Here is a 230,686-nt window from a genome sequence, read left to right on the forward strand (position 1 = left end):
CCGTCGGGGGCGACATCACTCACCACTCCGACCTCGCCATTGGCATAGCCGTTCGGCTCGGCCTCCAGATGGTTCGCCGTCGCCACCACACGGTCGCCCGGATCGAAACGGCGCCGGTCGGTTCCCGGGTTTAGCCGCTGCTTCAGCACCTCGTTCAGTCCCTGCGTCCCGGCCGGACCGCGATGCACCGGCGTCACGACCTGCACCTGCGAAGTCGGAATGCCCAGGACCCGCGGGATCGAATCCGTCACCAGCTGAACCACCCGGTGGGCGGCGTCGGCACTGCCGCGGGCGGCGACGATGACCACCTCGTGCGTCGGGTCGTCGACGGCGGCGAGCTCGCCGCCGCGCACGCTGGTCGCGAGCTTCGCGATGGTGCCTCCATCGGCCTGCCGGTACAGCGTGGTGAGCTCGGTGACGGCCACCACCCGGGCGTCTATGAGATCGCCGAGCACCCGTCCCGGCCCGATGGACGGCAGCTGCGCAGCATCCCCGACGAAGACCAGATGCGTGCCGTCGGCACAGGCGTCGAGTAGCGCATGGGCCAGATCGACGTCGAGCATGGAGGTCTCATCGACGACGACGATGTCCTCGTCCAGACGCCACTCGCGGTTGCGGGCGAAGCCGGTGGAGAAGTTGACTTCGTCGCCCCGCTGCCGCGGTTGCGCGCCGAGCAATCGGTGCAGCGTCGAGGCCGGTGCCTCACAGAGCTCCTCCAGCCGCTTCGCCGCTCGACCGGTCGGCGCGGCCAATGCCACGGTTTTCCCGACGGATTCTGCTGACGCGACTATCGCGGCGACGGTCCGGCTCTTACCGGTGCCCGGGCCCCCGGTGAGTACGCTGACCCCATCGCTCATCGCGAAGCCGACCGCCGCCCGTTGGGTCTGATCCAATTCGGCGACGGCTGGATGCTTCTTGTCGACCTTGATCGCCTTCGCGTTCGTCAACAGTCGCTGGATATCCGCAGCGATTGCTTGCTCGGCCGCCACATAGTTCGGCAGGCCCAGAGTCGCGTCGTCGAAGAGCACGACCACCTCAGCCTCGACGGCGGCATCGATCGCCCGCGCGGCGTCGCCGACGCTCCATTCCCGCAGGGCGTCCACGGCATGCTCCCGTTCGGTGACGGTGTGCCCGTCGCGGGCCTGGTCGCTGAGCACATGGGCGACCAGAGCCCGAGCTCGTCGTGGGTCGTCGCGGCTCACCCCCGGGATCGCGATGCGGGCGACTCGATCGGCATCGGCGGGGGTCAGTCCGCCAACCAGCAGCAGCCGCCACGGGTCCTCGCGGATCAGCCGTGGCGCCGCCGGGCCGAGCGCGTCGACGATGCGAGCGGCCACCCGTGCATCGACCTGGGCCGGCTGCAGTAGCTCGACGACCTCATATTCGGGCGCTGCGCCCAGGAACGAGGAGAAGAGGCGTCCGGCCCGGGTCGGACCAACCTTGGGCAGGAGGGCGAGGTTGCTCGCGCTCACATCCTCGGGTCCACGGATGTCGGCGGTCTCGAGAGCGGCGGCCAGCGTCTTGCCGAGACCCGGCCACAGGCCGGCGGCACAGAACGCGGTGAATACCGCTTCGTCGCTCAGCTGAGATCCTCGGGGTAGGCCCGGTAGGGACGTGAGACGTCGTCGAGGGCCTGTTGGATCTCCGGCGGAAGCGCCAGCGTCTCCGAGGCCAGCGCCGAGACGAGCTGGCCGAGGGTGCGGGCCCCGATGATCGGCGCGGTGATCCCGGGCTGGTCGCGAACCCAGGCCAGCGCCACCGCGATCGGCGAGGCGGCCAGGCCCTGGGCCGCGGTGGCGACGGCCTCCACGATGCCGATCTCACGGTCGGTGACGATGGGCAGGTTCCGTCCAGAGCGGGCTGAGCGAGAGTCCGCCGGGATTCCGGTGCGGTATTTCCCGGTCAGCACGCCGCCACCGAGCGGGGAGTACGGCAGAACTCCGAGACCCATCGCGGCGCAGGCGGGCAGAACCTCACGTTCCAGGCCCCGATCAAGGAGGCTGTAGCGGGACTGATTCGCGATGATCGGGGCCCGACCGACACCGGCGCGCTGCCAGGTCGCGGCGCGGGCGGTGTGCCAACCGTCGTAGTTCGAGACGCCCACGTACCGGGCCTTTCCGGAGCTCACCGCATAGTCGAGCGCGCTCAGTGTCTCCTCGAAACCGACGGTGTCGTCCGCTATGTGCACGTACCAGAGGTCAACGTGATCAACGCCGATCTGGGTCAGCGACTGATCCAGCCGCCGAAGCAGTTCGCCCCGGGAAGCGTCGATGCGCCGCTCGGTCTCGGTGCGGTAGATCCCGGCCTTGGTCGCGATCACCAGCTCCTCACGGGGCACGACATCGGCGATGAGCTGCCCGAGGATCTGCTCGGCCTGCCCCAGACCATAGGAGACCGCAGTGTCGACGAGAGTGCCACCGGCGTCGCGGAACGCAATCAGCTGGGCCGCTGCCTCGTCGGCGTCCGTCTCCTGGCCCCAGGTCATGGTGCCCAGCCCCAGGTGCGACACCGACAGTCCGGACTGACCTACCTTGCGTTCCATCACAGGAAGAACTTACTGGGCCGGGCTGTACCTCCAGACGCCCGCCGGAGCGCCACGCTTCGGGCCTGAGCGCCCATCGCCTAATGTGAGCGACATGAAGCTTGCGCTGAACCTCAGCTACTGGGGTATGGGAAATGACGCCGACAACCTGGAACTCGCGCTGGAGGCCGACAGACTGGGCTTCTCGGTCGTCTGGGTCGCTGAGGCCTACGGCTCGGACTCGCCGACCGTGCTCTCCTACATAGCGGCCAAGACGAACCAGGTCGACGTCGGCAGCGCTGTGATGCAGATCCCAGCCCGCACACCAACGATGACGGCGATGACGGCGGCGACGCTCGACACGCTCTCCAACGGCCGGTTCCGGCTCGGGCTCGGGGTCTCCGGACCGCAGGTCTCCGAGGGGTGGCACGGAGTCCGTTTCGCCAAGCCACTGGCCCGCACCCGCGAGTACGTGGACATCGTCAAGATGGCGCTCTCCCGGGAGCGCGTCCGCTACGACGGCGCGACCTACACGCTGCCGCTCCCCGATGGGCCGGGGAAGGCCCTGCAGCTGACCGTGCACCCGGTCCGCGACCACATCCCGATCTACCTGGCCGCTGTCGGGCCGAAGAACCTGGAACTGGCCGGTGAGATCGCCGACGGCTGGCTGGCTATCTTCTTCGCCCCGCAGTTCGCCGCCGAGCAGGCCGAGCACATCAGCGCCGGACGGGCCAAGGTCGGCAAGACGCTGGAGGGCTTCGACGTCGTCCCCACCGTCCCACTGATGGTCGGCGACGACGTGGCGCTCTGCGCCGACCCGGTGCGCGCCTACGCGTCGCTCTATGTGGGCGGGATGGGCAGCCGTGAGCAGAACTTCTACAACGCGCTGGCTACCCGGATGGGCTACGGCGAGGCCGCCGAGGAGGTCCAGAACAAGTTCCTGGCCCGCGATTACGCCGGTGCCGCGGCGGCCGTGCCGATGGAGTTCATCGACTCGACCTCGCTGCTCGGCCCGGCCAAGCGCATCACCGAGCGCCTCGTGGACTTCGCCCAGTCAGGTGTCACCACTCTCGCACTCGCGCCCTTCGGCTCCACTCTTACCGAGCGAGTCGAGGCCCTCCGGGTCGCAGCCACCGCGCTGCAGGAATCCGGCGTCGGCGAGTGAGTGCGGTGCACTCCATAGTCGCTGCCAGCCAAGTTCTCGCCTCAACCGCCCAGACACAGGACATGAGCCTCTTCCAGGCCATCGTCTACGGAATCGTCCAGGGTCTCACCGAGTTTCTGCCGGTCTCCTCGACGGCCCACCTTCGGATCGTGCCGGCGCTCTTCAACTGGCCCGACCCCGGAGCACCCTTCACGGCTGTGATTCAGCTCGGCACCACTATCGCGGTGGTCGGGTACTTCTGGCGAGAACTGCTGCACATCGCCATGGCCTGGTTCCGCGGTACCTTCGTCGACCGCTCGGTCCGCAGCTCGCTGGAGTGCCGGATGGGGTGGTATCTCATCCTGGCCACCATCCCGGTCAGCGTCTTCGGGCTGGTCTTCCGCAATCAGATCGAGACCGGCGCGCGCAATCTCTGGCTGATCGCCGTCACGCTCATCGTGTTGGCGCTCATCATGGGTCTGGCCGAGAAGGTCGGCACAAAGCGCCGCGACGAGGAACAGCTCAACACGACCGATGCCATCTGGGTGGGTAGCGCTCAGGCGCTGGCCCTCATCCCCGGCGCCTCCCGTTCGGGGACGACCATCACGGCCGGGCTTTTCCGAGGCCTGGACCGCCCCACCGCGGCCCGGTTCTCGTTCCTGCTCTCCATCCCGGCCGTCGTCCTCTCGGCGCTCTTCGAGGCCCGCAAGATCGGCGACAAGGGGAGCCCGGGCGTCGGTCTCACCGGGGTGGCGACCCTGATCGCGTTCATCGTCGGTCTGGCCTCGATCGCCTGGTTGATGAAGTACATCGCGAAGCACTCGGTTTACATCTTCGTTTACTACCGGGTCGCGCTCGGGCTGCTTCTCATCGGCCTGCTCTCCGCCGGCGTCATCTCGGCGACCTGACCGTGTCCACCGTCCTGCTGGTGCGTCACGGTCTGACCGCCATGACCGGTCCCGTCCTCGCCGGCCACACCCCGGGTCTGCATCTGGACGAGCGCGGTATCAAGCAGGCTGAGGCGGTGGCCGCGCGGATCGCGGTGCTTCCGCTATCGGCGATCGTCACCAGCCCGCTGGAGCGCTGCGTCGACACCGCGGACGCCATCGCCGCAGCGCAGCAGGCCGCGGGCCGCACCGTCGAACGCGACGTCGATGAACGGATCGTGGAGTGCCGCTACGGCGACTGGACCGGGCAGCAGATCAAGGACCTCGCCAAAGAGCCGATGTGGAAGATCGTGCAGGGGCAGCCCTCGGCGGCTCGCTTCCCCGGCGGAGAGAGCCTGCCCGAGGTGTCGGCCCGGGCGGTCGAAGCGATCCGCGAGTGGGACGCCAAGCTCGGCCCGGAGGCGATCTGGGTCGCCTGCAGCCACGGTGATGTGATCAAGGCGATCCTGGCCGACGCCCTCGGCCTGCACTTGGACCAGTTCCAGCGGATCGTGGTGGATCCCTGCTCGGTGTCGCTGGTCCGCTATACCGACGCGCGTCCCTATGTACTGCGTGCCAACGACATTGGGGCGGATCTGAGCGCGTTCATCCCGCCGAAGCGGCGTGGCCGCAAGAGCCGCAGCACGGCGGCCGATGCGACCGTTGGTGGCGGATCAGGCGCCGGTTCGGTGTAGTCGGCAACCGATAGGCTGGACGGCACCATGGCTCGTCAAGTCTTCCTCTTCGATCACCCGCGACGTTTCGTCGCCGGCACTGTTGGCGTGCCCGGCGAACGTACCTTCTATCTGCAGGCCGCCGACGGGCCACGCGTCGTCTCAGTCGCGCTGGAGAAGAACCAGGTGGCCGTGCTGGCCGACCGGGTCGAGGAGCTCCTCGACGACGTCGTCAGCCGCACCGGTACGCCGCTTCCCGCGTCCTCCCCGGACACTGACGGGCTGGAGCAGCCGGTCGAGGAGGAGTTCCGGGTCGGAGCGATGGGGCTGGCCTGGGACGGCGACCGTGGCGTCGTGGTGATCGAGGCACAGGCCCCGGTGGAGGATGCCGAGTTGGCCGAGGAGACGCTGCTGGCCGACGTCGAAGAGGGGCCGGACGTGCTGCGGGTGCTGCTTGACCCTCGCGTCGCCCGCGCCTTCGTGGAGCGCTCCCGCCGGGTCATCTCCGCCGGCCGACCCCCGTGTCCGCTCTGTGGCCAGCCGCTGGACCCCGCCGGTCACATCTGCCCGCGACAGAACGGGTACCACCGCCGGGCACCGCTGTCGAATGAGTGAGTTCCGCAGCGACGCCGCGCCACCGGAAGAGCCCGCGCTCACCCCAGCGCGCACGATGGCCGTCGAGGATGCCCTCAACCTCCTGGCGCACGGCTCGCTGAGCATCGAGGGACGTCTGGTCGACGCCTCCAACGCGACGCTGTACTGCGGGGTCGAGCTGGACGGCGTCGAGGCGGCCTGCGTCTACAAGCCGGTGTCGGGGGAGCGGCCGCTCTGGGACTTCCCGGACGGCACCCTGGCTGAGCGGGAAGTGGCGGCCTACGAACTCTCTGCGGCCAGCGAGTGGCTGGTTGTACCGCCCACGCTCTATCGCGATGGACCGGCCGGCCCCGGCATGGTGCAGCTCTGGATCGACATCGACGACGAGGTCGACCTGATCGGTCTGCTCCGCACCCGCCGCTCCGAGCAACTGCGCGAGATCGCCGTCTTCGATGCTGTGATCAACAACGCCGACCGTAAGGGCGGACACCTGCTCCCCACCGCGTCGGGGCACATCTACGGGATTGATCACGGCGTGAGCTTCAACCGTGAGCCCAAACTACGCACGATCCTGTGGCAGTGGGCCGGTGATCAGCTCACCGACGTGGCGGTCGATCAGCTGCAGCGCCTGCGCGAGAAGATGGCCGGCGACCTGGGGGAGCGGCTGTCGGAGCTCCTCACCACCCGCGAGGTCCGGCAGACGACCCGGCGTATCAACGCGCTCATCGAATCCGGACGGCACCCGGAACCATCTCCGGACTGGCCGGCCATTCCCTGGCCGCCGATGTAGCCGACCGCCGATGCAGCCGGCTGGCGAGGTCGTGTCAGCGACTCTTTTCCTACCGGATAGGTTGGTTACATGGAGTCTTGGTCGAGCTACCCCGTCCCCAAGATCAGCGGCGCACCGCAGCCGCTGAGATTGTTCGACACCGCAACGGCGAGTGTGCGACCCAGCAGCCCGAGTGAGCTGGCCCGGATGTACGTCTGCGGCATCACCCCGTACGACGCCACCCACCTCGGCCATGCCGCGACGTACCTCGCCTTCGACCTGATACAACGCCAGTGGCGCGACACCGGGCTCGCTGTGCGCTACGTCCAGAACGTGACCGATGTCGATGACCCGCTGCTGGAGCGGGCGGCCCACACCGGCGAGAACTGGGTCGTGCTGGCGCAGCGCGAGATCGCCCTCTTCCGCGAGGACATGACCGCGCTGCGGGTGCTGGCCCCGGACGAGTACATCGGGGCGGTGGAGTCAGTCACCGAGATCACCGAAGCCATCACCAGCCTTCTCGCCTCGGGCGCGGCTTATCACGTCGACGAGGACATCTACTTCGACATCACCAGCGCACCGGATTTCGGCTACGAATCGAACTACGACCGCGCGACGATGATGCGCCTCTTCGCCGAACGCGGCGGTGACCCGGAGCGGGAGGGGAAGCGGGATCCGCTGGACTCGCTGCTCTGGCGTGGGATGCGTCCGGGGGAGCCGTTCTGGGACACATCGATCGGCTCCGGCCGCCCCGGTTGGCACATTGAGTGTTCGGTGATCGCCCTGAACCGGCTCGGGATGGGCTTTGACGTCCAAGGCGGCGGATCGGATCTTATTTTCCCGCATCACGAGCACTCGGCGGCGCATGCTGAGTCGCTACGGTCGGAGCACCCCTTCGCGACTCACTACGTGCACGCCGGCCTGATCGGTCTGGACGGGGAGAAGATGAGCAAATCGCGGGGGAATCTCGTCTTCGTCTCCAAGCTGCGTAACGCCGGTGTGGATCCGATGGCCATTCGCCTGGCGCTGCTGGACGGGCACTACCGCGCCGATCGGGAATGGACGGGCGGCCGACTGCGCGCGGCCGAGGGGCGGCTGGCCAACTGGCGCGCGGCGTCGAAGTTGGCGACCACCCTGCAGGATCAGGAGCTGATCTCCCGGCTGCGCAGTCACCTCGCCGATGATCTGGACACCATCTCGGCGATCGCCGCGGCCGACCGGTGGGCCGAGCAGGCGAATGCCCGTTCCCGTTCCGATGGCGACGAGGTCTCCGGGGAGGGCGCTGAGGCTATCGACGCGCTCCTCGGGATCGCGCTCTGACGCCCCTGGAGTGAGTGCTGTAGGCGGAAGTCAGCCGCTCATCGGGCCGGTGCCGAAACCGCCGCCACGGTCACGCCGGCGAAGGTAGCGCTCGAATTCGCGAGCAATCGAATCACCGGAGATCTCACGGAGCTCGCCGCGATCGATTTCGTCGTCACGCTCTTCGAGGTTGCGGATGTACTCGGTGACCTCGTCATCCTCGGCGGCCATCTCGTCGACCAATTTCTGCCACTCATCGGCCTGCGCCGGCAGCTCGGCCAGCGGGACCGGAATATCGAGTACCTCCTCGACGCGGTGCAGCAGGGCCAGCGCGGCCTTGGGGTTCGGGGGCTGGGAGACGTAGTGCGGCACACCGGCCCAGAACGAGATCGCCGGGATCCCGACGGCGACACACGCGTCCTGCAGCACCCCGACGATGCCGATCGGACCCTCGTACTTCGACTGCTCCAGACCGAACTTCTCGGCCGATTCAGAGTCGTAGGAGCTCCCGGTGACCTGCGTCGGGCGGCTGTGCGGCGAGTCGGAGAGCAGCGCGCCGAGGGTGACCACCATGCGGACGTCGAGGGCGTGCACGACGCCCAGAATCTCGTCGCAGAACTGGCGCCAATGCATATTCGGCTCGATCCCGCGGACCAGAATCACGTCGAATTCGGCCTCGGGCGGGCGGCAGACCGACAACCGAGTGGTCGGCCACTCAACCCGGCGGGTAACCCCGTCGATTGTGGAGACGGTGGGGCGGTTGACCTGGAAGTCGTAGTAGTGATCGGGGTCGAGCGCGGTCAACGGGGTCGCGTTCCAGATCAGCTCCAAGTGCTCGACGGCACCGGTCGCGGCATCCCCCGCGTCGTTCCACCCCTCGAAGGCCGCGATCAGCACAGCGTCGTTGAGTTTCGGCCAACCGTCGGTGCCCTCGGTTACGTCGATCATTCGATCAGCCTACGACCGGGTAGCCCGTCGGCGGCGCATATCCTCCTCTCCTCGAGTCGGTAGGCTCGGTGATATGCCACTTGCCGCCGTTCTCTTCGACATGGACGGGACGCTCGTGGACACCGAGCCGTACTGGATCGAGGCCGAATACGCCATCGTCAGCGAGTTCGGCGGGTCCTGGAACGACGAACATGCGCACGCCCTCGTCGGCAATGCGCTGATCACCTCGGCCGAATACATCCGGGTGCACGGCCCGGTGCCGCTGGAGCCGATCGAGATCGTGGAGCGGTTGCTGGAGCGGGTGGTGGCCGCGGCGCAGCGCGCGATGCCGTGGCGTCCCGGAGCGGTGGCTCTGCTGGCCGAACTGCGATCCCACGAGATCCCGCTGGCCTTGGTCACGATGTCCTACGACAGCCTGGCTCAGACGATGATCGAACAGCTCCCACTTGGAACGTTTGCCGCGGTGGTTACCGGCGACCAGGTGCTCGACGGAAAGCCGCATCCCGAGGCCTATCTCACCGCGGCGGCCCGGCTCGGGGTCGAACCGGCCGACTGCGTGGCGATCGAGGACTCACCGACCGGTGTGGCCTCGGCGGAGGCCGCCGGCTGTGTCGTCATCGCGATCCCGCACGCCGTGCCGATATCCGCCGCCTCGACGCGGACACTGCACGCCTCCCTCGCCGACCTGACGGTTGCCGACCTGCGGGCTCTCGTCGCAGTTGTCGCCGGCTCGTAGCAGACTCGTAGCAGATCAGTCGCCGTCGACGACCCGGAGGTCGGCCGCGATGGCCGCCGGGTCGCTGACGGTGTCGGCCGTCGGTCCGGCGTTGTCGACCCGGCGATCGCCGTGGCTTCGGGCCAGCGCCTCATAGGGGAACGGCGGTGGCGTTCCTCCGAAGGACGGGCAGCGTGACTGGTGCTCACACCAGTTGCAGAGCTTGCTCGGACTCGGGCGGAAATCGCCCTTCACGGTCGCCCGGGCGATGGCGGCCCAGATCGCCCGGATGGTCGTCTCAAAGCGCTCCAACTCCTGCTCGTCGGGGGAGTACGTGAGCGTGTCGGTGTCAGCCAGGTAGATGAGCTTGAGCTGCTTCGGAACTGCGCCCCGGGTGCGCCAGAGCACGAGCGCGTAGAACTTCATCTGGAAGAGTGCCTTCGCCTCGAAGGCCTCTCGTGGTGTGCTGCCCGTCTTGTAGTCGACGACCCGCAGATCGCCGGCGGTGGAGATGTCGACCCGGTCGATATAGCCGCGCAATCGAAGGCCGTCCAGAACGACCTCGACGAGTTCCTCCCGGGCCGCCGGTTCCAGCCGAGTTGGATCCTCGAGGGCGAAGTAGTTGGCCACCAGCCCCCGGGCGGAGCTGAGCCAGTCGCGCAGCGCCGAGCCATCTTCGTCCTGCGCGAAGAGCGTCTCGACCTCGGGGTTCTGTTCGACGACGTGCTGCCAGGAGGGGGTCACCAGATCCTGGGCGGCCGCCACAGTGCGCTCAGCCGCCGGAAGGTCGTAGAGGGCCTCCAGCGCGGCGTGCACGACCGTTCCCCGGACCGCCGCACTCGAGGGTGGCTCCGGCAGTCGATCTATCGTGCGGAAGCGATACAGCAGCGGACAGGACTTGAAGTCAGCCGCCCGCGACGGCGAGAGTGACCCGATGATCGCCTCAGGTAGTTCAGCGACGGCCGCCGCAGACGGCCCGGGGTCGGTGCCGGTGGGGGCCTGGGTAACGTTCATGCATTCGAGCGTAGGTCAGCCCACTGACAATTCGGCTCGAGGCACGTCTCAGAGCAGCGAAATACGTTTGGCCGGCCAGACGATCATGAACGCCTTGCCGACCACCGATGACGTGGCGATGGGCCCGAAGACCCGGCTGTCGGTCGAGTCGCAGCGGTTGTCACCCATCACGAAGACGTCCCCGGCCGGCACCGTCACCGAACCGATCGTGGTGGCACCGAGGCTGTTGTTGCAGACCGGGTTGACGTACGACTCATGCTGTTCGATGTTGTTGAGCCACAGCGACTGTCCGCTCCAGCGAATCGTGTCGCCGGCGACGGCGATGACCCGCTTCACCAGATCCTTGTCGGGAGTCTGGCCGTCCAGGATGTGCGGGCGGGCGAAGACCACGATGTCGCCGTGGTCGGGACTTCCGAGCCGGTAGGCGACCTTGTTGACCAGGATGCGGTCATTGCCGTCCGGGCAGTTTCCGCCGCAGAGCGTCGGCTCCATGGACGCCGACGGGATGAAGAAGAGCTGGATCGCATAACTGCGGATACCGACCGCCACCAGCACGGTGATCGCGGCCAACGCCACGTAGCGCAGCAGGTGACTGGGCTTGGTCAGATCGTTCTCGACCGGCTTGCGATGCCGGGCGGTGGTGCGCTGCGCGGCATGGCGGGGGCGCCGAAATCGAGACCGTGCGGACTCGCCAGGGTAGGAGGACCGGGTACGGCTGGCCGGCTTCGTCCTGGAACTCACGGCGCAACGCTATCGGTCGTGCGGCGAAAGCGCGCCACGGAGTACCCCCGACACAACGGGTTCTCAGGTCCGACGCCCGTAGACTTTCGCCCGGCGCCACTCACTCGAGAGATTCGCTCCCCAGATGCACGCGCAGCAAGGATGCACAGACACAGCATGAGCAACCCCAATTTTGCCGTCGGTGACCGCGTTCAGCTCACCGACACCAAGGGCCGTCTCTATACGGTCACTCTCGCCACGGGTAAGCAGTTCCATACCCACCGTGGTGGTATCGAACACGACGCCCTCATCGGTCAGCCGGAGGGAAGCGTCGTGGTGTCGGCCTCGGGCACGCAATACCTGGCGCTGCGCCCGCTGCTCGCTGACTTCGTTCTCTCCATGCCGCGCGGGGCGGCGGTCATCTACCCGAAGGACGCCGCCCAGATCGTCGCGCTCGGAGACATCCACCCGGGCGCGACGGTGATCGAGGCCGGGGCCGGCTCCGGCGCGCTGACCTGCTCGTTGATCCGGGCCGTCGGTGAGCGTGGTCGAGTCATCTCCTACGAGGTGCGCGACGACCACGCGGACGTGGCTCGCAGCAACGTGGAGATGTTCTTCGGTGAGCACCCGGAGAACTGGGAGTTGATCGTCGACGATCTGGCCAACCATCCCAGCGACCCGCCGGAGGTGATCGCTGACCGGGTGATCCTCGACATGCTCTCGCCCTGGCAGGTGCTGCCGACGGTGTCGGCGTCGCTACGGCCGGGGGGAGTCCTCATCGGCTACGTGGCAACCACCACGCAGCTGTCGCGCCTGGTCGAAGCCATCCGCGAGTTCGGCGGCTACACCGAACCCACGGCGTGGGAATCGATGGTGCGCGGCTGGCACGTCGTCGGCCTTGCCGTGCGCCCCGAGCACCGGATGATCGGTCACACCGCGTTTCTGGTGACGGCTCGGCGCTTGGCGCCGGGAGTTACCGCGCCGGCTCGGCAGCGTCGACCAGCCAAGTCCGGTGACGCGCCGGAGTTGGCGCGACCTGTGGACGGGGAGAACCCTGGCCAGGGCGCGGAGAAGCCGAAGGGGCGGCGAGCGCTGCCGTAGTGGCGCGCTAGGCCTCGGGACCGGCGATCTCGACGCCGTCGGTGGCCCGTTCGACGTGAATGCAGTCGCCCGGGCACTCCTTGGCCGAGTCGATCACGTCCAGCCGCAGGTTGCTCGGAACATCGACCCGCGCCCCGGCGGCGGCGAGCAGTTCTCCGTCACCGTCCTTGACGTAGGCCAGCCCATCCACGTCGAACTCGAAGACCTCTGGGGCGTACTGGACACAGAGTCCGTCGCCGGTGCAGAGGTCCTGATCGATCCAGACGCGCAACGGTTCAGTCACAGCGAGGTCACTCCTTTTTCCGGCCGTCATACTCCGGCCGTACGGCCCGGCCGTCGAGCCGAGCAGTTCAGCATGCCATTCGGCGCGGCATCATTGGTGGATATACGCCACGGCGCGAGCCAGTGGTGCCGTGCGGTGTCCCACAGTAGACCCGACCGCGCGACCAGATACGTTCCGATGTGTAGGGTGAGTTTTCGCGCACCACAAACGGGAGGTGGCCCCAATGGCCCACGAGTCCGACGAGTTCGCCCGACGTGACACGGCGGAGATTTCGCAGCTCCAGCAGCTGACCGAGGAGCTGCAACTGCTGCGTGAGCGCGTTGCCGCCTCACCGCGCCACGTCCGCGCGCTGGAGGAGCGGCTGAGCGAAGCTCAGGCCCGGGTGGCCAGCCTCACCGATCGAAATGATCGCCTCGCCGGCACGCTGCGCGAAGCCCGCGACCAGATGGTGGCGCTGAAGGAAGAGATCGACCGGTTGGCTCAGCCTCCGAGTGGCTACGGGGTTTTCCTCGAGCTCTTCGACGACGGCACGGTGGACATCTTCACCAGTGGCCGCAAGCTTCGAGTCGCGGTCTCACCTGAAGTCACCGCCTCCGACCTGCAGTACGGCCAGGAGGTCATGCTGAACGAGGCGATGAATGTCGTCGCCGCGCGCGGCTTCGAGCGGGTCGGCGAGATCGTCACCTTGAAGGAGATCCTCGAAGGCCGCGACCGCGCCCTGGTCGTCGGGCACACCGACGAAGAGCGCGTCGTTCACCTCGCCGAGACGCTGCGTTCGCAGAAGATCAAGGCCGGCGACTCCCTGCTGGTCGAGACCCGTTCCTCCTACGCCTACGAGCGCATTCCGAAGAGCGAGGTCGAGGAGCTGATCCTCGAAGAGGTGCCCGACATCGACTACACCGACATCGGTGGGCTGGCCAAGCAGATCGACGCGATCCGCGATGCCGTCGAGATGCCGTTCCTGCACGCTGACGTCTTCCGTGAACACGAACTCCGGCCGCCGAAGGGGATCCTGCTCTACGGCCCGCCCGGCTGCGGCAAGACGCTCATCGCGAAGGCGGTGGCGAACTCGCTGGCCAAGCAGGTCCAGCGCGTGCGCGGAGCCGAGGGCGACGGGCACGCGAAGTCGTACTTCCTGAACATCAAGGGTCCGGAGCTGCTCAACAAGTACGTCGGGGAGACCGAACGGCACATCCGGCTGATCTTCCAGCGCGCTCGTGAGAAGGCCAGCGAAGGCACCCCCGTCATCGTCTTCTTCGACGAGATGGACTCGATTTTCCGAACCCGCGGGTCAGGGGTCTCCTCCGACGTGGAGACGACGATCGTTCCGCAGCTGCTCAGCGAGATCGACGGGGTCGAGGGGCTGGAGAACGTCATCGTCATCGGCGCCTCCAACCGCGAAGACATGATCGACCCGGCGATCCTGCGACCCGGTCGGTTGGACGTGAAGATCAAGATCGAGCGTCCGGACGCCGAAGCGGCCCGCGACATCTTCTCCAAATACATCACCCATACCCTGCCGATCCACGCCGACGACCTCGCCGAGCACGGCGGCAGCATTCCGGCCACGGTCAGCGGCATGATCCAGCACACCGTGGAACGGATGTACTCCGAGTCCGAGGAGAATCGTTTCCTCGAGGTCACCTACGCCAACGGTGACAAGGAGACCCTCTATTTCAAGGACTTCAACTCGGGCGCGATGATCCAGAACATCGTCGACCGCGGGAAGAAGATGGCGATCAAGGACCTCCTCACCACCGGGCAGCGCGGCCTGCGGATGCAGCACCTGCTGGCGGCCTGCGTCGATGAGTTCCGGGAGAACGAGGATCTGCCGAACACGACGAACCCGGATGACTGGGCCCGAATCTCGGGTAAGAAGGGCGAGCGGATCGTCTACATCCGCACGCTCGTCTCCGGCAAGGGCTCGGAGGCCGGCCGCTCGATCGACACCATCGGAAACACCGGTCAGTACCTCTAATGAGAGCCGTTCATGACTGAAACCCCGGCCACGCCGGTCGGCGTCCGCCGGGTGATGGGCACCGAGGTGGAGTACGGCGTGAGCGTGCCTGGGCAGCCGCACGCCAACGCCATGCTCCTCTCGGCGCAGGTGGTGAATGCCTACTCCAACGGGTTGCCGTCGAGCCGGGCGCGTCGCGCCGCATGGGACTTCGAGGAGGAGTCGCCGCTGCGCGACGCCCGTGGCTTCGACCTCGGAACCGGCTCGGTGGCCCAGGAGTTCATCGACGCCGAGGAGGACACCGGGATGGCTAACGTCATCCTGCCGAACGGTGCTCGCCTGTACGTCGACCACGCACATCCGGAGTACTCGACGCCGGAGGTCACCTCGCCGCTGGACATCGTCCGGTGGGACAAGGCCGGTGAGCTGGTGATGGCCGAGGCGGCCCGACGCGTCGCCGCTGCGCCCGGACTCAACGGCCAGATCAACCTCTACAAGAACAACACCGACAACAAGGGTGCCTCCTACGGGGCCCACGAGAATTACCTGATGAGCCGGTCGACGCCGTTCAGCGCCATCGTCCGGCACCTGATCCCGTTCTTCGTCACCCGCCAGGTCATCTGTGGCGCGGGGCGCGTCGGTATCGGGCAGGACGGGCGCGAGGCAGGCTTCCAGATCTCGCAGCGGGCCGACTTCTTCGAGGTCGAGGTGGGGTTGGAGACGACGCTCAAGCGCCCGATCATCAACACACGGGACGAGCCGCACGCCGACGCCGACCGCTACCGGCGGCTGCATGTGATCATCGGCGACGCCAACCTCTCCGAAACGTCGACCTACCTGAAGGTGGGGACGGCCTCGCTGGTGCTGGCGATGATCGAGGACGGCTACCTGGCCGATGATCTGACCATTGCCCAACCGGTTCGAGAGCTGCACCAGATTTCCCACGACCCCTCGCTGACCCATCAGATCACCATGTCCGACGGACGGACGATGACGGCCCTCGAGTTGCAGGGCGAGTACCTCGACCGCGCCAAGAAGTACATCGACGACCGCTGTGGCCAGAACGCGGACTCTCAGACCGTCGACATCCTGGTTCGCTGGGAGACCCTGCTCGCCACGCTGGCGAGCGACCCGATGAGCCTGGCCAATGAGCTGGACTGGGTGGCCAAGCTGCGCCTGCTACAGGGGTATCGAGACCGCGACAGCCTGGAGTGGGATTCGCACCAGCTGCAGCTGATCGATCTGCAGTACAGCGACGTCCGCCCGGCTAAGGGCCTCTTCCATCGCCTCGTCGCCCGCGGTGCGATGAAGACCCTGATCGACCCCGACTCGGCCGTCGCCGCGATGAACGCACCGCCCGAGGACACCCGCGCCTTCTTCCGCGGCGAATGCCTGCGCCGCTACGGGCAGTCGATCGCCGCGGCCTCCTGGGACTCGGTCGTCTTCGACGTCGGACGCGAGTCGCTGGTTCGGGTTCCGACGCTCGAACCGCTGCGTGGCACCCGCAGCCACGTCGGTGAACTACTCGATCGCTGCCCGGACGCGTCGTCTCTGATCGATGCCTTGCTGGGTCCGCGCTAGGGTAGGTAACGCTCATATCAAAGGGAGTCGAATATGCCTACTCATGACAGCGGTCAGAGCCGTCCCCAGCGTCAACCCGATGCGGTTGAGGATGCTGAACTGGAAGAAACCACCAGTGAAGTAGCGGAGCGGCACGAGAAGCTCTCCGAGGATGTCGACGCGATTCTCGACGAGATCGACGACGTCCTCGAGACCAATGCCGAGGACTTCGTCCGGTCGTTCGTCCAGAAGGGCGGCGAGTGATCTCGCGCGGACACGAGCCGCTCGGGCTGCTGCAGCACGCAACGGCGCCGGGCTCGTCGTCATTCACTGATTTCCTGAGTTCGGCGTCACCGCAGCTACTGCCGGGCCCCTCCAGCCGCGAAGCCGGCGAGCTGGCTCCGCACGGCACCACCATCGTCTCGGCCGTCTTCGACTCCGGCGTGGTGATGGCCGGTGACCGTCGCGCCACCGCGGGAAATCTCATCGCTCAGCGCGACATCGAAAAGGTCTTCGCGACCGACGACTATTCGGTCGTCGGCATCGCCGGAACAGCCGGCCTGGCGATCGAGATCGTCCGCCTTTATCAGGTCGAACTCGAGCACTACGAGAAGATCGAGGGCACCCAGCTCACCCTCGACGGCAAGGCCAACCGGCTCGCCACCATGATTCGCGGGAACCTGGCCCAGGCCATGCAGGGGCTGGCCGTGGTTCCGCTCTTCGCCGGCTTCGACCTCGACGCCCCCGACCAGCGGACGGCCGGGCGCATCTACAGCTTCGACGTCGCCGGTGGCCGCTATCCGGAGCTGTACTACGAATCCATCGGCTCCGGGTCGCTCTTCGCCCGTGGCTCGTTGAAGAAGCTCTGGCGTCCCGCGATGAGTCGGGAGCAGATCATCCGGGTGGTGGTGGAGGCGCTCTACGACGCCGCCGACGACGACTCGGCCACCGGTGGTCCTGACCTCGGCCGGCGAATCTTCCCGGTCGTTCGCATCGTCACCGCCGCCGGCGCGGTGCGGGTCGGAGATGACGAGCTGACCACGGTCGTCGAGGCGATCATCAGCGACCGTTCCAGCAACCCGGGCTCCTAGCGGGCTCCTCAGCCAGCGAGCCAGCCGGCCAGCGAGCGCGACCGAATCTGTTGACCTCTGAAAGAAAGTAGCCAGCACCTATGTCGATGCCGATGTATGCATCCGCAGAACAGATCATGCGTGATCGCTCCGAATTCGCGCGCAAGGGTATTGCGCGTGGCCGGAGCGTCGTCGTACTGACCTACGCGGACGGCGTCCTCTTCGTGGCTGAGAACGCAAGCTCGGCGCTGCACAAGGTCAGTGAGATCTATGACCGGATCGGCTTCGCGGCGGTCGGCAAGTACAACGAGTTCGAGAATCTGCGAGTCGCCGGGATCCGGCTCGCCGACCTGCGTGGCTACAGCTACGACCGGCGGGACGTGACAGCGCGGGCCCTGGCCAATGCCTACGCGCAGACGCTTGGCACGATCTTCACCGAGCAGCAGAAGCCCTACGAGGTCGAGATCTGTGTAGCCGAGGTCGGCGAGAGCTCGGCCGACGATCAGCTCTACCGCCTCAGCTACGACGGCACCATCGTCGACGAGCCGGAGTTCCTGGTAATGGGTGGACAGGCCGAGGCCCTCACGGTCACGCTGCGCAGTTCCTACAAGCCCGGGCTGCCCCTCACCGAGGCACTGGCCGACGCGGTCACCGTACTCGGCTCGGTCGGTGGCACCGGTGGCCCCCGGGAGCTGCAGGCCGGCCAGTTGGAGGTCGCGGTCCTGGATCGCAATCGGGCGGTACGCAAGTTCCGTCGCATCTCCGGCGCGGCCCTGTCGCAGATGCTTCCGCCCGCCCCCGTCGCTTCGACCGAACCTTCGACGTCTGCGTCGGCCGATGCCGACGGCGCGGCTGGGAAGCCCCCGGTAGAGGTGGCGGAACTGCCAGCTGACCCGCCCCCGGCCGACGCACCCGACGCCGCCGGTGAGAGCTGAAACTCTCACCGCGATGCGGCGCGTAATTCTCGGCGTGAGCGCATAGGCTAGAGATGTGCAGAGACGGATCTTCGGAATTGAGAACGAGTACGGAGTCACGTGCACATTTCATGGGCAGCGGCGGCTCTCGCCGGATGAGGTAGCCCGCTATCTGTTCCGACGCGTGGTCTCCTGGGGCCGTTCGTCCAACGTGTTCCTGCGCAACGGCGCCCGGCTCTACCTGGACGTGGGCAGCCACCCGGAGTACGCCACCCCCGAATGTGACTCCATCACCTCGCTGGTCGCCCATGACAAGGCGGGCGAACGGATCCTCGAGGGTCTGGTGCTGGACGCTGAGCGTCGGCTGCACGACGAGGGCATCGCCGGTGATATCTACCTGTTCAAGAACAACACGGATTCGGCCGGGAACTCCTACGGCTGCCACGAGAACTTCCTGGTCGGGCGGCACGGCGAATTCAGCCGCCTGGCCGACGTCCTCATTCCGTTCCTGGTCACGCGGCAGCTGATCTGCGGTGCCGGCAAGGTGCTGCAGACTCCTCGAGGCGCGGTCTACTGCCTGAGCCAGCGGGCCGAGCACATCTGGGAGGGTGTCTCCTCGGCCACCACCCGATCTCGTCCGATCATCAACACCCGCGACGAGCCGCACGCCGACGCCGAGCGCTACCGCCGGCTGCATGTGATCGTCGGGGACTCGAACATGAATGAAGCGACGACCATGCTGAAGGTCGGGTCGGCCGATCTGGTGCTGCGCATGATCGAAGAGGGCGTCACCTTCCGTGACCTGAGCCTGGAGAACCCGATCCGGGCGATCCGGGAGATCTCGCACGACCTCACCGGCACCCGAACGGTCCGTCTCACCTCGGGCCGCGATGCGTCGGCCCTGCAGATCCAGCGTGAGTACTACGGCCGAGCCGTCGATTTCGTCGCCCGCACCGGGTGTGACGATGTCTCCAAACAGGTCCTCGAGCTCTGGGGCCGTACCCTCGATGCGATCGAGGGAAACAACCTGGGCCTGATCGAGCGTGAGATCGACTGGGCGACCAAACTGATGCTGATCCAGCGGTATCAGAACAAGCATGATCTGCCGCTCTCCTCGCCCCGGATCGCGCAGCTCGATTTGGCCTACCATGACATCAACCGCAACCGCGGTCTGTACTACTTGCTGCAGCGTAAGAACGCGGTGGAGCGGATCGTCACCGATCTGGAGATCTTCCGCGGCAAGTCGGTGCCGCCGCAGACCACCCGGGCTAAGCTGCGCGGCGATTTCATTCATCGCGCGCAAGACAAGCGCCGCGACTTCACCGTCGACTGGGTGCATCTGAAGCTGAACGATCAGGCTCAGCGCACAGTGCTGTGCAAAGACCCGTTCCGCAGTGTCGACGAACGCGTGGAGAAGCTCATAGCCAGCATGTGAGCGGGCATGGCAGCGGGCGATCGCGTGCGATCAAACGAGCCGAGACGACTGAGGAATGGAGTGAGTAGCGTGCCCAGCAAGCGCGCCGCACCCCGACGATCGCGCACAGGCATTAGTTTTGAGGACATGGCAGCGAGACGAGCAGAGCGACTGGTAAACCTCGTCATCTGCCTTCTCTCCACCCGTCAGTTCCTCACCGCCGAACACATCCGCAACGCCGTCCCCGGCTACGAATCCGGAGAGTCCGGAACCAAGGCCGACGAGGCGTTCAAGCGCATGTTCGAGCGCGACAAGGCGGAGTTGCGTGACCTCGGCGTGCCGTTGGAGACCGGTCGAAACAGCATCTTCGACTCCGACGACGGCTACCGGATCACCCGTCGTGAGTACGAGCTCCCGGCCATCGAATTCGATCCCTCGGAGGCGGCTGCCGTTGGCCTGGCCGCGCGACTGTGGCAGTCGGCGACGCTGGGCGCACCGGCCCGCACCGCCCTGATCAAGCTGCGGGCCGGCGGAGCAGACGTGGACGCGAACGCGCCGGCTGGGGCGTCGCCGCATATCGACTCGAGCGACCCGTCGCTGCCGGCTCTCATCGACGCGGCGCGGCTGGCTCGAGTCGTCACCTTTGACTATCTCAAGGTGGGGGAGGTGGAGCCGCAGACGCGCACCGTCCAGCCCTGGGGGGTGCTCTCCTGGCGCGGTCGCTGGTATGTGGTCGGGCACGACCAGGATCGCGACGAGGCCCGCAGCTTCCGCCTCTCCCGGGTGATCGGCAGCGTCCGCGCGGTCGGCGAGGCCGGCGCCTTCACCCGGCCGGGCGGGATCGACCTGCTCGACTATGTAAGCGGGCGGCCGGCCGAGCAGCAGCACATCGCCCACGTGGTGGTCGCGAAGACCGGTGCCGGGGCACTGCGCAGGATGGCCGGCAACTACACCGACGAGGTGCTGACCATCGAGTACAACGACGAGCAGCGGATGGCCCGACTCATCGCCGGGTCCGGCCTCAACGCGCGGGTGCTCGACCCGCCGGAACTCGTGAGTGCGGTGCGGCGCCGGTTACAGGCCGCCGCTGGCGAGACCGCCGCAACCGTGGGCGTCTCCACATGAGCGGCGAACGGGACCGGCTCCCTCGCCTCCTTGCGCTCGTGCCGTTCCTTCAGGCTCGTCCCGGGGTGTCGGTGGCCGACGCAGCGGCGGATTTCGGCGTGACGCCTGAGCAGCTTCGCCGGGATCTTCAGCTGCTCTGGATGTGTGGGCTCCCCGGACACGGCCCGGGTGATCTCATCGACCTCTCCTTCGAAGGGGAGAGCATCTCGGTCATCTTCGATGCGGGTATCTCCCGCCCGCAGCGACTGACCGGCGAAGAGGCGCTCGCCCTAGTCGTGGCGCTTCGTACCCTCGCCGAGACTCCGGGACTCACCGACCGGGACGCGGTGGAGCGGGCACTGGTGAAGATAGAGGCGGCAGCCGGCGGCGAGATCGAAGCGGTCGACACGGTAAGCGTCGCGCTGGACCACGTGACGAGCACGCTGGCGATCCTGCAGCGCGCACTCGACACCGGCCAGGCCCTGCAATTGCGGTACTACACGGCTACCCGCGACGAGACCACTGAGCGAATCGTCGACCCGATGCGCATCTTCGAACTGGATGGTCGAAGCTACCTCGAGGCCTGGTGCCGCCGGGCCGAGGGGATGCGCGCATTCCGGCTGGACCGGGTCGAGTCGGCGCTGGTGCTGGACGAGGCGTCCCGCCCGCCGGCCGGAGCGCAGCTACGTGATTTGAGTGAGGGGCTCTATTCCCCGGCGCCGGAACACCTGCTAGCCCTGCTGCGGGTGAGCCCGTCCTTCGGCTGGGTCGCTGATTACTACCCGACCGCCTCCGTGGAGGAGCAGAGCGACGGGTGGCGATTGATCAGTCTGCATGTCGCCGACCCCTCCTGGGTACGGGCGCTGGCGCTTGGATCGGGCGGCGACGTCGAGGTGCTCTCACCGGTCTGGCTCGCCGAATCGATCCGTTCCGAAGCCGCGTCCGCGCTGGCCGGCTATGCCTGAGTAAAGTGCTTCCCGTGGCGTGGATCGTAGTGTTGAGCTGGCTGGGGGTCATACTCTTCGCCGTCGTGGTGCTCGGTTTCTGTGGGTACGAGGTGCACTGGAAGCTCTCGCGGCTCAACAGCGACGTTGAGCGCTTGGCCGTACTGGGTCGGCAACTCAACAAGCTGCAGAATGACTTCGCCACCACTGCCGATCGCGCCGCCGAGATTCAAGCCACCGCTCACGGCACGGGCGCACAGAGCACCATCGTTCACAGCACAGTCGCACACAGCACCGCAGTGACGCCCACCGCCGGATGAAGTTTCCCAAGCTGCGCCGTCGGGCGCCCAACCCCGACGCGCGAATGTCGGTACTCGATCACCTGCGTGAGCTGCGCCGCCGCGTCATTATCGTGCTCATCATCGTTTCGATCGGCGCGGTCTTTGGCTGGATCTTCTACGGGCCGATCCTCGACTTCCTCAAAGAGCCGTACTGCAACGTCCCTGCCTCCAAGCGTCTGAACGTCAACGGCACCAACGACTGTGCCCTGCTGTTCCACGGTGTGTTGGACGGCTTCACCTCCCGGCTGAAGGTCTCGGTCATCGCCGGAGCGATACTCACCGCGCCACTCTGGCTCTATCAGGTCTGGGCCTTCGTCACCCCGGGCCTGCGTCGCAGCGAGCGGCGCTACACGATCTACTTCATCATCGCCTCGACGCTGCTCTTCGCCCTCGGCGTGGTCCTGGCCTTCGCCGTGCTCTTCAAGGGCATCGACGTGCTGATCAGTTCGGCCGGCAACGGGGTCGTCGCTGCGCTCACCATCGACAGCTATCTCTCCTTCGTGACGCTGATGCTCATCGTTTTCGGGGCTGCCTTCGAGATACCGCTGCTGGTGGTACTGGCCAACTTCGCGGGCGCCCTCCCGGCGAAGTTGCTGGTGAAGTCACAGCGAGCCGGCATTTTCCTGATCTTTCTCTTCGCCGCGGTGGCGACGCCGAGCACCGACCCGTTCACCATGTGCGCGATGGCGGTTCCGATGTGCGTGCTCTTCGAGGTAGCCGTCCTCGTCGCGGTGATTCACGACCGTCGCAAGGCCAAACGCCTGGCCGCCGTGCAGCTTCCAGACGACCAGCCGTCGATGGTCGACCCGATTCCGACGCCATTGCAGGAGCTCGACCAGTCCGGCCAGAGCTGGTCTGACACCACCTGACCCTCCGCCCAGCCGGGAGAGCGGCTGTGGCCGACTAGACCGGTGCGCTGCCGCTGACCGGTGCGCTGCCGCGGACCGGTGCGCTGCCGCGGAGCAGCACGTCGGCCACCAATCGGGGACGGTCACTCATCGGTGCGTGGCCGCAGGACGGCATGCGGATGCACGTTGCGCTCGGGATCTGCCGCTGCGCCCACTTGAGTTGGCGGCTCGGCAGCACCGTGTCGCGGGTTCCCCAGGCGATCGTGACGGGAACGTTCTGCGGAATGCGGCCGGCAAATGGGGTCGATCCGGCCAGGATCTGCTTCAGCGCGGGCTGAGCCGCCCGGAAGGCCCGCAAGTCCTCCACCGCCGCCTCCGGCGTCACCTTGCCGGGGTGGGCGTTCAACCAGCTCAACAGCAGCATTCGCCCCCCAGTAGTCCGACACAGGGTCTCGACGCCCTTGGGGACGCGTGTCGACGAAGCGCTGATCAGCTTGAAGAGCGTCTCGGTATAGGCGAACTCACGGTCGGAGTGCCAGAAACCGGCGGGCGACAGAGCCGTCGCCGACCGGGCGTCTCCCAGAGCCGCGGCCTCCAGCGCTATCCGTCCGCCGAGCGAGTTGCCCGCGACGTGGGGCTGCTCCAACCCCAGGTCCTTGAGGAATTCCCTCATGTAGTCGGTCAGTGCGTCAGGGACTGACCGTCCGGCCAGTTCCAGCGGCGGAGATTCACCGTGCCCGGGCAGATCAACCAGGATCACGTCGCGGTGCGGGGTGAGCAGATCGCGAACCGGATACCAAGCCTGTCGTCGATGGCCCACACCGTGGATCAGGATCAGTGTTTCGCCGCTGCCTGAGCGCTCGAAGGCCAACATCCCTCGGACTTTAGCGCAGCCTTCGGCGGTGAAATGCCGCGACGCATAGGCTGGAGGCATGGTCGGTACCAGTGAGACGTCCCCGGCCGAGCGGTATGCCGCAGCCAAGCGGCGCAATCGGCACCCGCAACTCGGCGAGTTTCAGACCAGCTACCCATTCGAGCTCGACCTGTTCCAGCTCCAGGCCTGTGAGTCAGTCGAGGACGGGTACAGCGTCCTCGTCTGTGCCCCGACCGGTTCCGGCAAGACGGTGGTCGGCGAGTTCGCGGTCCACATGGCACTGGCCAGCGGGCAGAAGTGTTTCTACACGACGCCGATCAAGGCGCTCTCCAACCAGAAGTTCAACGACCTCGCGCAGCGTTACGGCGAGGCGAACGTTGGCCTACTCACCGGAGACAATGCCGTCAACGCCGATGCACCGATCGTCGTCATGACCACCGAAGTGCTCCGCAACATGCTCTACGTCGGAAGCCCCGGTCTGGTCGGCCTCGGCTACGTCGTGATGGACGAGGTGCACTACCTCGGTGACCGCTACCGGGGCGCGGTCTGGGAGGAGGTGATCATCCACCTCTCGGCGTCGGTCCGGTTGGTCTCGCTGTCGGCGACCGTCTCCAACGCCGAGGAGTTCGGCGACTGGCTGGTCTCCGTCCGCGGAGAGACCAGGGTGATCGTCCACGAAATACGACCGGTGCCGCTCTGGCAGCACATGCTCGTCGGTAACCGCCTCTTCGATCTCTTCACCGCCACTGAATCAGGTGACGGTGCCGCCGGCGATGCCTTGGGCGGCAGCACGCCGCAGACCACGAGTCTGAATCCCGATCTCCGCCGTTACGTCTCCGACCGGGTCCGGGAACTCGACGCCAGTCCACGCAGAGGCGAACGGCGAGCTCCGAGGGGCTGGCGGCCTCCCTATCGCCCCGATGTGATCGCACGCCTGGATCGGGAGGGTCTGCTGCCGCTCATCACTTTCATCTTCAGCCGGGTCGGCTGCGACGCCGCGGTGAAGCAGTGTGTGGATGCCGGGCTCTGGCTCACCACACCGGAGGAGCGCGAAGAGATCAGTCTGGTCGCCGAGCGGCGGATCAGCTCGATCCCGGCCGAGGACCTCGAGATTCTCGGGTACTGGGACTGGTTGGACGGGCTGCGTCGCGGTGTGGCCGCGCACCACGCCGGATTGATCCCAGCCTTCAAGGAGACGGTGGAGGAGCTCTTCACTGCCGGGCTGGTGCGTGCGGTCTTCGCGACCGAGACGCTGGCCCTCGGCATCAACATGCCGGCCCGCAGCGTGGTGCTGGAGCGCCTGACCAAGTTCAACGGCGAGTCGCACGCGGACGTGACCCCGGGGGAGTACACCCAGCTAACCGGGCGCGCCGGTCGTCGGGGTATCGACGTCGAGGGCCATGCCGTGGTGTTGTGGGGGCCGGAGGTCGACCCGATGCGAGTCGCCGGACTGGCCAGCACTCGTACCTTCCCGCTGCGCTCGTCGTTCCGTCCGTCGTACAACATGGCGGTGAATCTGGTCGGTCAGATGGGGCGGCCAGCGGCCCGAGAGTTGTTGGAGTCCTCCTTCGCTCAGTTTCAGGCCGATAGCTCAGTGGCTGGCCTGGCCAGTCAGATTCGCCGGAACCAGGGCAGCATCGACGGTTACCGTCAGAAGATGCAGTGCCATCTGGGCGACTTCGCCGAGTACGCAGCGCTGCGGGCCGAGCTGACCGAGCGGGAGAAGTCGCTCTCCCGGGAGGGGGCGCGCACTCGGCGGGCAACGGTGGTGGCGGCGTTGGAGAAGCTGCGCACCGGCGATGTGATCCGGGTGCCGTCCGGGCGCCGGGCGGGCCTCGCCGTCGTGATCGATGCGGGTCTGCATCCGCGGGAGGATCCGCGGCCCCTCGTGCTGACGCTCGCCCGCTGGGGCGGCCGGTTGGCGCTCTCGGACTTCCCGACCGCACCCGAGGTGCTGGCGACCGTTCGGGTGCCGCGCAACTTCAACTATCGCTCGCCGCAGGATCGGCGGGATCTCAGTTCGACGCTGCGGACACTGGACCTTCCCGAACGCGGCGGCCGCCGGGAGAAGCGACGGGATATCGGTAGCGAAGACGCGCACATCGTTTCGCTGCGCGAAGCTCTCCGTCATCATCCGTGCCACGGCTGCAGCGACCGGGAGGAGCACGCCCGGTGGGCGGAGCGGGCAACTCGCCTGGAGCGTGAGAACACCGGCCTCACCAAGCGGATCGAGGGACGGACGAATTCGCTGGGCCGCACCTTCGACCTCATCTGCCGGTTGCTGAACGATCGGGGGTATCTCGACGGCGACGACGCCACGGCCGAGGGACGTCGACTCTCCCGGATCTGGTCGGAGTCGGATCTGGTGATCGCCGAGTGCCTGAAACTCGGGGTTTGGAACGGCCTCGACGCCGGCGAACTCGCCGGCGCCGTCTCCACGCTGGTCTATGAATCGCGCCGCGACGAACAATCCAGCGATCGGCTGCCGACGGCTGCGTTGGCGGCGGCCGTCTCGCATACCAGTGAGGTTTGGAGTGCGTTGGCCGATGCCGAATCCAGCATCGGTTTGAATCGCAGCCGTGAACCCGAGCTCGGGTTCGTCTGGGCCAGCTATCGGTGGGTCAAGCATGAGTCCCTCGACCGGGTGCTGCGGGCCGCGGCGCAAGCCGGTGTGCAGATGTCGGCCGGTGACTTCGTGCGCTGGTGCAAGCAGTTGCTCGATCTGCTCGAGCAGATCGCCTCGGCACCAGCCGTACGGCCGGAGCACCAGCGGGTGGCCGAGCAGGCCCGGACGGCCGCCCGTGCCATACGCCGCGGTGTCGTCGCCCAGGGAATGGGCTCCTGAGGGCGGCTCGACGTCGATCCGAGGTATCGACGGCCACGCGGTAACGTGAACGCGAGCCCGAGGACGGGTCGCGCGAAAGGTGAAAGGCACGTCATGACCTCCGAGAACGACCAGTACGGTCATCGACCCGAGGAACCGCAGCCGGCCGCTGCGGACTCGTCGCAGCCCGCCGATGAGCCGCAGGTTGAGTCCGCCGCCGCGCCGGCGCCCGCCGGCGAGCACGAGACGTCCCAGTACGAGCCGCCGGGTTACGGCTCGACCCAGCAGTACGAGTCCCCGGGTTACGGCTCCACCCAGCAGTTCGAGCCGCCGGGTTACGGCTCCACGCAGCAGTTCGAGCCGCCGGGTTATGGCTCCACGCAGCAGTACGAGCCGCCGGGTTATGGCTCCACGCAGCAGTACGGCCAGCCGTACCCGCCGCCGGCGGCCTACCCAACGGCGCCCGAGGGCGCTCAGTACGGGGCCGCGCCGTATCAGGCGCCGCAGCAGCCCTACGGGCAGTCTGCGTACGGGACTCAGCCTCAACCGGAGGCGCAGCCCCAATACGGACAACCGCCCCAGTACGGGAGCCAGCCGCAGTACGGTACCGAGCCCGAATACGGCGCTCAGCAATACGGTGCCCAGCAATACGGGGCCCAGCAATACGGGGCCCAGCAATACGGGGCTGAGTATGGGCAGGGCCCGCAATACGGCGCGTCATACGGCACTCAACCGACCTACGGTCAGACCGCCCCGTACCAGCCCTACGGGCAACCAGCTCCCGGCTACCAGCCATACGGTCAGCCCGGCCAACTCGGCCAAGCCCCCAAGTCTCGCAAATCTATGTGGATTGTGATCGCAGCGGTGGTTGTGGTCGTGCTCGCGGTCGGCGCCCTCTTCGTGATCAAGCCGAGCCCGCTGTTCCGCAAGGTGCTCGACCCCAACGCGGTAGCGGCCGCCATCGAAAGTGACACATCAGCCGGGTTTACCGGGGTGATCTGCCCGTCGAATGAGGAGGTCAAGAAGGGCAACACCTTCACCTGCTCGGCCGATGGCAACCGCAAGATCACGATCGTGGTCAACGACAACTCCGGCAACTACACCTGGACTCCATCCAGCTAACGGAGCTCGGACCCCAACTCGAGAGTGGGCGTCGACGCTCGGATACGCTGCGGCGCCACCGGCTCAGACCGCCCGCAGCGATACCGTCGCCGTTCCCGGGTAGCCGCTGGCCGATGCGATCCAGGCGATATCCGGCGCCCAGGGCGAAGGGAGCGAAACCGTCACGGTGATCTCGTCGCTCGCTGTGGCACCGGAGGCGATGAACACGTTCCGCGGGCTGGTGCTGCTGCGCGGCACGGTGGCGTTTCCATTGAGGGTGATTTCGATTCTGTCACCGGTCGTGTTCGCCACGATATTGCCGCCGGCGTCGACCAGGCTCACCGTTGCGCTGAAGATATCTCGCGAGACCTTGTAGCAGAGCACGCCCGAGACTGAGGTGCTTGGCCCGGCCGCCGGCGTCAGGGTGCTGCAGGTGGTGGTGGAGGGACCGTAGTTCGTCCAGGCCAACCCGACCACCGGCCCCGCGATGACGGTAAATGTCGAACTCGTGGCGTTAGTCAGCCCGGCCGAGGTGGCGGTGAGGGTATAGGTGCCGACCTTGTTAACCCGGCAGCCGGTGAAGCTGGCGACGCCGGCGGCGGCATTGACCGGGTTTGCCGTGCAGGTCAGCGTCGCTCCGGCGGGAGTGGTGAGCGCCAGTGTGACCCCGGCGGTGGACGTGGTGACGGTATTGCCGGAGGCGTCCTGCACTTTCACGACGGGCTGGGTCGGCAGCGCGATGCCGCCGGTGCCGTTGCCAGGTTGAGTGGTGAACGCAAGCTTTGTCGGCACCGGCGCGGTGACGGTGAGGCTTGAACTCGTGGCGGCGGTGAGGCCGGTCGAGGCGGCTGTCAGGGTGTAGGTGCCGGCCTTGTCGACCCGGCAGCCGGTGAAGGTGGCGACCCCGGCGGTGGCGTTCAGCGGGTTCGCCGCGCAGGTCAGGGTCGCTCCGGCGGGAGTGGTGAGGGCGAGTGTGACGCCGGCGGCGGAGGTGGTGACGCTGTTGCCTCCGGCGTCCTGGATGGTCACGACGGGCTGGGTCGTCAGCGCGACGCCTCCAGTGCCGTTGCCAGGCTGCGTGGTGAACGCCAGCTTGGCCGCGGGGCCGACACTGATGGTGAAGGTGGTGCTGATGGCGTTGACGACGCCGATCGACGCGGCGGTGAGGGTGTACGTGCCACTCTTGTCTACCTTGCAGCCCGCGAACGACGCCACCCCGGCGACGGCGTTGACCGGGTTCGCCGTACAGGTCAGCGTCGCACCGCCTGGGGTCGTCAACGTCAACGAGACCCCGGCCGTCGAGTTGACCGTGTTGCCGCCGGTGTCTTCGATGGTGACGACGGGCTGGCGGGCGAGGGCGATCCCACCGGTGCCGTTACCGGGTTGGGTACTGAACGCCAGTTTCGTCGCGGCGCCGGTCGCAACGGTGACGATCGTGCTGGTGGCGCTGGTCAGCCCGGCCGACGTGGCGGTGAGGTTGTAGGTGCCGGTCTTGTCGATGGCGCAGCCGGTGAAAGTCGCGACCCCGGCGACGGCGTTGACCGGGGTGGTGCACCCGGTGAGCGTCCCCGGGCCGCCGGTAATCGTGTTCAGGGTCAGTGTCACCGTGGCGGTGGAGGTGGTGACGGTGTTGCCGCCGACGTCCTGCACGGTGACGACGGGCTGGGTGACCAATGTGGATCTTCCGGTCCCGGTCCCGGTGCCGTTACCGGGTTGGGTGGTGAACGCCAGCTTTGCCGCGGTCCCGACGCTCACGGTGAACGTCGAACTCATCGCGGTGGTGAGTCCGGCGGAGGTGGCGGTGAGGGCATAGGTGCCGACCTTGTCGACCCGGCAGCCGGCGAAGGTGGCAACCCCGGCAACGGCATTCACCGGGTTCGCAGTACAGGTCAGCGTCGCACCGGCCGGGGTGGCCAGGGCCAGTGCGACGGATGCGGTCGATGTCGTGACGGTGTTGCCGCCGGCGTCCTGCACCGTGACGACAGGCTGGGTCGCCAGGGCGACGCCGCCGGTGCCGTTGCCGGGTTGGGTGGTGAAGGCCAGCTTGGCCACCGGGCCAACGCCGATGGTGAAGGTGCTACTGGTGGCGGGGGTGGTGAGCCCGGTGGCGGTGAGGGTGTAGGTGCCGGCCTTGTCGACCCGGCAGCCGGCGAAGGTGGCGACCCCGGCGACGGCGTTCACGGGGTTCGCCGTGCAGGTCAGCGTCGCACCGGCCGGGGTCGTCAGCGTGAGGGTCACCGCCGCGTTGGAGTTGACGGTGTTTCCGCCTCCGTCCTGGATGGTCACGACGGGCTGGGGCGACAGGGCGACGCCGCCGGTGCCGTTGCCGGGTTGGGTGGTGAAGGTAAGTCTGGTCGCGCTGCCGACGCCGATCGAGAAGTCGGAGCTGGTGTCGGCGGTGAGTCCAGTCGACGCGGCGGTGAGGGTGTACGTGCCAAGCGTGTCGACCCGGCAGCCGGTGAAGGTGGCGACTCCGGCGACGGCGGTGACCGGGGCCGTGCAGCCGGCGAGGGTGCCCGGGCCGCCGGATACGGTGGTCAGCGTAAGGGTCACCGGTGCAGTGGAGTTGACGGTGTTCCCAGCGGTGTCCTGCACAGTCACGACGGGCTGGGTCGCCAAGGCAACACCTCCGATGCCACCCCCGGGCTGCGTGGTGAAGGCGAGGCGGGAAGCGATGCCGACGATGGAGACCGGGGCCGAGGCAGCGCCGGCGGCGGTCCACGAGCCGGCGGTGGCGGTCACGGTGTAGGTGTAGGTGCCGCCGGCGGGTACCGGATCGGTGCAGGTGGTGGCGCTGATCGGGGCGCCGCCGCAGGCCGGCGCAGTGCGGCTCGTGGCCGTGTTGGTGCGGGTGACGAGGTAGGCGATGGGGGAGGCGCCGGTGGAGGCGGTCCAGCTCAGGCTGGTCTGCGCGCTACCGGCGGTCGCGGTGACGACCGGCGCGGTCAGCGTCGAAGTCGTACCGGTCGCGGAGCCGATCGTGGTGCCCTGGGTGCTCCAGTAGGCCCAGGCTGAGAAGGCAGCCAGCATCGAGCAGGTTGCGAATGACACCACAACCAGCACCCGACGGCTGAACACCTTCAGCACCCTGGTCACTCTCCTCGTTTCGCGTTGATCTACCCGTGTTTACCGATGGATCCCGTCGAATGTCCGGGGCCCGCCCCGACCGGCCCTGGCGGCCGGTCGGGTGCGGGGCTCCCCGTTCGGGGTGGGTTAGGTGATGGACGGGGTCAGGACCAATGTCGCGCCCTGGCAGTTGTCCTGGTTGAGGGTGGTGCTGTTCGCGAACACGACAGTGCCACCCGTCGGGACGGGCACGCTTGCGGCGGGGGCGATGTCGAGCCCAGGCGCGGTGACCACCGGGTTCACCACCGTGTAGTCGGCCGCGGTGCACGGGCCGCCGCCGACCGGTGCACCCGCGTCAGGGGTGACGGTCAGCGCGAAGGTCAGCGTGTTGACATGAATCGATACCGTCCCGGTGTTCGTCAACGTGCCATCAATGACCGCCGGTGCCACACCCGGCGCGAGACCGGTGATGGGTGTGGTCTGGGCGTAGGTCAGCGCCGTCGACGTCGCTGAGGTGCCGGTATCGGCGGTGCCGGTACCAGTGACCGGACCACCCGTGGTGGTCCAGTAGGCGTACGCCACACCGGCGCCGCCGGCGACCACGACCGTCGCGGCTGCGGCGATCATGATCGTCTTCCGATTGAACTTTCGCATTGTCTTCTCCGGTTCTACGGGGAACTTGCATGGGCCTTAAAGGGATGTTGGGACTTGCAACAAATTGCTAGGGACTTCCAGTTATGGCGGCATCGCCTGGTTCCATCCGGCCGGCGGGTCCGGCCCGCGGATGCCGTTCAGGCCGGCGCCGATCAGACGCACAGCGCCGGTCACGCGGTTGGGCCCTTGAATGGTCAGAGTCTGTCCACTCGGCACAGTCACGGCGGTGATGGTCATGGGCAGGTTTCCTTAGACGGCGGTATAGAGCAGGTGGACGGTGGCGCGCTGGCACGCGTCCTGGTTCTCGGAGGTGTTGTTGAAGCTGATCGACGCACCGGAGAAGGGGGTGCTGCCACCATTGGCCGGGATGATCACGTTCACCGGCATGACGGTCTCAGTCAGGATGTAGTCGGCCGCCGAGCATGACCCGAGTGCGGCATCGGGGGCCTTGGTGACGCCGCTGATCGATACCGTGACCGAGGTGATGAGCACGTCAACCAGGCTGTTGTTCGTCACTTCACCGGTGATTGGACTAGGCGCGGCATCCGGCGCGATGCCGGTGTTCACCGACGTCTGCCGTACCGTCACCTGCCCCGGAGCGACCGTCGGAAGCGGAGTGGGTTGCGGACCGAAGCCCGGGCCGCCGACCCCGGTATTGGCCAGACATGAGTCGGTGTCGGCGTAGCTGGCCGATCGGCTGGCCAGAGCCAGACCCAGCACGGAGCAGAGAACGACCAGAACGGCCAAGGATCCGCGGATCGCCCTCCGCCGCCGGCCCAGGATGGTCACCGCGATGCCCATGAGCAGCAGGGCAGAGGCTATGAGACTCCAGGCGAGTATTGGGCCACCGGTCGTGGCCAGTGCATCGACGCCGCCCAGTTCGCAGTCCACGGCCCTCGCCCTAGAATCCGCTGCCGGCGCCTCTGCCCAGCAGATGACCTACCTGACTAGGCTGCCTCGGGGCGATCGGGTGCGTCTCATCCAATGGGCATGAATACTCCACCGGATCGGGTGGTGGCGTCGCTCAGCGCACGCCCTGAATCGCATTCAGTACGCGGTTTACCGACCGTTCGATGCCATAGCGATCGACGAGGTCGATCAGCAGCTCCGGATTGGCCGGCTCCGCGGGCAGCTCATCGGCCAACGCGGGGAGCGGCACGTCGATCCGCCCACGGACGACGGCGGTCGCCGCACCCAGATACTCCCGGGCCCCCAGCACCTTGGCCGCCGACCCGCTGGGGAATCCGGGCTGATTGGATGCGGCGGCGACGATGATGTCCTCCACTCTTCCGAAGGTCTGAACCAGCGTTGCGGCCGTCTTGTCACCAACCCCGGCGACTCCCGGGAGCCCGTCGCTCGGGTCACCGCGCAGCGCGGCGAAGTCGGCGTAGGCGGCGGCGGGGACGCCGTATTTGGCCTCGATCTCGTCCGGGCCGAAGTCCTGCAGCTTGGCCACCCCCTTCCCGGTGTAGAGGATCCGTACCCGGTCGGTGGCCAGGGCGAGCAGATCGCGGTCGCCGGTCACCACATCACAGGGGTCTGAATCGCGATGGGCGAGGGTCGCGATGACATCATCGGCTTCGAAACCTTCGGCCCCCGCCGTTGCCAGACCGATCGCCTCGAGCACCTGCAGGAGCACCGGCACCTGCACCGACAGCGCGGCCGGAATCTCCTCGCCGCCGTCCGCTGCGACCCGGTGCCGTTTGTAGGAGGGGATGAGCGCGACGCGAAACGCCGGCCGCCAGTCGAGATCCAGACAGGCGACATAACGCGACGGGCGCCGCCTTTGGATCAGGGTGGCGCTCATATCGAGAAATCCACGTACCGCGTTGATCGGCTTCCCGTCCGGGCTCGTCACCGAATCCGGCACGCCGTAGAACGCCCGGAAATAGAGCCCCGCCGCGTCAATCAGCATCAAACTCATGGCCGGCTTCAGCCTCCCCAGCTCTCGTCAGGTCCCACTATTACGTGCACCGAAACGTGCACCGAAACGTGCACCGAAACATCAACCGAAACATGGTCGGTCCGCACGGAAGAACGGTAGCGTGCACCCTGTGCTGACTGTCCTCGGGGAATGCCTGATCGATCTGGTGGCGGCGGCCGAGGGTGACCGCACCGATGATGTCCGTGGTTTCATTGCCCATCCGGGCGGCAGCCCGCTGAACATCGCCGTCGGCCTGAGCCGGCTTGGTCATCCAACCGCCCTCATGGCGCGGCTGTCGAACGACGCGTTCGGGCGAATCCTGCGTGACCATGCGACCGGCAACGGACTCGACCTCACCGCATCGGCGAGTGCGGAGGAGCCGTCGACATTGGCGGTCGTATCGGTGGACGAACAAGGCAAGGCGGCCTACGACTTCTACGTGACCGCAACGGCGGACTGGCAGTGGAGCCCGGCCGAACTCGACGCGATGCCTGCCGGTACGTCCCTCCTGCACACCGGGTCGCTCGCCGCTTGGACGCAGCCCGGCGCCGAGCTGATCGGCCGACTCTGTGCCCGTCTGTATGGCGAGAATCGAGTTCTCCTCAGCTACGACCCAAACGTTCGGCCGCGACTCATGGGCGGTCACGACGCGGCGCTGCCGCTGGTCGAGCGGAGCGTCGCTTCGGCCCACGTCGTGAAGGCCAGCGACGAGGATGTTCAGTGGCTCTACCCGGATTCCCCGATCCCAGCGGTGGCGCAACGCTGGCTGGAACTCGGTGCGCACCTGGTGGTGATTACCCAGGGTCCCGACGGGGCCACCGCCTTCCGTGCCTCAGGGGAGCCGATTCACCGACCGGGACGTTCGATCTCCCTCGTCGACACGGTCGGTGCCGGTGACGCGTTCATGTCCGGGCTTCTCAGCACCCTCGTCGGCGTCGGGGTCAGCGACCCGAGTCAATTGGGCCGGCTGGACGACGAAGAACTTGTGGCCCGGCTGCTGGATCGAGCCATCTTGGTCTCGGCCCTGACCTGCGAGCGGGCCGGGGCTAATCCCCCTAGCCAAGCCGAGGTTGAGCGGGTCGGAGCGGGCTAATCGGGTGAGCTGAGTTAGTACGAGGAGCGGCTGGGATCCGTGCTTCCGCGTACCACGAGTTCGGTTGGTAGCAGTTCGGCCGTCGCTGTCTCCGTCTCGCCGGCGAGCACGTTGAGCAACCGCTTCGCCAGCACCCCAGCCTGGGCCGACACGTCCTGGCGGATGGTGCTCAGGTCGAGCAACTCCGCGCTCTCGTGGTCGTCGAAGCCGATGACGGCGATGTCCTCCGGGACGCGCAGTCCGGCGCGCCGGATCGCTCGCATGGCCCCGTAGGCCATCTCGTCCGACTCGGCGAAGACCGCGTCCGGGCGTGGCTCCCGCTGCAGAATCGTGCTCATCGCCTGTTCCCCGCCGGCGACGGTGAAGTAACCGAGCTCGTCCATTCGTGGGTCGTACTCGATGCCCGCGGCCGACAGCGCCTGCAGGTACCCGTCCCGGCGATACAGCGGAGGGGTGAAGCGCATCGGGTCCTCGGTATCGCCGCCGATCAACGCGATACTACGGCGGCCGAGGCTGATGAGGTGCTCCACAGCCACCCGGGCCCCGGCCCGGTCGTCGATTCCGGTGCAGAGCACGCCCTCGACCTCGACGCCGAGCATGGCGATCGGGCAGTTGAGGGTCTTCAGCGCCTCGAGTTCCATGTCGGTCAGGACGAGACTGGCGACGAGCAGTGCGTCGACCCGTTTGCGGGCCGGCATGACGGTGAAGAACCGTTCACGTCCGGGAGTGTCCCCGAGGTTGTAGAGCAGCAGGTCGAATCCGCCCGCCTGCAGTTCACGCTCCAGACCACCCAGTACCTGGGCAAAGAACCAACGGTCGACGAACGGCACCACCACACCAACGGTCGAGGTGCGCCCGCTGGCCAGTCGAGCCGCGAAGGGTGACGCCACGTAGTCCAGTTCGCGGGCGGCGGTCAGCACTCGATCGCGAGTCGACTCCGCGACATCGGGTAGGCCCCGAAGCGATCGCGACACGGTCGCGATGGAGACCCCGGCCCGCCGCGCGACGTCTTCGATGCTGGGACTCACGTGACCTGCCTACGCCTAGAATGGGGAGGGACCTTAGCTCGAACGCTAGTCCATGCCTTAGTGTACGCAAATCTGCGCAGACATTTCGGTGTAAACCTCTATAAGCAGGACAGGCTCCCACCAGTGCGGACTTTGTATCTCAACGGCGACATTTACAGTGTTTCTTCGCGGGACGCGAGCGCGCTGCTGATCGACGGAGCCGATATCGCCTGGATCGGTGATGACGACACGGCTCGCGGATTCACCGTCGACCGCACGTTCGACCTGCGGGGCGCGCTGGTCACCCCGGCCTTCGTGGACTCACACGTCCACACGACAGCGACCGGCCTCAGCCTGATAGGTCTGGATCTGAGCCGCACTGCCACCCTGGCTGAGGCGCTGAACCTCATCGAAGCCCAGGCTCGGAAGAGTCGGGGACGTCCCATTCTTGGTGGCGGCTGGGACGAGACGCGCTGGCCGGAGCAGCGGCCGCCGACGGTCAACGAACTGGATCGGGCCGGCTACGGGGGAGCGGTGTTCCTCTCCCGCATCGACGGGCACAGTGCGGTGGTCTCCTCCTCGATGCTCATTACGGTCCCCGACGTACGCGGGCTAGCCGGCTTCAGGCCGGACGGACTGGTCACCACCGCCGCCCACGACGCACTGCGGGTCGCGGCCTACTCGGCACTTCCGCCCAGTGTTGTCGAGGAGGCGCAGCGTGCGATGCGCAATCGGGCCGCCTCCCTCGGCATCGCGGCACTGCACGAGATGGCCGGGCCGGAGGTGTCCAGCGCCGATGACCTGGCTGGCCTGCTCAAACTGGCCAGCGCCGAGCCCGGCCCGGAGATTTTCGGCTACTGGGGTGAACTCTTCGGTGTTCAGACCGCGCTCGAGCTGGGCGCCATCGGGGCCGGCGGAGATCTCTTCTGCGACGGCTCACTCGGATCGCACACGGCGGCGCTGCACCAGCCGTACAGCGACGCCAGCGACATCCAGCCGGCGCCTCGTCTGGAGACCGCGGAGATCGTCGAGCACGCCCGGCAGGCCGTAGTGGCCGGGCTTCACGCTGGTTTCCATGCGATCGGCGACGCCGCCGTTGATCGGGTGATCGACGCGATGGAGGCCCTCGCCGACGAGCACGGACCGCGTTTCGCCGCCGGACATCGCCTGGAACACGCAGCGATGGTCCGTGACGCCAACCGGCTGGCCGCATCCGGACTCACGGCGTCGCTGCAGCCGGCCTTCGACGCGAATTGGGGCGGGGCGGAGGGGATGTACGCCGAGCGGGTTGGTACTGAACGGTTAGCCACCATGCACCGTTTCTCCGAACTCGCGGCCGCCGGGGTACCGCTGGCCTTCGGCTCGGACGCGCCGGTTACTCCGCCGGACCCTTGGCGCGCCGTCCAGGCTGCCGCCTATCCGCAGGAGAAGACGGCGGCTGTGACTCCACGGGCAGCGTTCCTGGCCCACACTCGCGGTGGTTGGCGGGCCGCGCGCGCGGATGCCGATGGCTCGGGCGCCCTCGCCCCCGGCGCTCCGGCCACGCTGGCCGTGTGGAGTGCCGGCGGTATCGCGGTTGACGCGATCGACGACCGTCTGTCGCGGTGGAGCACCGACCCTCGCGCCGCTATCCCCGGTCTGCCCGACCTGCGTCCTGGTTCGGAGCTGCCGAGTTGCCTGCAGACCGTCCTGCGCGGCGAGGTCATCTTCTCTGGCGACCTGCAATGACCCGGCCCCGCTTTGCCGGCGATCGGCTTCCGCTGAGCTGGTCGCTGCTGCTCGCCGTGCTGGGCGGCGTCCTGGCCGTCCTCGCCTTCCCGAGGTTCAACCTCTGGCCGATGGCCATTCTCAGCGTCGCGGTGCTCAACGTCAGCATGACCGGGCAGCGGGCCCGGAGCGGCGCTCTCCTCGGTTTCGTCTACGGGCTCGCCTTCTTCGTGCCACTGCTGCAGTGGACCGGGATCTATGTGGGGGCGTTTCCCTGGTTGCTGCTAGCGGTGACCGAAGCGGTGTATTTCGCGGCGATGGGGGCGGCGCTACCGGCGCTGCTGCGACTGCGGGGCGGACCGTTCTGGGCCGCCTGCCTCTTCGTGCTGCAGGAGGCCGTGCGCGGACGCTGGCCGTTCGGCGGCTTCCCCTGGGCCCGTCTCGCCTTCAGCCAGGCGAACTCACCGCTGCGCTGGTTCGCCGTCGTCGGCGGAGCCCCACTCGTCACGTTCCTGGTCGCCCTATCCGGAGCTGGCCTGGCCGCGGCCGTCGTTCGGGGATACGAGCGGCGATGGCGGCCGGCGCTCGGCGGGCTGGCCATTGTGGTGCTCGTCCCGCTGATCGCGCTGCTGCTGCCGGCGGTTGCCGTTCCGTCGCCGAGCAAGCCAACTCAGGGCGCGACCATCGCGGTAATCCAGGGCAGCACGCCAGACCGCGGCCTTGAGTTCAATGCCCGCCGCCGCCAGGTTCTGGACAATCACGTCAACCAGACGATGGCGCTGGCCGACGATATCGACGCCGGCAAGGTTGCCCGCCCGGAGATCGTCTTCTGGCCGGAGAACTCCTCCGACATCGACCCGCTGCAGAACTCCGACGCCGGTACGGAGATCCAGGAGGCAGCCAACGCGGTCGGAGCCCCGATCCTGGTCGGTGCGATCCTCGACGGACCGGGGCCGACGCACATTCAGAACGTCGGAATTCTCTGGTCCCCGCAGACGGGCCCGGGCGAGACCTACACGAAGCGCCATCCGGTTCCGTTCGCCGAGTACATTCCCTTTCGCTCGATCGCGCAGCGGGTGAGTTCCAAGGTGAATCTCGTCCAGAACGACATGGTCGCCGGCGGCGGAGACGGCCTGATGACGACCGGGCCGTTCCCGTTCGGGGATGTCATCTGCTTCGAAGTTGCCTACGACGGGCTGGTGCGATCGTCGGTGAAGGCCGGCGCGCAGATGCTGGTCATCCAGACCAACAACGCCACCTTTGGACACACCGCCGAGAGCTACCAGCAGCTGGCGATGAGCCAGTTGCGGGCGGTGGAGACGCAGCGCCCGGTCGTTCAGGTCTCGACCGTGGGAGTCTCGGCTGTGATCGATGCGAAGGGAAACATCGTGGACCGGTCCGGCGCGCTCTTCACGCCGGCTCGGCTGGTCGACAGCATCTCACTCAACAGCACGCAGACGATCTCCACCCGCCTCGGTGTACTGCCCGAGGTACTGATCTCGCTCTGCGCAATCGGCGCGATCGGGTATGTGCTGATCACGGCGCGGCGCAGAAAAATGATCCCCGGCCCGATCAGCATCGCTGATCAGACCGGGGACCGGAGCATTTCGGTGTGACTACCGCCTGACACGAGGTCAGCCGGTTTTGGCGCCTCCGCGACGAGCCCGGAGGACCTCGAGGCGCTCAGCGAGCACCTCTTCGAGATCGGCCTGGGTGCGGCGTTCCATGAGCATGTCCCAGTGGGTGCGCGGCGGCTTGACCTTCTTCTCGTCCGGTGCCGGACCGTCGATCAGGCGACCGTCGAGGCCGTCCAGACGGCATTCCCAGGTTGCCGGGATCTCGGCCTCTTCGGAGAATGGGACGCTGAATACGTGGTCACGAGGGCATCGGTAGCTCTGGACGTTGCGTGGCGCGGGCTCCGCGCCGTACTCCGTCTCGTAGCTGACTGCGCCCAATCTACTGCCCCGTAATGCGCGATCTGCCATAGTGGGCACCTCCTCATGTCTGTTGATCAAGATGGTGAAACCGGTGAACATCAAGGCTGAATTCGCCGTCCCACGCCCGGCTCGGCGCATGAGCAAGCAACCCCAACGCTCTATTGTCTCATCTAGCCAACGTTTCGGCGCCACGGAGGATTCCCGGCGGGTCCGAGCGCGGGGCGAGTATTCGTTCGCTACTACCGAAGGAGTGTCCGGTGCGAGTTCGTCGCCGCAGTGCAGACGAGTCTGGGGAGTCGCTCGGGGCGTTCGAGCCCGAAATCGAGGTCGCGGTCGTCGAGGTACGCCGGCGTCGGGTGCGTCGGGTTCCGTTGCGCCACGCCGCGCTCGGTATCGGCTTGGGACGCACCGCACTCGGCACGACGTTCCTCCTCCATCCGGTCTACTCCACCCGGGTCATCGGCCTCGACATCGGGACGGCCACCCGCGTCACCTGGCTGGCTCGGATGGCCGCCGTGCGCGACGTCAGCATCGGTGTGGGGACCCTCGCTACCGCGCTCGGACACCGCGGTCGTGGCCCATGGCTGCTGGCCGGAGCGGTGAGTGACCTGGTGGATGGTGCCGTCATCGCGACCGCCGCCCAGCAGCGACGGCTCGATCCCGTGCGCGGCACGGTCGGTGCCGGATTGGCCGTGGGTGCTGCCGCAGTGGGGTTCGTCGCGGTCTGGGATTCGTTCAGACGTCGAAGCTGAGCTGCTGCTCGGTTACCGTCGATCGACTGAGCTGGCCACCCCGATAATGAGCCCGACAGAGCACTTCGTAGCGCATCGCCGCTCCGTCGACGCTGGTGTCACCGACGGCCACCGTGTCGCCTTCGCGCACGACCCGGCCGTTGACGATGCGAGCGTTCTGCTGACCGGGGCGGCCGCACCAGCAGAGCACCTCGACGTGCACCGGATGCAGCTCATCGGCTAACTCAATTAGCCGTTTTGCACCAGGGAGCAGGAGGCTGCGAAAATCGGTGGCCAGTCCAAAGCAGTAGACGTCAACGTGCCAGTCGTCGACGAGCTCGGCTAACTGGTCAACGTGCTCCGGGTTGAGGAAGCCGGCTTCGTCAATGATCAGGTAGTCCAGCGCCTGACCGCTGGCCCAACGCTGCCGGACGAGTACCCGCAGGTCGGTGTCGTCGTCGATCTCGATGGCGCTGTGGCTGAGGCCGACCCGCGTCGTGATGCGGGCGCCGGCGGAGCGGTCGTAGCGCGTCAGCAGCATGCCGCTGCGCCCCTGACGCGAGTGATTGTGGTCGATCTGCAGGGCCAACGTCGACTTGCCGCAGTCCATCGGGCCGTAGAAGAACTTCAGGTGCGCCGGCATCGGGGACGCTCGGCGAGTGCCGGCTGCGGGTACCGACGCCAGCGCGCTGCTGGCGGGAGAGTCCGGGATCGACGGGCCGGAGGCCGGGGGAGGGGAGTCGCTCACGAGCCTCGACGCTACCCGGAGTGTGTCACCGGGCGCGCCAGCCGCTCGCAATTTCAGGGGTGTCACGGAATACTCGCCAGGATGAGCGATGTACCGGTGGAGAAGCTGCGGGCGCTCTGCTCGGCGCTGCCGGAGGTCGAAGAACGCTTGAGTCACGGATCGAATACCTGGTTCATCCGCGGCAAGAAGACGTTTGTGATGTTCGTCGGATTTCATCACGGCGACCCGAACCTGGCGTTCTGGTGTGCCGCCGGAGACGGCGTTCAGGCCGACCTGATTTCAGAGAATCCCGAGTATTTCTTTAGGCCTCCCTACGTCGGCCATCGTGGTTGGGTTGGCGTTCGGCTCGACACCGGGATCGGTTGGGACGAGATTGGCGAGCTGGTGGAGGACGCCTATCGGGCGGTGGCGCCGGCACGGCTCATCGCAGTACTCGGCGGGTAGGCGGTTGAGCCAGCTACAACCAGACCGTGGCGAGCCAGATCTCGACGCCGGCGAGCACGATGAGGACGATGTTCAGTCCGATCAACTTGGCTTCGCCTCGGCTGAGGTGAAGTGAGATGGCACCGACCTGGAGCACAACGAGTCCGACCGCCGCCGCTAGAGCAAATCCAGGCGCGATGCCAGTCAGCGGTGGCAGCAGCAGACCCACCGCTGCGAGAACCTCCAGGACGCCGATGGTCCGAACGAGCCCTAGCGGGACGGTGTCGATCCAGCCCATCATCGGACGCAACTGGTCCTTCGATCTGACGATCTTGATCCCACCCGAATACAGGTAGAGCAGCGCCAACACAGCCGCGACGACCCAGTACGCCACCTTCATGCGATGTATCCCTTGCTTGCCATCGGCCCATGCTGCTTCATGGCTGTACGTCGCCGCGGGCACAGACCCGCCGCGGGCAGCTTCAGCCACACATTATGTCAAGTCGGGCTTGCTGTGGGCTTATGACGGGGAGGGTCTCGCTCGATCTGGGTGAAGGCCCCGTCGCCGCGCGCGAACCTCAGTGTGCGGAAGGCACGCACTCAGCGTCCGCCGAAACCGATCGACTCATGCCGAGCCCGCCAACATTCGCCGACAGCAACACGGTGCGGCGGGTCGAGCCCGGCCTGCGTTGATCCGCGATGCGCCAAGGCGATTCGGGATTCCGTCGCCGCCGCGTTGGAGCTTTGTCGACTTGGCGATGAGCACGTTCCGGCGCCATTCCCTAGGATGGGTTTCGATATGCCGATAATCAACATTATGTCATGCTGACCAGTCATTATTGCAACCGATGCACGATGACCCCCCAGGTCGTGCAAGCCCACGACGCGTCTGGTCGAGGTAGCTAGACCGGCCGCGATTGCTGGGCTCCGACTTGGTCGGAGGTCGACGACAGTCCACAGACGACTGGACGGAACGCGCGGCGGTGACGCTGTCAGCTGCGGGTAGAGGTCCCGAGTTTGCTGGGCCATGTCGTCTACATTGCATCGGATGAATGATACGGTCAGCTTACGGCGGCATCGTTGGGGGTGGATTGTGGCGGTTGACGACCTCGGTCGCGTCATCACACTCGGCGGCGTCCGGTACCTGAACCCGGCGGATCAGGTCCTCGAGGAGATGCTCACGGGCTGGCGGCGGCAGCAGCTGTCGCGCAACCTCAGCCTGGACACGATCAACAACCGTGAGCGTGTGGTGCGCCGATTCCTCGACTTCACTAACGAGATGCCTTGGCACTGGACGCACGCGCATGTCGATGAGTACTTCGGCGACATGCGCAGCGAGAAGCAGCGACGCCAGAACACTGTCCGCGGCTACCAGAGCGCGGTGCAGTTGTTCTGCGCTTATCTGGTCGACCCCGTCTACGGCTGGGGCGACCGCTGCCAGGACCTGTTCGGCACCCACCCCGTCCAGGTCTGCTTCGAGTGGAACACGGCGACCCACTCCCAAGAGAACGAGCACGACCCGGGCAAGCGGGCCTTCTCCCATGACGAGCTGCAGGCGTTCTTCGACCACGCCGACGCCGAGGTCGCTCGCGTTCGCGAACTCGGTCGCAAGGGCTGGCTGCCGGCGCTTCGGGACGCGACCCTGTTCAAGACTGCGTACGCGTTCGGGTTGCGCCGCAACGAGGTCCGGCACCTGCGCACGATCGACTTCGAGCGCAACCCGCACGCCCGCGAGTTCGGTCGCTACGGTGCCGTCGAGATCCGCTACGGCAAGGCGCACAAGGGCTCAGCACCTAAACGACGCACGGTGCTGACCGTCTTCGACTGGTCGGCCGACGTGCTCGCCCACTGGTCCGAACACGGTCTGCCCCGGTTCGCTGGAGAAGGGCTCGACCTGTTCCCCAACGAGCGTGGCGGACTGGTCTCGGAAGGTGCGCTCGGCGGCCGGTTCCGCCGCTACCGAGAGCAGCTCGGCCTCGACGGCGCGCTGGACATGCACTCGTTCCGCCGCTCCTACGCCACCCACCTCATCGAGGCCGGCTTCGACGCCCTGTTCGTGCAGAAGCAGCTCGGCCACGAGCACGCCTCCACGACCGCGATCTACGAGTTCGTGGCCGACAACTACCGACGCACGATGCTGCGAGACGCCCTCGACGGCACGATCCGCGACGCCCTGACCCGACCCCGGAGCAGCTGATGAAACGCGATGTCAACTACGAGTGGCGGCTGGCCGAGATGATGGCCCGCCACGGGATGCACAACAGCACCGACCTCGCTCCCCTGCTCCGCGAGCGCGGCATCGACCTGTCCCCCTCGCAGATCTACCGCATCGTCACCCAGCGCCCCGAACGCGTCTCGATGATGCTGATAGCCGCGCTCACCGACATCTTCCAATGCGGGCCGCAAGACCTCATGACCTTCACCGCGGCTGATGCAAAGAAGCCACGGAAGGCCGCAGTCGCTGGAAATGTCGTCAACCTGACCGACGCGATCAAGCCCGTCCGCGCCCGCATCACGCGCGATGACTGACACGACCACCGGACGCCGCCCGCGGGGCCGGCCGCGAACGACCGGCGCTCGCAACTGCGATCGCTGCGGACGAAGCACCGGCAAGATCCGCATCCGCTGGCCCGACGGCGACATCTGGGGCATCTGCTTCCACGACGCCACCCGCACCCACGGCAGCTGCCACCAGTGCGGACAACACCGGTTACTACCCGGCCGCGACGGCGACCGTCAGCTCTGCCGACCATGCGCAGGCATCACTACCGACCTCGACTGCCACCGCTGCGGACGCGAAGGCGAACACCACCGCCGCGGACTCTGCACCCGCTGCACGCTGCGCGACGACCTGAACGCCCTCCTGCTCCCGGCCGACGGCCCAGCAACAACCGAAGCCGCCCGCATCGTCGACGTGCTCGCCACCATGGATCGGCCCGAGAGCATTCACACCTGGAAACGCAACCCGAAGGTCGACCAGCGTCTACGCGGGCTCGGCGACGGCACGATTCCACTCACACACGACGGGTTCGACGAAGCGCCGGCAAGCATCGCGCGCGAACACATCCGTGAACTGCTCGTCCATCACGGGCTACTCCCCCGCCGCGATCCCGACCTCGCCCGCTTCGAACGGTGGCTGCAGGAACGACTCGACTCCATCGACGACCCGTCCGTCCGAAGGCCGGTCGAGCAGTTCGCGAGATGGCACCACCTGCGACGGATCCGCCGACGCGTCGGCCAGGAACTGCGCGGGGCCGTGCACACCTCGAAGCAGGAGATCACCGAGGTCAGCCGGTTCCTCACCTGGCTCGCTGAGCGGGACAAGACCATCTCCACCTGCGGCCAGGGCGACGTCGACGAATGGCTTGCCAGCGGCCCGACCACCCGGCACGCCATCCGCACCTTCATCGTCTGGAGCGGTGAGCAGAAGCTCAGCTCCAAACTGGCTATCGGCTTCCGGCAGCCCCGCTCTGGTCGGCTCATCACCCAGGACGACCGCCTCGACCTGCTCGGCCGATGCCTCACAGGCGAACCGGACACCCTCCCCTACCGGGTCGCCGCCGTCCTGCTGCTGCTCTACGCCCAGCCACTCGTGCGCGTCGCCGCGATGCGCACCGAGCAGATCCAGGTCGCACCGAACGAGATCCTTGTCCTGCTGGGCAAGGAGCCGGCCGCGGTCCCCGAACCGTTCGCGCAGCTCCTGCGCGAACACCTGGGCGCGCGGCCCAACCTGCGCACCGCCAACACCGAAGGCAGTCCCTGGCTGTTCCCCGGCTACCGCGCCGGCCGCCACTTGCACGTCCAGTCGATCATGGACCGACTGCGAGCGATCGGAATCGACCTGCTCGGCGCCCGAAACGCAGCCCTGCGCGATCTCGTCCGCCAGGTCCCTGCGCCGATCGTCGCCACCCAGCTCGGCTACAGCCACCAAGTCACCCAACGGCACGCTGAGCTCGCCGCCGAACCCATGAGCCGCTACACCGCGGTCAAGAGCAGGCGCTGAGATGCCGACCTTGATGGATATTCCTGGACGGGGCCGGCTCCGGATCTACGGTCGCGGTGAGCCTCTCCCTGGCGAGACCTCCGCTCCGGAGGGCCGGGTCGTCGTTGAGTGGGCGGGGCGCACCGGCCACCCAGCGTCCTACGGACTACTTGGCGCGACGGGGACGGATCGCCCGACTGACACGGGCATCGAGCTCGAGTACGAAGGGGTTGAGTTCGAAGCATCACTCGCTGGCCCAGCTGATTGCGTCGTGTTCGGGCTGCTTGATGAGTACCGCGGCGCGATTAGGGCAGCGTCCTCCGTGTTCACCTTTCCCATGATCGTCCGCGTTGCCGCACACGCGCAGATCGGGTCGTCCACCATCGTGTTCGAGAGGCTCACGGACCTGCTTGCGCCACTCGTCTACGCCACGGACGCCGAACGCACGGACGAGGTGGTGCGGCTCTGGTGGGAACGCGCCTGGACTGCCCGCAACTGGGTCGACGAAGTCGAACTGCCTGAGAGCTACGTCGATCTGCGGGGCACGACCTACAACGAGACGCTGGAGCGAGACCGGCTCTCTTCTGAGATCCGGCGTGAGGTCGGACCCGGCCACCGGTTGTTCGGACAGCGCTTTTCGGTGCTGGCGAGGGACACCGCACGCGACGACGTGCTCGTGTTCGTCGAGCCCAACCGGGTCGCCCTGGTACACCTCACCTACGCTCCGTCAGCGCCCGACCGGCATCCCTGGCCGATCGCGACGTTCGTGCTCGACAAGCAGCAGTTGGAGGAGCAATGGCAGCTGCGAGCTTGATGTCTCCCGAAGGTTCTGCAGTGGACCGACGACCGCCGACGACCACGAACCCCGACGGCAGATTCCCTCACGCCGGGGGTGGTCTGATGGCCTACATCGCGGACCTCGAGCCCTACACCTACTACCCCCAATCGATCCCGACCGGAGTAGACGCCCGCGCGGTCGGCTGGCTCGATCCCGAGCACCCGTTCACCGCCGGCACGACGCCAGATGGCTTCGTCGACGCTCTGTTCGACCTCTGTCGTGACCATCGCCGAACGCAGATGCGAGGCTTCCACTCCTGCGCGTTCTGCTCGGTCTCCGGGGGCGAACACCCACGGGCCCACCGCGGCGATGAGTCCGTCTGGATCGGCAGCGCAGAGATCCGAGTACAGGGTGACGGAGGCCGCTGGTTGGTCGCGCCCAACCTGGTCCTGCACTACGTCACTGACCACGGTTACCTGCCGCCGACAGAGTTCCAGACGGCGGTGCTGAAGCACCAGCTCTTCTTGCCGCTGAGCCGCGAGCACTGGACCGGACCTTCTCCGGTCTCGCTTGGCCTCGTCCAGATCTCCGGGCCGGAGCTTGATGCCCTCGGCGCCACTCGAACCGCTCCGGCCGACGTCGGGCTCGGAGACGACATCGTCGTGTTCGCGCTGGACAGCGCTGACCTCGGCGCGCTGATCCGACGCCGCGGCCTGCCAGATGATCTCTGGGAGTTATTCGTCCGCCACACCGTGCCCTATCCTCTGACCCGCACGGCGTCGGGCACCTTGGAAGAGATCGGTATGTCTACTGAACGGCTGGTGCTCAGTGAGACCAAGACTTAGCGACGCCCTGCGCGATCTCGTCCGCCAGCTCCCCGTGCCGATCGTCGCCACACAACTCGGCTACAGCCACCCAGAGGAACAGCGGCACGCAGCGCTCGCGGCCAGCCGATGAAAATACTCGCTGTCCGCTCCCTCGGCAGTGTTGGATGATCGACATGCCCGTCCGCGTCGTGCCAATCCTCAAGGGGCTGCGCTGGGAGCCCAACGCACCCGAGGCAGAGTTCGCGGTGAGCGACTCGGGACTCGCCTGCCTCGTTCTGCGGGCCCACCCGGATGACGCAGATCAAAACAAGGTCGCCCTCTACTGGACCGGCGTGAGCAGCGCGGCGTTCGGCGACCCCAACGACGAAGGCCTCGGCAGCCATCCGCTCTACGGACATGGACTCGAGGGCCTACTTTGGGCGGGCGAGGTCGACAAGAGCGACGGAACTCGTCGCCACTTCCTGGTGCCGACGAAAGAAGGCCTCGCCGAGGTCTGGGCGCACGCAATTGACGCGATACGGATCGATCACCGTCACACCGCATCGGATGTGCTGCGGTCCGTCCCCCGACTGGACGCGCCGGCCGCCCGCCCCGAACCCGAGAAGGTCCAAGCCGAGGCGTTCACCGATCAGAGCAACTACGCCGTCATCCGGCTGCCGCAACGTCGCTTCCCGGGCGTTGTGTTCCAGGGCGACTCTCTGTCGACCTTCGTGTCTGACGCCCAAGAATTGGCTTCGGTGAGCCGCGGGGCAAACGCCGAGGTTGCCGAGCTCTCCGCCGATTTGCGGGATCGATTGGGCGCGATCCTCGATCACTACGAGCAAGCCCTTGCCAAGCACGGGGTTCCGCTCCCCTACGTTCGCGACGCGACGCCCAACATTCGACCGATCGACCAGATGGGCATCGCACGAGCGGCTGCACACGACGAGACTCACCAGCTGATGCAGCTTGCCGCTGGACCGCCATCACATTGGGTCGTCACTCTCGTAGACGGCGCGCAGGTCGACGTCTGGGCCGACGCCGTAACGGGATCGTCAGGTCCGGACGACGCTCGCGACTACGCCTTCGGCGTCCTGATGGACATCGACCCCAACCTGCAGGATCAGTTCGACGTGACTGCACGAACCCCGAGCAACCCGGGGCGGGTGGAGGTCTGCGTCGCCCGCTTCCCCCGTTCGTCGGTCCTGGACGTTAGCTCGGGCTGAACAGGCTGGCCGAAAGTGCGATCATGAGCGCGATGAGCAACGCGATGAGCAACCTGAATCGGATGACCTTCCACGGCGACCGCTCTGTCGGCGGCGGCGACGCGGGTCCCCTGGTGCTTACGCCGGTGATCGACAACGTGACTCTCGTCGACCGCGTCAAGGGGTTCGAGCAGGGCCACGGCTTCACCCCGGCGGGGGGTTACGGCGGGCTCGTGCCGAGCTACTTCCAGTTCGGCGAGCTGCGGGTCTACTTCATGGGCAAAGAGGAACGCCAGTGGCCGCGACCCGAGCATCTGTGGCTCCTGGCCTGCGACTGCGGTGAGGTCGGCTGCTGGCCGCTCACGGCGCGCGTCGTCGTTCTGAATGACACGGTCATGTGGATGGACTTCGCCCAGGACCACCGTCCAGGCTGGGACTACTCCGAGTTCGGGCCATTCGTCTTCGCGCGGGATCAGTACGAGCGAGCAGTCGAATGGGCCGCTAACGAGGCTGAGGGCGAGCTCGACGCCCACCGAGCACGCCGATGAGCGCGGAGAGGGACCAGATCAAACGCCAAGCGGGCTCCGCGTTGCGCAAGGCGGGTCGAGCTCACCTGACCGATCTTGACCTGCGACCGGTGAGCTCAAGCCCGCGGCAATGGGTGGGCGACCGTGGCTGGTGGCTCATCAACGTCGAGTTTCAAGCTTCAAGCTGGTCGGTCGGCTCATACCTGAACGTCGGGGTCCAATACCTTTGGTCAGTCAAGGACCATCGCACTTTCGGCCACGGCAACCCTCGGTTCCCGATCCCGGGGTCTGGCCAGTTCGCTGAGCTCGAAGGCGACGAAGATCAAGTTCGCGCGAAGGCGGACTCCGTTGGCAGCGGAGCACGCGATGCGGTTCTAGGCCTGATTGCTCGGTGGCCAGACGACAACGTGCACCTCCGCTTGTTGTCGTCGGACGCGACGAGCGGGCTCTGGCAGTCGGTTGACGCCGCGGTCGCTGCCGCTCTGCTCCAGCAGAATGACCAAGCCCGCGAACTGTTCCGCGACCTTCCTGCACGTCTCGATCTGTCGATCGCGTGGCAGGCTGAACTTGCCACAGATTGCGCTCACCTCGGCGGTCTCGCGGCAGACCCGGCCGCCTTCAAGCTGGAGATCCAAAATCGCATCGAGGAAACTCGACGGCGTCTGAAGCTTCCTTCGCGAGACGCACCGTTCGTGGACTTGTGAACGGACGAGCTGCTCCACTGAACGGGCGGAGGGCGATCGCTCCTCAGTCTGGACCACCGAATAGTGCCGATCAGAATATTGACGGTTACCGGCAAAGGGAATAGCCGGCGGCAAACGAGTCTTAGCTAAACGCGAATAACGTCCAGCCCCGAAACGTCGGCGATGACGTCAAAGTCTCGATCCTGGGTGACGACAGGAACGCCTAGCGCCAGTGCGGTCGCGGCGATCCACATATCGTTGACGTTGGCCCGCCTTCGCGCGTTGGCCAGTTGCACACGGACCCGGGCCCACGCCTGGGCGACCGCAATATCAATTGGGATGGGATTCATTTCCGCGACAGCCGTCAGGGTTGCCAGCCGGCGCGCACGGACCTCCAGGTCGATCGCTGCCAGCACGCCTGCGCTCAGCTCGGCATGACTGACGATCGATACCGCGACTTCATCCGGCAGGTCCGACTCGCTGAGACCTCGTGACTCCCTGGCGATGAATACAGACGTGTCCAGGAGCCCGCGTGTCACCCGACCGGCCCAAGATCATCCGTGTCAGCGTCCAACGCCGCAAGGTCGTCCACCAGACCGGGATCGGCCTGAATCCTCGAGAGCCGCGACACGAACTCGGATCTGGCAATCCACGGCGACCGGTCTCGCGTGAGAGGCCCGAGTCGCGCCACCGCTTCGCCGTTCACCGTGATCTCAATGGGCTCACCACCGGCTGCGCGACGGAGCACACCGGCGGTGTCGTTCCGTAGATCGCGAGAGGCAACACGAGCCATGCCTACGATCGTAGCACTTCCGTCGCACAGACCCCTCAAGATGCCGCTGAGGAAGGAATAGTTGCAATCCGAGTATTGACGGTTACCTCAGTACCGCCGGCCGACTGCGACCTGGCTACATCAACACCTCGAGACAGAGCATCACCGTCGCTACGGACTTTCTCTCCTTCCTCGCCAAGGGAGGTCGCGACCTCCAGCTGCTCCGCGAATTGGTGAACAACCAGCCGCCGCGGCCGCTCCCCTATCGGGCTGCTGGTCTGTTGCTGCTGCTCTACGCCCAGCCGATCAATCGGATCGCGGAACTGCGCATCAACCATCTCGGCTGCGAAGACCAGGGCGTGACCATCTCCTTCGACGAGCAGGCCGTGCCCATCCCCGAACCGTTCGCGAAGGTAATCACCGAGCACGCCCAGATACTCCCAGAGGCTTGGATCAGCCGCTACCCGTTAACGCAGACCGCACCCGCCGGCTGCGAATTCGCCGGGTTGCTGCTCGCTGGGAGTTGCATGTGATTCAATGTTGCCGTCATGTCATACAGGCGGAGGGAATAGTAATGAGTAAAGGCAATGCTTCTAGATATCTAGACCCTTGGGCTAGCCGTGTGTGTTGGTGTCGGACTCTTGGGAAGTAACGCAGTTTCCGCTAATGCGGCCACGCCGCGTGCGTGCATCTATTCCGACAGCATCCAGACTTCCAATTTCCATGCGGGCGGCTTCAAGGTCGGAAATGACGTCTTTGATAAGGTGATCGGCTCCTCGGGAATCGCCCTGACTATCACTGCAAACCGAGTCACGTCGGAGTCCACGACGCTGTCCGCAAGTGCGACAGCAGGCGTCAGTGGCATCGTGGCAAGTGCAAGCGTTACCGCAGGCAAGGCATTGATGTCATCCCAGTCCACTACGACTCAGGTGGGTGGGAGTTGGACGGTTCCGGCGAGTCAGAAGACCGGGTGGCTCGCCTTCGGCACGTTTACTACCGAAGCATATAACTGGTCCGAGGTTGTGCATGAGGAAAACTGCACAACCATTCACCACAGCGGTACAGCAGTTTCGCCAATCAAGGGCCAGACCTACGGATTTACCCATTCGTGACGGATCGGTGTCGGAGAATCGCTCTCCATATCTCAGTCGCATTCGCCGTCGGCGTTTTAGCGGGGTGTGGTGGAGGACACACTGCGGACGGTAAGAAATCAGAAGCGACCGCTTTTCCTTCTGAGTCATCGTCGCGGACTGTCCCAAGCCCTCTTCCAAAGCCGACTCCGGTAGCGACGGTCGCGCCGCCGACACCAAGTCCCACTGACGGACCGGTCTTGGCCATGAAGAGCGCGTCGGGCAATTCCGTCGCGGCCGCAGTGCCGATGCTGAACAAGGGCAAGCCTGTCAAGCGAGTCAAGATCGTGATCAGCTGCACGCCAGAGAATGCTCCCTTTTCGGTGCTCTACGGCGGCGTACCGAAGTTTTGGGGAGCCTGCAGTGGCGCGACCGGTCAAGTTGCGGGCGAATTTGTGTTACCGACTGGCTCGCGTGAGGTATCCGTCAAAACCGCAGCCCCCACGCAGTGGGGCGTGACGGTCTTCCGAGCCGGTTGAGGCTGTCGCTGCTGGAATGGGACCTGGGCGAACTCCAGGTCCTATGCGGGGCCCTCGTCACCCGCTTTTGCTACGTTCGTGGGAAGCCGCCCCCGCAATCGGAAGTGGCCGCGGCAGGTCGTTTCAGTGTCAGCCATCGATGGGATTATCGGTGGATTGCTGTGTACGGACGGGGAGACTGACCGAGAAAAGTGCAGCATCCGGATCGACACGACTGGTCAGGGCGTGACCTACGGAGGACAGATGGTCGTTACCAAGTCGCAGCACATCAGACGGCCAATCAACCCGCCTTCTCCGCCGGAGACAGCGGAGGACCGGTGTACTCGCTCAACAGCAGTGGCGCTGCCATCGCTTACGGGATGGTCGTTGCGAGGAAGACCAGCAATGCGGCATACGGTTTCTACACACCTGCTCACACGATCTTGTCGACCTTCGGCGTAAGTATTCGGGTGCAATAGCTACTGGGGAAGCGAGTTGACCCAGTTCTTGTCGACGGGACCGTGGAGCAGGGCTCGGTTTCCGAGAGGCTGGGTCAACGCTACGAGTGCACGCCCGAACTGGAGGCTGCTCCCACACGCTTGCCGGGCTGTGTCTGTCTTGTTCACTGCCCAGATCTCGACGGAGCTTGGGGTTTCTGTGACCTATATTCCGGCAGGCACCACACAGTCATTGCCGCCGGCGGCATAGTAGATATCGACCGACCACCGGGGTTCGGAACTGCAGCTGCTGGAGCGGTCAGTTGCGTTGCCGGCGCTAGACTTGCGGAGGCAGGCGGAGACGTTAACCTGGGGGGGCGGGTCAGGAGTGTGCCGATGTTACGGTGTGTCATGCGCAGGGCGGCCATCGGCTGCCGACATCAAAGCGACGCGAGTCGATCGACCACGGAGTCTTCTCATGTCTGACCTCTCCGACACGTTCCGGCGGATACTTCGGGTACCGGACGGATTTCCCATTCGTCTTTACTCTGTGCTCGGCATGTGGGGAATTTTCATCGTTAGCGTCGGGTTGGCCGCCCAGTCATTTGCAGGGACAGCTGCCAGCAACCCAAAGCGGAACTCAAATGACGGATTCGGCCGCCTGTTCGTACTATTGTCAGTCGTTATCTTTGTCGGGGCCGCGTTGGTCAGCTATATTTCTTATGCGGAGCGCGATCTTCGCAGATGCCCGGGTATTGAACGTGTCAGCACGTACGACCGCTTCATGTCCTATCTTCCGCAGTGGCAAATATTGACGGTGCTTGGGATTCTGGGACTGTCATTGCCAATCGTTCAAACGATTAATGCTAAGTCCGCTACTGTTGATGCTTCTACATGGCTCAGTCGTGCTATTTTCGCGTTGATCGGGATAGTCTTATTAGTCTTAGCGTACGGGCGTCGAAATTTAGCAAAGTAGCTATTTTCATCGGCCTCCCATTGCAGCCTAAACGGAACGGGCGTCCGCGAGAGCAAGTGTGTGTGGGGTGCGGTAGCCGAGACTCGAGTGCAGCCGTTGCCGGTTGAGAACACCTCGATGTACTCGGCGACAGCGACGCGGGCTCGGGCTCTGGTGGGGAATCTGACACTCAGGCGTGCGTTCTGCCGTCGGCGCTTCGGGACGCGCGGCGAACATCGCCTCCCGATGCGCTGACGCGGCGTCCAACACCTTCGCCATCGTCGCCCGTTCATCGGTATCGGCATATCCCCGGTCGGCGTACGTCATCTTGGTGACGTCATAACAGCCGAGCTGGTGGCTGCGAAGAAACGTATCGCCGACCTCGAGGCCGAGCTGACGATTTTGCGGCGTGCGATGCAGTTGCTGCGGGTGAACACCGACCCAAAAGACGTTGCTCCGCGGTCGCGGTGATGGCCGAGGAGAAGCTCCAGTTCACGTAAACCGCTATTAGTGTGGCAATGGTGCTACAGTTGCACACATGTCTACCGTTGCGTCAAGAGACCTCCGGAATCACACCGCCGAGGTGCTGCGTCAAGTGTCCGACGGCACCCGAGTAACCATCACTGTCAACGGCAAGCCTGTTGCTGAGATCGGACCGGTCCGCGCGACGCGTCCGCAGTTCTTCGCTAAGGCCGATCTCATCGAGCTCGTCGCCCAGAATCAAGCTGACCCCGGCCTGACCCGTGACCTAGAGGTGCTCGTCGGCGATACCACAGACGACCTCGACCTATTGTGAGCGCGCGTCCCGGTCTGCTCGACACGAGCGTCCTGATCGCGAGCGAGTCAGGACGCCGCCTGAACATCGAGTCGCTGCCCGACGAGACGGCGGTAAGCGTGGTCACGATCGCCGAGCTGCACGCTGGCGTACTCGCAGCTCCGGACACCGCTACCCGGGCTCGTCGGCTGTCGACACTCGAATCCGCGTCGCGCGTCGAGCCCTTGCCAATAACTGCCGAGGCCGCCCGCCGGTGGGCGGAGATGCGCGTGCGTCTGGCGGAGCTAGGTCATCGGGCCAAGGTCAACGATTTATGGATCGCCGCGGTGGCGAAGGCCAACGGATTGGACGTCGTCACCCAGGACGACGACTTCGACGTCATCGAACAGGCCGGTGGCCCCTCGGTCCTGCGGGTGTAACCACCGGCCTTAGCAGCTGACGCCCACCCGAATAGTTGCGACCCGACAACGTGACTGTTGAAGCACCGATCACGAAAGACGATCGGCGGGCCAGCGAAGGTCGTCTACCGGGCGACGGTCGCGGGATGCCCGCGCCGGGTCAGCCGGACTCGCGACGTCAGCGGCTCGGCCTATCGCCGACATGGTGGTTACCTCCCAGTGCCGCGGGACGTCGAACTCGGCGGAGAGGCCGTCCCGGTCGAACGCTCGGAACTGCCGCACCGAAAATCCCATCGACGAAGCCTGAAAGGTCATGTGGGCGACGGCCTGTCCGAGGTCGTAGTGCGAGAACTCCGAATACTCCCAGTCGGTCTCCTCAACCAGTCGATGCGACAGATTAGCTATCAGCAGTCCGGCGTTCTCCGCCCACGTCCGTGAGCTTGGGGCGAGATGTCCCACGAGTCGAGCGTGCGCAGGATCACCGCGTCGGCCGACGATGAATGCCCAGGGTTGCGAGTTGCCGGCCGATGGCGCCCACCGCGCCGCCTCCAGCATCGCTTCGACCTCGGTCTCGCTGATCTGCTCCGAGTCATTGAATGTGGTCGGGCTCCACCGCGCCGCGAGTAGCGGATGCAGTAGTTGACTGGACGAGTCACTCACGGAGCCAACCCTGCCACGGACCACGCGATCTATAGAACCGGTGTCCGGAGCGTCACTTCGATGCCGTTCGAGGTAGCGAGCATCTGGACGCTGCGCAGGTCGGTGACCCGCCAGTCCGCTCCCCCGAGTTGGGCGGCTTGATGGGTGGTCGTGAGGGCCAGGACCCGCGCTCCGGCCGCCCGACCGGCCGCGATCCCGGCCGGTGCATCCTCGACAACGAGACATCGCTCGGCGGCGAACCCCAGCGCCTCGGCGGCGGCCAGAAATGGATCGGGCGCGGGCTTGCCGGCGCGCACATCGTCGATCGTGACGACGACGGCCGGCCGCGGGAGCCCGGCCTTGGTGATGCTGGCACTGGCTAGGACGCGGCTCCCGCTGGTCACAATTGCCCATTGATGTAACGGGATTCGGCGAAGCGCGTCGATCGCCCCCGGCATAGCCGACACCGGCAATTGGGGATCGGCCTGTCGGGTGAGCACCTGTTCGACGAGCTGTTCGCGCTCTGCACCAATCACCTGCGGAGCCGAACGGGCTAGCACCTGCTCGGACGGAAGCCCATGAATATGCGGCGCGAATGCTTCGAACGGCATACCCAACTGATGAGCCACGTCTCGCCAGCCGGCCTCAAACGCCGCAGTCGTATCGACCAGGGTGCCGTCGAGATCGAAGAGCACGGCATCGACTGTGACCGTCGGTGCGTGGCTGGCAGGACGAGCGAATTCACTCATCGATGCCGAGGCCCCTCCGCCCGCTCTCGTTCAGGTCATCGAAGTGAAACCGGTTGGGCCAGTCCCGTTCATAGTTCTCGTCAGGGAAGTCGGATGGACTCGCGCCGGTGACGAATGCCTCGCGAACTACGGCTGAATAGGCCTCATTGCGCGGGCACCAGGGCGCGGCCGGGACGTACATGACGTTTCCCCATCCGCGCTGGTTGGTGACCGGGGCGACGCTGTGGATCATGTCGCAGTGCCACCAGACCGAATCGCCGGCCATCACGTCGGGAATACCGGATAGGGCCTCGAGCAGCAGCGAATGCCACTCTTCGGAGGCCGGGAAGACCTGGTTGACCGTGACCCCGCACATGTCGTCCTCGGCTACGTCGGACAACAGCGGCCGGAGCATGAGGTACCCCATCGCCTCAGGAATCGGCACTGTGTGCAGGACGCCCTGATCCTGCTCCATGTCCGACAGCGCGGTCCACCCCTGGAAGGTCCGGAAGGCCGAACACATCGTCGAGCCCGGGTACTGCGGGCCGGCCGTTCGGAAGCTGGCATCCCACGGGTCATAGGACTCGACGCTCCCATCGAACAGGTGGCGGAACGCCTGCTGATAGGCACTTGCCATCCATAGATCTAGGGTGCCGGGGTCAAGATGTGGGCCAAGCCCCTTCGAGTCCGCACCCTCCGGGCGTCGGCGAATGCGATCCGGGTACAGCGAGTCCCGGTTCGCGTCGAACCACTGCACTCCGCCGGATTCGCTGCGCCACTGACTGTTCAGGAAAGACTGGACGACGGCCATGCGCTCGCTCTGGCGAGCCTGCATCTGAGCGGGCGACCAGTAGATCGGATAGATCTCGGGTTTCGAGCCGACGCTTCCGAAGAAGTCATCCCCCGGCCCGCGATAGTTCTCGAAGAACTCGTTGCCTTCGACGTATTCGACGATCTCCCGGTCCCACCCGAGTGCCTGCTCACGCTTGAAGTGCCCGCGGACAATGAGACAGCCCCGGCGGCGTAGCTTCGCCAGTTCATGTGCCGACACGCGACCGGCGGCGATGTCGCTGTACTCGATGACCGGCCAGACCGTCTCGCCCCGTCTCCGCTCGGCCACGATCTCCTCGACCTGCCTGCGCACCCTTGCCTCAATGACGGCGAAGACCTCCTCGACCGTTCGGCCCGATGCCTCGATGCGCGCGCGCAGAGCCTGCTTGATCTCGCGGATCGCGGCGGGCAGATCGTCGGGGGTGCTCTCCCAGTGTGGGAGCGGCGGCAGTGTCATGTCGCGGGTGTCGTCGATGAGAGTCATGCCGTCTCCTCCGGTAAGGGCTCGTTACTGAATCAACGTTATACCCGTCAACGTATTCAGGCAATACCTGTTACTGAATGCGCTACGATCGGCGCATGACCGCATCCAAGCCGTCGCTCGCGCTGCTGAGAGACCTCAGCGACGAGAACGTTCTGCTTACGCTGATGGATCATTCACGACTGACTCGAGCCGAACTTGCGGTCTACACCGGCCTGGCCAAGCCGACGGTGGCCGCCGCGATCCGACGGCTGGAGGAGCTCGGATTGGTGTTCGATACCGGCGAGCGCACCACCGGACGCGGCGGAGTCGGCACCTACTACGCACTGTCGGCCGAGGTCGGCGTGGCGTTGGCCATCAGCATTGCGCCGGAGGGCATTGCGGTGGAAGTGGTCAATACCGTCGGCGAATGCCAGTCCCGGTTTGTCGAGCCAGTGACCCGACCCGCTGCACCGGCCGCAGTGGTACGGATGCTGGTGAAGGCGGTCAAGGCGGCGACCGCCGGAATCGATGGTAAACATCTGCGAACCGCGGTGGTCAGCGCCGCCGATCCCGTCGACCGGAACTCTGGGTCTCTTGTGCACCTCCCGGACGCCCCGTTCCTGCTCGGCGCCCTCTCCCCCGTCAAGAAGCTGCAGCCACTCATCGCCGGCCCCATCGTGGTGGATAACGACGTGAACTGGGCCGCCAGGTCGGAGCAGGCGACTCGGGCCGCGGCCGGCGGCCAGCTCGATGACTTCGTCTATCTCCACCTCGGCGAGGGCCTTGGGTGCGCGGTCGTCACCGACGGCGAGGTACGTCGTGGGCACTCGGGGCTGGCCGGCGAGGTAGCCCACCTGATCACCACCGGCTCCGATGGGCATGCCGTTACCTTTACGTCCATCTTCGAGCAGTTGTCTCTGCAGCAGACCGAGTCGACGGCGATCGACGTTCACCGACTGCTCGCCCGGTTGGACTCCACCGGGGGTGCGGAACTGGCCCGAACGCTAGCGCGCGCCATCTGCGGCGTGCTCTCGGCGGCGATCGCGTTCTGCGACCCCAGCGCCGTTGTGATCGGGGGAACGTGGGGCACGGCCGCGCCGCTGTTGGCGGAGCTGCGCAGGCAGGCCGCGATTTTGCCACGAGCGATACCGGTCGAGGTCGCGACCGCCATCGGCTCACCGTCACTCGCCGGCGCACGGACCGCAGCCGTCGACGCACTCCGACGGGACGTCCTGGCGCGGGCGACTAGCGCTGCGCTGTAGTTGCCCGGAAGGTAGTTGCCCGGAAGGTAGTTGCCCGGTAGGTAGGCGCCCGGAAGGTAGGCGCCCGACAGGTAGGCGCCCGGAAGGGGAAGCGCCCTCTCCCCTTTCAAGATATAGCCCAGTGGGGGGCTTGCGGCAAGACCCTGGTCCTGCCGCAGAATCATCGACCGAGCCACGAACCCGTCGCAGCACTGGAGAGCCACCGGGTGAGCCGTCGATCGGAGCCATGACTTGAACCCCACGAAAACAAGCGTCTTCGCCCTTCCCGAGCGACTCTCGGCCAAGGCCGACCCGGCACTGATCGAACGCGACGAGCAGCACTTCGCCGCTATTTCGGCAAGCCTTGGCCGGTCCATCGCCGAGCTTGAGGCCCGTCTGGATGCCGAACGCAGGGCGCCAGGCGGTATCGGACAGGAAGCGCTCGATCGGGACCTGGAGATCCACCGTCTGACGGCCCGCCTGCGCACGCTGCGCCGCTTCGGCGTCGACCTCTGCCTCGGTCGCATCATCAGCGCGGACGATGATCAGCCGCTCTACCTCGGGCGCCTCGGCCTCACCGACCACGACGGTCGCCGGCTACTGCTCGACTGGCGCTCAGCCGCGGCTGAGCCGTTCTTCGGGGCCACCCACGCCAACCCAATGGGTCTGGTCAGCCGCCGCCGCTACCGCTGGACGAATGGCCGCATCACCGACTACTGGGACGAGGTGTTCAGTCCTGAACGGCTGGGTAGCGCCCGCGACCAGGTGGCGCTCGATGACCAGTCCGCCTTCATCGCCAGTCTCGGTGACAGCCGGTCGCCACGGATGCGCGACGTGCTCAGCACCATCCAGGCCGACCAGGACGCGATCATTCGCGCCGGATCCCGTGGGGCTCTCGTCGTCGACGGTGGCCCCGGCACCGGCAAGACGGTAGTGGCGCTGCATCGCACCGCGTACCTGCTCTACTCCGATCCACGGCTGGGGCATCGGCGCGGCGGTGTGCTCTTCGTCGGTCCGCACCAGCCCTATCTGGCCTATGTTGCCGATGTTCTCCCCAGCCTCGGCGAGGAGGGCGTACAGACCTGCACGCTGCGCGATCTCGTCACCGAGGGCGCGGCAGCGCTCCCCGAAGCTGATACCGAGGTGGCCCAGCTGAAGTCGTCCGCCGCGTTCGTCGGTGCGATCGAGACGGCGGTCCGGTTCTATGAGGAACCGCCCACCACCGGAATGACGGTCGAGACTCGCTGGTCGGACATCCGGCTCAGTTCCGAAGACTGGGCCGACGCCTTCGAAGCCCCGCAGCCGGGCACTCCGCACAACGAGGCCCGTGACCAGATCCTGGACGAACTGATCACGACGCTGATCGACAGATACACCGCCGAGTTCGGCCGCAGTCTCGACGCGGATTACCTCGACTCCGGTGACCCCGACGCCGATGACCCCGACTCCGATGCGCACCGAGGTGACGTCTCGCCCCAGGTGCTCCGAAAGTCGTTGCGGCGCAACCACCAGCTCGTCACCGCCCTCAACCGGGCGTGGCCGCTGCTCGACGCGACTGACCTCGTCGGCGATCTCTGGTCGGTGCCGGCGTTCCTGCGCCGATGCGCTCCCTGGCTCAGCCCAGCAGAGGTCCGCCGGCTTCAGCGCTCGGACCCGACGGCCTGGACCCTCTCCGACCTGCCACTGCTCGACGCGGCTCGCCAGCGACTCGGCGATCGGCACCTGTCCCTGAGGGCCAGCGAACGCGCCGTGGCGGCCGCCGTCGAGAGCGAGCGGATGGCCGAGGTAGTCGATGACCTGATCGCGGCCGATGACTCTGAATTACTCGTGATGTCGATGCTGCGCGGGGACGATCTGCAAGAAGCGCTGGTCGACGACAACGCGGTCTCTGACCGCGCCCCAGACAGCCCAGACAGCCCAGACAGCCCCAACCGGCTCGCCGGGCCGTTCGCCCACATCGTCGTGGACGAGGCGCAGGAACTCACCGACGCCGAGTGGCAGATGCTGCTGCTGCGCTGCCCGTCCGGCAGCTTCACCATCGTCGGTGACCGGGCCCAGGCCAGACACGGTTTCACCGAGTCATGGCTGGAACGGCTGGAACGGGTCGGCCTGGACAACGTCGAGCTGGCTGCCCTGCGCGTCAACTACCGAACCCCGATGGAGATCATGGCTGAGGCCGCCCCGGTGATCCGCGCGGCGATTCCAGATGCGAATGTCCCGACCTCGATCCGCAGCGGCCTCCCCGTGCGGCACGGAGCAACCACTGAGCGGAGCGCCATCCTCGAGGCGTGGCTCGCCGCCGAGGCTGACGGGATCGCCTGTGTCATAGGCGATCGGACCTTCGCGGCGATGCCGCGCGTCCGGTCGCTGACCCCGCAATTGTCGAAGGGGTTGGAGTTCGACCTGGTCGTGCTGGTGAACCCCGAGTCGTTCGGAGCGGGCATCGAGGCCGCGGTCGACCGATACGTCGCAATGACGCGTGCGACTCAGCAGCTGGTCATCCTCACCGACATCTGACCCGCGTCATTCGTAGTGCTGAACGAGACAGAACTCGTGTCCCTCCGGATCCTTCATCACCATCACGACACCTTCGTCATAATCGTGGCGCTCCCCTGACCAGCTGCCACCGAGTGACTCCACCTCGTCTCGGCCGGCCGCGACGTCATCGACCTGCACGTCGAGGTGGATGCGGACCTTCGTGCGATTCGGCTCGTCGACCCGTTGGAAGGTGAGGCGTGGCGCGGTGTCCAGACGCGACCCGACGGTGGCCCACCGTGGATCGTCGCCGTGTTCGTCGGTGACCGGGCGCCGCAGCAATGCACTCCAGAAGGCGGCCAACCGCGCCGGGTCGGCACAGTCGATCGTTACTCCAGTCAGGAGGTTCACAATGAACCATTCTTGCAGAGCGACCGCCCGCCGCGTCGGAGCTGGGGTCCATACCTGCGACCCAGACAAGGTCACTAGGCTGGCAATACGGGCGCTTTGACGCCATCCCCCGCAGCAACCGGAGCAGTGCATGAGCAGCATCACTACCGCAGACGGCACCGAAATCTTCTTCAAGGATTGGGGAACCGGTCAGCCGATCGTCTTCAGCCACGGCTGGCCCCTCTCGGCTGATGACTGGGACACCCAGATGCTCTTCTTCCTTCAGCACGGGTACCGCGTGATCGCCCATGATCGGCGAGGCCATGGACGGTCGACGCAGACCAGCGACGGTCACGACATGGACCACTACGCGGATGACCTGGCTGCGGTGACCGCTCACCTCGACCTCAAGGATGCGGTGCATGTCGGCCACTCCACCGGTGGCGGCGAGGTCGCGCACTACATCGCGCGCCACGGCGAGAGCCGCGTGGCCAAGGCTGTGCTGATCAGCGCAGTGCCTCCAATCATGGTGCAGACCGAGTCGAACCCGGGCGGACTGCCGAAGAGCGTCTTCGACGACCTGCAGGCCCAACTGGCCGCAAATCGCTCGGAGTTCTACCGGGCGCTCCCGTCCGGGCCATTCTACGGCTTCAACCGTCCCGGTGTGGAGTCATCAGAGGCGATCATCGCGAACTGGTGGCGTCAGGGAATGATGGGCGGGGCGAAGGCGCACTACGACGGAATCGTCGCGTTCTCGCAGACCGACTTCACCGAGGACCTGAAGAAGATCACCGTGCCGGTGCTGGTGATGCACGGCGACGACGACCAGATCGTTCCCTACGCCGACTCCGGACCGCTGTCGGCGAAGCTTGTGCAGAACGGGACGCTGAAGACCTACTCCGGCTTCCCGCACGGCATGCCGACAACGCAGGCCGAGACGATCAACGCCGATCTGCTGGCCTTCATCCAGTCCTGACCGACCTCGTCACTCCGGACCGTTCGGCGAACCCTGCCCGGTGGTGATCAGGCCGCGCAGGCTCTGGTCGATGTAGAAGCTCCAACCTGCGCGGCATCGGTCGTAGCACTCGAACTCGGGCACCAGGCCGATGTGGGTGAAGCGAAGCTCGGTCTGGCCGTCCAACTCGGCGACGTCGAAGACGACCTCCGTGCCCGTCCACTCGGACTTCTCCCTGGTGAAGCTGAGGTATCCGTCGAGGACTCGCCAAGCGACCTTCTTGCCGGGCACCAACTCGGTTACCTGCTGCCGGCTTCGGTGGATGTCCTGGTATCGATAGGTGAAGACGTCACCGAGGGCATCGCTGCCGCCTTCGATCTCGGCCGACCACCAGCCGCGTACGTTGACGATCGCGTCGAACACCTCCTGCGGTGTCTGATCGACGACCCAACTGGTAGTAAAACTCGTGTCATTCATCAGTCTCTCCGATCTTGGATGGCGGTGGTGGCAGCTCGCTCTTGCGCTGGATCGCTTCGGCGATGGTCTTGATGCGCCGCAGTCGGGCGTCCCACATCGAGCCGACGGAATTGAGCTGCGCGACCGCCCGGGCCAGTTGCCGGTCGTCCACCCGGTAGCGCATCTCACGCCCGACCGGTGTCACGTGGACCAGCCCGACGCGGTCGAGCACCACGAGGTGTTTGGCGACGGCCTGCCGGGTCACCGGCAACCGGTCGCTCAGCGTGGTCGCGGTTGCGTCCCCGTCGCTCAGCAGCAGGTCGAGCATGCGGCGGCGGGTCGGGTCGCCGATCGCCGACCAGAGGTCGTCGTTGATGGCGAGCGTCATCGCGCCGATACGACCTCGGCGGCGTACCGGGCCAGCGCCGCGAGGTAAGTGGTCCAGCCCTGGACGTGATCGTTGTAGTTGTGTTCGAGAACGGCGGCATCCCAGCCCATCTCCCGGAAACCGGACTCGGTGAGCCGCACCGTGGTGCCGCCGGCTGAGGGTGCCAGCTCGAAGGTCACCAGTAGCGAGTTGTCCAAGGACCCGGCGGTGGCATCACCGTAGGCCCAGCGAAAGGAGAAGAGCCGCGGAGGCTCGGCGTCGACGACGGTGAAGGGCGTGACGTGCTGGCGCGGTACATCCTCGCTCCCCCAGACCAGCTCGCCGCTGTGGCCGGGAGTCGCCTCGAAGTCGGAGTCGGCACCCCACCATTCCTTGACGTGCACGGGATTGCTGATGACGTCGAAGACCACCTCAGGCAAGGCGTCGACGTGGAACTCGCGCTCGATGTTTCCGTACTCCATGATCTCCTGCTTTCTGCAACGATTGGTTGCATCTCACGTTAGTGCCAACAGTGGGCTCAGCGCAACCATCAGTTGCATATTGGAGAGGGGTCGCGGCCCCGAGCGGTGTCCGAGGTCAGGGGTTGGCGATTCCGAGTACGCCGAGCACGGCCCGCTCGGCCAGTAGTTCATCGAACTTCTTCACGCCCGGTTCGCCAGCCAGGTGAACCGCGGTCCCCTCCAGCGCGCCGTAGTAGGCCAGGGCCAGCAGTCGGTCCGGGGCCCCGGCCGGGATGCTTCCGTTGGCTCGTCCGGCGGCAACCAGCGAGGTGATGAAGGCGATCCCGGCGTCCAGGATCGACTGAACGACCCGTCCGACCGGGTGATCGTTCTGATAGAACTCCACTCGAAGCGTGATGAGCAGGCGGGCGACATCGCGCCGGCAGTAGACGGCGTGGCCGCGGGCCAGCGTGACCAGCGCGGCGACCGGGTCGCTCTCAGTCGCCGCCGGCACGCCTACCTCTCGTCGCCAGGATTTCTCGGCCTGCTGCACTGCGGCTATCACCAGCGCCTCTTTGTCGGCGAACTGGTGATACACCGCGCCTCGGGAGTAGCCGGCCTCACGGGCGACCGCCTCGACCGAGAGTGCACCGTATCCGCCGTGGGCCAATCCGCGGGCCGTCGCCTCCAGAAGCGCCTTGCGGGTCGCGGCGTTTCGCTCGGCGTGGGTCTGCCGCATGGACTCCCCTCCCCTCTCGAGACGGTGCTCCAGGACACACCGCGCTGATCTCCTCGATCCTTGCACATACACATGCGTACGTGTATCTATATTTACATACACACACGCACGTGTATGTAAATGGGTTACTTCCTTGCCCACGACTCGCCCATTACCAACCGGAGGCACCGATGCAACTGTCCCGTCCACTCGTCACCCTTACCGCAGGGCTGGCCGCTCTCATCGCACCCTTGTGTGTGCAGACGCTGCCCGCACAGGCGTCCACGCCGGCCATCTACGCCGTCCTCGGTGACTCCACCGCCGCCGGAGTGGGCACCGGCACCGGCCCGCAGGGCAGCGCGGTCTTCAATGCCTCGAACCCGGCCGACTGCAAGCGCAGCACGATCGCCTACGGCCCGCTCTGGGCGGCCGCTCATTCGGCGACCTACACCCTGCCGGCGGGCCAGATGCTCGCCTGCTCCGGTGCCCACACCGACGGGCAGGCCGGCGCGTTCGGTAAGACCTCCAGCGCATCGCTGAATGTCTCCGACGAGATCGCGCTCCTCGATCCTGCGACGACCCTCGTCTCTCTCGCGGTCGGCGCCAACGATGCGGGCTTCATGACCCTCGTCCAGGCCTGTGCCTACAACCTCGGCAACTGCTCCGGCGACGTAGCGACCGCGGAGGCCTTCGGATCGTCAACGCTGATCGGGCGATTGAAGTCGACCTACCTGGCGATCCACGCCAAGGCACCGCAGGCCAAACTGGTGGTGATGGGCTACCCACTCCCCTACCAGCTCAATGGCAACTGCATCCTGGGCAGCGATACGAACCGGGTCCAGATGATCAACGCGTCGAACTTCCTCGACGATCAGGTGATCAAGGCGGCGGTGAACGCGGTCGGCAGCTTCGCCACCTTCGCCGACCCCCGCCCCGCCTTCGCCGGCCACGGGATCTGCTCCTCCACTCCGTGGATCAACAGCGCCACCGACGACCTGGAGGGTGTCTTCCACCCGAACTATCTCGGGCACCAGTACGGCTACCTGCCGACACTGACCGCTGTCACCGGCTGAGACCGCTGTCACCGACTGAGACTGGAGGGGCCGCTGGTTGTGGGGTGCGTTGACGCTCCACAACCAGCATGCGCGAGCGCTACCGCCCGTTGCGCTCACGCAGTTGCTCGCGGAAGACGATCTGCCGGATGTCGTCCGCCGCTTTGCCATGATCGGAGAAGATGAGGTACACGCTCCACGGGCCGGTCTCGCTGGAGTGTTCGACCACCTCCGACCGCTCGACCCGAAGAACTTCGGAGCTCAGGTTGAACTCCTTCTCGGCCGTCTCGAGAAGAGTCTTCACTTTGAGGCCGTGGAAATCGGCGTCGACGACCGAGCGGTCTCGGCACATGAAGCGCAGCGAAGCCTCGCTGAGGTCCTCCAACGCGCCGGTTACCTCGTGACTGACCTTGTCGCGAGATCTCCAGCTCATCGTCACGGTCCCCCGGGCCCGCGCCCGCACGTACGCGCGGCGCTGCTCCCGACGGACCTCGCCGGTGATGCCGACATCCCACATGTGCATCGCGCCGTCGCGGTGGATGGTGACCAGTTCGCAGGGCAGCACGTAGAGGCCGTTGTCGGCCTGCCAGGTCGTCATGAATTCGGTGCCCTCGACGAACGCGTGCTCGGCCGGCAGGTCCAGCGGCTGCGCGACCGTCAGCCAGTCGTCGCCCATGTCCTCCACGCGGCTGGAGAATTCGTCGCCCAGATCGGCTCTGATGATGATGGGCTGGTTGATTACTGGTCGGGCGTCCATGTCTCTCACATCGCAGATAAGCGGATTTGCTAAAAACGATAGTGCCTATCGCCAGCGGAGGTAACTTAACCGCGCCGATCCCGGCCAGGTCGCGCTCAGCGGTTTCCGGCAGCAGTGGTTTCCGGCAGCGGCGGTTTCCGGCAGTAGCGGTTTCCGGCAGTAGCGGTTATCGGCACACGTAGCGCAGGTGAACGGCGCCATTGCTGAATCGGAACTCCTCGCGTAGCTCCAGTCCCAGTCGTAGCCCATCGGAGAACGCCTTGGTGCCACCGCCCACGACCGCCGGGACCAGGAAGAGGTTGCACTCGTCCACCAGCCCACTGCTCAGCGCCGCGGCGGCGAGCCCGGGGCCGCCGACACTGATGTCGGCCGCCGCGGATTCCTTCAGCCGGCGGACGGCGTCGGGCTGGAACTGCCGCTCGAGCCGGGTCCGCGCCGTGTGCACCTGCTCCAGCGTGTGGGAGTACACCACCTTGTCGGCCGCCTGCCAGACGCTCGCGAAGTCCTGCGTGACCGTGGATGCGGCGGAGCCGGCCGGCGCGGTCTCGGCCGTCTCCCAGTACGACATCACCTCATACATTCGGCGGCCGTAGAGATAGGTGCCTACGCTGCGCTCCAGGTCGTTGACGTACTGATGTAACTGCTCGTCGGGGGCAGCCCAGTCGAAATTTCCCTCCTCGTCGGCGACGTAACCGTCGAGGGAGGCGATCGTGGAGTAGATCAGTCTCGCCACGGGGACCTCCTGTGGGTCGGGTTGCCCGCTCAGGGCAACGTCTGTGCGACGCGGGAGCGGCAATATCGGGGGGCGGTCGTAAGTATGCTGGGGTATTGACCAGTCCGTCCGACCGAGCCCCAAGGATTCATTGTGCCGGTAACGCCGTCCCTTCGCCCGGACGCTACACAAGCCCTCTCCGACGCCCTCCAGTCGCGCATTCTCATGCTCGATGGCGCGATGGGCACGATGATCCAACGGCACACCTTCAGCGAGGCCGAATACCGCGGCGACCGCTTCGCCGACTGGGACCGCGACCTGGCGGGCAACAACGATCTGCTCAGCCTCACCCAGCCGGAGACGATCAGCGCCATTCACCGGGCTTACCTGGACGCGGGTGCAGACCTCATCGAGACCAACACCTTCAACGCGCAGCGGATCTCGCTGGCCGACTACGGCATGGAGGATCTCGCCTACGAACTCAACTTCGAGTCCGCGCGGCTGGCCCGGGTCGAATGTGACGCGGTGACCGAGGCCGACCCGAGCCGCCCCCGATTCGTAGTCGGCACGCTGGGCCCGACCAACCGCACCGCCTCCATCTCCCCGGACGTCAACGACCCGGGTGCCCGCAATGTCACCTACATGGAGCTGGTCGAGGCCTACCTCGAGCAGGCGAACGGCCTGGTCGACGGTGGCGTAGACGTGCTCATCATCGAGACCATCTTCGACACATTGAATGCGAAGGCGGCGATCTTCGCCGTGGAGACGCTCTTCGAGCAGCGCGGCCGGCGCTGGCCGCTGATGATCTCCGGAACCATCACCGACGCCTCCGGGCGTACTCTCTCCGGCCAGGTGACCGAGGCCTTCTGGAACTCGGTTCGCCACGCCAAGCCGCTGCTCATCGGACTCAACTGTGCCCTCGGAGCGGCTGAGATGAGGCCGTACCTGGCCGAGTTGGCCCGCGTCGCCGACTGCTTCATCTCCTGCTACCCGAACGCCGGTCTCCCCAACGCCTTCGGCGAGTACGACGAGTCACCCGATCAGACGGCGGCCATCGTGCGCGAGTTCGCCGAGAGCGGACTGGTGAACATCCTCGGTGGATGCTGCGGCACCACCCCCCAGCACATCGGCGCGATAGCGTCGCTGGTCGCGGGAATCGCCCCCCGGGTGCCGTCGACGCCGGCCGCCGCCTGCCGCCTCTCCGGTCTGGAGCCGCTGGCCATCACCGCGGATTCGCTCTTCGTCAACGTCGGCGAGCGCACCAACATCACCGGCTCGGCCCGGTTCCGCAACCTCATCCGCGACGGTGACTACAACACCGCTCTCTCAGTCGCCCGCCAGCAGGTGGAGAGTGGCGCCCAGGTCATCGACATCAACATGGACGAAGGCATGATCGACGGCGTCGCGGCGATGGACCGCTTCGTAAAGTTGATCGCCAGCGAACCGGACATCAGTCGCGTCCCGTTGATGATCGACTCCTCCAAGTTCGAGGTGATCGAAGCCGGCCTGCGCTGCGTGCAGGGCAAGCCGATCGTCAACTCGATCTCGATGAAAGAGGGCGAGGAGAAGTTCCGCCGCGAGGCGACGATCTGCCGTAAGTACGGTGCCGCCGTCGTGGTGATGGCCTTCGACGAGGAGGGGCAGGCCGATAACCTCGAGCGCCGCAAGGTGATCTGCGAGCGGGCCTACCGGATTCTGGTCGACGAGGTCGGTTTCCCGGCCGAGGACATCATCTTCGACCCGAACATCTTCGCGGTGGCCACCGGCATCGAGGAGCACGCCAACTACGGCGTGGACTTCATCGAAGCGACCCGTTGGATCAAGCAGAACCTCCCCGGCGCCCTGGTCTCCGGCGGCGTCTCCAACGTCTCCTTCTCCTTCCGTGGCAACAACGCCGTCCGCGAGGCCATTCACGCTGTCTTCCTCTATCACGCGATCGGCGCCGGGATGGATATGGGCATCGTGAACGCCGGTGCCCTGGTCGTCTACGACCAGCTGGATCCGCGTCTGCTGGAGCGCATCGAGGACGTGATCCTCAACCGTCGCCCCGACGCCACCGAACGGCTGCTGGAGATCGCCACCGAATTCGCCGGCGCCGGCACGAAAGCCGAGGCGGTCAACGAGGAGTGGCGCGAACTGCCGGTCGGGGAGCGCATCACCCACGCATTGGTCAAGGGAATCGACGAATACGCCGAGGTGGACACCGAGGAGTTGCGTGCGCTCATCGAGGCTCGCGGCGGCCGTCCGATCGAGGTCATCGAAGGTCCGTTGATGGCCGGCATGAACGTCGTCGGCGATCTCTTCGGCGCCGGCAAGATGTTCCTGCCCCAGGTGGTGAAGTCGGCTCGGGTGATGAAGAAGGCCGTCGCTTACCTGATTCCCTATATCGAAGCGGGCAAATCTCCCGAGGACGCAGGCCGCAGCAACGGCACCGTCGTGATGGCGACGGTCAAGGGCGATGTGCACGACATCGGCAAGAACATCGTCGGTGTGGTGCTGCAGTGCAACAACTACGACGTCATCGACCTCGGCGTCATGGTGCCGGCGCAGAAGATTCTTGATGCGGCGAAGGAGCACGACGCCGACGTCATCGGCCTCTCCGGTCTCATCACGCCCTCGCTCGATGAGATGGTGAACTTCGCGGCCGAGATGGAACGGCAGGGCCTGGAGATTCCGTTGATGATCGGGGGTGCGACAACCTCCCGGGCGCACACGGCCGTCAAGGTCGACCAGAAGTACCATGGCCCGGTCATCTGGGTTAAGGACGCCTCCCGTTCGGTGCCGGTGGTGGCGGCCCTGCTGTCGGACGAGCAGCGACCGGCGTTGCTGGCCGACTTGCAGACCGACTACGACTCACTGCGCGAGCGGCACGCCGCCCGAAATCACGCCAAGGTGCTACTGCCGATCGCCGACGCCAGGGCGGATCGCACCCCGATCGACTGGACGGGTTACCGGCCGCCTCGTCCGCGGATGATCACCCAGCAGGTTCGGGACGCGCACACCGATGACTACCACGCACCGTCGTCGCCGACCCAGTTCGTGAAGACCTTCCACGACTACTCCATCGCTGAACTGCGTCGTTACATCGACTGGCAGCCGTTCTTCAACGCGTGGGAGATGAAGGGCAAGTTCCCGGACATCCTCAACAACCCGACCTCCGGCGAGACCGCCCGCAAGCTCTGGGACGACGCGCAGCGGATGCTCGATTCGATCATCGAGGAGAAGTGGCTCACCGCCAGCGGAGTCTTCGGGCTCTTCCCGGCCAACCAGGTCGGCGAAGACGATATCGAGGTTTACACGGACGAGTCTCGCCGCGAGGTCTTGACGATGCTGCACCAGGTGCGTCAGCAGAGCGAGCACCGGCCAGGTGTTCCGCACCGGTCGTTGGCCGACTTCATCGCGCCCAAGGAGACGGAACTTCGCGACTACGTCGGCGCCTTCGCCGTCACCGCCGGCCTCGGCAGCGCCGCGAAGATCGAGCAGTTCAAGGCCGCGCTCGATGACTACAGCGCGATCCTGCTGGAGTCGCTGGCCGATCGCCTGGCCGAGGCCTTCGCCGAGCGCCTGCACGAGCGCGTCCGCACCGAGTTCTGGGCCTATCAGCCGGACGAGACGCTCGACAACGAGTCGCTCATCAAGGAGCAGTACGTCGGTATTCGCCCGGCTCCGGGGTATCCCGCATGCCCTGAGCACACCGAGAAGCAGACCATCTGGCAGCTGCTGGACGTCAAGGCCAACGTCGGCATCGAGCTGACCGAAAGCATGGCGATGTGGCCAGGCGCGTCGGTGAGTGGGCTCTACTTCTCGCACCCGCAGTCGCAGTACTTCGTCGTCGGCCAGCTCGGACGCGACCAGGTGGACAGTTACGCCAAGCGCAAGGGCTGGAGCATGGACGAGGCGGAGCGGTGGCTCTCACCGAACCTCGGCTACCGCTCTGACAACGAGTAACGCCGCAGCGCCGATGCCCGAGCAGGACGACCTTCGCGCCGACGTCGTCGGGCGACTACGGCAGGCCGGCTGCGTCTTCGCCGAGGAGGAGGCGGAGTTGCTGCTGGCCGCGGCCGACTCCCCCGCGCGGCTGGAGGCGCAGCTGGCGCTGCGGGTCTCGGGCCAGCCGTTGGAGCACGTCCTGGGATGGGCGGAGTTCTATGGTCTTCGCATCGCTATCTCGTCGGGCGTCTTCGTTCCTCGCCGACGTACCGAGCTACTCGTCGCCGAGGCTGTCGCCGTCGCCGGCCAGACCGCGGCGCCGATCGTGGTCGATCTCTGCTGCGGAGCGGGTGCGGTCGCGGCGGCAATCGTCTCGGCGATCCCGACGGCTCGGGTCTTCGCCAGCGACCTCTCGCCGGAGGCGGTCAGCTGCGCACGCCGCAACCTCGTCGGCGGCGGGGTGGAGGTCTTTCTCGGTGATCTCTACGACCCGCTGCCGGCCGAGCTGTACCGACGCGTTGACGTGCTGGTGGCCAATGCGCCCTATGTACCGACCGAGGCGATTGCGCTGATGCCGCCCGAAGCCCGTCTCTACGAGCGGCGGATGGCGCTGGACGGAGGGGATGACGGCCTGGAGATCGCTCGCCGAATCCTCTTCAGCGCTCAGGCCTGGCTGGCCGAGGGCGGCACCCTGCTCATTGAGACCAGCGACCGGCAGGCTGAACCTCTCGCCCGGGCCTTCACCGAAAGCGGACTGAAAGCTCGCATCGTCGAATCGGCTGAACTCGACGCCACAGTCGTAATCGGCGCGCTGCCGCCCGATTTGACCGGCGACCGGCTAGCCTGAGTTCATGGGGTTTATTCGGCTTGTTGCTCGCCTTGTGGTACTCGGTCTCATCATCGGCGTGGTGGCCAAAATCGTTCCCGGCGTTGAGGTTCACGGCGGATTCTTCACGCTGCTCTGGCTCGCTGTGCTCTTCTCGGTGGTGAACGCCATCCTTGGTCCAATCTTCTTTCTCTTCGGCCTGCCGCTGGTACTACTGACCTTCGGCCTCTTCCTACTGGTGATCAACGCCGGTCTGCTGGCGATCACCGCCGGCCTCTCGAGTCATCTCGACATCGACGGCTTCTGGGACGCGCTCTTCGCCGGCCTGCTGATCTCGATCTTCAGCTGGCTGGCCGAAATGCTGCTGCCGCTGCGGGAGCACTCGAAGCAGCGTGGTGTCGGTAGCGCTTCGGAGAACAGCGCCTCGTTCTAGCACGTCACCCGCTAAAGCGTTCGGGCCGGCTGCGAGAATTCCCGGATGGGCTCTCGCGCAGGAATCGTCGTCACCGGCACTGAGGTTCTCACCGGCCGGGTCACTGATCTCAATGGTCCGTGGCTGGCCGAGCAGCTACGGATAGCCGGTGTTGATATCGCCGCGGTGGTGGTGGTCGGCGACCGAGCCGACGACATGCGCTGGGCGTTGCAGCGGCTCGGCGGCGAGGGGCTCGATCTCCTCATCACCTCCGGCGGCCTCGGCCCGACGGCCGACGACCTGACCGCCGAGATCGTCGCCGGGGTGCAGGGTCGACCGCTCACTCTGGACACCGCCCTCGAAGCCAGTATCGGCGACATCGTGCGGCGGCTGACCTCGGCCCGTGGCTGGCGACTGGACGCGGGGGCGACGGCGGCCGCGGTGCGCAAACAAGCGATGGTGCCGGTCGGGGCTTCCGTGCTCGCGCCGGTCGGCACCGCTCCCGGGCTAGTCGTGGCGCCGGCCGAGGGCTTCAGCGGGCCGCCGATCGTTGTCCTCCCCGGGCCGCCGCGCGAGCTGCAGGGCATGTGGGCGGCGGCGCTGGCCGACGACACAGTTCACGCGGCGTTGGCCGGCCGGGCCGAGCTACGCCAGCAGACACTGCGGCTATGGGGAACACCGGAGTCGGAGTTGGCCGCCGACCTGAGAGAACTCGACCCTCAGCTGGGCGGCCTCGAGATCACCACCTGTCTGCGCGACGGTGAACTGGAGGTCGTCACCCGCTTTGCACCGTCCGCGCAGGAGCGCTACGACGTGCTGGCTGCCGAGATCCAGCGGCGGTACCCCGAGACCCTCTTCTCCGCCGACGGGCGAAGCATCGACGAGGTGGTCGCCAGCCTGCTGCTGGACGGTGGGTTGACTATTGCGACCGCGGAGTCGTGCACGGCCGGCATGGTCGCGGCCCGGCTCACCGACTTGGCCGGTTCCTCGGCCTACCTACTCGGTGGGTTGGTGGTGTACTCCAACCGGGCCAAAGTCGAGCTGGCCGGGGTGCCGAGCGAACTGCTCGACCAGGTTGGCGCCGTCAGCGCCGAGGTCGCGGTCGCGCTGGCTGCGGGAGCTCGGGAACGGCTGCACGCCGATATCGGCGTTGGCATCACCGGCGTGGCCGGGCCCGGAGGAGGCACAGCTGAGAAGCCGGTCGGCCTGGTGCATCTGTGCATCAGCTCGGCCGAGCGCGTAGTTTCGCGGCGCATCCGGGTCCCCGGGTCGCGGTCAATGGTCCGGGATCGATCGACCGTGGTGGCGCTGCACATGGTGCGCGAACTGCTGTCACCCCAATCAGCCCAGTCGGCCCAATCGGCCCAGTCGATTTAGCCGATTTAGTCCTCACCCGACGTCGCCATCGCATCGATCAGGGCCAGCAGCCGGTCGAGCAGCTCTGCCTGCCCGCTGAACATCCGCGGCCGCGCATCCGAGACTGCGAACCATTCGACCCGATCGATCTCGGGCACCTGCAGCACCCGCCCGGACCGGGGTGGCCACTCCAGCTCAAAGGTGCCGGGCGTGATGGCTGCCGGATCGAGCGCGCCCTCCAATGCCCAGGCGGTCACCACCTTCCGATTCTTCTGGATGATCTCCCCCAGCGGGTGCAGCTCCCCGGCCGGCAGCGGCAGGCCCAGCTCCTCCCGGAACTCGCGCCGGGCAGCGTCGAGCGGGGTCTCGTCGTCGTTGAACTCACCTTTAGGGATCGACCAGGCATTCAGGTCACGCCGGGCCCAGAGTGGGCCGCCGGTATGCGCGAGCAGCACTTGGACGCCGTCGGGCGATTCGTCGACCCGCCGAAAGAGCAGGATGCCGGCGCTGCGTCGGGGGCCGGCAGACACGGCACCGGATTGCTCACTCATCAGGGAATAGCTAACCGGTATCCCCGTTTGGTCACCGTTTGGACTATCGAGTTGTCACCGAGCGCCGATCGCAGGCGGGCCACCGCCGACTCGACCGCATGGGTGTCGACACCGCGCCCGGGCAGGCGGCTGAGCAACTTCTCCTGGGAGACGACCTGCCCCGGTCGGGCCGCCAGTTCCGAGAGCAGCGACATGCCGGCTGGGGAGATCGGGCGGAGGGCACCGTCGAGTACCACGGCCTGCCCCCGCAGGCTCAGCTCGTGCTCGCCCACCTCGATCACCCTGGTTCGCCGCACCAGTTCCTCCCCGACCAGACGCGCCAGCGCGCCGAGGCGGAAGCGGGCCGGCTGCACCGTCGGCACCGCTAGCGCCTCGAGCGGTCCAGCGGTGACCGGGCCGACACAGGCGCTCACGACGCCATCCCGGAGCACGCTCAGCAGTCGTTCGAGGATGCCCGTCTCCCGGGCCCGGCCGAGCATGCTGGCCACAGCCGGCGCGCTGGTGAAGGCGAGAAGGTCGACCGTCCCGCAGAGTGTCGATTCCAGAAGCCGGTCCAGCGGTGCGAGATCGGGCGGGGGTGTCCACCGGTAGACGGGGATCGCCGTCACCTCGGCACCGAGTTCGCGCAGGCCCTGGGAGAAATCCGGCAGCGGCTCCCACTCGGTGGTTGCGCCGTGAAGCTGCACCGCGACGCGTCGACCGGCGACGCCCTCGGCCCGGAGGTGCTCCAGCACCTCGGCCGAAGACTCCGAGGCCGGTGACCACTCCTCGCGCAGGCCGGCCGCCCGCAGCGCACCGGTCGCCTTCGGCCCCCGCGCCAGCACCCGAGCGCGACTGAGCGCGTCCAGAAGATCATCGGCGAGATCCCACTCGTGCGCCGCCTCCACCCATCCCCGGAACCCGATCCCGGTGGTGGCCACGATGATCTGGGGCGGGTCGGCGATGATCCGTTGGGTGACTTGGCGCAGCTGCGCGTCGTCGGCCAGCGGAAGGATGCGGATGGCCGGCGCCTGCATCACCGCCGCACCGCGTCGCTGTAGGAGCGCTCCGAACTCGTCGGCCCGACGGGCCGCCGTGACGCCCACCGTGTACCCGGCCAGCGGGCCGATCTCGGCGAGCGGGGAGGACTCCATGGCAGGCAACGTAGGTCCATCGTGTTACGGCTGTCGTTACCGCGATGACCAGGATGTTTCGTGAGCCCGACCTCACCGGCTTGCTTCGCCCGCGGTAGCCGGTGGCGGCCCGGCTATCGTCGAGGAGATCGCAGCGCGTCCCGAACCCGACAGGAGCCACCATGGAGCAACTTGACCTGAGCAAGCTCAATGTTGGCTTGACTGAACACCTCGGCCTGCGCTTGGACGAAATCACTCCGGATCGCGTCAGGATGAGTTTCGATATCCGCCCGGAGCACCTTCAGCCGTTCGGGATCGTGCACGGCGGTGTCTACTGTTCGGTCGTCGAGACGGCGGCCAGCATGGGGGCCGCGGCCTGGCTCGCCTCCACCGGCACCGAGGGAAAGGTCGTGGGCGTCTCCAACCAGACCGATTTTCTCCGTGCGCTCGCGGAGGGAAGCGTCGCCGGCGTCGCCACGCCCGTGCATCGCGGCCGCAGCCAGCAGCTGTGGATCGTCGAGATCACCGACGCTCAGCAGCGCCTGGTCGCACGCGGACAGGTTCGATTGCAGAACCTCACGAACTGAGCGGCTGACCCACTGTGGTGTGGGTCGCATCAGTGCGGCACCGGCACCGACCGGCGCGCAGTAATCTCTGGAGTAAGCCGATAGAAGGGTTCGAAAACATGACGCAGGTAGCTCCCGCGCAGCAGTCGATCACATTCAGCAGGGCGGGCGCCGAGGACATCGAGTTCAACGTCGTGCCGGCCGCTGAGGGCTCGGACGGGGCGGATATCTCCAAGCTGCTCACCCAGACCGGGTTGGTCACCTTCGATCCGGGGTTCGGCAACACGGCAGCCTGCAAATCGGCGATCACCTACATCGACGGCGACGCCGGCATCCTGCGGTATCGGGGCTACCCGATCGAACAGCTCGCCGCGAACTCGAGCTTCCCGGAGGTCAGCTACCTGCTCATCTACGGCGAGCTCCCGACGGCTGACCAGTTGGCCAACTTCACCAGCTGGATCGGGCGGCACACCCTGCTGCACGAGGACCTCAAGCGCTTCTTCGACGGCTTTCCGCGTGACGCGCACCCGATGCCGGTCCTCTCGTCGGCCGTCTCCGCACTCTCCACCTTCTATCAGGATTCGCTGAATCCGTTCGACCCGGCGCAGGTCGAGCTATCGACCGTTCGACTGCTGGCCAAACTGCCGACCATCGCGGCTTATGCGTACAAGAAATCGGTCGGGCAGCCCTTCCTCTACCCCGACAACTCCCTCGGCATGGTGGAGAACTTCCTCCGGATGACGTTCGGCTTTCCCGCCGAGCCCTACGAGGTCGACCCGGTCATCGCGCGCGCGCTCGACCTGCTCTTCATCCTGCACGCCGACCATGAGCAGAACTGCTCCACCTCGACGGTCCGTCTCGTCGGCTCGTCGGAAGCCAACATGTTCGCCTCCGTCTCGGCCGGCATCAACGCCCTCTTCGGCCCCCTACATGGCGGGGCGAACCAGAGCGTTCTGGAGATGCTCGAGCAGATCAAGGCCGACGGCGGCGATGTCAAACGTTTCGTAGAGCGGGTGAAGAACAAGGAGGACGGGGTTCGCCTGATGGGCTTTGGGCACCGTGTCTACAAGAACTACGATCCGCGGGCGGCGATCATCAAGAAGACGGCGGACGAGGTTCTCTCGTCGCTGGGTAAGCGTGACCAGTTGCTGGACATCGCGATGGAGCTTGAGGCGGTGGCACTGAGCGACGAATACTTCATCTCGCGCAAGCTCTACCCGAATGTCGACTTCTATACCGGCCTTCTCTACCGGGCTATGGGCTTCCCGACCCGGATGTTCACGGTGCTCTTCGCGATCGGCCGGCTCCCCGGCTGGATCGCGCAGTGGTACGAGATGATCAACGACCCGCAGACCAAGATCGGCCGCCCGCGTCAGCTCTACACCGGACCGCTGGAGCGCGACTACCTCTCACTCGAGCAACGCTGAAACGTCGTCGACCGCCTCAACCATCGTAGTTGCGTCGGGGTCGACTCCCGGGGTGGAAGGTGAAACGAGAAATCGTCTCGGATTCTGAAACCGATGTGGCGTCCGACCACGAACTAGCGAGTATGGAGACCCAGCTCGCCGAGATCGGTGGTCGGCTCGCCTCCGGGCAGCCAGACGCCCTGGAGGACTGCTACCGCACCCTCGGCCCGCTTGTGGTCTCCTACCTCGGTCGGTATGTGCCCCAGTCGGATATCGACGATGTGGTGCAACGCGTCTTCTACGAGGTGTGGCGCGTCCACGACCGCTTCGATCCGAATCGCAGCCTGCGGGGTTGGGTGCTGGGGATCGCCAAGAAACGGGCCATCGATCACCTGCGCAAGCGCCGGGATTCGGTGGTACCGCTCGATGCCGTCCGCGAGATCACCGGCGACGACGGCCGCGAATTCGCCGAGCGGATGGTCTGGGCCGATGAAGTGCGCACCGCACTCGCACAACTGCCTGACGTGCAGCGGCAGGTCATTCAGATGGCCTATTACGAGGGATACACGCAGTCCGAGATCTCGACCGCGTTGGATACCCCGATCGGCACGGTGAAGACGCGGACGGCACGCGGGCTTCAGCGCCTGGCCGGTCTGCTCGAGAAGGACGGGAGCTGACGATGACCGAGCACATCTTCGACGAACTACCCAGCCTCTTGAGTGGGCAGTCCACACAGGCGGAGTTGATGTCCGCCGCGGCGCATCTGCGTGGCTGCACCGACTGCCAACAGGAGCTGATCAACGCACTGGTGGCGCACGCCTCCTTGAGTTCGGCCGCCCGCTACACCCCTGGCGTCATGCCGACGGTCCTCACTCATGTCTCACAGTCCGGCTCGCTACTGGACGCGGATCTGATCGGCGAGTCGTCGAATGTATCGGATGAGACAGCGGCCGACTCGAAGGACGACTCGACGGGCGACTCGGGAGACGGCTCGGAAGACGGCTCGAAGGCGTCACCGGCCCGGCTGCCGGACCTCTCAGCGCTCTTCGCCGCGGTTCGGGAGGAGGCAAACCAAGCAGCAGAGGTTCAGGACTCCCGCGGGTTTGAGGCCGACGAGGACAGCGACACGACCGACACCATCACCGACATCGATACCCGGGCCACGAAGCGCCGCCGATTCTCAGGACGCTGGCTGGTTGCGGCAGCGGTGATCGGTCTCGGGGTCGGCAGCGCTGGAGTGCTCGCCGCCAAGGACGCGCACACAACCGCGAACAGCACCACGGTGGCCCTCGCCGCCTACGACACCGGGTCGGAGCCCGCAACGGCGAAAGTGATCGGCGGCGACGACATGAAGCTGGACGCTTCGGCGTTGCCGAGCCCGGGCGGCGGAGCACTCTACGAGGTGTGGCTGACCAACGCGGCCCGCACGAAGATGCATGCGCTGGGCTGGATCGGCCCGGACGGCAAGGGTGAGTTCACCGTGCCGCCGGAGCTCATGGGTGAGTACACCGCGATCGAGGTAAGCGTGCAGAAGATCAACTCCTCCTACGACTACTCCGGCACGAGCGTGCTGCGCGGCACTTACTAGGCCGACTGGGCCGACTGGGTCGACTGGGCCGACTGGGCCCCGCCGCGATAGCCGCACAGCGGCTGGTCGAGGGTCGTGTCACTGAAGTCACCGGTTCATACTCTACTGATGGGCGTTCAATTTCAGGTGACGTTTGACAGTGCCGATCCGGCGGCGCACGCGCGCTTCTGGGCTGAAGCGCTGCACTATGAGCTCCAGCCGCCCCCACCCGGATTTGCCTCGTGGGAGGCTGCGCTGGACGCGTGGGGGGTGCCTGTCGAGGAGCGCAACGACCGCTCGGCGATCATCGATCCAGCTGGAGTCGGGCCACGGGTGTTCTTCCAGCAAGTGCCCGAGCCGAAGACGGCCAAGAACCGGGTGCACCTGGACCTACGGGCGGCCGAGGGGCTGGCCGGCGAGGCCCGTCTGGCGGCCCTGGAGCAGGAGTGCACTCGACTGGTCGCGCTCGGCGCCAGCCGGGTTGCTCGCTTCGAGCCCGACCCGGCGTCCGGTGGCCATATAGTCATGCGCGATCCGGAGGGCAACGAATTCTGCCTGGACTGACCTCACCGCTGCCGGTCAGACCACAGCCCAGCGCTCGAGCGTGACCACCGAACGCGATTTCAATGCGATTTCAGGTGGTGGCGCTCTTCTTGCGCGGCGGCAACGGTATGAATCCGCTGGTCCGGGCTGCGTAGTCGTCCCAACCGGCGCGCTTGCTCATGTGCCGCTCCAGGATGCGGGCACCCGAACCCTTGGTCAGCAGCAGTGTCATGCCGATCGGGCAGACGATGGTCAGCAGCACGGGCCAGCTGCCCAGCGCGACCAGGAAGATTCCCCACCAGACGCAGGCATCGCCGAAGTAGTTGGGGTGGCGGGTGTAGCGCCAGAGACCGCTCTGGATCAGCTTGCCCTTGTTGGCCGGGTCGCGGCGAAAGCGCTGCATCTGAGCGTCGCCGACACCTTCGAAGAAGACTCCGAGCAGCCAGAGCGCGACGCCGATCCAAGCCGTCGGCGGCAGCGAGGCTGACTGGTAGGCGCCGACTTGAATCGGGGCCGAGATCAGGAACGCCAGGACGCCTTGCAGCAGGTAAATCATGCGCAGGGCGTACAGGTCGGGATTCCCCGGAGCCTTCGCCAGCAGCTCCACATAGCGAGGATCCTCCGGTTTTCCCACCGTTCTGCGGGCGATGTGAATCGCCAGCCGGCCGCCCCAGAAGACCGGCAGCACCAGCAGCAACCAGCGCCGGGCCGCATCGCCGTGGCCGCTGGAGCAGAGGAAAGTGACGATCGCGATGACGGCGAAGAGCGCGCCCCAGGCGGTATCGATGACACTGTGCTTGCCGACGATCCGCGCCACCGCAAACGTGACGAGCAGCACGACGGCGACGCTCAGCGCGCTGAGCAGCAGCCCAACGACGAAGGGCCCGGTGGCGAAGACCATCAGCGAGCCCAGGGACGATCTGCCGGCATGCCGCTCGCTCCCTCGCTGCTGGCCCGGACGGCCAGAATCTGATCGACGCCCATCCGGCCCTCCTCGAAACTCAACGCACCGCCGACGAGGTACAACCGCCAGACCCGGGCGACCTCCGCCCCTACGAGGTTTACCACGTCGTCGTAGCGCTGTTCGAAGCGATCCATCCAGCCGGCCACGGTGCGGACGTAGTGCTCACGCATCGCCTCCACGTCGCGAATCTCCAAGCCGGCCGACTCGAGGAAGCCGAGCGTCTCGGCCAGTGGCCGCATGTGCATGTCGGGCGCGATATACGACTCGATGAAGGCGCCTCCGCCGGGCGCGGTGCCGGCCGGTCGAGACATCTGCTGCAGTAGCAGTCGGCCGGTGGGGAGCAGATGGTCATGCAGGGTTGCCGCGTAGACCCCGTAGTTCTGCTGCCCGACGTGCTCGCCCATCTCGATCGAGCTGACCGCATCGAAGGTCTCACCGGCCGGGATCTCGCGGTAGTCCTGCAGCCGCACGGTCACCAACTCGGCGACTCCGCGCTCGGCGACCCGCTTCGCGATGAAGTCGCGCTGCTGCTCGGAGAGGGTCACCCCAGTCGCCCGTACGCCGTAGTTTTCGGCCGCGTGCAGAATGAGCGAACCCCAGCCACAGCCCACGTCGAGCAGCCGCATCCCCGGCTTCAGGTCAAGTTTGCGGCAGATGAGATCAAGCTTCGCCCGCTGCGCGCTCTCCAGCGACTGATCGGGCTCCAGCGACTGATCGGGCGAGCTGAAGTAGGCCGAGGAGTAGGCCATCGAGTCATCCAGCAACAACTGATAGAACTCATTCGAAAGGTCGTAGTGGTGGGAGATGGCCTCCCGGTCACGGCGCCGACTGTGCAGCCGGCCCGCCAACTTCGCCTCTGACCTCGGCGCGGCCGGCCGGAGGCCGATGATCCCCAACGAGGCCGCACTGCGGGCCGCGCGCAACCGGGCGGAGAGTCCGAGGGAGATCGTCTGCGCGCTGTCGCGGCGAGCGGCTCGCCAGGCCTCACGGAATCCGTCCACGATGTCACCGTCCACGTCGATGTCGCCGGTGACATAAGCGCGAGCGAGGCCGAGCTCGTTGGGGCTCCAGAGCAGGCGCCGGAGCGCTCGCCGGTTCCGGATGACGAGCACCGGTGTCTGTGCCGGTCCCGCCTCGCTTCCGTCCCAGGCCCGGATGCGGACCGGCAGTTGCAGACCGGCTACGTCGTGGACGATGCCGGCGATTCGATCGGCGGGGGTGTGGCGAGCGGACATCTGGTTCTCCTCAGAACGGACGGCGCGAGACGGCAGCGGACACGGCGAGCCTGTGCGCGGGTCATTGGGTGCCGGTGGGCGATCGGCGACGCGAAGACCCTTGAGATACAGGCGGATTCCGTGCAGTTGAATCAGCGCTCGCACGCGCCAGGTCTCGAAGGGACGCTGGGCGACGGCCCGAAGAACTGCGGTCGTGGTCACCGGTCGTCCGGTGCCGCGCAGCGATGCGGTGAACGGCGGCTGACCTTGCCGATGAAGGGTCACGGTGATGCTCAGCCGCTCGCGAGGTTCCGGCACACTCATCTGGTAGTAGCCGTCGACCGGATAGAACGGCGAGACGTAGAACCGCTTCTCCACTTCGGTCCGTCCGGCGGCGTCCACCTGCAGCAGGTAGCGGTGGCGCTCGGAGTAGGTGTTGTGCACCTCGGCCACGACGGCCCGAAGCGTGCCGTCGTGGTCGTGACACCAATACAGGGTCAACGGGTTGAAGACGTAGCCGAGGCTGCGGGCGTTCGTCAGCATGGTGATCGCTCCCCCACGCAGATCGATCCCACTGTCGGCGAGGAACGCGTCGATGTTGGCCCGGAGGCTCGTTCCGCCGCCGACGTGATCCTCGGCCCGAAACTGAGCGAGCAGCCGTATCGGCCACGGCAGCCGGGGCAGATCGTCGAGGTCGACGAACCACTGGTAGCTACGGTGACGCACCTGGTGACGCACCGGGGCGGACCGGACGTGGTGGATGTCGACCCGGAAGAGCGAGTTCACCACTCGACCCCCAGCGAGCGGGCGGCCTCGACACCGGATCGACATCCGTCTTCGTGGAAACCCCAGCCGTGATAGGCCCCGGCGAAGGCGAGTACAGAATCGTTGAGCTCGGGCAGCCTACGCTGCGCGGCCACCGAATCAGTCGTAAAAATAGGGTGCTCATACTCCATCGTGGCCAGCACCCGGGCCGGATCGACGCGGGCCGCCCCGTTCAGGGTGACCACGTACTGCTCGTCACTGTGCAGCCGCTGGAGCCGGTTCATGTTGTAACTGACATTCACCGCCCCGGCCCCGGCCTCGCAGCTGGGCAGGTAGTAGTTCCACGATGCCTGGGCCCGACGGCCACTGGGAAGGACGGAGGTGTCAGTGTGCAACTGGGTCGGATTGCGGGTGTAACCGATGCTTGCCAGCAGTTCCCGCTGCAGCGCGGTCGCGTCGGTGAGCATGGTGAGTGCCTGATTCGGATGGGTGGCGATCACCGTGGCGTCGAAGTGCGCGACCCCGTCGTCGGCGTCACGAATCTCGACTCCGTCGGGCCGGCGGCGCACCGAACGCACCGGGGTCGAGGTCTGCACGGCTCCGATTCCCTTTGCTACGCGCTCCACGTAGCGGGCCGATCCCCCGACGACGGTCTGCCAATTCGGCGAGCCGGAGACGCTGAGCATCCCGTGGTTGTCCAGGAAGGCGAAGAGGTAGCGGGCCGGGTACTGGCCGGCAACCGACGGCGCACACGACCAGACGGCCGACACCAGCGGTGTGACGAAGTGGCTGACGAAGTAGCCGGTGAACCCCTCGGCGGCCAGGAAGTCGGCCAGTGTGAGTCCGTCGTCGGCCGCAGCGAGAACAGCCCTCGCGCCGCGATGGAACCTGGTCACTTCGGTCAGCATCCGGAGATAGCGGGGGCGAAGTGCTGTACGCGCCGATGGGAAGATTCCGGATACGCCGCGGCCGCCGGCGTACTCCAGTCCGCACTGCCCGCAGCTGATGGACATGCTCATGTCCGACTCCTGCGTCGCTACGCCCAGCTCCCGAAACAGGCGGCGCAGCAGCGGGTAGGTCCGCTCGTTGTGCACGATGAAGCCGGTGTCGATCGACAGGGACCGGCCGGTCGGATCCAGCAGATCGTGGGTGTCGGCGTGCCCGCCGAGACGTGCGTCGCCTTCATAGAGCGTCACGTCGCAGTCTCGCTGTAGAACGTAAGCCGCAGTCAGCCCGGCTACGCCGCCACCCACCACCGCTACTCTTCGCCGCTGCACTGGACCTCCGAGGCGCTGCGAGGTGCCCCATGCCGGCACCCGTCTATCCGCTATTCGTGCCGGCGGCGGCGTTCGGTTTCAGCGTCGTCCGGACGTTGCTGCGAGCTGATGCCGGGAGCTACCGGGACAAGGTCTCAACCGGCCTCACGTGAGGCGGGAGATCAGAATATGTGCCGCAGATTAGCCTCGGACAAAGGCGAAGGGAAGGGGCGAACACGCGGGAGGGATGTGTGCTCGCCCCTTCGATATCAAGTGTAATCCACCGCTATTCGGCCTCTGTCAGTAGGTAGTTGCGTCCGTAACTAGATCACCGACGGCAACTGGACGTGCTCACTGCGAACCCGATTTCCACGCTACACAGCATGTCCTCAAGGCGAGTGGGGCCAGCTGCCCGGGGTGTCTGGTGCAGACTGAACCGGTGACCGCGCCGACACCGACGACTGCCGAGCAGCGGCCGCCCCGCTATGGCCTCGAGGTCATCGCGGTGCTCGGGGTGTCCCTGGGGATGTCGGGCATCTACGCGCTGCTGTACCTGATACGGGCCGAGATCACCGTGAAGGGTGGCATCTCAGCCACCACAGCCACCGTCGTCTCCGGCTCCAACAGCGACTACCCGTGGCTGGATCTGCTTGACGGCCTAGCCGATGTGCTGCACGGCCTCTTTCCGGCGATGCTGGCGCTGGTACTACTGGCGCGCGAACCGGGTCTGCGGGCCATCGGCTGGGATACTCGGCGGCTCGGCCACGACGTTCTCGTCGGTGTCGGCTTCACCGCCCTGATCGGTCTCCCCGGACTGGCCCTCGTGTGGACGGCGCATCAGCTCGGTCTCAACGCCAGTCTCCAGGTCGTGGACCTCCCCGACGTCTGGTACCGGGTGCCGCTGCTGCTGCTCTCGGCCGCTCAGAACGGCATCCTGGAGGAGATCGTTGTAGTGGCGTACCTGCTCACCCGGCTACGTCAAATGGGCTGGTCTGACTCCAGGGCGCTCACCACCCAGGCCGTGCTGCGGGGCAGCTACCACCTGTACCAGGGATTCGGTGGCTTCCTCGGCAACCTGGTGATGGGACTCATCTTCGGATGGTGGTTCCAGCGGACCCGGCGCGTGCTGCCGCTGGTCTTCGCCCATACCTTGCTGGATGCCTTCAGCTTCGTCGGCTACATCTACCTCCACGAGCACGTCAGCTGGATCTGAGCAGCTCCGGCTCGGCTTCGACCTGCGACGCGTACGTCTGGGCGAGGATCTCCAGCGTGCGCACTCGATGGGCGACGTCATGCGCGTGGACGGTGACCATCAGCTCGTCGGCTCCGGTATCGGCCACCAACTTGTCGAGCTTTGCCGCGACCGTGATCGCCGACCCGACGGCCGAAGTGGCGAGGCGATCCTCGGCCAACAGTCGTTCCTGGTCACTCCACGGATGGGCCTTCGCCTCGGCCACGCTGCGCAACGGGCGACGGACGCCGCGACGGATCTCGGCCCACATCAGCGCCGCCGGCAGCGCGATCTCCTCCGCCTCGGCGTCAGTGGGCGCGGCGATGACCGAACTGGTGATCAGGACGTGCGGCTGGTCGAGGGATTCCGACGCCTTGAAACGCTGCCGATAGAGCTCGACGGCCGGCACGGTGTTCTCGGCGCTGAAGTGATGGGCGAATGCGTATGGCAGGCCCAATGCGGCCGCGACGACAGCACTGGAGAGGCTGGAGCCCAGCACCCAGACCTCGGGCGCGGAGACCGGCAGCGGGGTCGCCGCGATGTCGTCGGTCGCGCTGGATGCGCTCAGCAGCGCCCGTACGTCCAGGATGTCGCTGAGGAACTCCTCCAGGCCGCCGGCCGCCGGATTGCGGCGCAGTGCCGCCGCGGTGTGTGGGTCGGTGCCCGGCGCACGTCCGAGGCCGACGTCGATGCGGTCGGGGTGTAGCGCCTCCAGCAGCGCGAACTGCTCGGCCACGACCAGCGGCGAGTGGTTGGGCAGCATCACACCACCCGAGCCGACGCGAATTCTCGACGTAGCCGCGGCCAGATGCGCGATGAGAACGGGTGGCGCCGTCGACGCGACCCCGGCCATGTTGTGGTGCTCGGCCACCCAGAACCGGGAGAACCCCAAGCGGTCGGCCGCCTGCGCCAGTTCGGTGCTGTTGTGGAGGGCAACTGAGGAGGTCTGTCCAGATCCCACAGTGGCCAGGTCAAGGACGGAGAGAAGCGGTCGTGGAGTCACTCCGACGTAACGATAGGAGTGCCGGGCGAATTCCGTCAGAACGCGGTCGACGGCGGCGCCGGGGGCGGCGGGCTCTGCGGCGGCTTCTGCAGGTAGGGCGGAACCGGTGGCTCCGCCGCCTCCGACGCGGTCCCCTCGGACGCGGTCCCCTCGGACGCTGTGCCCTCAGGCTCCGCAGCCGAGACTGGCACAGCCGGAACAAGCGGGCTGGCCAACCCGAATCCAGTCAGTCCCTCCCGGGCCAGCAGCGAGTCGCGATCGGTGTCGGAGGCGCGCAGATTGGCGGCCTCAGGCTGCGCTGCGGCCGGCGGCAGATTCGAGTCGAACCAGCCGGAGGTGTCCATCGGTGGCGCCGGAGTCTCGGCCGGGCCGCCCGGGGTCGGCGGCGGGGTGAGCCAGGAGGGTGCGTCAGGACCGCCTTCGCCGCCGGCCAGCTGCGCGATCCCCTCGATCGCCTTGCTGAACTCGCTCGGCACGATCCACATCTTGTTGGCGTCACCCTGAGCGATCTGCGGCAGCGTCTGCAGATACTGGTAGGCCAGTAGGGCGGCGTCCGGTTTGGCCGCATGAATGGCGCCGAAGGTCGTCTCGATGGCCTTGGCCTGGCCCTGCGCGCTGAGGAAACGCGCAGCGCGATCGCCCTCGGCCCGCAGAATCCGCGACTGCCGCTCCGCCTCCGCCGACAGGATGGCCGCCTGCTTCTTCCCCTCGGCCGAGAGGATCTGGGCCGCCTTCTCACCCTCAGCCGTCTTGATCGCCGACTCGCGGGCCCCTTCGGCGGCGAGGATCACCGCGCGCTTGGCCCGATCGGCCCGCATCTGCTGCTCCATCGCGTCCTGGATCGACAGCGGCGGATCGATCGCCTTGATCTCAACGCGGGCGACACGGATGCCCCACGGACCGGTTGCTTCGTCGAGAACGGCCCTCAGCTGCGTATTGATCGAGTCCCGGCTGGTCAGCGCCTGCTCCAGGTTGAGGGCGCCGATGACGTTGCGCAGCGTCGTGATCGTCAGCTGCTCGACCGCCTGGATGTAGTTCTGGATCTCATAGGTCGCCGACCGGGGATCGGTGACCTGGAAGTAGATCACCGAGTCGACGGCGACGGTGAGGTTGTCGCTGGTGATCACCGGCTGGGGCGGGAAGCTCACGACCTGTTCGCGCAGGTCGATCAGCGGGCGCATCCGGTCCACGAACGGAATCAGCACGGCCACGCCCGGGCCCTGGGTGCGGATGTAGCGACCGAGACGCTCGACCACCGCGCCGCGAGCCTGCGGAACGATTCGAACACTGCGCACAAAGAGAATCACCAATACAAGCGCAATGATTATCCCGCCAATGACGGCCGCATTCATCTGATCGCCCTCCCGCTAACACTCGCAGTAACACTCGAAATCGGACTCGTCCCACCACGCATGGCGGCGGCCGCCCGTTGACCGCTGCATAGTCTGCACCACAGCCCTACGACGCGGTTCACTGCGTCGGATCGAGCGGCTGCGCCGGCTTCGCCGCGAACTCCGGAGGTGCCCAGACTACGGCGGTCGCGCCGGAAATCTTCATCACCTGCACCGTCTGACCGGCCTCGATCACCTGGGCCTCGTCGAAGGCGCGGGCCGTCCACTCGCCGCCGTTCAGCCGGACCAGCCCACTCTCTGCGCTCACTCGGGTCAGCACGACGGCGTTCTTCCCGATCAGCAGATCGACTCCGGTGGGCTGACCGCCGCGCTGCAGATGCCGTTTGGCGATCGGGCGCACCAGGAAGAGCATCGAACCGCCGACGGCAAACGCGACCACGAACTGCACGGCGACCGGCAGTCCGACGAGGGCGCAGATCGATCCGGCGAGGGCGCCGGCCGCGCACATGGCGAGAACCAGATCCATCGACATCGTCTCGGCCGTGGCCAGCACGGCCGCCACGATCAACCACACCAACCAAGCGGGCATGTTCCCAATAGTGGCACAACACCGGCTAGCCGGTGACGAAGTCGATCAACTCCTCGACGGCCCTCAGCAACGGCACCTCGACATCGACGTAGCTGTTGACGCCGCCGAGCACCTTCCGCCACATTTCGCGGGGGTTGCTCTCACCCAGAGCGGCGCAGATACCGTCCTTCCAGTTCACCCCGCGAGGGACCGTCGGCCAGCTCTGAATACCCAGCGCCGACGGCTTCACCGCCTGCCACACGTCGACGTAAGGGTGACCGGTCACCAGCACGTAGGGGTTGGTCACGCCGGCGACGATGCGGCTCTCCTTGCTGTTCGGCACTAGATGATCGACCAGGACACCGACCCGGCGCCCGGGGCCCGGGGCGAACGTCGCTACCTCAGCGACCAGATCGTCGATGCCACCCAGTGGTTCGACCACAATGCCCTCGATACGCAGGTCGTCGCCCCAGATGCGCTCGACCAGGGCTGCGTCGTGAACCCCCTCCACCCAGATCCGGCTGGCCTTGGCCACCTGCGCCCGCACCCCGGCGACGGCGATCGAACCGGAGGCGGTCCGGGACCGCACAGCACCGGATGCCGGCTTCGGCGTCACCGGTTTGACGAGGGTCACCAGGACTCCGTCGATCATGAATGCGGCTGGAAGCATGGCGAAGACCCGGCGCTTGCCACTTCGGTCCTCCAGGGTGACGGTGGTGCGCTGCTCACCGGCGTCGATGGCATTGCCGTGGGCGACCACCGCGCCGCAGAAGGCGCCGTCGGCCGTCTCGACGACGAGGTCGAGGTCGGCTGCAACTTCGGCCACCTTCGGGCGCCGACGGGAAGGCTCGGCGAGGACGTCGTCTGGGTATCTGGACATCGTTCGACCCTATTTGGCGCGGCGTCGATATCGGCGCCAATCCGGTCGACGTTTCGTTCGTTTCGCAGACTTCTCGCCAGCCGCCTACCCTGTTGAGATGCGCGCTATCGATCGGACCCGGCGGTGAGCCTCCCCGCGAGTGGGCTGCTCTGCGCCTGGGCCGCCTCGTGGCTGCACGGCGAGAGCGCGGCCGACGAGGTGCTGCGGGCCAGTCTCGGCGGGCACCTGCGCCAACTCGTGCAGCCCTCCGCGCCGCAGTCCGCGGGTGCCTTCACCGCCGAGGATCTGCTGCCCGGCACCGAAGAGGCGCATACCCGCTTCGCCACCGTGACCCCGACATCGATGGTCGACGTGCTCAGTGCCTGGCGTCGCAGTGGGGCTTCGGTGCGCTGTGTCTTTCCCGTCCCCGGTGACGTGCGCGGGCTGCCCGGGCCGGCCGCTTTCCGCGACGCGGCACTGCGCGCCGGTGAGGCCGTCTGGTGTGCTGATCTAGGTCTGGTTCCAGAACTCGAGGAGACCTCGAGCAGCAGCGGAGCGACGCTGGTCTGGCGCTCCTACCCCCTCGCCTCAGCCCCGATCGACCCCGTCCCGATCGCGGATGCCGCGTACGCACTCACCGAAGCGATCCGGGAGACCGCCTCGACCCTCGCCGCCGCCCAGGTGGCGAGCCGGAGCGCGCGCACCGACGCCGCACTGCGCAGTTGGCGCGGTGGCCAGACTGAACTAGATCTTCCTCCGTCCTTCCCGCCGCGTGCGGTCTCGCTCGTCGCCCAGGCGGAGCGGCTGCACCAACTACTGCAGATCGTTGCTCTGGATCCGGTCGGCGGGGGTGTCGACACCCCCGCGATACAGCTGCGTGAGCAGGCCCTGCAGCCCCTCGTCGAGGCAGTCCGCCGGGCTCGGGTCGCGGGGTACAACGCGCTCACCGAACGGGACTCCTAGCCGACCTAACCGCGGGTTACTTCGGTCGGCCGCGCGCTAGTCGTCGGGCGTCCGACTCGCGCCGGAGCGGGGCAGCAGAACGCCGGGCACTCCAACCCGCAGATGCCGAGCGACCCGAGATGCGGCCGCGCCGCGTCGGCGAGAGTTCCCTGCGCGTCGGCCGTCCGCTGCTCCAGCACCAGGTCGCAGACCATCGCGACGAAGGCCGGATGAGTTCCGGCGCAGGCCGCCCGGGCGAACTGCAGGCCCAGCTCTCCGGCCGTCTGGGCGGCTTCGTTGTCCAGATCCCAAGCCACTTCCAGGTGGTCGGAGACGAAGCCGGTCGGGCTGACCACCACCGCCTTCTCCCCCGACTCGGCGAGCCGTCGCAGATGGTCGTTGATGTCCGGTTCGAGCCACGGGACCTGAGGCGGCCCGGAGCGCGACTGCCAGACCAGGTCGAAAGCGGCGCCCGCACCCCGAATCTCCTCGGCGACCAGGCGAGCCGTCTCGCGTTGCTGGGACAGATAGAGGCCGCCGTTGGGGCCGGCCGATTCGTTCATCGACACCGGAATGGAGTGCGCGGTGAAGACCAGGCGGGCCGAGTCGGCGACGGCACCCGGCAGGGTGGCCAGCGCTGCCCGTACCCCGGCGGCGTTTGCCTCGATGAAACCGGGATGGTCGAAGTAGTGACGCAGCTTCACCAGCTCCGGGGCGCCGGGCGTCGCGGCCACGGCGTCGCCAAGGTTCTCCCGGTACTGCCGACAGGCTGAGTAGGAGCCCGTGGCACTGGTGGCGAAGACCAACGCCCGTCTGATCCCGTCACCGGCCATCTCGGCCACCGCGTCATTCAGGTACGGCGCCCAGTTGCGATTTCCCCAGTAGATCGGAAGTTCGATGCCCCGCTCGTCGAATGCGTCGCGGAGCGCGTCAATGAGGGCGCGGTTCTGGCCGTTGATGGGCGACACGCCGCCGAAGTGCGCGTAGTGGGCGCCGACCTCGACCAGACGCTCATCGGGGATGCCGCGGCCCCGGGTGACATTGCGCAGGAAGGGCAGAACGTCGTCTGGACCCTCCGGGCCGCCGAAGGAGAGCAGCAGCAGCGCATCGAACTGCGTCACCTACACCCCCATCGCGTGGAACCCACCGTCGACGTGGACGATCTCGCCGGTGGTCGAGGGCAACCAGTCGGACAACATGGCCACCGCAGTGCGGGCAACGGGTTCGGCGTTGGTGTTGTCCCAACCGAGCGGTGCCCGGCCGTTCCACGCGTCCTCGAACTGGCTGAATCCCGGGATGCTCTTGGCCGCCATGGTGCGAATCGGGCCGGCGGCGATGAGGTTCACCCGAATCTTGCGCGGGCCGAGTTCGCGGGCCAGGTAGCGCGACGCCGACTCCAACCCAGCCTTGGCCACACCCATCCAGTCGTAGGCCGGCCACGCGACGGTGGCGTCGAAGGTGAGACCGAGCAGCGATGAACCCTCACTCATCAGCGGCAGCGCGGCGACGGCCAGCGACTTCAGTGAGTAGGTCGAGACCTGAACCGCCGTGGCGACGTCCTCCCACGGTGCCTCCAGGAAGCCCCCGCCGAGGCAGCTCGCCGGGGCGAAGCCGATGGAGTGCAGCACTCCGTCCAGGCCGTCGACGTGCTCACGTACCCCGTCGGCCAGGGCGGCCAGCTGCTCGGGATCGGCGACATCCAACTCCACGACCGGGGCCGGCTTCGGCAGCTTCGCGGCCACCCGCCGGACCAGGGACAGACGCCCGAACCCGGTGAGCACGACCTCCGCTCCCTGCTCCTGGGCCAGTCGGGCGACCGCGAACGCGATGGACGATTCCGTGATGACGCCGGTGACCAGGAGCCGCTTACCGTCAAGAATTCCCATATAAATGCTCCATTTCGGTGTGTGTTGCGACCGGCCTGCCGGTTAGTGACCCATGCCGAGGCCACCGTCAACCGGCAGCACGGCTCCGCTGATGTAGGCCGCGGCCGGACTGGCCAGGAACACGGCGGTGGCGGCAACCTCCTCGACGCTGCCGTAGCGGCGCAGCGGCACATTGGCGATGATTTCGCTGCGCCGCGCGTCGCTGAGTTCGGCCGTCATATCGGTGTCGATGAATCCGGGCGCGATGACGTTGGCGGTGATGTTGCGCGAGCCGAGCTCTCGGGCGACCGAGCGGGCCAGGCCGACGAGACCGGCTTTGGAGGCGGCGTAGTTCACCTGCCCGGCCGAGCCGAGGAGGCCGACCACCGAGCTGATGAAGATCATCCGGCCCGCTTTGGCCTTGAGCATTCCGGGGGTGGCCCGCTTGGCCACCCGGTAGGCGCCGGTGAGGTTGGTGTCGAGGACGGAGGAGAAGGACTCCTCGGTCATGCGCATGAGCAGCGTGTCATCGGTGATGCCCGCATTGGCGACCAGCACCTGTACCGGGCCGAACTTCGCTTCGACCTCACCAAAGGCACGATCGACCGATTCGGCATCGGTGACGTCGCAGGCCACGGCGAAGAGGCCGTCCGGGGCCTCGCCGCTGCGGCTCGTCACCGCGACGTCGTCGCCCGTCTCCTGAAACGCCCTGGCGATGGCCAGGCCGATGCCCCGATTTCCGCCGGTAACCAGCACACGTTGACCCACCCCGATCACGGTAGTCGATACAGGCGGTGACGAGACGCACCGGATGTTTCCGGCCGGTAGCTTCTTTCCGAACCTTGAACGGCACCTGTAGCTTCGGTAACTATGCGAGGAATCGAGTTAACGGAATTCGGCGGACCCGAGACCCTGAAGGTGAGCGAGCTGCCGGACCCGGTGCCGGGCCCCGGTGATCAGGTCCTCGACGTCCTGGCCGCCGGCGTCAACTACGCCGACACCCACCAGACCGAGGACTCCTACCTCGCGAAGCAGTCGCTCCCGCTCATCCCGGGCAGTGAGGTGGTGGTACGCGCCCCGGACGGGTCGCGGCTGCTGGGCTTCGTCGCCGGCGGCGGGTATGCCCAACGAATTGCTGTCAATCCAGATCATCTCTTCAAGATTCCCGACGCGGTCAGCGACGCGGACGCCCTGACGACGCTGGTGCAGGGGGCGACGGCCTGGCATCTGCTGCGGACGAGCGCTCATCTGGCCGAGGGTGAGTCGGTGGTTGTTCACGCTGGGGCCGGGGGCGTCGGCACGATCGCCATTCAGCTGGCCAAACGATGGGGCGCTGGCCGGGTCATCGCGACCGCCTCCAGCGAGGTCAAGCGGGCGCTGGCCCGCGAGCTCGGCGCCGACGTGACCGTTGACGCGCACGCCAGTGATCTGACTGCGGCGCTGCGCGAAGCCAACGGCGGTCGCGGCGTGGACGTCGTCCTCGAGATGACCGGCGGCAAGGTCTTCGACGACAGCCTCAAGGCGCTCGCCCCGCTCGGCCGGCTGGTCGTCTTCGGAATGGCCGGACGCACCCCGCCAACCGCGGTTGTGCCGGCGACGTTGATGGGGCGAAGCACCGCCGTGATCGGGTTCTGGCTGGTGCACATCGCCCAGCGCCCTGCCCTCATGGCCGAGGCGGTGAACGGCCTTCTACAGCTGCTGGCCAACGGTGAACTGAGGGCGATCGTCGGCGGCACCTACTCGCTGGAGCAGGCGGCCGAGGCCCACGGAGCGCTACTGGACCGCTCTTCGGTCGGCAAGCTCGTCATTGACCCTTGGCTTTAGACACCGCTAGCTGGGTCAGATGTTGGTCGGTGACCGGCTCAGGCGAGCCGCCCGCCCCACAGCAGTGACGCGGCGCTGGCCCCGAAGAGGAGTAGCAGGCCGAGCAGCATGAAGCGCCAGCTCACCACCTTGTGACTGGTGGTGTAGCCGATCTGCGAGCCGATGTTCTGGTACACCTGACGCAGCTCTTCAGCCGAGGCTGCGGTGTGGAAGGTGCCCCCGGTGTCGTCGGCGACGGCTTTGAGCGTCGCTTTGTCGGCGGGAACGGGGATCGTCTCGCCCTGCACGGTGACGGTGCCGGAGTCGGTGCCGAAGGCGATCGTCGACACCGCGACTCCGACGCTCTTGGCGGCCTGCGCGGCGTCGAGCGGGTCGCGCCCCTTGGTGTTGCTGCCATCGCTCATCAGGACGATGCGGGCCGGCGCCGGCTTGTCGTTCTTGGCCGTGCTGGACTTGCTGAAGACGGAGATCGCGTCCAGGCAGGTGTAGATCGCCTCACCGATTGCGGTCGAGTTCTCCAGTTGGAAGCTGTCGATCGCCACCTTCAGGCTGTCGCGGTCGGTGGTCGGCGACACCGCCACGCTGGCGTTGCCGGCGAACTTGACCAGGCCGACGTTGATCCGGCTCGGCAGCAGGTCGACGAACGTTTTGGCGGCGGCCTTCGCGGCCTCGATGCGGTTCGGCAGCACATCGGTGGCCTGCATCGACTGCGACACATCGATCGCCAGCATCACGGTGGCTCGGTCACGCGGGACCCGAACCGACGCCGTCGGCTGCGCGAGGCCGATCGTGAGGATCGCCATCCCCAGCAAAAGTAAGCCGAAGGTCAGGTGGCGGCGCCAGCCCGGTCGTTTCGGAGCGACGCTGGCCAGCAGTGAGACATTGCTGAAGCGAGCGGCGTACTTCTTGCGGCGCAGCTGGATAGCCACATACGTGACCGCGGCGGCCGCGACGAGCAGCAGGAGCAGCAGCCAGGCTGGGGAGAGGAACATCAGCGAACTCCGGTATCGGCGAGTAGATGCCGGCGGGCCAGCACAAAACGAACAATGTCATCGACCCAACTGCGGTCGGTCCGCAGCTGCAGATGGGCGGCGCCGACGTGGCGCAGCACGGTGGCGATCTGGGTGCGCTGCTGCTGCGCGGCCTCGGCGAAGCGGCGACGCACCTGAGCATCCGAGGTCTGCACCTCGAGCTGCTCACCGGTCTCGGTGTCCACGAACGTCACCATGCCGGCGGCCGGCAGCTCGAGCTCGCGGGGGTCGACGATCTCGATCGCCAGAAGTTGGTGGCGTCCGCTGAGCGCCCGCAGCGGGCGGGCCCACGACGACTGCGCGCCGTCGGGGAGTGAGGCGATCGCCGGGCCACCGGTGGCCGCGGTCGCGTCGAGAAAGTCGGAGAGGACGACGACCATGCCGCGCCGACGCGGCGGGCGCTGCAGCTGTTCGAGCATGCTGCCCAGGTCACCCCGGCTGCCTTCGCTGGCTCGCGGCATCCGGGCGATCGTGTGCACCAGGTTCCGGGCGTTCATCCGCCCCGGGAGGGCGGGGATCCGCAGCGTCGTCTCGCCGTTGCTGACGATCGCCCCCACCCGGTTGCCGTCACGGGCGGTGAGCTGGGTGATCGCGGTGAGCGCGGCCAGGACGAGTTCGCGCTTGTCACTGCGGGCTGTGCCGAAATCCAGGCTGGCCGACAGGTCGACCGCGAGCCAGGTCTCCAACTCCCGGTCGGCGATCGTCTGGCGTACGTGGGCCACGCCCGTTCGCGCCGTGACCGGCCAGTCCATCCGGCGGACGTCGTCGCCGCTGAAGTAGAGGCGAGACTCCCCCGCCTCGGTACCCGAGCCCGGGACCAGCCCGAGATAATTTCCCTGCAGTAACCCATCGAGCTTGTTGCGGACGGTCAGCTCAAGCCGGCGCAGTAGTGCGTCGGCGGCCTCGTCCTCAGTGGCCGATCGTTCGGCATCGCTCACGTGTTGCGTTCCCAGCTGTTCGGCGGCGGGGCGGGCTGCCCCGGCTGTCCGGTGGCGGCGTAGCTGGGGGCATACCCCGGCTGCGGAGCTCCGTTGGCCTGCGGGCCTCCGTTCGGCGGCGGCGGGCCAGGTCGGGCCGAGACCTGCGGCAGCGGCACCGTCTGCAGAATGCGGCGTACCGCGTGCATGGCCGGCACGCCGTCGGCGATGGCGTCGTAGGTGAGTACGAGGCGGTGGGGCAGCACGTCGGTGGCGACGTCCAGAATGTCCTGCGGAAGGACGTAGTCACGCCCGCGCAGGAGCGCGAGCGCGCGGCCGGCGGCGATGAGGCCGAGGCTGGCCCGCGGGCTGGCGCCATAGGAGATCCACTGGGCGACGTCCGGCATACCGTTGGCCGCCGGGCTGCGGGTAGCCAGCACGAGCCGCACCACGTAGTCGACGATCGCATGGTGCACGAAGACCTTCGCGGCCCGAGCCTGCAGTCGCTCCAGCTCGTCGGTGCCGATGACGGCGCTGGCGACGGGTGGGACCGACCCCATCCGGTAGATGATTTCCCGCTCCTCGGCGGCCGTCGGGTAACCGACGTTGATCTTCATCAGGAAGCGGTCGCGCTGCGCCTCCGGCAGCGGGTAGACGCCCTCGCTCTCGATCGGGTTCTGGGTCGCCAGTACCAGGAACGGCGTCGGGACCGGGTGCCTGACTCCACCGATGGAGACCTGCCGCTCGGCCATGACCTCCAGCAGTGCTGACTGCACCTTGGCCGGAGCGCGGTTGATCTCATCAGCCAGCACGAAGTTGGCGAAGACCGGTCCGAGTTCGGTGTCGAACTTCTCCGCACCCTGCCGGTAGATGCGGGTTCCGACGATGTCGGAGGGGACCAGGTCCGGTGTGAACTGAAGGCGGGCGAAACTGCCGCTGACGGTGCGGGCGAGGGTCTCGACGGCGAGGGTCTTGGCGACCCCGGGAACGCCTTCCAGCAGGCAGTGACCCTTGGCCAGCAGGCTGACCATCATCCGCTCGACCAACCGGTCCTGACCTACGATGACCCGCTTGATCTCGAACATGACGCGCTCAAGGGAGCTGGCGTCCGCGGCTGGGGTTCCGGCTGGGGCAACATGCGTCACGTACGTGGTCTCCTGAGTGGGCAGAACATGATTTGGGTGCCTGAGCGGCCACTCCAGGCTACGTGATCGCCCGGTAAGTTGCCTTTCATGGGACCGTTTACAGCTGCCTCCTCAGCCGACTCATTGGAGGACCAACCGCGCTGTTCGGCCAAGGCGTGCGTCGCGGCGGCCGAGTTCCAGCTCCATTGGCGCAACCCCGGCATTCACTCGCAGGCGCGCACGAAGGTGTGGCTGGCCTGTTCCGATCATCGGGCGACGCTGGGTGAGTTCCTGAGCAGTCGGGGCTTCCTCATCGGCATCGAGCCCTACCCCGGCGCCTGATCAAACACCCCTTAGACGGTGTCCGGTCAGTAGCCGGCCGGTCAGCCGCCGATGGCCGACATCGGTCGTAGCGGCTGCTGGAAAGACCCGGATCCGATCCCATGGCCGGATTGCTTACCGGCGACGGCCACGGTGATGAGTTCGGTCAGCTCGGCCACAGACGCCCCAGCCCGCAGGGGTCCGCGGAGGTCGGTCTCGTCGCGGGCGAAGAGGCAGGTGCGCAGCTGACCGTCCGAGGTGAGGCGAAGCCGATCACAGTCGCGACAGAACGGACGGGTCACCGAGGCGATGATGCCGACGCGCGGCCGCTCGTGTCCGGCGGCGGCCCAGTGAGCTCGCCCGGGCCCGTCGAGGATCTCGAAATCCTCGGCCGGTGCCGAGCCGTCCGGGCCGTGCCCGATCGGCAGTAGCGAATAGGAGCGTCCGAGCAGTTCGAGGATCTCCTCGGCGCTCACCATCACTTCGCGGTTCCACGCCTGCTGCGCGTCCAATGGCATGTGCTCGATGAAGCGCAGACGGTAGCCCTGCCGTAGTGCCCAGTCGAGCAGGGCCGGCGCCTCGTCGAAGTTGCTCCCCCGCATCAGCACCGCGTTGATCTTCACCGGGGAGAGCCCCGCGGCCGCCGCCGCGGCGACGCCGGCCAGCACGTCAGCCAGTCGGTTGCGGCGAGTCAGGGCGAGGAAGCGCTCCGGCTGGAGGGTGTCGACCGAGACGTTGACCCGATCCAGGCCGGCCGCGACCAGCCCCTCGGCCTTGTCGACCAGGCCGACACCATTCGTGGTGAGCGACAGCTCCGGTCGCGGCGAGAACTGGGCCAGCCGGCTGACGATCTCGGCCAGCGTGCGGTGCAGCAGGGGCTCGCCGCCGGTGAGTCGGATACTGGTGACCCCGCAGCCAACGAAGACTCCGGCCAGCGTGACGATCTCGTCGTCGGTGAGCAGTTCGGCCCGCGGCAGCCAGTCCAGCCCCTCGGCCGGCATGCAGTAGGTGCAGCGCAACGAACACCGGTCAGTCAGCGAGATTCGAAGGTCCGTCGCCACCCGACCGAATCGATCGATCAGTACTGAATCGGCGGCCATCGTTCCAGAGTAGGCCACGGTTACGTCAGCGGGCGGGTTGCTCCGTAGTAGCCCGAGGAGACCTGACCAACCGGGGTGATCTGGATGACCTCACCGCTGTTGGGTGCCTGGATGACGTTGCCGTTGCCGATGTAGATGGCGACGTGGTGAATACCGGAGATGGCGCCATTGCTGCTCCAGAAGAGCAGATCACCGGGCATCAGCGAGCTGCGTGACGGGTGATAGCTGCCGGCGACGCTGTACTGCGACAGCGCGTAGTGCGGCATCGACAGGTAGGGCGCCCACCCGTAGAGGGCGAGCCCCGAGCAGTCGAAGCCGACGATGTGGCAGTCGTTCCAGGCGTCGCCCGACTCGCAGACACCGTAAGTCGGGCCGCGCCGGTTGCCGCCGGCCCAGGCGTACATATAGCCGAGGTACTGCATAGCCCGGGCGACCGCAGTGCGTCCCTTGGCCGCAGTCCAACCGCCGGTGCTGGGCGCGTTCGAGATACCGGAGCCCTGCAGCCCGAGATCCTGGCTGGAGGAGCCCGACGAGGAGCCGGACGCTCTGGCCGCGGCCCTTCGAGCGGCGGCCAGGCGATCAGCGGCCCGCTTGGCGGCCAGGGCCTGGGCGCGGGCCCTGGCCGCCGCCGCGGCCTTGGCGGCGGCGATGGCGCGCTGGCGGGCCTGATAGGCGTTGTAGGCGGCCCGCTGCCCGTTCAGGGTGGCGAGGTTGGCCTGCGCTGTGTTGAGTTGAGTCTGGGTAGTGGCCATGGTCGCGTTGAGCTGCGTCTGCTGCGTCTTGGCTGAAGCGAGTTTGGCGGCGGCCGCCTGCTGCGCCTGCTCGGCGTTGAGCTTGGCCGCCTTCTGCCGGTTCACCGCGGCTCGGGAGGCGGCATCGGCATTGGCCTGCTCGATGGTGGACTTGTTGAGGTTCGCGATGGCCTCGAGCTGGTGGCTGGCGGCGAAGCCGAGGTAGTCACCCCGCTGCAGGAGCTCACTCGGATCGGTCGCGGTGAGCAGTCCAGCCGCGGTGCCTCCGGTCGGTCCGCTCATATAGCTGGCCTGGACGAAGTTGGAGAAGTCGAGGTGGGCTTGGGCGACCTTCGCGTTGGCGGCGTCGACGGCGGCCCGGGCCGCGTCGGCGGCGTCCTGGGCGTCGGAGAGTTCTGAGATGGCCAGGGCGACCCGCTGCTCGGCCAGTTCCGACTCGCCGTTGAGGCGGTCGACCTGGGCCTGCATGGCGGCCAGCTGGCCGGAGAGCTGCCCGACCTGGGTGGCCAGTGCGGCCTTCTGCGCTGCGGCGTTCGCCAGCTGCTGATTGGTGGGGTTCGGAGGAGGCGTCGGGTTAGCTCCGGCCGGCGATACCGTGACGAAGGCCAGTGCGGACACCAGAGCGGCGACGACGATCACGATGACCGACTTGGTCGCGGTGCGACGGTGTGGCTGCTGACCACGGTTGTGCTTCTGAAGGGCGACGCGCACTTCGAAAATCTCCTCGATGTGACCCCGTTGTGGAACTAGTTGCAGCGCTAGTTGTAGAGATACGCGCCGTGTCACTCGCAATACTCGACGGGATTACCGGTCCTGTCTAACTGAGCGTGCTAGACCGGTAACTCGATCCTGGGATGGACGATCGAGGTATCGACTGCGGCCCGTGAGCGCCCCCGCGCCTGTGGACTTCGTAACACAACGCGTCCCACAATGCCATACCTGCCCCACCAGTGCCATTAGTCCCGCTAGAAACACGAGTCCCAAGGAAATGTATTTCCGACATTACGTGCATAGAGGACGGAGGGGTGTCTCGTTGACCCTCCCCCAGCGGTGATATCTTGACGTCGAGACAATTTTTCCTGCGCGAGGAGCCCGCCGTGCCCAGTGATAGCAAAAACAGCTTCGGATCCCGTGACCAGCTCGTCGTCGGCGATCGGTCCTACGAGTATTTCCGCATCGACAAGGTGGCTGGTTCCGAGCACCTGCCATTCAGCCTGAAGGTGCTGCTGGAGAATCTGCTCCGCACCGAGGACGGCGCCAACATCACCGCCGCCCAGATCGAGTCGCTGGCCCAGTGGGACCCGAGCGCCGAACCCGACATCGAGATCCAGTTCAGCCCGGCCCGCGTCGTCATGCAGGACTTCACCGGCGTACCGGCGGTCGTGGACCTGGCCACCATGCGCGAAGCGGTCAAGGAGCTCGGCGGTGACCCGGCCAAGATCAACCCGCTCTCGCCGGCCGAGCTGGTCATCGACCACTCGGTGATCGCCGATCTCTTCGGCACGGCGAACGCCTTCGAACGCAACGTCGAGCTCGAGTACGAGCGCAACTTCGAGCGCTACCAGTTCCTGCGCTGGGGACAGACCGCCTTCAACGACTTCAAGGTGGTGCCCCCGGGCACCGGCATCGTGCACCAGGTGAACATCGAGTACCTGGCCCGCGTGATCTTCGACCGCCAGACCGCCGACGGCACGGTCGTCTACCCCGACACCGTCGTGGGCACCGACTCGCACACCACCATGGTGAACGGGCTCGGTGTGCTCGGCTGGGGTGTCGGCGGCATCGAAGCCGAGGCCGCGATGCTCGGCCAGCCGGTCAGCATGCTCATCCCGCGCGTCGTCGGCTTCAAGCTCACCGGCGAACTGCCGGAAGGAGCCACCGCGACCGACCTGGTGCTCATCATCACCGAGATGCTCCGCAAGCACGGGGTCGTCGGTAAGTTCGTCGAGTTCTACGGCGCCGGGGTCTCCGCCGTCCCGCTGGCCAACCGGGCCACCATCGGCAACATGAGCCCGGAGTACGGCTCCACCTGTGCGATCTTCCCGATCGATGAGGAGACCCTGAAGTACCTGCGGTTCACCGGACGTGACGAAGAGCAGACTGCACTCGTCGAGGCGTACGCGAAGGCCAACGGTCTCTGGCACGACCCGGAGCACGAGCCCAAGTTCAGCGAGAAGCTGGAGCTCGACCTCAGCACGATCACGCCCTCGCTGGCCGGTCCGAAACGCCCGCAGGACCGGGTTCCGCTCGACCTGGCCAGCTCGATGTTCCGCACGTCGCTGGCCGACTACGCCGAGGACTCCGTCCAGGATGCGATCGACGAGGCCGTCGCGGAGTCGTTCCCGGCCTCGGATTCACCGAGCACCACCGAGGGTGACCACCTGGTGCACCACGGCGGAGCTCCGGATCGGGTTGCCGGCCGCCCGTCGAACCCGACTACGGTGACGCTGGCCGATGGAACCTCCTTCGTGATCGACCACGGTGCCGTCGCGGTCGCCGCGATCACCTCCTGCACCAACACGTCGAACCCGTCCGTGATGATCGCGGCCGCACTGCTGGCCAAGAAGGCCGTGGAGCGGGGTCTGAGCCGCAAGCCGTGGGTGAAGACGACGCTCGCCCCCGGGTCGAAGGTCGTCATGAACTACTACGACCGGGCCGGTCTCACGCCCTACCTCGACAAGCTCGGCTTCAACCTCGTCGGCTACGGCTGCACCACCTGCATCGGCAACTCGGGTCCGCTGCTCGACGAGATCTCCGCGGCCATCAATGAGCAGGATCTGGCCGTGGTCAGCGTCCTCTCCGGCAACCGCAACTTCGAGGGCCGCATCAACCCGGACGTGAAGATGAATTACCTGGCCTCCCCGCCGCTGGTGGTCGCCTATGCCCTCGCCGGCTCGATGGACATCGACATCACCAAGGAATCGCTGGGCAACGACACCAACGGCGAGCCGGTCTACCTGCGCGACATCTGGCCGACCAACGACGAGATCGCAACGGTCGTCGAGGAGGCCATCGGCAGCGACATGTACACGACGAGCTACGCCGCGGTCTTCGCCGGCGACGAGCGTTGGCAGGGGCTGCCCACACCGGAGGGGAACACCTTCGAGTGGGACGCGAACTCCACCTATGTCCGCAAGCCCCCGTACTTCGACAACATGGCGGTCGAGCCGTCATCGGTGAGTGACATCAGTGGCGCCCGAGTGCTGGCCAAGCTCGGTGACTCGGTGACCACCGACCACATCTCACCGGCCAGTTCGATCAAGGTCGACTCACCGGCCGGCAAGTACCTCACCGAGCACGGCATCGATCGCAAGGACTTCAACTCCTACGGTTCGCGGCGCGGTAACCACGAGGTGATGATCCGCGGCACCTTCGCCAACATCCGGCTGCGCAACCAGTTGGCCGAGGGAACCGAGGGTGGTTTCACCCGCGACTTCACCCTGGCCGACGGACCGGTCAGCACGATCTACGACGCCTCGGTCAATTACGCCGCGGCAGGTATCCCGCTGGTCATCCTGGCCGGCAAGGAGTACGGCTCCGGCTCATCGCGGGACTGGGCGGCCAAGGGCACCGCGCTGCTCGGGGTACGGGCCGTCATCGCCGAGTCCTACGAGCGCATCCACCGCTCGAACCTGATCGGAATGGGTGTCCTCCCCCTCCAGTACGCCGATGGCGAGAGCGCGGCCACCCTGGGCCTGGACGGCACCGAGACCTTCTCCTTCACCGGCATCGAGGCCCTCAACGACGGCGGGATTCCCCGCACCGTGACGGTCACCGCCGGCGAGAAGACGTTCGAGGCGCGGGTACGGATCGACACCCCCGGCGAGGCGGACTACTACCGCCACGGCGGGATCATGCAGTACGTGCTGCGTTCGCTGCTCTAAGCCGAACGACGTTACTCAGGTGGCGGCGCGGATCTCATCGAGATCCGCGCCGTTCGCTGCTGCCGGGTCGTCCGGCCGGTCGCCGGTCGCGGCCTGCGTCTCGAACTGGGTGCGGTACAGCTCGCTGTAGAGACCACCCTGGGCCAGCAATTCACTGTGGGTTCCGGACTCGACGATCTCTCCGTGGTCGACCACCAGCACCTTGTCCGCGCCCTGCACGGTGGAGAGGCGGTGCGCGATCACCAATGAAGTGCGGCCGGTCAGCGCCTGATCCAACGCCCGCTGCACCGCTGCCTCACTGTCGCTGTCCAGGTGTGCCGTCGCCTCGTCGAGCACCACAATGGCCGGAGCCTTCAGAAGTACGCGCGCGATCGCCAGCCTCTGCTTCTCACCGCCCGATAGCCGGTAACCCCGGTCCCCGACCACGGTGTGCAGACCCTCCGGCAGCGCCCGGACGAGGTCGCCGATCTGTGCGCCTTCGATGGCCTCCCACAGCTGGGCGTCGGTGGCCAACGGCGCGGCATAGAGCAGGTTCCCACGAATCGTGTCGTGAAACATGTGCGCGTCCTGGCTGACCACGCCGACCCGATCGTGCAGGGACTGCTGCGTCACCGATCGCACGTCCTGGCCGCCGACCAGCACGGCCCCGGAGCGGGTGTCATAGATACGGGTCAGCAGTTGGCTGATCGTCGTCTTCCCGGCACCGGAGGGACCGACCAGTGCGACCATCTCCCCCGGCTCGGCCCGGAACGATATGCCCTTCAGCACCTCGGCGTTGGCGACGGTATCGAGTCGGGCGACATCCTCCAGCGAGGCCAGCGAGACCTCGGACGCGGTCGGGTAGGAGAAGCGGACCTCGACGAACTCCACGCTGCGAGCCTCGTCGGCCAACTCCACAGCATCCGGAGCATCGTCGATGAGCGGTTGCAGATCGAGCACCTCGAAGACCCGGTCGAAACTGACCAGCGCGCTCATGATGTCGACCCGGGCGTTGGAGAGGGCGGTCAGCGGACCGTAGAGCTGGCTCAGCAGCAACGCGAGCGTGACCACGGTGCCGGTCTCGAGTTCGCCGTTGAGGGCGTAGTACCCACCGAGTCCGTAGACGAGGGCCTGGGCCAAGGCCGCCACCAGAGTGAGGGCCACGAAGAAGGCCCGTGAATACATGGCCGATGTGACGCCGATGTCGCGCACCCGGGCCGCACGGCTGCTGAAGGAGAAGGCCTCCTCCGCCGGACGTCCGAAGAGCTTGACCAACAGCGCGCCGGCCACATTGAAGCGCTCGGTCATCGTCGAGTTCATCGACGCGTTCAGGTTGTAGGACTCGCGGGTGATCCCCTGCAGCCGGGACCCGATCCGCCGTGCCGGCAGCACGAAGACTGGCAAGAGGATGAGCGCCAGCACGGTGATCTGCCAGGAGAGGGTGAACATGACGGTCGCCGTCACAACCAGGCCGACAACGTTGGAGACCAGGCCGGAGAGGGTCGAGGTGAACGCCTGCTGGGCGCCGAGGACGTCGTTGTTCAGCCGGCTCACCAGAGCGCCGGTCTGGGTGCGGGTGAAGAAGGCCAGCGGCATTCGCTGGACGTGGGTGAAGACCTGCGTACGCAGGTCGTAGATCAGGCCCTCGCCGATCCGCGAGGAGTACCAGCGCTGCACGAAGGAGAGCGCGGCGTCGACCACCGCCAGCGCGGCGATCACGACCGCAATGCGGATCACCACACTCGCCTCACCGTGCCGGGTGATCTCGTTGATCACCTCTCCGGCCAGCACCGGGGTGGCGACGCCAATGATGGCATCGGCCACGATGACGAGCAGGAAGACGATCAGATCGGCCCGATACGGGCTGGCGAAGCGAAAGACCCGTCGCCAGGTGCCCTTCGGAAGTCCGCGCTCCAGCACCGATGCGTCCCGATTCATCGAGCGCATGGTGCGCATCATGTTCATGCCGTCCATCGGCCACTCACCTCTCGCGCGTCGAGCTGACCCAGCGGATTCCGACCAGCCGTCCGACCAGCCGACCAATCAGCCGACCGAGGCGCAGGCGGGCTAACCGCCGTGCTCGGCCAGCAGCGACGCCAGCTCACGGATTCGACGGTACTGCGCCTCGCGTTCGGCGATCTCCTGCTCGGTCTGGGTACGGTCGCCGGCACCGAGCAGCAATGCCTTGGTCTCGATCGCCGCGTCACGGTTGACCGCGAGGAGGGCCTGGACGGTCTGGGCCAGGGCCGACTCGACCTCCTCCGGCTGGACCAGAGTCGAGGCGAGGCCGATGCGCTCGGACTCCACAGCACCGACCCGCCGGCCGGTAAGGCAGATCTCGGCCGCCTTCGAGTATCCGACGAGCTCGACGAGGCGCTTCGTTCCGCCGAGGTCGGGAACCAGACCCAGCGTCGGTTCCGCCATCGTGAACTGGGCGTCGGTGACGACGATGCGCAGGTCGCAGGCCAGCGCGATCTGAAAGCCGGCGCCGATCGCGTGCCCCTGGACGATGGCGATGCTGACGATGTCCGGCCGGCTCAGCCAGCCGAAGGCGCTCTGGTAGCCGGCGATGGTGGCGCTCGCCTCCTCCGCCGTGGCGGCGGCCATCGTCAACAGACCGCCGGCGGAGTTGACGCCGGTCGGGCTGAACATGGAGCGATCCAGGCCAGCCGAAAAGGCCCGTCCCTCGGCGCGCAGCACCACGACGCGCACCGTCGCCGGGAGGTCACGGCTGACCTTGACCAGCCACTCCCACATCACCGGCAACTGAGAGTTGAGCCGCTCCGGACGGTTCAGGGTGATCGTCGCGACCGTCGCGTCCGCGTCGCTTTCGGTACCTGAGAGCGTGACTGAGAAGCCGGCTTCGGCCGGGAGTTCGAGCTGCATGTTGATCAAACTAGGCCATGCTGACTAGGCCAAGCTGACCAGGTCGGCGAGATCGGGGCTCCAGTTGTCCTCGACCCCGTCGGGTAGCAGGATGACCTTCTCCGGCGACAGCGCCTCCACCGCACCCTCGTCGTGAGTCACCAGCACGATCGCGCCGGCGTACGTGCGCAGCGCATCGAGCACCTGCTCCCGGCTCACCGGGTCCAGGTTGTTGGTCGGCTCGTCGAGCATCAGCACATTGGCCGCACTGGTGACCAGCATGGCCAGTGCGAGCCGCGTCTTCTCCCCGCCGGAGAGCACGCCGGCGGGCTTGCTGACATCGTCGCCGGTGAAGAGGAACGCCCCGAGAATCTTGCGCAGTTCGGTGTCGTTCAGCTCGGACGCCGAAGCCGAGGCGGCGGTGCGCATGTTCTCCAGGATGGTCCGATCGTGGTCGAGCGTCTCGTGCTCCTGCGCGTAGTAGCCCAACTTCAGGCCGTGCCCAGGCAGCACGTCGCCGGTGTCCGGCGCCTCGACCTTGGCCAGGATGCGCAGCAGCGTGGTCTTCCCGGCACCGTTGAGACCGAGGACCACGACTCGCGATCCGCGGTCGATCGCCAGGTCGACGTCGGTGAAGACTTCGAGCGAGCCGTAGGACTTCGACAGGCCGGCCGCGGTGAGCGGGGTGCGCCCGCAGGGTGAGGGGTCCGGAAACCGCAGCCGGGCCACCTTGTCGCTGACCCGCACTTCGTCGAGGCCGGCGGCGAGTTGGGCGGCGCGACGATCCATCTGGTGCGCCGCCTTGGCCTTCGTCGCCTTGGCCCGCATTTTGTCGGCTTGCGACTTAAGAGTCTCGATCTTACGTTCAGCGTTGGCCCGCTCGCGGTGACGGCGTCGCTCATCCGTCTCGCGCTGCTGCAGGTAGTTTTTCCAGCCGACGTTGTACATGTCCAGCTGGGAACGGTTGGCGTCGAGGTACCAGACCTTGTTCACCACCGACTCGAGGAGTTCGACGTCGTGGCTGATCAGGACCAGGCCGCCCTGATGGTTCTTGAGGAAATCGCGCAGCCAACCGATCGAGTCGGCGTCCAGGTGGTTCGTCGGCTCGTCCAACAGCATGGTGGTCGGCTCGCCCGAGTCGCCGAAGAGGATGCGGGCCAGCTCGACGCGCCGGCGCTGGCCGCCGGAGAGAGTGTCGAGGGTCTGCGAGAGCACCCGGTCGGCCAGACCCAGATGGGAGCAGATACGGGCGGCTTCGCTCTCGGCGGCGTAGCCGGAGAGGTCGGAGAAACGCTCCTCGAGATTTCCGTAGCGGCGAACCAGATTGGCGTCATCCGGCTTCTCGGCCATCGCTACCTGCAGTTTCGCGATGTCACGCAGGATCGTGTCCAGGCCGCGAGCCGAGAGCACCCGGTCGCGGGCCGTGACGTCCAGGTCGCCCGATCGTGGATCCTGCGGGAGGTAACCGACCGGGCCGCGGGTGACGATCTCACCGGCGTGCGAGACGGTCTCACCGGCGAGCACCTTCAGGCTGGTGGTCTTGCCGGCGCCATTGCGCCCGACCAGACCGATGCGGTCGCCAGGCTGGATTCGCAGGTTGGTGGGTTCGAGGAGAATACGGGCCCCAGCCCGTAGTTCAAGGCCGGAAGCAGTGATCATCAGGCCTCCAGTCTAACCGGGGCAGCGGCGGCCCTCCGACACGAAAGACGTGATTGTGACCAACCCCGGCAAGGGGTACAGCTGCGGCGTCCTCAGACGTTGAAGCCCAGCGCGCGCAGCTGCTCCCGTCCGTCCTCGGTGATCTTGTCCGGGCCCCACGGCGGCAGCCAGACCCAGTTGATCTTGAGCTCGGTCGCGAGGGGACGCGCTCCGCCGGTGACCGCCGCGTTGGACTGGTCTTCGATCACGTCGGTGAGCGGGCAGGCCGCCGAGGTGAGGGTCATGTCGAGCGTGACGATGGCGCCCTCCTCGGCCGGGTCGATGCGGACGTCGTAGATCAGTCCTAGATCCACCACATTGATGCCGAGTTCCGGGTCGACCACGTCACGCATGGCCTCCTCGACATCGTCGCGCGAGGGGAGGCTTACGGCTACGTTCGTCATGATTCTGGTCCTTATCTCGTGTGCTCGTGCGTGCTGGTCGCCTGCACTGGCGTGCTGGTTGCCTGCGCGACTGCACCCTTCATGGCCATCCATCCGAGCAGGGCACACTTCACCCGCGCCGGGTATTTGGAGACTCCCTCGAAGGCAACCGCGTCGTCGAGGGCGTCGGCGATCTCGTCGGTGATCTCGGCGTGGCCCTGTGACTTCATCAGGTCCAGGAAGAGCGAGTTGAGTTCCATCGCGTCGGCGATCGGCTTCCCGACCACCAGATCGGTCATCACGGAGGTCGAGGCCTGACTGATCGAACAACCCTCGCCGACCCAACCGAGCTCGCTGATCGCGCCGTCGGTGACCTTGACCCGCATCGTCACCTCGTCGCCGCAGGTCGGGTTGACGTGATGCACCTCGGCGTCGAAGTCCTCCGGCAGACCGCGGTGGTGCGGGTTCTTGTAGTGGTCGATGATGATCTGCTGATACAGCGAATCCATGGTCGTCATCAGAAAATCTCCTTGACCTTCTCGATGCCCCGCACGAGCGCGTCGATCTCGTCGGTGCTGGTGTACACACCGAATGACGCTCGCGTGGTCGCAGGTATTCCGTACCGCACGCACACCGGTCGCGCGCAGTGATGCCCGGCCCGCACCGCGATGCCGTGCTCGTCCAACAGCTGCGCGACGTCATGCGGATGAATGCCCGCGAGCGTGAAGGAGATCGTCGCTCCACGATCGAACGGCTCAGCCGGGCCGATGATGCGCAGGCCGTCGACGCTCTGCAGACCCTTCAGCGCGTACGCGGTGATCTCCTCTTCGTGGACCTGAATGTTCTGCATGCCCAGGCTGCTGACGTAATCGATGGCGGCACCGAGCCCGACGGCCTGGGCGATCGGCGGCGTGCCGGCTTCGAAGCGATGCGGCGGCGCGGCAAACGTGGTGCCGGACATCGACACCGTCTCGATCATCTCGCCGCCGCCGAGGAATGGCGGCAACGCAGCGAGCAGGTCGTAGCGGCCCCAGAGCACACCGATGCCGGTCGGCCCATAGAGCTTGTGACCGGTAAAGGCGACGAAGTCGGTGCCGAGCGCCTGAACATCCAACGGCCGGTGCGGGGCCGACTGGGCGGCATCGAGGATGGTCAACGCACCGACGGCCTTGGCCCGGTCCACGATGCGGGCGACCGGGTTCACCGTGCCCAAGGCGTTCGACTGATGAACGAAGGAGACGACCTTGGTGCGCTCGTTGATCACCTCGTCTATCGCGCCATCGACCAGGCGGCCCTCGTCGTCGATCGGGATGTAGCGGAACGTGGCGCCGGTGCGCTGGGCCAGCAGCTGCCAGGGCACCAGGTTGCTGTGGTGCTCCATCTCGGTGACAACTATCTCGTCGCCCGGGCCGAGGCGGAACCGCTCGGCCCCGGGGGTGGTCGAGGCGTTGGAGAAGGAGTACGCGAGCAGGTTCAGCGACTCGGAGATGTTCTTGCCGAAGACGATCTCCTCGCGCGAGGGCGCGTTGATGAACGCCGCGACCTTGTCCCGTGCCCCCTCGAAGGCGTTCGTCGCCTCGGAGCCGAGGGTGTGCACCGCACGCGCCACATTGGAGTTGTGACGGGCGTAGAAGTCGGTAAGCGCGTCGAGCACGACCTGCGGCTTCTGCGAGGTGTTGGCGCTGTCCAGGTACACCAGCGGCACGCCGTGAACCTCGCGGCTCAGGATCGGGAAGTCCTTGCGGACCGCCTCCACATCGATGCTCATTCGCACTCCATCCAACTCGTACTGGCCGCCAATCGCTCGGCGCCCGGTTCAGCCCTTACGCGCGGTTAGGCCTTGGCCGTCTCGTTGACTCCGAAGCGGGCATAGCCTTCGTTCTCCAGCCGCGTCGCGAGCTCCGCACCGCCGGACTCGACGATGCGACCGTCGAAGAAGACGTGCACGAAGTCGGGCTCGATGTAGCGCAGGATTCGCGTGTAGTGGGTGATCAGTAGCGTTCCGATGCCGGTTTCGCGGACCCGGTTCACGCCCTCGCTGACGCTGCGCAGGGCGTCGACGTCCAGGCCGGAGTCGGTCTCGTCGAGGATGGCGATCTTCGGCTTGAGCAGCGCCATCTGCAGGATTTCGTGGCGCTTCTTCTCGCCGCCGGAGAATCCCTCGTTGACGTTGCGCTCGGCGAAGGACTTGTCCATCTCGAGGTCGGTCATCGCGGTGTTGACCTCCTTGACCCAGGTGCGCAGCTTCGGCGCCTCGCCGCGGACCGCGGTGGCCGCGGTGCGCAGGAAGTTGGAGACCGAGACTCCCGGCACCTCGACCGGATACTGCATGGCCAGGAAGAGTCCGGCCCGGGCCCGCGCGTCGACACTCATCGCGAGCACGTCCTCACCATCGAGGAGCACCTGCCCGGAGGTCACTGTGTACTTCGGGTGGCCGGCGATCGAGTAGGCCAGCGTGGACTTTCCTGAGCCGTTCGGCCCCATGATCGCGTGCGTCTCGCCGGACGAGACGGTCAGATCGACGCCCCGCAGAATCGGGGTGTCCTCGACGGCGACGTGGAGGTCGCGGATCTCAAGTGTGCTCATTACCTTTAGTTCTCCAACTCGATGTAGACATGTCCGTCAGTGACGGTGACTGCGTAGGTGGGCACCGGTGCCGTCGCGGGTGGGCCCAGCGGCTTTCCGCTGCGAAGGTCGAAACGGGATCCGTGGAGGTCGCACTCGATCGTGCAGCCCTTCACTCCCCCGTCCGACAAGGGGAAGTCCGCGTGCGAACAGACGTCCTCAATGGCGAAGAACTCGTCGGCGACCTGCACGATCGCCACGTCGACCTCGGCCAGTTCGACTCGAAGCGCCTCGCCCGGGGTGAGCTCGTCGACCGAGCAGACCTTGACCAGGGTCACTGCTGGGTCCCTGACGTACCGCCAAGTCCGAGCCGATCTTCGATGCTCGACATGAGGCTCTCCTGCAGCTCGTCGACACCGAGGCGATCCACGATGTCGGCGAAGAAGCCGCGCACGACCAGGCGTCGCGCCTCGGCCTCGGGAATCCCGCGGGCCTGTAAGTAGAACAGCTGTAGGTCGTCGAAGCGGCCGGTGGCGCTCGCGTGCCCAGCGCCGGTGATCTCGCCGGTCTCGATCTCCAGGTTCGGGACCGAGTCGGCCCGGGCGCCGTCGGTGAGCACCAGGTTCCGGTTCAGCTCGAATGTCTCGGTGCCGGTTGCCGCCGGACGGATCCGCACGTCGCCGATCCAGACGGTGCGGGCGCTCGCACCCTGCAGCGCGTTCTTGTAGAGCACGTTGGAGACGCAGTCGGGTGTGCTGTGGTCGATGTACAGCCGGGCCTCGTGGTGCTGACCGCTGCCGGCGAAGGCCAGTCCGCGCAGCTCGGCGCTGCCGCCGGGTGCGGTGTACCGCACCGTCGGGGCCACTCGCACCACACGACCGCCGAGGCTGATCACACTGTGCGAGAGAGTCGAATCGCGACCCAGCAGCGCGCTGTGCGCAGCGAGGTGCACGGCCGAGGCGTCGTTGTTGTGCACGCTGATGAAGGAGAGCTTGGCTCCGTCACCGACGATCAGCTCGACGTTCTCGGCGATCGATCCGGCACCGCTGTAGTTGACGACGACGGTGGCCCGGGCGAACGCCCCGACCTCGACGACCAGATGCGCGTAAGTCGTTCCGGCCGGCGTGCGGGCGTCGATGACGACCGGCTCGTCGACCTCGGTGCTGGCCGGGACGACCACCACGAATGCCTGGGCGCTGTGGTTGAAGGCCAGCGCGCTGACCCGGTCGGCCGGCTGCAGAGCCCGTCCGACCCGGGGGTCGGACATCGGCTCTGCGCCGTGACGGACGGCCGGGTCGGCCACGACGGTCGCCTCGATCGCCGTGCTCGCCGTGATCGGGTTGAAGAACTCGCGCACCACCCGGATGGGTGTGAAGCGCCACTCCTCTTCCCGCCCGGTGGGGACGGCGAAATCGTCGGCGTTGCGCGAGGTGAAGCGCTCCGGCGGGCTGCCGGTCATCCCGCCGTGGGAGTGACTGCCGACCAGCTGGGGGCCGGTCGTCGCTGCTACTGCTGTGTCGGTCGCTGACATTGCTTAGCCGACCGCCCCTTCCATCTGAAGTTCGATGAGCCGGTTCAGCTCGAGCGCGTACTCCATCGGCAGTTCGCGAGCGATCGGCTCGATGAACCCACGCACGATCATGGCCATCGCCTCGTCCTCGGAGAGGCCCCGGCTCATCAGGTAGAAGAGCTGGTCGTCACTGACCTTGGAGACGGTCGCTTCGTGACCCATCGAGACGTCGTCCTCGCGGACATCGACGTAGGGGTAGGTGTCCGAGCGGGAGATTGTGTCGACGAGCAGCGCGTCGCACTTCACCGTCGACTTGCTGTGGTGCGAGCCGGGCTCGACCTGCACCAGACCTCGGTAGGAGGTGCGTCCGCCACCACGGGCCACCGACTTGGAGATGATCGTCGAGGAGGTGTGGGCTGCCGCGTGCACCATCTTGGCGCCCGCGTCCTGGTGCTGTCCCTCGCCGGCGAAGGCGATCGAAAGCACCTCACCCTTGGCATGCTCGCCGGTCATCCAGACGGCCGGGTACTTCATCGTCACCTTGGAGCCGATGTTGCCGTCGACCCACTCCATGGTGGCGCCCTCCTGCGCGACGGCCCGCTTGGTGACGAGGTTGTAGACGTTGTTCGACCAGTTCTGGATGGTCGTGTAGCGGCAGCGACCACCCTTCTTGACGATGATCTCGACGACCGCGGAGTGCAGCGAGTCCGAGGAGTAGATCGGCGCGGTGCAACCTTCGACGTAGTGCACGTAGGCGTCCTCGTCGATGATCATCAGGGTGCGCTCGAACTGCCCCATGTTCTCGGTGTTGATGCGGAAGTAGGCCTGCAGCGGGATCTCGACGTGCACGCCCTTCGGTACATAGATGAAGGACCCGCCCGACCAGACCGCTGTGTTCAGCGCGGCGAACTTGTTGTCACCGGACGGGATGATCGTGCCGAAGTACTCCTTGAAGAGATCCTCGTGCTCGCGCAGGGCGGTGTCGGTGTCGAGGAAGAGGACACCCTGCTCCTCGAGGTCCTCGCGAATCTTGTGGTAGACCACCTCGGACTCATACTGAGCCGCCACACCGGAGACCAGACGCTGCTTCTCCGCCTCCGGGATGCCCAGCTTGTCGTAGGTGTTCTTGATGTCGGCCGGAAGGTCATCCCAGGTCGCAGCCTGCTTCTCGGTGGATCGCACGAAGTACTTGATGTTGTCGAAGTCGATCCCCGACAGGTCCGATCCCCAGTTCGGCATCGGCTTCTTGTAGAAGATCTCCAAGGCCTTGAGCCGGCGTTCGAGCATCCACTCAGGCTCGTTCTTGAGCATGGAGATGTTCCGAACCACGTCGGCGCTCAGACCACGCTTGGCGATCGACCCGGCGGTGTCGGTGTCCGACCAGCCGAACTTGTACGTCGACAGGGCATCGATCTGCTCGTCTTGGGTCAATACGCGCTCAGGAGCTGTTGTCATCAGCGATTCCTCCCAGATGGGGACTTTGCGGTGGTGGTCGAAACGGTGGCCGAGACTCCGGCCGGACTTGCGGGCACAGACACGCCGGCCGGAGAGACTCTGCTCCGGTCGGCGAAGTGGGTGGTGCAGACGCCGTCGCCATGGGCGATGGTGGCCAGTCGCTGCACGTTGGTTCCGAGCAGCTGTTCGAAGGCACGCGTCTCTGCCTCGCACAGTTGCGGGAACTGCGCCGCTACGTGTGCAACCGGGCAGTGGTGCTGGCAGATCTGCACTCCGGCCGGAGTGCTCTGCACGTTGGCAGCGTAGCCCTGCCCGGTGAGGGCGACGGCCAAGGCGTCGGCCTGGGTGGCCGGATCCACAGTCGAGGCAGGCAGCGACGGGGCCAGGCTGCGCGCCAGCATCGCGGCGCGGTGGTCGGCGAAATGGGTGACCGCATCCGCGCCGCCCGTCTCGTTGAGGTAGCGCAGCGCTGTGGTGGCCAGGTCGTCGTAGGCGTGCGGGAATGAGGCCCGCCCGGCGTCGGTGAGCTGATAGGCCCGCGCCGGACGTCCCGGCCCGGTCACGCTGCTGGGACGGCGTGGGGCGCACTGCTCGAGGATGCCGTCGCTGACCAGCGCGTCCAGGTGCCGGCGCACGCCGGCGGCGGAGAGACCGAGCGCCTGGGCGATGTCGGCGGCCGACTGCGGTCCGCGTTCCAACACGGTCCGGGCGACGGTGTCCCGGGTGCTGTCTCGGGTGCTTTCGCGGGTGCTTTCACGGGTGCTTTCGCGGTGGCCCGGTTCGCCGGTGGGTGCTCCCAGTTCCGGATGGCGTACACCCGACAGCGAACCAGGATTGAATTTCACAACACTAGTATGACGTATTTCCGCCGAACCTGGTGGGATCCGTAACCGGTGAGTACTTGAGCTTGGTCACGCTCACGCCATCTGGCCGAATCCGACTCACCGGACAGGTAGATTTACCTGGTGCTATTCCAAGTGCTCGAGTACACCTTGGCACCGGCACTGCGCGCGATCTACCAACCCGATGTGGTCGGCTTCGAATACGTACCCCGTACCGGCCCGGTGATCTTCGCGGCCAACCACCTCTCCTTCGCCGATCAGGTCTTCACTCCGCTCGCGGCTCGCCGGCAGGTTCTCTATTTCGCGAAAGCCGAGTATTTCAACACCGGCGGACTGCGCGGACGGGTGACCGCCGCCGCCTTCCGGCAGATGGGCCAGGTGGCCGTCGAGCGAGACGACCCCCGGGCGGCGGCCGCGACGATCGATGAGGGGGCGCACCTGCTCAGCGAGGGGTGTGCGCTCGGTATCTACCCGGAGGGCACCCGTTCACCGGATGGTCGGCTGTACAAGTTCCGTACCGGAGTAGCCCGGCTGGCCCTGCGCACCGGCGCGCCGGTTGTCCCGGTGGCCCTGGTCGGCACCCGGGAGGCCAACCCGCCGGGTACCAACCGCTGGCACCGGGTGCCGGTCAGCGTTCGCTTCGGTGCGCCGATGGACTTCAGCAATCGCGCAGAGGACGAGCGAAGCTCCCGCATGCTGCGGGCGGTTACCGACGAAGTCCGCGCCTGCATCCAGCAGATGTCGGGGCAGAACTACGTCGATACCTTCGCCAGCACCGCCAAACTCAGTCCGGCGGCCGAGCAGTGACTGGGTGCTCCAAGCATGATCTGACCCACGGTGCAGGCCCGCAATCAGCGCCTGCTGCCAGCATGTTCCTAGACTCGACCCCGTGAGCCGTCCCGCTGTCGAGATTTCGGGGCTCGTCAAGTCCTACAACGGACGGCGAGTCGTCGACGAGCTCTCACTGACCGTGGAGCGAGGCCAGGTGCATGCGCTCCTCGGCCCGAATGGTGCCGGGAAGACCACCACCATCGAGATGTGCGAGGGCTTCCGCTCCCCCGACGCCGGCACGGTTCGGGTGCTGGGGCTGGACCCCGTCCGCGAGCACGCAGCGCTCGCCCCGCGCGTTGGAGTGATGCTTCAGGATGGAGTCGGCGGATACACCGCCGCTCGCACCCTGGAGTTGCTAAGCCTCTTCGCCTCCTATGCCGCTCGACCCCAGGATCCGTCCCGGCTGCTCGATCGGGTTGGCCTGACCGAGATGGCTCGGGTCGCGGTGAAGCAACTCTCCGGCGGCCAGAAGCAGCGTCTCTCGCTGGCCATGGCGCTGGTCGGACGTCCGGAGCTGGTGTTCCTCGACGAGCCCACCGCCGGAATGGACCCGCAGGCCCGCCGAGGCACCTGGGAGCTCATCGAACAACTACGAAGCGACGGGGTCTCGATCGTGTTGACGACCCACTTCCTGGACGAGGCCGAGCAACTGGCCGACCTGGTCACGGTGATCTCGAGTGGCAGAATCGTCGCCTCGGGATCGCCGGCCGAACTGACCCGGGCCGGGGCCGGTGGCCAGATCCGCTTCTCCACCCGACCCGGCCTTCCGCTCGATTCGCTGCGACAGAGCTTGCCGGCCGAGTGCTCGGCGATCGAGCAGACTCCCGGGCGCTACCTGGTAACCGGCGAAGTTGATCCCCAGCTGTTGGCCACCCTCACCGCCTGGTGCGCCGCTCAGGGCGTGCTGGCCGAGGACCTGTCGGTCCAGCGCCGAACCCTGGAGGACGTCTTCCTGGAACTCACCGGACGGGAGCTGCGAGCGTGACCGCCTCCGACACCATCTCCTACACACCGGATCCGCGTCCCGCCCCGGCCGGGCGGATGGTGCGGGCCCAGACGGTCATGGAGCTACGGCTGCTGCTGCGTAACGGCGAACAGGTGGGACTCACCCTCGTCATCCCGCTGCTGCTGCTGTTCTTCTTCAACCTCCCGCTGCTCTACTCCCTCGGAACGCCGAGGCGGATCGACTTCGTGGTGCCGAGCATCCTCGCGCTGTCGGTGATGAGCGCGGCGTTCACCGGGCTCGCCATCGGAACCGGGTTCGAGCGCAAGTACGCGGTGCTCAAGCGACTTGGCGCTACGGCATTGCCGCGCTGGGCGCTGCTGGCCGGCAAGACGCTCTCCATCCTCTGGCTCGAGGTGATTCAAGCCGTCCTGATCTGCGGGCTCGGCTTCGCGCTCGGCTGGCGGCTGCACGGTGATCCGCTGGTGGCCGCTCTGCTGATGGTGGTCGCCACCTTTGCCTTCGGCGGGCTTGGCCTGCTGGTCGCCGGCACGCTACGGGCCGAGGTCACTCTGGCCGCGGCCAACCTGATCTGGCTGGTCCTGCTCTTCGCCGGCGGCATCGCGATACCGCTGGACAAGTTCCCCGACGGTGTGGCCCAGGTACTGCAGTATCTTCCCTCGGCGGCGCTCTCCGAGGGGCTGCACGCGGCGCTCGGTGATCCGAGTTCGTTCCCCGGAAGGGAACTGCTCACGCTCGTCATCTGGGCGGTCGTGGCCGTACCGGCTGCGGTGCACTGGTTCAAGTGGGAATGATTCGGCAACCGGCCACACTGCGCTGGCTGGCCTTCGCGTCCGTCGTCGCCAACGTCGGCATCGTCCTCACCGGCGGTGTCGTCCGGCTGACCAGCTCCGGCCTCGGCTGTCCCACCTGGCCGACCTGTACCGACTCCTCGCTTGTCCCCACGGCGGCGACGGCCGGTCACGGCCTCATCGAGTTCAGCAACCGGATGCTCACGTTCGTACTGGTGGTCATCGCGGTCTCCACCCTGGTTGTAGCCGTGCTCCAGCGCCGCGAGCGCGCCTTGGCCACGGTCGCGCTGCTCGGAATCCCGGCCCAGGCGGTGCTCGGAGGGATAACCGTGCTCACCGAGCTCAATCCGTGGGCGGTCGGTTGCCACTTTCTGCTCTCCATGGCTCTCATCGCTGTCACCTACACCCTCTGGTGGCGCCTGGACCATGCGGCGACCGAGGGATCAGACGCGGCACCCGACGACGGGGTGGGGGCCTCGGATCGATGGGCGGTGCTGCTGAGCCGCATCGTCGCGGTGGCCGTCCTCGCCGTCCTCGCTCTGGGCACCGTCGTCACCGGCAGTGGCCCGCACGCCGGAGACAGCCGGAACGGGCGCGTTCACCGCAATGGATTTGATCCGGCCGCGATGAGCCAGCTGCACGCGGACGCGGTGATGATCCTCATCGGCCTCACGATCGGTCTACTCATCCTGGTCGTCGCGCTGCGCCTGCGGTCTTCGGTGGTGGCGGCGGTCAAGTGGCTGCTCGTGATCGAACTGGCGCAGGGGCTGATCGGCTTCGTCCAGTACTTCACGCACCTGCCGGCGCTGCTGGTCGCGGTCCACATGCTCGGCGCCTGCCTCGTCTGGCTGGCGACGCTGCGCGTTCTCTATGCCCTGCGGGCGCCGGTGCGCACGCCGGTGACGCTCGAGCACCCGCGAGCGGTCGTCGCGGTCAGCTGAGCTGGCTGGCCAGGTGGATGAGGACCCCGACCAGAGCCCCCACCACGGTGCCGTTGATGCGAATGAACTGAAGATCCCGGCCGACCTGAAGCTCCAGGCGTCGTCCCGTCTCCTCGGCGTCCCACCGGGCGACCGTGCCTGAGATCAATTCGCCGATGTCGGCCGAATAGTGGGCCAGCACGTACTCGGTGGCTCTGCCGATCCCGTTGTCGACACGCTGCTGGAGGGCCTCGTCGTCGCGCAACGCCGCACCGCCCTTGAGGGTCAGCGCGACGACATTTCGGCGTAGCTCGGAGTCGGGGTTGCTCGCGTCGTTGAGGATCGAGGTCTTCAACCGCAGCCAGAGCGTGCCGAGCCAGCGGCGAACCTCCGGGTGCTCGAGCAACTGCAGCTTCGTCGCGTTCACCGACGCCGCCCTATCCGGATCCGTCCGCAGCGACTGGGCGTAGTCGCCGAGGTAGCGGTCGAACTGGGCCCGCAGTTCATGCGACTCGTTGCTGACGACGTCGGCCAGGAAGGACTGCAGGCCCCGGAAGAGCCGCTCGAAGACGCGGTCGTCCACCCAGTCCGGAATCCACTCCGGAGACTCCTGCGACAACCGCTCCCGAAATACCGACCGGTTCAGGTCCATGAAGCGCATCAGGCTGCGCAGCACGGTGGTCAGAGCGGCCTGGTGCTGCCCCTCGTCGCGGACCGCGTCGATGATCCGGGCCAGGGCCGGGGCCACGTCGATCTTGCGGACCTGCGCATCGACGAAGCTCGCCACCGCGGATTCGATCTCGTCATCGCGCAGCATGCCGGCCACGGCGGCGAGGATGGACGACGCCTCGTCGGCCACTCGCTCGGCGTGGATCGGTTCGGCCAGCCAGGCCCCGATCCGATGCGGCACCCGGGCCGCCTCCAGCCGCTGTCCGACCACGGCCGCGGTGAGGAAGTTCTGCTGAACGAAGGTCGCCAGTGACTCCCCGATCTGATCCTTCTTGCGCGGGATGATCGCGGTATGTGGGATGGGGATCCCGAGCGGATGACGGAACAGCGCGGTCACGGCGAACCAGTCGGCCAGACCGCCGACCATGGAGGCCTCAGCGGCGGCCTGCAGATAGCCCCACGCTCCCGTGCCGTCGCCGAGCCAGAGACAGACGGCGTAGACGACGGCACCGAAGACGAGCAGGCCGCCGGCGACCAATTTCATGCGACGAAGTGCCGTCCTCCGCTCAACGGAGGGCATCGGTAGCGACACGTCTGATCAGCCCGTGCGAAGTCGGGTCGACAACTCTGCGGCCAGCATGCCCAGAGCCTGCTCCCCGAACGCGAAGAAGAGCGACGGCTCGACCAGTTCGAGCTCGATGAGCTTCGGGCCGTCAGCACTGGGTAGCAGGTCGACGCGGGCGTAGAGCGGGTACTCGCCGTCACGGGAGCGCAACCACTGCAGGACCTGAGCCCCGACCGCCAACTCGGCCGGGGTGGCGACCGCGTCGCTGATCCGCTCGGTGTAGTAGAGCGGCGCACGATTGCCTGAGGTGCTCCCCTCACGCAGCGGGTTCGCCGCATCCGGTGGCAGCAGCGCGGCCTTCGTGATCGCGTGGCTGAACGTCCCGCCGAAATACAGCAGGGCTCGCTCGCCGGAGTCGTCCACTCCGCTGAGATAGGGCTGGATGAGGACGGTGCGCCCCGCACCGTGCAGCATCTGCACGTGGCTGCGGGCGGCGGCCAGGCCGTCTGGCGTCGCCGGGTCGAATCGGCCGGCGCCGACGGAGCCCGCGCCGACCGAAGGCTTGGCCACGAATTCGGTGTTCAGCCATTCCGCCTCGGTACCCGGAGGCGACCAGCTGGTCGGCACGATCGGGATGCCGGCGTCGGCCAGTTCACGGAGGTAGATCTTGTCCGAGTTCCAGCTCAGCAGGTCCAGCGGGTTCAGCAGCATCGGGCCGCGAGCGGCGACCGCGGCCGCCCAGCGCAGGAACTCGTCGCGTTTCGTGGTGTAGTCCCAGGTCGAACGAATCAGAATCGCGTGGAATCTCTGCCACAACACGCTCGGGTCATCCCACACCTGCCAGGTCGCGTCGAGGCCGACCGCGGCGAACGCCTCTACCAAGCCGGTGTCGTCGCTGTCACCGTCCGGTAACTCAGCGCAGGTGACGAGAGCGACGGGGAGAAGCGAAGGCGCGTCTGTTTCATTCATCACCTAATGATCTTAGTGAAGTCCGTGGACGGGGCGGCCAACGTGATGGCAGGATTCGGCCTTCACACGTTGGCGCGAGCTGTGGAGCACGATGGCGATTCCTGGGTGGTACCCCGATGCAACCGATCCGGCATATCTGCGGTATTTCGACGGCAATGCCTGGACGGCCGATCGTCAGCCGATCCCGACCGGGGCGCCGGTGAGCCCGCCGGTTGAGATGTTCCAGCCGCAGCTCCTGCAGCACGGCCCGTACGAGCAGTCGGAGAATCGCTACGAAACCCACTACGCCGGCGCCTACCCCAATCAGTACCAGATGCCCGCCTATCCGGCGGCCTTCGCTCCGCCGCCCTTCGCGCCGCCGCCGCCAGCCGCCGTCGCGGGCCGCCGCTCGCGCGCCCGGGTGTTCGGCAGCGTCGCCGTCGTCACGCTGCTGGTCGCCGGGCTCCTCACCGGTGGGTGGTGGTTCTTCATCCGTTCCAACGCTCCGACGCTCACCTACCAGGGCAAGTCGATCGATCAACCGGCACAGGTCCTGAACGACGCCCAGGCAAAGCTCAGCAACTACGTCGTCGCCCATCACGGCAACAAGAGCAGAGAGGCGCGATGCTACTTCGCTCTGGACAAGGTCCCGGCCGCCGACGCCAGAACGAGCGACGTCGATCATCGCACTTTCTGCGGGCCGGTGCTGTTCGCCGAAGGGGACACCAGCCAGGAATATTTGGCCTTCGAGCTGACGCCGCCTGCGCCCGGCGCGACTCATCTGAGCGTCTCCGCCTCCCCAATGCTGCCTGACGCGGAGTCAGTCCCGGCAACAGAACGTCTCGTACGACCGGACAGCAAGCGTCCGCCCAAGGGTTCGGGCGGAATCTCTGTGCCCGCTCCGCCGAAAGCGGCAGCCAACATCATCGTCTCGACCGACCTGGGGACGCAGACACTCCCGGACGCGCCCGCTAAGGCGGTCATCGGCAGCCTCTCCGGTGGCGTCAGACTTACCGTGCTGGGGAAGGTGAGTCACTTCGGAACCGGTGCGAACTCCTTCGGAGCCCCGGACGGACAGCAGCTCTACGCATTTCAGACGGCGGCAGCCTCCGGTCAGGAGGGTGACGAGGATCTGAGCAGCAAGCTCGGGATCTCTATCGACGGAGACCGAGCGCTGCCGCTGCCCCCGACCACCTACACGGACTATTACGTCGTCGCGGCGCCGGTCTCTGCGAAGTCTGTCGACTTGGTACTCAACGACGCGGGGGCGATGCAGACCGTCTCGCTGTTGGATGGATCGCCGGCCAGGACGAACGTGGCCCTCGCCCTGCGTGTGAACACCGAGGTGACCATCGGCAAATCGGCCGGGATCCCGATCCACTACGCGTATGCGGGGCAGTCCGCGTCGAGCACTTTGACCACGACCTTCACCTCGGCCAGTCTGTTCTACTGGGACACCTCCGAGAATGACGAGACACCCCCGGCCACGAATCTGGCCTACCTCTACGTGGAGATGACCTACTCGAGTCCGGACGACGCGGCCGGCGGTTACGGGTGGCCACCGGAGTACGTCACCGTCACGCCCGCCGGCGGCTCGCCGATTCGAGGAAAGAACATGTCGAGCGATCCGAAGCACAGGATCTACGACCTTTTCGTGGTGCCGGCCAACTTCACAACCGGAACGCTCACGATCGCAGGTGCCAAGACCGAGGACGGGGTCACAGGGACCGTCGTGACCCCGTATCGCCTGACCCTTTCGTTCCCGCCGGGGTAGCACCGCCGGTGACGTTGCTCGAACGCGGACGGCGTTACTCAGCTGGCGACGCGGGAGCTGGTATCGCCGAGCAGTTCGCTGCTCACCGAGATGGGACCGAAGCGCTCGACGGTGCCGCTGCCGGATTCGTCGTCGACCTCTGGAGTGGTCGGCACGGTGGCCGACATGGTGGCGAGAACGGTGCGCACGTTCGCCAACTGGGCGTTGATGCTGTCCCGGCGCTGGGCGGCGGCGGCCACCTCACGCTTGGCGTCGGCGCGGATGCGAGCGGCGCGCTCGACGGCGTCGGCGACGATCTGGTCGGCCCGCTGCTGGGCCTGCGCGGCGACCGCGGCGGCATCTCGCGCCGCTTCGGAGGCGGCGATGTCACCATCGGCGCGCAGCTTGGCAACGTGGGCCTGAGCGGTGGCCAATTCGCGTTCGGCGTCGCTTGCCCGTTCGGCCAGCAGTTTCTCGGCCGCGGCGCGGCGCTCGGCGAGGACCTGCTCGAGGTCAGCGGCGGCCTGCGCGGCCTGGGCGCGCTGCGCCTCGTGTAGCGAATCCGCCTCGTTGCGACGCGCGCTGGCCTGGCGTTCAGCGTCCTCAAGGAGCTGGGCCGACTTGCGCTGCGCCTCGGTCACCAGCCGGGTCGCCTCCCGCTCAGCGGTCGACCTGGTGCTGGCGGTATAGCTGTCGGCCTCGGCCTGCCGGGTCGCGCTGAGGGTCTCGATGGCGGCGAACTTCTCCTCCGCCTCGGCTGCGACCTTGGCGCGCCGCTCAGCCGCCTCCTCCTCGGCCAGACGCATGATCGTGCCGATGCGCTCGCCGAACTTCTCAAACGTTGGTTCCGGGACAACGATCGGCGCCGGCGCCGGCCGGGCCGCGGCGGCGTCCTCGGCGGCCTGCTTGGCGACCCGCACGGACTCCGCAAGTTCGTCGACGCGACGCTGCAGGTCCGCGATCTGCAGGTTGGCGGCACCGGAGTCAGCGGCGAGTTCCGCGACCCGACGGTCGACCTGAACGGGGTCGTAACCGCGCATAACGGTACGGAATCCAGGTGTTTGCTCGGACATGGTGCGCCTCGTCATCTCAGCGATTAGGTGGGATCGTGCTCCACCTACATCGGACGCAGACCAGGGAACCTGAGCCAACCGCGGCGGCAACGCGGGCTGGGCCTCCCACCAGACATCGCACCGTGGGCGTCGGGCCCGTCGGTCAGCGCACGAAGGTATCGAGAGCGAGCGCGACGAAGACGAAGGCCAGATAGCTGTTGGAGAGATGGAAGAGCTGCATCGCCTTCGGGTCCTGACCGCGCACCGTCCGGTGGTAGACGCGATGAGCCCCGAAGAGCAGCGCGACGCCGGCGAGCGCGGCCAGCACCCCGTACAGCCATCCGGTGGCCACCGGCCAGAGCAGCAGCGAGGTGATGACGGTGAGCCAGGCGTAGATGACGATCTCGGTCGCGACGCGCTTGGGCGTGGCGACAACCGGCAGCATCGGCACCCCGGCCCGCGCGTAGTCGTCGCGGTAGCGGATGGCCAGCGCCCAGAAATGCGGCGGGGTCCAGAAGAAGACGATTCCGAAGAGGATGAACGGCGCTGCGCTGAGCGAACCGGTCACCGCCGCCCAGCCGATGAGCACCGGCATGCACCCAGCGGCGCCACCCCAGACGATGTTCTGGGACGTCCGGCGCTTCAGCAGCATCGTGTAGACGATGACGTAGAAGAGGATGGCGGCTGCGGTCAACGCCCCGGCCAGCAGGTTCGTGGCCAGGGCCATCCCTACCACCGAGATCACGCCGAGCACGGTGCCGAAGATCAGCGCGCCACGCGGTGAGACGTCGTGCCGGGCGAGCGGCCGGTGTCCGGTGCGTCGCATCACGGCGTCGATGTCCCGATCGACGTAGCAGTTCAGAGCGTTGGCGCTACCAGCCGCGAGCGTTCCACCGACCAGGGTGACGAGGACGCACTGCCAGCTGGGAAGGCCACCGGCGGCGAGGATCATCGCCGGCACCGTCGTCACCAGCAGCAGTTCGATGATGCGGGGCTTCGTCAGGGCGACGTAGGCCTTGATCCGGGAGACGACGCGGTTGCCGTCGTGCGATGCCGGCCGGGCAGCGGCGAGCCCGGTGGCCCGATCGATGACATTCACCGGGGGGTCGTGCTGCGGGTCGAGTTGCGAAAACTCCCCTGCCCCCAGAGTGCTCGGATCCACCGGTGCCTGCGTCACGTGCTCAGAGTATCGGCTCCGCCTGAGTGCCAAGAGCCAGTGTCCGCTTCCAGGCCCGACTGGTGTCCACGATCACGTCGTCGGCCGTCCCGGACGACCGGCCGAGACGCCCCCGGTGCGCTGATAGCGAATGTTGGGCAAACAGTCTGTAACCGGTTGCAGGATGCTCTCCAGCTACGGACTACTCTGTTGGTGAGAGACCGGTCCCCCCATTTTGCCGGTCTGACATAACTGAGGCGCACCTGCGCCGGGATATATGGAGCGGTTGCGTTGTCTGATTCGTCATCTGAAGTTGTCGTCGCACACCCCAACTGGTGGAGCGAACTCGACACGAAATCCGTCGACACCGCGCGATTGCTCGCGGCGGACGCGGTGCAGAAGGTTGGCAATGGTCACCCCGGGACGGCGATGAGCCTGGCCCCCCTCGCGTACCTGCTTTTCCAGAAGGTTCTCACGCACAGTCCGTCGGATCCCAACTGGGTCGCGCGTGACCGCTTCATCCTCTCCAACGGCCACTCGTCGCTGACGCTGTACTGCCAGCTGTTCCTGGCCGGCTACGGGCTGGAGATCGACGACATCAAGGCACTGCGTACCTGGGGTTCGTTGACCCCGGGCCACCCGGAGCACGGGCACACGTTGGGTGTCGAGACCACCACCGGCCCGCTCGGACAGGGTGTGGGCAACGCGGTCGGCATGGCGATGGCGGCCCGCCGCGAGCGCGGCCTCCTCGACCCGGACGCCGAGGCCGGTCAGTCGATCTTCGACCACTTCATCTACGTCATCGCCGGCGATGGCTGCCTGGAAGAAGGCATCTCGAGCGAGGCCTCCAGCCTGGCCGGGCATCAGCAACTCGGCAATCTGATCCTCTTCTACGACGACAACCACATCTCGATCGAGGACGACACCAACATCGCGTTCTCCGAGGACGTCCTCAAGCGCTACGAGGCCTATGGGTGGCACGTCCAGCGGGTCGACTCCGGTGAAGACGTCACCGCCCTGGAGAAGGCGATCGCCAAGGCCAAGGCCGAGACGGTCCGCCCGTCGATCATCGCGGTGCAGACGATCATCGGCTGGCCGGCCCCGACCAAGCAGAACACCGGCAAGGCCCACGGCTCAGCGCTCGGCGTGGACGAGATCAAAGCCACCAAGGAGATCCTCGGATTCAACCCCGATGTCGACTTCCCCGTGTCGGCCGAGGTTCTCGAGCACACCCGGCTGGCCGTTCAGCGCGGCCGGGAGGCCCAGGCCGAGTGGCAGCCCAAGTTCGACGCCTGGGCCGCGGCCAACCCGGAGCGCAAGGCACTCTTTGACCGCCTGGTCTCCCGCACCTTCCCGGCCGGCTGGGACAGCGCGCTGCCGTCCTTCCCGACAGAGAAGGACGGTAAGCCGAATGCCATCGCCACGCGTGCGGCGTCGGGGAAGGTGCTCGACAGCCTCGCTCCAGTCCTCCCGGAACTCTGGGGCGGGTCGGCTGACCTGGCCGAGAGCAACAACACCACGATGACCGGCGAGCCGAGTTTCATCCCGGCCGTCCACCAGACCAAGGAGTGGACGGGCGGCCCCTACGGGCGGACGCTGCACTTCGGTATCCGCGAGCACGCGATGGGTTCAATCATGAACGGCATCACGCTGCACGGGGGCACCCGCGTCTACGGCGGCACCTTCCTCGTCTTCAGCGACTACATGCGCCCGCCGGTCCGCTTGGCCGCGCTGATGAAGCTGCCGACGATCTACGTCTGGACGCACGATTCGATCGGTCTCGGCGAGGATGGCCCGACGCATCAGCCGATCGAGCACCTGGCTGCGCTGCGGGCCATTCCCGGGCTGGACGTGGTTCGCCCGGCTGATCCGAACGAGACGGTCGTGGTCTGGAAGACCATCCTGGAGAAGAACGACCGTCCGCACGCCCTGGCCCTGAGCCGACAGGCCCTGCCAGTGCTGGACGCGGCGAAGGTGGCCAACGCCAGCAAGGGTGGCTACATCCTGGAGGAAGCCTCCGAGGGAATGGCCAAGGTCATCCTGATCGCCACCGGCTCCGAGGTGTCGCTGGCTCTGGAGGCCCGTACCCGGCTGGAGGCCGACGGCTTCCCGACCCGGGTCGTCTCGATGCCGTGTATCGAATGGTTCAACGAGCAGCAGGCGTCCTACCGCCAGCTGGTGCTGCCGCCCGACATCCGGGCCCGGGTCAGTGTCGAGGCCGGCATCTCGCAGGGCTGGCGCGAGCTCGTCCGTGACGGTGGCGAGATTGTCAGCATCGACCACTTCGGGGCCAGTGCCGCCGCGCCGGTGCTCTTCGAGCAGTTCGGCTTCACCCCCGACCGCATCGTCGCCGCGGCCCACGCCGCGCTCGAGCGCGCCGGCGACATCACCGGCACCACCACCGGAAACTGACCCATCCCCATCCCCCAACCGGCTTCCACAGCTCTCGCCGAAGACCGAACACCCTTAGGAGTTCACATGACAGACGCACTGGCGGATCTCTCCGCGGCAGGCGTATCGATCTGGCTCGACGACATCAGTCGCGATCGACTCAAGACCGGCAACCTCAAGCAGCTCATCGACGACAACCACGTCGTCGGCGTCACCAGCAACCCGACTATCTTCCAGAAGGCGCTCTCGCAGGGCGATGCCTACGACGGTCAGGTGAAGGATCTGGCCGTTCGCGGCGTGTCGCTGGAGGAGGCCGTTCGCTTCATCACCGCCTACGACATCCGTTGGGGCTGTGACGTGATGCGCCCGGTCTACGACGCCAGTGGTGGCCAGGACGGACGTGTCTCACTCGAGGTCGATCCGCGGCTGGCCAACGACACGGAGAAGACGTCCGCCGAGGCGAGCGCACTCTGGTGGCTGGTGGATCGTCCCAACCTGATGATCAAGATCCCGGCCACCAGGGCCGGCCTGCCGGCTATCACTGAGGCCACTTCGCAGGGCATCAGCGTGAACGTGACCCTGATCTTCTCGCTGGAGCGCTACGACGCCGTCATGGCGGCGTACATCGACGGCCTGGAGAAGGCCAAGGCCAACGGGGTCGACCTCTCCACCATTCACTCGGTCGCCTCCTTCTTCGTCTCCCGGGTCGACACCGAGATCGACGCCCGGCTCGAGAAGATCGGCACTCCGCAGGCGCAGGCGCTGCGCGGCCAGGCTGCCGTCGCCAACGCCCGGCTGGCCTACCAGCGCTTCGAAGCGGTCTTCTCCACCGACCGCTGGAAGGCGCTCGCGCAGGACGGTGCCAACAAGCAGCGCCCGCTCTGGGCCTCGACCGGCGTCAAGGACCCGAACTACTCCGACACGATGTACGTGACCGACCTGGTCGCTCCGGAGACGGTGAACACCATGCCGGAGGCCACCCTGCACGCGGTCGCCGATCACGGCGTCATCGGTGGCGACACCATCACCGGCGAGTACGACTCGGCGGCCAAGGTGCTGGCCGATCTGGCGGCCGCCGGCATCGATTACGACGACGTCGTCAACCTGCTGGAGGTCGAGGGCGTCCAGAAGTTCGAGGACGCCTGGAAGCAGCTGCTCGACGGTGTGCAGGCCGCGCTCGACGCTGGGGCATAGTTCAACGGCAGGGCCAGTTCGACGGCTGGCCCAGCTCAAATCACCCGCTGGTCGATGCCGGCCCACCGTCGGCAACACAGCGGCAACATCCACCTGGGAATGTCCGTTCGGGCGCAAACCCGACGGGCTTCGCAGGGCGCGACCGACAGATCCCGACCGATCCGTACTAGGAGATTTGGTGAGCGAACCAAGTTCAGCCGCTGGGGTAGCAATTCCGGAGGCTCCGGCGGCGACACCACCGACGCAGCTGCCCGGCCGTACGGCCCACGGCAATCCGCTGCGCGATGCCACTGACCGTCGCCTGCCTCGGGTCCCCGAGCCGTGCGCGTTGGTGGTCTTCGGCGTCACCGGTGACCTCTCCCGCAAGAAGCTGCTGCCGGCGATCTACGACCTGGCCAACCGTGGACTCCTCCCGACCGACTTCGTCCTGCTCGGCTTCGCCCGGCGTGACTGGGGCGACGGAGACTTCGAGAGCCTGGCCCGCAAGTCGGCCCAGGAGCACGCCCGCACCCCGTGGAGTGAGGAGGTGTGGAGCCGGGTCTGCAACAACATCCGCTTCGTGCCCGGCGCCTTCGACGACGACGAGGCCTTCGACACGCTGAAGGAGACCCTCGATGACCTCTGTGCCACGCACGGCATCAGGGGCAACGCCGCCTTCTACCTCTCCATCCCGCCGAGCATGTTCCCGATCGTGCTCAAGCAGATGGAGCGCACCGGCATGGCCAGCAACGAGCTCAACGGCGGCTGGCGCCGGGTCGTCGTCGAGAAGCCGTTCGGTCACAACCTGGAGAGCGCCCTCGAACTGAACAAGCTGGTGGACGACGTCTTCACGGCCGAGGACGTCTTCCGCATCGACCACTACCTCGGCAAGGAGACGGTCCAGAACATCCTGGCCCTCCGCTTCGCCAACCAGCTCTTCGAACCGATCTGGAACTCCAACTACGTCGATTCGGTGCAGATCACGATGGCCGAGGATGTCGGCATCGCCGGCCGGGCCGGTTTCTACGACGCCACCGGCGCCGCCCGCGACGTGCTGCAGAACCACCTGCTGCAGCTCCTGGCCCTCTTCGCCATCGAGGAGCCGGTGGAGTTCTCGCCGGAGTCGATTCAGATCGAGAAGATAAAGGTTCTCCGGGCGATCTCGTTGCCGGCCGACCTGGAGTCCTACGCCATCCGTGGTCAGTACGACCAGGGCTGGCTGGCCGGTGAGCGAGTGCTCGCCTACCGGGCTGAGAAGGACGTCCCGGCCGACTCGAAGACCGAGTCCTATGCGGCGGTCCGTCTGGGCATCGAGACACGCCGCTGGGCCGGGGTGCCGTTCTACCTGCGCACCGGCAAGCGTCTGCCGCGACGGGTCACCGAGATCGCGATCATGTTCAAGAAGGCCCCACACCTTCCGTTCAGCCGCACCGACACGCAGGAGCTGGGGCACAACCAGCTCGTCGTGCGGGTCCAGCCCGACGAGGGACTGACGCTGAAATTCGGCTCCAAGGTGCCGGGTAGCGCGATGGAGGTCCGGGATGTGGCGATGGACTTCCTCTACGGCGAGGCGTTCACCGAGTCCTCCCCCGAGGCCTACGAGCGACTCATCCTCGACGTGCTGATCGGGGATGCCACGCTCTTCCCCCGCAACTCCGAGGTTGAGGCATCCTGGCGGGTCATCGACCCGCTGGAGGCGTTCTGGGAAGGCCAGCAGCCGTGCCTCTACCGGGCCGGCGAATGGGGCCCTAAAGAGGCGGACGAGATGCTGGCCCGTGACGGCCGGGCCTGGCGGCGACCGTGATCGCCGCATCCGACAACGTGGCAACCCGCAAGCAGGCTTGTAACGACAGGAGCACCCGGTGACGACACTCTGGGACACGACTGGCACCGCGATCATCAAGGCTCTGGCTGCCGAGCGCCGCAACGGCGGCGCGGTGACCAGCGGAAACGCGCTGACGCTGGTCATCGTGGTCGACGAGGCGGACGTCGCCGAGGTGGAGGCCGCCGTGACGATCGCCGCGAGCAAGCACCCGATGCGGATGCTATTGGTGATCCGCCGACAGATCGAGGCGCCCGTCCCGCGGCTGGACGCCGAGGTGTTGATGGGTGGACGTCTCGGCCCGGGCGAGGCCGTCGTGATGCGTATGTACGGTCGCCTGGCGCTGCACGCCGAGTCAGTGACCCTGCCGCTGCTGGCCCCGGACGCACCCGTCGTCACCTGGTGGTTCGGGGCCCCGCCGGACCGGATCTCCTACGATCCGCTGGGTGTCTTCGCCGACCGCCGCATCACCGACGTGTCGCGAGCCGATGACCGGGTCGCCGCCCTGCGCCAGCGGGCCAGCGACTTCGCGCCCGGTGACACCGATCTGGCCTGGACCCGCGTCACCGGCTGGCGGGCGGCCCTGGCGTCGGCCTTCGACGGCACCGACGACACCGCCGTAGCCGCCACGGTGGAGGGCGACGACTGCGATCCGTCGACTCTGCTGCTGGCCGGCTGGCTCTCATCGCGTCTGGGCTTCTACGTTCCGGTGCGCAAGGTGGCCGGTCGGGCTATCAGCAAGGTCAGCATTCAACTCAGCGCCGGCACCTCGATCAACGCGCTGCTGGACGGTTCCCGCCTGGTGCTGCGCCGCGACAACCAGCCAGAGTCGATCGCCCCGTTCGCCGAGCGCTCACTCGGTGAGTTGCTGGCCGAGGAGCTGCGCCGTCTCGATGAGGACCATGTCTTCGCTGAGGCGCTGGGTGCGGTCTGTGGCGTCAGTGGCCTGCAGCAGCGACCGCGCCACCGCGTCCACATCTGGAGCGACCCGGCGATGGCCGACCCGCCGGCGAGCGTGGGCTGACTGCGATGGCCGCCGATCCCGAAACCGTGATCGAAGCCTCGGCCGAGGCCCTGGCCCGCAGTACCGCCGCGCGTACGCTGGCCGCGCTGGCCGCGGCCCAGGATGCACGCCCACTGGCCCATCTGGTCGTCACCGGTGGGTCGATTCTGGAGAACGTGCTCTCCGAGATGCAGAGTTCACCCGAGCGCGACAGCGTCGACTGGAGTCGGGTCGCCCTCTGGTGGGGTGACGAGCGCTTCGTGGCCTCGGACTCCGACGACCGCAACGACAAAGTCGCCTTCGCGAAGTTCTTCAGCCATGTCCCTCTCGCCGAGCCGAACATCCATCGCATGCCATCCACAGACGGCCCGTGGGGCGAAGATGTGGCGGCCGGGGTCGCGGCCTACGCCGGAGAACTGGCCGCCGCGGCATCGGACGGGGAGGACGTTCCCCGCTTCGACGTGGTGCTCCTCGGCGTCGGACCGGACGGACACTGCGCCTCCCTCTTCCCGGGTGCGCCCGGGGTCTATGAGACGGAGCCCGCCGTCATCGCGGTGCACGACTCCCCCAAGCCGCCGCCGACACGCACTTCGCTGACCTTTCGCGGGCTCGGCGCGGCCAACGAGATGTGGGTGATCGTGGCCGGCGCGGGCAAGGCCGACGCCGTCAAGGCCGCGCTGGGTGGGGCCGACCGGGCTCAGATCCCGTCGGCCGGAGCCCGCGGACGGGTACACACGCTGTGGCTACTCGACGAGGCCGCGGCGTCCGGGCTCACTCACTAGCTCTCGCCACTCGCCGCGGCTGGCTCCCCGCCCGGTTCGCGGGCGGCGAGCTGCCGATCGAGAACCCGGTCGGTCAGAGGTTCTTGTAGAGCAGACCCAGGCCGATGATGGTGATGGCCCAGACGATCCCCAGGATCACGGTGATCCGGTCGAGGTTGCGCTGCAGCACCGAGGAGCCGGAGACGTTGGAGTAGAACGAGCCCCCGAACATCGACGAGAGGCCGCCGCCCTGGCCTCGGTGCATCAGGATCAGCACGATCAGCACCAGGCTGGTGGCGATGAGCAGCAGGGAGAGGGCAAAAATCATGGTGAAGAACCGGCCTTAACAGATGTGCTGACGGAGATTTAGCAGCGGAGCAGGGCTAGCCTACCTGGCGAACCGCAGAGAACCCTACCCAGCAGCCGTCGGCGCGGCTGCGGGAGCGGGCTGACCGGCCGCGATGCAGATGGCAGCGAACTCATCGGCGTCGATGCTCGCGCCCCCGACCAGGGCCCCGTCGACGTCGACCTGAGCGAGGATCTCGGCCGCGTTGGCCGCCTTCACCGACCCGCCGTAGAGAACTCTGACCCCGGCGGCGACCTCCTTCGAGTACAGCCGGGCCAGCTCGATCCGGAGCGCGGCGCAGACCTCCTGGGCGTCGGCCGGGCTCGCGACCCGTCCGGTCCCGATCGCCCAGATCGGCTCGTAGGCGATCACAATGCCGGCGGCGGCTTCGGCGTCGATGCCGTCCAGCGCGGCGGCCAACTGGCTGGTGCAGTGCGAGATGTGGGTCTCGTCGTCACGAACCTCCAGCGGCTCACCCACGCAGAGGATCGGGACCAGTGAGTTGCGCAGCGCTGCCTTCACCTTGCTGTTCACCACGGCGTCGGTCTCGGCGTGGTATTCACGCCGCTCGCTGTGGCCGACGGTCACATATCCGCAGCCCAGCTTGCTCAGCATCGGGCCGGCAATGTCACCGGTGTACGCCCCGGAGTCAACCGGTGAGAGATCCTGCGCGCCGTGCTTGATGAGCAGCCGATCACCGTCGATCAGCGTCTGCACACTGCGGATGTCGACGAACGGTGGCAGCACGATCACGTCGACTGCTTTGAGCTGGTCTTCGCTGAGGCTGAAGGCCAGCTTCTGCACGAGGGCGATGGCCTCGAGGTGATTCAGGTTCATCTTCCAGTTGCCGGCGATGAACGGCGTACGGGCCGCGACCTTGGTGCTCACGCGAGCACCTCGACGCCGGGAAGTGCCTTCCCCTCAAGGAACTCCAGCGAAGCGCCACCGCCGGTCGAGATGTGCCCGAAGGCCGTCTCGTCCAGGCCGAGGGCGCGGACCGCGGCGGCGGAATCGCCACCGCCGACCACCGTGAGACCCGGTGCGGCCGAGACCGCCTCGGCAACTCCCTTGGTGCCGGCGGCGAAGGGGGCCAGCTCGAAGACACCCATCGGCCCGTTCCAGAAGACCGTCTGGGCGTCGGTCAGCGCCGCAGCGAAGGTGGCCACGGACTTCGGGCCGATGTCCAGACCGAGGGTGTCGGCCGGAATCTGGCCCGCGTCCACCGTCTGGATGTTCGCGTCCGCCGCGAAGGCGTCGGCCACCACGATGTCGCTCGGGAGCAGGATCTTGTCGCCACTGTCAGCCAGCAATTGCCGGCAGGTCTCGATCTGGTCGGCCTCCAGCAGCGACTTGCCGACCTCGTAGCCCTGCGCCGCGAGGAAGGTGAAGCACATGCCGCCGCCGACGAGAAGCTTGTCGACCTTGGGGAGCAGCGACTGGATCACCGCCAGCTTGTCACTTACCTTGCTTCCGCCGAGGACGACGACGTACGGGCGGGCCGGCTCTTCGGTGAGACGCCGCAGCACGACCAGCTCATCGCGGACCAGGTTGCCGCAGAACGCCGGCAGCATTGTGGCGATGTCATACACCGACGCGTGCTTGCGGTGCACCGCGCCGAAGGCGTCGTCGACGTAAGCACCCTGCGGCGCGTCCTCGCCCTCGCCGTCGGTGAGGGTGGCCAGGGCACGGGCGAACTCAGCCCGATCAGCGTCGTCCTTGCTCGTCTCACCCGCGTTGAAGCGGACGTTCTCGAGCAGCAGCAGTTCACCGTCGGCGAGATCATCGGCCATCAGCCGGGCACTCTCCCCCACCGTGTCGAGGGCGAACTTCACCGGGCGTCCGAGCAGCTGAGCCAACCGGTCGGCCACCGGGCGGAGTGAGTACTTCTCCTCCGGGGCCCCCTTGGGACGCCCTAGATGCGCGGTCACCAGCACTCTGGCCCCGGCGTCGAGCAACGCGGTGAGGACCGGAAGGGAGGCCCGGATACGGCCGTCGTCGGTCACGACGGGTGGTTCGTCCTTGCTCAGCGGGACGTTGAGGTCGGATCGAACCAGAACCCGTCGACCGGCGACACCGTCGGCGAGTAGATCATCGAGCGTGCGCAAGATATATCGACTTTCTAGTCGGAGACGCTGTGGCGAGCTGGTCGGAGAATGACGAGATCGTCGCAGGTGCTAGAGCGAGGACCCGACGAGGGTCGTGAGGTCGACCAGCCGGTTGGAGTAGCCCCACTCGTTGTCGTACCAGCCGACCACCTTGACCTGGTTGCCGATGACCTTGGTCAGCTCCGCGTCGAAGATGCACGACGACGGGTCGGTCACGATGTCGGAGGAGACGATCGGGTCCTCGGTGTAGGTGAGGTAACCCTTGAAGGGGCCATCGGCCGCGGCCTTGTAGGCGGCCTTGATCTCGGCCACCGTCGGCGTGGAGCGGACGGTGACGGTGAGGTCGGTCGCCGAGCCGGTCGGGACCGGAACGCGCAGCGCGTAGCCGTCGAGCTTTCCCTTGAGATTCGGCAGGACGAGGCCGATGGCCTTCGCGGCGCCGGTGGAGGTCGGGACGATGTTGATCGCGGCGGCGCGGGCGCGGCGCAGGTCCTTGTGCGGGGCGTCCTGCAGGTTTTGGTCCTGCGTGTAGGCGTGAATCGTGGTCATCAGACCCTGCTCGATGCCGAAGGCGTCGTCCAGGACCTTGGCCAGCGGGCCCAGGCAGTTCGTGGTGCACGAGGCGTTGGAGATGATCGTGTGAGCGGCCGGGTCGTAGTCCTCGTGGTTGACGCCCATCACGATCGTCACGTCTTCGTTGCTGGCCGGCGCCGAGATGATGACCTTCTTGGCCCCACCCTCGACGTGCACCCGGGCCTTGTTGGCGTCGGTGAAGATGCCGGTCGACTCGATCACCACATCGGCGCCGACGGATGCCCACGGCAGTGCGGCGGGGTCACGCTCGGCGAAGACCTTGATGGCCTTGCCGCCGACGATGATCTCGTCCGCAGTGGTGGTCACTTCGGCGTCGAGACGCCCAAGGATCGTGTCGTACTTGAGCAGGTGAGCCAGCGTGGCGACGTCGGTGAGATCGTTGACCGCCACGATCTCGATGTCAGCTCCAGCCGCGCGAGCGGCACGGAAGAAGTTGCGTCCGATACGGCCGAAACCGTTGATGCCCACACGTACTGTCACAGTTTTTGCTCCCCTAGATGCGAGTCGTTCCTAGCCGGACTCAGGACGGTCCGGTTTGCGCATAGCCTATCGAACCTAGGGAGCATCCAGCCCACCGCGTGGTTACTCGCCGGTCAAGGTCCGAGCATCTCCGGGGTGACGGCGGATTCGGTGTCCGGGATGCCGAGGTCGCTGGCCCGTTTGTCAGCCATCGCGAGCAGGCGGCGGATCCGACCGGCAACGGCATCCTTGGTCATCGGCGGATCGGATAGCGCGCCGAGTTCCTCCAGTGAAGCCTGCTTGTGCTCCAAGCGCAGCCGTCCGGCTTGCAGCAGGTGTTCCGGCGCGTCGTCGGCCAGTATCTGCATCGCCCGATCAACCCGGGCGCCGGCGGCGACCGCGGCGCGGGCGGAGCGACGCAGGTTGGCGTCGTCGAAGTTGGCCAGCCGGTTCGCGGTCGCCCGCACTTCGCGACGTAGGCGCCGCTCCTCCCAGGCCAGCACACTCTCGTGGGCGCCGATGCGGGTGAGCAGCGCACTGATCGTGTCGCCGTCGCGGACCACGACTCGGTCGTATCCGCGAACCTCACGCGCCTTCGCGGAGACACCCAGGCGACGGCCGATGCCGACGAGGGCGAGTGCGGCCTCGGTGGAGGGGCAGGTGATCTCAAGCGAGGAGGCGCGTCCGGGCTCGGTCAGTGATCCGTGGGCCAGGAACGCACCGCGCCAGGCCGCCTCGGCGTCCCCGATGCCGCCGGAGACCACGTGATGGGGAAGCCCGCGGACCGGACGGCCACGCAGATCGACCAGGCCCGATTGACGAGCCAATCCCTCGCCGTCCTTGGTGACCCGGACGAGGTAACGGCTGCCCTTACGCAGCCCGCCTCCGGCGACGATCTGCACCTCCGAACCGTGCCCGAAGATCTCCGCGATCTCCTTGCGTAACCGTCGGGCCACCGAGCCGGTGTCCAGTTCGGCCTCGATGACGATGTGCCCGCCGATGAGATGGAGGGCACCGGCGAAACGAAGCATCGTGGCGATCTCCGCCTTGCGGGAGGTGGTCTTGGCAACTGTGACGCGACTCAGCTCATCCTTGACCGCTGCGGTCATCGCCATTCGTCGTTCCTCACTGATCGTCACTTTCGCGTCTAGACGTTACTGCGTTGATGGCCTCACGATAGGCCTCACCCAGACGCTTTGGATCGTGTTCGGCACCGTTTTCGTTTGCCGCGATGTCTGACATTACGAGATCAGAACCGGTTCTAGTTGAAAACGCAACCAGCGCGGCCGGATCCAATACTGAATTGCGATCGGCGACGACGGCGTCGATGCGAAGATTGTCGTGATGCTCGTAGAGCGTTCGCAGTAGCTCCTCGGGTGAGAACCCGTCGGTCTCGCCGGCTTGCGGAACCAGATTCACCGCGACGATCACGATCGCTTCAGTGCGGGCGAGTGCGTCGCCGAGTTCACGCAGCAAAAGATGCGGGATCACGCTGGTGAACCATGATCCGGGGCCGAGCACGACGACATCGGCCGTGCGCACGGCGTCGACCGCCGGAGCGCAGGCCGGGGCGCCGGGAGGCAGCAACTGGATGCTGCGGACGCGGCCCGGAGTGGCCGCGATCGAGGACTGCCCACGAATCTTGCGGGTCCGCAATGGGTCCGAGGGGTCGAAGCGATCAACCACCGCGACCAGATCCAGCGGTACCGGACTCATCGGTAGGACCCGACCGGTGGCCGAAACCATCGACGCGACCTGCGCCAACGCGACGACGGAATCCCCGGACTTCTCGAAGAGGCCGGAGAGGATCAGATTCCCCACCGGATGTCCGGCCAGGGCTCCGTCGCCCCCGAGCCGATGCTGCAGCAGTTCGGTCCAGTCAGGGTCGCCCTCCCGGCGGTTGGCCAGGGCAACCAGGGCCATTCGCAGGTCACCTGGGGGAAGAATCCCCAGCTCGCGCCGGATACGCCCCGACGAGCCGCCGTCGTCAGCGACGGTCACGATCGCGGTGACGTCCTCGGTCAGATGCCGCAGAGCGCTGAGCGTCGCGTGCAGGCCGTGTCCGCCGCCCAGCGCGACCGCCTTGATTTGGCGTTGGGTCATCGATCGCTCGCCGGCCCAGTCGTGATTTCTCTATTCACGGCCGAGGTCCCGATTCACGACCGTCGCCCGCACGCCCAGGTCGTGCAGTCGATCGGCGAACTGCTGGGCCATCACTACAGAGCGGTGCTTCCCGCCGGTGCAGCCGACGGCGAGCGTCAGGTAGTGCTTGCCCTCCCGCCGGTAACCGGCACCGATGATCTCGAGAATCGCGCTGTACCGGTCGATAAAGTCCGTCGCGCCCTCCTGGGCAAGGACGTAGTCGCGGACCTCGGTGTCCTGGCCGGTCAGTTCGCGAAGCTCGGGAATCCAGAACGGATTGGGGAGAAATCTCACGTCGACCACCAGGTCGGCATCGACCGGCAGCCCGTACTTGAAACCGAAGGAGACGACGGTGGCTCGCAGCGCGGGAACCCCGTCCAGATCGCCGCCGCTGGCGAAGGCCCGCTCGATGGCCCGACGCAACTCGTGCACCGAACGATCGCTGGTGTCCAACACCAGATCGGCCTCGCCCTTGAGCCCCTCGAGAATCTGCCGCTCGGCCCGGATCCCCTCGCTCAGACGCCCGTCGCCCTGCAGCGGATGGGCACGCCTATTACTTTCGAACCGGCGAACCAACACCTCGTCGCGGGCGTCGAGGAAGAGCACCCGGGGCCGCAGCCCGCGGTTGGCCAGGTCGATGATGACACCGCGTAGATCGGAGGAGAAGGCCCGTGAGCGCACGTCCATCACGACTGCGATCCGGGTGACCGCGCCCTGCGTACGACTTCCCAGCTCCACCATCGTCGCGACCAACTCCGGCGGAAGGTTGTCGACGACGAAGTAGCCCAGGTCCTCCAGGCACTTCGCTGCGGTGCTACGTCCGGCGCCGCTCAGCCCGGTGACGACCACTGTCTCCAGCGCACCGCGGTCGTGAGGTTCCTCCTCGGGGGCATCGTCGGGTTGGTCGTCCAGCTGATCCTGCGGCGTATCGGTGTCACTAGTGGGGGTCACAGCGGTGATTATTCGCTATCCAGCACTTCACCGGTGGTTACGTTGATCGCCGGTTGACGATCGATGGCCGTTCGGGCTAGCGAGGCGACCACGGCCTCGGCCGTCTGAGGCCCGATTCCCGGGACCTGACTGATCTCGGCCGCATCGGCGGCGCGGAGCTTTCGCAACGATCCGAAGTGGGTCAGGAGTGCCTTTCGGCGTGTCTCCCCCAATCCGGCGATGCCGTCCAGAGCGGAGACGGTCATCGACTTCGAACGCTTCTGCCGGTGGTAGGTGATCGCGAACCGGTGCGCCTCGTCGCGCACCCGCTGCAGGAGGTACAGCCCCTCAGAAGTGCGCGGGAGGATAAGGGGATAAGCCTCGTTGGGTACCCACACCTCCTCCAGTCGTTTGGCCAGGCCGACGAGGGCGATGTCGTCGATACCGAGGTCGTCGAGCACGGCCTGGGCGGCGGCGACCTGCGGTGCGCCGCCATCCACGACTAGAAGGTTCGGTGCGTAGGCGAACTTCCGGGGACGGCCCGTGACCGGGTCGATCCCGATCGCGTCGGGTGTCTCGTTGCCGTCGGCCGACGGGTCGGGGGCGACCTGCTCGTCGAGGTAGCGGGCGAAGCGGCGGCGAGTCACCTCGGCGATCCAGTCGGTGTCGCCGGTGCCGGTGCGCATCGCGAACCGCCGGTATTCACTGCGACGGGCCAGACCGTCTTCGAAGACGACCATGCTGGCCACCACGTCGCTGCCTTGAACGTGGCTGATGTCGAAACACTCGATACGCAGCGGCGCATCGGGCAGATCCAGCGCCTCCTGCAGTTCCGCCAACGCGAGCGATCGGGCGCTCAGGTCGGAGGCCCGCTTGAGCTTGTGCTGCGTGAACGACTGGGCGGCGTTCCGCTCGACGGTCTGCATCAGCGCACGCTTGTCACCACGCTGCGGCACCCGGAGCGAGACCCGGCTGCCGCGTCGCTCGCTGAGCCATTCGGTGAGGGCGTCAACGTCATCTGGGACCTCAGGCACCAGCACTTCACGGGGGATCCCGGCCCCGTCGGCCCCGTCGGCGTCGTCGCCGTAGAACTGCGTGATGAACTGTTCCACGAGGTCAGCGGTGGTCACCGCCTCGTCAATTGCCGAGACCTTGTCGATGACCCAACCGCGCTGGCCGCGAACCCGGCCGCCGCGCACGTGGAACACCTGTACCGCGGCCTCGAGCTCGTCCTGGGCGAACGCCACCACATCGGCGTCGGTGCCATCGCCGAGCACCACCGCCTGCTTCTCCAAGGCCCTTCGCAGGGCGTTCAGATCGTCGCGTAGCCGGGCGGCCCGCTCGAACTCCTGCTCGGCGCTAGCCTCGTTCATGCTCCGCTCCACCCGCCGCATCATCGACTCGGTGCGGCCGGCCATGAAGTCACAGAAATCGTTGACGATCTCGCGATGTTCGTCGGCCGAGACCCGGCCGACACAGGGTGCGCTGCACTTTCCGATGTAGCCGAGCAGGCAGGGGCGGCCGACCGCGGTCGCACGCCGGAAGACGCCGGCCGAGCAGGTACGAGCCGGAAAGACCCGCAGCAGCAGGTCCAGCGTCTCGCGGATGGCCCACGCGTGGGAATACGGGCCGAAGTAACGGACACCCTTGCGCTTCGGCCCCCGCATCACCTGAAGGCGCGGATACTCCTCATGCAGGGTGACGGCGAGCGACGGGTAGGACTTGTCGTCGCGGTAGCGGACGTTGAACCTCGGGTCGTACTGCTTGATCCAGGTGTACTCGAGCTGCAGCGCCTCAACCTCGGTGCTCACCACCGTCCACTCGACGCTGGCCGCCGTCGTCACCATCTGCCGGGTGCGCGGGTGGAGGGCCGAGAGGTCGGCGAAGTAAGAGTTCAGCCGTTGGCGAAGGCTCTTCGCTTTTCCCACATAGATGACTCGGTGCAGGTCATCGCGGAACTTGTAGACGCCAGGCTCCACCGGAATGGTGCCGGTGGCCGGTCGGTAAGTCGAAGGGTCAGCCACACTCGCAAGCCTAGCTACTGCCACCGACTGAGGTATCGGATCTGCGGTCGGTTGCGGCGTCTACTTCGTACTGGTCGATCTCCTTCAGCAGTGACTGCTGCCCCGGCTGATCCAGAAACGAGTAGCGCACCGCCGCCCGGGCGAGATTCGTCACCCCGGCGGCATCCAGTCCGAGCAGCTGCGCGGCCACCGAATACTCCTGGTTGAGGGTGGTCGAGAACATCGGAGGATCGTCGGAGTTGATGGTGACGGGAACGCCGGCCGCCACAAGTGCCGGTAGCGGGTGCTCGGCCAGCGAGGGAACCGACCGGGTACAGACGTTGGAGGTCGGGCAGACCTCGAGCGGAATGTCGTGCTCGATGAGGTAATCCATCAGCGCCGGGTCGCCGGCCGCGGCGATGCCATGGCCGATTCGCTCGGCGCCCAGATAGCGCAACGAGTCCCAGATGCTCTCCGGCCCGGTCGATTCGCCGGCGTGCGGCACGCTGTGCAGCCCAGCGGCCCGGGCGGCGGTGAAGTACGGCTCGAACTGGGGTCGCGGCACGCCGATCTCCGGGCCGCCGAGGCCGAAACTGATCAACCCGGCCGGGCGATTACGCAACGCGACATCGAGGGTCACGTCCGCCGACGGCAATCCGGCCTCCCCGGGGATGTCGAACGACCACCGCAGCTGGATACCGAAGTCTCGGGCTGCCCGCTCACGAGCATCCTCGATCGCATCGCAGTAGTCCTGGGCGGCGATCCCCCGGGCAATCGAGGAATACGGCGTGAGCGTCAGCTCGGCGTACCGGACGCTCTGCGCGGCGAGATCGCGGGCGACCCCGTGGGTGAGGGTCCAGATGTCCTCCGGGGTACGAATGAGGTCGACGACCGAGAGGTACACCTCGATGAAGTGCGCAAAATCGGTGAAGGTGAAGTACGAGGCCAGCAACTGTTCGTCGGCCGGCACCGGCGTCGAACCCTCGTGACGGGCCGCGAGCTCGGCGACGATCTGCGGCGAGGCCGAGCCGACATGGTGGACGTGTAGCTCGGCCTTGGGTAGGCCGGCGATGTACGGGTCGAGGCCGCTCCCGCCCTCAGGGCCGGGCGACAGGCGACCGGATGGACTGGTCTCCAATTGGGGCTCCTGTGTCACGCCTACACCGCCGCCTTTGCCTTGCGAGTGGTCGTCGGTTTGGGGCGCGTCGACTCACTCCGGGCCGCCACCGCGCGCGCCGCCGGGCGGCGGGTGCTGGCGGTACGAGCGGTCGACCCAGCCTGACCCGGATTCAGAATCTCAGCCAGGTATCGCCCGGTATGCGACGCCGCGACCCCGGCTACCTCCTCCGGTGTGCCCTGAGCGACCACGGTGCCACCGCCGGCGCCGCCCTCCGGGCCCATGTCGATGATCCAGTCGGCCGTCTTGATGACATCGAGATTGTGTTCGATCACCAACACGGAATTCCCCTTCTCGACCAGCGACTGCAGGACACCCAGCAATTTATTGACGTCCTCGAAGTGCAGGCCGGTGGTCGGCTCGTCGAGGACATAGATCGTGCGCCCGGTGGAGCGTTTCTGGAGTTCCGCGGCCAGCTTCACCCGCTGCGCCTCGCCACCGGAGAGGGTCGGCGCCGGCTGACCCAGGCGGACATAACCAAGTCCCACATCGACCAGAGTGTCGAGGTGCCGGCTGATCCGGCTGATCGGTGCGAAGAAGACGGCCGCCTCTTCAATCGGCATCTCCAACACCTCGGAGATCGTCTTCCCCTTGTAGTGGACGTCCAGCGTCTCCCGGTTGTACCGGGCACCGTGGCACACCTCGCAGGGGACGTAGACGTCCGGGAGGAAATTCATCTCGATCTTGATCGTGCCGTCGCCGGCGCAGTTCTCGCAGCGGCCGCCCTTGACGTTGAAGGAGAAGCGGCCCTGTTGGTAACCCCGGACCTTCGCCTCGGTCGTCTCGGAGAAGAGCTTGCGAATATGGTCGAAGACTCCGGTGTAGGTGGCCGGGTTCGAGCGTGGCGTGCGACCGATCGGCGACTGGTCGACCCCGACGACCTTGTCGAGCTGGTCGATGCCGGTGACCCGCTTGTGCCGCCCGGGCTGCAGGCGGGCGCCGTTGATTTTGTTGGCCAGCGACGCGTAGAGGATGTCGTTGACGAGCGTCGACTTTCCCGAGCCACTGACCCCGGTGATGGCCACGAAGAGCCCGAGTGGGAAGGCGACGTCGATGTTGTGCAGGTTGTGCTCGCGGGCCCCCTCGACGACGAGCTCCCGGCGCTTGTCCCGTGGTCGCCGGATCGCCGGGATCTCGACCGACCGGCGGCCGGAGAGGTAGGCACCGGTGAGGGATTCCTTCGATTTCAAAAGGTCTTTCACGGTTCCCGAAACGACGACCTGGCCACCGTGTTCACCGGCTCGCGGGCCGATGTCGACCACCCAGTCCGCGGTGCGGATGGTGTCTTCGTCGTGCTCGACCACGATGAGCGTGTTACCGAGGTCGCGAAGGCGGACCAGCGTCTCGATGAGCCGTCGGTTGTCGCGCTGATGCAGCCCGATCGACGGCTCGTCGAGGACGTAGAGCACGCCCACCAATCCCGACCCGATCTGGGTCGCGAGCCGGATGCGCTGCGCCTCGCCACCGGCCAGGGTGGCCGAGGCGCGATCCAGCGAGAGGTAGTCCAGGCCGACGTCGACCAAGAATCCGAGACGGGCCTGAACCTCCTTCAACACCCGTTCGGCGATCATCGAGTCCCGGCCGGATAGGCGCATCGCGTCGAGGAAGGCCGACGCGTCACCGATCGACATCGCCGCGATGTCAGCGATCGATCGATCAGCCAGCGTGACGGCGAGAATCTCCGGCTTCAGCCGCGTTCCACCGCAGCCGTGGCAGGGCACTTCGCGCATGAATCCTTCGTAGCGCTCCCGCGAAGCCTCACTGTCGGTCTCGGCGTGGCGTCGCTCAATCCAGGGCAGTACACCCTCGAAGTCGGCGTAGTAGCTGCGAACTCGCCCATACCGGTTCTTGTAACTGATGTGCACTTGGCTGGTCGTACCATTGAGAATCGACTTCCGTCCCCGAGCGGGGAGCTTCTCCCACGGCGTGTCGAGGTCAAAGCCTTCGGCGTCGGCCACCCCCTGCATCAGACGCAGGAAGTACTCGCTGGACTGACCGCTCGTCCAGGCGGCGATCGCCCCTTCGTTGAGCGTCTTCTCCGGGTCCGGGACGACGAGTTCGGGATCGACTTCCTTGCGCGTTCCCAAGCCGGTACACACCGGGCAGGCCCCGAACGGCGAGTTGAAGGAGAACGAGCGGGGTTCCAGATCATCGATGGCCAGCGGGTGATCGTTCGGGCAGGCCAGCCGCTCGGAATAGCGACGTTCGCGATGCGCGTCGTCCTCGGGGAGGTCGACGAAGTCGAGGATCACCAGGCCGCCGGCCAGCCCGAGCGCCGTCTCGATCGAGTCGGTGATGCGCTGCTTGCTGCTGGCCCGGGCGGTGAGACGGTCGATGACCGCCTCGATCGTGTGCTTCTCCTGCTTCTTCAGCTTGACCGCACCGGTGCCGCCGGCGGTGAAGTCGGTGAGCGGATGCACCACGCCGTCGACCCGCGCGCGGGCGTAACCCTTGGTCTGCAGGTCGCCGAAGAGGTCGAGGTACTCCCCCTTGCGCTCCCGGATCACCGGAGCCAGCACCTGGAACCGGGTGCCTTCGGGCATCTCCAGAATGCGATCGACGATCTGTTGGGGGGTCTGCTTGGTGATGGCTTCACCACAGACCGGGCAGTGCGGCTTGCCGATGCGGGCGTAGAGCAGGCGCAGGTAGTCGTACACCTCGGTGATGGTGCCGACGGTGGAGCGCGGGTTGCGACTGGTTGACTTCTGATCGATCGACACCGCCGGCGAGAGCCCCTCGATGAAATCGACGTCTGGTTTGTCCATCTGCCCGAGGAACTGGCGCGCGTAGGCCGAGAGCGACTCGACGTAGCGCCGCTGCCCTTCGGCGAAGATCGTGTCGAAGGCGAGGCTCGATTTACCCGAACCCGAGAGACCGGTGAACACGATCATCGCGTCACGCGGTAGCTCCAGGTTGACATCCTTGAGGTTGTGCTCGCGGGCGCCACGGACAATCAGCTGATCAGCCACAGTCTTCTCTCGGTGAGGTGATATCTGGGGGCAACCTCAGACGAGGTTGGTCGAGCGACGTTGGTCTAGCGAGGTTGGTCTAGCGGGGAACTCTCCGGCCCTCTCTGAGGGTAATGAGCCGTACTGACAACGTGGGACGGGGTGCGGTCAATATCTCCCGGAGCGAACGAATTTCGAGTGACGCCGACCACGTCTGCGGTTAGGCTCCGCCCGTGCCGCAACTCCCAGAGAAGCTCCGCCGAGCCACCCTGGAGGACGCTACCGCCGTCGCCGATCTGTACCTGCGCTCGCGAGAGGCGGCGGGCGCCGCCTTTCCACCAGGGTTACATCCGCCGTCGGAGGTGTTGGCCCACGTCGCCGAGGTCCAGATCGCTCGCCGGGAGACCTGGATTCGCGAGGCCGATGGTGTGCTGGCCGGATTTCTGGTGCTGGACGGAGATCAACTCGACTGGCTCTTCGTCGACCCAGCGCATCAGGGCCGAGGTCTCGGCTCGGCCCTGATCGAGCTGGCCCGCCAGCAGCGGCCGGGCGGCTTGGCCCTCTGGGTTTTCGTCTCCAACCATCCGGCTCGTCGCTTCTACGAACAGCACGGGTTTCGGATGGTGCGCGGCACGGACGGAGCGGACAACGAAGAGCACGCACCAGACCTGCGCTACGTCTGGGGCGAGCACCAAGAGGGGCACACAAAGCGGTGAGGGTCGCCCCGACCCAGGAACAGCGGGCGCCCACTGACGCGGAGTCGAGCTAGCCCAAACTCCAGTCGACTGGCGCGGCGCCCTGCTGCTCCAGAAGCGCGTTGACCCGGCTGAACGGGCGCGAGCCGAAGAAGCCGCGGTCGGCCGACATCGGGCTCGGGTGGGCCGACTCGACCACCGGAGTTCGACCGAGCAGGGGGCGGAGGGTCTGCGCGTCCCTCCCCCAGAGCACCCCGACCAGGGGGGCATCGCGGGCCACGAGGGCCCGGATCGCCTGGTCGGTCACCCGCTCCCAGCCTTTTCCGCGATGAGCGGCGGGGCTGCCGGGAGCGACCGTAAGGACCCGGTTCAACAGCAACACCCCCTGCGCACTCCACGGGGACAGATCACCCGAGACGGCCGGGGCGATACCGAGGTCGGAGTTCAGCTCCCGGTAGATGTTCTGCAGGCTCCGCGGCAGAGGCCGGACCTCCGGGGCGACCGAAAACGAGAGACCCACCGCGTGCCCGGGCGTCGGATACGGGTCCTGCCCGACAATGAGCACCCGCACGTCCGCGAACGGCTGGCTGAACGCGCGCAGGACGTTGCCGCCGGAGGGAAGGTAAGTGCGACCGGCCGCCACCTCCGCCCGCAGGAAGTCGCCCATGGCGCTGATGTCGGCGGCCACCGGCGCCAAGGCCACCGCCCATCCGGCTTCGACTACCTCCTCAAGGGGGCGCCCCGGCATCGGCACCTATGCCTTGGGAGTGGGCTGGGGAGCGGGCTTGGGAGTGGGGTTGGGAGTCGGCTTTGCGGTGGGTGACGCGATGGACGACACGATAGCCACAGCCTGGTCCCGCGCGATCTCGCTCCGCTCGTCGCTGCGCCGGTCCTTCAACTCGATGGTGCCGTCGACCAGACCCCGCCCGACGACGAGGATGGTCGGAACGCCGAGCAGCTCGGAATCCTTGAACTTGACGCCCGGCGAGACGCCCCGGCGGTCGTCCAGCAGCACTCGTAGGCCAGCCGCTTCCAGCTCCTCGGCGAGCTGTTCAGCGCCGGCGATGATCGTGTCGTCCTTGCCCGCGGCCACAACGTGCACGTCAGCCGGAGCGACCTCGCGGGGCCAGCAGAGACCCTTCTCGTCAAGAGTCTGTTCGGCCAGCGCCGCGACGGCTCGGGTGATGCCGACGCCGTAGGAACCCATCGTGATGGTGCTCGGCTTGCCGTTGGCGCCGAGCGCGGAGAGCCCGAAGACCTCGGCGTACTTCCGGCCGAGTTGGAAGACGTGGCCGAGCTCGATTCCGCGAGCGATTTGCAGGGTGCCCCCGCAGCGGGCACATCGGTCGCCGTCGCGGATCTCAACCGCGCCGATCTCGCCATCGGGGGTGAAGTCCCGTCCGCGGACGACGAAGACGGCGTGCTGGTCGGCGACGTTGGCGCCGGTGACCCAGGCGCTCCCCTCGACGACCAGTGGATCGACGAGGTATCGCACCTTCAACTCGGAGAGGTTCTGCGGTCCGATGTAACCCTTGATCAGACCCGGCTGGGTGGCCAGATCGGCCGCCGAAGCCTGCTCCACCTCGACCGGCTCCAGCTGTCCGGAGAGACGCTTCAGGTCGACTTCCCGGTCACCGGGGACGCCGACCACGAGCAGGTCCCACTCCTTCTGCCCCGGGGCCCGGGTCTTCAGCACGACGTTCTTGAGCGTGTCGGCCGCGTCGAAGGATCGGCCGAGGTCCAGGCTGTTGAGCCGCTCGACAAGGGTCGCGATCGTCGGTGTGTCCGGAGTGTCGAGAACCTGGGACTGCGGTTGCGCCGATCCGTCCTGGGGCGGCGGCCCGGCGATCTCGACCGCCTCGGTGTTGGCCGCATAGTCACAATCCGTGCACTGCACGAAGGTGTCCTCACCGGCGGGCGTCGGAGCCAGGAACTCCTCGGATGCCGAGCCGCCCATGGCTCCGGAGACGGCAAAGACGATGCGGTAGTCGAAACCGAGGCGGGTGAAGATCTTCTCGTAGGTGTCGCGATGGGCCTGGTAGGAGGCGGCAAGCCCGTCATCGTCCAGGTCGAAGGAGTACGAGTCCTTCATGACGAACTCGCGTCCACGCAGGATGCCCGCCCGTGGGCGGGCCTCATCCCGGAACTTCGTCTGGATCTGGAAGAGCGTCACCGGGTAGTCCTTGTACGAGGCGTACTCCCCCTTCACGAGCAGGGTGAAGAGCTCCTCGTGCGTCGGCCCCAGCAGGTAGTCAGCGCCCTTGCGGTCGACGAGCCGGAAGAGGGAGTCGCCGTAGTCGTTCCAGCGACCGCTCGCCTCGAAGGTCTCCCGCGGAATCATCGCCGGGAAGTGCACCTCCTGCGCACCCATGGCGACCATCTCGGAGCGGACGATCTCTTCGACGTTGCGCAGCACGGTCAGCCCGAGCGGCAGCCAGGAGTAGATCCCCGGCGCGACCCGACGCACGTAACCGGCCCGGACCAGCAGCTTGTGGCTCGGCACCTCCGCGTCGGCCGGGTCGTCACGCAGGGTCCGGAGGAAGAGTTTCGACAGTCGCAGCACGGGGCAAGGCTATCGCCCCGCCGGCCGACAGCGGAATTCGCGGCCAGCGGCCCGGACCGGCGATGAAATTCGGTTGCGCGCTTCCACTGCGGCTGGCGATACTCAACTTCCTGCATGCGTGCCGGCACTGACGAGACGAGAGGAGGCCCGAATGCGCGTCGCCTTGGGCTCCTGCCCCTCCGTCCTCACTCCCTGAGGTAGTCCGCTCCACCACGGCCTGACGTCGTGAGCTGAGAGACCGGTTGCCACGGGAGCCGCCATTCAGCCAAGGAGCATCGAGTGAAACTCGATCCAGAAGAATCACCCCCCGACGTCCCACTGTCGCTCTCCGACCGCCCCATGGAACCGATCTCCTACTCGACGTGGGATGTGGCCACTCACGGCCCCAGACCCCGGCCGGGATGGGTCGTCACCGAATTAAGCGCCGTCGATACCGAACTGGGCGTTCTCAAGACCGGCAAGGAGGCCGACGTCCACCTGCTCAACCGTGCCCGCCCCGGAGAGGACGGGGTACTGCTGGCCGCGAAACGCTTCCGCCCGTCCGAACACCGGATGTTTCATCGAGATGCGGGGTACACCGAGGGGCGCCGCGTCCGCCGCAGCCGCGAGACCCGGGCCATGGCGCAGCGAACCGAGTTCGGCCGAGAACTGCTCGCCGGGCAGTGGGCCGTCGCGGAGTTCGGGGCGCTCAGTGCACTGTGGCGATTGGGCGCGCCGGTCCCCTACCCGGTCCAGCTGCACGGCACCGAACTGCTGCTCGAGTTCATCGGCAACTCCGACGGCGTCGCTGCTCCGCGGCTGGCCCAGTGCCGTCCCGACCGCGCCGAGCTGGCCGACCTCTTCAAACAGGCGCGCGAGGCGATGCACACGTTGGCTCGGGCCGGCTACGCGCACGGCGACCTCTCCGCCTACAACATGCTGGTCCAGGACGGCCAGCTCTGGATCATCGATCTGCCGCAGATCGTCGACATCGCGGCCAATCCACGCGGCGATGAATTTCTGCAGCGCGATTGCGTCAACGTCTGCACCTGGTTCCGAGCCCGCGGCTACGACGCCGCCGACCCGGACCTGCTCTTCGGCGACCTGATGGCCGAGGCGGTTGCCGGCTGGTAGCCGCAGGCGGCCGAATCCAGCCGGGCACCCGTTGCGACGCGACGAGCCTGTCCGCGCGGGCTGATCCGGTACGGCTAGCGTGGCAGCATGCGGCATTACGACCTGGCGATCATCGGCTCGGGGTCGGGCAATCCGGTCGTCACCGCCGAGCTGAGCCGATTGCGCATCGCACTGATCGAAGAGTCCGTCTTCGGGGGTACCTGCCTCAACGTCGGATGCATCCCGACGAAGATGTTCGTCTACACCGCGGACATCGCGCACACGGTGCGCGATTCGTCCCGGTTCGGAATCGACGCGAAGCTCGACGACGTGCGCTGGCGGGATATCCGGGACCGCATCTTCGGCCGCATCGATCCGCTTTCGGCCGGTGGTCGGCGCTACCGGGAGAGCTCTGACCACATCACCCTCTACTCCGCTCACGCCGAGTTCGTCGATGCCTCGACCCTGCGGTTGAGCACCGGTGAGACGATCACCGCCGATCGCATCGTCGTCGCCGCCGGGGCGCGAGCCACGGTGCCGCCGGTGGTGGCCGACAGCGGCGTCGACTTCCATACCTCGGACACGATCATGCGGCTGGATGAGCTTCCGCGGCGCTTGGTCATCCTCGGCGGCGGCTATATCGCCGCCGAGTTCGCACATGTCTTCGGAAGCCTCGGTACCGAGGTGAGCATCGTGACGCGCGGCGACGGGATGCTGCGGCGCTTGGACCGGGACATCTCTCTGCGCTTCACCGAGGCGGCCGGGAAGCGGTGGAATCTCGTTCTGAATCGCAGTGTCGCGGCGCTTGAGCAGGCCGGTGCGGAGCTGACCATGCAACTCGACGACGGAAGCGAGCTCACCGCCGACACCCTGCTGGTGGCCACCGGACGGCGGGCCAACGGCGACCGGCTCAATGCGGCGGCGGCGGGCATCGCGCTACACGAAGACGGCCGGATCGTCGTCGACAAATACCAGCGCAGCACCGCTGCCGGGATCTGGGCGCTGGGGGACGTGAGTTCACCGCAGCAGTTGAAGCACGTGGCCAACGCCGACGCGCGCGTGGTTGCCCACAACCTCGCCCACCCGGACGCGCTCATCGCCAGCCGCCATCAGATTGTGCCGGCTGCCGTCTTCAGCAATCCGCAGGTCGCGACCGTGGGGCTCACCGAAGAGGAGGCCCTCGACGCCGGCTACCGCATTCAGGTTCTGCGCCAGCACTACTCGGACACGGCTTATGGATGGGCGATGGAGGACAGCGTCGGCTACTGCAAGGTGGTGGTGGAGTCCGGTAGCGGTCGACTGCTCGGAGCCCACATCCTCGGTGCCGAAGCAGCTGTGCTGATCCAGCCGGTGGTGCAGGCGATGGAGTTCGGTCAGAGCGCGCTGGAGGTGGCGCGCGGGCAGTATTGGATCCATCCCGCGCTCACCGAAGTGGTCGAGAATGCGCTCCTACAGTTCGATCCGAAACGCCGAACATGAGCGACCCGCCCGATGAAGAGCGTGCTTCCAGCCCGTTTCATCGCGCTGAAAGCGCTTTAGCCGACTAACCTCGAAGGCGCGATGGGTATCTACACGCTGACGACGATGGGGGCGGCCACCGAGCTGCTCGACCTGCCGTTCGGCGTGCCGCTGGCCGAGTGGGACGACCCTCGGATGGTGCAGGTCCCCCGCGGTATCTCGCGGCACGTGGTTCGGTTCATCCGAGCCAACAACCAGATCTTCGCGATCAAGGAGGCGACCGACCGGTACGTGCTGCGTGAGCACACGCTGCTGCAGGACCTCGCCGATCGATCCGTGCCGGCGGTAGACGGGTTCGGGACCGTTCTCGGTCGCCGCACCGACGACGGCGAGGAGCTCGACGGACTGCTGATCACTCGCCACCTGCCGTTCTCCCTCCCCTACCGGTCGCTCTTCAGCGGACGCAGCCTCCCCGACCTGCGCGTGCGGCTACTCGACTCGCTGGCGCAGCTCTTCGTACGGCTGCATCTGGCCGGTTTCTACTGGGGTGACTGCTCGCTCTCCAACACCCTCTTCCGGCGCGACGCCGGCGCCCTGGCCGCGTACCTGGTGGACGCCGAGACCGGGGAGCTCCACCCGCAGCTCTCGGACGGGCAGCGCACCCACGACATCACCATCGCGACCGAGAACATCGCCGGAGAGCTCTTCGACGTGCAGGCCGGCGGCGGCACGCCGGATGACCTGGACCCGATTGAGACAGCAATGGCGCTGCGTCCACGTTACGAACTGCTCTGGGCCGAACTCACCCGTGACGAGGTCATCGGACGGGACGAGCGCTACCGGATCGATCAGCGGGTCAAGCGTCTCAATGCGATGGGGTTCGACGTCGCAGAACTGGCGATCAGCTCGGTGGACGGTGGCCGAAAGCTGCGATTCAGTACCCACGTCGTGGAGCCTGGACATCACCAGCGGGCCCTCTTTCGGCTCACCGGGCTTCAGGTCCAGGAGAACCAGGCCCGTCACCTGCTGTCAGACCTGGCGCGCTTCCGGGCGACCTGGACTGAGGGCACCGGCGTCGATATTCCGGAGGCGCTCGCCGCTCGACGCTGGCTGGACGAGAAGTTCTACTCAACGCTGGCCATGGTGCCCCATGAGTTGCGGCAGAAACTTCCCGATGCCGAGCTGTATCACGAGATCAACGAGCATCGCTGGTTTCTCTCCGAAGCCCAGGGCTACGACGTCGGCCGCGAGACCGCGGTCGCCACGTACGTCGATTCGGTCCTGAGCTACCTGCCCGACGCCAAGGTCGAGATCCTCACCGGCGGCCCGCCGACCGAGGAGTTCGACGTCATCAGCGACTTCGCCTGACCGGGCGGCCACGGCGGGTGTCGGGTGCGGCTCGTTGTTGGGTAGCGTTCGGCATGTGACTGCTCCCATTTACACCGGCGATGTGACCGTCGGCACAGACGCCGATCTACGCGTCCTGCCCGGACTGCTGATCGCGAAGCTGGCCGTCGGCCCGATGTCCAACAACGCGTACCTACTGCGCTGCACCGCCTCCGGTGAGGGGCTGCTGATCGACGCGGCCAACGAAGCGGATCGACTGCGGGAGCTGGTGCGGCTACAGGGACCGCCCGTCTCCTCCATCCTCACCACCCATAGGCACGCCGATCATTGGCAGGCGCTGGCTGAGACGGCCGCCGACGCCGAGGCGGCGATCTTCGCCTCCGACGCTGACGCCGACGAGTTGCCGGTCGCCGTGGATGAACGGCTTTCCCACGAGGACGTGATCACGCTCGGCGAGCTGAGCCTGGAGATCATCGCGCTACGCGGCCATACCCCGGGCTCAATCGCTGTGCTCTATCGAGATCCGGGTGCCGCGGCTCATCTCTTCACCGGCGACTCGCTGTTCCCGGGTGGCCCGGGACGAACCACTTCCCTGGCCGACTTCAACTCACTGATGGACGATCTGGAGACTCGGGTCTTCGATGTCCTGCCTGATGACACTTGGATCTACCCTGGCCACGGGAACGACACGACGTTAGGCGCAGAGCGCCCGCACCTAGCCGAGTGGCGTGCCCGCGGCTGGTAGAACCGTCATAACTGCCGTGGATGCCATTGCAGGAGCGCGGTGACCACGGTCGGAGCACTGGAGATCGGCGGAACGCACGTCGCCGCCACCGCCGTCGAGACGTCGACCTGGCAGCTGATTGCCCCGGTGCAGCGCGTGTCGCTGGACCCAGCGGCCTCAGCGGCCGAGCTTCTGGACGGGATGGGGCGATGCGCCCGCAGTGTGCAGGCGACCGATCCTGCGCTCACCCTTCGCAGCTGGGGCGTCGCGATGCCCGGCCCCTTTGATTACGAACGCGGAGTCGCCCAATTCACGGGAGTTGGAAAGTTCGAGAGCCTGCACGGGATCGATGTCGGTGCGGCTCTGCAGCAGGTCCTCGGCGGCAGTCGGACATCCGTCGCTGTTCGTTTCGGAAACGACGCCGATGCCTTCGCCCTGGGTGAGTATCTGGCCGGCGCCGCCCGCGGAACCGCCAGGTTCGCGGCGTTGACGCTGGGCAGCGGGATCGGCTCCTGCTTCCTGGCCGATGGTCGCCCGATCGCTGCCGGCCCCGATGTCCCGCCGGGCGGGGAGGCGCACTTGATCAGAAGTGACGGGGTGCCACTGGAGGACGTCGTCTCCAGGCGGGCCCTTCGGGCCGCCTACCGCAGCGCGACCGGAGTCGAGCGAGACGTGAAGGAGATCGCCGAGCGGGCACGGGCCGGTGACGCCGCCGCCGCGCTGGTGCTGGCTGACTACGCCCGAGGGCTGGGCTCGGCCCTGGGCCCCTACCTGCAACGGTTCCGGGCCGAGTCCCTGGTCGTCGGCGGTTCGATCTCAGGGGCCTGGGACCTCTTCGACGCGGCGTTCCGGAGCACGCTAGCCGACCCGGCGCTGGCTATTGCGATTAGCGAGAACAGTGAACGATCGGGCCTGATCGGAGCGGCCAGCTTCGCCTGAACCCGCCAGACGCTGCACCCTGCCATTGCTGAGCGCTCAGCCGGTGCCGATGATAATGCGTGGGTGCGCGGCCGGGGTCAGCCACTTCATCAGCGTGACCAGCTTCGCCTGCGGGATCGCCACGCAGCCCGCGGTCGCCTTGCCGTCGGTGACATGCAGGAAAATGGCACTCCCTGCACCGGGCACGATTGGCCCAGTGTTGTAGTTGATGACGACGGCATATGGGTAGACCGACACACCTCGAAGATGTTCGCTAAGGTGCTGGTTAAACCCGCACGAGGCGCCCGGAGCGCATGATTGGTACGTGTTGTACTTCGAGCTGCTCGGGTCGCTCACCCACCAGCTATTCGCGTTGGTCAAGCGATAAGGCAGCGCGGTGCCAGGGTTGCTTCGCCACCCGAAAGAGGTGGTGAGCGTGTAGCTGCCGATCGGTGTCGCCGACTTGCTCTCACTCGGCGCGGTCGTCATCCCCTGCGACCCGATGTGTGCGGTAACCGCAGCGCCGTACCTGATCCAACCGCCACCGGCTGCCTTGTTCCAGGCCTGCAGGGTCGCCGTCGTTGAACCGGTACTGCGGGCGACCACGGTGATCACGCGGGTCGCGTTTCCGGTCGAGAACCGCAACGGCAGGCCCGAGCCAGCAGCCGGGGCGGCTGGCTTCGGCTTCGCGGTGGCCGCCGGTTTGCTGGCCGACACTGGCGACTTGGGCGGAGCTGAGGTCGGGCTCACCGCCTGCGGTGCGGGCGGCACGGCGGTGGCCTTCGGCCCTGCTGACGCGGAAGGCGTCAAACGCGGCGAAACGCGTGGACTGGCGGTCTGCGCCGGCGAAGCGCTGTACCCCAGCGAGAGGGACGCGGCCGCCGTCGAGGGCATGGCGAAATCGTCCTTGCCGCTCACCGTCGGCCCACCAGAGGTCATCCCGATCACCACGGCCGCGCCCGCGGCGATGGTCACGACGACGCCAGTGGCGGCGGCAACTCCGAGCAAGCGCATCCGCCCAGTCTGCCAGAGACAGCGGTTAGCCGAGGCGAACAACGCCGTCGGACGACCTGTCTGGCATGCTCACGACATGGTTCTCGAAGTGGCGAACATTGACGTACTGGCTGGTAGCGAAGCTGATTTCGTCGCCGCCTACCGGGGCGCTCGGCACCTGTTGTTGGCCTCCGGATGCCACTCGGCGCAGATGACCCAGGGCATCGAGTCGCCGCAGCGCTTCGTCCTGCTGGTGCAGTGGGACTCTGTGCAGCAGCACCAGGAGAACTTCCGGGACACCGATCTCTTCGTGCAGTGGCGGGCCGCGATCGGCCCATACTTCGCCAACCCGCCGCTGGTCGAGCATTTCCTCGACGTCTAGCTGTGCTGCTTTACGGCCGATCGCTCGGTGCGGTCACTCGTGACTGAAAACCTCGAGAATGTTGCCGTCCGGGTCGGCCACGCTGGCGCCGAAGTATCCGGGACGGAAGACCTCCCAGCGCCGCGGGCGTTGCCGCGGAACGCCACCAGCCGCCACCGCCGCCGCGTAGAACGCCTCAACCTGCTGCCGTGACTCGGCTCGCAGCGCGGCGTGCGCACTGTGGGTGGCCGGCGTACTCATCACCACCCAGAGGTGAGCGTCCGAACTTGCGGCGCCGGAGAGGCTGTCTGAGAGCGCGTCCGTGGAGCGAGCGGCCGGCCCGTACCCAATCGCCTCGGTGGGGCCCTCTTCCTCCTCCTCGTCGATGAATTCGACGACCCGGTACAGCTCGACCGCGGCCAGCGCGGCGTCGTAGAAGGCGGCACTGCGGGCGAGGTCGCTGGCGCCAATTGTCACGTGGTCGAGGCGGGCCGAAGAACTCATGAGTGCATGCCTACCTCATCGCCGTCCGGGACGCGCTGCGGGGACCCGATCAACTGACTCCGGCAACGTCCATACCCCGCAGCTCACGCTTGAGCTCGTTCACCTCATCACGCAGCCGAGCCGCAACCTCGAATTGGAGTTCGCGGGCGGCGGCGAGCATCTGCTCGTTCAACTGCAGAATCAAGTCGGCGAGTTCGGCCCGCGGCATGGCGGCCACGTCCAGCCCTCCCTCGGCATGCGCGCCGACTCCGATGACACCGACCGAGCCGGCACTCTGCCCACCCTTAGCTCCGCGCCCGCCACGTCCGACGCCGGTGGGTGTCGATGATTTGCCGCGCGACTGGGACCGGCCCGATCCCCCGACCGGGGTCGCCAGAAGTTCGTCGGTGTCGGCCGCTTCGCGAGCCAGCATGTCGGTGATGTCGGCGATCCGCTTACGCAGCGGCTGCGGATCGATGCCACGCTCGGCGTTGTACGCGATCTGCAGATCCCGCCGCCGATTCGTCTCCCCGATCGCCCGCTCCATGGACGCGGTGATCGTGTCGGCGTACATGTGCACCTCGCCCGAGACGTTGCGGGCCGCGCGTCCGATGGTCTGGATCAGCGCCGTACCGCTGCGAAGAAAGCCCTCCTTGTCGGCGTCGAGGATCGACACCAGTGAAACCTCCGGAAGGTCCAGCCCTTCGCGCAGCAGGTTGATGCCGACCAGCACGTCGTACTCACCGGTGCGTAGCTCCCGCAGCAATTCGACCCGGCGCAGCGTGTCCACCTCGCTGTGCAGGTACCGCACTCTGATTCCCAGATCCAGCAGGTAGTCGGTGAGATCCTCGGACATCTTCTTCGTGAGGGTGGTGACCAGAATCCGTTCGTTCTTCTCGGCCCGCAGCCTGATCTCGTGGACCAGGTCGTCGATCTGTCCCTTGGTCGGCTTCACGATCACCTGCGGATCGATGAGGCCGGTCGGACGGATGACCTGCTCGACGAACTCACCCTTCGTGCGTCCCAGCTCGTACGCGCCCGGGGTCGCCGAGAGGTAGACCGTCTGCCCGATCCGGTCGACGAACTCCTCGAACTTCAACGGTCGGTTGTCCATCGCCGACGGCAGCCGGAAACCGTGATCGACCAGAGTGCGCTTGCGCGACATGTCACCCTCGTACATGCCGCCGGTCTGCGGCACGGTGTTGTGCGACTCGTCGATGATCAGCAGGAAATCCTCTGGGAAGTAGTCGAGGAGGCAGTTCGGAGCGCTGCCGGGCTCTCGCCCGTCGATGTGCAATGAGTAGTTCTCGATGCCGGAGCAGAAGCCGACCTGTCGCATCATTTCGATGTCATAGGCGGTGCGCATTCGCAGCCGCTGGGCCTCCAGCAACTTCCCCTGCTGCTCGAACTCGGCCAGCCGCCGGGCAAGCTCGGCCTCGATGCCGGCGATGGCCCGCTCCATGCGCTCCGGCCCGGCGGCGTAGTGGGTGGCCGGAAAGATGAAGACCTCCTCGACCTCGCGAACCACTTCGCCGGTAAGGGGGTGCAGGTAGTAGAGCCGCTCGATCTCCTCGCCGAACATCTCCACCCGCACGGCCAACTCTTCATAGACGGGGAAGATCTCGATCGTGTCTCCGCGGACCCGGAAGGTACCGCGGGTGAAAGCCAGGTCGTTTCGGGTGTACTGAACCCCGACAAGGCCACGGAGGATCTGATCACGTTCGATCTGCTGGCCGACGCGAAGCCGGACCGAGCGGTCGACGTACTCCTGCGGCGTGCCGAGTCCGTAGATGCAGGAGACGGTGGCGACCACGACGACATCGCGCCGGGTCAGCAGCGACATGGTGGCCGAGTGGCGCAGCCGCTCCACCTCGGAGTTCACCGAGGAGTCCTTCTCGATGTAGGTGTCCGATTGAGGGACGTAAGCCTCGGGCTGGTAGTAGTCGTAGTAACTGACGAAGTACTCAACCGCGTTGTTCGGCAGCATCTCGCGCAACTCGTTGGCCAACTGAGCGGCCAGCGTCTTGTTCGGCGCCATCACCAGCGCTGGACGCTGCAGCCGCTCGATGAGCCACGCCGCGGTGGCCGACTTGCCGGTGCCGGTGGCTCCGAGAAGGACGACGTCCTTCTCGCCGCGCTCGATCCTGGCCTGTAGGTCCTCGAGGGCCTTCGGCTGGTCACCGGATGGCTCGAAATCAGAGATGACCTCGAACCGGCCGCCGCTCGGAACGATGTCGCTGGATACCCGCATGCCCCCACGGTACGGCGCACCTCTGACATCGGTCAGTGATCGGGGGCGACGCTCACCGATAGCGAACGGGAAGTCGAACCCGAAGTCGAACCCGAAGCCGAACCGGAAGCCGAACCGGAAGCCGAACCGGAAGTCGAACCGGAAGTCGAACCGGAGCGCGGCCGGCCGGCGCTGCGGCGCATCGGCCGGCCGAGGATCAGCGTCACCAGCCCGGCGACCGCGAAGGAGGTGAGGGATGCGCTCAGCCAGGTGGGTGCGGTCCAATGCAGGAAGCCAGCGACTCCGCGCCACATGTCTGACCAGTAGCCGACGTCCCCCGGGGCGATCAGCTGGTACGCCGCGATCCCGACCAACCAGGGCAGCAGCGCGATCCAGCGGGTGCGGGCCCGCTCGGAGACGTTCCACGCGCGGCGCCCGCCGAGGAGGAAGTAGTCGGCGGCCATGACCGCGGCCAGCGGCACGAAGACCGATCCGATGATCGAGAGGAACCTGGCGTAGTCGCTGATCTGCACGACCAACGCGAGAAGCGTGGCCGCGATCCCGATGATGACGGCCAGCAGCCGTCGGTCCACCCGCGGGAGCAGATTCTGCGTAGAGGTGGCGGTGGAGTAGACGTTCGCGAACGATTGGTCCAGCTCGCGAGCGACCAGCACGGCGAATGCGATCCACCCCAGCGGGACAGCGATGAAGGCCTTGAAGATATCGGTCTGGGGGTCAGTGGCGTCGGTGCTCACCACCGTCGAGAAAGCCAGCAGGCCCAACGCGACGTAGGCGATCTGAGTGACGGCGTAGCCGGAGAGAGTGGCGACGAATGAGCTGCGGGGCGACCGGGAGTGGCGCGAGTAGTCGGCCGCCAGGGGGACCCAGGAGACCGACAGCGCGATGAGGACATCAGTGGAGGTCCAGAATCCGGACCAGGTGCCGTGGGTCAGCGACGGCATCGGGTGACGCAGCAGCTGGATGAAGAGGTAGATCGAGGCGAGCACCACCGCCGTCAGCGCGTACTTCCGTAACACCCGCACCGCACCGAGCGGGCGGATCGCCATCAACGTGCTGAGCACCCCGGCGGCGATGACGTAGGGCCAGTGCACGTCCCAAGGCAGCAGGAGCTGGGCCCCGGACGCGATGACCACCAGTTCGAAGACTCCCCATCCGAGGCACTGAAGGAGATTCAGAACGGTGGGCAGGTAGGAGAGTTTCGCACCGAACAGCCCACGCAATAGCACCATCGCCGGTGCCCCGGTGTCGGCGCCGGGGACGGCCGAGATCGCGACCATCAGGGTCCCGATGAATGAGCCGACGACCAGCGCGGTGAAGGCGGCAACCAGCGAGAGCTGCGGTCCGTCGACGAACGGAAAGAGGATGTAGAGCGCAGTCACCGGCCCGAGCAGGCTCACGCCCAGGTTGGCCCAGAAGGCGATCTGATCCCAGGTTCCGAGAGTGCGCGGAACCGCGCCTTCGAGCGTGATCGACGGCTCGTCGGCATTGGTTCGGGCTTCGTTCAGGTCTTCGTTCAGGGCATTGTTCAGGGAATTGTGTGCCGCTAGTTCTGTAGCCATCAGGCTCTCCCTACGCCGGCATTACCCGGACAGGTTCATTCGGTCGGCGACCCAACTAGTCGCCCTCTCAGCCCGGTTGGTCCGAGCTCCCGTCTTGAGCCACCCCACGTGTGCCGCGGCGTGACCACTTCATTAAATCACTGGCTACAGAACCGCGATGCCGATGGTCGGCGAGGACGCCTCGGCGTGGAACCGGCGCGGGATGCGGCCGGCGTGGCGGGCCCGCCGACCGGCCAGCACGGCGTGCCGCATCGCTGACGCCATCAGCTCCGGCCGCTGGGCGCGGGTAACAGCCGACGCCAGCAGCACCGCGTCGCAGCCCAACTCCATCGCAAGGGCTGCGTCGGACGCAGTGCCGATGCCGGCATCCAAGATCACGGGCACCTGCGCCTCGGCGACCATCAGTTCGATGTTGTGCGGGTTGCGAATACCCAGCCCGCTTCCGATCGGTGCGCCGAGAGGCATCACGGCCGCGCAGCCGGCACGCTGCAGATGGCGGGCCAGCACCGGATCGTCGTTCGTGTACGGCAGCACCACGAAGCCGTCGGCGACCAACTGCTGTGCTGCGTCGAGCAGCTCGATCGGATCGGGGAGCAGTGTGTGGTCATCGTTCACCACTTCCAGCTTCACCCAATCGGTCCCCAGCGCCTCACGGGCCAACCGGGCGGTGAGCACAGCCTCGTGCGCGGTCTTGCAACCGGCGGTGTTCGGCAGCACGGAAACCCCGCTGCGCTGGATCGTGTCAAGCAGCGATCCACTCTGGCGGGTGTCGACGCGCCGCATCGCCACGGTGCACAGTTCGGTGCCCGACGCCGCCAAGACCGCTTCGATCACCTCGAGGCTGGGAGCTCCTCCGGTACCGAGGATGAGTCGGGAATCAAAGGACTTCCCCGCGATGACCAGCGGGTCGGGTCCAGCATCCACCGGCGCCGGACTGGTGGTGATGCTGCTCATCCGCCCTGCACCGCGGTGAGGACCTCGATGGCGGCGCCGGGGATCAATCGCTGCTGCGACCAACCCGAACGCGGCGCCAGTTCGCCGTCCACTGCTATCGCAATCCCGGATCGCCCGTCGAAGCGAAGCTCGACGAGTTCGGCGACCGTGAGATTCTCAGCGACGTCGAGCCCCTCACCATTGACCGTGATGTTCATGGTGACGATTCTCCCCGACTTCGGTGGTTGGCGAAACGAGAGGGACTGAAGCGGGCCAGATCCAGCCCAGGAGTAAATGTCGTCTCCGCCGCGAACTGAGTTCCGATCACGAGGCTGGTCACCACGTCCGCGGTTACCGGGGTGAGCAACACCCCGTTGCGAAAATGGCCGGTGGCGATGATCAGGCCGTCGAGTTCAGCCGCCCCGATCAGCGGGGCATTGTCGGGGGAACCGGGTCGCAGGCCGGTGCTCACCTCGACCCAGGTCAATTCACCGAGGCCGGGCAGCAGCGCCAGCGCGTCACGAAGCAGGTCGTAGACCGCGCCAGTGCGGGGGCGCACGTCGAAGCCCGCCTCCTCGCTCGAAGCGCCGAGGACGACCTCGCCGTCCTCGCGCGGCACTACGTAGACCGCGCTCCCCTTCACCGACCCGCGGATCACTCGGCTCATGGGCTGACTCGCCTGGTCGGTGCGCAGTCGTAACGTCTGCCCCTTCACCGGACGCACCGGCGGACGGACGTGCGGCGGGAGGCCACCGACGACGGCACTCTGCGCCCCCGCCGCCAATACGCTGAACCGACTACCGACGCGGGTACCGTCGTCCAACTCGGCGGCGGCGACTCGTTCCCGCTCGACGACCAGCCGCCGCACGCCGACGTCGAAGAGGGTGACGCCGCTGCCCCGGGCTGCCGCCAGTAGCGCCGAGTGCAGTCGGCGCGGATCGACCTGATGGTCGTCGGCGGCCCACAACCCACCTGGCAGCCCGCTGGAGAGGGCCGGCTCCAGAGATCGCATCGATCGGCCGGTGAGCAGCTGGGAGTCCAGTCCGACCGATGTCTGCAACTGGTGAAGGTCGCGTAGCGCGGCGAGATCAGCCGCGTCCCAGGCCGTCACCAGGGTGCCGCTGCGGCGGTACCCGACGTCAATTCGGGAGAACTCACCGAGCGCGGAGACGAACGCCGGGTACCGGGCGGCCGATTCGAGGTTGAGGGCAAGCAGCGGCTCCTCCCCATAGGTCAGTTCGGTGACCGGCGCCAGCATGCCGGCCGCGGTCCAGCTCGCGCCGCGCCCGGCGGCGGGGTCGGCGACGGCGACGCTCAGACCTTGCTGAGCCAGCCGCCAGGCCGTGGCCAGTCCGATGGGCCCGGCGCCGACGACCAGGGCGTCGAAGGTCTGCACCCGTCAACGTTAGCGGTAGCCTCGCTGACTGTGACGCTGACGCCGCGAGAACAGTTCCGCACCGCCCGCCTGTATCTCTGCACGGATTCCCGAGCCGCCACCGGCGACTTCGAGGCTTTCGTCGACTCGGTGTTCGCCGCCGGCGTAGACGTGATCCAGCTCCGGGAGAAGGGCCTCGAGGCCGGAGCGGAGATCGCACTACTGGAGGTGCTACGGGCAGCGGCACTGCGTCACGGGCGCCTCTTCGCGGTAAACGACCGGGCCGACGTGGCGGCCGCGGTCGACGCCCCGATCCTGCATCTCGGGCAGGACGATCTACCAGTGCCGGTGGCTCGCCGGCTACTCGGCTCGGACGTGGTTATCGGTCGTTCCACCCACTCGCCCCAGCAGTTCGACGCGGCGATGGCCGAGTCCGGGGTGGACTACGTCTGCGCCGGGCCGACCTGGACGACACCCACCAAGCCCGGTCGGCCGGCCGCCGGCGTCGAACTGCTGGAGCACGCGGCCGGTCACAGCCGCGCCCGGCCGTGGTTTGCAATCGGTGGCATCGACTTACAGCGGCTGCCGACGGTGGTCGCCGCCGGAGCCACCCGGGTCGTGGTGGTTCGGGCGATCACCGAGGCCGCTGATCCTGCGGCGGCGACCCGCGAGATTCTGCGGCACCTTCCGGCGGTCAGCTAGTAGTGCGCTCCGGGGTGGTGGACCTAGATCTCGTCCAGATCCTTCACTCGCCAGAAGTGCCCGACCGGACCGAGCCCGCTGCCGAGTGCGAAACTGCCGTCAATACCGCCGGTGACGAACTCCTTGCCGGCCCGCACCGCGGCCGGCATCGCAAGCCCGCGGGCCAGCCCCGCGCAGGTTGCCGCGGCGAGCGTGTCGCCGGTGCCATGCGTGTGGTCGGTGGCGCGTCGCCCAGCTGAGTACTGGGTGAACGTGGTGCCGTCGAAGAGCAGGTCGATGGCTGCGGCGCCGTCGCGGTGTCCGCCCTTCACAAGGACGTTGCGCGGGCCGAGCTCAAAGAGGGCGTGTGCGGCTTCGCGGGCCGCGGAGTCACTGCGCACCTCGATTCCGGTCAGCAGCCGGATCTCGCCGATATTCGGCGTAACCAGGTCGGCCAGGGGCAGGATCCGGTCCCGGAGGGCCTCGAGAGCATCGGCTCGCAGCAGCGCGTCTCCGTGCTGGGAGGCGGCCACCGGGTCCACCACGAGCGGCCCGATCTGCAGCCGTCTCAGCACCTCGGCTACGGCTTCGATGATCTTCGCCGATGCCAGCATCCCTGTCTTGGCGGCGTCGACCCCGATATCCGTGGCCACTGATTCGATCTGTTCGGCGACGGCTGTGGGCGGCAGTTCGTAGAAGCCGGAGACGCCGAGCGAATTCTGCACGGTGACCGCGGTGATCGCTGACATGCCGTGGACATGGCAGGTGAGGAAGGTTTTGAGATCGGCCTGGATTCCGGCGCCGCCGCCGGAGTCGGAGCCCGCGATGGTCAGGGCCGTCCGGGGAAACCGGTCGATCTGCTCGGGCGCGGGAAACTGATGGTCGCCGGACACGTGACGGACCATACCGCGCAGCTTCGCCGACACTTCGGCTCGCTAGCTTCGTTAGGCCGGCGGTTGGACGAAGGTGTCCAGCAAGATCTGCAGCGCCTGGGCCGAGGACTCGGCTATGTAGCTGCTGCCTCCGGTCGCCGCCGCGATCAGATTCAGCGCACTGTTGTCGGCGCCGTCGCCGATCGCGATCGAGATGATGTGGACCGGCTTGGCCGGATTGAAGCGCTGCCGCAGGGTGGTGAGCAGCTGGTCCAACGTGACGCTACTGGCGTCACGGTTGCCGCTGCCGGTCATCAGCACGACGGCGTTGGTGCGACCCGGAACGTAGTTGTTGGTGACGTTGTAGAACGCAGCCAGCGCCGTGTCATAGACCGCACTGCCGTCGTTCGTGGTGGTGTTGACCAACGCCGTCTGTGCCTGCACCGCCTCCCGCCTGGTGCCGTTGTTGTATGGATCTCCGAGCGGGCCGAGGCTGACCTGCTCCAGCCAGTCGAGCGTCGAGGTCAGGTGGGTGGCATACCCCCAGAGCCCGAACTGCGCGGTATCCGGGAGGTAGTTCGAGGCCAGCGAGATCGCCGAGGAGGTCTCCATGGAGATCATCGACTCGCCGTTGGCCACATCGCTGTGCATCAGCGACGAGATGTCCATCGCGAATAGGACTCGCGCGTTTCGGGTGGTGGTGGGCCAGGCGCTCCACACCGTGTTCGCGGTTCCCGGTGCGGGGGTCGGTAGTTTCGCGAAGGGCAATGCGAAGGTGCTGACGTCGGCTCCCGACAGCGGCTTGGCGACACCCGTGCCGTCCCGAAGGCCGACCGGATTCACCGATTGGGCGGCGCCCGCGGCAAACGATTCGTAGAACCCATCGGCGCCCGGACCGAGAACCGGATCGTCTCCGGGGTAGTCCAGGCGCACCGCTGGAAAGTCGAGGCTGAGGGTTCCGTCCGAGGGGTAGGTGGCGGCGGCGAAGTTGGACTTGTGCAGGGCGTTCTCGGCGGCCACCTCCTGCTCGGTGGCCAGGAACATGGGGGCGGTCTTCGGAGCGGCGAGCAGCATGGCGAATCCGGCATCAGCATCGGGTAGCGCCTTAGGTGCCATTCCGGCGATCGCCTCGCCCAGGTTGAAGTTGGGTTGGGTGCCGAGCGTTGACTCCATCGCGACCAGGCTGACCAGCCCCTCGCTGCTGACCAACGGGTTCTCCATTGCCAATTGGGTTCCGGCCGCGTCGAGACTGGCCCAGGTGACGCCGCCCTTGGCCGCCAATTCGGCCGACTTGGCCGGCGTCGTGACGAGCACCAGCGGCGAGATCGCCAGCGCCGGATGGGCGGTGAGCCGCTGGATGTGTCCGTCCTTGCCGCGGGTCTTGAGGTCGGTCTGCAGCTTCTCCACCCAGTAGTTGGAGTCCGGAACCCAGATGGTCGGCTTGTCGGCCGAACTGGTGGCCAGCAGTGCGGCCTCGGTGGAGGCGGACGCCTCGTAGACGGCGGCCTTGATGCATTTGCCACTGCGAACGAAGTGGATCTGGTTCCAGCGATCGGCATGGGCCTGCAGCGGCTTCACCATGGCGTGCGCGGCGGCCACTCGGATCGTCACCGTCGCCGAACAGGTCTGGGGTGCGGTCGTGCTGGATCCAAAGCTGCGAATCGCCATCGCCGAGGCGGCCACCACGCCGAGCACGAGCACGCAGATGAACGCCAGGGCAGGCCGGGTGATACGCCACTGCACGGCGATACCCGCAGAATGTCGATTCGACATGCTCCCCCGTTGACCTGCATTTCTTCGTCCGGTGCCTGCCTCGACAGGCGAATTCGCGTATGGAAAATTGCCAAACCAACGCTGCGAACGCCGCGCCGATCAGGCAATCCCATCACGATAGGGCCTGATCGCTCCGACGGTGTAGCGGAGATTTACGGTTGCCGAGAAATCTGCGTTCTTTGTACCAATTGCCGGAACTATAGCGCGTGATCCGGGGGTCATCGGTCACGGACCCGATCAGGTCTGGCAGGCTCGGTTGGTCGACGGTGTCGGCTAGTTAGGAGAGCTATGCAGATCTGGCCCGGAGTTCCCTACCCGCTCGGGGCGACCTACGACGGATCAGGGACCAACTTCGCGCTCTTCAGTGAAGTGGCTGAGAAAGTAGAGGTCTGCCTCTTCGACGACGGCGTCGAGACCCGTATCGAAATGCCGGAAATGGATGGCTTCGTCTGGCATGTGTTTCTGCCCAGCGTCGAGCCCGGCCAGCTCTACGGCTACCGGGTACACGGCCCGAACGACCCGGCCAAGGGCCTGCGCTGCAACCCCTCGAAGCTGCTGCTTGATCCCTACGCGAAGGCCATCGACGGCCAGATCAACTGGCATCCGTCGCTGTTCAGTTACCAACTGGAGTTCCCGGGCAACGCCAACGACGACGACTCCGCCGAACATATGCCGAAATCGGTGGTGATCAGCCCGTTCTTCGACTGGGGAGTGGACCGTCCGCCGAAACACCCCTACGCGGAGAGCGTCATCTACGAGGCTCACGTCAAGGGTCTGACCCAGACCCATCCCGAGGTGCCGGAGCAACTGCGCGGCACCTACGCCGGGATCGCGCACCCGGCGATCATCTCCCATCTCACCGAACTCGGGATCTCGACCATCGAACTGATGCCCGTTCACCATTTCGTGAACGATTCAGTCCTGCTCGATCGTGGGCTGTCGAACTACTGGGGCTACAACACCATCGGTTTCTTCGCTCCCGACTCCCGCTATACCTCCAGCGGCTCGCCCGGCGGCCAGGTGCAGGAGTTCAAAGCGATGGTGCGCGCCCTGCACCGGGCGGATATCGAGGTGATCCTCGATGTGGTCTACAACCACACCGCCGAGGGCAACCACATGGGACCGACCCTCTGCTTCCGCGGCATCGACAACGCCGCCTACTACCGACTCGTCGACGACAGCCCCGAGCACTACATGGACTACACCGGCACCGGCAATACGCTCAACGTGCGGCACCCGCACTCACTTCAGCTCATCATGGATTCGCTGCGGTATTGGGTTACCGAGATGCACGTGGACGGCTTCCGCTTCGACCTCGCGGCGACCCTGGCCCGCGAGTTCTACGACGTCGACCGACTCTCGACCTTCTTCGAACTGGTCCAGCAGGATCCGGTCGTCAGCCAGGTGAAGCTGATCGCCGAGCCGTGGGACGTCGGTCCAGGTGGGTACCAGGTCGGCAACTTCCCGCCGCAGTGGACGGAGTGGAACGGCAAGTATCGCGACACCGTTCGCGACTTCTGGCGCGGCGAGCCGGCGACGATCGGCGAGTTCGCAGCCCGTCTCACCGGTTCGGCCGATCTCTACGAGCACTCCGGTCGCCGCCCCGTGGCCAGCATCAACTTCGTCACCGCCCACGACGGCTTCACCCTCACCGACCTGGTCTCCTACAACGAGAAGCACAACGACGCCAACGGCGAGGGGAACAACGACGGCGAGAGCCACAACCGTTCGTGGAACTGTGGGGTCGAGGGCCCCACCGACGACAAGGCGGTGCTGGCCCTGCGAGCCCAGCAGCGGCGCAACTTCCTCGCCACACTCTTCCTCTCCCAGGGCGTGCCGATGCTCTGCCACGGCGACGAGTTGGGGCGCACTCAGCAGGGCAACAACAACGGTTACTGCCAGGACAACGAGATCAGCTGGATCGACTGGACCAACATCGACGTCGATCTGCTGGCCTTCGCCCGGCAGCTCGCCGAACTGCGCCGGCAGCATCCCGTCTTCCGCCGCCGTCGATTCTTCGACGGCCGCCCGGTCCGCCGCCGCGGCCCGGTCCAGCCCGGCGGAACCGTGGCGGTGAGTGACATCGTCTGGTTCACCCCACTGGGCGAGGAGATGACCGAAGAAGATTGGGGTTCCGGTTTCGGGCGGTCCATCGCGGTCTATCTCAACGGCAACGGCATACCCGATCGCTCCCCCACCGGCGAGCGGCTACGGGACGACTCGTTCATGCTCTGCTTCAGTGCGCACGATGAAGCGATCGACTTCTCCGTCGCCAGCAGCGAATATGGCGAGCAGTGGGAGATCGTGCTCGACACGGCGAATGTCGATCCGGATGAGAATGTGGTGGTGGGGGCCGGAGAGACGATATCGGTTGGGCCCCGCGCCCTCGTCGTACTGCGACAGGTGGCGTGAGCGAGATGGCCCATTCTCCGACCAGTACCTATCGGCTGCAGATTCGTCCCAGCTTTGAGCTGGACGCCGCCGCCGCACTCGTGGACTATCTCGACGCTCTCGGGGCCGACGCGGCCTACCTCTCGCCGATACTCCGATCGGCGGATGGATCAGACCACGGCTACGACGTGGTCGACCACTCGGTCATTGACCCGGCGCGCGGCGGCGACGCCGGGTGGCGGCGGTTCATCGACGCCGCCGGCAAGCGGGGACGGGGCGTCGTCGTCGACATCGTGCCCAACCATGCAGGGGTAGCCGACGCCAGCCAGAACGCGGCCTGGTGGGACGTGCTGCGCCTCGGCCAGGCGTCCCGGTTCGCCCGTTGGTTCGACATCGAGTGGAGCCGCGGACGTCTGCTCATCCCGGTGCTGGGCGACGACTTCGATGCCGGTAACGATCTGAAGATCGAGGGCGACGAGCTGCGGTACTTCGACCATCGTTACCCGATCGCCCCCGACACCAGCCATCCCGGTGACACGCCGGCCGAGGTGCACGACCGGCAGCATTATCAGTTGGTCAGCTACCACCTGGAGCAGACCGAACAGAACTATCGCCGCTTCTTCGCGGTGACCTCACTGGCCGGCCTACGCGTCGAGGACGAAGCTGTCTTCGACGCCACCCATGCGCGGGTGCTCGACTGGGTTAGGCACGACGGCATCATCGGGCTGCGACTGGATCACCCAGACGGACTTGCCGACCCGGCGGGGTACCTGGAACGGCTGCGCGCCGCGACCGGGGACTGCTGGATCACCGTCGAGAAGATTCTCGAGCCGGGCGAGCAGCTGCCGACGACGTGGCCGGTGGCCGGCACAACCGGCTACGACGCGCTGACCGAAGTCAGCAATGTCCTGATAGATCCGACCGTCGAGCCGCGCTTCGATGCGCTCTACCGCGAGCTCAGCGGCGATGCCCTGGATTTTCACGAGCATGTCGCGCGTGGAAAGCGAACCGCGGTCGAGACGATCCTGCAGGCCGAGGTCTCACGGCTGGCCCGGCTCGTGCCGTCGGTCGAGCGGGCGCGCGACGCGCTGGCCGAGCTCCTCATCGCCTTTCCGGTGTACCGCTCCTACCTCCCCGATGGCCGGGAGTACCTGGATCAGGCGGTCACTCTGGCCAGCTCGACCCGGCCGGACCTCGCCGCGACCATCGCCGCGCTACTGCCGCAGCTGGCCAATCCGGTGGAGGAGCTCTGCGCACGGTTCCAGCAGACCTCGGGTGCGGTCATGGCCAAGGGGGTCGAGGACACCGCCTACTACCGTTACAACCGCTTCGTTGCACTGAACGAGGTCGGCGGCAATCCGGCCCAATTCGGCGGCTCCGTCGCGGAATTCCATCAGGCGCAGCAGGTCCGCCAGCGGGTCGCACCGCTCGGCATGACCACCCTGTCGACCCATGACACCAAGCGGGGCGAGGACGTCCGGGCCCGCCTCTTCGCGCTGAGCGAGTTCGGCGATGCCTGGGCGGCTACGGTACGCGGGTTGCTGACCGCGGCGCCGATCCCGAACGCTTCGTTCGCCTATCTGCTGTGGCAGACGTTCGTCGGGGTCGGCTTCATCGATCGAGGTCGCATGCACGCCTACGCCGAGAAGGCCATGCGCGAGGCGGCCGACGGCACGGGGTGGGCAGACCCGGACGAGAGTTTCGAGCAGAGCGTGCACGCTGCGGTCGATGCCGCCTACGACCGCCCCGAGGTCCACCAACCGCTGGCCGAGCTCATCTCGACCATCACCGGCTTCGGCTGGAGCAATTCGCTCTCCCAGAAGCTGATTCAACTGACCATGCCGGGGATCCCGGACGTCTACCAGGGCACCGAGCTCTGGGAGGACAGCCTGGTCGATCCCGACAACCGCCGTCCGGTGGACTTCAACCAGCGTCGCGGGTTGCTAGCGCGGCTGGGGCGGAACGGCCGGCCGCTGATCGACGAGTCGGGCGCGGCCAAACTTCTGGTCGTGTCGCGCACGCTGGCCGCCCGCCGCGACCACCCCGAGCTCTTCGGCGGGTACACCCCGATCACCGGATCCGGCGCCGCGGCTGAGCATTTGGTCGGCTACGATCGCGGCGGCGCGATAACGCTCGCGACTCGGCTCCCCGCCGGGCTGCAGCGTCGGGGCGGCTGGGGATCGACGGCGGTGCAACTCGGGGACGCCACATTCCTCGACGTCTTCACCGGACGAACTGTCACCGGGAGCGTCGAGCTGTCGAGCCTGCTGGATCTCCTCCCGGTGGCCCTGCTGCTTCCCCAGTAACGCTTGCCAGTGACGCCTGCCGGTGATGGCGTCTCAGTACGGCGGTGCCAGCCGCCGAGCCAGCCGGGGAAGGTCGAGATCGGTGGCCGGGTACTGCGGATCCATCTCGGCGAGCGTCTCTCGAACGATCTCCCCCACCGCCCAGTTGCGATACCACTTGTGATCGCTAGGCACGATGTACCACGGTGCGACCTCCGTGGAGCAGTTCTGCACCATCGCCGTATATGCCACCTGATAGTCGCTCCAGTAGGCACGCTCGTCGATGTCGCCCTCGCGAAACTTCCACCGCTTGGTCGGGTCGTCGAGGCGGGCCAGCAGTCGGTCGCGCTGGGTGGCGTAGGAGATGTTCAGGAAGCACTTGACGATGACCGTTCCGGAGTCGCTCAGCGCGGACTCGAACGCGTTGATCTCGTCGTAGCGCTGCGCCCACTCCGCCTGCGGGATCGTCTCGTGGACCCGGGGAACGATGACGTCCTCGTAGTGCGAACGGTCGAAGGCGGCGATCATCCCGCGATCGGGCAGCGCTCGCCGGATTCTCCAGAGGAAGTGGTGAGCGGCCTCCTCCGGCGTCGGCTTCTTGAAGGCGGTCACCGTCGTCCCGGCTGGCCCCAGCAGCCCGACGACGTGCGAGATCACCCCACCTTTTCCGGCAGTATCGATCCCCTGCAGCACAAGTAACAGACTGCGCTTCCGCTCGGCGAAGAGTCGCTCCTGCAGTTGCGCCAGGTCGTCCGCGTGCTGCAGGGTGGCCGACTCGGTCGCCTTCTTCTTGCCAGGGGCGAGCGGCGTGTCACCCGAGTCGTACCCGGCCAAGTTCACTGTTCCGGGGGCGACGGCGAGCGCGGAGCGAAGAGAATGCTGACGGGGTGCCATTGCTGCAGCTTATCCGGGTGCCGCCGGGATTTGAGGGCAGTTAAGGTCTGCAGCTAGCGGCACGTCAACCGGCCGCAGGTGAAGTTTGGACCTAGACCGCGGAGGGTAGAGACGCGTGGTGCAGAAGAGAATGCGTCTCTGGGCGCCCCAAGCCGAACGGGTCCGGCTCCGCACCGCCTCCGGCGAGGCCGAGCTGATCAGCCGCGACGGGCAGTGGTGGGAACTCCCGGCGGATACCGAACGCGAACAACTGAAGTTGGCCGCCGGCACCGACTACGTCTTCCTACTCGACGATTCCGACGACGAGCTGCCCGATCCACGGTCGCGGTGGCAACCGGCCGGTGTGCACGGGCCGAGCCGCAGCTACGACGACGAGTCGTTTGTCTGGAGCGACTCGGAGTGGACCGGCCGGGTTCTGCCGGGCGCGATCCTCTATGAGCTGCACATCGGCACCTTCACCCCCGGCGCCACATTCGACTCGGCGATCGAGAAGCTGGATCACCTTGTCGACTTGGGGATAACGCATGTCGAACTGCTGCCGGTGAACGCCTTCAACGGTGTCTGGAACTGGGGCTACGACGGGGTGGATTGGTATGCCGTACATGACGCCTACGGCGGCCCCGACGGGCTCAAGCGCTTCGTCGACGCGGCCCACCGACGCGGCCTCGCGGTGGTGCTCGACGTCGTCTACAACCACCTCGGGCCGAGCGGCAACTACCTGCCCAAGTTCGGCCCCTATCTGAAGTCGGGGCGCAACACCTGGGGCGATCTGGTAAACCTCGAGGTCGAAGCGGTGCGCCGATTCATCATCGACAACGCACTCATGTGGCTGCGCGATTTCCATATCGACGGGCTGCGCCTGGACGCGGTGCACGCGCTCGTCGACTCCAGCACGCCGCACCTGCTGACCCAGCTGGCAACCGAGGTCGACGCGCTCAGTGCGGCCATTCGCCGACCGCTCAGCCTCATCGCCGAGTCCGACCTCAACGATCCGGTGATGATCACGTCCCGCGAAAGCGGAGGCCACGGCCTGACTGCCCAGTGGGACGACGACGTGCATCACTCGCTGCACGCGCTGCTGACCGGCGAGCGACAGGGTTACTACGACGACTTCGGCTCGTTCGAGGGGCTGCGGAAGGTGCTGACTTCGGCGTTCTTCCACGACGGCACCTATTCGACCTTCCGCCGGCGCCGGCACGGAGCACCCGTGAATCGGGTGACGACCCCCGGGTACCGCTTCGTGGTCTGCCTGCAGAATCATGATCAGATCGGCAACCGTGCCGTCGGCGACCGACTGCCGGAGATCACATCGTCGGGCCGGTTGAAGATTGGCGCGGTGCTGCTCCTCACCTCCCCCTTCACCCCGATGCTCTGGATGGGCGAGGAGTGGCGAGCCGCGACGCGCTGGCCGTTCTTCACCTCCCATCCGGAGCCGGAGCTGGCGGAGGCGACCGGAGCCGGCCGGCTGGCCGAATTCGCCGACCACGGCTGGGACACCTCACAGATGATCAATCCGCAGGATCCAGCGGCCTACCGGGAGGCGATTCTCGACTGGAGCGAGCCATCGCGAGGCGAACACCGGGAGATGCTGGAGCTCTACCGGCGGTTGATCGCGCTGCGTCACGAGACCGCCGACCTGAGCGATCCCCGGCTAGATCTGGTCTCCGTGGATCTGGACGAGGCGCGAAGCTGCATCGTGGTTCATCGCGGACGGATTCGGGTGCTGGTGAATCTCGACGACGCAGCGCACGACTTCGACGTCGCCGCCGAGGAGGTTCTGCTTGCCACCGGGGAGTGTTCACAGCAGGCCGGAGTGATCACGGTCGGTCGCGAGTCCGCGGCGATCGTGCAGCTTTAGCGGGGCGACCGGCCAACCCAATGCGGGAAGGGTTATCGGATCTGCCTACGTCGCCGGCGTGAGGGCGCCGGCGCCGGTGGGCCGAAGGCGGCGCGAGTAGACCTGATCGCAGCCCGCCCGAGGGCAGCGTTTCCCGAGGCGCCGATGGCCACTCCGATCCCCATCGGCAGCGCCCGCCCGATGAGCAGGGCACCCTGCCCGGCGCCGACTCGCGCCATCACGTGCCGCGCTAGCTGGTTGTTCAGCCCACCCAGTCGCTCCTGCGACCCGCGTCGGGAGAGCACTTCGCCCCATCGCGACCTGGTGCCGGTCACCTGCTCGACGATGTCGACGCCGGTCTGGCCGAGGAGGACACCGAGCACCAGGGAGCGCCGGTAGACGGGGTCGTCAGTCGGAATGCCGTGCACGTGGGCAACGGATAGTGAGTAGAGCGCCGTCGCCTCGATGAAGGCGGCGATCTCCACGGTGGCCGAGGTGAGCGTCGTGATCACGCCGGCCCCCGGCAGCGCCGCCGTCCCACCGGCGACGGCACCGATACTGCTGACGAAAGTCAGATAGCGTCGCTCCAACAATGCAAGCAGCTCGCCCTGCGATGCGCCTGGGTGGCGCTGCATCAGCCGGTCGAGATGGGCCACGATCGTCGGGGTCTGCAGGGCAATCGCCCGGTCCAGGGTGGCGTCCAGAGTTCGGGACACGGAGTCTGGGATCGGCACGCTCCGCGCGGCTCTACCGGCCGCCAACCCGACCGCCTTCCCCGCCACCGACATCAGCCAGCTCCCATCCGATTCAACGCTATGAGCCGGCTGATCGCGCGCCGGTACTTCTTACGGTAGCCACCGGCGAGCATCTGCGCGTCGAATAGCTCGGTCAGCGGCACCCCGGAGGTGAGAAGCGGGATCTGCCGGTCATAGAGACGGTCGGCCAGCACGACGAGGCGCAGCGCGACATTCTGGTCGGCCGCGGTGCGCACATCCCACAGGCAGACCGTTGCCACGCCCTCGACGAGCGCACCGTAGCGGGAGGGGTGCAGCGTCGCCAGGTGGTGAGCCAGATCGGTGAAATTGTCCAGGCTCGCCCCGGGAATCTCCGCGGCCCGCCTGGTCAGCTCAGCATCGGAGAGTGGAGGCGGCGGCTCGGGGAGGCCGCGGTGGCGGTAATCCGGGCCGTCGACCCGGATCGGGGTGAAGCGGGCGGCCAGCGCCTGGATCTCGCGCAGGAAGTCATCGGTGGCGAAGCGCTCCTCCCCGAGCCGATCGGGGAGAGTGTTGGACGTCGCGGCCAGGGCCACACCCCGTTCGCTGAGACGAGCCAGCAACGTCGATACGAGCACCGTGTCACCCGGATCGTCCAGCTCGAACTCGTCGATCGCCAGCAACCGCATGCCGCCGAGTGCCTCGACCAGGTCGGCGAACCCGAGCGCCCCGGCTAATTGCGTTAGCTCGACGAAGGTGGCGTAGGCCTTCGGGCCTGGTACCGCGTGCCAGAGCGACGCGAGCAGATGTGTCTTGCCAACCCCGAATCCGCCGTCCAGATAGACCCCGCCCGGGTACTCCGGCCCGGACGCACGGCGAAATCGTCCGGCCTTACGCGGTGGACGGGAGACTTGTAGCGCGAAGGCCCGCAGGTATTCGACCGCGGCCAGCTGCGTCGGCTCTCCCGGATCAGGCCGGTAGGTGTCGAAACTGACGTCGGCGAAGAGCGGCGGTGGGACGAGCGAGTCGAGCAGGTCGGCCCGTGACACGACCGGTAGGCGGTCGATGAGTCGTATGGGCACAGCTAGGCAGCCTATCCGTGCTGGGCGCAGGCCGGGGGTGGACCCGGAAATGGTGAGATGAAGCATGCGCGAACTCCTCGGCCCGAGCGCCGACCCCGACCCCGATAGTGCGCTTGACCTGCACGCCTTCTATGCCACCGACTGGCTCGAGCCCGGCGGACTGCGGGTCAACTTCGTCTCCAGCGTCGACGGCGCCGTCACCGCCGGAGGACTCTCCCGCGGTCTGCAGACGCCCGGAGACAACAAGGTCTTCGCAGTGCTGCGAGACCTCGCCGATGTGGTGGTGGCCGGCGCCGGGACGATCTCGGCCGAGAAGTACGGTCCGGTCAAGCTCTCCCCGGCCCGGGTCACGGCCCGGACGGAGCACGGCCTGCCGCCGCAACTGCCGGTTGCCGTCATCTCCCGCGCTCTGAACCTTGATCCCGCGTCTGAGCTCTTCACGCCGGCCAGTGAGAGACCCCGGGCCATCGTCCTCACCTGTGCCGCCGGCGGCACACCTGAACTGCGCCGGCGGTTGAGCCAGGGCGCGGAGATCATCGACTGCGGCGACTCCGAGGTCGATCTGACGCTGGCCAGAGCTGCGCTGACCGAGCGGGGTCACACCCGAATCCTCTGCGAGGGTGGGCCTCGCCTCTTCGCTGATCTCGCTGCGGCGGGGGTGGTCGACGAACTCTGTCTGAGCCTCTCGCCGCTGCTGGCCGGGCCGGGTTCGGGGCGGATCACCGCCGGCACGGCCTGGCCCGGCTCGGACGGGCTGGCGCTGACCCTGCGCGGGCTGCTCGAGGAGGATGGGGCGCTCTTCCTGCGGTACCGCAGCCAAGTCGTGCCGGCCGGGGCCGGACGAGCGGGCAACCCGCCGCGGGGCCGACTGATGGGAGACTGAGCCGATGAAACTGCCCGTGATGCCACCGGTCGCACCGATGCTGGCCAAGTCGGTGCCGGCGATTCCGGCCGGTGCCTCCTACGAACCGAAGTGGGACGGATTCCGCTCCCTGATCTTCCGCGATGGTGACGACATCGAGTTCGGGAGCCGGAACGAGAAGCCGATGACCCGCTACTTTCCCGAACTCGTGGCCGCCGTCAAAGCCGAACTCCCCCAACGTTGCGTCCTCGATGGCGAAATCGTCATCGCCACCGATGCGGGGTTGGATTTCGAGGCACTTCAGCAGCGCATCCATCCGGCGGCGTCGCGGGTGACGATGCTCGCGGAGAAGACGCCCGCATCGTTCATCGCCTTCGACCTGCTGGCCCTCGGGGACGAGGACTACACCGGGCGCCCGTTCGCGCAGCGGCGGGCAGCGCTGGAGCGGGCTCTGGCCGGCGTGAACGCCCCGATCCACCTCACCCCGACCACGGTCGATGTCGACGTTGCCCAACGCTGGTTCGTCGAGCTTGAGGGCGCCGGGCTGGATGGCGTCATCGCCAAACCACTGGACGGCACCTACCAGCCCGACAAGCGGGTCATGTTCAAGATCAAGCACGTCCGTACGGCGGATTGCGTCCTCGCCGGCTTCCGCTGGCACAAGACGTCCACCGAGGCGAACCCGCTCGTCGGGTCACTGCTACTCGGGCTGTACAACGCCGAACAGCGACTTCAGCATGTCGGTGTGGTGGGCGCGTTCACGGCCGCCCGACGCGCCGAATTGGTCGCCGAACTCGAACCGCTGACCCTGGGAGACGAAGAGGACCACCCGTGGGGCGAGTGGGCCAACGCCGAGGCCCACCGCGGCCAGCGACTGCCGGGGAACGTCAGCCGCTGGAACGCCACGAAGGATCTCTCCTTCGTCCCGCTACGACCGGAGCGAGTGTTGGAGGTGAAGTACGAGCATATGGAGGGCACCCGATTCCGGCATCTGGCCCACTTCGTGCGCTGGCGCGACGACCGCACCCCTGACTCCTGCACCTATGAGCAGCTCGAGCAGCCCATCACCTACAGCCTGGATGACATCGTCTCGGGGCTGGGCTCCTGATCCACCGAACCGGCCGCGACGCGGCGATGGCGACTGTGTCAGTCCCGAGGTCAGCTGGGTAGCCTGCATAGCGTGGTCAATCATTCTCGCGATTTCAGACGCCGCCTCCTCTTCGCTCTGGTCGCGAGCACAGCCGTGGTGGCCCTGCTCAGTGGCTGCGTGACCCAGACCTCTGGGACGCCGCACCAGGCAGCCTCGGCCTCGACGACCAGCCCGAGCTCCGGGACCGCCACCGCGCCGGCGACGACCCCGATCGCCTTCAGCGACTGCAGTAACAGCTTCAATCTCAGCGGTGCGATCCCGGCCGACCGCCTGACCAAGCTCACCGTGGAGTGCGGCAAGCTTCGCGTGCCGCAGAACTATGACCGCCCCAACGGTGCGACCCTGTCGATCAGCGTCATCAAGCTGCACTACACCGAGCAGACCGACCGCATCGGTTCCCTGCTCATGAACCCGGGCGGCCCCGGCGGATCGGGAATCTTCCTGGCCATCTCCGAAGCCGGCTCGATCGACGTGTCGATCCTGCAGCACTTCGACCTGATCGGCTTCGACCCGCGCGGTGTGGGCGTCTCCTCCCCGGTGGCGTGCGTCAGCGATGCGCAGAAAGACGAGCTCAACGGGCAGAATCCCAACGTGCTGACCGCTGCTGGATTCGCGGTCGCCAAGGCCAGCGCGGCCGCGGTCGCGGCTGCCTGCTCGGCCAGGTTTGGGACCGATCTGGCCGACTACAACACGGTCGAGACAGCGCGGGACATGGATCTGATCCGCGCCGGCGTCGGGGACCAGAGCATGAACTACCTCGGGTACTCCTACGGCACCCAGCTCGGGTCGATCTACGCGCATCTCTTCCCGTCCCGCATCCGGGTCGCGGTGCTGGACGGTGCGGTCAATCCCGACACCGACGCGATCACCTCCTTCGCCAACCAGCTGCAGGGATTCGAGTCGGCCTTCGACCAGTTCGCCGCCGACTGCGTCACCAAATCCCCCTGTAAATCGTTGGGCAATCCGCGGCAGGTCGTCTACGACTTGGTGAAGCAGACGAACATCACGCCGCTGCCTTCGGCAAAGTCCGGCGAGACCCGCACCGCCGGAAGCGCGATCGTGCTGACCGGGGTGCTGTCGGCTCTCTACTCCTCAGATAGTTGGCCGACACTCGGCAACGCCCTGATTCAGGCCAAGCAAGGCGACGCGGCCGGCCTCTTCGAACTCGCCGACGAGTACAACGAGCGCAGCGATGACGGCACCTACAGCAACATCTACGAAGCGAACCTCACAATCAGCTGCAATGACGAGGCTCCCGGGCCGACCGACGCGGTCATCCGCTCGACCGCGACCCAGTGGTCCACCCGTTATCCGATGTTCGGGCTCTGGTCGGCGACCGCGCTCTTCGGCTGCCAGGCCTGGCAGCCGATACGCCATCTGCTGCCCGCCCCGAGCGCTGTCGGCTCGAAGCCGATCCTGGTGATCGGAACGCTGCACGACCCGGCCACGCCGTATGCCTCCACGCAGGCATTGGCCACAGCCCTCGGCAGCGGGGTCGTCCTGAGCTGGGACGGCCAGGGACACACCGCCTACGGCCGCGGCAGCGACTGCATCGACTCGAAGGTGAACGCCTACCTGATCGACGGCACCCTCCCCCCGCCGAACACCGTCTGTCCCAAATGAGCGCGGCGGTCAACACTGGTGGTGAGCCGAAGCTGGCTGTCCATCTACCCCGTCACACCCCGCGCGCCGTCGTCCTCGTACTGCACGGCGGTCGGGAGCAGAGCTTCGCCCCAGTGCGGCCCTGGTCGCTGGCCCCCCTGCGGATGCGGCCGTTCGTAGGTTCCCTGCGCCGCGCCGGCGGCGCTGAGGGGCTCGTCGTGGCCTCGCTGAGGTTCGCCCAGCGTGGCTGGAACGGCGATGCGAACTCACCCGTTCCGGATGCCCGCTGGGCGCTTGCGCAGCTTCGCGACCAGTTCGGGGCGGTCCCGTTCGGATTGGTCGGGCACTCCATGGGCGGTCGAACGGCGCTGGCCGCCGCCGACGAACCTCAGGTCCGCTCCGTCGTGGCGCTGGCCCCGTGGATCGAGCGTATCGATCGCATCAAGCCACTCACCGATCGCGATCTGCTCGTGCTCCACGGGGATCGAGACCGCCTCACCAGTCCCGCGGCGTCGAAGACCTTCGTGGAGGCGGCGGCGGGCTTGGCGAGGCTGGCCAGCTACGTCGAGGTAAGCGGCGACAGTCACGCGATGCTGAAAAGGGCCGGCGTCTGGCACGAGCTCAGCACCGGGTTCACGGTGGCCACGCTGCTGGGTCTGGAATTGGGTGAAACCGAACGGCCCGATGTTGCGAATACTATTCAGGCAGCTCGTGCTGGTGAGCGGAACCTCGCAATCTGACTCCGGCTGTCGCGGCGTGACAAACGAGGCGAATGTGAGAGCGCGATGACCGAAATGAATCTCCGTCCAGCAGGCAACGATCTGGCCGCGCGTCAGCCGGAGGTCTGCGGGCCGCTGGACACCGTGGGTACCGAGCTGACCGTGAGTTCCTCTGGGTCACCGGCCGGCGCCCGACTGTTGGCCGATCGAATCGATCCGCAGCTCTGGCCCGATGTCGCCACCGTGCCCCACGCCCGGCTGCGGGCGGCCGTCGCCCGGCGCCTCTTCGTGCACGCGGTGAATCGCCTACCGCTGCGCGTCGTCGAGGCGAGCGGGCGGGCCTACGGGGGCGGCGGTAGCCGCGACCCGCTGATGACCCTGATCCGGCCGGACGCCTTCTTCAGCCGGGTCGGGGCAACCGGAACCATCGGTTTCGGCGAGGCCTTCATGGCCGGTGACTGGAGCGCCGAGGACCCGGCCGAGGTGCTGTCGGCCTTCGCCGCCAACATGGGCAAGCTCATCCCCAGCTCGCTGCAGAAGCTTCGGGGAGCAGTACTTCGCAAGCAACCGATAGCCGACGACAACACGCTGGAGGGCTCGCGCAAGAACATCGAACGTCACTACGACCTCTCCAACGACCTGTTCAAGGAGTTCCTCGATCAGTCGATGACCTACTCCTCAGCGCTGTTCAACGGCGACCCACGCGAATCCGACGACGACCTGCTCACGGCCCAGCACCGCAAGATCGACCGCCTGCTGGATTCGGCCAAGGTCGGCCCGGGCACCCGCGTATTGGAGATCGGGACCGGCTGGGGTGAGCTGGCGCTGCGGGCCGCCGGGCGCGGCGCCCATGTCACCTCCATCACCATCTCCACCGAGCAGGCCGCGCTGGCCCGCGCCCGGATCGCCGAGGCCGGACTGAGTCATCTGGCCGAGGTTCGGCTGCAGGACTACCGGCAGACCTGCGGTGCGTTCGACGCCGTCGTGAGCGTCGAGATGATCGAAGCGGTCGGCGCCAACCATTGGAACGAGTACTTCGGCACGGTCGACCGGCTCCTCGCGCCGGGCGGGCGCTTCGCCCTGCAGGCCATCGTGCAGGTCGACGACCGGATGCGGGCGAGCTCCGAGACGTACACCTGGACCCGCAAATACATCTTTCCGGGCGGGCAGCTGCCCTCCGCGGAGTCCATCGGTGCAACGGTGGCTAAGGTGACCAGCCTACGGGTGACCGACAGATTCGCCTTCGGACAGCACTACGCCGAGACCCTGCGCCGGTGGCGGGAGCAGTTCGAATCGCGGGCTCACGCGGTCACCCATCTCGGCTTCGACGACACGTTCCGGCGTATGTGGTCGCTGTACCTCGCCTACTCCGAAGCGGGTTTCCGCACCGGGTACCTGGACGTCCACCAGATCACGCTGACCAAGCCGCAGCTCGTCTAGTCGCGCCCGAAGCCGCGCCCGCGCGGATAGGGTGGCGGCGTGAGCAATGACCGCACTTCCGCCGAACCGGGGAATACCCGGCCGATCGAGGCCTCGGTGGTTCGTGACTTCAGCGTCAACCTCTCCTACGGCGAATACCTGCACCTGGATGAGTTGCTCGCAGCTCAGCATCTGGTCAGCGAGCCGCCGCACCACGACGAGTTGCTCTTCATCATCCAGCACCAAACCTCGGAACTCTGGCTGAAGTTGATGCTGCACGAACTGCGTTCCGCGCAGCGGCTGCTGGCCGCCGACGACCTGCAACCAGCGCTGAAACGGCTGGCCCGCGTCAAGCACGTGCAGCGCACCCTGACCGAGCAGTGGTCGGTGCTGGCCACCCTGACGCCGTCGGAGTACGCGGAGTTCCGTAGCTTCCTCGGCACCTCATCGGGCTTCCAGTCCTATCAGTACCGGGCCGTCGAGTTCGTCCTGGGGAACAAGAACGCGGCGATGCTGGAGTACTTCGACCATGATCGGGCGGCCCGGGACCTGCTGGCCGAACTGCTGGAATCACCAAGTATTTATGACGAATTCCTTCGGTTCTTGTCCCGCGCCGGCCATCCGGTTCCGGTCGGCATCCTGAACCGCGACGTCACCTTGGCCCACACCTTCACGCCCGACTTGGTGACGATGTTCCTCGGGATCTATGGCGACACCCAGCGGTACTGGGCGGCCTACGAGGCGTGTGAGGAGTTGGTCGACCTGGAGGAGAACTTTCAGCTCTGGCGCTTCCGGCACCTGAAGACCGTGGAACGAGTAATCGGCTTTAAACCGGGCACCGGTGGCTCCAGTGGCGTCGACTTCCTACGACGGGCCCTGGATCTCACGTTCTTCCCGGAGCTCTTCGCCGTACGCACCGAGATCGGGCGCTGAGTCACGCACCTCCGCGCGCCGACCCGGACAGCTCGCTCGGCCGGCTCGCCAGTGGTAGCCGATCAGTCCAGTGGCTGCGGCTGGACCGCCGCCGCAGCCTGTACGGCCGCGGCCTCTCGATCAGCCTTAGTCGCGCGGGCGCGGCTGGGCTTTCCGCCCACGGACCTAAACTGAGAACGATGACCGGGCAACTGATGGCGGGGCAGCCTTCGGTTGGACGTGCGGAATGAAGCGGATCACGGGGTTGGGAGTCTGGAAGGTAGACGGCACGCCGCAGCTGCACCGAACAGCGCCCCGGAGGGCCGGAACACCCGAGGTGTCCCTGCAACACGGCTTGCTCGTCGACAAGCTCACCGGGAGCGTTGCGGGGTCGAGCGGAGGAACTCGAGTCGACGGAGCAGACGAGCTCTATTACTTATCCTTGAAAATAGGGTCTCGCTTTTCGGCGAAGGCTAACGGGCCTTCCTTGGCGTCGTCGCTCGCAAAGGTCTCTATCCCGATGAGCGTCTCGATATCGAAAGCCTGTTGTTCCGGCAGCGCTTCACTGGCACGCATCGCACGCAGGATGTTGCGCACGGCCACCGGACCGTTCCGCACGATCAACCCTGCAAGTTCACGTGCCTTCGCCATCGCTTCGCCGTCCGGCACGAGGTGGCCGATGAGACCATATCGATAGGCCTCCTCCGCCCGCACCTGGCGCCCGGTCATAAGCCAGTCCGCGGCGACGGTGTATGGCACCTGCCGCGGCAACCGGACTGCGGAACCAGCCATCGGGAAAAGGCTCCATTTCGGCTCAGTGAGGCCAAATATCGCGCCCTGCGCGGCAACGCGGATATCAGACGCGATAACAAGCTCAGTTCCGCCGGCAAGCGCGTACCCCTCCACCGCGACGATAAGCGGCTTGTTAAGGCGGTATCCCTTGAGAAACATCTTGAGGTTTCGCGGATCGAAGATACCCGTTGATTCACGCGCCGCCTTCGTGACCTCGTCGGCAGGCTCTCCGCCGGCCAGATACTTTAGGTCAGCGCCAGCGCTGAAGTCACCGCCGGCGCCGGTGAGAATAACGGCGCGCACGGCGTCGTCATCGTTCGCTCGCTGCCAGGCGTCCGCCAAAAGCTGCGACATCTGCGGCGAAATCGCGTTTCTTGCCTCGGGTCGATTCATCGTTACGACGAGGATTCCGCCGTCCTGCTCGACGAGAGCGTGGGGTGTTTGGGTCATCTCAGTATGAATCCTGCTTACTTTCTGGGCGACTGGATAGCAGCGGTCATCTGTGCCACGCATCGTGGCGGAGAAACGGAGATGTGAGCATCTCGTTAACTCGGCGACTGGGAAGGTGCTCTCGGGACAACCGGCGCAGTTGACGTGAACCGCCCAGGCACATCACCACCGCAGCCGGACGAACTCCGTCGAGGTTGACGTCGGAAGCTCCCGGCGGCAAGCGCAAAACGCGACGGCGTCGAGGTCGCCTAAGGCGCGCGAAGGACGTGCGTCCATGTTGGAACTTGATCAGCGAAGTAGTCATTTGCGCTGCTCGGCAATCGATACGAAGCGCCGCCAGTGGATCGAGATCATGAGCTGGGCCATGACGACATCTCGAGTTGTGACGGCTAGCCTGGCGCTCCGAGGAGCCGAGTTCACCGGACACGACGCCTTCTGATGGCCTGGCCGCAACACGGCGCCTCTTACCGTCACGACGCGCTTGACTTGTCGACGATTCGACTGGTGAACAGTTCACGCGCCCATGCGTAGTCTGCCTTCGCCGCCGGAGATCGCCGGATCTCATCCACCACGACAAGATCGCGGGGTACCTTGTAGCCGGCCAGCTGCCTTCGGAGGTACTCCTGGAGGCCGTCCAGAGTCAACGTGGCGCCCGGCCGCAAACTCACTACGGCGGCGACGACGTTGCCGTATCTGACGTCACGAACCCCGACAACAAGGGCATCGAAGACTGCCGGGAGCTCTTTCAGCGCCGTTTCCACCTCGTCGGGGAAGACCTTCTCGCCGCCGGTGTTGATCGCCAACGAACCGCGGCCGAGAAGCAGGAAGGTGCCGTCCGCATTGCGGATTCCCTTGTCGCCGGGAAGCACCCAGCGCTTGCCGCTGGCGTCGACCCGAAAGGTCTCCGCGGACTTCACCGGGTCGTTCCAATACCGATTCGCCGTCGGACCGCAGACGCCGACGAAGCCTTCTTCCCCCACGGCCGACTGGGTAAGGTCGTCCCGCAGGATGTCGACGCGTTCGGTGATCGGAAGCTTGGGAATGGCGGAGTCGTCAGGTGAGGTGGTCGTGGTCGTGCAGGCGGCACCGATCTCCGAGCCGCCGAAGCTGTCGATGATGGTCACGTGCGGGAGGTGCTTGCGCAGTTCCGCCCGGGTTGAGGGCGAGAGCACGGCGCCGCCGGTGCCGATAGCATTCAGTTTGGACAAGGTCCACCGCTCGGGGTTGCGCTCCAGCGCGTCCGCTAACGGCTTGGCCATAGCGTCACCGACGAGGGCGATGACGTTGACCCTGAGCACCTCGGCGGCGTCGAGGAGCTTCTCGGGGTCGTACTTCCGCCCGGTCCAGACCGTGGCCGTTCCGGCGAGTACCCACGCCCGCAACATGGCCCACTGTCCGTTGCCGTGCATAAGCGGTGCGACCGCCATCACTGCGGGGACCTCTTCGGTGAGCTGTTGGGCGATCGTGGTCGGATCCGTCGCACCGATGCCGCCGGTGGCCCATCCGTAGGCGATGGCGCCCTCGACGAGATCCGGCTGCGTCCAGATGACGCCCTTGGGCATCCCTGTCGTGCCGCCCGTGTAGAGCATGTACTCGTCGACGCTGTCACGCGGCGGGAAATCGCGCTCGGAGCTGGCCTCGGACATCAGGACGTCCAGGCTCGTGTCGGTCGGAGCATCCTGGTCGAGATAAAGAACACGAGCGCCCGTTCCGGCCTGTCCGAGGGCTTGCGTCAACGCCGCTTCGAACTCGGCCTCGGCGATCACAACAGAAGATTCGCTGTCCCTGAGTACGTATGCGATCTCCGGAGCCGTGTAGCGATAGTTGACGTTCACGAACAGCGCGCCCAGCTTGAAGCAACCCACCATGATGGCGAGCCACTCGGCACGGTTGTGCGCGAGGACGGCAACTCGGTCACCGGCCCCGACGCCGAGATCCTGCAGAACGTGCGCAAGCCGATTACCGCGGTCTTCAAGTACACCGTAGGTGTACTTGGTGACCGCGATCCCGTCCGAGGCCGCAACCGCGACGCGGTCAGGGGCGAGGTCGGCGACCGCGTCGGTGATCGACGCAAAGTTGAAAGTATTCACTCGCTGCTACCCCCCGCGTGTTCTCACATCGGTTCCGAATGGAACGCGACCATGGCGAAGTACTGCGAGCCGCCACCATATGCGTGCCCGATCGACGTGCGTGCACCGTCGATCTGGTGGTCGCCCGCGCAACCGCGCACCTGATTCGCCGCCTCGATCACGCGGATCATGCCGGAGGCTCCGATCGGATTCGAGGACAGGACGCCGCCGGACGGGTTCAAGGGGAAGTCCCCGCTCATTTCCGTCGCATTCTCCTCGACCATGCGCCACCCGTCTCCGATTGGCGCGATGCCGAACGCCTCCAGCCAAATCGGCTCGAACCAGCTGAAAGGTACATAGAGCTCCGCAACATCGATCTGTGTGCGCGGATCAGTAATGCCCGCCTGCCGGTAGACGTCCCTCGCGCAGTCGACAGCGGCCTGCGGACGCACCGGGTCCCGGCCAGGGAACGAGCCAAGTTCGGTGCGTACCGAGGTGCCCGCAACCCACGCCACCGGCTTGGTCGCCCGCAGGCCACCGGCCTCGTCTGTGATTACGGCCGCTGCGGCACCATCGGACGAGGGACACGACTCGAGGAAGCGGATCGGCTCCCAGAGCATCGGGGAGTCGCGCACCTGTTCTTCCGTGATTTCGGCGAGCTTGAGATGTGCGTAGGGGTTCTTCAGCGCGTTAAGGCGGTCCTTCACGGCAACCTTCCAGCCGATATGCTCCGGCGCTCCCGTCTCCTCGATGAAGGAGCGCACCCACGGCGCGAAGTAGCCGCCGGCACCGGTGCCGCGACTTCGCCCGGCAGACAGGCCCCACTGCGCGTTCCCCTCGGACTGCTTCTCCCACGAGACGGTCAACACCCGCTTGAAGACACCCGAACTCACCAGGTGCGACGCAGCGATGAAGGCCGAGCACCCCACGGAGCCCGCGGTGTGTACTCGCAGCAGCGGCTTGCCGTTGGCGCCGAGCGCATCGGCGAGGAAGAGCTCTGGCTGCACGACGCCCTCGAACGCATCCGGAGCCTTGCCGATGACTACGGCGTCGATATCACCCCATGCCGTCTCGGCATCGTCGAGGGCCCGCTGCGCTGCCTCGCGAACGAGACCGGGCATCGAGAGATCGTGCCTGGCCCTTTTATGGTGGGTCTGCCCGGTGCCCACGACTGCAACCCGCTCAGCCATCAGCGCGCCTCCAACATCGCAACAAGGTTCTGCTGCAACGCCTGTCCGCCGGCGGCGTGCGCGATGGCTCGGCGCGCCGAGCCGTCCCGGATGCGGGCAGCGGCCTCGATGAATCGAATCAGTCCGGTGGCCATCACCGGGTTCGTGATGAGCGGCCCCCCCGAGGAATTCACGCTCGCCGAATCAGGAATGCCGAGCGCAGCGCGAAGGATAAGCTCCTGGGCAGTCGAGGTCGCGCAGAGCTCGGCGACGTCGAGGGGACCGCCGTCGTAGCCGGCCTTGCGAGCAGCGAGGGTCGACGACACCGAGGTTGCAAGGTCGCGGAAACCGGGTAGATGCGCCTCGACGCGATGGTCGATCCCGCTGATCCACACCGGGTTCGGGCTGAGCTGACGAGCCCGCTCACCGCGCGCAAGGACCACCGCCGCAGCACCGTCGCTGAACGGGGCCAAGTCGTGGTGACGCAGCGGCGCGCGCAGATAGTCGGCTGCGAGGGCCGTATCGACGTCCGCCGCACGACCGGCGCGCACTGCTACCTCCGCAAGGTCGCGCTCGGTGGCGCGCCCCGACTCCAGAAGGGCCCGCGCCTGCAACCCTGCAAGTGAGTACGCATCCAATCCGAGGGGCGCCGAGAAGTACGGGTCACCTTGGATTGTCCAGACCTCCTCGGGTCGGCTCGACGACGACTTTCCGGACCCCATGACCAACGCGGTATCGATGTCACCGTGCAGCAACCGGATCCAGGCTTCGTAGAGTGCCCACGCACCATCCATCTCGACGTGCGACTCGCATATGGGCGGCCACGCACCCGCGGCTTCGAGGTTGAACACAAAGGCGAACGGTCCACCAGTGAGGTAATCGCAGCTACCCGCGCACACGAATCCGACCTCGTCGCGGTCCAATCCTGCCATCGCCAACGCGTCACGAACGACGGGGAAGAGCAACTGCGTCTCGCTCCTCGTAGTCTGCGCGACGGCCGTGTGCGCGTAACCCACGATCGCAATATCGTTCGTACTCATGCGAGATACCCTCGGTAGACCGACTCGTCGGCATCGGGCTCACCTGTCGGTGTGAAGCACTCGATGACTCCGTGAATCAGACCCCACCCGCGGCTGGTGATACCCGCTGTCGTTCGCTCCTCCACCGGTCTCCAGATCGCCTTCACTCGCATGCCCGCGCGCAGCTCCGCGTGCGGCACGCCCGAGATGTCCTGACCCGACTCAAGTCCCACGAGGACGCTGTCCGCACCGTCGAGACGCACAGAGGCATAGACGAAGGGCTCGGTCGCCGACTGCCCCGGGTACTGGACCGGATGGATGATGCTGAAGCCGGTTATGACGCCGCGGTCGGAGACTTCAACCTCGTTGTCGCTGGTCGTACCGATGAGGCAGAGTACGCAGAATCCCTTGCCAGGAACATAGACGCGTGAGCAGGACGGACACTTGTGGCCCACAATGCGCCCCTGCAGTAGCGCCGCAGCGTAACGCTGTAGCTCCTCGGTCAGTTCCTCCTCGTAGTGAAGAGTGATCGGCGTGGGTAGCAGATGCACTCGTGAGTCCCTCGCTGGCTTCGCCTCAGTCACGCCGGCACCCAGTACGCGATGTCATCGATCCGTCCGATTCGCTGGTCTTTCCACTGCGGCGACACCCGCATGCCTGTGCTCATCCGCTCCGGGGAACCAACGTCGACGAGATGCACAATTGTGGTGGTCGCCCCCTCGGGGCGTAGCTGCGCGAACGCGAATGGCCGCTCAAGCAGGTGCACGCTCTGCGGCTGCGCCACCCAGGTCCACGACTCGACGGTGGCGGTAGGGCCGACCTCCACCAATTCGCCGCTCAAGGGCTCTCCATCGACCGGATCCCACTCGGTTGGTGGGACTAGGACCCGACCGTCGTCCGTTCGCGCGCCGAGCAGTCGCATCTCCATCAGCGCATCCGCGAAGGCGCCGACCACAGGCCCGAGGGACCGCACATATGGGAACTCAAGACGTTCCGAGACGCGAATCTGCTCGACCGCCGCCTCCGAGGTGACGATGCCAGTCATCCGACAACTCGCTCGCCGGCCCAGAACTGGGCACGCAATGTCTTTTTGTCAGGTTTACCAAGGGCGGTGACAGGTATCGATTGGACCTCGATTATTCTTTTCGGCGCCTGTACCGGACCCTTCGAGTCGCGGACGGCGTGGGTCATCCGCTCGGCGGTGGCATCGTCGAGGACAAAGCCATCGCGGAGGATCACCAGCGCCGTGACGGCTTCGCCCCACTTATCATCTGGTGTACCGATCACCGCGACCCGAGCGACCGCTGGATCGGCTGCGATGATGTCTTCGACCTCACGTGGATACACATTGAAGCCACCAGTGACAATCATGTCCTTCGTGCGGTCGACGATGTGCCAGAAGCCATCATCGTCCTCGCGTGCAATGTCTCCGGTGTGCAACCACCCGCTCTCCCGAAATGTCTCCGCCGTGACCTCGGGGCGGTTGTGGTACCCAGCGGCAAGCAGTCCGCCAGCAACGCAGATCTCCCCAGGCTCACCCACTGGCACAGTTCCCCCGTCCGATCCGAGGAGCGCCGACATCACGAAGGGCGACGGGCGCCCGCAGGAGGTGAGGCGAGACGCCGGGCCGAGGTGGTCCGCGCGAGAGAAATAGGTGACCACCATCGGCGCCTCGGATTGACCGTAGACCTGCGCGAAGATAGGACCGAAGCGTTCAAGCCCCTCCGCTAGGCGAGACGGATTCATCGGGGACGCGCCGTAGTAGACCGTCTCGAGGGAGGTGAGATCCCTCGTGTGCGAGTCCGGGTGGTCCAGAATTGCATAAATCATCGATGGAACCAGGAATGTCACGTTGATGCGTTCTTGCTCGATTGCCCGCAACACCGCGGAGGGGTCGAACGTCGGCAGGACGATCGAGGTGCCACCGGTCAGCAGCATAGGGAGAAAGAACGAGGCGCCAGCGTGTGAAAGCGGCGTGCAAAATAGGAACCGCCCCTGCGCGGGCCACTCCCATTCGGCCAGCTGAATCTTCGTCATCTCGGTAATGACGCGGGCGTTGACGACGACCCCTTTCGGGGTGCCAGTGGTGCCGCCTGTATATCCGTAGGAGAGCACCTGGTCCTCGCCGTAAGGCGTGATCTCGATCGGAGCCGGGGGGTACCCGTCGGCGAGGGCGTTGAGATCGGTGCCGAGCGATGCCGGGCCAATCGTCAGCACCTGCAGCTTCGGGATCCGGGCAACAAGCGCCTGCGCGTGCTCGGCGAAACTCGGGTCGATAATGACAGTGGTGGCGCCGCAATCGGTGAGGACGAAGACGTGGTCGTCCAAAGAAGCCAACGGATGCAGCGCAACGCGACATACGCCACGCACCCATCCGACGCCCATCACATAAAGGACCTCCGGTACGTTCTTCGCTAAAATCGCGATGGTGGAGAACGGTCCAACACCCGCCGCTTCGAGGGCCTGCACGTACTGCGAAGTGCGTCTCAGCATGTCTGCCCCGGTGACGGTCCCACCACCGGCCTGCATTACGTTATCGCTCTTGTAGCGCTTGAGTGCTGCGATGAGAATGTGGCCGACGTGTGCGGGATATGCAGCCTGAGCCATGGCCGGATGCTACCTACACGGATCCCGGATAGTCAACCAACTGGTTGGTGATATCGACCGTGCCCACCCCTAGCCCAGATCTTTCGTGGGTCTGTCTGAACCGTCGACTTCCAATTCGACTCCACCACCGACGGCCGGCCGATCAAGATCGTCTCCATCATCGACGAGCACACCCGCGAATGCCTCGGTGGGCTCGTGGAACGGTCCATCACCGCCGATGCGTTAGCCGACGAACTGGACCGCGTCGCCGCCGAACGTGGGTACCCATCGTGCTGCGCAGCGACAACGGCCCCGAGTTCGCCTGCACCGTGATGACCGACTGGGCCGGTGAACGGATCGGGCTGTCGTTCATCCCACCCGGCGAACCCTGGCGCAACGGCTATGTCGAGTCATTCAACTCCCGGGTCCGCGATGAATGCCTGAACATCAACGTCTTCTGGTCGCTGCCCCACGCCCGCGTCGTGATCAGCGATCGGAAGGGGGAATACAACGAAAATCGGCGGCACTCGGCTCTGGGCTACCAAGCCCCGGCCCGGTACGCTGCCATCTGCACCCACCGAAACTGACTCTCACAAACCGTGGATCAATTCACGGGGTCCGGCCACGTGGTCTTGATCGTCACGACGGCGAAGCCGTTACGCGACCCGGCCCGCGCCTCGGGAGCGTCGGACTTGCGCTGGTAGCGGGCCCGGCCAAGGAACACCTCAACCTCGGCCTCGACCGCGGTCTGGATGATCAACCTGGCACCGAGACGGGCGACATCCTCGATGATCTCGGCCAGCTCACGCTGACCATCGAACAGGGCATCGATCTCGCCCCGGATACGGTCGGTGGGAGATACTCGTGCAGACACGGGCGTAGTCCTTCCTTCACTGAGTTGGTAGCTCTTGAAGGAACCTACGTCCGTTGTCATTCACACCAGGGCTGGGACGCGACCCTACCTGTACGCGCGTGAAGACCTTCTCTGGACGCTGACCGCACCCAGACGCGGCAAAGTCGGCATCCGCTACGAAGTGGCACGAGAAGCCCGCCAGACGGGATCTACCGGCTAAGCCACACCATTTCGTTGTAGCCCAGATTCGCAGCGCAACATTCCTCTGCGCGTGAGCTACGGATCGGCAGTGCTCGACGTTTTGTCAGCACATGGATCGACTCGGACATATTGGACTTGTGTCGGATATCGATGGCCGCGCAGAACGCCGCCGGCGACTTCGGAAGCTGTCCGCAGCTGGACCTATCGGCGACCTTTTGAGATCAGTCGAGCTGCTGCGGCTCGACCCCGTCAACCGTCGCTGCCGCATCGGCCCAGTTCGCCTTGTTCATCCGCGACGGCTGTACTCGCGGCGGCTCCCCCTCTTGCTTGGGGAAGTTCGGCGGGTAGGGTGCGTCGCCCAATCCACGGTCACGCTCGTCGCGGTCCGCCCAGTCGAGCAGTGGGGCGATAGAGAACGCGGCGTCATCCATTGCCGCGTGCAAGTCGCCCAGTTTCGCGAACCGGGTCGGCATGGTGGCTATCGTGAAGTCACGCATCTCCACATCGGGGAGTTCCTCCCAGGTCAGCGGAGCCGACACCGGTGCCCACGGGAAGCCGCGGACACTATAACCACAAGCGATGGTGCGATCTCGGGCATTCTGGTTGTAGTCGAGGAAGATCTGGGTGCCGCGCTCCTCCTTCCACCAGGCGGTGGTGATCAGCTTCGGCGCGCGCCGCTCGACCTCGCGGGCGAAGGCCAGCGCGGCCCGACGCACCTCACGGAAGCCGTAGTCCGGCTCGATCCGGACGTAGATGTGGAGTCCGCGCGAACCGGAGGTCTTCGGGAAGCCGATCATGCCCAGCTCGGCCAGCACCTCGCGGACGATCTCGGCGACGATCTTCGCCTCCTCCAACCCGGTGCCCGGCTGCGGATCCAGGTCGATGCGGAGTTCGTCCGGGTGCTCGGTGTCCGCGGCGCGGGAATGCCACGGATGGAACTCGACCGTCGACATCTGCACCGCCCAGATAACACTGGCCAATTCGGTGACCCGCAGCTCATCGGCCGTGCGCCCGGAGGGGAATGCGACCTCGACGGTCTGGACCCAGTCCGGCGCTCCCTTGGGAAGCCGCTTCTGGTAGATCTTCTCGCCGCCGACGCCTTCGGGGTAGCGATGCAGCATGCATGGCCGGTCGCGCAGCGCACGGACAATGCCGTCGCCCACCGAGAGGTAGTAGTTGGCCAGATCGAGCTTCGTCTCACCACGCGTCGGGAAGTAGACCCGCTGCGGATTGCTGATTCGCACGCTGCGCTGCCCCACCTGCAGTTCGATCGCCGCGGGCTTGGTTGCCATGCTCCAGACGCTACCGGCTCGTCCGCCGCGGCGGCAGCGGCACGTTCATCGGCTGGCTCGTCGTCCCTACCTCTTTGTCCGTTCGGGCCGCCGTCCATGGCACCCTGGAGTCATGTCCTCCGACTTGGATTCCTACGACGGACCGGACGACGACTGGGAGGCGGACGAGGAGTTCGCGCGCCGCCACCCCTACGTCGACGGTGGCTGGGGCCGCACGGCCAATCCAAACACCGTCGAGGGCGAACTGCAGAACATGCAGGCGTTCGGCAACGGTCTCACCCGGCTCGAAGACGGCCAGCGCCGCTTCGCGGTGATCGTGGTGTGGCTTATCCTCATCGGGTTCGCCATCTCCCTCGGCTACGGCGTCGTCGCCATCTTCCGCCTCTGGTGATCGGCTACCTCCCGGGGAGAGAGCCGGGTTGACTGCGGCCGCCAGCCCGCTTGGTCAGGGCAGCGAGGCGACGAGCTCGCTGATGTCGCGACGGGTGCCGGTGTAGAAGGGCACCTCTTCACGCACATGGCGTCGAGTCTCAGATCCACGCAGGTGCCGCATCAGATCGACGATCCGGTGCAGCTCATCGGCCTCGAAGGCCAGCATCCATTCGTAGTCGCCGAGCGCGAAGGAGGCGACGGTGTTGGCCCGGACATCCGGGTAGTCGCGGGCCATCTTGCCGTGCTCGGCGAGCAGCGAGCGACGCTCGCCGTCATCCAACAGGTACCACTCATAGGAACGCACGAACGGGTAGACGCAGACATACCGTCGCGCCTGTTCATCGGCCAGGAAGGCCGGGATGTGGCTGCGGTTGAACTCCGCCGGGCGGTGCAGCGCCATGTTCGACCAGACCGGACGTAGGTGGCGCCCCAGCTCGGTGCGGCGGAACCGGCTGTACGCCTCCTGCAGTGCCTCGGCGCTAGAGGCATGCCACCAGACCATCAGGTCGGCGTCGGCCCGCAATGCACTGACATCGTAGGTTCCGCGAATGATTACGTCCTTACTCGCCAACTGCTCGAAGAGTTCGGACACCTCCGCACTGAGCGCGCTGCGATCGGCCTCACCGATCGGCTGCTCGCATCGGAAGACCGACCAGGCGGTGTACCGAATGACGTCGTTGAGTTCACGTGCCTTCTTGCCATCGACCATGTCGTCATTCTCCCCGATCGATCGATTCAAGTCCCAGCTGGGCTACGGCTCGATGGGCCGACGCGATGCAGGCCGGGATCCCGACCCCCTCATACGTCGCGCCACAGGCGGCGAGCCCTGCGACATCGGCCAGCGCGCCCCGAATACGCTCGATGCGCTCGGGATGCCCCACCGCGTACTGCGGTAGTCCCCCGGCCCACCGGGTGACCAGCGCGTCGACCGGTGCCGCCGTCAATCCGGTCAGCCGGGCCAGGTCACTGCGGACCAACCGGGTGAGTTCGGCATCGTCGCGCTGAAGGACCACCGTCTCCCCGGCCCGGCCGAGTGAAGCGCGGAGCACCACCAGATCGGGTGGCGTTCCGGGCCACTTCTGCGACGTGAACGTGGTCGCCTTCACCGAGAACCCTTCGCCGGGGGCGATCAGTAGCCCACTCCCGGCTGGAAGGCCGGCACCGGATCGCAGCGCCTCGGCGCGGTAGGCCAGGGTAACGATGGCCACGCTGGACGTCTCGATGGCCGCCAGCTCACGCGCGGCCACTGGCGCCACTTCGCGCAGCAGGGCCGCGGCCTTGCCGGCCGGGGTCGCGACGATCACCTTGTCGGCCATAATTCGCTCCGGCGAGATCGTCGCACCACACTGCAGTTCGAAGCCGTCCGGACCCAGTCGTCGGAGACCGCGGACCGTGACACCGGTACGCACGGTGAAGGCGCGGCTGGCCGCCAGCGACTGCGGTAGCCGTCCGAGACCTCCCGGCAGCGAGACGAATACCGGTCCGTCGCCGGCGGCGGCGCGCCCGGTGGCGACCGTGGCTGCGGCGGCGGAGACGAGTGATCCGCCATCGCGCTGCAGCCGGGCGTAGAGAGCTGGCATCGCCGCCGCCACGGAGATCCCATCGGCCTTTCCGGCGTACACCCCGCCGAGGAGCGGTTCGACCAGCCGCTCGACGACCTCATCGTCGAGCCGCTGCCGGACAAGGGTGCCTACCGCGAGGTCGCGGGCCAGGGGCGGCATCGGGTCCTGGTCTGTCTCTTCGGCGATTCGTCGCAGGCTCGCGTCGCTGAACAGGCCGCTCGCCCGGGCCGAGTCGACCCCGGTCGGGATACCGAGCAGGGTGCCGGCCGGGATCCCGTGCGTCTGCCCACCAGCCCGAATACCGGCACTGAGCGTCTGCGGAGTGATCAGCTCTTCGGCGAGCCCGAGCTCGCCGACCAAGCCGACACCGAGGGGGTTACGAGCCAGCAGCGACTCGGCTCCGAGATCGACCCGGACTCCGGCCACCTCGCCGGAGCGGAGCTTCCCGCCGACCTCCCGGCTTGACTCGAGGACGACAATCTCAGCCTCCGGCTGGACCTGGCGGACCCGCCACGCGGCGGCCAGGCCAGAGATGCCACCACCGATGATGACGACCCTCATGCTGTGCCTTGCCGGGCGTTGGCCTTCACAGCGTTGGCCTTCACAGCGGTGGCCGTCACAGGGTCAGCGACTTCACCAGGTCGACGACCGCTGTGATGACCCCTGGATCGGTATCGGGCAGCACCCCGTGGCCGAGATTGAAGATGTGCCCGTCGGCCGCCCGACCCTCGGCGACGATCCGCCGGACGGCTGCTTCGATCACTGGCCAGTCCGCGAAGAGCAGCGCCGGATCGAGGTTGCCCTGCACGACTGCGCCCGGACCCAACCGGCGGACCGCCTCGTCCAGCGGAATACGCCAGTCGACGCCCACCACGTCGGCCCCGACCGCGCGCATCTGGCGGAGGATCTCGTTGGTTCCGACGCCGAAATGGATGCGCGGGACGCCCGCATCGACGACCCGAGCCAGAACCGCGGCGCTGTGCGGAGCTACGAACTCCTCGTAGTCAGCCGCGCTCAGCGCACCGGCCCAGGAGTCGAAGAGCTGCACTGCACTGGCCCCGGCCTCGATCTGGACCGCCAGGAACTCACCGGCTATCACCGCGAGCCGAGACAGCAAGGCGTGCCACAGTTCCGGCTGACTGTGCATCAGCGATTTGGTGCGGGCGTGGTCGCGGGAGGGGCCGCCTTCGATGAGGTAACTGGCCAGTGTGAAGGGAGCTCCGGCGAATCCGATCAGGGGCACGTCGCCGAGTTCGGCGGTGAGTGATTGGACGGCCTGGGTCACGTACGGCACATCGTCGCCGGCGATCGGGCGGAGCGCCTCCAGATCAGACAAGGTACGGATCGGTTTGGCCACGACTGGTCCCACACCGGGCACGATGTCGACGTCGATTCCGATGGCCACCAACGGCACGACGATGTCGGAGAAGAAGATCGCGGCGTCGACCCGGTGCCGGCGCACCGGCTGAAGCGTAATCTCAGTAATCAGTTCTGGGTTCTGGCAGGCTTCAAGCATCGTGGAGCCCAGGCGAAGCGCGCGATATTCGGGCAACGAGCGGCCTGCCTGGCGCATGAACCACACAGGTGGGCGGGATACGGCATGGCCTTGAGCGGCACGCAGGAGCAGGGATTCCGAAACAGTACTCATCGTCATTCATGGTCGCATGCCGCCCAAAGCTTGCACGTTCGGTGGCACGGCGTGACTCAGCCAGCAGGGGCGGCGCGCCTGCATGACTTTGTCAGTACCCCATGCCAGGATCTGCGTGTGACGAAGGAGGCACCGATGTACGGCATGACACCTGTTCGGATTGACTGCCCGACGTGCGCGGAATCGACGGTTGCCGACTTGATCGACGTGGATCTCAGCGTATTGGACGGCACGGGAGCCTGTATCGAGTGCGGAACCGCTTTCGTCATCGACCCCAGTCTCTACCAGTCACAGGCCCGGCGTGGGCAACATGGTCCGGCTACCCGAGTGGCCGCGTGAGCGCCGGTAACGGCACCGTGACTGCCGCTCCCACTCCCCTCGCCGCCGCATCCGACCCCGCTGAGCAGAACGACCGTGCCAAGGCGCTTACCCCAGCACCCTTCGCCGAGGCGGTGGCCAGCCTGGGCGCAGCCGTCGTTCGCCCCGAGGTCCAGATCGAGTCGATGCGGGCACCGACCCGTCTCGCCCCGTGGGCCCATGCCGTCGGCGCCGACGTGCGTGGCTCCGATGGTGAGGAGCTCGCTACCGGACGTCTGGTACTGCTCTACGACCCCGACGGCGCCGAGGCTTGGGACGGCGAATTCAGGTTGGTCGCCTTCGCCTCGGCCGAAATGGACCCGGCCATCGGCGCTGATCCGCTGCTGCCGCAGGTCGGCTGGAGCTGGCTCATCGAAGCGCTGCAGAGCCGCGGTGCGGACTTCCTTGCTGCCGGCGGCACCGTAACCCAGACGACCTCCACCCGTTTCGGGGATCTACACGGTCCACGCACCACAGTCGCGCTGGAGCTACGCGGCTCGTGGACCGCGAGAACGTCGGAACTCAGGCCTCACCTGCTGGCCTTCGTCGATCTACTGAGCGCCGCGGCGGGCATTCCGCCTGAAGGCGTCTCGGTACTCGCCGCTCGTTAAGGATGACTGACGGAGAGTCACAGCCCGAGGCTCCTAATGAAGACCGGCCGGAGCCGGTCCTGCTCGCGACCCCGGTCGACGGCGTCGGCGAGACCGTCACCACACCGGCCGGCCTGGCCGAGGTGGTCGCCCGGTTCGCCGCTGGCGAGGGTCCGGTCGCGGTGGATGCCGAGCGGGCGTCGGGCTACCGGTACAGCCAGCGGGCATACCTCGTCCAACTACGCCGCCACGGCGCCGGCACGGCACTCATCGACCCGATCGAGCTGCCCGACCTGAGCTCGCTCAACGATGTCATCGGCTCGGTCGAATGGGTCCTTCATGCCGCCAACCAGGATCTTCCGTGTCTGGCCGAGATAGGGCTCGTCCCGTCGTCTCTCTTCGACACTGAGCTCGCCGGCCGACTGCTGGGCGATGACCGGGTCGCGCTGGGCACGATGGTCGACAAGCACCTGGGTATGCGGTTGGAGAAGGGCCATTCGGCCGCGGATTGGAGTGTGCGCCCGCTGCCGAGAGACTGGCTGGTCTATGCCGCGCTCGATGTCGAACTCCTGGTCGAGTTGCGCGACGTGCTGGCCGCCCAGCTCACCGAGGCCGGGAAGCTCGAATGGGCCCGTCAGGAGTTCGAGGCGGTTCGCAGCGCCCCGGTACCGCCGCCCCGGGACGAACGATGGCGGCGCACCTCAGGTATTCATGCCGTCCGTTCCCGCCGCGCCCTGGCTGCGGTCCGCGCGCTCTGGCTGGCTCGCGACGAGTTCGCACGGGAGCGGGATATTGCACCCGGCCGGGTACTACCCGACTCGGCGATCATTGCCGCCGTTCGAGCCAACGCGTCCACGGTGGAGGGCCTCGCCGAGCTTTCGGTCTTCAGCGGCCCCCGGCAACGCCGCAACCTGAGCCGGTGGGCCGGCGCACTCACTGCGGCGCGGGCGCTGACCAACGAGGAACTCCCGACGATGGCTGCGGTGTCGGATGCGGTGCCACCTACGTCGCGGTGGCGCGACCGTGAACCCGACGCCGCCGACCGGTTAGCCCGCTGCCGAGAGGTGGTCGCCGATCTGGCGGCCGAGTATGACGTTCTTGCCCAGAACCTGCTCGCCTCCGACGTCCTACGCCGGCTCGCCTGGCAGCCACCGCTGCCGCCGGCGGCCGAAATCGATTCGGGCGAGTCGGCGCAGATCTCCGAGACCGCGATCGTCACCGCGCTCTCGGGCCTGGGCGCCCGCCCGTGGCAGATCGAGCTCTGCGCGGCCGGACTGGCCACTGCGCTCACCGCCGCCTACAACGAGGTACATACCGCGACCGCGACCGCGGCGGAGGCCGAACCGAGCACCGCCGAGCCGACTCGCGAAGGCTAGCCGACCAGCTTTCCGTCGAGCGGATTCGCCGGCTGCCCCGGCTGGCCCGTGGCGGTGGAGAGCCCCGTCTCGGCATCGACCACCTCGATCACCGCGACGGCCCCGTTTTCCGATGCCGCGAGCTGCACATCGCCCTGGCCTGCGGGGTTCGCGACCAGCGGCAGCTCGATCCGGATCGCCAACCCACCGAACGGCGGCGCGGCCGCCTGCAACCGGCCACGATGCGCCTCGACGATGAGCCGCACGATAGAGAGGCCGAGGCCGGAGCCCCGGGTGGCGGTGCGCGTCTTGCCGGCACCACGACGGAACGCCTCGAAGAGAGAGACGACGTCGGCGGTAGCGATGACCGGGCCGCCGTTGGCCACGTGCAGCCACGCTCGGTCGTCGGATTCGCCGCAACTGACGCGAATCCAGCCGTCGGCGACGTTGTGCCGAGTCGCGTTCTCGACCAGGTTCCCGACCAGACGCTCCAGCAACCGCGGGTCGCCGAGGGTCCAGGCCCGGCCACACTCCATCTCGATGGTGATGTTGCGTTCTCGGGTCTCCGGTGCCACCGCGGCGAGCGCGGTCGGAAGGAACTCGGCGATATTCACCGGGTCCCGAACCTCAAGTTCGCCGCGGGCGCCGGCCTGCAGTCGAGCCAGCGTCAGCAGCGAATCGACCAGCCGATGGGCGCGGTCGGTCGCGGCGATCGCCACCTCCCCCATCCGACGCATGTCCTCGACGCTGGCGTCGGGATCGGAGAGCGTGACATCCAGTTCGGTCCGGATGACGGTGAGCGGGGTCCGCAGCTCGTGACTGGCGTTGGCCACGAAGAGCCGCTGCGAGTCGAACGCGGCATTCAGCCGCCCCAGCATGGCGTCGAAGGTGTCCGCCAGCTCCCGCAGCTCATCGTCCGGGCCGCCGAGATCGATGCGCTGATCCAGCGTGTCGGTGGAGAGCTGGCGCGCGGTCTGGGTGAGCTTGGCGATCGGGCGCAGCGCCTGCTTGGCCAGCAGGTACCCACCGGCGGCCCCGATCAGGATGATGAGGCCGAAGTAGATCAAGCCGGAGTGCAGAATGGTGCTGCGCACCGACGTCCGGGCCTGAGCACCGAGGACAGCGGGATCGAATGTGCGCGAGACCCCGCTTCCGTCGGTGAGCGTGATGCTCGTGCTGTCGGCGTTGAAGAGCGGCAGCGAGGCCACCGAACGATCGAGCAGCACGAGGGCGGTGAAGATCAGCGCCACCCCGACCAGGACGACCAGGCCGCCGTAGAGCAGCGCCATCCGAAAGCGCAGCGTGGGGCGGAACAGTCTCACCGGCGCAGAACGTCTACTCAGCGCCGCGACCGGTCGCGGGCGCTAGATCGAGATCGCGATCCTCGCGCAGTCCGGGGTCGATACGGTAACCCGAACCGACCACTGTGTCGATGATGGCCGGCTCCCCGAGCTTGCGGCGCAGCGTCATCATCGTGACCCGAACGGTGGTGGTGAAGGGATCGGCATTTTCGTCCCAGACCCGGTCGAGGAGTTCTTCGCTGCTCACCACCGCGCCCTGCGCAGTGAGGAGGGTCTCCAGGACGCCGAACTCCTTGCGGGTGAGATCGATCAGCTCGCCACCCCGAGTGACGGTGCGTCGACCGGAGTCGAGTTCGATGCCGCCAGCACTCAGCACCGGCGGAGCGGCCGGCGTCGTGCGGCGTCCCAGCGCGCGAACCCGGGCCACCAGTTCGGCGAAGGCGAACGGCTTCGCCAGATAGTCGTCGGCGCCGAGCGCCAAGCCGGAGACCTTGTCCTCGACGGTCCCGCTGGCGGTAAGCATGATGACCCGGGTCAGCACGCCCTCATCGGTGAGCCGACGGCAGATCTCGTCACCGGAGATTCCCGGCAGGTCACGATCGAGCACAACGACGTCGTACCGGGTCAGTGCGGCCTTGGAGTAGCCGTCATCACCGTCGTGGGCGATGTCGACTGCCATTCCTTCACGACGCAGACCACGGGCTACGGCCTCGGCGAGTTGAACCTCGTCTTCTACTACGAGAATGCGCATAGGATTCCTCCATTCAGACGGGGCGAATCAATCGGTCGAGACTCCCTCAGCGCCCCCAGCGCGCCGAAGTGACTCATCCGGACCAGTTCGATCCGGGCGCTCGGTCTGCTGCTCGTTCCCCGAAACGACCAGCGCCGACCACTCAACTATGCGCCGTCCGATGCTCTGAGGGGTAAGTCCCACCGCGGCGCGTACATCCATTACCTTCCCATGGACGGGAAATTCGACCGGCACACCGATCTCGCGGGTCTGCACCGACGATCCGGACTCCCGGACCGTTCGGGAGATCTGCGACCCGATACCGCCGGCAATCACTCCGTCCTCCACCGTAACAACCAGGGCGGCATCCGAGGCGAAGTCGACGACCGCGGACGGCACCGGAAGCACCCACCCCGGATCGACCACGCGGTAGCTGTAGCCGGCATCGGCCACCTTCTGCACCGCCGCCAGCACGTCACTGGCCATGGCACCGATGCTGAAGATGACCACGTCGACCCCACCGCCGTTCGACTCGGCCAGCACGTCCAGACCACGCTCGTTACGCAGCGCCGGGATCGGTGCGGGCAGCGGGGTCTTCGGGAAGCGCACCACCGACGGCCCGTCGGAGATCTGGGCGGCGCTGAGGAGGCTGGCCCGCAACGTTGCCTCGTCCCGGGGCGCCGCCAGACGCAGTCCGGGAACGACTCCGAGAATCGACATGTCCCAGACGCCGTTGTGGCTCGGACCATCCTCCCCGGTGACTCCGGCCCGATCCAGCACCACCGTGACCGGCAGCTTGTGCAGGGCGACATCCATCAGCAACTGGTCGAAGGCCCGGTTCAGGAACGTCGCGTAGATGGCGACGAACGGGTGGAGTCCGGCCGAGGCGAGTCCGGCCGCCGAGGCGACGGCGTGCTGCTCGGCGATGCCGACATCGTAGAAACGACCCGGGAAACGGCGTGAGAATGGTCCGAGGCCGGTCGGCTCGCACATGGCGGCGGTGATCGCGACGACCTCCGGCTGCTCCTCCCCGATCGACAGCATCTGGTCGGAGAAGACGGACGTCCAGCGGCGGCTGGCCGAACTGGGCGCCAGGCCGGTCGTCGGGTCGAAGCCGGGTGACTGGTGCATCTGGTCGGCTTCGTCATTCTCGGCCGGGGCGTAGCCGAATCCCTTGCGGGTCACACAGTGCACCACAACCGGAGCGTTGAAGCCGCGGGCCAGGGTGAACGCGTGCTCCAAGGCGGCGAGATCATGGCCATCGACCGGACCGAAGTACTTCAGGCCGAGGTCTTCGAAGAGCCCCTGCGGAGCGAGGAGATCCTTCACACCACGCTTCACGCCGTGCAGCGCCTCGTAGAGATTCGGTCCGATGACCGGCACCCGAGGCAGCCCGACCTTGACCGTGTCGAGGATCCGCTCGTAGCCCGGGCGCAGCCGCAACCCGCTCAGACGTTCGGCCAGCCCGCCGATGGTCGGCGCGTAGGAGCGTCCGTTGTCGTTCACGACGATCACCACCGGGCGCTTCGACCCGGCGATGTTGTTCAGTGCCTCCCAGCACATCCCGCCGGTGAGCGCCCCGTCACCGACGACGGCGACCACTGGGCGACGCTCGCCGCGAACCTCGAACGCCTTGGCCAGCCCATCGGCGTAGGAGAGGGCCGTCGACGCGTGCGAGTTCTCGATCCAGTCGTGCTCGCTCTCCGCTCGGCTCGGGTAGCCGGAGAGGCCACCGGTCTGGCGCAGAGTACCCAACTGGGACGCGCGCCCGGTGAGGATCTTGTGGACGTAGCTCTGGTGTCCCACGTCGAAGAGAATGGGCTCGGTCGGCGAATCGAAGACCCGGTGCAGCGCGACGGTGAGTTCGACCGCCCCCAGATTCGGCCCCAGATGGCCCCCGGTCTTGGCTACCGTCTGCACGATCAGTTCGCGGATCTCCGTGCAGAGCTGGGCCAGCGACTCGGCATCCAAACCACGTAGGTCATCCGGGCTCTGCACCTGCTTCAGAACTGCGCTCACAGCGCATCAGCCTACGGGAGTCCGACGGCCGGTGGCCGAGGTTGCGTGCTCGCCGGTCGGTGTCGGGGCCAGCACAGCCAGACACTCCAGGTGATGGGTCATCGGAAACGCGTCGAAGGCCCGCAACTGCCGTAGCTCCCAGCCGGCTTCGCGCGCCGTCGCCACGTCCCGGGCCAGCGATGACGGGTCGCAGGCCAGGTACCCGATCAACCGAGGGCGCAGCTGAAGGGCGGCCAGCATGATCTCCCGGCCGGCCCCGGAGCGCGGCGGGTCGAGAACGACCAGGTCACACCCGGCGCCGACATCTGCGATCAGTTCGGCGCTCACCTTGCCCTGCCGGACGCTGCACCACGGCAGATCGGCGAGGTTGGTCTCAGCGTCGGCGACCGCCTGCCGATCGGCCTCCAACCCGATGACCCGACCGGTGAGTCCCACCCGCTCACCGATCAGGGCGGTGAAGAGGCCGGCGCCGGCATAGAGGTCGAGGACGACTTCACCCGCCGCAGGCGCCAGCCCGTCGAGCATCGCCCTGGCGAACGTCTCGGCGGCCAGCGGGTGCACCTGCCAGAATCCGGCGGCCGCGACGGAGAAGGACCGCCCCAGCGCTGGCCGCGTCACTTCGGGCGAACCGCTGTGCACGGAGACGACATCCGGCTGGCGACGATGGTGGCGCTGCCCTCCGCCGCGCTGCGTGGATCCCCGCCGGCCGGACGGGCGCGGCGCCGGACGGTGGGTCAGCAGGGTGATGGCCTGTGGGCCATCCTGAACCAGCTCCAGACCGGAGATGCCGGGCCACGGCTCCTGAAGAACCTCACTGTCACCGACCCCGTGGACCCCCAGCGGGCAGTGGTCCAGAACCTCGACGGTGTGCGACCGGTGCCGGCGCAGCCCCACCTCGCCGCCGGGTGTCGTGGCATAGAGCGTGCGGGTACGCCAACCGAGCAGCCCACCGGCAAGCTCCTCGACCTCGGCATCGACCTCAAGTTGGGCCAGCCGGGCGAACTGCTCGCCGACGACGGCCCGCTTCAGCTCGCGCTGCCCGCCGGCCGTGACGTGCTGCCAGTCGCAACCGCCGCACCGCCCGGCACCGGCGTGTGGGCAGGGAGGCGCCACCCGCTCGGTGGCGGCCTGCAGGATCTCCACCGCGTCCGCCCGCAGGAAGGCACCTCCGGAGTCCTCGGTGACGGCCGCCTCCACGACTTCCCCCGGAAGGGTGTGGCGGACGAAGACCACCCGCCCGTGTGGATCGTCATCGACCCGCGCGACACAGTGCCCGCCGTGAGCCACCGCCGTGACCCGAAGCCGCAGCCGATGACCCACCGCGAACGGTGCGGTGACATCGTCGCGGCCGGTGCTGGTGCGGGGGTCAGTTGGCACTCGGCGGACCCGCGCTTCCCTCGGTCACCACGACTGACGCCGCCTCCGGCGGCGCCACCTTCTTCACCGCGAATCCGGGTGGGGTGAGCGTCGGTTCAGCGTCCGCGCTCAGCTGCGAAGACGCCAACTGCCACGGAACGCTGGTGACCATGACGCCGGGTTGGAAGAGGAGCCTTCCCTTGAGGCGCAGCGCGGACTGGTTGTGCAGCAGGTGCTCCCACCAGTGGCCGACCACGTATTCGGGGATGAAGACGCTGACCACGTCGTTCGGTCGGTCCTCCCGCAGTTTGCGGACGTAGTCGACGACTGGGGTGGTGACCTCGCGGAAGGGTGACTCGATGATCGTCAGGGGCACCGGGAGATCGTGACGCTCCCAGTCGGCGAGAAGGCTGCGCGTCTCGTCGTCGTCCATGCTCACGGTCAACGCGGTGAGTGTGTCGGGTCGAGTGGCCCGGGCGTAGGAGAGGGCCCGCAGGGTGGGTTTGTGCAGCTTGGAGACCAGCACCACCACGTGGTTTCGTGCCGGCAGCGTCAGCCCCGCCACCGGGGCGTCGAGTTCGCGACTGACCCGGTTGTAGTGCTTGTTGATTCCGCGCATCAGTGCGTACAGCAGCGGCATCGCGATGAGGACGAGGTAGGCGCCCTTGGTGAACTTGGTCGCCGTGACGATCACCAGCACCAGTCCGGTCATGCTGGCGCCGATGGTGTTGATGAGGCGTGAGCGCTGGATGCGGGAGCGGATCTGGGGGTCCCGTTCACTGCGCAGCGCGCGATTCCAGTGCCGAACCATCCCGGTCTGGCCGAGCGTGAACGAAGTGAAGACGCCCACGATGTACAGCTGGATAAGGCGGGTCGAGTCGGCCGAGTAGATGGCGATCAGGGCGCCGGCCACGACGGCCAGCATGATCACACCGTTGCTGTAGACGAGCCGGTCGCCCCGGGTGTGCAGCTGACGGGGCAGGTTCCGGTCCTGGGCCAGGATGGAGCCGAGCAGGGGGAAGCCGTTGAACGCGGTGTTGGCGGCCAGGATCAGGATGAGCGCGGTGACGGTCTGGATGTAGAAGAAGCCGATCGAATGCGGCCCTCCGAGAATGGAGGAGGCCAACTGCGCGATGACCGTGCGCTGCGGGGTGGTCTGGCAGTTGGCGAAGCCGATCAGGTCGCAGGTGTCGTTCGAGTCGACGATCTTCACCTTGCTGATCACTGCCAGCACCGTGATTCCCGCGAACATGGTCGCGGCGAGCCCGCCCATCAGCAGCAGGGTGGTACGCGCGTTCTTCGCTTTGGGCGGTTTGAAGGCCGGCACACCGTTGGCGATCGCCTCGACCCCGGTGAGCGCTGTACAGCCCGAGGCGAAGGCTCGGAGGGCGAAGAAGATCAGCGCGAAGGCACCCATCGACCCGTACCCGGAGTGCGGAATGATCTCGTAGTGCGCGCTCTCGGCGACCGGCGGATGACCGGCGATGGCCTTCACCAAGCCGGTGATGATCATGAACGCGACGCCGACCGCAAACGCGTAGGTCGGCAGCGCGAAGGCACTCCCGGCCTCCTTCAGACCACGCAGATTCATCGCGGCGAGCAGCGCGACGAAGCCCAACGCCATCAGCACTCGATGCTTATCCAGTGATGGCTCGGCCGAGATGATGTTGTCCACGCCTGAAGAGACCGAGACCGCAACCGTCATCACGTAGTCGACGAGCAGCGCACTGGCAACGATGACCCCGGCCGGCCGGCCGATGTTCTTGGTCGCCACCTCGTAGTCCCCGCCCCCGGTGGGGTAGGCGACGACGAGTTGCCGGTAGGAGGCGACCACGGTAACCAACAGCAGTACGACTCCGGCCGCCAACCAGGGGGCGAGAAAGAGGTAAGCCGTACCAGCCAGCGTCAGGACCAGCAGGATCTCCTGCGTTGCATAGGCCACGCTCGAGAGAGCGTCACTGGCGAAGATCGGCAGGGCGAGCCGCTTCGGAAGGAGCGTGTGCCCGGCACGGTCGGAACGCACGGGGCGGCCGATGATCAGGCGCTTCGCAACTCTCGTAACTACGGTCACGCGATGCAGCGTACGTCCGCCACCGGGCACCCCATGCAGCCGTGCCACGTCAGCGTGGTCACAGCTGGCGGTGTCAGCCAGCTCACGCGCGCGATCAGTCGGTTGCGGTGGCGACGGGCGAGCCGAATAGCGGTACCGGCCCACTCGTCGGGGCTGTGTACCGTTTGGCCAGATAGATGTCCCCGGCAAGTAGGGGGATCGATAGAGCATCGGCAGCCACGCAAGCCGGACGATCAAGCGGTGGAAGGAGATGTGCCCAGAGTGCACATCGTCATCATGGGGTGCGGACGAGTCGGATCGTCCCTGGCTCAGTCATTGGAGCGGCTCGCCCACAGCGTGGCCGTCATCGACCACAACGCCGACGCGTTCCGTCGCCTCGGCGAGGATTTCAAGGGCCGCACGGTGGTCGGCGTCGGGTTCGATCGGGAGACCCTGGAAGCCGCCGACATCGGCAATGCCGACGCCTTCGCGGCCGTGAGCAGCGGCGACAACTCGAACATCATCGCCGCCCGCGTGGCCCGCGAGACGTTCGGAGTCTCCCGGGTCGTCGCGCGCATCTACGACGCCAAACGGGCCGAGGTCTATGAGCGCCTGGGCATTCCCACCATCGCCACCGTCCCGTGGACGGCCAACCGCCTCCTCAAAGGCGTCCTGGGTGAGGCGACGGCCGAGGAGTGGCGCGACCCCTCCGGTGCCGTCGCAATGACCCAGGTAACCCCGCATGAGGGGTGGGTGGGGCGGCGCCTCACCGAGTTCGAATCGGTGACCGGAGCGCGGGTCGGACTCATCACCCGCTTCGGCATCGGCGAACTCCCCACGCCCTCTACCCTCATCCAGTCCGGCGACGTGCTGCACATGCTCACCACCGATGAGCATGCCGAACTGCTCAGCACATCGGCGACCAACCCTCCTGAAGGAGCATCGGCATGAAGGTCGCCATCGCCGGAGCCGGCGCGGTCGGACGCTCAATCGCCCGCGAATTGCTGGAGAATCGCCACGACGTGCTCCTCATCGACAAGGACGCCAGCAAGATCACGCCGCGCCGGGTGCCGGGCGCAGAGTGGGTTCTGGCTGATGCCTGCGAGGTCGAGACGCTCGAGAAGGCCGGACTACAGGACTACGAGGTGGTCATCGGCGCGACTGGCGACGACAAGGTAAATCTGGTCATCTCGCTGCTGGCCAAGACCGAGTTCTCGGTACGCCGCGTGGTCGCTCGCATCAACCACCCCGCCAATGAGTGGCTCTTCACCGAGGCCTGGGGGGTCGACGTGGCGGTCTCCACGCCCCGGGTGCTGGCCGCGCTGGTCGAGGAGGCGGTCGAGGTGGGCGACATCGTTCGCCTCTTCAGCCTGCGGCAGGGCCAGGCCAACCTCATCGAGATCACCCTCTCGGCCACGGCACCCTGCGCCGGTCGGTCGGTCCGCGACCTGGCGCTACCTCAGGATGCCGCGCTGGTCGCGATCATCCGCGCGCGCCGGGTCATCTCGCCGACCCCGGAAGAGCCACTCGAGCCGGGCGACGAGCTGCTATTCGTCGCGATGCCGGAGTCAGAGGCCGCTATCCGTAGCGTCGTCTGCGCCTGATCTCGGCTCGGAGGCGTCGGCGTCAGCAGCGATTCGGCGAGACGCCAGATCCGATTCGGCCAGTTCGACCCGAGCCCGCCGCACGATCCAGACCCCGAAAGCCAGCGCCGCGATGTAAGGCGGGAAGCCCATACCGATTCGGGCCACCGCCAGCCAACCGGTCGCGTTGTGCTGGAAGAGCGTCTGCTGAACGATGCCCCGGGCCAGGAAGACGAAGGCACCGACGGCGGTCGCCCAGGTGTAGGCCCGCAGCAGGGGCGGGCGTCGGTACCAGGGCACGAGTTCGGGCTCCGGCGCGCTCTCCGACTCACCGTCCGACTCACCCACCGGTCCGCCGTCCGGTCCAATGGCCGGTGAGGTGGCTGAGGTGGCTGAGGCGAGCGCCGACGGGTCGGCGCTCCCCTCAGCCTCGTGCTCCCCGTCCTGGGGGGTCGGGTCGAGGAATTCCCAGAGCACTCCGGCCAGCGGGCGCCGCACGAGCACCGAGATGAGCAGCGCTCCGCCGTAGATGAAACTGGTCCAGATGCCGAGTAGGAAGTACCCCTTGGCCTGGCCGGTCCGGGCCGCGATCACCGCCGCGACGACCACCCCGAAGAGCCCACTCAGGGCCTGCTGAATCGGCTGCCGGCGCAGCAGCCGGTAGATCGTCAGCAGAATCGCGGAGAGGACCGCGGCGACGATGGCCCGACGCAGGCCGAAGCGGGCATTGGCGATCACGAACACGACCGTGGGCACCGCCGCGATAATGGTGCCGGAGATGCCGCCGATGCTGTTCAGCATCTGGGCGCGATACTGGTCTTTCAGACCGTCGCTGACCGCGGCTAGCTTTGCGTTCGGGCCGCCGTCGGAGTCGTGGTCGGTCTGCTCATCGGTGTCCTGGGGTTGGGACTCACTCACACCGAGGCTCTCAGCTCGTACCACGGGTTGTAGATCGCCAGTCGCCCGTCATGGTCGCCGACGCGTCCCTTGACGAAGAGGCGACGACCCGGCTCGAGGCCGGCGATACGGCGTCGCCCCAGCCAGACCAGGTCGATCGCGGCGGAGCCGTCGAAGAGCTCGGCGGTGATGGTAGGCACGGTCTCGCGCGGAGTGTAGGAGACCGTGCGCAGGCGACCGGTGACCAGCACCTGTTCGCCCCGCACAATCGTGCCCAGCGCGACGGCGTCGCAGCGCGACACGTCGTACTTCAGCGACTCGGCATCGAGGATGTGCGCGTCGGCGGTAAGCCGGCGCAGTAGGGACGGACGACTGGACACGGGGTCAGCTTAGGCCTGATCCGCGTCCTGCGGTGCTACGACGTCCTTGGGAAGCGTCAGCGGCACCGGCTCGCGCACCGGGAGCGGATCGCTGCCCCGGACCACGACGATCTTGGCGAACGCGTCTTCGAAGACGCCGGCCTTCTCCCGGTCGGTCGCGGCTGGCCCGACGATCATGGCGCGCAGGAACCAGCGCGGCCCCTGGACACCGATGAAGCGGGCCGGCGTCTTGCCATCCGGCAGCACCAGGGTGGCGGCCAATTCGGTACCGAACGGGCCGTCGGGTGAGTCGCTTCCCGCGCCCCCCTGGGCCACCAGGGACTCGGCGATCTCGTTTCGTACCTCGTCCCAGATCTGCTCACTGCGGGGCGCGGCGAAGACACCGATCTGCATCTGACTCTGGTCGGCGACGAGGGTGGCGAAGACGACCTGCTGGGCCTCGTTGACGTCCAGGCGCACGTCCACTCCGGGCCAGATCGGCACGCGCAGCGCTCCGAGATCGATTCGGGTGACCTCGTCATCGGGGGCATCCCGCTCGTCGAAGGGCCCGGTGGTCGGCTCGGGCTCCTCGCGCTGCTTGACGTCCCACGGTGGGGTGGCGTCCAGCTTCGACAGCTCAGTGCGTTTCTCGCGGCGACGAAACGCCATCAGTTCTCTCCTTGGGCCCGTGGACATCTGCCGTCCACTACTTCAGTATTCGCGCTCTTCATCAAACTCGCCTACACAGCGCCCAGCCCGGGCGCCCCGCCGGTCGATCCGTGGCCGCCCGCTGCGCGGTCGGTCGCCGTCAATTCTTCGACCTCGACGAAGCGTGACCACGCGACCCGCTGGATGATCAGCTGAGCAATCCGGTCGCCGCGGCGCAACTGTACGGCAGCGCACGGATCAAGGTTGATCAGGTTTACCTTGACCTCGCCTCGGTAACCGGAGTCGATTGTGCCAGGCGCGTTGACGATCGAGATCCCCGACCGCGCGGCGAGTCCCGAGCGGGGGTGAACGAATCCGGCCCAGCCGTCGGGAAGCTCGATGGCGATGCCGGTCGCGACCAGCACGCGCTCACCCGGGGCCAACTCGACGTCCTCGACGGTGGTCAGATCCGCACCGGCGTCGCCGGCCATCGCGTACCGGGGCAGCACCGCATCTGGATGCAACCGCCGGACCCGCACCATCACAGTCGCTTCGGACCGATCAGGCGCATCACCCGGCGTCGCCGAGCCGACGATGCGCGCAGGTCCCGTCCCCGAGAGATCGTCCACGGGCCGAAACCCTACCCGGCCGGCGGCGCTAGGCTGTCCGGCGTGGACGAGTCCGAGCGCAACACCGCCGAGCAGGCCGCCGAACGCGCCGCCATCGAGCGCGATGCGGTGGCTCACGCCATCAACTACCGCGAACGGCTTCGGACGCCGTGGTGGTGGTATCTGGTCGGCCTCGCCGCCGCCTCGGTGCTGGCCGCCGAGTTCCACATCTCCGGCCTCCGACTGACCGACTGGATCCCGTTCGGCGTGCTCCTGCCGTTGTCGGCCTTCATCGTCTGGTCCTTCGGGCGCAGCGATCTGAGGATCGCCGACGGCGAACTCACGGTTCGGGGCGCCCACCTGCCGCTGCGCTACGTCGGGGCGGTGGTGGAGTTGGACAGCACCACGCTGCGCCGGGTCGTCGGGCGGGAGGGTGACCCGCAGGCGTTCGTCTCGATCCGCCCGTTCGTCGGCCCCGGAGTGCAGGTGCTGATCGAGGATCCGGATGACCCGACCCCGTACTGGATCCTGAGTACCCGCCACCCGCACGAGGTGGCGACGTTGCTGCGCAGCGTCGCCTCGCAGCGATGAACCGCTTCGACGAACGAGTCGCGGTCATCACCGGGGCCAGCCGCGGAATCGGCCTGGCCATCGCCCAGCGCCTCGTCGACGAGGGGGCGCGAGTCTGCGTCACCGCCCGCAAACCGGAGGCGCTCATCGAGGCGGTCCGGGTCCTCGGTGGAGAAGGACACGCGATCGGAATCGCCGGGCGCGCCGATGACACAGACCACCAGAGCGATGTGGTCGCGCAGACCATCGCCACCTTCGGTCGTCTCGACGTCCTGGTCAACAACACCGGAATCAACCCGGCCTACGGACCGCTCACCGAACTGGACGATGGCGTCGCCCGCAAGATCATGGACGTGAACGTCCTGAGCGCGCTCGGCTGGGTGCGGGCGGCCCGTCGCAGCGGCTTCGGCGACGCCGGGGGCGCCTCGATCGTCAACGTGGCCTCGATCGCCGGCCTGCTCCCCTCACCGGGCATCGCCTACTACGGCGTCAGCAAGTCGGCGCTCATCGGACTCACCGCCCAGCTCGCTCTCGAACTCAGCCCGAGCGTGCGGGTCAATGCGGTGGCCCCGGCGGTCGTCAAGACGCGTTTCGCAGCAGCGCTCTACGAAGGGCGCGAGGCGGAGGCGGCGGCCCAGTACCCGCTGAAGCGACTAGGCGAGCCGGAGGACATCGCCAGTGCGGTGGCCTTCCTGGCCTCCGACGACGCGGCCTGGATCACCGGTCAGACGCTCTTGATCGACGGCGGTGTCTCGCTGCGCAGCGGTCACTAGTGATCAGAACGACAGCGTCCCGCACGCCCGATCGGGCTTGCGGGACGCTGCTCACGTAACTGTCTCGGTGGCGCTACGGCCGCCGCGGCCGATCCTGGGGGATCAGGCGCAGTCGCGGCAGATGTAACGGCCGCCCTTCTCCCGGGCGAGCCGGCTCCGGTGGTGAACCAGGAAGCAGCTCGAGCAGGTGAATTCGTCATCCTGCTTTGGGAGAACCCGAACGGTCAGTTCCTCCCCGGACAGACCCGAAAGGTCCGCACCTGGGAGTTCGAGGGATTCGGCAAGTTCGGTCTCGTCGACGTCGATGGAACCCGATTGGGCTTCGGCGCGTCGAGCTTTCAGTTCTTCGAGCGAGTCCTCGCTCAGTTCGTCGGCTTCGCCCCGGCGGGGGGCGTCATAATCGGTGGCCATCGTCCGTCAACTCCTCGATCGGCTCGCCGCTAAGCTGTGCTCAGCTGTGGTCAATCTCATCTAGTCATATCTGTGTCAGTTTCCCGGTTCTTGTCCGGCGCTCATGCAACGTTTCGATCCTGGATTTTGTGCCCGCTATCGTCCTGCCTCTTCTGAGTCCAGTTTCCGGCGAATTTTGTCGGTGAGTCTGTCATCCTTGTCGGCAATGCTGTACCTGGGGTGTCTGGTGGGTCTCTGCTGGGTGTATCGGGGTGCTGCAGGGGATGGTGCAGTCGTTGGTTCAGGGGATGTTCCCGACTTGGCCTCTGACCGAGCCTCTGACCGAGGAACCTCGGCGGCGAGACTTTACCGCGTCTTCGTTGCGCCCTAACGACAGGGCACGCCTGCGCATTCCCGACGGCGAGTCGAGCTAGGCTGCACCTCACCGAAACGAACCAAGAACGCTTGCAGTACGCGACCGAAGAACCACTCTGAACACCAGACCGGAAACATCAGGAGATGCCCAGCGTGGCTGCACAGTCCGCTCGACGACCACTGCCAGCACTGGCCTTTCTTCTCGGCCTGTCGCTGCTGACAGCGCTGGTCTGGTGGCGGGTGATCCATCGTTCGGAGGCTGATACCGCTGGGGCGAGTCCGAATCCGACCTGCGCGCCGGCGAACCCGAATGTGGTGCCGCAGCCTGCGACGGTGAGCCTTCAGGTGAGGAACTCCACAAATCGTGTCGGGCTGGCAGCGAAGGCGAGCAAGGCGCTGAGCTCAGCCAACTTCAAGTTGGCCGCGCCACCGGACAACGTGGCCCCGATGGTCCCGGGCATCGCCGTCATCAAATACGCCCAGACCGACGAAGGCGCGGCGAAGCTGGTGGCCACCTACATCCCGGGGGCGACGCTGACCGTGGCGACGCCGGCGGCCGGTCAGGTCGAGATCGATCTGGGGGCAAAGTTCGTCTCTGTCGCCAGCGCGGCCAACGCGGCGAAGGCCCTTAAGGCGGCGAAGCTGACGCTGGCTCCGCCGGTCGTCTCCGCGGCGACGGCATCCGCAACCTGCTGACCGATCCAACTCCCCGATCCAACCTGCGGCCTTGGCTGGCTCGCCTGCGCGATTCACACCTCGGCGGCACCGATTCGACGGAGAAGTCGGAAGAAATCGTCGGCCAATTCCGGGCCGCAGCCAGCCGTCATGGTCGTCGAGGCGCCCGACCCGTCCAAGCCGTCCAAGCCGTCCAATCCGCTGATGACACAGCCGGCCTCTCGAGCGATGAACTCCCCGGCCGCGTAGTCCCACGGCGATAGGCCAGCCTCGAAGTAGGCATCGAGCTCACCGTCGGCCAACGAGCAGAGATCGAGGCTGGCCGCACCCATCCGACGGATATCGGCGACCTCGGCCATCAGCTGGGATACAACTGCCGCCTGCCGAGCCCGGCGACCACGTTCATAGGCGAACCCGGTGCCAACCAGCGCGGCGGCGAGGGGCACCGCAGCGGGTCCGCGCAGTCGTCGACGCCCGAAGTCGGCCGACCTGAGCGCGACGTCCGCCCGGGTGGCGACTCGATGCAGCCACGCGCCTTCCCCTCGGACGGCCGAGTACACCTCGCCGCTGATCGGATTGTGAACGCACCCCACCTCGGTCCTACCGCCGACCTCGACGGCGATGGAGACAGCGAACCGCGGCAACCCGTGCACGAAGTTCACGGTGCCGTCGATCGGATCGATCACCCAACGAACATGGCCGGTGGGCTCCCCCACCGCACGCCCGGCGTCATGGGCGCCACCCTCCTCGCCCAGGATCACATCCGATGGGCGGACGGCGCGGATCGCTCGCACCAACCAGGTCTCGACCTCGACGTCGACCTGGGTGACCACGTCGGTCGGAGTGCTCTTCGACGAAACCTGTAGCGCGCTGCGGTCGAACTCCCCATTCGGATACAGCCGCCGGCGAATCACCTCACCGGCGCCGACTGCGAGTTCGACAACCAGTCGCCCCAAGTCGGGCAGCTTCAGTTCTGACGTCTCTGGCGGATCAGCAGGCAGGCCCATGCACCCATCGCAGCACACGACGCGACGACCTGAACAGTCGCGTCATGAGCAGGCGATAGAGTACGGCGGTTCCTCCCGCAGAACCTGCCCGAGGCTGAGCGCAGCGGCGGCCCCGCGACCGTCGCGTCTCGGCGTCCCCGATCTAGGAGCAGATGTGACCGAGTTCGACCCAGCAGTCCCGAGTACGCCGGAGCCCACTTCGCAGGCCTTCGGCATCGACATCGGGGGCACCGGAATCAAAGGTGCGCTGGTCGACATATCGACCGGCAAGCTCGTGACCGAGCGGGTGCGCGTGCCAACGCCCAATCCGTCGACGCCGGAGGCGGTCGGCAAAGTGGTCGCGCAACTGGTCACGCAGGCTGGCTGGAGCGGCCTGGTGGGCGCGACCTTCCCGGCGGTCATCCAGCACGGCGTCGCCAAGTCGGCGGCCAACGTCGACCGCAGCTGGATCGGCACCGACGTCGATGCAGAGTTCACCGCGAGCACCGGCAACCGCGTGATCGTGCTCAACGACGCCGACGCGGCCGGTATCGCCGAGGCGCGCTTCGGCGCGGCGAAGGGCGTCGAGGGGGTCGTCATCCTGCTGACCTTCGGCACCGGCATCGGCAGTGCCGTGCTGGTCGATGGAAAGCTAGTACCGAATACCGAACTCGGCCACCTGGAGATCGGCGGCCACGACGCTGAGAGCCGCGCGGCTGCATCAGTACGTGACCGCGAGGGTCTCTCCTACAAGAAGTGGGCCAAGCGCGTTCAGGAGTACATGAGCCATGTCGAGTACCTCTTCAGCCCCGACCTCTTCGTGGTGGGTGGCGGGGTCAGCAAGGATTCGGAGAAATGGGTACCGCTGCTCGACCTGAATGCGCCGGTACGGCCGGCGCAGCTGCTCAACGACGCCGGGATCGTCGGTGCCGCGATGGCTGCGGCCGAGCGACTGGGCGAGTAATTCACGCGCCGACACCGAGTCCAGGCTGCGGAGCTCAGTTCGCACGGCTACAATGACTCCCTGGGACGCTGCGCACGTACTGGACTCGAGAATGAGCCATCAAACAGACGGCCAAGCTGACCCTCCTTAACTCTGACCGCATTCGCGGATCACCCAACGCGCAAGCAACATGCGCACACACCTGTTCTCGAAAGGGCGTTCGTGGTCGCGAGCACGTCACAGCCAGAATCCATCTCCGACGAGTCGACGGCCGCGCCGGTGCGCCGTACGTCAGCCGCCGCGATCGGCACCAAACCCCCGGCCAAGCGCGCGGTTGCGGCTAAGGTGCCGGCCACCAAGGCGGTACCCGAGAAGGCCACACCCGAGAAGGCCACACCGGAGAAGGCCGCCGCGAAGTCAACCGCGGCCAAGTCAACCTCGGCGAAGGCCACTGCATCTAAGACCGCAGCCAAGGCGGCCGAGGCGACCGGCGACGTGGCCGTCACCGACATCGAAGAGCCCGACAACATTGTCGAGATCGTCGACATCGTCGAGACGGTTGACGTAACCGACACCGAAGAGACGCCGGCCGAAGGCGCCGAAGCGGCAACCGAATTCACCTGGGATGACGAAGAGGAGTCCGAGGCGCTACGGCAGGCACGCAAGGACGCCGAGATGACGGCCTCGGCCGACTCGGTCCGTGCTTACCTGAAGCAGATCGGCAAGGTCGCCCTCCTCAACGCCGAGGAAGAAGTGGATCTGGCCAAGCGTATTGAAGCCGGTCTCTACGGCACCGAGCGTCTTCGCCAGCACGAAGAGTCCGGCGAGAAGCTGCCGATGCAGATGAAGCGCGACCTGCGGATGATCGTGCGCGATGGCGAGCGCGCCAAGAACCACCTCCTCGAGGCCAACCTGCGCCTCGTCGTCTCGCTGGCCAAGCGCTACACCGGCCGCGGCATGGCTTTCCTGGACCTGATCCAGGAGGGCAACCTGGGCCTCATCCGCGCGGTCGAGAAGTTCGACTACACCAAGGGTTACAAGTTCTCGACCTACGCCACCTGGTGGATTCGACAGGCGATCACCCGCGCAATGGCCGATCAGGCCCGCACCATCCGGATTCCGGTGCACATGGTCGAGGTCATCAACAAGCTCGGCCGCATCCAGCGCGAACTGCTCCAGGACCTGGGCCGCGAGCCCACGCCGGAGGAGTTGGCCAAGGAGATGGACATCACCCCGGACAAGGTGCTGGAGATCCAGCAGTACGCCCGCGAGCCGATCAGCCTCGATCAGACCATCGGCGATGAGGGTGACAGCCAGCTCGGCGACTTCATCGAAGACTCCGAAGCGGTGGTCGCCGTCGACGCCGTCTCCTTCACACTCCTGCAGGATCAGCTGCAGTCCGTTCTCCAGACGCTCTCCGAGCGTGAGGCGGGCGTCGTGAAGCTGCGCTTCGGCCTGACCGACGGCCAGCCGCGGACGCTGGACGAGATCGGCCAGGTGTACGGCGTTACCCGTGAGCGGATCCGTCAGATCGAGTCGAAGACGATGTCGAAACTTCGCCACCCGTCACGGTCGCAGGTGCTACGCGACTACCTGGACTGATCCAGCTCGGATGCCGGGGCGTGACGTCAGGGCACGCCCCGCGGATGTACCGGCGAAAGCCCAACAGCCGACTACGACGAAGGCCCGCACCGATTCGGTGCGGGCCTTCGTCGTTGCTTACGTGTGGTTCTCTACCGCTCTTCAGCTACGGACGTGGCCGGGACAGCCGCGAGCCGCTCGGACTCGTCCTGGATGCTGGCCGCTACCTCTCGCAGGCGCGGTTCGTACTCGCGGTGGTGGTGGGCGCAGAACAGGAGATCGGATCCGGAGGCCAGCGTCACCCGTACGTATGCTTGCGCACCGCAGCGGTCACACCGGTCGATTGCGGTTAGCGAATCGGCTATCAATGCGTTAGTCACGTGCGCCCTCTTTCTCTAACTGAGTCAACGAGAGACCTTCATCCTGCCCCTCGATAGTCAATACAACCACTCGACAGGCCGTGACATGCCCGACACCGGCACACAGCACGCCTGTTTCGCGTCCGGCGAACACATCGACCGCTAACCCGTGGTGATAAAGCCAAACCTGCCGGTAACTTAACGCTGCCGGTCTACTGAGTAGAGCGCGTCGGCGGCGGATTGAGACATTCCGCCTCAGCGCTCCAACAGCAGCAGCAGGTGGTCTCGTCGCTGCTCGAGCAGCTCGGCGGTGGCCGATGCCGACGGCGGCCCGCCGACCGCGCGGCGAATCTGGGCGTGTACCTGAGCGTGCGGCATACCGGCGCGAGCCGCGTAGATCGCGACCAGTTTGTTGACCTCGCGGCGCAATTCGCCGGCGGCCCGCCAGCTGGCAACCTCCTGCGACGGGGGCGCGTCGGCCACCGAGGTGGCCCGACGGCGGGCGGCCGAATCCCGGTCCGATAGCAGCTGGGCCGTCTGTTCAGGGCTCAGCAGGCCCGGAATACCAAGGAAATGCTCGTCATCCTCGGAGAGTTCGACCGGCTCCCGGGCGGTGGCGACGACGGCCCGGCCGCCGTGCAGCAGGTGCGCAAACTGGGCGTCAGCGTCCAGCGCCTCGTACTCGACGCGGTCGGCCGCTTCCCGTTCGACCGGGTCGATATCCAGTGACTCCGAGGCCGCCGCCGGCGGTGGGATGACGTGGTTGCGATCCTCCTCCAGAGCGGCGGCGAGGGTGAGCAGGGGACGTACAGCGGGCAGGAAGACGGTCGCCGACTCGTGGGGTCCACGGGCACGGACCACTCGCCCGACGGCCTGGGCGAAGAAGAGCGGAGTCCGGTAGGACGTCATCCAGGCCAGGCAGGCCGCCCGCGGTACGTCGACTCCCTCCGAAACCATCCGCACACAGACCGCGATGCGCTCGGTGCCGTTGGTGAAAGCGGTGATCTTGTCACTCGCTTTCGGGTCGTCGGAGAGAATGAGCACCGGCTTCTCGCCGGTGACCTGCTCCACAATGCCCGCGTATTCACGGGCATCCTCCTGATCGCTGGCCAGCACGATGCCGGCCGCATCGCCGACTCCCCCACGGCGCAGGTGAGTGATCCGCTCGTCCATGGCCGCGATGACGTGGGCCACCCACTGCCCCTTGGGGTTCAGTGCCGTCTTCCAGGCCAGCGCCTCGGTCTGTTTGGTGGCGGCCTCGGTAAGTGAGGCGGCAACCACCTCCCCGGCGCTGTTGCGCCAGCGCGCGGTCCCGGTATATGCGGCGAAGACCACTGGCCGGACCACGCCGTCCCGCAGCGCTTCCCGGTAGCCGTAGTTGTAGTCGGCGCTGCTCTCCTGGCCACCGGCGCCGTCGTTGGCGTAGCGGACGAAGGGAATCAGCTCGTCAGGCCGGGTACGGAAGGGGGTCCCGGTGAGGCAGAGCCGCCGCGAGGCGCCACCGAAGGCCTCGGCCACGGCGTCCCCCCAAGACAGACCGTCACCGGCGTGATGCACCTCGTCGAGGATCACCAGGGTGCGCTTGTTGTTCACCCGGGCCGCGTGCAGCTGTGGCTTCATCGCCACCTGGGCGTAGGTCGTTATGTAGCCGAGCGAATCAGCCCGCACCGGCCCGACGGCGTTGGTCAGCGTCGGGTCGATGGAGAGTCCGGCGCGTTCGGCGGCCTGCGCCCACTGGGTGCGGAGGTGATCGGTCGGGCAGACGACGACAATTCGGTCGATGACCCGTCGGGCGAGCAGCGAAGCGGCCAGCGCGAGCGCGAAGGTCGTCTTGCCGGCGCCGGGGGTCGCCGTCACGAGAAAGTCCCGGCGAATCTCATCGCCGGCGTGATAGCGCTGAAGCGCCTCCTGCTGCCAGGCCCGTAACCGAAGTCGCTGGTCGGGCGCCGGTGCTGCTGTCACTACGCCGGTCGCCTCTTTCTGTCTGGAACGAGCTGGAACAAGCTGGAACAAGCTGCAAAACATGGACGATCGTCGCTGCTTGGAAACCGGGGCGCAACTGGGGTTGACCGACTCGGACGCGACGAGTGCCCCGACGAGTACGCCGGAGCACTACCGGCGAGTCTAGGGCAGCGCGGGCCGATACGGCGCACCGACCGCTATCGAACGGGGGGCGTGTCGGGAGCCCGCGGCGCCGTCCAGTGCCGGCGCAGCGACACGACGCGCAGGCCGAAGATCACCAGTGCACTGGCGGTCATCCACACCGCGTTGAGATGGTCCACGGCGTATCCGATCGCGACGAGCACCGCACCGGCCGCCGCCGCCACCGCATAGATCTCGCTGCGCAGTACGACCGGAATTTCCCGGAGCAGCACGTCCCGCAAGACGCCGCCACCGATACCCGCGATCACGCCGACCATGCACGAACCGGCCGGATCGAGGCCGGTGACCAGGGCCTGGCGGGTGGCCGCGACGGTGAAGAGCGCCAGTCCGGCCGCATCGAGGATGAGCATCGGGCGCCGAACCTTGGCGATCTGCGGGTGCCGGAAGAAGACTATGACGGCGGCTATCGCCGGAACGGCGAGGTAGGGCCAGTGCCGCAGGGCGGCCGGCGGGGTGTCGCCGAGGAGCACGTCCCGGATCAGGCCCCCGCCGATCGAGGTGATGGTTGCCATCACAACCAGACCGAAGATGTCCAGGTGGGCCCGGACGCCGGCCAGGCCGCCGGAGAGCGCGAAGACGAAGATTCCGACGAGGTCAAGCGCCTCGAGGTTGGCGAGATGCGGCGACACGCAACACAGGTTACGCACCGGTTTGGGATATCAAGTGCCGGATGAACCAGACTCAGGGTTGTGAACCTGCCCGCAATCCGATCGCCACAGACTGCATGAGGTTCCTGCGTCGCATTCGCTATCTGCCTCAATTGCTGAGGCACACGGTCACCGCGGGCTGGCGGGACCGCGTGCTCGGCCTCTCCGCGGAGGCCGCGTTCTGGCAGCTGCTGAGCCTGCCGTCGTTGTTCCTGGCCGGCATCGCGTCGCTCGGCTACGCCTCCCGCTGGTTCGGCGAGAGCACTGTCAACCGCACCGAGAGCCAGATCGAGGTCACCCTGGCCCGGGCCTTCAGCCCGGAGGTGGTGAACGAGGTCATCTCCCCCACGCTGCGCGAAATCCTGCATGGCCAGCGCATCGACATCATCAGCGTCGGGTTCGGGCTGGCTCTATGGGCTGGTTCGTCGGCCACGGCCACCTTCGTCAACACGATCACGATCGCCTACGGCATGCGGGACCAACGCGGCGCGGTGCAGAGCCGGCTACTCGCGCTCGGCCTCTTCCTCGGCTCGATCGCGGTGGGGGTCGTCCTGCTGCCGCTGCTGGTGCTCGGACCTTCGCTGGTCGGTGACCTCTTTCCGGTCGGAGTCAGGGCGGGGGCGAAGTCGTTCATCACCGACGCGTATTACCCGATGGTCGTCCTGCTGGTGCTCCTCGGTCTGACAACGCTCTATCACCTCGCCCCACCTCGTCGGCTGCCCTGGAGTCGCGGCGTGCCCGGCGCCTGTCTGGCGCTCGCAATCTTTCTCTCCGGCTCGATCGCACTGCGCACCTACATCACGTTCATCCTCGACCAGAATCACGCCTACGGTGCGCTGGCCGCTCCCATCGCGGCCCTGCTGTTCTTCTTCATCCTCGCGCTCGGCGTGCTGCTCGGAGCCGAATTCAACGCAGCTATCGAGCAACTCTCGCCGACGCTGCTACACCGCAATTCCGGAGCTCGCGAGTCGCGCTGGCACCGGTTGAGCGACGAGCAGACGAGCCCGAAGGGCGCCGGAGGCGACGCGGGCCGAGGAGTTGATTCTGGCGGAGGTTCAGGCGACGGCTGACGGGCCGGTGCCGGAGGTGGCGGTTGGGTGCTGTCGCATCGCGGTGCGGCGTCGTTGTATCGAGTTGGCGGGGGTGTCTTGGTGTTCTGGGGCGGGGCGTCCGAAGAAGTACCCCTGGGCGTGGGAGCAGCCCAGTTCGGTCAGCACGTGCGCCTGCCGGGGCGTCTCGACGCCTTCGGCGACGATGGTGAGTTTCAGTGCGGTCGCCATCGCGACGATGGCCCGAAGTACGGGGACCTCGGCTGCGTTGTCGGGGATCGCGGCGACGAATGACCGGTCGATCTTCAGCACGTTCGCGGGAAGTTTCTCCAGCCGGTTCAACGACGAGTAACCGGTCCCGAAGTCGTCGATCGCGATCCGCACGCCCAGTTCACGCAGGTTGCGCAGCACCGCCAGGACCCGCAGGTGATCGGCGTCGAACGTCGACTCGGTGACCTCGATGATCAATGACGACGGCTCCAACCCGGTCTGGGCCAGCACCGTCGCGACATTGGCGGCGTAGTCGGGATTGGTGAGCTCATGCCCGGACGCATTCACCGACACACTGCGCGGGCGCCCCGTCCGCACGCTATGCGCCACCGTTCGGACGCAGGCCTCGCGCAGTACCCAACCGCCGATCGCATGGATCGCGCCGCTGCTCTCGGCCAGTGGAATGAACTCCAGCGGCGCCACCAGTCCCCGGGTCGGGTGGTTCCACCGGATCAGTGCCTCGTCGCCGATGACCTCATTCACGCTCAGGTCAAGGATCGGCTGGAAATACACCTCGAACTCACCATCGTCCAAGGCCCGGTAAAACTCCGTCGCGGACGCACCATCGTCGGCCACCCCGTACTGACAGGTCTGCCCACCACCGGCGCTCTTCGCGTTGTACAGCGCGACATCCGCCCGCCCCAACAGCTTCGACTGCGAGTCCTCAGCCCGGAACTCCGCGACGCCGGCTGAGAACGACGTCTCATGCCGCACCACCGCCCGCAACTGATCAGCCATCGCCGCCGCCCGATTCGCCGTGAACCCGGGCAGGATCAACGCGAACTCATCACCACCCTGACGACACATCGTCAAGCCCGGAGCGAGGTCACGCTGCCAGATCGAGGAGATCGAAGCCAGCAACCGATCACCCTCCGCGTGCCCGGAAATGTCATTCACCGCCTTGAAATCATCAAGATCGATCACCACCACCGCAAGCGTCTGATCACCACGCTGAGCCTCAGCGATAGCCCGACCAAGAAAGTCATCGAAGCCTCGGCGACTGTAGAGGCCGGTGAGTGAATCACGACTGGCCGCGGCGGCGACCCGGGTCAGCGAGGCGACCAGGACGGCCCCCGCCACCAGGAGTCCCTGGGTGTAGACGATCTCGGACTCGACCAAGCCGACCATCTGGGCCGCAATGTATACGCAGACCTCGCCGAGGAGGATATGAGCCGTCAGGGCGACCAATGAGAAGTAGAAGGCGCAGCCCACGCCGATGGCCAGGAACATGATCCCGCCGTCCACCGCCGCTGCGGGGTGGTCACCGAGCAGGCTCACCGACACCGCGACCAGGACCGTCCCCACCGCCAATAGGACGTGCGGGGCGGATGGGGGCAGGAGGTGCCCGATCGCGAGGATGATCACCCCACTTATCAGGGCAAGGATGCTCAGCACGGTCAGCGCCGTCGCATGTTGCACGGCGACCGGCGCTGCCGCCAGCGCCAGCAACCCGAGTAAGCCGGCAACCAGATAGGAGTTCCCGGTGGTGAAGGCGAAGACGCGAGGAGTCGCGACGGAGGGCTTACGCGTCGCGTATGCCCAGATGCTCCGGGCCCGGGAGCCGGGCGCAGGGCGCGTCGAATCGGCATGGCGAAACGCCCTACCGTTCAAGCGCTGTCGTACGTCCACACTCACCGTGACACTCCGTGTCGAATTGGGGCTGCCTATCCGTGGCAACCTCGGTGGGCTAGTTTCTCGCACTTTCGGTCATTTGGCGCGCCGGAAGGATCCAGCGAAATAGCTAGCCGAGGTACGGCGCTAGGACGACCTAATCTCCGCCGGGGAGTGAGTCATAGACCTCCTTGCAGGCCGGACAGACCGGGGACCCGGGCTTCGGCGTGCGGGTGACCGGGAAGACTTCGCCGCAGAGGGCCTGCACCATCGTTCCCATCACCGCACTTTCGGCGATCTTGGCCTTACGCACGTAGTGGAAGACCTCGCTGCCGGTATCGGTCTCGGAGGTCTTCGGGGACTCGAGAATTTCTGTGCTCACCCGGACATTGTGCCACCGAGACGCGATCCGAGCGGAGCTGCGACCGAGTTATCCGTCGACGGTGCGCCCATCGCGAGACTCGTCGGCGGGATCAGGCTGGGCGCCGGAATCACTGTCGGCAGCACCGAGAGCCAGTTCACTGCGACGCCGGAGCATCTCCCGGGCCGGGGGCGTTCGCTTTCGAGGACGGTCGTTGGCCAGCAGCACCGCCGACCAGGGCAGAACCGCGCCGCCGACGATCGCCACGAGCGCCAGCCACGGCGAGATCGCATAGAGCGGCGCGGCGGCGATGACGCAGACCACCCGAATCCCCATCATGAAGGAGTAGCGACGGCGGCGGTGCACGAACTCCTGCTCGCGGGTCTCCGCGAGGTTGGTGATCCGGACCGCCGGATCGCGAGCTTGGTGGCGCACGCTCTCCATACTGCTCCGGTGTCGCCGCCCATGGTGGGTCTGGGGCCGATGAGCTTGAGAACGCCTTCAGCGGACCGGCTCGGCCCGCCCGAGGCGATGGGCGGGAAACGCGATGAGCGAGGATGCAGAGATGAGCGATACCGCGGCCCTTCCCTTGCTGGACGGCTCTGAGACCGACCGCCTCCGCGCGACGCTCGACGAGCACTTCACCGTCGATGTCGTCAACGCCACGCTGGACTGGGAGGGCCAGGCAGCCCTGGCCCGAGGGGACTTCTCCGGCGCGGCCCGGGTGCTCAGTGACGACCCGGCGTCGCAACTCATCCGCCTGTTCCTGCTCGCCGACCCAGTGTCCACGGCCGCGCTCGAGCGGGCCATCGGCCGGGCCAATGTGGATGCGCTCGACCGAGCCGGGATCGTGGAGGTGGCGTCGGGGTCAGCGCGGGCTCGCCTCGAACTTCGTCCGTACGCCGAGAGCGACCCAGGGCGGGCGGCAGCCGACGCAGGGTGGTGGGTCCTCTCCGACTTCGGCAGCGACATCCGGCCCGGTCCGCTATCGGGTGATCACGTGCTCGGTATCGGGGCGGCCGCACTTCTGCTGGCCCAATCGACGATGCGGCGTCCGGTCAAGCGTGCGCTGGACATCGGCACCGGCTGTGGCATCCAGTCCCTGCACCTGTCGCGGCACTCCCAACAGGTCACCGCAACCGACATCAGCCGACGAGCGCTGCGCTTCGCGGCCACCAGCGCTGCCCTGGCCGGGGTCACATTCGACCTGCGCGAGGGCTCGCTGCTCGAACCGGTGGCCGGCGAAGCCTTCGACCTGATCGTCTCCAACCCGCCGTTCGTCATCAGCCCCGGTTGGAACGACGCATCCGGCGGCTACACCTATCGGGATGGCGGGCTTCCGGGCGACGAACTCTGCCGTCGACTGGTTCGCGGCCTTGCCAACCTTCTGAGTGAGGGTGGCACCGCACAGTTGCTGGCCAACTGGGCCATCACCACTTCCGAACCGGCGAGCGAGCGACTGCTGTCGTGGCTGCCCGGCGGCGTGGACGCCTGGATCTGGCAGCGCGAGGTCGCTGATCCGGGTGAGTACGTCGCCCTCTGGCTGCGCGACGGCGGCGAGGTACCGGGAACTGAGCGCTGGCGGCGACGCTATGACGCCTGGCGCGACTGGTTTGCCGAGGCCGGGATTTTAGCCATCGGCATGGGTCTCATCTCGCTGAGGCGTGGCGGGACTACAACCGGCGGGACCACGAGCGGCACCACCAGCGGCACCACCACGAGCAGCGCGGCCAGCGGCGACATCATCGTCTTCGAGGACGTCGCCCAGCCGGTCGAGCAGCCGATCGGCGGTGAGATCGCGGCCTGGTTCGAGCGGGCCGATTGGCTGGCGGCCCGCTCGGATGCCGATTTGATGCAGTCCTGCCTACGCGTCAGCCCGGATGTCACGCTGCGACGGGACTCGGGCCGGGCACCGGCAACAGGCGGCAGCGATATGGCCGGCGAACCGAACGGATGGCGAACGAGTGCGCTGACCCTGGTACAGAACTCCGGCATGCGCTGGCAGTTGGAGACGGACGAGACCATCGCCAGCGTTCTCGCCGGGTGTGACGGCGCGACACCGCTTTCGTTGCCGGCCGTGCTCCTAGCTGACACCCATGGTCTCAGCTACCCCGTCGTGGCCGAATCGCTCGCCCCGATCGTGCGGGATCTGATCGCCCGCGGGCTGCTCCTACCCGGCGACGCGTCGTGAGGGCCCTCGTACAGCGCTGTCTGCGGGCGTCGGTTCAGGTCGAGGAGCGAATCGTGGGTGAGATCGGTCCTGGGCTACTGGTGTTCGTCGGCGCGACCCACAGCGACGAGGTCGCACAGGCCCAGGAGTTGGCCCGCAAGGTTCATGAGCTGCGTATCCTCCGCGGCGAGCTCTCAGTCGCCACCTCACCCGGCGCCGCGATCTTGGTAGTGAGCCAGTTCACGCTCTACGCCGACACGCGCCGTGGGCGGCGCCCCAGCTGGAGCGCCGCGGCGCCGGGCGAGGTGGCCGAACCGCTAGTCGAGGCCTTCGTCGAGGCGCTACGCGAACGCGGTGCGGCCGTTCAGACCGGGGTCTTCGGGGCCGACATGCAGGTGTCGCTGGTCAATGACGGTCCGATCACGCTGCTGGTCGAGGTCTGACTCGGCCGAGCACCCTGAGTTATCCCTGAGAACCCGTTACCCGCGGGCAGCTGACGGGAACATCACAGCCAGTACCGCGTTGAAGTAGTTGAACCAACAAGGCCCCGACAACGAACTAACTGTCGAGAACCCGTATACGAAACTTTAGGTGGCTGGTAACCGATGACAACGCCCCGAACCGCTCGAAGCCGGACGAACACCCGTGGGACAACGGGTGAGGCCCGCCTCTCGACCCGCACGCACCGCAGTACCCGTCGGGTCGGTGACCCGAGCGCGACCGCCGCCGCCTCCGCAAACACTGCCGCCCTCGGTACCGAGGATGAACTGGGCACGCTCACCGCAGCCACCGATGGCCCAGCGCTGGTCGCGGTCGCTGACCTCGAGACCCCGTCCGAGGCTGGGTTGGAGAACCCGGCCCAGAAGCGCGCCACGGCAGCAACCAAGACGGCAGCGACCAAGACGGCGAAGACCACGCCGAAGGCCGCGGATCAGACGCTTATCGCCTCGGACGTCACCGCAGCATCGGTCGACAGCGAGACCGGATCCGAGACAGCCGAACCTGAGAATGACGATGACGGTGCTTTCTCGGTGCGGGCCCGTAGCGATCTCGACGAAGCGGCCGCCTCCGCCGACCTGGTCCGGGTCTACCTCAACGAGATCGGCAAGGTGGCCCTCCTCAGTGCCGTTGACGAGGTGGAACTGGCCAAGCGGATCGAGGCCGGCCTCTACGCCGGACATCTGCTGGCGGCCAAGAACTCGTTCACCCCGGCCCGCCGTCGGGATCTGCGAGCCCTGGTGATGGACGGCGAACGAGCGAAGGACCACCTGCTCCGGGCCAATCTGCGGCTCGTGGTCTCGCTGGCCAAGCGCTACACCGGCCACGGCATGCCGTTCCTGGACCTGATTCAGGAGGGAAACCTGGGCCTGATCCGCGCCGTCGAGAAGTTCGACTATGCCAAGGGATTCAAGTTCTCGACCTACGCCACTTGGTGGATTCGACAGGCGATCAGCCGGGCGATGGCCGACCAGTCACGCACGATCCGGCTACCTGTGCATCTTGTCGAGCAGGTCAACAAGCTGCAGCGGATCCGGCGTGAGCGCAATCAGCAACTGGGTCGGGCACCCACGCACGCCGAACTGGCGGCTGAACTCGACATCACTGAGGAGCGAGTGCGCGAGCTGCTCGACCTGTCGCGTGACCTCGTCAGTCTGGACCAGACAGTGGGCGCCGACGACGACGCCGCTCTCGGCGACTTCATCGCCGACGTCAACGCCCAGGCGGCCGAGGAGGCTGTCGAGACGGGCCTGATGAAGGTGCAGCTGCACGACGTTCTGGCCACCCTGGATGACCGGGAGGCAGCGGTCGTGCGGATGCGCTACGGCCTCACCGACGGTCAGCCCAAGACGCTCGACGAGATTGGCCGGGCTTTCAAGCTCAGTCGCGAACGCATCCGTCAGATCGAGCGGGAGACGATGGCGAAGCTTCGTCACCCGTCCCGGGCCCAGGCCCTGCGCGACTACCTGGACTGATGTCGGACTGATTTCGGACTGGGTTTCCGACTAGATTTCGGAGGGTTGGCACTCGACAGGGCGTGAGCGAACTACGATGAATGCACGCGTCAGCCGAAAGAGGGCATACCCAGTGAGTCACCACAGCGAGCTCATCGATACGACTGAGATGTATCTGCGCACCATCTACGAGCTCGAAGAAGAGGGGATCGTCGCGCTTCGCGCGAGAATCGCGGAGCGGCTCGGGCAGAGTGGACCCACCGTGAGTCAGACGGTGGCGCGGATGGAGCGCGACGGCCTGCTGCATGTCGCCGACGACCGGCACCTCCAGCTCTCCGACACCGGGCGCCGCGAGGCGATCGCGGTGATGCGCAAGCACCGTCTCGCCGAGCGGCTGCTGGCCGACATCATCGGTTTGGACTGGGATCAGTTGCACATCGAGGCCTGCCGTTGGGAGCACGTGATGAGCGACGCCGTCGAACGACGGATTCTCAGCCTGCTCGACAAGCCACTTGTCTGTCCGCACGGCAATCCGATTCCGGGCTTGGAGGATCTCGGGTTGCCCTTCGACACGACGGTCACGGCGGAGCGCCTCACCCTGGCCGCGGCCGCCGTCACGTCGCCGAACGTCATCGTTGAGCGGATCAGTGAGCAGCTGCAGTCAGACGCCGAGCTGATGAAGCGTTTCGCAGTGGCCGGTGTACGCCCCGGCGAACGGCTGAGCCTCACCCCCGCCGGCGCCGATGTCGAGATCACGCACGGAACCTCGACGTCGAGGTTCAGCGGATACGTGGCTGAGCATGTCTTCGTCAGCACAGTCGCCGTGCCACAGAGCGCCCGCGTCGCCTGAGGCCAACCGGCCCCGGACGCCACAACCTGCCGGCCGCGGACGTCACACCGCGGCCGCGTCACGGGTGGGTCGGAGCGGATAGAATCAGGCTCGTCTGCGAGCCGGTGCCGTCTCGAAGATTTGACTCCCCGACCGCCCACCAGCTGAGCCGGCTTGGAGCATCTGCTTCCTTTGACGGCGCACCGAAGGGACTTGCCGTGGCGCACGATCCGCAGGGTTTCCTCACCCACGACCGAGCCGACACGCCGAAGCGGCCGGCCAGCGAACGGGTTCGTGACTGGCAGCCGATTTACCTCCGGGCTCACGACGAGATCGTCCGGGCACAGGCCCGCCGCTGTATGGACTGCGGCGTCGCCTTCTGCCATAGCGGATGCCCGCTGGGGAATCTGATTCCGGAGTGGAACGAGTTCACCGCCAGAGGCGATCTGGCCAGCGCCAGCGAGCGACTCCACGCCACGAACAACTTTCCGGAATTCACCGGCTGGATCTGTCCGGCGCCGTGCGAATCCGCTTGTGTGCTGGCGATCAACACCGATCCGGTCACCATCAAGCAGGTCGAGATCTCCATCGTGGAGCGCGCGTTCGCCGAAGACGCGCTCCCGCCACAACCTCCAGCAAAATTAAGTGGAAAGTCCGTGGCGGTCGTCGGGTCGGGGCCGGCCGGCCTGGCCGCGGCCCAGCAGCTCACTCGAGCAGGTCACCGCGTCGTCGTCTTCGAGCGTGACGATCGCATCGGTGGCCTGCTGCGCTACGGCATCCCCGATTTCAAGATGCCGAAGGACATCATCGACCGGCGCCTGGCTCAGATGTCCGCCGAGGGCACCGAGTTCAGCGTGAATAGCGACGTCACGGCCGAAACGTTCGCGAGGCTGCGCTCGGAGTTCGACGCCGTCGTGCTCTCTGTCGGTGCGCTGCGCCAGCGCGAGATGGACGTACCGGGACGGCAACTCCCCGGCGTGTATCAGGCAATGGAGTATCTGCCGGGGGGAAACCGGGTCCAGAGCGGAGATCTGGTCGCTCCCCCGATCGACGCCGCAGGTAAGCACGTCATCATCATCGGCGGCGGAGACACCGCGGCCGACTGCCTCGGTACGGCCAATCGGCAGGGGGCCCTGTCGGTTACCCTGCTCGATCACAACACGGCACCGACTCCCCGCTCGAACTTGGTGAATCCTGTCTGGCCTGCGGCACCGAGCAGCCGTGGCTCGTCACCGGCGCACGACGAGGGCGTTCATGAAGCCTGGGCGCGCGAAGCCATCGAGTTCGTCGGGGATCCGACGACGGGCGTGCGCGCCGTGCTGGCCGAGGAGGTCGAAATCCTGCGAGTCGACGGGGCTCGGGAGTTCCGCCCGATCGAGAACTCGCAGCATGAACTACCGGCTGAACTCGTCCTACTGGCGACCGGTTTCGTAGGTACTGACGTGCCCGAGCTGCTCACCGCGGCCGGAGTGGAGATCAATCCCCGACGAGGTACCGCCGTCGTCGACGACGCCTGGCAGACGAGTGCCGAGGGTGTCTTTGCCTGCGGCGACGCCACTCGCGGGGCGAGCCTGGTTGTCTGGGCTATCGCCGAGGGGCGGGCCTGCGCTGCCGCGGTTGATGCCGCCCTGACCGGTGCCTCTCAGCTGCCCAGCCCGGTCGCGCCGTACGCGCTCGCGCTGTAACGCCGACGCACCGCGTCGGGTCCCCGGTATGCGCCGTCGGGCCAACGCGGCACACAAGGGTGGATCGCCGTCAGCAGGCCAGCTGCCGCCTAGTGGCGGGCTTGCCCGGGCCGGGGCTTGACGGGCCTGAACGCAACCGGGGCGTCCGGCGCGGATCGAGACCATGATCCAGCGCGCTCAGAAGCAACCTCGCCGCCGAATATTCGGGATCGCTGACCACCGCGCGCTCCGCCGCGGCCCGGGCCAGCGTGCCGTTGCCGTTACGCCAGTTAGCCCAGGCGAAGAGGAAGAGCGGCGCCGCGTCGTAGGGGGCCGGCACCCTACGGGCCAGCTCGCGCCAGAGTCCAGACCCGTCCAAACGACGGGCGTCGATGGCTACCCACAGCGCGTCACGGATGTGGACGTTGGTGAGAGCAACCGCATAACGGCTTACCGAGCGATCCTCGTCGGACTCCGTCCGGGCGCTGAAGAGCTGCGAGTCCGTAGAACGTGCGGCAGCGAAGACGGCCCGCTTCTCGGCCCGGGTGTGTCGAGCGTCCTGCCCGCGCAGCACGGCGTCTATCGCGAGGTTCTCGGCGGCCGCGATCAACGGTTCCAGAGCCGTGCGTTCGGCGTCACTGGCCGGGTGGATCATCCTGAGCAGGTCCGCTCGCGATTGGTGCGCGACCAATCCGGCGTAAGTGGCCGTCGCAGCCGCGGCGGACTGCTCCCCTGGCAGTTTGCGCCCTTGTGCCGGACAGCACTCCGGTTCGTCGCAGAAGTAGTTGTAGTAGCGGTCCTGGCTGACGAGTACCGCGTCGACGAGGTCGATGCCTTCAGCCGCCAGCGTCGACCGGATTGCATCGATCTCGACCTTCCAGGCCAAATCGCTGCCCTCAGCCCGAGCCGGGGCATCGTCGTAGACCGCCGCGATGGCCCGATCAGAACCACTGTTGCGGAGCACCGTCATGAGCTGGTCCACCCCGTCGTGAGCTTCGAGTTGGTTCTGTGGCTGGAGGTAGTCGAGGTCGAGCCGCGTGGTGACCGCTACCTGCGAAGTCTGCAGTCCCACCACCACCAGACTCGACGTGGGGTGAAACCCGATTAGATACGGGATCGCCTCGACGAGATCGCCGGCCCGTCGGATGGTGAGCGTTGTTTCGTTGGTAGTCGGTTTCTTCATGCCCTTGAGTCTCAGCGGCCGACGGCGTCGGCGGGGACTCGAATCGGACAGCTGTGGATAGCGGTGAAGGCTGTGGAGCTAGCAGGGAAATTGTCAGTACCGGCTGCTACAGCGGCATCACTGTGACCGGCCCGCACCTCGGCCCAGCGCACCCCGCCGGTGGCCTCAATGCAGCTGACCGGCCCGCCAGAATGCGGCCGAGGTGCGTAGATCCGCCGCCGTGCGGTCGTTTCGATCGGCCAGCGTCAATTGCGCAGTCCGCTGCTCAAGGTCAGTCCCCGCGGTCTCGCGTCTTCCGGCGGCGATAACCCGGAAAAATGCGGCGGCACGCTCCAGGGCCACTGCGAAATCCCCACCGTACGCGCCGTTGAGCACGTCGTCCGCGACTCGGCGCACCGACTCGGGATCGGCCCCGTCGGCCACCCCGGCCACTACGGCATCGGCGGGCGCGTAGGGCGCACCGGCTCGCCACAGCAGTGCGACCTCCTCAGCCTGCGTGCGACACCACTGGCGAAGCACGTACATCACCCACAGGACGCCGGCCAGACTGACCGCGTCCGCGTGCCGCCAGAGCTCGGCCAGGGTGTCGATCCCTACGGTGTCGGCCAGATCGACGAGTTGACCTTCTGCGCCACGCTCACGCCCGGCAGCGACCACCAGCGCGGCCGTCGTGGCTGCGACCTCGGCTCGCGATGTGTCGGTCCCATCCGTCGCCGCATCGATCAGTTTCGCCAGGTCTGCATAGGGAACCGGACGGTGATGTCTAGGCGTGCCAGAATCCGGCGACGACAAGCTGGATGCCACTCCCTTCACGAACAATGCCGCTGTAGACGATACGTCGCCCACCGGGCAGGTCGCTGATTGTTGCGTATGCTTGGGCCTGACGTCGGCCCGATCCTGGCCCCCGGTCCCACAACTGCCGCCACGAGCGGCCTTCCGCCGAGAGGCGACCCGGCGGGTCGACGTCACCACAGGCTTCCCGCGCACTGCGCTCGGCCAGGCTCGTTCGGTTGACGACGGCAGTGGCCGCATCTCGCATCGGCCGGTGCTGGTATGAACATCATATGGGCGACGGTGACGGCTGGGTTCGCTGCGACCTCGGACATCGTCATTGGGGGCGATTCGGCGCCGCTGGAATCCTGATCAACGACGGCGGGAACTTCGTACTCCAGCATCGCGCACCCTGGACTCACGAGGGTGACACCTGGGGCATTCCCGGCGGCGCCCGAGACAGCCATGAGGATGCTGTTCAGGCAGCGACCCGCGAGGCCGTTGAAGAGGCGGCGGTTGATCCGGCGTCGGTGCGGGCCACCGGGCTTCTGGTGGATGACCACGGAGGTTGGTCGTACACGACGGTGCTGGCCCGCCCGCAGCATCCAATCAACCCACATGCGGCCAACGCCGAGAGCACCCAGATCAGATGGTGGCCGGAGTCGGAGATCGCGCAATTGCCGCTGCATCGCGGATTCGCCGGAACCTGGCCGCGGCTGCGCAGTGTGGGCTCACCGGTCGCCCTCATCGTGGACACGCACGCGGCGGTCGCCGGAGTCGTCCCGCTACCGCAGGGCGACGACACCGCGATGCCTGTGCAGACGCTGCTGGAAACGATCTACCGGCTCGCCCGCTTCGGCATCTCCGATCGTGCCGAGCCAGATTCGGTGTCACAGCATTCGGTGTCACAGCATTCACTGGACGCGTTGCTGCCGCGGATTGTCCTGATCGGCTCCGATCTGCCGGAGACCGAAAGCACCTCCGAGTGGTGGCAGGCGTCGGTGACTCTTCACCGAGTTCGCGACTCCGAGCGGGCGGCGGCCGTGGAGCAGGCGTGCCTGACCGCTTTCGAGAACGATGAGCGCGTCCTGGTCGTCAGTGAAGAATCCCTGCAGTCGACCGGCTACTCGGTGACACACCTCTCAGCTATCGAACTCGCCACACTGGGCGTCTCGGCCGTCTCTGCGGCCAGCGAACCCGACTGAGCGTCCGACTCAGATCCGGCAGGGATCATGCGGGAAATCGGGCTGGGAATCGGGCACCGAAACAGGCAGAGAAACAGGCACCGAAACACACTCGGGAGCGGCTTCTGGATTGAGCCGAAGCCGCGACCGCACGCATACACGACACACAGCTGACGCTCGTCTCACCCAAATGTTGAACCGGCACGCTTCACCTGCTTGAGACAACTGCGGAGAGGCACAACAGAATGCGGCAGCGCACTGCAATCATCAACGGAGCGTTGGTGATCGCCGTCGTCACGGTAGGGGCGATCAGCTACTTCACCATCGGCGGAACCAAGACAGCCAGCGCATCGACCGAGCGCACCACTACGGCGGTCAAGACGAACCTGGTCGCGTCGGTTGCCGCCAGTGGGAACGTCACCAGCGCAGTGACGACCGGCGTCTCGTTCTCCGGCTGCAGCGGCAAGCTCACCTCAATCTCGGCCAAGCTCGGCCAGGCGGTCAAAGCAGGTCAGGAGTTGGCTACGGTCGACCCCAGCGATGCGCAGACCGCGGTCACCACGGCGCAGAACAACGTCACTGCTGCCGAGGCGGGTGTCGACAACTCCATCAGTGCCGCCCAACTCTCGCTCTCCAACGCCGAGAGCAGCATGAGCCTGGATGTCAGCAACGCTCAGGACGATCTCAACACCGCGAATGCTGCGTTGACCGCCGACACCGCCGCCAAGGCGCCGGCCGACTCGATCAGCAAGGATCAGCAGAGCGTCACCCAGGCCGAGCAGTCGCTCAGCTCGACAAAGCTCAAGGATCAGCAGCAGGTCAGCTCGGCGGAGCTGTCGCTGAGCCAGGCCCGCGCATCGACCAGCCAGAGCGCGTCCTCGCTCAGCACTGCCAAGACCGATCTCGCCACAGCGGAACAGAATCTGGCGAACTGCACCCTCACCTCGCCTTCGGCCGGGACCGTCATCGCGATCAACTCGACGCTTGGCGAGACCCCGAGTTCGACCTCGTCGGGTAGCACCAGCAGCTCATCGGGCGGTTCGTCGTCCGGGTCCACCGGCTCGTCTTCGAGCGGCAGCTCCTCCAGCACGACATCTGGTACGAGCACGACGTCGTCAAGCTCCAGCTCAAGCTCCAGCACCGGTTTCATCACGCTCGCCGACATGTCCCAACTGCAGATCAAGTCCTACGTGTCAGAGGCGGACATCGCCACGGTGAAGGTGGGCGACGCCGCCTCGGTCGTCTTCTCCGCCCTCGCACCGGTCAGTGCAACGCCTGGTGCCACCTCGACGTCGGGTACGACACTGGCCGGAACCGTCACTGAGGTCGACCCGACGAGCACCGTCTCCAGCAACGTCGTTGAATATGGCGTCACGATCTCGATCACCGCGCCGCCGGCGAACCTGCGCCTCGGCCAGACCGGCAGCGCGACTATCACGACGGCAAGCAAGGAGAGCGTGGTCGCGGTGACGACCACGGCAATCACCACGCTCGGTCCGGTGAAGTCGGTGACGGTGAAGACCGGCTCGACGACCAAGACTGTGGTCGTCACCACCGGCTTGGTCGGAAACGCCCAGACCGAGATCACCAGCGGCGTCAACGCCGGAGACGTCCTCGTGCTCCCAGCCACCACCTCGACATCGCTCACCACCGGGGGCATCCCGGGCGCCGGCGGTCTCACCGGATTCGGCGGCGGCGGTCGATGAGCGCTGGTCGCAGGGCCGCCCACCGCACCGCCACCGCCGACCCGGACGGCCCGCCGTCACCCCCACGCGCCAGCAGGCCGGTCATCCAGCTCGATCGGGTCGGCAAGACCTACGGCAGCGGCGACACCGCGGTGCACGCCGTCCGATCAGTGAGTCTGTCGGTCGAACGAGGCGACTACGTAGCGATCATGGGTGCATCAGGCTCCGGAAAATCGACGCTGATGAACATCATCGGCTGCCTGGACGACACCAGCCGTGGTCGCTATCTGCTCGACGGGGTCGACGTGCGGACCCTCGACGAGCATCAACTGGCCATCATTCGCAACCGCAAGATCGGATTCATTTTCCAGAGCTTCAACCTGATCCCACGCACCCGGGCCGTCGACAATGTCGCTCTCCCGCTCTCCTACGCCGGCGTGAAAGCGGCCGAGCGAAAGCGGCGGGCACTCGAAGCCCTGAGCCG

At 66.8% G+C, this 230,686-nt stretch carries 218 protein-coding genes, 2 pseudogenes and 1 riboswitch (2 of these 221 running past the window's edge); of the genes and pseudogenes, 104 read left to right on the plus strand and 116 right to left on the minus strand.

The features are described from left to right. Window positions 1-1,472 carry the 5' portion of an AAA family ATPase gene (locus CPH63_RS15185; RefSeq protein ID WP_197704369.1) on the minus strand. The gene continues 325 nt to the left of window position 1, outside the view, so only the first 1,472 of its 1,797 coding nucleotides appear in the window; it begins with the start codon at window positions 1,470-1,472; the stop codon falls past the left edge of the window. Between the two features lie 107 nt (window positions 1,473-1,579). After that, entirely contained in the window at window positions 1,580-2,545 is a 966-nt protein-coding gene (locus tag CPH63_RS15190) for an aldo/keto reductase (protein WP_096303705.1), read from the minus strand. Window positions 2,546-2,636: 91 nt separating this feature from the next. Here CPH63_RS15190 and CPH63_RS15195 point away from each other — a divergent pair, with 91 nt between their 5' ends. From CPH63_RS15195 to mshC, 6 genes are all read left to right on the plus strand, one after another. Further along, complete coding sequence (locus tag CPH63_RS15195; RefSeq protein WP_096303706.1) at window positions 2,637-3,686, plus strand: LLM class F420-dependent oxidoreductase; 1,050 nt, start codon at window positions 2,637-2,639, stop codon at window positions 3,684-3,686. A 62-nt stretch (window positions 3,687-3,748) separates the two neighbouring features. Further along, on the plus strand, window positions 3,749-4,573 hold the full coding sequence (locus CPH63_RS15200; protein ID WP_096303707.1) for an undecaprenyl-diphosphate phosphatase: 825 nt from the start codon (window positions 3,749-3,751) through the stop codon (window positions 4,571-4,573). A 2-nt stretch (window positions 4,574-4,575) separates the two neighbouring features. Then, entirely contained in the window at window positions 4,576-5,286 is a 711-nt protein-coding gene (locus CPH63_RS15205; protein ID WP_096303708.1) for an MSMEG_4193 family putative phosphomutase, read from the plus strand. Between the two features lie 27 nt (window positions 5,287-5,313). Beyond that, window positions 5,314-5,880, plus strand: a complete 567-nt coding sequence (locus CPH63_RS15210; RefSeq protein ID WP_096303709.1) for a DUF3090 domain-containing protein — start codon at window positions 5,314-5,316, stop codon at window positions 5,878-5,880. Continuing rightward, a complete protein-coding gene (locus CPH63_RS15215) occupies window positions 5,873-6,649 on the plus strand; it encodes an SCO1664 family protein (protein ID WP_096303710.1) in 777 nt (258 codons plus the stop codon). Before CPH63_RS15210 ends, CPH63_RS15215 begins: the two co-directional genes overlap by 8 nt. Before the next feature lie 69 nt (window positions 6,650-6,718). Then, window positions 6,719-7,948: a cysteine--1-D-myo-inosityl 2-amino-2-deoxy-alpha-D-glucopyranoside ligase gene (gene mshC, locus CPH63_RS15220; RefSeq protein WP_096303711.1), complete on the plus strand. Its 1,230-nt coding sequence runs from the start codon at window positions 6,719-6,721 to the stop codon at window positions 7,946-7,948. A 30-nt stretch (window positions 7,949-7,978) separates the two neighbouring features. Here the strand turns inward: mshC and CPH63_RS15225 are convergent, their stop codons facing one another. Then, on the minus strand, window positions 7,979-8,875 hold the full coding sequence (locus CPH63_RS15225; protein ID WP_096303712.1) for a PAC2 family protein: 897 nt from the start codon (window positions 8,873-8,875) through the stop codon (window positions 7,979-7,981). A gap of 73 nt (window positions 8,876-8,948) precedes the next feature. On the opposite strand from CPH63_RS15225, the gene CPH63_RS15230 reads away from it, so the two are divergent. Continuing rightward, on the plus strand, window positions 8,949-9,611 hold the full coding sequence (locus CPH63_RS15230) for an HAD family phosphatase (protein WP_096303713.1): 663 nt from the start codon (window positions 8,949-8,951) through the stop codon (window positions 9,609-9,611). 15 nt (window positions 9,612-9,626) lie between these two features. Here CPH63_RS15230 and CPH63_RS15235 read toward each other — a convergent pair whose 3' ends face one another. Further along, window positions 9,627-10,604, minus strand: coding sequence for a PD-(D/E)XK nuclease family protein (locus CPH63_RS15235; RefSeq protein WP_096303714.1), 978 nt, complete (start codon window positions 10,602-10,604; stop codon window positions 9,627-9,629). Between the two features lie 48 nt (window positions 10,605-10,652). Beyond that, complete coding sequence (gene lepB / locus CPH63_RS15240) at window positions 10,653-11,345, minus strand: signal peptidase I (RefSeq protein ID WP_096303715.1); 693 nt, start codon at window positions 11,343-11,345, stop codon at window positions 10,653-10,655. A gap of 156 nt (window positions 11,346-11,501) precedes the next feature. Between lepB and CPH63_RS15245 the strand changes: the two genes are divergently transcribed. Then, complete coding sequence (locus CPH63_RS15245) at window positions 11,502-12,425, plus strand: tRNA (adenine-N1)-methyltransferase (protein WP_096303716.1); 924 nt, start codon at window positions 11,502-11,504, stop codon at window positions 12,423-12,425. Window positions 12,426-12,432: 7 nt separating this feature from the next. Here CPH63_RS15245 and CPH63_RS15250 read toward each other — a convergent pair whose 3' ends face one another. Next, window positions 12,433-12,738 (minus strand): ferredoxin, encoded by a 306-nt coding sequence (locus CPH63_RS15250; RefSeq protein WP_096303717.1) that lies wholly within the window; start codon window positions 12,736-12,738, stop codon window positions 12,433-12,435. Window positions 12,739-12,931: 193 nt separating this feature from the next. Here CPH63_RS15250 and arc point away from each other — a divergent pair, with 193 nt between their 5' ends. The 10 genes from arc (at window position 12,932) to tatC (ending at window position 22,881) form a co-directional block, all read left to right on the plus strand. Continuing rightward, window positions 12,932-14,686 (plus strand): proteasome ATPase, encoded by a 1,755-nt coding sequence (arc, locus tag CPH63_RS15255; protein WP_096303718.1) that lies wholly within the window; start codon window positions 12,932-12,934, stop codon window positions 14,684-14,686. A gap of 12 nt (window positions 14,687-14,698) precedes the next feature. Continuing rightward, complete coding sequence (gene dop / locus CPH63_RS15260; RefSeq protein ID WP_096303719.1) at window positions 14,699-16,246, plus strand: depupylase/deamidase Dop; 1,548 nt, start codon at window positions 14,699-14,701, stop codon at window positions 16,244-16,246. 33 nt (window positions 16,247-16,279) lie between these two features. Further along, complete coding sequence (locus tag CPH63_RS15265; protein ID WP_096303720.1) at window positions 16,280-16,489, plus strand: ubiquitin-like protein Pup; 210 nt, start codon at window positions 16,280-16,282, stop codon at window positions 16,487-16,489. After that, entirely contained in the window at window positions 16,489-17,316 is an 828-nt protein-coding gene (gene prcB, locus CPH63_RS15270) for a proteasome subunit beta (RefSeq protein WP_172892313.1), read from the plus strand. The genes CPH63_RS15265 and prcB overlap by 1 nt, the downstream gene beginning before the upstream one ends. An 80-nt stretch (window positions 17,317-17,396) precedes the next feature. Next, window positions 17,397-18,230, plus strand: coding sequence for a proteasome subunit alpha (gene prcA / locus CPH63_RS15275; RefSeq protein ID WP_096303721.1), 834 nt, complete (start codon window positions 17,397-17,399; stop codon window positions 18,228-18,230). Window positions 18,231-18,285: 55 nt separating this feature from the next. Next, window positions 18,286-19,644 carry a Pup--protein ligase gene (pafA, locus tag CPH63_RS15280; protein ID WP_096303722.1) on the plus strand — a complete coding sequence of 453 codons (1,359 nt, stop codon included), beginning with the start codon at window positions 18,286-18,288 and terminating at the stop codon, window positions 19,642-19,644. A 126-nt stretch (window positions 19,645-19,770) separates the two neighbouring features. Beyond that, the gene (locus tag CPH63_RS15285; protein ID WP_096303723.1) at window positions 19,771-20,748 is read left to right on the plus strand and encodes a YafY family protein; all 978 of its coding nucleotides are present in this window, start codon (window positions 19,771-19,773) and stop codon (window positions 20,746-20,748) included. Further along, complete coding sequence (locus CPH63_RS15290) at window positions 20,745-21,692, plus strand: YafY family protein (RefSeq protein ID WP_096303724.1); 948 nt, start codon at window positions 20,745-20,747, stop codon at window positions 21,690-21,692. Before CPH63_RS15285 ends, CPH63_RS15290 begins: the two co-directional genes overlap by 4 nt. 14 nt (window positions 21,693-21,706) lie before the next feature. Then, the gene (locus CPH63_RS15295) at window positions 21,707-21,991 is read left to right on the plus strand and encodes a hypothetical protein (protein ID WP_157749586.1); all 285 of its coding nucleotides are present in this window, start codon (window positions 21,707-21,709) and stop codon (window positions 21,989-21,991) included. Beyond that, on the plus strand, window positions 21,988-22,881 hold the full coding sequence (tatC, locus tag CPH63_RS15300; RefSeq protein ID WP_096303726.1) for a twin-arginine translocase subunit TatC: 894 nt from the start codon (window positions 21,988-21,990) through the stop codon (window positions 22,879-22,881). The genes CPH63_RS15295 and tatC overlap by 4 nt, the downstream gene beginning before the upstream one ends. Before the next feature lie 34 nt (window positions 22,882-22,915). Here the strand turns inward: tatC and CPH63_RS15305 are convergent, their stop codons facing one another. Next, a complete protein-coding gene (locus CPH63_RS15305; RefSeq protein ID WP_157749587.1) occupies window positions 22,916-23,734 on the minus strand; it encodes an alpha/beta fold hydrolase in 819 nt (272 codons plus the stop codon). Window positions 23,735-23,792: 58 nt separating this feature from the next. Here CPH63_RS15305 and CPH63_RS15310 point away from each other — a divergent pair, with 58 nt between their 5' ends. Continuing rightward, on the plus strand, window positions 23,793-26,579 hold the full coding sequence (locus CPH63_RS15310) for an RNA helicase (protein ID WP_096303728.1): 2,787 nt from the start codon (window positions 23,793-23,795) through the stop codon (window positions 26,577-26,579). Between the two features lie 93 nt (window positions 26,580-26,672). Beyond that, window positions 26,673-27,680: a DUF4333 domain-containing protein gene (locus CPH63_RS15315; protein ID WP_096303729.1), complete on the plus strand. Its 1,008-nt coding sequence runs from the start codon at window positions 26,673-26,675 to the stop codon at window positions 27,678-27,680. 63 nt (window positions 27,681-27,743) lie between these two features. On the opposite strand, the gene CPH63_RS15320 is transcribed toward CPH63_RS15315, so the two are convergent. The 5 genes from CPH63_RS15320 to CPH63_RS15335 all read right to left on the minus strand — a co-directional run bounded on the left by CPH63_RS15320 (window position 27,744) and on the right by CPH63_RS15335 (window position 33,303). Next, on the minus strand, window positions 27,744-30,755 hold the full coding sequence (locus CPH63_RS15320) for a hypothetical protein (RefSeq protein WP_157749588.1): 3,012 nt from the start codon (window positions 30,753-30,755) through the stop codon (window positions 27,744-27,746). 117 nt (window positions 30,756-30,872) lie between these two features. Continuing rightward, window positions 30,873-31,379 (minus strand): hypothetical protein, encoded by a 507-nt coding sequence (locus tag CPH63_RS15325; protein WP_096303731.1) that lies wholly within the window; start codon window positions 31,377-31,379, stop codon window positions 30,873-30,875. A gap of 81 nt (window positions 31,380-31,460) precedes the next feature. Next, window positions 31,461-31,616: a hypothetical protein gene (locus tag CPH63_RS22370; RefSeq protein WP_157749589.1), complete on the minus strand. Its 156-nt coding sequence runs from the start codon at window positions 31,614-31,616 to the stop codon at window positions 31,461-31,463. Window positions 31,617-31,628: 12 nt separating this feature from the next. After that, window positions 31,629-32,270, minus strand: a complete 642-nt coding sequence (locus CPH63_RS15330) for a hypothetical protein (RefSeq protein WP_096303732.1) — start codon at window positions 32,268-32,270, stop codon at window positions 31,629-31,631. Window positions 32,271-32,403: 133 nt separating this feature from the next. Continuing rightward, the gene (locus tag CPH63_RS15335) at window positions 32,404-33,303 is read right to left on the minus strand and encodes a 5'-3' exonuclease (RefSeq protein ID WP_241895677.1); all 900 of its coding nucleotides are present in this window, start codon (window positions 33,301-33,303) and stop codon (window positions 32,404-32,406) included. Between the two features lie 130 nt (window positions 33,304-33,433). Between CPH63_RS15335 and CPH63_RS15340 the strand changes: the two genes are divergently transcribed. Beyond that, the gene (locus CPH63_RS15340; protein WP_096303734.1) at window positions 33,434-34,396 is read left to right on the plus strand and encodes a carbohydrate kinase; all 963 of its coding nucleotides are present in this window, start codon (window positions 33,434-33,436) and stop codon (window positions 34,394-34,396) included. 14 nt (window positions 34,397-34,410) lie between these two features. On the opposite strand, the gene CPH63_RS15345 is transcribed toward CPH63_RS15340, so the two are convergent. After that, the gene (locus CPH63_RS15345; RefSeq protein ID WP_096303735.1) at window positions 34,411-35,424 is read right to left on the minus strand and encodes a LacI family DNA-binding transcriptional regulator; all 1,014 of its coding nucleotides are present in this window, start codon (window positions 35,422-35,424) and stop codon (window positions 34,411-34,413) included. A 123-nt stretch (window positions 35,425-35,547) separates the two neighbouring features. Here CPH63_RS15345 and CPH63_RS15350 point away from each other — a divergent pair, with 123 nt between their 5' ends. Both CPH63_RS15350 and lnt read left to right on the plus strand, forming a co-directional pair. Beyond that, window positions 35,548-37,131 (plus strand): amidohydrolase, encoded by a 1,584-nt coding sequence (locus CPH63_RS15350; RefSeq protein ID WP_096303736.1) that lies wholly within the window; start codon window positions 35,548-35,550, stop codon window positions 37,129-37,131. Continuing rightward, the gene (gene lnt / locus CPH63_RS15355; RefSeq protein ID WP_096303737.1) at window positions 37,128-38,726 is read left to right on the plus strand and encodes an apolipoprotein N-acyltransferase; all 1,599 of its coding nucleotides are present in this window, start codon (window positions 37,128-37,130) and stop codon (window positions 38,724-38,726) included. The genes CPH63_RS15350 and lnt overlap by 4 nt, the downstream gene beginning before the upstream one ends. Before the next feature lie 18 nt (window positions 38,727-38,744). On the opposite strand, the gene CPH63_RS15360 is transcribed toward lnt, so the two are convergent. Continuing rightward, complete coding sequence (locus CPH63_RS15360) at window positions 38,745-39,095, minus strand: RNA polymerase-binding protein RbpA (protein WP_091361619.1); 351 nt, start codon at window positions 39,093-39,095, stop codon at window positions 38,745-38,747. A gap of 209 nt (window positions 39,096-39,304) precedes the next feature. Between CPH63_RS15360 and CPH63_RS15365 the strand changes: the two genes are divergently transcribed. Beyond that, entirely contained in the window at window positions 39,305-39,799 is a 495-nt protein-coding gene (locus CPH63_RS15365; protein ID WP_096303738.1) for a hypothetical protein, read from the plus strand. On the opposite strand, the gene CPH63_RS15370 is transcribed toward CPH63_RS15365, so the two are convergent. Beyond that, complete coding sequence (locus tag CPH63_RS15370) at window positions 39,783-40,526, minus strand: thymidine kinase (protein WP_197704371.1); 744 nt, start codon at window positions 40,524-40,526, stop codon at window positions 39,783-39,785. The genes CPH63_RS15365 and CPH63_RS15370 overlap by 17 nt on opposite strands. Window positions 40,527-40,607: 81 nt before the next feature. Between CPH63_RS15370 and CPH63_RS15375 the strand changes: the two genes are divergently transcribed. Next, window positions 40,608-40,970 carry an MmcQ/YjbR family DNA-binding protein gene (locus CPH63_RS15375; RefSeq protein WP_096303740.1) on the plus strand — a complete coding sequence of 121 codons (363 nt, stop codon included), beginning with the start codon at window positions 40,608-40,610 and terminating at the stop codon, window positions 40,968-40,970. Between the two features lie 13 nt (window positions 40,971-40,983). Here CPH63_RS15375 and CPH63_RS15380 read toward each other — a convergent pair whose 3' ends face one another. Beyond that, entirely contained in the window at window positions 40,984-41,349 is a 366-nt protein-coding gene (locus CPH63_RS15380; protein WP_096303741.1) for a DoxX family protein, read from the minus strand. 693 nt (window positions 41,350-42,042) lie between these two features. On the opposite strand from CPH63_RS15380, the gene CPH63_RS15385 reads away from it, so the two are divergent. From CPH63_RS15385 to CPH63_RS15420, 8 genes are all read left to right on the plus strand, one after another. Further along, window positions 42,043-43,146 (plus strand): tyrosine-type recombinase/integrase, encoded by a 1,104-nt coding sequence (locus tag CPH63_RS15385; RefSeq protein WP_096303742.1) that lies wholly within the window; start codon window positions 42,043-42,045, stop codon window positions 43,144-43,146. After that, window positions 43,146-43,478 (plus strand): helix-turn-helix transcriptional regulator, encoded by a 333-nt coding sequence (locus CPH63_RS15390; RefSeq protein WP_096303743.1) that lies wholly within the window; start codon window positions 43,146-43,148, stop codon window positions 43,476-43,478. Before CPH63_RS15385 ends, CPH63_RS15390 begins: the two co-directional genes overlap by 1 nt. Continuing rightward, window positions 43,471-44,952: a hypothetical protein gene (locus CPH63_RS15395; RefSeq protein ID WP_197704373.1), complete on the plus strand. Its 1,482-nt coding sequence runs from the start codon at window positions 43,471-43,473 to the stop codon at window positions 44,950-44,952. Before CPH63_RS15390 ends, CPH63_RS15395 begins: the two co-directional genes overlap by 8 nt. A gap of 250 nt (window positions 44,953-45,202) precedes the next feature. Continuing rightward, window positions 45,203-45,745: a hypothetical protein gene (locus CPH63_RS15400; protein ID WP_096303744.1), complete on the plus strand. Its 543-nt coding sequence runs from the start codon at window positions 45,203-45,205 to the stop codon at window positions 45,743-45,745. A gap of 86 nt (window positions 45,746-45,831) precedes the next feature. Further along, window positions 45,832-46,554, plus strand: a complete 723-nt coding sequence (locus tag CPH63_RS15405; RefSeq protein ID WP_096303745.1) for a hypothetical protein — start codon at window positions 45,832-45,834, stop codon at window positions 46,552-46,554. Window positions 46,555-46,709: 155 nt separating this feature from the next. Then, window positions 46,710-47,741 (plus strand): hypothetical protein, encoded by a 1,032-nt coding sequence (locus tag CPH63_RS15410; protein WP_206745561.1) that lies wholly within the window; start codon window positions 46,710-46,712, stop codon window positions 47,739-47,741. Window positions 47,742-47,764: 23 nt separating this feature from the next. Further along, a complete protein-coding gene (locus tag CPH63_RS15415; RefSeq protein ID WP_197704374.1) occupies window positions 47,765-48,268 on the plus strand; it encodes a hypothetical protein in 504 nt (167 codons plus the stop codon). After that, a complete protein-coding gene (locus CPH63_RS15420; RefSeq protein ID WP_096303747.1) occupies window positions 48,265-48,951 on the plus strand; it encodes a hypothetical protein in 687 nt (228 codons plus the stop codon). Before CPH63_RS15415 ends, CPH63_RS15420 begins: the two co-directional genes overlap by 4 nt. Before the next feature lie 125 nt (window positions 48,952-49,076). Here the strand turns inward: CPH63_RS15420 and CPH63_RS15425 are convergent, their stop codons facing one another. Together CPH63_RS15425 and CPH63_RS15430 are read right to left on the minus strand one after the other, a co-directional pair. Next, a complete protein-coding gene (locus CPH63_RS15425; RefSeq protein ID WP_096303748.1) occupies window positions 49,077-49,469 on the minus strand; it encodes a type II toxin-antitoxin system VapC family toxin in 393 nt (130 codons plus the stop codon). Next, window positions 49,466-49,723 carry a type II toxin-antitoxin system Phd/YefM family antitoxin gene (locus CPH63_RS15430; RefSeq protein WP_096303749.1) on the minus strand — a complete coding sequence of 86 codons (258 nt, stop codon included), beginning with the start codon at window positions 49,721-49,723 and terminating at the stop codon, window positions 49,466-49,468. The genes CPH63_RS15425 and CPH63_RS15430 overlap by 4 nt, the downstream gene beginning before the upstream one ends. 212 nt (window positions 49,724-49,935) lie before the next feature. Here CPH63_RS15430 and CPH63_RS15435 point away from each other — a divergent pair, with 212 nt between their 5' ends. The 5 genes from CPH63_RS15435 to CPH63_RS15455 all read left to right on the plus strand — a co-directional run bounded on the left by CPH63_RS15435 (window position 49,936) and on the right by CPH63_RS15455 (window position 53,876). Continuing rightward, the gene (locus CPH63_RS15435) at window positions 49,936-50,235 is read left to right on the plus strand and encodes a hypothetical protein (RefSeq protein ID WP_096303750.1); all 300 of its coding nucleotides are present in this window, start codon (window positions 49,936-49,938) and stop codon (window positions 50,233-50,235) included. 108 nt (window positions 50,236-50,343) lie between these two features. Further along, window positions 50,344-50,814 (plus strand): hypothetical protein, encoded by a 471-nt coding sequence (locus CPH63_RS22375; RefSeq protein WP_157749590.1) that lies wholly within the window; start codon window positions 50,344-50,346, stop codon window positions 50,812-50,814. Window positions 50,815-52,205: 1,391 nt separating this feature from the next. Beyond that, window positions 52,206-52,703, plus strand: a complete 498-nt coding sequence (locus tag CPH63_RS22385; protein ID WP_157749592.1) for a hypothetical protein — start codon at window positions 52,206-52,208, stop codon at window positions 52,701-52,703. 517 nt (window positions 52,704-53,220) lie between these two features. Beyond that, the gene (locus CPH63_RS15450; RefSeq protein ID WP_096303753.1) at window positions 53,221-53,478 is read left to right on the plus strand and encodes a type II toxin-antitoxin system Phd/YefM family antitoxin; all 258 of its coding nucleotides are present in this window, start codon (window positions 53,221-53,223) and stop codon (window positions 53,476-53,478) included. Further along, complete coding sequence (locus CPH63_RS15455) at window positions 53,475-53,876, plus strand: type II toxin-antitoxin system VapC family toxin (protein WP_096303754.1); 402 nt, start codon at window positions 53,475-53,477, stop codon at window positions 53,874-53,876. Before CPH63_RS15450 ends, CPH63_RS15455 begins: the two co-directional genes overlap by 4 nt. A gap of 69 nt (window positions 53,877-53,945) precedes the next feature. On the opposite strand, the gene CPH63_RS15460 is transcribed toward CPH63_RS15455, so the two are convergent. From CPH63_RS15460 to CPH63_RS15470, 3 genes are read right to left on the minus strand one after another with little or no spacing between them, the layout of a single operon-like run. Continuing rightward, entirely contained in the window at window positions 53,946-54,515 is a 570-nt protein-coding gene (locus CPH63_RS15460; RefSeq protein ID WP_096303755.1) for a nitroreductase family protein, read from the minus strand. 29 nt (window positions 54,516-54,544) lie between these two features. Then, window positions 54,545-55,243 carry an HAD-IA family hydrolase gene (locus tag CPH63_RS23240; protein WP_096303756.1) on the minus strand — a complete coding sequence of 233 codons (699 nt, stop codon included), beginning with the start codon at window positions 55,241-55,243 and terminating at the stop codon, window positions 54,545-54,547. Next, window positions 55,236-56,537, minus strand: a complete 1,302-nt coding sequence (locus CPH63_RS15470) for a YbiU family protein (protein ID WP_096303757.1) — start codon at window positions 56,535-56,537, stop codon at window positions 55,236-55,238. Before CPH63_RS15470 ends, CPH63_RS23240 begins: the two co-directional genes overlap by 8 nt. A 95-nt stretch (window positions 56,538-56,632) precedes the next feature. Between CPH63_RS15470 and CPH63_RS15475 the strand changes: the two genes are divergently transcribed. Beyond that, window positions 56,633-57,778, plus strand: coding sequence for an ROK family transcriptional regulator (locus CPH63_RS15475; protein WP_096303758.1), 1,146 nt, complete (start codon window positions 56,633-56,635; stop codon window positions 57,776-57,778). A 231-nt stretch (window positions 57,779-58,009) separates the two neighbouring features. Then, the gene (gene helR, locus CPH63_RS15480; protein ID WP_096303759.1) at window positions 58,010-60,274 is read left to right on the plus strand and encodes an RNA polymerase recycling motor ATPase HelR; all 2,265 of its coding nucleotides are present in this window, start codon (window positions 58,010-58,012) and stop codon (window positions 60,272-60,274) included. Window positions 60,275-60,280: 6 nt separating this feature from the next. Here helR and CPH63_RS15485 read toward each other — a convergent pair whose 3' ends face one another. Further along, complete coding sequence (locus CPH63_RS15485; protein ID WP_096305186.1) at window positions 60,281-60,646, minus strand: VOC family protein; 366 nt, start codon at window positions 60,644-60,646, stop codon at window positions 60,281-60,283. Window positions 60,647-60,773: 127 nt separating this feature from the next. Here CPH63_RS15485 and CPH63_RS15490 point away from each other — a divergent pair, with 127 nt between their 5' ends. Further along, window positions 60,774-61,598, plus strand: a complete 825-nt coding sequence (locus tag CPH63_RS15490) for an alpha/beta fold hydrolase (RefSeq protein ID WP_096303760.1) — start codon at window positions 60,774-60,776, stop codon at window positions 61,596-61,598. Between the two features lie 9 nt (window positions 61,599-61,607). On the opposite strand, the gene CPH63_RS15495 is transcribed toward CPH63_RS15490, so the two are convergent. From CPH63_RS15495 to CPH63_RS15510, 4 genes are all read right to left on the minus strand, one after another. Further along, window positions 61,608-62,054 (minus strand): SRPBCC domain-containing protein, encoded by a 447-nt coding sequence (locus tag CPH63_RS15495; protein WP_096303761.1) that lies wholly within the window; start codon window positions 62,052-62,054, stop codon window positions 61,608-61,610. Then, window positions 62,047-62,421 (minus strand): metalloregulator ArsR/SmtB family transcription factor, encoded by a 375-nt coding sequence (locus tag CPH63_RS15500; RefSeq protein ID WP_096303762.1) that lies wholly within the window; start codon window positions 62,419-62,421, stop codon window positions 62,047-62,049. Before CPH63_RS15500 ends, CPH63_RS15495 begins: the two co-directional genes overlap by 8 nt. Next, complete coding sequence (locus CPH63_RS15505) at window positions 62,418-62,882, minus strand: SRPBCC domain-containing protein (protein ID WP_096303763.1); 465 nt, start codon at window positions 62,880-62,882, stop codon at window positions 62,418-62,420. The genes CPH63_RS15500 and CPH63_RS15505 overlap by 4 nt, the downstream gene beginning before the upstream one ends. Before the next feature lie 115 nt (window positions 62,883-62,997). After that, window positions 62,998-63,600, minus strand: a complete 603-nt coding sequence (locus CPH63_RS15510) for a TetR/AcrR family transcriptional regulator (RefSeq protein WP_096303764.1) — start codon at window positions 63,598-63,600, stop codon at window positions 62,998-63,000. Window positions 63,601-63,770: 170 nt separating this feature from the next. Here CPH63_RS15510 and CPH63_RS15515 point away from each other — a divergent pair, with 170 nt between their 5' ends. Further along, the gene (locus CPH63_RS15515) at window positions 63,771-64,652 is read left to right on the plus strand and encodes an SGNH/GDSL hydrolase family protein (RefSeq protein ID WP_096303765.1); all 882 of its coding nucleotides are present in this window, start codon (window positions 63,771-63,773) and stop codon (window positions 64,650-64,652) included. A 79-nt stretch (window positions 64,653-64,731) separates the two neighbouring features. Here CPH63_RS15515 and CPH63_RS15520 read toward each other — a convergent pair whose 3' ends face one another. Beyond that, window positions 64,732-65,388 (minus strand): hypothetical protein, encoded by a 657-nt coding sequence (locus CPH63_RS15520; protein ID WP_096303766.1) that lies wholly within the window; start codon window positions 65,386-65,388, stop codon window positions 64,732-64,734. 166 nt (window positions 65,389-65,554) lie between these two features. Then, complete coding sequence (locus CPH63_RS15525; protein ID WP_096303767.1) at window positions 65,555-66,121, minus strand: dihydrofolate reductase family protein; 567 nt, start codon at window positions 66,119-66,121, stop codon at window positions 65,555-65,557. A gap of 204 nt (window positions 66,122-66,325) precedes the next feature. Here CPH63_RS15525 and metH point away from each other — a divergent pair, with 204 nt between their 5' ends. From metH to CPH63_RS15545, 4 genes are read left to right on the plus strand one after another with little or no spacing between them, the layout of a single operon-like run. Beyond that, window positions 66,326-70,048 (plus strand): methionine synthase, encoded by a 3,723-nt coding sequence (metH, locus tag CPH63_RS15530; protein ID WP_197704745.1) that lies wholly within the window; start codon window positions 66,326-66,328, stop codon window positions 70,046-70,048. A gap of 13 nt (window positions 70,049-70,061) precedes the next feature. After that, window positions 70,062-70,877, plus strand: a complete 816-nt coding sequence (locus CPH63_RS15535; RefSeq protein ID WP_096303769.1) for a putative protein N(5)-glutamine methyltransferase — start codon at window positions 70,062-70,064, stop codon at window positions 70,875-70,877. Window positions 70,878-70,881: 4 nt separating this feature from the next. Beyond that, window positions 70,882-71,289: a phage holin family protein gene (locus CPH63_RS15540; protein ID WP_096303770.1), complete on the plus strand. Its 408-nt coding sequence runs from the start codon at window positions 70,882-70,884 to the stop codon at window positions 71,287-71,289. 45 nt (window positions 71,290-71,334) lie between these two features. Beyond that, entirely contained in the window at window positions 71,335-72,645 is a 1,311-nt protein-coding gene (locus CPH63_RS15545) for a competence/damage-inducible protein A (protein WP_096303771.1), read from the plus strand. A 5-nt stretch (window positions 72,646-72,650) separates the two neighbouring features. On the opposite strand, the gene CPH63_RS15550 is transcribed toward CPH63_RS15545, so the two are convergent. Together CPH63_RS15550 and CPH63_RS15555 are read right to left on the minus strand one after the other, a co-directional pair. Continuing rightward, the gene (locus CPH63_RS15550; RefSeq protein ID WP_096303772.1) at window positions 72,651-73,175 is read right to left on the minus strand and encodes an NUDIX domain-containing protein; all 525 of its coding nucleotides are present in this window, start codon (window positions 73,173-73,175) and stop codon (window positions 72,651-72,653) included. Then, window positions 73,175-74,308, minus strand: coding sequence for a uroporphyrinogen-III synthase (locus tag CPH63_RS15555; protein ID WP_096303773.1), 1,134 nt, complete (start codon window positions 74,306-74,308; stop codon window positions 73,175-73,177). Before CPH63_RS15555 ends, CPH63_RS15550 begins: the two co-directional genes overlap by 1 nt. A gap of 161 nt (window positions 74,309-74,469) precedes the next feature. Between CPH63_RS15555 and CPH63_RS15560 the strand changes: the two genes are divergently transcribed. From CPH63_RS15560 to CPH63_RS15580, 5 genes are all read left to right on the plus strand, one after another. Then, the gene (locus CPH63_RS15560; protein ID WP_096303774.1) at window positions 74,470-74,874 is read left to right on the plus strand and encodes a PaaI family thioesterase; all 405 of its coding nucleotides are present in this window, start codon (window positions 74,470-74,472) and stop codon (window positions 74,872-74,874) included. Between the two features lie 98 nt (window positions 74,875-74,972). After that, entirely contained in the window at window positions 74,973-76,280 is a 1,308-nt protein-coding gene (locus CPH63_RS15565; protein ID WP_096303775.1) for a citrate synthase, read from the plus strand. Between the two features lie 122 nt (window positions 76,281-76,402). Further along, window positions 76,403-76,936, plus strand: coding sequence for an RNA polymerase sigma factor (locus tag CPH63_RS15570; protein ID WP_096303776.1), 534 nt, complete (start codon window positions 76,403-76,405; stop codon window positions 76,934-76,936). A gap of 2 nt (window positions 76,937-76,938) precedes the next feature. Beyond that, complete coding sequence (locus CPH63_RS15575; protein WP_096303777.1) at window positions 76,939-77,847, plus strand: anti-sigma factor; 909 nt, start codon at window positions 76,939-76,941, stop codon at window positions 77,845-77,847. A gap of 108 nt (window positions 77,848-77,955) precedes the next feature. Then, entirely contained in the window at window positions 77,956-78,390 is a 435-nt protein-coding gene (locus tag CPH63_RS15580) for a VOC family protein (RefSeq protein WP_096303778.1), read from the plus strand. 70 nt (window positions 78,391-78,460) lie between these two features. On the opposite strand, the gene CPH63_RS15585 is transcribed toward CPH63_RS15580, so the two are convergent. The 4 genes and pseudogenes from CPH63_RS15585 to CPH63_RS15595 all read right to left on the minus strand — a co-directional run bounded on the left by CPH63_RS15585 (window position 78,461) and on the right by CPH63_RS15595 (window position 82,589). Then, window positions 78,461-79,270 carry a DUF1295 domain-containing protein gene (locus tag CPH63_RS15585; protein ID WP_096303779.1) on the minus strand — a complete coding sequence of 270 codons (810 nt, stop codon included), beginning with the start codon at window positions 79,268-79,270 and terminating at the stop codon, window positions 78,461-78,463. After that, window positions 79,270-80,568 (minus strand): cyclopropane-fatty-acyl-phospholipid synthase family protein, encoded by a 1,299-nt coding sequence (locus CPH63_RS23775; RefSeq protein ID WP_172892317.1) that lies wholly within the window; start codon window positions 80,566-80,568, stop codon window positions 79,270-79,272. Before CPH63_RS23775 ends, CPH63_RS15585 begins: the two co-directional genes overlap by 1 nt. 84 nt (window positions 80,569-80,652) lie before the next feature. Then, window positions 80,653-81,378 (minus strand): annotated as a pseudogene (locus CPH63_RS23780) (DUF1365 domain-containing protein); the annotation flags it as partial. Continuing rightward, window positions 81,330-82,589 carry an NAD(P)/FAD-dependent oxidoreductase gene (locus CPH63_RS15595; protein WP_197704377.1) on the minus strand — a complete coding sequence of 420 codons (1,260 nt, stop codon included), beginning with the start codon at window positions 82,587-82,589 and terminating at the stop codon, window positions 81,330-81,332. The pseudogene CPH63_RS23780 and the gene CPH63_RS15595, both read right to left, overlap by 49 nt. Window positions 82,590-82,618: 29 nt before the next feature. Here CPH63_RS15595 and CPH63_RS23440 point away from each other — a divergent pair, with 29 nt between their 5' ends. Both CPH63_RS23440 and CPH63_RS15600 read left to right on the plus strand, forming a co-directional pair. Continuing rightward, window positions 82,619-82,741 (plus strand): hypothetical protein, encoded by a 123-nt coding sequence (locus CPH63_RS23440; protein WP_256385791.1) that lies wholly within the window; start codon window positions 82,619-82,621, stop codon window positions 82,739-82,741. Window positions 82,742-83,094: 353 nt separating this feature from the next. Next, window positions 83,095-83,781, plus strand: coding sequence for a CPBP family intramembrane glutamic endopeptidase (locus tag CPH63_RS15600; protein WP_096305187.1), 687 nt, complete (start codon window positions 83,095-83,097; stop codon window positions 83,779-83,781). Here the strand turns inward: CPH63_RS15600 and CPH63_RS15605 are convergent. From CPH63_RS15605 to CPH63_RS15620, 4 genes are all read right to left on the minus strand, one after another. Beyond that, a complete protein-coding gene (locus CPH63_RS15605; protein ID WP_096303782.1) occupies window positions 83,768-84,802 on the minus strand; it encodes an LLM class flavin-dependent oxidoreductase in 1,035 nt (344 codons plus the stop codon). The two genes, CPH63_RS15600 and CPH63_RS15605, sit on opposite strands and share 14 nt — an antisense overlap. Before the next feature lie 35 nt (window positions 84,803-84,837). Continuing rightward, window positions 84,838-86,154: an SPFH domain-containing protein gene (locus CPH63_RS15610; protein WP_096303783.1), complete on the minus strand. Its 1,317-nt coding sequence runs from the start codon at window positions 86,152-86,154 to the stop codon at window positions 84,838-84,840. A 118-nt stretch (window positions 86,155-86,272) separates the two neighbouring features. Continuing rightward, window positions 86,273-86,743 (minus strand): NfeD family protein, encoded by a 471-nt coding sequence (locus CPH63_RS15615; protein WP_096303784.1) that lies wholly within the window; start codon window positions 86,741-86,743, stop codon window positions 86,273-86,275. A gap of 25 nt (window positions 86,744-86,768) precedes the next feature. Further along, window positions 86,769-87,602 (minus strand): DUF3097 domain-containing protein, encoded by an 834-nt coding sequence (locus tag CPH63_RS15620; protein ID WP_096303785.1) that lies wholly within the window; start codon window positions 87,600-87,602, stop codon window positions 86,769-86,771. Window positions 87,603-87,725: 123 nt separating this feature from the next. Between CPH63_RS15620 and CPH63_RS15625 the strand changes: the two genes are divergently transcribed. Next, window positions 87,726-88,544 carry a hypothetical protein gene (locus tag CPH63_RS15625; protein WP_096303786.1) on the plus strand — a complete coding sequence of 273 codons (819 nt, stop codon included), beginning with the start codon at window positions 87,726-87,728 and terminating at the stop codon, window positions 88,542-88,544. A gap of 5 nt (window positions 88,545-88,549) precedes the next feature. On the opposite strand, the gene CPH63_RS15630 is transcribed toward CPH63_RS15625, so the two are convergent. Genes CPH63_RS15630 through fabG form a run of 3 tightly spaced genes read right to left on the minus strand, consistent with a single transcriptional unit; the run spans window position 88,550 to window position 91,156 of the window. Then, entirely contained in the window at window positions 88,550-89,644 is a 1,095-nt protein-coding gene (locus tag CPH63_RS15630) for a ferrochelatase (protein ID WP_096303787.1), read from the minus strand. Then, window positions 89,645-90,409, minus strand: a complete 765-nt coding sequence (gene fabI, locus CPH63_RS15635) for an enoyl-ACP reductase FabI (protein ID WP_096303788.1) — start codon at window positions 90,407-90,409, stop codon at window positions 89,645-89,647. A gap of 42 nt (window positions 90,410-90,451) precedes the next feature. After that, a complete protein-coding gene (gene fabG, locus CPH63_RS15640; protein WP_096305188.1) occupies window positions 90,452-91,156 on the minus strand; it encodes a 3-oxoacyl-ACP reductase FabG in 705 nt (234 codons plus the stop codon). A 150-nt stretch (window positions 91,157-91,306) separates the two neighbouring features. Between fabG and CPH63_RS15645 the strand changes: the two genes are divergently transcribed. Beyond that, window positions 91,307-92,212, plus strand: a complete 906-nt coding sequence (locus tag CPH63_RS15645) for an NADPH:quinone oxidoreductase family protein (RefSeq protein ID WP_241895680.1) — start codon at window positions 91,307-91,309, stop codon at window positions 92,210-92,212. A 38-nt stretch (window positions 92,213-92,250) separates the two neighbouring features. Here CPH63_RS15645 and CPH63_RS15650 read toward each other — a convergent pair whose 3' ends face one another. The 3 genes from CPH63_RS15650 to CPH63_RS15660 are packed head-to-tail and all read right to left on the minus strand — an operon-like array spanning window position 92,251 to window position 95,245. Beyond that, window positions 92,251-93,207, minus strand: coding sequence for a VWA domain-containing protein (locus tag CPH63_RS15650; RefSeq protein WP_096303790.1), 957 nt, complete (start codon window positions 93,205-93,207; stop codon window positions 92,251-92,253). Then, window positions 93,204-94,181, minus strand: coding sequence for a DUF58 domain-containing protein (locus CPH63_RS15655; RefSeq protein ID WP_241895681.1), 978 nt, complete (start codon window positions 94,179-94,181; stop codon window positions 93,204-93,206). The genes CPH63_RS15650 and CPH63_RS15655 overlap by 4 nt, the downstream gene beginning before the upstream one ends. Next, window positions 94,178-95,245 (minus strand): MoxR family ATPase, encoded by a 1,068-nt coding sequence (locus CPH63_RS15660; RefSeq protein ID WP_096303792.1) that lies wholly within the window; start codon window positions 95,243-95,245, stop codon window positions 94,178-94,180. Before CPH63_RS15660 ends, CPH63_RS15655 begins: the two co-directional genes overlap by 4 nt. A gap of 147 nt (window positions 95,246-95,392) precedes the next feature. Here CPH63_RS15660 and CPH63_RS15665 point away from each other — a divergent pair, with 147 nt between their 5' ends. Beyond that, window positions 95,393-95,626, plus strand: coding sequence for a hypothetical protein (locus tag CPH63_RS15665; RefSeq protein ID WP_096303793.1), 234 nt, complete (start codon window positions 95,393-95,395; stop codon window positions 95,624-95,626). 41 nt (window positions 95,627-95,667) lie between these two features. On the opposite strand, the gene moaA is transcribed toward CPH63_RS15665, so the two are convergent. Further along, complete coding sequence (gene moaA / locus CPH63_RS15670) at window positions 95,668-96,705, minus strand: GTP 3',8-cyclase MoaA (protein WP_096305189.1); 1,038 nt, start codon at window positions 96,703-96,705, stop codon at window positions 95,668-95,670. Between the two features lie 20 nt (window positions 96,706-96,725). Further along, window positions 96,726-98,168, minus strand: coding sequence for an NlpC/P60 family protein (locus CPH63_RS15675; RefSeq protein ID WP_096303794.1), 1,443 nt, complete (start codon window positions 98,166-98,168; stop codon window positions 96,726-96,728). 386 nt (window positions 98,169-98,554) lie between these two features. On the opposite strand from CPH63_RS15675, the gene acnA reads away from it, so the two are divergent. Next, window positions 98,555-101,341, plus strand: a complete 2,787-nt coding sequence (gene acnA, locus CPH63_RS15680; protein WP_096303795.1) for an aconitate hydratase AcnA — start codon at window positions 98,555-98,557, stop codon at window positions 101,339-101,341. Window positions 101,342-101,356: 15 nt separating this feature from the next. On the opposite strand, the gene CPH63_RS15685 is transcribed toward acnA, so the two are convergent. The 11 genes from CPH63_RS15685 to CPH63_RS15735 all read right to left on the minus strand — a co-directional run bounded on the left by CPH63_RS15685 (window position 101,357) and on the right by CPH63_RS15735 (window position 112,641). Further along, window positions 101,357-103,294: an ABC transporter ATP-binding protein gene (locus CPH63_RS15685; RefSeq protein WP_096303796.1), complete on the minus strand. Its 1,938-nt coding sequence runs from the start codon at window positions 103,292-103,294 to the stop codon at window positions 101,357-101,359. 93 nt (window positions 103,295-103,387) lie between these two features. Beyond that, a complete protein-coding gene (locus tag CPH63_RS15690) occupies window positions 103,388-104,206 on the minus strand; it encodes an enoyl-CoA hydratase/isomerase family protein (protein WP_096303797.1) in 819 nt (272 codons plus the stop codon). Window positions 104,207-104,230: 24 nt separating this feature from the next. After that, complete coding sequence (locus tag CPH63_RS15695; RefSeq protein ID WP_096303798.1) at window positions 104,231-105,844, minus strand: ABC-F family ATP-binding cassette domain-containing protein; 1,614 nt, start codon at window positions 105,842-105,844, stop codon at window positions 104,231-104,233. A gap of 92 nt (window positions 105,845-105,936) precedes the next feature. Next, a complete protein-coding gene (locus tag CPH63_RS15700) occupies window positions 105,937-106,287 on the minus strand; it encodes a metal-sulfur cluster assembly factor (protein WP_096303799.1) in 351 nt (116 codons plus the stop codon). Between the two features lie 11 nt (window positions 106,288-106,298). Then, on the minus strand, window positions 106,299-106,784 hold the full coding sequence (sufU, locus tag CPH63_RS15705) for a Fe-S cluster assembly sulfur transfer protein SufU (protein ID WP_241895683.1): 486 nt from the start codon (window positions 106,782-106,784) through the stop codon (window positions 106,299-106,301). Continuing rightward, window positions 106,784-108,034, minus strand: a complete 1,251-nt coding sequence (locus tag CPH63_RS15710) for a cysteine desulfurase (protein ID WP_096303800.1) — start codon at window positions 108,032-108,034, stop codon at window positions 106,784-106,786. The genes sufU and CPH63_RS15710 overlap by 1 nt, the downstream gene beginning before the upstream one ends. Before the next feature lie 65 nt (window positions 108,035-108,099). Next, on the minus strand, window positions 108,100-108,852 hold the full coding sequence (sufC, locus tag CPH63_RS15715) for a Fe-S cluster assembly ATPase SufC (protein ID WP_096303801.1): 753 nt from the start codon (window positions 108,850-108,852) through the stop codon (window positions 108,100-108,102). Window positions 108,853-108,857: 5 nt separating this feature from the next. Further along, complete coding sequence (locus CPH63_RS15720) at window positions 108,858-109,169, minus strand: bifunctional 3-phenylpropionate/cinnamic acid dioxygenase ferredoxin subunit (protein ID WP_197704379.1); 312 nt, start codon at window positions 109,167-109,169, stop codon at window positions 108,858-108,860. Then, window positions 109,166-110,362 (minus strand): Fe-S cluster assembly protein SufD, encoded by a 1,197-nt coding sequence (sufD, locus tag CPH63_RS15725; RefSeq protein WP_096303802.1) that lies wholly within the window; start codon window positions 110,360-110,362, stop codon window positions 109,166-109,168. Before sufD ends, CPH63_RS15720 begins: the two co-directional genes overlap by 4 nt. Window positions 110,363-110,365: 3 nt before the next feature. Next, a complete protein-coding gene (sufB, locus tag CPH63_RS15730; protein ID WP_096303803.1) occupies window positions 110,366-111,796 on the minus strand; it encodes a Fe-S cluster assembly protein SufB in 1,431 nt (476 codons plus the stop codon). Beyond that, the gene (locus tag CPH63_RS15735) at window positions 111,796-112,641 is read right to left on the minus strand and encodes a metalloregulator ArsR/SmtB family transcription factor (RefSeq protein WP_197704380.1); all 846 of its coding nucleotides are present in this window, start codon (window positions 112,639-112,641) and stop codon (window positions 111,796-111,798) included. The genes sufB and CPH63_RS15735 overlap by 1 nt, the downstream gene beginning before the upstream one ends. A 120-nt stretch (window positions 112,642-112,761) precedes the next feature. Between CPH63_RS15735 and CPH63_RS15740 the strand changes: the two genes are divergently transcribed. The 4 genes from CPH63_RS15740 (at window position 112,762) to CPH63_RS15755 (ending at window position 116,165) form a co-directional block, all read left to right on the plus strand. After that, the gene (locus CPH63_RS15740; protein ID WP_096303804.1) at window positions 112,762-113,445 is read left to right on the plus strand and encodes a 1-acyl-sn-glycerol-3-phosphate acyltransferase; all 684 of its coding nucleotides are present in this window, start codon (window positions 112,762-112,764) and stop codon (window positions 113,443-113,445) included. Window positions 113,446-113,527: 82 nt separating this feature from the next. Further along, window positions 113,528-114,454: an ABC transporter ATP-binding protein gene (locus tag CPH63_RS15745; RefSeq protein ID WP_096303805.1), complete on the plus strand. Its 927-nt coding sequence runs from the start codon at window positions 113,528-113,530 to the stop codon at window positions 114,452-114,454. Window positions 114,455-114,510: 56 nt separating this feature from the next. Then, the gene (locus CPH63_RS15750) at window positions 114,511-115,227 is read left to right on the plus strand and encodes an ABC transporter permease (protein WP_096305193.1); all 717 of its coding nucleotides are present in this window, start codon (window positions 114,511-114,513) and stop codon (window positions 115,225-115,227) included. Beyond that, a complete protein-coding gene (locus tag CPH63_RS15755) occupies window positions 115,224-116,165 on the plus strand; it encodes a heme A synthase (RefSeq protein WP_096303806.1) in 942 nt (313 codons plus the stop codon). The genes CPH63_RS15750 and CPH63_RS15755 overlap by 4 nt, the downstream gene beginning before the upstream one ends. Here CPH63_RS15755 and CPH63_RS15760 read toward each other — a convergent pair. Next, the gene (locus tag CPH63_RS15760) at window positions 116,158-117,357 is read right to left on the minus strand and encodes a DUF445 domain-containing protein (protein ID WP_157749593.1); all 1,200 of its coding nucleotides are present in this window, start codon (window positions 117,355-117,357) and stop codon (window positions 116,158-116,160) included. The two genes, CPH63_RS15755 and CPH63_RS15760, sit on opposite strands and share 8 nt — an antisense overlap. A 54-nt stretch (window positions 117,358-117,411) precedes the next feature. Continuing rightward, window positions 117,412-118,347: a RimK family alpha-L-glutamate ligase gene (locus CPH63_RS15765; protein WP_096303808.1), complete on the minus strand. Its 936-nt coding sequence runs from the start codon at window positions 118,345-118,347 to the stop codon at window positions 117,412-117,414. A gap of 91 nt (window positions 118,348-118,438) precedes the next feature. On the opposite strand from CPH63_RS15765, the gene CPH63_RS15770 reads away from it, so the two are divergent. Further along, window positions 118,439-120,100, plus strand: a complete 1,662-nt coding sequence (locus tag CPH63_RS15770) for a DUF2510 domain-containing protein (protein ID WP_096303809.1) — start codon at window positions 118,439-118,441, stop codon at window positions 120,098-120,100. A gap of 38 nt (window positions 120,101-120,138) precedes the next feature. Here the strand turns inward: CPH63_RS15770 and CPH63_RS15775 are convergent, their stop codons facing one another. Together CPH63_RS15775 and CPH63_RS15780 are read right to left on the minus strand one after the other, a co-directional pair. Further along, window positions 120,139-121,152, minus strand: a complete 1,014-nt coding sequence (locus CPH63_RS15775) for a hypothetical protein (protein ID WP_157749594.1) — start codon at window positions 121,150-121,152, stop codon at window positions 120,139-120,141. A gap of 142 nt (window positions 121,153-121,294) precedes the next feature. Then, window positions 121,295-122,221 carry a heme o synthase gene (locus tag CPH63_RS15780; RefSeq protein ID WP_096305194.1) on the minus strand — a complete coding sequence of 309 codons (927 nt, stop codon included), beginning with the start codon at window positions 122,219-122,221 and terminating at the stop codon, window positions 121,295-121,297. Between the two features lie 357 nt (window positions 122,222-122,578). Here CPH63_RS15780 and tkt point away from each other — a divergent pair, with 357 nt between their 5' ends. The 5 genes from tkt to pgl all read left to right on the plus strand — a co-directional run bounded on the left by tkt (window position 122,579) and on the right by pgl (window position 129,458). Next, complete coding sequence (gene tkt, locus CPH63_RS15785; protein WP_096303811.1) at window positions 122,579-124,699, plus strand: transketolase; 2,121 nt, start codon at window positions 122,579-122,581, stop codon at window positions 124,697-124,699. 66 nt (window positions 124,700-124,765) lie between these two features. Continuing rightward, window positions 124,766-125,872 (plus strand): transaldolase, encoded by a 1,107-nt coding sequence (gene tal / locus CPH63_RS15790; protein ID WP_096303812.1) that lies wholly within the window; start codon window positions 124,766-124,768, stop codon window positions 125,870-125,872. Between the two features lie 211 nt (window positions 125,873-126,083). Continuing rightward, window positions 126,084-127,655, plus strand: a complete 1,572-nt coding sequence (gene zwf / locus CPH63_RS15795; protein WP_096305195.1) for a glucose-6-phosphate dehydrogenase — start codon at window positions 126,084-126,086, stop codon at window positions 127,653-127,655. 58 nt (window positions 127,656-127,713) lie between these two features. Then, window positions 127,714-128,697 (plus strand): glucose-6-phosphate dehydrogenase assembly protein OpcA, encoded by a 984-nt coding sequence (locus tag CPH63_RS22610; protein WP_172892223.1) that lies wholly within the window; start codon window positions 127,714-127,716, stop codon window positions 128,695-128,697. 5 nt (window positions 128,698-128,702) lie between these two features. Continuing rightward, window positions 128,703-129,458, plus strand: coding sequence for a 6-phosphogluconolactonase (pgl, locus tag CPH63_RS22615; protein ID WP_172892224.1), 756 nt, complete (start codon window positions 128,703-128,705; stop codon window positions 129,456-129,458). A gap of 73 nt (window positions 129,459-129,531) precedes the next feature. Here the strand turns inward: pgl and secG are convergent, their stop codons facing one another. From secG to uvrA, 10 genes are all read right to left on the minus strand, one after another. Then, window positions 129,532-129,765 (minus strand): preprotein translocase subunit SecG, encoded by a 234-nt coding sequence (gene secG, locus CPH63_RS15805; RefSeq protein ID WP_091357545.1) that lies wholly within the window; start codon window positions 129,763-129,765, stop codon window positions 129,532-129,534. An 84-nt stretch (window positions 129,766-129,849) separates the two neighbouring features. Further along, window positions 129,850-130,671, minus strand: coding sequence for a triose-phosphate isomerase (tpiA, locus tag CPH63_RS15810; protein ID WP_241895687.1), 822 nt, complete (start codon window positions 130,669-130,671; stop codon window positions 129,850-129,852). After that, on the minus strand, window positions 130,668-131,888 hold the full coding sequence (gene pgk / locus CPH63_RS15815) for a phosphoglycerate kinase (RefSeq protein ID WP_096303813.1): 1,221 nt from the start codon (window positions 131,886-131,888) through the stop codon (window positions 130,668-130,670). Before pgk ends, tpiA begins: the two co-directional genes overlap by 4 nt. Window positions 131,889-131,957: 69 nt before the next feature. Continuing rightward, window positions 131,958-132,962 carry a type I glyceraldehyde-3-phosphate dehydrogenase gene (gap, locus tag CPH63_RS15820; protein ID WP_096303814.1) on the minus strand — a complete coding sequence of 335 codons (1,005 nt, stop codon included), beginning with the start codon at window positions 132,960-132,962 and terminating at the stop codon, window positions 131,958-131,960. Between the two features lie 113 nt (window positions 132,963-133,075). Further along, window positions 133,076-134,056 carry a DNA-binding protein WhiA gene (gene whiA / locus CPH63_RS15825; protein ID WP_096303815.1) on the minus strand — a complete coding sequence of 327 codons (981 nt, stop codon included), beginning with the start codon at window positions 134,054-134,056 and terminating at the stop codon, window positions 133,076-133,078. Between the two features lie 10 nt (window positions 134,057-134,066). After that, window positions 134,067-135,044: a uridine diphosphate-N-acetylglucosamine-binding protein YvcK gene (gene yvcK / locus CPH63_RS15830; protein WP_197704381.1), complete on the minus strand. Its 978-nt coding sequence runs from the start codon at window positions 135,042-135,044 to the stop codon at window positions 134,067-134,069. A gap of 30 nt (window positions 135,045-135,074) precedes the next feature. Next, the gene (rapZ, locus tag CPH63_RS15835; protein ID WP_371364987.1) at window positions 135,075-135,995 is read right to left on the minus strand and encodes an RNase adapter RapZ; all 921 of its coding nucleotides are present in this window, start codon (window positions 135,993-135,995) and stop codon (window positions 135,075-135,077) included. Between the two features lie 47 nt (window positions 135,996-136,042). Beyond that, on the minus strand, window positions 136,043-138,037 hold the full coding sequence (gene uvrC, locus CPH63_RS15840) for an excinuclease ABC subunit UvrC (protein WP_096303816.1): 1,995 nt from the start codon (window positions 138,035-138,037) through the stop codon (window positions 136,043-136,045). Window positions 138,038-138,047: 10 nt separating this feature from the next. After that, window positions 138,048-139,130 carry an adenosine deaminase gene (locus CPH63_RS15845; RefSeq protein ID WP_096305199.1) on the minus strand — a complete coding sequence of 361 codons (1,083 nt, stop codon included), beginning with the start codon at window positions 139,128-139,130 and terminating at the stop codon, window positions 138,048-138,050. 44 nt (window positions 139,131-139,174) lie between these two features. After that, window positions 139,175-142,162 carry an excinuclease ABC subunit UvrA gene (uvrA, locus tag CPH63_RS15850; RefSeq protein WP_096303817.1) on the minus strand — a complete coding sequence of 996 codons (2,988 nt, stop codon included), beginning with the start codon at window positions 142,160-142,162 and terminating at the stop codon, window positions 139,175-139,177. A gap of 212 nt (window positions 142,163-142,374) precedes the next feature. Between uvrA and CPH63_RS15855 the strand changes: the two genes are divergently transcribed. Beyond that, the gene (locus CPH63_RS15855) at window positions 142,375-142,857 is read left to right on the plus strand and encodes a GNAT family N-acetyltransferase (RefSeq protein WP_096303818.1); all 483 of its coding nucleotides are present in this window, start codon (window positions 142,375-142,377) and stop codon (window positions 142,855-142,857) included. Between the two features lie 49 nt (window positions 142,858-142,906). Here the strand turns inward: CPH63_RS15855 and CPH63_RS15860 are convergent, their stop codons facing one another. Continuing rightward, complete coding sequence (locus CPH63_RS15860) at window positions 142,907-143,584, minus strand: uracil-DNA glycosylase (RefSeq protein ID WP_096303819.1); 678 nt, start codon at window positions 143,582-143,584, stop codon at window positions 142,907-142,909. 6 nt (window positions 143,585-143,590) lie between these two features. Beyond that, a complete protein-coding gene (locus CPH63_RS15865) occupies window positions 143,591-145,399 on the minus strand; it encodes a proline--tRNA ligase (protein WP_197704382.1) in 1,809 nt (602 codons plus the stop codon). Between the two features lie 279 nt (window positions 145,400-145,678). On the opposite strand from CPH63_RS15865, the gene CPH63_RS15870 reads away from it, so the two are divergent. The 5 genes from CPH63_RS15870 (at window position 145,679) to CPH63_RS15890 (ending at window position 150,959) form a co-directional block, all read left to right on the plus strand. Further along, the gene (locus CPH63_RS15870; RefSeq protein WP_197704383.1) at window positions 145,679-146,512 is read left to right on the plus strand and encodes a serine protein kinase RIO; all 834 of its coding nucleotides are present in this window, start codon (window positions 145,679-145,681) and stop codon (window positions 146,510-146,512) included. Between the two features lie 87 nt (window positions 146,513-146,599). Continuing rightward, window positions 146,600-147,970, plus strand: a complete 1,371-nt coding sequence (locus CPH63_RS15875; protein WP_096303821.1) for a mycothione reductase — start codon at window positions 146,600-146,602, stop codon at window positions 147,968-147,970. A gap of 81 nt (window positions 147,971-148,051) precedes the next feature. Beyond that, a complete protein-coding gene (locus CPH63_RS15880) occupies window positions 148,052-149,317 on the plus strand; it encodes a DUF4032 domain-containing protein (RefSeq protein ID WP_197704384.1) in 1,266 nt (421 codons plus the stop codon). A 55-nt stretch (window positions 149,318-149,372) separates the two neighbouring features. After that, on the plus strand, window positions 149,373-150,041 hold the full coding sequence (locus tag CPH63_RS15885; RefSeq protein WP_197704385.1) for an MBL fold metallo-hydrolase: 669 nt from the start codon (window positions 149,373-149,375) through the stop codon (window positions 150,039-150,041). A gap of 39 nt (window positions 150,042-150,080) precedes the next feature. After that, window positions 150,081-150,959 (plus strand): ROK family protein, encoded by an 879-nt coding sequence (locus CPH63_RS15890; protein ID WP_197704386.1) that lies wholly within the window; start codon window positions 150,081-150,083, stop codon window positions 150,957-150,959. A 36-nt stretch (window positions 150,960-150,995) separates the two neighbouring features. On the opposite strand, the gene CPH63_RS15895 is transcribed toward CPH63_RS15890, so the two are convergent. Continuing rightward, entirely contained in the window at window positions 150,996-151,952 is a 957-nt protein-coding gene (locus CPH63_RS15895) for a L,D-transpeptidase (RefSeq protein ID WP_096303822.1), read from the minus strand. Window positions 151,953-152,028: 76 nt separating this feature from the next. On the opposite strand from CPH63_RS15895, the gene CPH63_RS15900 reads away from it, so the two are divergent. Then, window positions 152,029-152,313, plus strand: coding sequence for an antibiotic biosynthesis monooxygenase (locus tag CPH63_RS15900; RefSeq protein ID WP_096303823.1), 285 nt, complete (start codon window positions 152,029-152,031; stop codon window positions 152,311-152,313). A 33-nt stretch (window positions 152,314-152,346) separates the two neighbouring features. Here the strand turns inward: CPH63_RS15900 and CPH63_RS15905 are convergent, their stop codons facing one another. The 6 genes from CPH63_RS15905 to thiO all read right to left on the minus strand — a co-directional run bounded on the left by CPH63_RS15905 (window position 152,347) and on the right by thiO (window position 158,914). After that, window positions 152,347-152,796, minus strand: coding sequence for a VOC family protein (locus CPH63_RS15905; RefSeq protein ID WP_096303824.1), 450 nt, complete (start codon window positions 152,794-152,796; stop codon window positions 152,347-152,349). A 49-nt stretch (window positions 152,797-152,845) separates the two neighbouring features. Next, window positions 152,846-155,026: an excinuclease ABC subunit UvrB gene (gene uvrB / locus CPH63_RS15910; protein WP_096303825.1), complete on the minus strand. Its 2,181-nt coding sequence runs from the start codon at window positions 155,024-155,026 to the stop codon at window positions 152,846-152,848. 32 nt (window positions 155,027-155,058) lie between these two features. Then, window positions 155,059-156,585 (minus strand): cytosine permease, encoded by a 1,527-nt coding sequence (locus tag CPH63_RS15915; protein ID WP_096305204.1) that lies wholly within the window; start codon window positions 156,583-156,585, stop codon window positions 155,059-155,061. Then, a riboswitch (TPP riboswitch) is annotated at window positions 156,576-156,691 on the minus strand. It overlaps the preceding gene by 10 nt. Before the next feature lie 38 nt (window positions 156,692-156,729). Next, entirely contained in the window at window positions 156,730-157,539 is an 810-nt protein-coding gene (locus CPH63_RS15920) for a thiazole synthase (protein ID WP_096303826.1), read from the minus strand. After that, window positions 157,536-157,736 carry a sulfur carrier protein ThiS gene (thiS, locus tag CPH63_RS15925; RefSeq protein ID WP_096303827.1) on the minus strand — a complete coding sequence of 67 codons (201 nt, stop codon included), beginning with the start codon at window positions 157,734-157,736 and terminating at the stop codon, window positions 157,536-157,538. The genes CPH63_RS15920 and thiS overlap by 4 nt, the downstream gene beginning before the upstream one ends. Further along, window positions 157,733-158,914 (minus strand): glycine oxidase ThiO, encoded by a 1,182-nt coding sequence (gene thiO / locus CPH63_RS15930; RefSeq protein ID WP_096303828.1) that lies wholly within the window; start codon window positions 158,912-158,914, stop codon window positions 157,733-157,735. The genes thiS and thiO overlap by 4 nt, the downstream gene beginning before the upstream one ends. A gap of 24 nt (window positions 158,915-158,938) precedes the next feature. Here thiO and thiE point away from each other — a divergent pair, with 24 nt between their 5' ends. After that, entirely contained in the window at window positions 158,939-159,595 is a 657-nt protein-coding gene (gene thiE, locus CPH63_RS15935; protein WP_096305205.1) for a thiamine phosphate synthase, read from the plus strand. Between the two features lie 23 nt (window positions 159,596-159,618). Here the strand turns inward: thiE and thiD are convergent, their stop codons facing one another. Both thiD and CPH63_RS15945 read right to left on the minus strand, forming a co-directional pair. Beyond that, the gene (gene thiD / locus CPH63_RS15940) at window positions 159,619-160,431 is read right to left on the minus strand and encodes a bifunctional hydroxymethylpyrimidine kinase/phosphomethylpyrimidine kinase (RefSeq protein WP_096305206.1); all 813 of its coding nucleotides are present in this window, start codon (window positions 160,429-160,431) and stop codon (window positions 159,619-159,621) included. An 87-nt stretch (window positions 160,432-160,518) separates the two neighbouring features. Then, window positions 160,519-162,219 carry a substrate-binding domain-containing protein gene (locus CPH63_RS15945; protein WP_157749595.1) on the minus strand — a complete coding sequence of 567 codons (1,701 nt, stop codon included), beginning with the start codon at window positions 162,217-162,219 and terminating at the stop codon, window positions 160,519-160,521. Between the two features lie 288 nt (window positions 162,220-162,507). Between CPH63_RS15945 and glgX the strand changes: the two genes are divergently transcribed. Continuing rightward, window positions 162,508-164,631 (plus strand): glycogen debranching protein GlgX, encoded by a 2,124-nt coding sequence (glgX, locus tag CPH63_RS15950; protein WP_096303830.1) that lies wholly within the window; start codon window positions 162,508-162,510, stop codon window positions 164,629-164,631. Between the two features lie 5 nt (window positions 164,632-164,636). Then, on the plus strand, window positions 164,637-166,916 hold the full coding sequence (treY, locus tag CPH63_RS15955) for a malto-oligosyltrehalose synthase (protein ID WP_096305207.1): 2,280 nt from the start codon (window positions 164,637-164,639) through the stop codon (window positions 166,914-166,916). Between the two features lie 33 nt (window positions 166,917-166,949). Here the strand turns inward: treY and CPH63_RS15960 are convergent, their stop codons facing one another. Further along, window positions 166,950-167,789 (minus strand): PPK2 family polyphosphate kinase, encoded by an 840-nt coding sequence (locus CPH63_RS15960; protein WP_096303831.1) that lies wholly within the window; start codon window positions 167,787-167,789, stop codon window positions 166,950-166,952. A 130-nt stretch (window positions 167,790-167,919) separates the two neighbouring features. Between CPH63_RS15960 and treZ the strand changes: the two genes are divergently transcribed. Further along, on the plus strand, window positions 167,920-169,647 hold the full coding sequence (gene treZ, locus CPH63_RS15965) for a malto-oligosyltrehalose trehalohydrolase (protein WP_096305208.1): 1,728 nt from the start codon (window positions 167,920-167,922) through the stop codon (window positions 169,645-169,647). A 32-nt stretch (window positions 169,648-169,679) separates the two neighbouring features. Here treZ and CPH63_RS15970 read toward each other — a convergent pair whose 3' ends face one another. Beyond that, window positions 169,680-170,414, minus strand: a complete 735-nt coding sequence (locus tag CPH63_RS15970; RefSeq protein WP_096303832.1) for a hypothetical protein — start codon at window positions 170,412-170,414, stop codon at window positions 169,680-169,682. Continuing rightward, window positions 170,414-171,487, minus strand: coding sequence for a cell division protein ZapE (zapE, locus tag CPH63_RS15975; RefSeq protein WP_096303833.1), 1,074 nt, complete (start codon window positions 171,485-171,487; stop codon window positions 170,414-170,416). Before zapE ends, CPH63_RS15970 begins: the two co-directional genes overlap by 1 nt. Here zapE and CPH63_RS15980 point away from each other — a divergent pair. The 6 genes from CPH63_RS15980 (at window position 171,486) to CPH63_RS16005 (ending at window position 178,106) form a co-directional block, all read left to right on the plus strand. Beyond that, complete coding sequence (locus CPH63_RS15980; protein WP_096303834.1) at window positions 171,486-172,304, plus strand: pyrimidine reductase family protein; 819 nt, start codon at window positions 171,486-171,488, stop codon at window positions 172,302-172,304. The two genes, zapE and CPH63_RS15980, sit on opposite strands and share 2 nt — an antisense overlap. A gap of 4 nt (window positions 172,305-172,308) precedes the next feature. Then, window positions 172,309-173,391: an ATP-dependent DNA ligase gene (locus CPH63_RS15985; protein WP_096303835.1), complete on the plus strand. Its 1,083-nt coding sequence runs from the start codon at window positions 172,309-172,311 to the stop codon at window positions 173,389-173,391. Between the two features lie 72 nt (window positions 173,392-173,463). Continuing rightward, on the plus strand, window positions 173,464-175,056 hold the full coding sequence (locus tag CPH63_RS15990; RefSeq protein ID WP_157749596.1) for an alpha/beta hydrolase: 1,593 nt from the start codon (window positions 173,464-173,466) through the stop codon (window positions 175,054-175,056). Further along, window positions 175,053-175,775 carry an alpha/beta hydrolase gene (locus CPH63_RS15995; RefSeq protein ID WP_096303837.1) on the plus strand — a complete coding sequence of 241 codons (723 nt, stop codon included), beginning with the start codon at window positions 175,053-175,055 and terminating at the stop codon, window positions 175,773-175,775. Before CPH63_RS15990 ends, CPH63_RS15995 begins: the two co-directional genes overlap by 4 nt. Window positions 175,776-175,910: 135 nt before the next feature. Then, on the plus strand, window positions 175,911-177,194 hold the full coding sequence (locus CPH63_RS16000; RefSeq protein ID WP_371364994.1) for a class I SAM-dependent methyltransferase: 1,284 nt from the start codon (window positions 175,911-175,913) through the stop codon (window positions 177,192-177,194). 39 nt (window positions 177,195-177,233) lie between these two features. Further along, entirely contained in the window at window positions 177,234-178,106 is an 873-nt protein-coding gene (locus CPH63_RS16005) for a tryptophan 2,3-dioxygenase (RefSeq protein ID WP_096303838.1), read from the plus strand. A 411-nt stretch (window positions 178,107-178,517) separates the two neighbouring features. Here CPH63_RS16005 and CPH63_RS16010 read toward each other — a convergent pair whose 3' ends face one another. From CPH63_RS16010 to CPH63_RS16040, 7 genes are all read right to left on the minus strand, one after another. Continuing rightward, entirely contained in the window at window positions 178,518-179,327 is an 810-nt protein-coding gene (locus CPH63_RS16010; protein WP_096303839.1) for a crotonase/enoyl-CoA hydratase family protein, read from the minus strand. A gap of 470 nt (window positions 179,328-179,797) precedes the next feature. Beyond that, window positions 179,798-181,417 (minus strand): AMP-binding protein, encoded by a 1,620-nt coding sequence (locus CPH63_RS16015; protein ID WP_096303840.1) that lies wholly within the window; start codon window positions 181,415-181,417, stop codon window positions 179,798-179,800. Between the two features lie 23 nt (window positions 181,418-181,440). Continuing rightward, window positions 181,441-182,586: a thiolase domain-containing protein gene (locus CPH63_RS16020; RefSeq protein ID WP_096303841.1), complete on the minus strand. Its 1,146-nt coding sequence runs from the start codon at window positions 182,584-182,586 to the stop codon at window positions 181,441-181,443. Then, the gene (locus tag CPH63_RS16025) at window positions 182,586-183,605 is read right to left on the minus strand and encodes a lipid-transfer protein (RefSeq protein ID WP_096303842.1); all 1,020 of its coding nucleotides are present in this window, start codon (window positions 183,603-183,605) and stop codon (window positions 182,586-182,588) included. The genes CPH63_RS16020 and CPH63_RS16025 overlap by 1 nt, the downstream gene beginning before the upstream one ends. After that, window positions 183,602-184,135 (minus strand): Zn-ribbon domain-containing OB-fold protein, encoded by a 534-nt coding sequence (locus CPH63_RS16030; protein ID WP_157749597.1) that lies wholly within the window; start codon window positions 184,133-184,135, stop codon window positions 183,602-183,604. Before CPH63_RS16030 ends, CPH63_RS16025 begins: the two co-directional genes overlap by 4 nt. 29 nt (window positions 184,136-184,164) lie before the next feature. Then, window positions 184,165-184,629 (minus strand): Zn-ribbon domain-containing OB-fold protein, encoded by a 465-nt coding sequence (locus tag CPH63_RS16035; protein WP_096303844.1) that lies wholly within the window; start codon window positions 184,627-184,629, stop codon window positions 184,165-184,167. Continuing rightward, complete coding sequence (locus tag CPH63_RS16040) at window positions 184,626-186,191, minus strand: AMP-binding protein (protein ID WP_096303845.1); 1,566 nt, start codon at window positions 186,189-186,191, stop codon at window positions 184,626-184,628. Before CPH63_RS16040 ends, CPH63_RS16035 begins: the two co-directional genes overlap by 4 nt. Before the next feature lie 102 nt (window positions 186,192-186,293). On the opposite strand from CPH63_RS16040, the pseudogene CPH63_RS16045 reads away from it, so the two are divergent. Further along, window positions 186,294-186,757 (plus strand): annotated as a pseudogene (locus CPH63_RS16045) (integrase core domain-containing protein); the annotation flags it as partial. A gap of 17 nt (window positions 186,758-186,774) precedes the next feature. Here the strand turns inward: CPH63_RS16045 and CPH63_RS16050 are convergent. Continuing rightward, on the minus strand, window positions 186,775-187,044 hold the full coding sequence (locus CPH63_RS16050; RefSeq protein ID WP_096303846.1) for a hypothetical protein: 270 nt from the start codon (window positions 187,042-187,044) through the stop codon (window positions 186,775-186,777). A gap of 401 nt (window positions 187,045-187,445) precedes the next feature. Continuing rightward, window positions 187,446-188,516 (minus strand): non-homologous end-joining DNA ligase, encoded by a 1,071-nt coding sequence (gene ligD / locus CPH63_RS16055; RefSeq protein ID WP_096303847.1) that lies wholly within the window; start codon window positions 188,514-188,516, stop codon window positions 187,446-187,448. Window positions 188,517-188,628: 112 nt separating this feature from the next. Between ligD and CPH63_RS16060 the strand changes: the two genes are divergently transcribed. Next, window positions 188,629-188,907 (plus strand): hypothetical protein, encoded by a 279-nt coding sequence (locus CPH63_RS16060; protein WP_096303848.1) that lies wholly within the window; start codon window positions 188,629-188,631, stop codon window positions 188,905-188,907. 54 nt (window positions 188,908-188,961) lie between these two features. On the opposite strand, the gene hemQ is transcribed toward CPH63_RS16060, so the two are convergent. The 3 genes from hemQ to hemE are packed head-to-tail and all read right to left on the minus strand — an operon-like array spanning window position 188,962 to window position 192,158. Next, entirely contained in the window at window positions 188,962-189,657 is a 696-nt protein-coding gene (hemQ, locus tag CPH63_RS16065; protein ID WP_096303849.1) for a hydrogen peroxide-dependent heme synthase, read from the minus strand. Window positions 189,658-189,661: 4 nt separating this feature from the next. Further along, window positions 189,662-191,071: a protoporphyrinogen oxidase gene (gene hemG, locus CPH63_RS16070; RefSeq protein WP_096303850.1), complete on the minus strand. Its 1,410-nt coding sequence runs from the start codon at window positions 191,069-191,071 to the stop codon at window positions 189,662-189,664. 55 nt (window positions 191,072-191,126) lie between these two features. Beyond that, window positions 191,127-192,158, minus strand: a complete 1,032-nt coding sequence (hemE, locus tag CPH63_RS16075) for a uroporphyrinogen decarboxylase (protein WP_197704390.1) — start codon at window positions 192,156-192,158, stop codon at window positions 191,127-191,129. Between the two features lie 335 nt (window positions 192,159-192,493). On the opposite strand from hemE, the gene CPH63_RS16080 reads away from it, so the two are divergent. Both CPH63_RS16080 and CPH63_RS16085 read left to right on the plus strand, forming a co-directional pair. Further along, on the plus strand, window positions 192,494-193,126 hold the full coding sequence (locus tag CPH63_RS16080) for a DUF3000 domain-containing protein (protein ID WP_241895694.1): 633 nt from the start codon (window positions 192,494-192,496) through the stop codon (window positions 193,124-193,126). 2 nt (window positions 193,127-193,128) lie between these two features. Further along, a complete protein-coding gene (locus tag CPH63_RS16085; RefSeq protein WP_096303852.1) occupies window positions 193,129-194,481 on the plus strand; it encodes a ribonuclease D in 1,353 nt (450 codons plus the stop codon). On the opposite strand, the gene CPH63_RS16090 is transcribed toward CPH63_RS16085, so the two are convergent. Genes CPH63_RS16090 through CPH63_RS16110 form a run of 5 tightly spaced genes read right to left on the minus strand, consistent with a single transcriptional unit; the run spans window position 194,478 to window position 201,937 of the window. Beyond that, window positions 194,478-195,782: a cell wall metabolism sensor histidine kinase WalK gene (locus CPH63_RS16090; protein ID WP_157749598.1), complete on the minus strand. Its 1,305-nt coding sequence runs from the start codon at window positions 195,780-195,782 to the stop codon at window positions 194,478-194,480. The genes CPH63_RS16085 and CPH63_RS16090 overlap by 4 nt on opposite strands. Window positions 195,783-195,795: 13 nt before the next feature. Next, window positions 195,796-196,512 (minus strand): response regulator transcription factor, encoded by a 717-nt coding sequence (locus CPH63_RS16095; RefSeq protein ID WP_096303854.1) that lies wholly within the window; start codon window positions 196,510-196,512, stop codon window positions 195,796-195,798. Between the two features lie 27 nt (window positions 196,513-196,539). After that, window positions 196,540-198,510: a 1-deoxy-D-xylulose-5-phosphate synthase gene (gene dxs, locus CPH63_RS16100; RefSeq protein ID WP_096303855.1), complete on the minus strand. Its 1,971-nt coding sequence runs from the start codon at window positions 198,508-198,510 to the stop codon at window positions 196,540-196,542. A gap of 6 nt (window positions 198,511-198,516) precedes the next feature. After that, window positions 198,517-199,887: a class I SAM-dependent RNA methyltransferase gene (locus tag CPH63_RS16105; protein WP_241895695.1), complete on the minus strand. Its 1,371-nt coding sequence runs from the start codon at window positions 199,885-199,887 to the stop codon at window positions 198,517-198,519. After that, entirely contained in the window at window positions 199,877-201,937 is a 2,061-nt protein-coding gene (locus CPH63_RS16110) for an APC family permease (RefSeq protein ID WP_096305212.1), read from the minus strand. The genes CPH63_RS16105 and CPH63_RS16110 overlap by 11 nt, the downstream gene beginning before the upstream one ends. Window positions 201,938-202,204: 267 nt before the next feature. On the opposite strand from CPH63_RS16110, the gene CPH63_RS16115 reads away from it, so the two are divergent. Next, entirely contained in the window at window positions 202,205-202,867 is a 663-nt protein-coding gene (locus CPH63_RS16115) for an NAD-binding protein (RefSeq protein ID WP_172892321.1), read from the plus strand. Next, a complete protein-coding gene (locus CPH63_RS16120) occupies window positions 202,864-203,520 on the plus strand; it encodes a TrkA family potassium uptake protein (RefSeq protein WP_096303857.1) in 657 nt (218 codons plus the stop codon). Before CPH63_RS16115 ends, CPH63_RS16120 begins: the two co-directional genes overlap by 4 nt. Here CPH63_RS16120 and CPH63_RS16125 read toward each other — a convergent pair. From CPH63_RS16125 to dut, 4 genes are all read right to left on the minus strand, one after another. Further along, complete coding sequence (locus CPH63_RS16125) at window positions 203,485-204,417, minus strand: DUF3159 domain-containing protein (protein WP_096303858.1); 933 nt, start codon at window positions 204,415-204,417, stop codon at window positions 203,485-203,487. The two genes, CPH63_RS16120 and CPH63_RS16125, sit on opposite strands and share 36 nt — an antisense overlap. Then, a complete protein-coding gene (locus tag CPH63_RS16130; protein ID WP_096303859.1) occupies window positions 204,414-204,776 on the minus strand; it encodes an OB-fold nucleic acid binding domain-containing protein in 363 nt (120 codons plus the stop codon). The genes CPH63_RS16125 and CPH63_RS16130 overlap by 4 nt, the downstream gene beginning before the upstream one ends. A gap of 9 nt (window positions 204,777-204,785) precedes the next feature. Beyond that, window positions 204,786-205,424: a DUF3710 domain-containing protein gene (locus CPH63_RS16135; RefSeq protein WP_157749599.1), complete on the minus strand. Its 639-nt coding sequence runs from the start codon at window positions 205,422-205,424 to the stop codon at window positions 204,786-204,788. Window positions 205,425-205,495: 71 nt separating this feature from the next. Further along, entirely contained in the window at window positions 205,496-205,945 is a 450-nt protein-coding gene (dut, locus tag CPH63_RS16140) for a dUTP diphosphatase (protein WP_172892322.1), read from the minus strand. A 129-nt stretch (window positions 205,946-206,074) separates the two neighbouring features. Here dut and CPH63_RS16145 point away from each other — a divergent pair, with 129 nt between their 5' ends. Together CPH63_RS16145 and CPH63_RS16150 are read left to right on the plus strand one after the other, a co-directional pair. Beyond that, entirely contained in the window at window positions 206,075-206,602 is a 528-nt protein-coding gene (locus CPH63_RS16145) for a DUF3093 domain-containing protein (protein ID WP_157749600.1), read from the plus strand. Continuing rightward, window positions 206,599-207,354, plus strand: a complete 756-nt coding sequence (locus CPH63_RS16150; RefSeq protein WP_096303863.1) for an SDR family oxidoreductase — start codon at window positions 206,599-206,601, stop codon at window positions 207,352-207,354. The genes CPH63_RS16145 and CPH63_RS16150 overlap by 4 nt, the downstream gene beginning before the upstream one ends. Before the next feature lie 102 nt (window positions 207,355-207,456). Here CPH63_RS16150 and CPH63_RS16155 read toward each other — a convergent pair whose 3' ends face one another. Beyond that, window positions 207,457-207,765 carry a DUF4193 domain-containing protein gene (locus CPH63_RS16155; RefSeq protein ID WP_096303864.1) on the minus strand — a complete coding sequence of 103 codons (309 nt, stop codon included), beginning with the start codon at window positions 207,763-207,765 and terminating at the stop codon, window positions 207,457-207,459. Between the two features lie 507 nt (window positions 207,766-208,272). On the opposite strand from CPH63_RS16155, the gene CPH63_RS16160 reads away from it, so the two are divergent. Then, window positions 208,273-208,815, plus strand: coding sequence for a LytR C-terminal domain-containing protein (locus CPH63_RS16160; RefSeq protein ID WP_157749601.1), 543 nt, complete (start codon window positions 208,273-208,275; stop codon window positions 208,813-208,815). Window positions 208,816-208,868: 53 nt separating this feature from the next. Here CPH63_RS16160 and CPH63_RS16165 read toward each other — a convergent pair whose 3' ends face one another. Next, the gene (locus tag CPH63_RS16165; RefSeq protein WP_096303866.1) at window positions 208,869-209,801 is read right to left on the minus strand and encodes an inositol monophosphatase family protein; all 933 of its coding nucleotides are present in this window, start codon (window positions 209,799-209,801) and stop codon (window positions 208,869-208,871) included. Window positions 209,802-209,955: 154 nt separating this feature from the next. Here CPH63_RS16165 and ppgK point away from each other — a divergent pair, with 154 nt between their 5' ends. Continuing rightward, window positions 209,956-210,744 (plus strand): polyphosphate--glucose phosphotransferase, encoded by a 789-nt coding sequence (gene ppgK / locus CPH63_RS16170; protein WP_241895697.1) that lies wholly within the window; start codon window positions 209,956-209,958, stop codon window positions 210,742-210,744. A 201-nt stretch (window positions 210,745-210,945) separates the two neighbouring features. Next, window positions 210,946-212,325, plus strand: a complete 1,380-nt coding sequence (locus CPH63_RS16175; RefSeq protein WP_096303868.1) for an RNA polymerase sigma factor — start codon at window positions 210,946-210,948, stop codon at window positions 212,323-212,325. Window positions 212,326-212,456: 131 nt separating this feature from the next. Here CPH63_RS16175 and CPH63_RS16180 read toward each other — a convergent pair whose 3' ends face one another. From CPH63_RS16180 to CPH63_RS16190, 3 genes are all read right to left on the minus strand, one after another. Continuing rightward, a complete protein-coding gene (locus tag CPH63_RS16180; RefSeq protein ID WP_096303869.1) occupies window positions 212,457-212,684 on the minus strand; it encodes a hypothetical protein in 228 nt (75 codons plus the stop codon). A 234-nt stretch (window positions 212,685-212,918) separates the two neighbouring features. Next, complete coding sequence (locus tag CPH63_RS16185; protein WP_206745566.1) at window positions 212,919-214,625, minus strand: DEAD/DEAH box helicase; 1,707 nt, start codon at window positions 214,623-214,625, stop codon at window positions 212,919-212,921. Between the two features lie 197 nt (window positions 214,626-214,822). Next, the gene (locus CPH63_RS16190) at window positions 214,823-215,455 is read right to left on the minus strand and encodes a trimeric intracellular cation channel family protein (RefSeq protein ID WP_096303871.1); all 633 of its coding nucleotides are present in this window, start codon (window positions 215,453-215,455) and stop codon (window positions 214,823-214,825) included. 95 nt (window positions 215,456-215,550) lie between these two features. Here CPH63_RS16190 and CPH63_RS16195 point away from each other — a divergent pair, with 95 nt between their 5' ends. After that, window positions 215,551-216,543, plus strand: coding sequence for a YihY/virulence factor BrkB family protein (locus CPH63_RS16195; RefSeq protein WP_157749602.1), 993 nt, complete (start codon window positions 215,551-215,553; stop codon window positions 216,541-216,543). Here the strand turns inward: CPH63_RS16195 and CPH63_RS16200 are convergent. From CPH63_RS16200 to CPH63_RS16210, 3 genes are all read right to left on the minus strand, one after another. Then, the gene (locus CPH63_RS16200) at window positions 216,529-218,427 is read right to left on the minus strand and encodes a bifunctional diguanylate cyclase/phosphodiesterase (protein ID WP_157749603.1); all 1,899 of its coding nucleotides are present in this window, start codon (window positions 218,425-218,427) and stop codon (window positions 216,529-216,531) included. The genes CPH63_RS16195 and CPH63_RS16200 overlap by 15 nt on opposite strands. 133 nt (window positions 218,428-218,560) lie before the next feature. After that, window positions 218,561-218,785: a DUF3039 domain-containing protein gene (locus CPH63_RS16205; protein ID WP_096303874.1), complete on the minus strand. Its 225-nt coding sequence runs from the start codon at window positions 218,783-218,785 to the stop codon at window positions 218,561-218,563. A 48-nt stretch (window positions 218,786-218,833) separates the two neighbouring features. After that, window positions 218,834-219,199 (minus strand): DUF3099 domain-containing protein, encoded by a 366-nt coding sequence (locus CPH63_RS16210; protein WP_157749604.1) that lies wholly within the window; start codon window positions 219,197-219,199, stop codon window positions 218,834-218,836. Window positions 219,200-219,329: 130 nt separating this feature from the next. Between CPH63_RS16210 and CPH63_RS16215 the strand changes: the two genes are divergently transcribed. From CPH63_RS16215 to CPH63_RS16235, 5 genes are all read left to right on the plus strand, one after another. After that, a complete protein-coding gene (locus CPH63_RS16215; RefSeq protein ID WP_157749605.1) occupies window positions 219,330-220,955 on the plus strand; it encodes a methyltransferase in 1,626 nt (541 codons plus the stop codon). After that, window positions 220,952-221,377, plus strand: coding sequence for a D-aminoacyl-tRNA deacylase (gene dtd / locus CPH63_RS16220; protein WP_096303877.1), 426 nt, complete (start codon window positions 220,952-220,954; stop codon window positions 221,375-221,377). Before CPH63_RS16215 ends, dtd begins: the two co-directional genes overlap by 4 nt. Window positions 221,378-221,539: 162 nt before the next feature. After that, a complete protein-coding gene (gene sigB / locus CPH63_RS16225; protein WP_096303878.1) occupies window positions 221,540-222,907 on the plus strand; it encodes an RNA polymerase sigma factor SigB in 1,368 nt (455 codons plus the stop codon). A gap of 148 nt (window positions 222,908-223,055) precedes the next feature. Next, entirely contained in the window at window positions 223,056-223,736 is a 681-nt protein-coding gene (locus tag CPH63_RS16230; protein ID WP_371364998.1) for a metal-dependent transcriptional regulator, read from the plus strand. A gap of 197 nt (window positions 223,737-223,933) precedes the next feature. Further along, complete coding sequence (locus CPH63_RS16235) at window positions 223,934-225,400, plus strand: glutamate synthase subunit beta (RefSeq protein ID WP_096303880.1); 1,467 nt, start codon at window positions 223,934-223,936, stop codon at window positions 225,398-225,400. Window positions 225,401-225,470: 70 nt separating this feature from the next. Here the strand turns inward: CPH63_RS16235 and CPH63_RS16240 are convergent, their stop codons facing one another. Continuing rightward, entirely contained in the window at window positions 225,471-226,562 is a 1,092-nt protein-coding gene (locus CPH63_RS16240; protein WP_096303881.1) for a DUF4192 domain-containing protein, read from the minus strand. Window positions 226,563-226,727: 165 nt separating this feature from the next. Then, window positions 226,728-227,354 carry a hypothetical protein gene (locus CPH63_RS16245; protein WP_157749606.1) on the minus strand — a complete coding sequence of 209 codons (627 nt, stop codon included), beginning with the start codon at window positions 227,352-227,354 and terminating at the stop codon, window positions 226,728-226,730. 272 nt (window positions 227,355-227,626) lie between these two features. Between CPH63_RS16245 and CPH63_RS16250 the strand changes: the two genes are divergently transcribed. From CPH63_RS16250 to CPH63_RS16260, 3 genes are all read left to right on the plus strand, one after another. Next, window positions 227,627-228,538, plus strand: coding sequence for an NUDIX hydrolase (locus CPH63_RS16250; RefSeq protein ID WP_096303883.1), 912 nt, complete (start codon window positions 227,627-227,629; stop codon window positions 228,536-228,538). Window positions 228,539-228,762: 224 nt separating this feature from the next. After that, entirely contained in the window at window positions 228,763-230,223 is a 1,461-nt protein-coding gene (locus tag CPH63_RS16255; RefSeq protein WP_096303884.1) for an HlyD family secretion protein, read from the plus strand. Beyond that, window positions 230,220-230,686 carry the 5' portion of an ABC transporter ATP-binding protein gene (locus CPH63_RS16260; RefSeq protein ID WP_096303885.1) on the plus strand. 340 nt of this gene lie beyond the right edge of the window, so the window shows 467 of its 807 coding nt (coding positions 1-467); the start codon lies at window positions 230,220-230,222; its stop codon lies beyond the right edge, outside the window. The genes CPH63_RS16255 and CPH63_RS16260 overlap by 4 nt, the downstream gene beginning before the upstream one ends.

Source organism: Jatrophihabitans sp. GAS493, assembly GCF_900230215.1.
Taxonomy (GTDB): Bacteria; Actinomycetota; Actinomycetes; order Mycobacteriales; family Jatrophihabitantaceae; genus MT45.

Bases quoted from the DNA above. Each gene is read 5' to 3' on its own strand.
- CPH63_RS15750 (WP_096305193.1), top strand. From the start codon at position 114,511: ATGGTGCGGGCCCAGACGGTCATGGAGCTACGGCTGCTGCTGCGTAAC.
- metH (WP_197704745.1), top strand. From the start codon at position 66,326: ATGCTCGATGGCGCGATGGGCACGATGATCCAACGGCACACCTTCAGC.
- CPH63_RS16020 (WP_096303841.1), bottom strand. From the start codon at position 182,586: ATGGCTGAGCGGGTTGCAGTCGTGGGCACCGGGCAGACCCACCATAAA.
- CPH63_RS15585 (WP_096303779.1), bottom strand. From the start codon at position 79,270: ATGGTCTTCGCCACCGGGCCCTTCGTCGTTGGGCTGCTGCTCAGCGCG.
- CPH63_RS16010 (WP_096303839.1), bottom strand. From the start codon at position 179,327: ATGACCCAAACACCCCACGCTCTCGTCGAGCAGGACGGCGGAATCCTC.
- CPH63_RS15665 (WP_096303793.1), top strand. From the start codon at position 95,393: ATGGGACCGTTTACAGCTGCCTCCTCAGCCGACTCATTGGAGGACCAA.
- glgX (WP_096303830.1), top strand. From the start codon at position 162,508: ATGCAGATCTGGCCCGGAGTTCCCTACCCGCTCGGGGCGACCTACGAC.
- CPH63_RS22370 (WP_157749589.1), bottom strand. From the start codon at position 31,616: ATGACCATCACCGCCGTGACTGTGCCGAGTGGACAGACTCTGACCATT.
- CPH63_RS15335 (WP_241895677.1), bottom strand. From the start codon at position 33,303: ATGAGTTTGATGCTGATTGACGCGGCGGGGCTCTATTTCCGGGCGTTC.
- CPH63_RS15555 (WP_096303773.1), bottom strand. From the start codon at position 74,308: ATGGAGTCCTCCCCGCTCGCCGAGATCGGCCCGCTGGCCGGGTACACG.
- sufC (WP_096303801.1), bottom strand. From the start codon at position 108,852: ATGAGCACACTTGAGATCCGCGACCTCCACGTCGCCGTCGAGGACACC.
- CPH63_RS15895 (WP_096303822.1), bottom strand. From the start codon at position 151,952: ATGCGCTTGCTCGGAGTTGCCGCCGCCACTGGCGTCGTCGTGACCATC.
- CPH63_RS15285 (WP_096303723.1), top strand. From the start codon at position 19,771: ATGGCAGCGAGACGAGCAGAGCGACTGGTAAACCTCGTCATCTGCCTT.
- secG (WP_091357545.1), bottom strand. From the start codon at position 129,765: ATGATTTTTGCCCTCTCCCTGCTGCTCATCGCCACCAGCCTGGTGCTG.
- CPH63_RS15980 (WP_096303834.1), top strand. From the start codon at position 171,486: ATGCGCGAACTCCTCGGCCCGAGCGCCGACCCCGACCCCGATAGTGCG.
- CPH63_RS15235 (WP_096303714.1), bottom strand. From the start codon at position 10,604: ATGAACGTTACCCAGGCCCCCACCGGCACCGACCCCGGGCCGTCTGCG.
- CPH63_RS15970 (WP_096303832.1), bottom strand. From the start codon at position 170,414: ATGTCGGTGGCGGGGAAGGCGGTCGGGTTGGCGGCCGGTAGAGCCGCG.
- CPH63_RS15695 (WP_096303798.1), bottom strand. From the start codon at position 105,844: ATGATCACTGCTTCCGGCCTTGAACTACGGGCTGGGGCCCGTATTCTC.
- CPH63_RS16155 (WP_096303864.1), bottom strand. From the start codon at position 207,765: ATGGCCACCGATTATGACGCCCCCCGCCGGGGCGAAGCCGACGAACTG.
- CPH63_RS15450 (WP_096303753.1), top strand. From the start codon at position 53,221: ATGTCTACCGTTGCGTCAAGAGACCTCCGGAATCACACCGCCGAGGTG.
- ligD (WP_096303847.1), bottom strand. From the start codon at position 188,516: ATGGCAACCAAGCCCGCGGCGATCGAACTGCAGGTGGGGCAGCGCAGC.
- CPH63_RS15210 (WP_096303709.1), top strand. From the start codon at position 5,314: ATGGCTCGTCAAGTCTTCCTCTTCGATCACCCGCGACGTTTCGTCGCC.
- CPH63_RS16215 (WP_157749605.1), top strand. From the start codon at position 219,330: ATGAGCGATACCGCGGCCCTTCCCTTGCTGGACGGCTCTGAGACCGAC.
- CPH63_RS16230 (WP_371364998.1), top strand. From the start codon at position 223,056: ATGTATCTGCGCACCATCTACGAGCTCGAAGAAGAGGGGATCGTCGCG.
- CPH63_RS15200 (WP_096303707.1), top strand. From the start codon at position 3,749: ATGAGCCTCTTCCAGGCCATCGTCTACGGAATCGTCCAGGGTCTCACC.
- CPH63_RS16255 (WP_096303884.1), top strand. From the start codon at position 228,763: ATGCGGCAGCGCACTGCAATCATCAACGGAGCGTTGGTGATCGCCGTC.
- CPH63_RS15660 (WP_096303792.1), bottom strand. From the start codon at position 95,245: ATGTTCGAGATCAAGCGGGTCATCGTAGGTCAGGACCGGTTGGTCGAG.
- CPH63_RS15540 (WP_096303770.1), top strand. From the start codon at position 70,882: ATGGGGTTTATTCGGCTTGTTGCTCGCCTTGTGGTACTCGGTCTCATC.
- CPH63_RS16240 (WP_096303881.1), bottom strand. From the start codon at position 226,562: ATGAAGAAACCGACTACCAACGAAACAACGCTCACCATCCGACGGGCC.
- CPH63_RS16040 (WP_096303845.1), bottom strand. From the start codon at position 186,191: ATGGCTCAGGCTGCATATCCCGCACACGTCGGCCACATTCTCATCGCA.
- sufU (WP_241895683.1), bottom strand. From the start codon at position 106,784: ATGACGACCATGGATTCGCTGTATCAGCAGATCATCATCGACCACTAC.
- CPH63_RS15225 (WP_096303712.1), bottom strand. From the start codon at position 8,875: ATGATCGACGTAACCGAGGGCACCGACGGTTGGCCGAAACTCAACGAC.
- CPH63_RS15405 (WP_096303745.1), top strand. From the start codon at position 45,832: ATGGCCTACATCGCGGACCTCGAGCCCTACACCTACTACCCCCAATCG.
- CPH63_RS15545 (WP_096303771.1), top strand. From the start codon at position 71,335: ATGGGCTCTCGCGCAGGAATCGTCGTCACCGGCACTGAGGTTCTCACC.
- CPH63_RS15535 (WP_096303769.1), top strand. From the start codon at position 70,062: ATGCCCGAGCAGGACGACCTTCGCGCCGACGTCGTCGGGCGACTACGG.
- CPH63_RS15310 (WP_096303728.1), top strand. From the start codon at position 23,793: ATGGTCGGTACCAGTGAGACGTCCCCGGCCGAGCGGTATGCCGCAGCC.
- CPH63_RS15375 (WP_096303740.1), top strand. From the start codon at position 40,608: ATGAGCGATGTACCGGTGGAGAAGCTGCGGGCGCTCTGCTCGGCGCTG.
- CPH63_RS16025 (WP_096303842.1), bottom strand. From the start codon at position 183,605: ATGAGTACGAACGATATTGCGATCGTGGGTTACGCGCACACGGCCGTC.
- treZ (WP_096305208.1), top strand. From the start codon at position 167,920: ATGCGTCTCTGGGCGCCCCAAGCCGAACGGGTCCGGCTCCGCACCGCC.
- CPH63_RS15515 (WP_096303765.1), top strand. From the start codon at position 63,771: ATGCAACTGTCCCGTCCACTCGTCACCCTTACCGCAGGGCTGGCCGCT.
- CPH63_RS16060 (WP_096303848.1), top strand. From the start codon at position 188,629: ATGTCCTCCGACTTGGATTCCTACGACGGACCGGACGACGACTGGGAG.
- CPH63_RS15985 (WP_096303835.1), top strand. From the start codon at position 172,309: ATGAAACTGCCCGTGATGCCACCGGTCGCACCGATGCTGGCCAAGTCG.
- CPH63_RS15580 (WP_096303778.1), top strand. From the start codon at position 77,956: ATGGGCGTTCAATTTCAGGTGACGTTTGACAGTGCCGATCCGGCGGCG.
- sufD (WP_096303802.1), bottom strand. From the start codon at position 110,362: ATGTCAGCGACCGACACAGCAGTAGCAGCGACGACCGGCCCCCAGCTG.
- tal (WP_096303812.1), top strand. From the start codon at position 124,766: ATGACAGACGCACTGGCGGATCTCTCCGCGGCAGGCGTATCGATCTGG.
- whiA (WP_096303815.1), bottom strand. From the start codon at position 134,056: ATGGCGATGACCGCAGCGGTCAAGGATGAGCTGAGTCGCGTCACAGTT.
- CPH63_RS15290 (WP_096303724.1), top strand. From the start codon at position 20,745: ATGAGCGGCGAACGGGACCGGCTCCCTCGCCTCCTTGCGCTCGTGCCG.
- CPH63_RS16250 (WP_096303883.1), top strand. From the start codon at position 227,627: ATGGGCGACGGTGACGGCTGGGTTCGCTGCGACCTCGGACATCGTCAT.
- CPH63_RS15875 (WP_096303821.1), top strand. From the start codon at position 146,600: ATGCGGCATTACGACCTGGCGATCATCGGCTCGGGGTCGGGCAATCCG.
- CPH63_RS15900 (WP_096303823.1), top strand. From the start codon at position 152,029: ATGGTTCTCGAAGTGGCGAACATTGACGTACTGGCTGGTAGCGAAGCT.
- CPH63_RS15760 (WP_157749593.1), bottom strand. From the start codon at position 117,357: ATGAAATTGGTCGCCGGCGGCCTGCTCGTCTTCGGTGCCGTCGTCTAC.
- CPH63_RS15420 (WP_096303747.1), top strand. From the start codon at position 48,265: ATGAGCGCGGAGAGGGACCAGATCAAACGCCAAGCGGGCTCCGCGTTG.
- CPH63_RS15325 (WP_096303731.1), bottom strand. From the start codon at position 31,379: ATGCGAAAGTTCAATCGGAAGACGATCATGATCGCCGCAGCCGCGACG.
- CPH63_RS15390 (WP_096303743.1), top strand. From the start codon at position 43,146: ATGAAACGCGATGTCAACTACGAGTGGCGGCTGGCCGAGATGATGGCC.
- CPH63_RS15995 (WP_096303837.1), top strand. From the start codon at position 175,053: ATGAGCGCGGCGGTCAACACTGGTGGTGAGCCGAAGCTGGCTGTCCAT.
- CPH63_RS15250 (WP_096303717.1), bottom strand. From the start codon at position 12,738: ATGACGGCCGGAAAAAGGAGTGACCTCGCTGTGACTGAACCGTTGCGC.
- CPH63_RS15470 (WP_096303757.1), bottom strand. From the start codon at position 56,537: ATGACTCTCATCGACGACACCCGCGACATGACACTGCCGCCGCTCCCA.
- CPH63_RS16165 (WP_096303866.1), bottom strand. From the start codon at position 209,801: ATGGGCCTGCCTGCTGATCCGCCAGAGACGTCAGAACTGAAGCTGCCC.
- CPH63_RS15215 (WP_096303710.1), top strand. From the start codon at position 5,873: ATGAGTGAGTTCCGCAGCGACGCCGCGCCACCGGAAGAGCCCGCGCTC.
- CPH63_RS15520 (WP_096303766.1), bottom strand. From the start codon at position 65,388: ATGGACGCCCGACCAGTAATCAACCAGCCCATCATCATCAGAGCCGAT.
- CPH63_RS16195 (WP_157749602.1), top strand. From the start codon at position 215,551: ATGAGGTTCCTGCGTCGCATTCGCTATCTGCCTCAATTGCTGAGGCAC.
- CPH63_RS16085 (WP_096303852.1), top strand. From the start codon at position 193,129: ATGACTGACGGAGAGTCACAGCCCGAGGCTCCTAATGAAGACCGGCCG.
- hemQ (WP_096303849.1), bottom strand. From the start codon at position 189,657: ATGGTCGATGGCAAGAAGGCACGTGAACTCAACGACGTCATTCGGTAC.
- CPH63_RS15600 (WP_096305187.1), top strand. From the start codon at position 83,095: ATGTCGGGCATCTACGCGCTGCTGTACCTGATACGGGCCGAGATCACC.
- CPH63_RS15230 (WP_096303713.1), top strand. From the start codon at position 8,949: ATGCCACTTGCCGCCGTTCTCTTCGACATGGACGGGACGCTCGTGGAC.
- CPH63_RS15960 (WP_096303831.1), bottom strand. From the start codon at position 167,789: ATGGCACCCCGTCAGCATTCTCTTCGCTCCGCGCTCGCCGTCGCCCCC.
- CPH63_RS15920 (WP_096303826.1), bottom strand. From the start codon at position 157,539: ATGAGCAGCATCACCACCAGTCCGGCGCCGGTGGATGCTGGACCCGAC.
- sufB (WP_096303803.1), bottom strand. From the start codon at position 111,796: ATGACAACAGCTCCTGAGCGCGTATTGACCCAAGACGAGCAGATCGAT.
- CPH63_RS23775 (WP_172892317.1), bottom strand. From the start codon at position 80,568: ATGTCCGCTCGCCACACCCCCGCCGATCGAATCGCCGGCATCGTCCAC.
- CPH63_RS15570 (WP_096303776.1), top strand. From the start codon at position 76,403: ATGGAGACCCAGCTCGCCGAGATCGGTGGTCGGCTCGCCTCCGGGCAG.
- CPH63_RS15620 (WP_096303785.1), bottom strand. From the start codon at position 87,602: ATGTCCAGATACCCAGACGACGTCCTCGCCGAGCCTTCCCGTCGGCGC.
- CPH63_RS22385 (WP_157749592.1), top strand. From the start codon at position 52,206: ATGTCTGACCTCTCCGACACGTTCCGGCGGATACTTCGGGTACCGGAC.
- moaA (WP_096305189.1), bottom strand. From the start codon at position 96,705: ATGGCCGCCGATTCAGTACTGATCGATCGATTCGGTCGGGTGGCGACG.
- CPH63_RS15690 (WP_096303797.1), bottom strand. From the start codon at position 104,206: ATGCAGCTCGAACTCCCGGCCGAAGCCGGCTTCTCAGTCACGCTCTCA.
- lnt (WP_096303737.1), top strand. From the start codon at position 37,128: ATGACCCGGCCCCGCTTTGCCGGCGATCGGCTTCCGCTGAGCTGGTCG.
- CPH63_RS15380 (WP_096303741.1), bottom strand. From the start codon at position 41,349: ATGAAGGTGGCGTACTGGGTCGTCGCGGCTGTGTTGGCGCTGCTCTAC.
- CPH63_RS15395 (WP_197704373.1), top strand. From the start codon at position 43,471: ATGACTGACACGACCACCGGACGCCGCCCGCGGGGCCGGCCGCGAACG.
- CPH63_RS15860 (WP_096303819.1), bottom strand. From the start codon at position 143,584: ATGCCGGGGCGCCCCCTTGAGGAGGTAGTCGAAGCCGGATGGGCGGTG.
- arc (WP_096303718.1), top strand. From the start codon at position 12,932: ATGGCCCACGAGTCCGACGAGTTCGCCCGACGTGACACGGCGGAGATT.
- sigB (WP_096303878.1), top strand. From the start codon at position 221,540: ATGACAACGCCCCGAACCGCTCGAAGCCGGACGAACACCCGTGGGACA.
- CPH63_RS15575 (WP_096303777.1), top strand. From the start codon at position 76,939: ATGACCGAGCACATCTTCGACGAACTACCCAGCCTCTTGAGTGGGCAG.
- CPH63_RS15475 (WP_096303758.1), top strand. From the start codon at position 56,633: ATGACCGCATCCAAGCCGTCGCTCGCGCTGCTGAGAGACCTCAGCGAC.
- CPH63_RS16095 (WP_096303854.1), bottom strand. From the start codon at position 196,512: ATGCGCATTCTCGTAGTAGAAGACGAGGTTCAACTCGCCGAGGCCGTA.
- CPH63_RS15945 (WP_157749595.1), bottom strand. From the start codon at position 162,219: ATGTCGAATCGACATTCTGCGGGTATCGCCGTGCAGTGGCGTATCACC.
- dop (WP_096303719.1), top strand. From the start codon at position 14,699: ATGACTGAAACCCCGGCCACGCCGGTCGGCGTCCGCCGGGTGATGGGC.
- CPH63_RS15615 (WP_096303784.1), bottom strand. From the start codon at position 86,743: ATGCCCGCTTGGTTGGTGTGGTTGATCGTGGCGGCCGTGCTGGCCACG.
- CPH63_RS16035 (WP_096303844.1), bottom strand. From the start codon at position 184,629: ATGACTGGCATCGTCACCTCGGAGGCGGCGGTCGAGCAGATTCGCGTC.
- CPH63_RS15505 (WP_096303763.1), bottom strand. From the start codon at position 62,882: ATGGAGTACGGAAACATCGAGCGCGAGTTCCACGTCGACGCCTTGCCT.
- CPH63_RS15775 (WP_157749594.1), bottom strand. From the start codon at position 121,152: ATGTCCGAGCAAACACCTGGATTCCGTACCGTTATGCGCGGTTACGAC.
- CPH63_RS15265 (WP_096303720.1), top strand. From the start codon at position 16,280: ATGCCTACTCATGACAGCGGTCAGAGCCGTCCCCAGCGTCAACCCGAT.
- treY (WP_096305207.1), top strand. From the start codon at position 164,637: ATGGCCCATTCTCCGACCAGTACCTATCGGCTGCAGATTCGTCCCAGC.
- pgl (WP_172892224.1), top strand. From the start codon at position 128,703: ATGGCCGCCGATCCCGAAACCGTGATCGAAGCCTCGGCCGAGGCCCTG.
- zapE (WP_096303833.1), bottom strand. From the start codon at position 171,487: ATGCTTCATCTCACCATTTCCGGGTCCACCCCCGGCCTGCGCCCAGCA.
- hemE (WP_197704390.1), bottom strand. From the start codon at position 192,158: ATGAGTACTGTTTCGGAATCCCTGCTCCTGCGTGCCGCTCAAGGCCAT.
- CPH63_RS15195 (WP_096303706.1), top strand. From the start codon at position 2,637: ATGAAGCTTGCGCTGAACCTCAGCTACTGGGGTATGGGAAATGACGCC.
- CPH63_RS15905 (WP_096303824.1), bottom strand. From the start codon at position 152,796: ATGAGTTCTTCGGCCCGCCTCGACCACGTGACAATTGGCGCCAGCGAC.
- CPH63_RS15510 (WP_096303764.1), bottom strand. From the start codon at position 63,600: ATGCGGCAGACCCACGCCGAGCGAAACGCCGCGACCCGCAAGGCGCTT.
- fabI (WP_096303788.1), bottom strand. From the start codon at position 90,409: ATGGGAATTCTTGACGGTAAGCGGCTCCTGGTCACCGGCGTCATCACG.
- yvcK (WP_197704381.1), bottom strand. From the start codon at position 135,044: ATGACCCAACGCCAAATCAAGGCGGTCGCGCTGGGCGGCGGACACGGC.
- CPH63_RS15560 (WP_096303774.1), top strand. From the start codon at position 74,470: ATGGAGCAACTTGACCTGAGCAAGCTCAATGTTGGCTTGACTGAACAC.
- CPH63_RS15315 (WP_096303729.1), top strand. From the start codon at position 26,673: ATGACCTCCGAGAACGACCAGTACGGTCATCGACCCGAGGAACCGCAG.
- CPH63_RS15700 (WP_096303799.1), bottom strand. From the start codon at position 106,287: ATGACGAACGTAGCCGTAAGCCTCCCCTCGCGCGACGATGTCGAGGAG.
- CPH63_RS15880 (WP_197704384.1), top strand. From the start codon at position 148,052: ATGGGTATCTACACGCTGACGACGATGGGGGCGGCCACCGAGCTGCTC.
- CPH63_RS15770 (WP_096303809.1), top strand. From the start codon at position 118,439: ATGGCGATTCCTGGGTGGTACCCCGATGCAACCGATCCGGCATATCTG.
- CPH63_RS15305 (WP_157749587.1), bottom strand. From the start codon at position 23,734: ATGTTGGCCTTCGAGCGCTCAGGCAGCGGCGAAACACTGATCCTGATC.
- CPH63_RS15490 (WP_096303760.1), top strand. From the start codon at position 60,774: ATGAGCAGCATCACTACCGCAGACGGCACCGAAATCTTCTTCAAGGAT.
- CPH63_RS15915 (WP_096305204.1), bottom strand. From the start codon at position 156,585: ATGGCTACAGAACTAGCGGCACACAATTCCCTGAACAATGCCCTGAAC.
- CPH63_RS15710 (WP_096303800.1), bottom strand. From the start codon at position 108,034: ATGAGCATCGATGTGGAGGCGGTCCGCAAGGACTTCCCGATCCTGAGC.
- CPH63_RS15550 (WP_096303772.1), bottom strand. From the start codon at position 73,175: ATGAGTGAGCAATCCGGTGCCGTGTCTGCCGGCCCCCGACGCAGCGCC.
- CPH63_RS15430 (WP_096303749.1), bottom strand. From the start codon at position 49,723: ATGGCTCGTGTTGCCTCTCGCGATCTACGGAACGACACCGCCGGTGTG.
- CPH63_RS15765 (WP_096303808.1), bottom strand. From the start codon at position 118,347: ATGAATGAAACAGACGCGCCTTCGCTTCTCCCCGTCGCTCTCGTCACC.
- CPH63_RS16150 (WP_096303863.1), top strand. From the start codon at position 206,599: ATGAACCGCTTCGACGAACGAGTCGCGGTCATCACCGGGGCCAGCCGC.
- prcA (WP_096303721.1), top strand. From the start codon at position 17,397: ATGTCGATGCCGATGTATGCATCCGCAGAACAGATCATGCGTGATCGC.
- hemG (WP_096303850.1), bottom strand. From the start codon at position 191,071: ATGAGGGTCGTCATCATCGGTGGTGGCATCTCTGGCCTGGCCGCCGCG.
- CPH63_RS16135 (WP_157749599.1), bottom strand. From the start codon at position 205,424: ATGGCGTTTCGTCGCCGCGAGAAACGCACTGAGCTGTCGAAGCTGGAC.
- tatC (WP_096303726.1), top strand. From the start codon at position 21,988: ATGAAGTTTCCCAAGCTGCGCCGTCGGGCGCCCAACCCCGACGCGCGA.
- CPH63_RS15410 (WP_206745561.1), top strand. From the start codon at position 46,710: ATGCCCGTCCGCGTCGTGCCAATCCTCAAGGGGCTGCGCTGGGAGCCC.
- uvrB (WP_096303825.1), bottom strand. From the start codon at position 155,026: ATGCGGGTATCCAGCGACATCGTTCCGAGCGGCGGCCGGTTCGAGGTC.
- CPH63_RS15495 (WP_096303761.1), bottom strand. From the start codon at position 62,054: ATGAATGACACGAGTTTTACTACCAGTTGGGTCGTCGATCAGACACCG.
- CPH63_RS16120 (WP_096303857.1), top strand. From the start codon at position 202,864: ATGAAGGTCGCCATCGCCGGAGCCGGCGCGGTCGGACGCTCAATCGCC.
- CPH63_RS15415 (WP_197704374.1), top strand. From the start codon at position 47,765: ATGAGCGCGATGAGCAACGCGATGAGCAACCTGAATCGGATGACCTTC.
- mshC (WP_096303711.1), top strand. From the start codon at position 6,719: ATGGAGTCTTGGTCGAGCTACCCCGTCCCCAAGATCAGCGGCGCACCG.
- CPH63_RS23440 (WP_256385791.1), top strand. From the start codon at position 82,619: ATGCCGGCACCCGTCTATCCGCTATTCGTGCCGGCGGCGGCGTTCGGT.
- CPH63_RS15610 (WP_096303783.1), bottom strand. From the start codon at position 86,154: ATGAATGCGGCCGTCATTGGCGGGATAATCATTGCGCTTGTATTGGTG.
- CPH63_RS15565 (WP_096303775.1), top strand. From the start codon at position 74,973: ATGACGCAGGTAGCTCCCGCGCAGCAGTCGATCACATTCAGCAGGGCG.
- dut (WP_172892322.1), bottom strand. From the start codon at position 205,945: ATGGTGCGGGTCCGGCGGTTGCATCCAGATGCGGTGCTGCCCCGGTAC.
- CPH63_RS15245 (WP_096303716.1), top strand. From the start codon at position 11,502: ATGAGCAACCCCAATTTTGCCGTCGGTGACCGCGTTCAGCTCACCGAC.
- CPH63_RS15500 (WP_096303762.1), bottom strand. From the start codon at position 62,421: ATGACGCTCGCCATCAACGACGACCTCTGGTCGGCGATCGGCGACCCG.
- CPH63_RS15755 (WP_096303806.1), top strand. From the start codon at position 115,224: ATGATTCGGCAACCGGCCACACTGCGCTGGCTGGCCTTCGCGTCCGTC.
- CPH63_RS15360 (WP_091361619.1), bottom strand. From the start codon at position 39,095: ATGGCAGATCGCGCATTACGGGGCAGTAGATTGGGCGCAGTCAGCTAC.
- CPH63_RS23240 (WP_096303756.1), bottom strand. From the start codon at position 55,243: ATGAGTGAATTCGCTCGTCCTGCCAGCCACGCACCGACGGTCACAGTC.
- thiS (WP_096303827.1), bottom strand. From the start codon at position 157,736: ATGAACATCACGGTCAATGGTGAGGGGCTCGACGTCGCTGAGAATCTC.
- CPH63_RS15685 (WP_096303796.1), bottom strand. From the start codon at position 103,294: ATGGACGGCATGAACATGATGCGCACCATGCGCTCGATGAATCGGGAC.